General features: G+C 66.8%; 198 protein-coding genes, 1 tRNA gene and 1 riboswitch (2 of these 200 only partly in view). Of the genes, 101 read left to right on the top strand and 98 right to left on the bottom strand.

The window, feature by feature from the left end:
• The 12 genes from ACAM54_RS09770 to ACAM54_RS09825 form a co-directional block, all read right to left on the bottom strand.
• On the bottom strand, nt 1-514 hold the 5' portion of the coding sequence (locus ACAM54_RS09770) for a glutathione S-transferase family protein (protein WP_145745880.1). The gene continues 170 nt to the left of window position 1, outside the view; only the first 514 of its 684 coding nucleotides appear in the window; its start codon is at nt 512-514; its stop codon lies beyond the left edge, outside the window.
• A 32-nt stretch (nt 515-546) separates the two neighbouring features.
• Nucleotides 547-1059 (bottom strand): 6,7-dimethyl-8-ribityllumazine synthase, encoded by a 513-nt coding sequence (locus ACAM54_RS09775; RefSeq protein WP_369650550.1) that lies wholly within the window; start codon nt 1057-1059, stop codon nt 547-549.
• Between the two features lie 97 nt (nt 1060-1156).
• Nucleotides 1157-1326: riboswitch (FMN riboswitch) on the bottom strand.
• 122 nt (nt 1327-1448) lie between these two features.
• Nucleotides 1449-2543 (bottom strand): crosslink repair DNA glycosylase YcaQ family protein, encoded by a 1095-nt coding sequence (locus tag ACAM54_RS09780; RefSeq protein WP_369650551.1) that lies wholly within the window; start codon nt 2541-2543, stop codon nt 1449-1451.
• Nucleotides 2544-2576: 33 nt separating this feature from the next.
• A complete protein-coding gene (locus ACAM54_RS09785) occupies nt 2577-3455 on the bottom strand; it encodes a sugar phosphate isomerase/epimerase family protein (protein WP_369650552.1) in 879 nt (292 codons plus the stop codon).
• Between the two features lie 8 nt (nt 3456-3463).
• Entirely contained in the window at nt 3464-4651 is a 1188-nt protein-coding gene (locus ACAM54_RS09790) for a dihydrodipicolinate synthase family protein (protein WP_369650553.1), read from the bottom strand.
• A gap of 10 nt (nt 4652-4661) precedes the next feature.
• Nucleotides 4662-5825, bottom strand: coding sequence for a Gfo/Idh/MocA family protein (locus ACAM54_RS09795; RefSeq protein ID WP_145745875.1), 1164 nt, complete (start codon nt 5823-5825; stop codon nt 4662-4664).
• 31 nt (nt 5826-5856) lie between these two features.
• Complete coding sequence (locus ACAM54_RS09800) at nt 5857-7287, bottom strand: enolase C-terminal domain-like protein (RefSeq protein ID WP_369650554.1); 1431 nt, start codon at nt 7285-7287, stop codon at nt 5857-5859.
• 9 nt (nt 7288-7296) lie between these two features.
• The gene (locus ACAM54_RS09805) at nt 7297-8076 is read right to left on the bottom strand and encodes an ABC transporter ATP-binding protein (protein ID WP_369650555.1); all 780 of its coding nucleotides are present in this window, start codon (nt 8074-8076) and stop codon (nt 7297-7299) included.
• Nucleotides 8077-8121: 45 nt separating this feature from the next.
• Entirely contained in the window at nt 8122-9126 is a 1005-nt protein-coding gene (locus ACAM54_RS09810) for an ABC transporter substrate-binding protein (RefSeq protein WP_369650556.1), read from the bottom strand.
• Nucleotides 9127-9166: 40 nt separating this feature from the next.
• Nucleotides 9167-9940, bottom strand: a complete 774-nt coding sequence (locus tag ACAM54_RS09815; protein WP_369650557.1) for an ABC transporter permease — start codon at nt 9938-9940, stop codon at nt 9167-9169.
• A gap of 34 nt (nt 9941-9974) precedes the next feature.
• Entirely contained in the window at nt 9975-10958 is a 984-nt protein-coding gene (locus ACAM54_RS09820) for a tripartite tricarboxylate transporter substrate binding protein (RefSeq protein ID WP_209499614.1), read from the bottom strand.
• A gap of 152 nt (nt 10959-11110) precedes the next feature.
• Entirely contained in the window at nt 11111-11767 is a 657-nt protein-coding gene (locus ACAM54_RS09825; RefSeq protein WP_145745869.1) for a TetR/AcrR family transcriptional regulator, read from the bottom strand.
• Between the two features lie 93 nt (nt 11768-11860).
• On the opposite strand from ACAM54_RS09825, the gene ACAM54_RS09830 reads away from it, so the two are divergent.
• Nucleotides 11861-13588 carry a thiamine pyrophosphate-binding protein gene (locus ACAM54_RS09830; protein ID WP_369650558.1) on the top strand — a complete coding sequence of 576 codons (1728 nt, stop codon included), beginning with the start codon at nt 11861-11863 and terminating at the stop codon, nt 13586-13588.
• On the opposite strand, the gene ACAM54_RS09835 is transcribed toward ACAM54_RS09830, so the two are convergent.
• Entirely contained in the window at nt 13551-13847 is a 297-nt protein-coding gene (locus tag ACAM54_RS09835; protein ID WP_192322904.1) for a hypothetical protein, read from the bottom strand. The genes ACAM54_RS09830 and ACAM54_RS09835 overlap by 38 nt on opposite strands.
• Before the next feature lie 103 nt (nt 13848-13950).
• On the opposite strand from ACAM54_RS09835, the gene ACAM54_RS09840 reads away from it, so the two are divergent.
• On the top strand, nt 13951-14733 hold the full coding sequence (locus ACAM54_RS09840; RefSeq protein ID WP_369650559.1) for a helix-turn-helix transcriptional regulator: 783 nt from the start codon (nt 13951-13953) through the stop codon (nt 14731-14733).
• A 39-nt stretch (nt 14734-14772) separates the two neighbouring features.
• Here the strand turns inward: ACAM54_RS09840 and ACAM54_RS09845 are convergent, their stop codons facing one another.
• Both ACAM54_RS09845 and ACAM54_RS09850 read right to left on the bottom strand, forming a co-directional pair.
• Nucleotides 14773-15216 carry an SWIB/MDM2 domain-containing protein gene (locus ACAM54_RS09845; RefSeq protein ID WP_012747003.1) on the bottom strand — a complete coding sequence of 148 codons (444 nt, stop codon included), beginning with the start codon at nt 15214-15216 and terminating at the stop codon, nt 14773-14775.
• Nucleotides 15217-15371: 155 nt separating this feature from the next.
• Nucleotides 15372-16298, bottom strand: a complete 927-nt coding sequence (locus ACAM54_RS09850; protein WP_145745865.1) for a DMT family transporter — start codon at nt 16296-16298, stop codon at nt 15372-15374.
• Nucleotides 16299-16335: 37 nt separating this feature from the next.
• Here ACAM54_RS09850 and ACAM54_RS09855 point away from each other — a divergent pair, with 37 nt between their 5' ends.
• The 11 genes from ACAM54_RS09855 (at nt 16336) to ACAM54_RS09905 (ending at nt 26716) form a co-directional block, all read left to right on the top strand.
• Nucleotides 16336-16764 (top strand): gamma-glutamylcyclotransferase, encoded by a 429-nt coding sequence (locus tag ACAM54_RS09855; RefSeq protein ID WP_369650963.1) that lies wholly within the window; start codon nt 16336-16338, stop codon nt 16762-16764.
• A 247-nt stretch (nt 16765-17011) separates the two neighbouring features.
• Nucleotides 17012-18331, top strand: coding sequence for an isocitrate lyase (gene aceA / locus ACAM54_RS09860; RefSeq protein ID WP_145745864.1), 1320 nt, complete (start codon nt 17012-17014; stop codon nt 18329-18331).
• A 293-nt stretch (nt 18332-18624) separates the two neighbouring features.
• Entirely contained in the window at nt 18625-20532 is a 1908-nt protein-coding gene (gene thrS, locus ACAM54_RS09865; protein WP_145745863.1) for a threonine--tRNA ligase, read from the top strand.
• 105 nt (nt 20533-20637) lie between these two features.
• Nucleotides 20638-21258 carry a translation initiation factor IF-3 gene (gene infC / locus ACAM54_RS09870; RefSeq protein WP_080515731.1) on the top strand — a complete coding sequence of 207 codons (621 nt, stop codon included), beginning with the start codon at nt 20638-20640 and terminating at the stop codon, nt 21256-21258.
• Nucleotides 21259-21429: 171 nt separating this feature from the next.
• Nucleotides 21430-21633, top strand: a complete 204-nt coding sequence (rpmI, locus tag ACAM54_RS09875) for a 50S ribosomal protein L35 (RefSeq protein ID WP_007832497.1) — start codon at nt 21430-21432, stop codon at nt 21631-21633.
• A gap of 24 nt (nt 21634-21657) precedes the next feature.
• Nucleotides 21658-22017, top strand: a complete 360-nt coding sequence (gene rplT / locus ACAM54_RS09880; RefSeq protein ID WP_012747009.1) for a 50S ribosomal protein L20 — start codon at nt 21658-21660, stop codon at nt 22015-22017.
• A gap of 112 nt (nt 22018-22129) precedes the next feature.
• Nucleotides 22130-23206, top strand: a complete 1077-nt coding sequence (gene pheS, locus ACAM54_RS09885; RefSeq protein ID WP_145745862.1) for a phenylalanine--tRNA ligase subunit alpha — start codon at nt 22130-22132, stop codon at nt 23204-23206.
• A gap of 43 nt (nt 23207-23249) precedes the next feature.
• Nucleotides 23250-25691, top strand: a complete 2442-nt coding sequence (pheT, locus tag ACAM54_RS09890; protein WP_369650560.1) for a phenylalanine--tRNA ligase subunit beta — start codon at nt 23250-23252, stop codon at nt 25689-25691.
• Between the two features lie 5 nt (nt 25692-25696).
• Entirely contained in the window at nt 25697-26068 is a 372-nt protein-coding gene (locus ACAM54_RS09895) for an integration host factor subunit alpha (RefSeq protein ID WP_145745860.1), read from the top strand.
• A gap of 65 nt (nt 26069-26133) precedes the next feature.
• On the top strand, nt 26134-26613 hold the full coding sequence (locus ACAM54_RS09900; RefSeq protein WP_209499609.1) for a MerR family transcriptional regulator: 480 nt from the start codon (nt 26134-26136) through the stop codon (nt 26611-26613).
• A gap of 26 nt (nt 26614-26639) precedes the next feature.
• Nucleotides 26640-26716: transfer RNA gene (locus ACAM54_RS09905), tRNA-Pro, on the top strand.
• A 160-nt stretch (nt 26717-26876) separates the two neighbouring features.
• Here ACAM54_RS09905 and ACAM54_RS09910 read toward each other — a convergent pair.
• Genes ACAM54_RS09910 through ACAM54_RS09920 form a run of 3 tightly spaced genes read right to left on the bottom strand, consistent with a single transcriptional unit; the run spans nt 26877 to nt 30794 of the window.
• A complete protein-coding gene (locus tag ACAM54_RS09910; protein ID WP_369650561.1) occupies nt 26877-28115 on the bottom strand; it encodes a porin in 1239 nt (412 codons plus the stop codon).
• Between the two features lie 37 nt (nt 28116-28152).
• Nucleotides 28153-29787, bottom strand: a complete 1635-nt coding sequence (locus ACAM54_RS09915; RefSeq protein ID WP_369650562.1) for a 3-(methylthio)propionyl-CoA ligase — start codon at nt 29785-29787, stop codon at nt 28153-28155.
• A gap of 35 nt (nt 29788-29822) precedes the next feature.
• Complete coding sequence (locus tag ACAM54_RS09920) at nt 29823-30794, bottom strand: quinone oxidoreductase (protein WP_369650563.1); 972 nt, start codon at nt 30792-30794, stop codon at nt 29823-29825.
• A 197-nt stretch (nt 30795-30991) separates the two neighbouring features.
• Between ACAM54_RS09920 and ACAM54_RS09925 the strand changes: the two genes are divergently transcribed.
• The 3 genes from ACAM54_RS09925 to ACAM54_RS09935 are packed head-to-tail and all read left to right on the top strand — an operon-like array spanning nt 30992 to nt 33941.
• A complete protein-coding gene (locus tag ACAM54_RS09925) occupies nt 30992-31960 on the top strand; it encodes a Bug family tripartite tricarboxylate transporter substrate binding protein (RefSeq protein WP_369650564.1) in 969 nt (322 codons plus the stop codon).
• Between the two features lie 29 nt (nt 31961-31989).
• Entirely contained in the window at nt 31990-32832 is an 843-nt protein-coding gene (locus ACAM54_RS09930) for a TauD/TfdA dioxygenase family protein (protein WP_369650565.1), read from the top strand.
• 50 nt (nt 32833-32882) lie between these two features.
• Entirely contained in the window at nt 32883-33941 is a 1059-nt protein-coding gene (locus tag ACAM54_RS09935; RefSeq protein ID WP_369650566.1) for a 3-keto-5-aminohexanoate cleavage protein, read from the top strand.
• A gap of 94 nt (nt 33942-34035) precedes the next feature.
• Here the strand turns inward: ACAM54_RS09935 and ACAM54_RS09940 are convergent, their stop codons facing one another.
• Together ACAM54_RS09940 and ACAM54_RS09945 are read right to left on the bottom strand one after the other, a co-directional pair.
• Nucleotides 34036-35076 carry an AraC family transcriptional regulator gene (locus ACAM54_RS09940; RefSeq protein ID WP_369650567.1) on the bottom strand — a complete coding sequence of 347 codons (1041 nt, stop codon included), beginning with the start codon at nt 35074-35076 and terminating at the stop codon, nt 34036-34038.
• 23 nt (nt 35077-35099) lie between these two features.
• Nucleotides 35100-36086: a Bug family tripartite tricarboxylate transporter substrate binding protein gene (locus ACAM54_RS09945; RefSeq protein ID WP_369650568.1), complete on the bottom strand. Its 987-nt coding sequence runs from the start codon at nt 36084-36086 to the stop codon at nt 35100-35102.
• Nucleotides 36087-36329: 243 nt separating this feature from the next.
• Here ACAM54_RS09945 and ACAM54_RS09950 point away from each other — a divergent pair, with 243 nt between their 5' ends.
• Nucleotides 36330-37388 (top strand): 3-keto-5-aminohexanoate cleavage protein, encoded by a 1059-nt coding sequence (locus tag ACAM54_RS09950; protein WP_369650569.1) that lies wholly within the window; start codon nt 36330-36332, stop codon nt 37386-37388.
• Nucleotides 37389-37436: 48 nt separating this feature from the next.
• On the opposite strand, the gene ACAM54_RS09955 is transcribed toward ACAM54_RS09950, so the two are convergent.
• Entirely contained in the window at nt 37437-38321 is an 885-nt protein-coding gene (locus ACAM54_RS09955; protein ID WP_369650570.1) for a LysR family transcriptional regulator, read from the bottom strand.
• A gap of 125 nt (nt 38322-38446) precedes the next feature.
• On the opposite strand from ACAM54_RS09955, the gene ACAM54_RS09960 reads away from it, so the two are divergent.
• A complete protein-coding gene (locus ACAM54_RS09960) occupies nt 38447-39304 on the top strand; it encodes a class I SAM-dependent methyltransferase (RefSeq protein WP_369650571.1) in 858 nt (285 codons plus the stop codon).
• 37 nt (nt 39305-39341) lie between these two features.
• Here ACAM54_RS09960 and ACAM54_RS09965 read toward each other — a convergent pair whose 3' ends face one another.
• Nucleotides 39342-39863: an Lrp/AsnC family transcriptional regulator gene (locus tag ACAM54_RS09965; RefSeq protein WP_369650572.1), complete on the bottom strand. Its 522-nt coding sequence runs from the start codon at nt 39861-39863 to the stop codon at nt 39342-39344.
• A gap of 92 nt (nt 39864-39955) precedes the next feature.
• Here ACAM54_RS09965 and ACAM54_RS09970 point away from each other — a divergent pair, with 92 nt between their 5' ends.
• Nucleotides 39956-43558 carry an indolepyruvate ferredoxin oxidoreductase family protein gene (locus ACAM54_RS09970; RefSeq protein WP_369650573.1) on the top strand — a complete coding sequence of 1201 codons (3603 nt, stop codon included), beginning with the start codon at nt 39956-39958 and terminating at the stop codon, nt 43556-43558.
• A gap of 56 nt (nt 43559-43614) precedes the next feature.
• Here ACAM54_RS09970 and ACAM54_RS09975 read toward each other — a convergent pair whose 3' ends face one another.
• Nucleotides 43615-44739, bottom strand: a complete 1125-nt coding sequence (locus ACAM54_RS09975) for a sensor histidine kinase (protein ID WP_369650574.1) — start codon at nt 44737-44739, stop codon at nt 43615-43617.
• Here ACAM54_RS09975 and ACAM54_RS09980 point away from each other — a divergent pair.
• Nucleotides 44738-45229 (top strand): DUF3606 domain-containing protein, encoded by a 492-nt coding sequence (locus tag ACAM54_RS09980; RefSeq protein WP_369650575.1) that lies wholly within the window; start codon nt 44738-44740, stop codon nt 45227-45229. The genes ACAM54_RS09975 and ACAM54_RS09980 overlap by 2 nt on opposite strands.
• An 11-nt stretch (nt 45230-45240) precedes the next feature.
• Here ACAM54_RS09980 and ACAM54_RS09985 read toward each other — a convergent pair whose 3' ends face one another.
• Nucleotides 45241-46137 carry a LysR family transcriptional regulator gene (locus ACAM54_RS09985; RefSeq protein ID WP_369650576.1) on the bottom strand — a complete coding sequence of 299 codons (897 nt, stop codon included), beginning with the start codon at nt 46135-46137 and terminating at the stop codon, nt 45241-45243.
• Nucleotides 46138-46260: 123 nt separating this feature from the next.
• Here ACAM54_RS09985 and ACAM54_RS09990 point away from each other — a divergent pair, with 123 nt between their 5' ends.
• Entirely contained in the window at nt 46261-46914 is a 654-nt protein-coding gene (locus ACAM54_RS09990; protein WP_145743054.1) for a hydrolase, read from the top strand.
• 37 nt (nt 46915-46951) lie between these two features.
• On the opposite strand, the gene ACAM54_RS09995 is transcribed toward ACAM54_RS09990, so the two are convergent.
• The 6 genes from ACAM54_RS09995 to ACAM54_RS10020 all read right to left on the bottom strand — a co-directional run bounded on the left by ACAM54_RS09995 (nt 46952) and on the right by ACAM54_RS10020 (nt 52888).
• Nucleotides 46952-47428: a hypothetical protein gene (locus ACAM54_RS09995; RefSeq protein ID WP_145743058.1), complete on the bottom strand. Its 477-nt coding sequence runs from the start codon at nt 47426-47428 to the stop codon at nt 46952-46954.
• Nucleotides 47429-47562: 134 nt separating this feature from the next.
• Nucleotides 47563-48570 (bottom strand): spore coat protein U domain-containing protein, encoded by a 1008-nt coding sequence (locus tag ACAM54_RS10000; protein WP_369650577.1) that lies wholly within the window; start codon nt 48568-48570, stop codon nt 47563-47565.
• Entirely contained in the window at nt 48567-50894 is a 2328-nt protein-coding gene (locus tag ACAM54_RS10005) for a fimbria/pilus outer membrane usher protein (protein ID WP_369650578.1), read from the bottom strand. Before ACAM54_RS10005 ends, ACAM54_RS10000 begins: the two co-directional genes overlap by 4 nt.
• 34 nt (nt 50895-50928) lie before the next feature.
• Nucleotides 50929-51657, bottom strand: coding sequence for a molecular chaperone (locus ACAM54_RS10010; RefSeq protein WP_209535128.1), 729 nt, complete (start codon nt 51655-51657; stop codon nt 50929-50931).
• Between the two features lie 22 nt (nt 51658-51679).
• Nucleotides 51680-52186 carry a spore coat U domain-containing protein gene (locus ACAM54_RS10015; protein ID WP_145743065.1) on the bottom strand — a complete coding sequence of 169 codons (507 nt, stop codon included), beginning with the start codon at nt 52184-52186 and terminating at the stop codon, nt 51680-51682.
• Nucleotides 52187-52789: 603 nt separating this feature from the next.
• Nucleotides 52790-52888, bottom strand: a complete 99-nt coding sequence (locus tag ACAM54_RS10020; RefSeq protein ID WP_369650579.1) for a DUF3789 domain-containing protein — start codon at nt 52886-52888, stop codon at nt 52790-52792.
• Nucleotides 52889-53384: 496 nt separating this feature from the next.
• Between ACAM54_RS10020 and ACAM54_RS10025 the strand changes: the two genes are divergently transcribed.
• The 10 genes from ACAM54_RS10025 (at nt 53385) to ACAM54_RS10070 (ending at nt 64264) form a co-directional block, all read left to right on the top strand.
• Entirely contained in the window at nt 53385-54458 is a 1074-nt protein-coding gene (locus ACAM54_RS10025; RefSeq protein ID WP_369650580.1) for a polysaccharide biosynthesis/export family protein, read from the top strand.
• 255 nt (nt 54459-54713) lie between these two features.
• Nucleotides 54714-55421 (top strand): sugar transferase, encoded by a 708-nt coding sequence (locus tag ACAM54_RS10030; protein ID WP_309929127.1) that lies wholly within the window; start codon nt 54714-54716, stop codon nt 55419-55421.
• Between the two features lie 85 nt (nt 55422-55506).
• On the top strand, nt 55507-56640 hold the full coding sequence (locus ACAM54_RS10035) for an NAD-dependent epimerase/dehydratase family protein (protein WP_369650581.1): 1134 nt from the start codon (nt 55507-55509) through the stop codon (nt 56638-56640).
• A gap of 93 nt (nt 56641-56733) precedes the next feature.
• Nucleotides 56734-57765, top strand: a complete 1032-nt coding sequence (locus ACAM54_RS10040) for a hypothetical protein (protein WP_309929132.1) — start codon at nt 56734-56736, stop codon at nt 57763-57765.
• Nucleotides 57766-57846: 81 nt separating this feature from the next.
• Nucleotides 57847-59145, top strand: coding sequence for a hypothetical protein (locus ACAM54_RS10045; RefSeq protein ID WP_309929135.1), 1299 nt, complete (start codon nt 57847-57849; stop codon nt 59143-59145).
• A gap of 12 nt (nt 59146-59157) precedes the next feature.
• Nucleotides 59158-60423 carry a lipopolysaccharide biosynthesis protein gene (locus ACAM54_RS10050; protein ID WP_369650582.1) on the top strand — a complete coding sequence of 422 codons (1266 nt, stop codon included), beginning with the start codon at nt 59158-59160 and terminating at the stop codon, nt 60421-60423.
• A gap of 11 nt (nt 60424-60434) precedes the next feature.
• Nucleotides 60435-61694 carry a hypothetical protein gene (locus tag ACAM54_RS10055; protein ID WP_369650583.1) on the top strand — a complete coding sequence of 420 codons (1260 nt, stop codon included), beginning with the start codon at nt 60435-60437 and terminating at the stop codon, nt 61692-61694.
• 52 nt (nt 61695-61746) lie between these two features.
• Complete coding sequence (gene kdsA / locus ACAM54_RS10060; protein WP_309929144.1) at nt 61747-62592, top strand: 3-deoxy-8-phosphooctulonate synthase; 846 nt, start codon at nt 61747-61749, stop codon at nt 62590-62592.
• A 104-nt stretch (nt 62593-62696) separates the two neighbouring features.
• Nucleotides 62697-63647 carry a KpsF/GutQ family sugar-phosphate isomerase gene (locus ACAM54_RS10065; protein WP_309929146.1) on the top strand — a complete coding sequence of 317 codons (951 nt, stop codon included), beginning with the start codon at nt 62697-62699 and terminating at the stop codon, nt 63645-63647.
• Between the two features lie 56 nt (nt 63648-63703).
• Nucleotides 63704-64264, top strand: coding sequence for a DapH/DapD/GlmU-related protein (locus ACAM54_RS10070; protein WP_309929148.1), 561 nt, complete (start codon nt 63704-63706; stop codon nt 64262-64264).
• Between the two features lie 552 nt (nt 64265-64816).
• Here the strand turns inward: ACAM54_RS10070 and ACAM54_RS10075 are convergent.
• From ACAM54_RS10075 to ACAM54_RS10090, 4 genes are all read right to left on the bottom strand, one after another.
• A complete protein-coding gene (locus ACAM54_RS10075) occupies nt 64817-67075 on the bottom strand; it encodes a polysaccharide biosynthesis tyrosine autokinase (RefSeq protein WP_309929149.1) in 2259 nt (752 codons plus the stop codon).
• Nucleotides 67072-67506, bottom strand: a complete 435-nt coding sequence (locus tag ACAM54_RS10080; RefSeq protein WP_145743102.1) for a low molecular weight protein-tyrosine-phosphatase — start codon at nt 67504-67506, stop codon at nt 67072-67074. The genes ACAM54_RS10075 and ACAM54_RS10080 overlap by 4 nt, the downstream gene beginning before the upstream one ends.
• 85 nt (nt 67507-67591) lie before the next feature.
• On the bottom strand, nt 67592-70561 hold the full coding sequence (locus ACAM54_RS10085; RefSeq protein WP_369650584.1) for a YjbH domain-containing protein: 2970 nt from the start codon (nt 70559-70561) through the stop codon (nt 67592-67594).
• A complete protein-coding gene (locus tag ACAM54_RS10090; protein ID WP_369650585.1) occupies nt 70558-71199 on the bottom strand; it encodes a YjbF family lipoprotein in 642 nt (213 codons plus the stop codon). Before ACAM54_RS10090 ends, ACAM54_RS10085 begins: the two co-directional genes overlap by 4 nt.
• A gap of 759 nt (nt 71200-71958) precedes the next feature.
• Between ACAM54_RS10090 and ACAM54_RS10095 the strand changes: the two genes are divergently transcribed.
• The gene (locus ACAM54_RS10095) at nt 71959-72753 is read left to right on the top strand and encodes a phosphodiesterase (protein WP_369650587.1); all 795 of its coding nucleotides are present in this window, start codon (nt 71959-71961) and stop codon (nt 72751-72753) included.
• An 18-nt stretch (nt 72754-72771) separates the two neighbouring features.
• Here ACAM54_RS10095 and ACAM54_RS10100 read toward each other — a convergent pair whose 3' ends face one another.
• Genes ACAM54_RS10100 through ACAM54_RS10120 form a run of 5 tightly spaced genes read right to left on the bottom strand, consistent with a single transcriptional unit; the run spans nt 72772 to nt 78890 of the window.
• Complete coding sequence (locus ACAM54_RS10100) at nt 72772-74124, bottom strand: four-carbon acid sugar kinase family protein (RefSeq protein WP_369650588.1); 1353 nt, start codon at nt 74122-74124, stop codon at nt 72772-72774.
• Nucleotides 74124-75395: a ribulose-bisphosphate carboxylase large subunit family protein gene (locus ACAM54_RS10105; RefSeq protein WP_369650589.1), complete on the bottom strand. Its 1272-nt coding sequence runs from the start codon at nt 75393-75395 to the stop codon at nt 74124-74126. Before ACAM54_RS10105 ends, ACAM54_RS10100 begins: the two co-directional genes overlap by 1 nt.
• Entirely contained in the window at nt 75392-75931 is a 540-nt protein-coding gene (locus ACAM54_RS10110) for a VOC family protein (RefSeq protein WP_369650590.1), read from the bottom strand. Before ACAM54_RS10110 ends, ACAM54_RS10105 begins: the two co-directional genes overlap by 4 nt.
• A gap of 37 nt (nt 75932-75968) precedes the next feature.
• Entirely contained in the window at nt 75969-77864 is a 1896-nt protein-coding gene (locus ACAM54_RS10115; protein ID WP_369650591.1) for a TRAP transporter large permease subunit, read from the bottom strand.
• Nucleotides 77865-77870: 6 nt separating this feature from the next.
• Nucleotides 77871-78890, bottom strand: coding sequence for a TRAP transporter substrate-binding protein (locus tag ACAM54_RS10120; protein ID WP_369650592.1), 1020 nt, complete (start codon nt 78888-78890; stop codon nt 77871-77873).
• 123 nt (nt 78891-79013) lie between these two features.
• Here ACAM54_RS10120 and ACAM54_RS10125 point away from each other — a divergent pair, with 123 nt between their 5' ends.
• Nucleotides 79014-80063 carry a LacI family DNA-binding transcriptional regulator gene (locus ACAM54_RS10125; RefSeq protein ID WP_192322725.1) on the top strand — a complete coding sequence of 350 codons (1050 nt, stop codon included), beginning with the start codon at nt 79014-79016 and terminating at the stop codon, nt 80061-80063.
• Nucleotides 80064-80088: 25 nt separating this feature from the next.
• Here the strand turns inward: ACAM54_RS10125 and hpaI are convergent, their stop codons facing one another.
• Genes hpaI through ACAM54_RS10145 form a run of 4 tightly spaced genes read right to left on the bottom strand, consistent with a single transcriptional unit; the run spans nt 80089 to nt 84949 of the window.
• Nucleotides 80089-80892: a 4-hydroxy-2-oxoheptanedioate aldolase gene (hpaI, locus tag ACAM54_RS10130; protein WP_369650593.1), complete on the bottom strand. Its 804-nt coding sequence runs from the start codon at nt 80890-80892 to the stop codon at nt 80089-80091.
• Between the two features lie 40 nt (nt 80893-80932).
• A complete protein-coding gene (locus ACAM54_RS10135) occupies nt 80933-82402 on the bottom strand; it encodes an NAD-dependent succinate-semialdehyde dehydrogenase (protein ID WP_369650594.1) in 1470 nt (489 codons plus the stop codon).
• 28 nt (nt 82403-82430) lie between these two features.
• Nucleotides 82431-83954, bottom strand: a complete 1524-nt coding sequence (locus tag ACAM54_RS10140) for a UxaA family hydrolase (protein ID WP_369650595.1) — start codon at nt 83952-83954, stop codon at nt 82431-82433.
• Nucleotides 83954-84949: a tripartite tricarboxylate transporter substrate binding protein gene (locus ACAM54_RS10145; protein ID WP_369650596.1), complete on the bottom strand. Its 996-nt coding sequence runs from the start codon at nt 84947-84949 to the stop codon at nt 83954-83956. The genes ACAM54_RS10140 and ACAM54_RS10145 overlap by 1 nt, the downstream gene beginning before the upstream one ends.
• A gap of 133 nt (nt 84950-85082) precedes the next feature.
• Here ACAM54_RS10145 and ACAM54_RS10150 point away from each other — a divergent pair, with 133 nt between their 5' ends.
• Together ACAM54_RS10150 and ACAM54_RS10155 are read left to right on the top strand one after the other, a co-directional pair.
• Complete coding sequence (locus ACAM54_RS10150; protein WP_369650597.1) at nt 85083-86024, top strand: LysR substrate-binding domain-containing protein; 942 nt, start codon at nt 85083-85085, stop codon at nt 86022-86024.
• A gap of 79 nt (nt 86025-86103) precedes the next feature.
• A complete protein-coding gene (locus ACAM54_RS10155; protein ID WP_145743129.1) occupies nt 86104-86523 on the top strand; it encodes a Crp/Fnr family transcriptional regulator in 420 nt (139 codons plus the stop codon).
• Between the two features lie 25 nt (nt 86524-86548).
• Here the strand turns inward: ACAM54_RS10155 and ACAM54_RS10160 are convergent, their stop codons facing one another.
• From ACAM54_RS10160 to ACAM54_RS10170, 3 genes are all read right to left on the bottom strand, one after another.
• Entirely contained in the window at nt 86549-86755 is a 207-nt protein-coding gene (locus ACAM54_RS10160; protein WP_369650598.1) for a hypothetical protein, read from the bottom strand.
• 86 nt (nt 86756-86841) lie between these two features.
• A complete protein-coding gene (locus ACAM54_RS10165) occupies nt 86842-87102 on the bottom strand; it encodes a hypothetical protein (RefSeq protein WP_145743132.1) in 261 nt (86 codons plus the stop codon).
• Nucleotides 87103-87185: 83 nt separating this feature from the next.
• Nucleotides 87186-87473, bottom strand: coding sequence for a hypothetical protein (locus ACAM54_RS10170; protein ID WP_369650599.1), 288 nt, complete (start codon nt 87471-87473; stop codon nt 87186-87188).
• A gap of 299 nt (nt 87474-87772) precedes the next feature.
• On the opposite strand from ACAM54_RS10170, the gene ACAM54_RS10175 reads away from it, so the two are divergent.
• A complete protein-coding gene (locus ACAM54_RS10175) occupies nt 87773-88048 on the top strand; it encodes a response regulator (RefSeq protein WP_261380275.1) in 276 nt (91 codons plus the stop codon).
• A 9-nt stretch (nt 88049-88057) separates the two neighbouring features.
• Here ACAM54_RS10175 and ACAM54_RS10180 read toward each other — a convergent pair whose 3' ends face one another.
• The 4 genes from ACAM54_RS10180 to arsC form a co-directional block, all read right to left on the bottom strand.
• Nucleotides 88058-89395, bottom strand: a complete 1338-nt coding sequence (locus tag ACAM54_RS10180) for an NUDIX domain-containing protein (RefSeq protein WP_369650600.1) — start codon at nt 89393-89395, stop codon at nt 88058-88060.
• A gap of 51 nt (nt 89396-89446) precedes the next feature.
• On the bottom strand, nt 89447-89638 hold the full coding sequence (locus ACAM54_RS10185; RefSeq protein ID WP_145743136.1) for a hypothetical protein: 192 nt from the start codon (nt 89636-89638) through the stop codon (nt 89447-89449).
• Nucleotides 89639-89731: 93 nt separating this feature from the next.
• Complete coding sequence (arsH, locus tag ACAM54_RS10190) at nt 89732-90469, bottom strand: arsenical resistance protein ArsH (protein WP_307697473.1); 738 nt, start codon at nt 90467-90469, stop codon at nt 89732-89734.
• A complete protein-coding gene (gene arsC / locus ACAM54_RS10195; protein ID WP_369650601.1) occupies nt 90435-90881 on the bottom strand; it encodes an arsenate reductase (glutaredoxin) in 447 nt (148 codons plus the stop codon). The genes arsH and arsC overlap by 35 nt, the downstream gene beginning before the upstream one ends.
• Before the next feature lie 29 nt (nt 90882-90910).
• Between arsC and ACAM54_RS10200 the strand changes: the two genes are divergently transcribed.
• From ACAM54_RS10200 to ACAM54_RS10225, 6 genes are all read left to right on the top strand, one after another.
• Nucleotides 90911-91234, top strand: a complete 324-nt coding sequence (locus ACAM54_RS10200) for a helix-turn-helix transcriptional regulator (protein ID WP_125964921.1) — start codon at nt 90911-90913, stop codon at nt 91232-91234.
• A 13-nt stretch (nt 91235-91247) separates the two neighbouring features.
• Nucleotides 91248-91733, top strand: a complete 486-nt coding sequence (locus ACAM54_RS10205; RefSeq protein ID WP_192322716.1) for an ArsI/CadI family heavy metal resistance metalloenzyme — start codon at nt 91248-91250, stop codon at nt 91731-91733.
• The gene (locus tag ACAM54_RS10210; protein ID WP_369650602.1) at nt 91730-92224 is read left to right on the top strand and encodes an arsenate reductase ArsC; all 495 of its coding nucleotides are present in this window, start codon (nt 91730-91732) and stop codon (nt 92222-92224) included. Before ACAM54_RS10205 ends, ACAM54_RS10210 begins: the two co-directional genes overlap by 4 nt.
• A gap of 7 nt (nt 92225-92231) precedes the next feature.
• Entirely contained in the window at nt 92232-93314 is a 1083-nt protein-coding gene (arsB, locus tag ACAM54_RS10215; RefSeq protein WP_369650603.1) for an ACR3 family arsenite efflux transporter, read from the top strand.
• A gap of 86 nt (nt 93315-93400) precedes the next feature.
• On the top strand, nt 93401-94183 hold the full coding sequence (locus ACAM54_RS10220) for an exodeoxyribonuclease III (protein ID WP_369650604.1): 783 nt from the start codon (nt 93401-93403) through the stop codon (nt 94181-94183).
• Between the two features lie 91 nt (nt 94184-94274).
• Complete coding sequence (locus tag ACAM54_RS10225; RefSeq protein WP_192322712.1) at nt 94275-95021, top strand: EAL domain-containing protein; 747 nt, start codon at nt 94275-94277, stop codon at nt 95019-95021.
• Nucleotides 95022-95030: 9 nt separating this feature from the next.
• Here the strand turns inward: ACAM54_RS10225 and ACAM54_RS10230 are convergent, their stop codons facing one another.
• The 3 genes from ACAM54_RS10230 to ACAM54_RS10240 form a co-directional block, all read right to left on the bottom strand.
• Nucleotides 95031-96962 (bottom strand): GspE/PulE family protein, encoded by a 1932-nt coding sequence (locus ACAM54_RS10230; protein WP_369650605.1) that lies wholly within the window; start codon nt 96960-96962, stop codon nt 95031-95033.
• Nucleotides 96963-97071: 109 nt separating this feature from the next.
• Complete coding sequence (locus ACAM54_RS10235) at nt 97072-100158, bottom strand: PAS domain-containing protein (RefSeq protein WP_369650606.1); 3087 nt, start codon at nt 100156-100158, stop codon at nt 97072-97074.
• Nucleotides 100159-100267: 109 nt separating this feature from the next.
• A complete protein-coding gene (locus ACAM54_RS10240; protein WP_369650607.1) occupies nt 100268-101932 on the bottom strand; it encodes an alpha-amylase family protein in 1665 nt (554 codons plus the stop codon).
• A gap of 60 nt (nt 101933-101992) precedes the next feature.
• On the opposite strand from ACAM54_RS10240, the gene ACAM54_RS10245 reads away from it, so the two are divergent.
• A complete protein-coding gene (locus ACAM54_RS10245; protein WP_369650608.1) occupies nt 101993-103603 on the top strand; it encodes an alpha-amylase family glycosyl hydrolase in 1611 nt (536 codons plus the stop codon).
• A 35-nt stretch (nt 103604-103638) separates the two neighbouring features.
• Here the strand turns inward: ACAM54_RS10245 and ACAM54_RS10250 are convergent, their stop codons facing one another.
• Nucleotides 103639-104985, bottom strand: a complete 1347-nt coding sequence (locus ACAM54_RS10250) for an erythromycin esterase family protein (RefSeq protein ID WP_369650609.1) — start codon at nt 104983-104985, stop codon at nt 103639-103641.
• A 12-nt stretch (nt 104986-104997) separates the two neighbouring features.
• On the bottom strand, nt 104998-105663 hold the full coding sequence (locus ACAM54_RS10255; protein WP_145743158.1) for a phosphoribosyltransferase: 666 nt from the start codon (nt 105661-105663) through the stop codon (nt 104998-105000).
• Nucleotides 105664-105911: 248 nt separating this feature from the next.
• Between ACAM54_RS10255 and ACAM54_RS10260 the strand changes: the two genes are divergently transcribed.
• The 5 genes from ACAM54_RS10260 to ACAM54_RS10280 all read left to right on the top strand — a co-directional run bounded on the left by ACAM54_RS10260 (nt 105912) and on the right by ACAM54_RS10280 (nt 113727).
• Nucleotides 105912-108617, top strand: coding sequence for a type VI secretion system Vgr family protein (locus ACAM54_RS10260; RefSeq protein ID WP_369650610.1), 2706 nt, complete (start codon nt 105912-105914; stop codon nt 108615-108617).
• Nucleotides 108618-108670: 53 nt separating this feature from the next.
• Entirely contained in the window at nt 108671-110746 is a 2076-nt protein-coding gene (locus ACAM54_RS10265) for a phosphatidylserine/phosphatidylglycerophosphate/cardiolipin synthase family protein (RefSeq protein ID WP_369650611.1), read from the top strand.
• Between the two features lie 129 nt (nt 110747-110875).
• Nucleotides 110876-112192, top strand: a complete 1317-nt coding sequence (locus tag ACAM54_RS10270; RefSeq protein WP_369650612.1) for a tetratricopeptide repeat protein — start codon at nt 110876-110878, stop codon at nt 112190-112192.
• 79 nt (nt 112193-112271) lie between these two features.
• The gene (locus ACAM54_RS10275) at nt 112272-113399 is read left to right on the top strand and encodes a tetratricopeptide repeat protein (RefSeq protein ID WP_369650613.1); all 1128 of its coding nucleotides are present in this window, start codon (nt 112272-112274) and stop codon (nt 113397-113399) included.
• A 37-nt stretch (nt 113400-113436) separates the two neighbouring features.
• Nucleotides 113437-113727, top strand: a complete 291-nt coding sequence (locus ACAM54_RS10280; RefSeq protein ID WP_369650614.1) for a hypothetical protein — start codon at nt 113437-113439, stop codon at nt 113725-113727.
• A gap of 40 nt (nt 113728-113767) precedes the next feature.
• Here the strand turns inward: ACAM54_RS10280 and ACAM54_RS10285 are convergent, their stop codons facing one another.
• The 3 genes from ACAM54_RS10285 to ACAM54_RS10295 are packed head-to-tail and all read right to left on the bottom strand — an operon-like array spanning nt 113768 to nt 115053.
• Nucleotides 113768-114139, bottom strand: coding sequence for a hypothetical protein (locus ACAM54_RS10285; RefSeq protein ID WP_369650615.1), 372 nt, complete (start codon nt 114137-114139; stop codon nt 113768-113770).
• Between the two features lie 14 nt (nt 114140-114153).
• On the bottom strand, nt 114154-114573 hold the full coding sequence (locus ACAM54_RS10290) for an Hsp20/alpha crystallin family protein (RefSeq protein ID WP_145743164.1): 420 nt from the start codon (nt 114571-114573) through the stop codon (nt 114154-114156).
• A 42-nt stretch (nt 114574-114615) separates the two neighbouring features.
• On the bottom strand, nt 114616-115053 hold the full coding sequence (locus tag ACAM54_RS10295) for an Hsp20/alpha crystallin family protein (protein WP_369650616.1): 438 nt from the start codon (nt 115051-115053) through the stop codon (nt 114616-114618).
• Nucleotides 115054-115322: 269 nt separating this feature from the next.
• On the opposite strand from ACAM54_RS10295, the gene ACAM54_RS10300 reads away from it, so the two are divergent.
• The 9 genes from ACAM54_RS10300 (at nt 115323) to ACAM54_RS10340 (ending at nt 133450) form a co-directional block, all read left to right on the top strand.
• Complete coding sequence (locus tag ACAM54_RS10300; RefSeq protein ID WP_369650617.1) at nt 115323-115679, top strand: hypothetical protein; 357 nt, start codon at nt 115323-115325, stop codon at nt 115677-115679.
• A gap of 105 nt (nt 115680-115784) precedes the next feature.
• Nucleotides 115785-116105, top strand: coding sequence for a hypothetical protein (locus ACAM54_RS10305; RefSeq protein ID WP_369650618.1), 321 nt, complete (start codon nt 115785-115787; stop codon nt 116103-116105).
• 174 nt (nt 116106-116279) lie between these two features.
• Nucleotides 116280-118178, top strand: a complete 1899-nt coding sequence (glgB, locus tag ACAM54_RS10310; RefSeq protein ID WP_369650619.1) for a 1,4-alpha-glucan branching protein GlgB — start codon at nt 116280-116282, stop codon at nt 118176-118178.
• Nucleotides 118175-120226, top strand: a complete 2052-nt coding sequence (locus tag ACAM54_RS10315; RefSeq protein WP_309934211.1) for an alpha-1,4-glucan--maltose-1-phosphate maltosyltransferase — start codon at nt 118175-118177, stop codon at nt 120224-120226. The genes glgB and ACAM54_RS10315 overlap by 4 nt, the downstream gene beginning before the upstream one ends.
• A gap of 10 nt (nt 120227-120236) precedes the next feature.
• A complete protein-coding gene (gene treS / locus ACAM54_RS10320; protein ID WP_369650620.1) occupies nt 120237-123566 on the top strand; it encodes a maltose alpha-D-glucosyltransferase in 3330 nt (1109 codons plus the stop codon).
• Between the two features lie 67 nt (nt 123567-123633).
• On the top strand, nt 123634-124368 hold the full coding sequence (locus ACAM54_RS10325; protein ID WP_192322700.1) for a hypothetical protein: 735 nt from the start codon (nt 123634-123636) through the stop codon (nt 124366-124368).
• Between the two features lie 25 nt (nt 124369-124393).
• On the top strand, nt 124394-126559 hold the full coding sequence (gene glgX / locus ACAM54_RS10330; RefSeq protein ID WP_369650621.1) for a glycogen debranching protein GlgX: 2166 nt from the start codon (nt 124394-124396) through the stop codon (nt 126557-126559).
• Nucleotides 126556-128397 (top strand): malto-oligosyltrehalose trehalohydrolase, encoded by a 1842-nt coding sequence (gene treZ / locus ACAM54_RS10335; protein ID WP_369650622.1) that lies wholly within the window; start codon nt 126556-126558, stop codon nt 128395-128397. The genes glgX and treZ overlap by 4 nt, the downstream gene beginning before the upstream one ends.
• Nucleotides 128390-133450: a malto-oligosyltrehalose synthase gene (locus ACAM54_RS10340; protein ID WP_369650623.1), complete on the top strand. Its 5061-nt coding sequence runs from the start codon at nt 128390-128392 to the stop codon at nt 133448-133450. The genes treZ and ACAM54_RS10340 overlap by 8 nt, the downstream gene beginning before the upstream one ends.
• Before the next feature lie 534 nt (nt 133451-133984).
• Here the strand turns inward: ACAM54_RS10340 and ACAM54_RS10345 are convergent.
• A complete protein-coding gene (locus ACAM54_RS10345; protein WP_145743189.1) occupies nt 133985-134323 on the bottom strand; it encodes a PRC-barrel domain-containing protein in 339 nt (112 codons plus the stop codon).
• A gap of 153 nt (nt 134324-134476) precedes the next feature.
• On the bottom strand, nt 134477-134917 hold the full coding sequence (locus ACAM54_RS10350) for a helix-turn-helix domain-containing protein (RefSeq protein ID WP_369650624.1): 441 nt from the start codon (nt 134915-134917) through the stop codon (nt 134477-134479).
• A 73-nt stretch (nt 134918-134990) separates the two neighbouring features.
• On the opposite strand from ACAM54_RS10350, the gene ACAM54_RS10355 reads away from it, so the two are divergent.
• Nucleotides 134991-135842 carry a class I SAM-dependent methyltransferase gene (locus ACAM54_RS10355; protein WP_369650625.1) on the top strand — a complete coding sequence of 284 codons (852 nt, stop codon included), beginning with the start codon at nt 134991-134993 and terminating at the stop codon, nt 135840-135842.
• Between the two features lie 7 nt (nt 135843-135849).
• Here the strand turns inward: ACAM54_RS10355 and ACAM54_RS10360 are convergent, their stop codons facing one another.
• The 3 genes from ACAM54_RS10360 to ACAM54_RS10370 are packed head-to-tail and all read right to left on the bottom strand — an operon-like array spanning nt 135850 to nt 139720.
• A complete protein-coding gene (locus ACAM54_RS10360; protein WP_369650626.1) occupies nt 135850-138384 on the bottom strand; it encodes a cbb3-type cytochrome c oxidase subunit I in 2535 nt (844 codons plus the stop codon).
• Nucleotides 138381-139325, bottom strand: coding sequence for a c-type cytochrome (locus ACAM54_RS10365; protein WP_192322695.1), 945 nt, complete (start codon nt 139323-139325; stop codon nt 138381-138383). Before ACAM54_RS10365 ends, ACAM54_RS10360 begins: the two co-directional genes overlap by 4 nt.
• On the bottom strand, nt 139322-139720 hold the full coding sequence (locus ACAM54_RS10370; protein ID WP_145743198.1) for a cytochrome c family protein: 399 nt from the start codon (nt 139718-139720) through the stop codon (nt 139322-139324). Before ACAM54_RS10370 ends, ACAM54_RS10365 begins: the two co-directional genes overlap by 4 nt.
• Before the next feature lie 87 nt (nt 139721-139807).
• Here ACAM54_RS10370 and ACAM54_RS10375 point away from each other — a divergent pair, with 87 nt between their 5' ends.
• Nucleotides 139808-140671 carry a c-type cytochrome gene (locus ACAM54_RS10375; RefSeq protein WP_369650627.1) on the top strand — a complete coding sequence of 288 codons (864 nt, stop codon included), beginning with the start codon at nt 139808-139810 and terminating at the stop codon, nt 140669-140671.
• A gap of 6 nt (nt 140672-140677) precedes the next feature.
• Here ACAM54_RS10375 and ACAM54_RS10380 read toward each other — a convergent pair whose 3' ends face one another.
• Both ACAM54_RS10380 and ACAM54_RS10385 read right to left on the bottom strand, forming a co-directional pair.
• Nucleotides 140678-140941 carry a hypothetical protein gene (locus tag ACAM54_RS10380; RefSeq protein WP_012747128.1) on the bottom strand — a complete coding sequence of 88 codons (264 nt, stop codon included), beginning with the start codon at nt 140939-140941 and terminating at the stop codon, nt 140678-140680.
• Nucleotides 140942-140980: 39 nt separating this feature from the next.
• Nucleotides 140981-141412, bottom strand: coding sequence for a hypothetical protein (locus tag ACAM54_RS10385; protein WP_145743202.1), 432 nt, complete (start codon nt 141410-141412; stop codon nt 140981-140983).
• A 256-nt stretch (nt 141413-141668) separates the two neighbouring features.
• Here ACAM54_RS10385 and ACAM54_RS10390 point away from each other — a divergent pair, with 256 nt between their 5' ends.
• Nucleotides 141669-142103 (top strand): hypothetical protein, encoded by a 435-nt coding sequence (locus ACAM54_RS10390; protein ID WP_145743204.1) that lies wholly within the window; start codon nt 141669-141671, stop codon nt 142101-142103.
• A gap of 16 nt (nt 142104-142119) precedes the next feature.
• On the opposite strand, the gene ACAM54_RS10395 is transcribed toward ACAM54_RS10390, so the two are convergent.
• A complete protein-coding gene (locus tag ACAM54_RS10395) occupies nt 142120-143901 on the bottom strand; it encodes a thiamine pyrophosphate-requiring protein (RefSeq protein ID WP_369650628.1) in 1782 nt (593 codons plus the stop codon).
• Nucleotides 143902-143944: 43 nt separating this feature from the next.
• Nucleotides 143945-144424, bottom strand: a complete 480-nt coding sequence (locus tag ACAM54_RS10400; protein WP_209535204.1) for a YetF domain-containing protein — start codon at nt 144422-144424, stop codon at nt 143945-143947.
• A gap of 214 nt (nt 144425-144638) precedes the next feature.
• On the opposite strand from ACAM54_RS10400, the gene ACAM54_RS10405 reads away from it, so the two are divergent.
• Nucleotides 144639-144953, top strand: coding sequence for a plasmid stabilization protein (locus ACAM54_RS10405; RefSeq protein ID WP_369650629.1), 315 nt, complete (start codon nt 144639-144641; stop codon nt 144951-144953).
• A gap of 127 nt (nt 144954-145080) precedes the next feature.
• Here the strand turns inward: ACAM54_RS10405 and ACAM54_RS10410 are convergent, their stop codons facing one another.
• Nucleotides 145081-145689, bottom strand: coding sequence for an isochorismatase family cysteine hydrolase (locus ACAM54_RS10410; protein ID WP_369650630.1), 609 nt, complete (start codon nt 145687-145689; stop codon nt 145081-145083).
• Between the two features lie 106 nt (nt 145690-145795).
• Complete coding sequence (locus tag ACAM54_RS10415; protein WP_369650631.1) at nt 145796-145996, bottom strand: hypothetical protein; 201 nt, start codon at nt 145994-145996, stop codon at nt 145796-145798.
• A gap of 409 nt (nt 145997-146405) precedes the next feature.
• On the opposite strand from ACAM54_RS10415, the gene ACAM54_RS10420 reads away from it, so the two are divergent.
• The 5 genes from ACAM54_RS10420 to ACAM54_RS10440 all read left to right on the top strand — a co-directional run bounded on the left by ACAM54_RS10420 (nt 146406) and on the right by ACAM54_RS10440 (nt 151213).
• On the top strand, nt 146406-147545 hold the full coding sequence (locus ACAM54_RS10420) for a DUF3182 family protein (protein WP_369651894.1): 1140 nt from the start codon (nt 146406-146408) through the stop codon (nt 147543-147545).
• Nucleotides 147526-148305: a S9 family peptidase gene (locus ACAM54_RS10425; protein ID WP_145743219.1), complete on the top strand. Its 780-nt coding sequence runs from the start codon at nt 147526-147528 to the stop codon at nt 148303-148305. Before ACAM54_RS10420 ends, ACAM54_RS10425 begins: the two co-directional genes overlap by 20 nt.
• Before the next feature lie 15 nt (nt 148306-148320).
• The gene (locus ACAM54_RS10430) at nt 148321-148824 is read left to right on the top strand and encodes a hypothetical protein (protein WP_369650633.1); all 504 of its coding nucleotides are present in this window, start codon (nt 148321-148323) and stop codon (nt 148822-148824) included.
• Between the two features lie 95 nt (nt 148825-148919).
• Nucleotides 148920-149414 carry a hemerythrin domain-containing protein gene (locus ACAM54_RS10435; protein ID WP_369650634.1) on the top strand — a complete coding sequence of 165 codons (495 nt, stop codon included), beginning with the start codon at nt 148920-148922 and terminating at the stop codon, nt 149412-149414.
• 152 nt (nt 149415-149566) lie between these two features.
• The gene (locus ACAM54_RS10440; protein ID WP_369650635.1) at nt 149567-151213 is read left to right on the top strand and encodes a phospholipase D family protein; all 1647 of its coding nucleotides are present in this window, start codon (nt 149567-149569) and stop codon (nt 151211-151213) included.
• A 27-nt stretch (nt 151214-151240) separates the two neighbouring features.
• Here ACAM54_RS10440 and ACAM54_RS10445 read toward each other — a convergent pair whose 3' ends face one another.
• From ACAM54_RS10445 to ACAM54_RS10460, 4 genes are all read right to left on the bottom strand, one after another.
• The gene (locus ACAM54_RS10445; protein WP_192322680.1) at nt 151241-151744 is read right to left on the bottom strand and encodes a murein hydrolase activator EnvC; all 504 of its coding nucleotides are present in this window, start codon (nt 151742-151744) and stop codon (nt 151241-151243) included.
• Between the two features lie 363 nt (nt 151745-152107).
• Nucleotides 152108-152614: a CreA family protein gene (locus tag ACAM54_RS10450; protein WP_369650636.1), complete on the bottom strand. Its 507-nt coding sequence runs from the start codon at nt 152612-152614 to the stop codon at nt 152108-152110.
• Nucleotides 152615-152624: 10 nt separating this feature from the next.
• Nucleotides 152625-153176, bottom strand: a complete 552-nt coding sequence (locus tag ACAM54_RS10455) for an NUDIX hydrolase (protein WP_055804497.1) — start codon at nt 153174-153176, stop codon at nt 152625-152627.
• Between the two features lie 19 nt (nt 153177-153195).
• Nucleotides 153196-153897, bottom strand: a complete 702-nt coding sequence (locus tag ACAM54_RS10460; protein WP_369650637.1) for a fumarylacetoacetate hydrolase family protein — start codon at nt 153895-153897, stop codon at nt 153196-153198.
• A 91-nt stretch (nt 153898-153988) separates the two neighbouring features.
• Between ACAM54_RS10460 and maiA the strand changes: the two genes are divergently transcribed.
• Nucleotides 153989-154627, top strand: coding sequence for a maleylacetoacetate isomerase (gene maiA, locus ACAM54_RS10465; protein ID WP_145743845.1), 639 nt, complete (start codon nt 153989-153991; stop codon nt 154625-154627).
• Between the two features lie 14 nt (nt 154628-154641).
• A complete protein-coding gene (gene pgeF, locus ACAM54_RS10470; RefSeq protein ID WP_369650638.1) occupies nt 154642-155409 on the top strand; it encodes a peptidoglycan editing factor PgeF in 768 nt (255 codons plus the stop codon).
• On the opposite strand, the gene ACAM54_RS10475 is transcribed toward pgeF, so the two are convergent.
• Complete coding sequence (locus tag ACAM54_RS10475; RefSeq protein WP_369650639.1) at nt 155341-155664, bottom strand: hypothetical protein; 324 nt, start codon at nt 155662-155664, stop codon at nt 155341-155343. The genes pgeF and ACAM54_RS10475 overlap by 69 nt on opposite strands.
• Nucleotides 155665-155777: 113 nt before the next feature.
• Between ACAM54_RS10475 and phaC the strand changes: the two genes are divergently transcribed.
• A complete protein-coding gene (gene phaC / locus ACAM54_RS10480; protein WP_307697501.1) occupies nt 155778-157529 on the top strand; it encodes a class I poly(R)-hydroxyalkanoic acid synthase in 1752 nt (583 codons plus the stop codon).
• Nucleotides 157530-157579: 50 nt separating this feature from the next.
• Nucleotides 157580-158758 (top strand): acetyl-CoA C-acetyltransferase, encoded by a 1179-nt coding sequence (locus ACAM54_RS10485; protein ID WP_124959488.1) that lies wholly within the window; start codon nt 157580-157582, stop codon nt 158756-158758.
• Between the two features lie 215 nt (nt 158759-158973).
• Here ACAM54_RS10485 and ACAM54_RS10490 read toward each other — a convergent pair whose 3' ends face one another.
• A complete protein-coding gene (locus ACAM54_RS10490; protein ID WP_369650640.1) occupies nt 158974-159885 on the bottom strand; it encodes a LysR family transcriptional regulator in 912 nt (303 codons plus the stop codon).
• Between the two features lie 117 nt (nt 159886-160002).
• On the opposite strand from ACAM54_RS10490, the gene ACAM54_RS10495 reads away from it, so the two are divergent.
• The 5 genes from ACAM54_RS10495 to ACAM54_RS10515 are packed head-to-tail and all read left to right on the top strand — an operon-like array spanning nt 160003 to nt 164977.
• Nucleotides 160003-160977 carry a tripartite tricarboxylate transporter substrate binding protein gene (locus ACAM54_RS10495; RefSeq protein ID WP_209502948.1) on the top strand — a complete coding sequence of 325 codons (975 nt, stop codon included), beginning with the start codon at nt 160003-160005 and terminating at the stop codon, nt 160975-160977.
• Between the two features lie 8 nt (nt 160978-160985).
• Nucleotides 160986-161894, top strand: a complete 909-nt coding sequence (locus tag ACAM54_RS10500; protein ID WP_369650641.1) for a MaoC family dehydratase N-terminal domain-containing protein — start codon at nt 160986-160988, stop codon at nt 161892-161894.
• Nucleotides 161895-161913: 19 nt separating this feature from the next.
• Complete coding sequence (locus tag ACAM54_RS10505; protein ID WP_369650642.1) at nt 161914-163095, top strand: CaiB/BaiF CoA transferase family protein; 1182 nt, start codon at nt 161914-161916, stop codon at nt 163093-163095.
• Complete coding sequence (locus tag ACAM54_RS10510) at nt 163092-163976, top strand: CoA ester lyase (protein WP_369650643.1); 885 nt, start codon at nt 163092-163094, stop codon at nt 163974-163976. The genes ACAM54_RS10505 and ACAM54_RS10510 overlap by 4 nt, the downstream gene beginning before the upstream one ends.
• Complete coding sequence (locus ACAM54_RS10515) at nt 163973-164977, top strand: tripartite tricarboxylate transporter substrate binding protein BugD (RefSeq protein WP_369650644.1); 1005 nt, start codon at nt 163973-163975, stop codon at nt 164975-164977. Before ACAM54_RS10510 ends, ACAM54_RS10515 begins: the two co-directional genes overlap by 4 nt.
• Before the next feature lie 90 nt (nt 164978-165067).
• Here ACAM54_RS10515 and ACAM54_RS10520 read toward each other — a convergent pair whose 3' ends face one another.
• Nucleotides 165068-165316 (bottom strand): hypothetical protein, encoded by a 249-nt coding sequence (locus tag ACAM54_RS10520; protein ID WP_369650645.1) that lies wholly within the window; start codon nt 165314-165316, stop codon nt 165068-165070.
• Nucleotides 165317-165330: 14 nt separating this feature from the next.
• Complete coding sequence (locus ACAM54_RS10525; RefSeq protein ID WP_369650646.1) at nt 165331-165849, bottom strand: CinA family protein; 519 nt, start codon at nt 165847-165849, stop codon at nt 165331-165333.
• Between the two features lie 224 nt (nt 165850-166073).
• Between ACAM54_RS10525 and phbB the strand changes: the two genes are divergently transcribed.
• The 3 genes from phbB to ybaL all read left to right on the top strand — a co-directional run bounded on the left by phbB (nt 166074) and on the right by ybaL (nt 170034).
• Nucleotides 166074-166811, top strand: a complete 738-nt coding sequence (phbB, locus tag ACAM54_RS10530) for an acetoacetyl-CoA reductase (RefSeq protein ID WP_012747162.1) — start codon at nt 166074-166076, stop codon at nt 166809-166811.
• Nucleotides 166812-166936: 125 nt separating this feature from the next.
• The gene (locus tag ACAM54_RS10535) at nt 166937-168280 is read left to right on the top strand and encodes a dicarboxylate/amino acid:cation symporter (RefSeq protein ID WP_369650647.1); all 1344 of its coding nucleotides are present in this window, start codon (nt 166937-166939) and stop codon (nt 168278-168280) included.
• A 50-nt stretch (nt 168281-168330) separates the two neighbouring features.
• A complete protein-coding gene (gene ybaL / locus ACAM54_RS10540; RefSeq protein WP_369650648.1) occupies nt 168331-170034 on the top strand; it encodes a YbaL family putative K(+) efflux transporter in 1704 nt (567 codons plus the stop codon).
• 24 nt (nt 170035-170058) lie between these two features.
• Here ybaL and ACAM54_RS10545 read toward each other — a convergent pair whose 3' ends face one another.
• On the bottom strand, nt 170059-170463 hold the full coding sequence (locus ACAM54_RS10545) for a hypothetical protein (protein WP_047784726.1): 405 nt from the start codon (nt 170461-170463) through the stop codon (nt 170059-170061).
• A gap of 390 nt (nt 170464-170853) precedes the next feature.
• On the opposite strand from ACAM54_RS10545, the gene ACAM54_RS10550 reads away from it, so the two are divergent.
• Nucleotides 170854-172212 carry a homoserine dehydrogenase gene (locus ACAM54_RS10550; RefSeq protein ID WP_369650649.1) on the top strand — a complete coding sequence of 453 codons (1359 nt, stop codon included), beginning with the start codon at nt 170854-170856 and terminating at the stop codon, nt 172210-172212.
• A 105-nt stretch (nt 172213-172317) separates the two neighbouring features.
• The gene (locus ACAM54_RS10555) at nt 172318-172659 is read left to right on the top strand and encodes a DUF1090 family protein (RefSeq protein WP_225612705.1); all 342 of its coding nucleotides are present in this window, start codon (nt 172318-172320) and stop codon (nt 172657-172659) included.
• An 18-nt stretch (nt 172660-172677) separates the two neighbouring features.
• Here the strand turns inward: ACAM54_RS10555 and ACAM54_RS10560 are convergent, their stop codons facing one another.
• Nucleotides 172678-173529: a PA4780 family RIO1-like protein kinase gene (locus tag ACAM54_RS10560; RefSeq protein ID WP_192322667.1), complete on the bottom strand. Its 852-nt coding sequence runs from the start codon at nt 173527-173529 to the stop codon at nt 172678-172680.
• 331 nt (nt 173530-173860) lie between these two features.
• Here ACAM54_RS10560 and ACAM54_RS10565 point away from each other — a divergent pair, with 331 nt between their 5' ends.
• The 6 genes from ACAM54_RS10565 to ACAM54_RS10590 all read left to right on the top strand — a co-directional run bounded on the left by ACAM54_RS10565 (nt 173861) and on the right by ACAM54_RS10590 (nt 180356).
• Nucleotides 173861-174259, top strand: a complete 399-nt coding sequence (locus tag ACAM54_RS10565; protein WP_369650650.1) for a helicase SNF2 — start codon at nt 173861-173863, stop codon at nt 174257-174259.
• Between the two features lie 114 nt (nt 174260-174373).
• Nucleotides 174374-175345, top strand: a complete 972-nt coding sequence (locus tag ACAM54_RS10570) for a Bug family tripartite tricarboxylate transporter substrate binding protein (RefSeq protein ID WP_369650651.1) — start codon at nt 174374-174376, stop codon at nt 175343-175345.
• A gap of 86 nt (nt 175346-175431) precedes the next feature.
• The gene (locus tag ACAM54_RS10575) at nt 175432-176823 is read left to right on the top strand and encodes an acyclic terpene utilization AtuA family protein (RefSeq protein ID WP_369650652.1); all 1392 of its coding nucleotides are present in this window, start codon (nt 175432-175434) and stop codon (nt 176821-176823) included.
• Nucleotides 176820-177188: a hypothetical protein gene (locus ACAM54_RS10580; protein WP_369650653.1), complete on the top strand. Its 369-nt coding sequence runs from the start codon at nt 176820-176822 to the stop codon at nt 177186-177188. Before ACAM54_RS10575 ends, ACAM54_RS10580 begins: the two co-directional genes overlap by 4 nt.
• Before the next feature lie 44 nt (nt 177189-177232).
• The gene (locus ACAM54_RS10585) at nt 177233-178204 is read left to right on the top strand and encodes a tripartite tricarboxylate transporter substrate binding protein (protein WP_209502968.1); all 972 of its coding nucleotides are present in this window, start codon (nt 177233-177235) and stop codon (nt 178202-178204) included.
• Nucleotides 178205-178265: 61 nt separating this feature from the next.
• Nucleotides 178266-180356: an alpha/beta hydrolase domain-containing protein gene (locus ACAM54_RS10590; RefSeq protein ID WP_369650654.1), complete on the top strand. Its 2091-nt coding sequence runs from the start codon at nt 178266-178268 to the stop codon at nt 180354-180356.
• Here ACAM54_RS10590 and ACAM54_RS10595 read toward each other — a convergent pair.
• Nucleotides 180353-181150: an NAD(P)H-dependent oxidoreductase gene (locus tag ACAM54_RS10595; RefSeq protein WP_369650655.1), complete on the bottom strand. Its 798-nt coding sequence runs from the start codon at nt 181148-181150 to the stop codon at nt 180353-180355. The genes ACAM54_RS10590 and ACAM54_RS10595 overlap by 4 nt on opposite strands.
• Nucleotides 181151-181239: 89 nt before the next feature.
• On the opposite strand from ACAM54_RS10595, the gene ACAM54_RS10600 reads away from it, so the two are divergent.
• Entirely contained in the window at nt 181240-182133 is an 894-nt protein-coding gene (locus ACAM54_RS10600) for a LysR family transcriptional regulator (protein ID WP_192322660.1), read from the top strand.
• A 30-nt stretch (nt 182134-182163) separates the two neighbouring features.
• Here the strand turns inward: ACAM54_RS10600 and ACAM54_RS10605 are convergent, their stop codons facing one another.
• Nucleotides 182164-182949, bottom strand: coding sequence for a LuxR C-terminal-related transcriptional regulator (locus tag ACAM54_RS10605; RefSeq protein ID WP_369650964.1), 786 nt, complete (start codon nt 182947-182949; stop codon nt 182164-182166).
• 660 nt (nt 182950-183609) lie between these two features.
• Between ACAM54_RS10605 and ACAM54_RS10610 the strand changes: the two genes are divergently transcribed.
• From ACAM54_RS10610 to ACAM54_RS10630, 5 genes are all read left to right on the top strand, one after another.
• Nucleotides 183610-187293, top strand: coding sequence for a hypothetical protein (locus tag ACAM54_RS10610; RefSeq protein WP_369650656.1), 3684 nt, complete (start codon nt 183610-183612; stop codon nt 187291-187293).
• 90 nt (nt 187294-187383) lie between these two features.
• Nucleotides 187384-189138: a type I secretion system permease/ATPase gene (locus tag ACAM54_RS10615; protein WP_369650657.1), complete on the top strand. Its 1755-nt coding sequence runs from the start codon at nt 187384-187386 to the stop codon at nt 189136-189138.
• Nucleotides 189139-189140: 2 nt separating this feature from the next.
• Nucleotides 189141-190868: a type I secretion system permease/ATPase gene (locus tag ACAM54_RS10620; RefSeq protein ID WP_369650658.1), complete on the top strand. Its 1728-nt coding sequence runs from the start codon at nt 189141-189143 to the stop codon at nt 190866-190868.
• A 45-nt stretch (nt 190869-190913) separates the two neighbouring features.
• A complete protein-coding gene (locus ACAM54_RS10625) occupies nt 190914-192287 on the top strand; it encodes an HlyD family type I secretion periplasmic adaptor subunit (RefSeq protein ID WP_369650659.1) in 1374 nt (457 codons plus the stop codon).
• Nucleotides 192284-193621, top strand: coding sequence for a TolC family outer membrane protein (locus ACAM54_RS10630; protein ID WP_209502975.1), 1338 nt, complete (start codon nt 192284-192286; stop codon nt 193619-193621). Before ACAM54_RS10625 ends, ACAM54_RS10630 begins: the two co-directional genes overlap by 4 nt.
• Before the next feature lie 41 nt (nt 193622-193662).
• On the opposite strand, the gene ACAM54_RS10635 is transcribed toward ACAM54_RS10630, so the two are convergent.
• Nucleotides 193663-194157, bottom strand: coding sequence for an Lrp/AsnC family transcriptional regulator (locus ACAM54_RS10635; RefSeq protein WP_209535244.1), 495 nt, complete (start codon nt 194155-194157; stop codon nt 193663-193665).
• A gap of 65 nt (nt 194158-194222) precedes the next feature.
• Here ACAM54_RS10635 and ilvB point away from each other — a divergent pair, with 65 nt between their 5' ends.
• Nucleotides 194223-196022: a biosynthetic-type acetolactate synthase large subunit gene (gene ilvB, locus ACAM54_RS10640; protein WP_369650660.1), complete on the top strand. Its 1800-nt coding sequence runs from the start codon at nt 194223-194225 to the stop codon at nt 196020-196022.
• A gap of 7 nt (nt 196023-196029) precedes the next feature.
• On the opposite strand, the gene ACAM54_RS10645 is transcribed toward ilvB, so the two are convergent.
• From ACAM54_RS10645 to ACAM54_RS10690, 10 genes are all read right to left on the bottom strand, one after another.
• A complete protein-coding gene (locus ACAM54_RS10645; protein WP_369650661.1) occupies nt 196030-197037 on the bottom strand; it encodes an alpha/beta fold hydrolase in 1008 nt (335 codons plus the stop codon).
• A 114-nt stretch (nt 197038-197151) separates the two neighbouring features.
• Entirely contained in the window at nt 197152-197628 is a 477-nt protein-coding gene (locus ACAM54_RS10650) for a MarR family transcriptional regulator (RefSeq protein WP_309929352.1), read from the bottom strand.
• A gap of 143 nt (nt 197629-197771) precedes the next feature.
• Nucleotides 197772-202811, bottom strand: coding sequence for a beta strand repeat-containing protein (locus tag ACAM54_RS10655; protein WP_369650662.1), 5040 nt, complete (start codon nt 202809-202811; stop codon nt 197772-197774).
• Between the two features lie 342 nt (nt 202812-203153).
• A complete protein-coding gene (locus tag ACAM54_RS10660; protein ID WP_369650663.1) occupies nt 203154-204881 on the bottom strand; it encodes a hypothetical protein in 1728 nt (575 codons plus the stop codon).
• Nucleotides 204882-204903: 22 nt separating this feature from the next.
• On the bottom strand, nt 204904-206571 hold the full coding sequence (locus ACAM54_RS10665) for a dipeptide ABC transporter ATP-binding protein (protein WP_369650664.1): 1668 nt from the start codon (nt 206569-206571) through the stop codon (nt 204904-204906).
• Complete coding sequence (locus ACAM54_RS10670; RefSeq protein ID WP_145743302.1) at nt 206568-207380, bottom strand: ABC transporter permease; 813 nt, start codon at nt 207378-207380, stop codon at nt 206568-206570. Before ACAM54_RS10670 ends, ACAM54_RS10665 begins: the two co-directional genes overlap by 4 nt.
• The gene (locus ACAM54_RS10675) at nt 207380-208324 is read right to left on the bottom strand and encodes an ABC transporter permease (protein WP_192327687.1); all 945 of its coding nucleotides are present in this window, start codon (nt 208322-208324) and stop codon (nt 207380-207382) included. The genes ACAM54_RS10670 and ACAM54_RS10675 overlap by 1 nt, the downstream gene beginning before the upstream one ends.
• 12 nt (nt 208325-208336) lie before the next feature.
• Nucleotides 208337-209962, bottom strand: coding sequence for an ABC transporter substrate-binding protein (locus ACAM54_RS10680; protein WP_369650665.1), 1626 nt, complete (start codon nt 209960-209962; stop codon nt 208337-208339).
• A 34-nt stretch (nt 209963-209996) separates the two neighbouring features.
• The gene (locus ACAM54_RS10685; protein ID WP_186454168.1) at nt 209997-211091 is read right to left on the bottom strand and encodes a C45 family peptidase; all 1095 of its coding nucleotides are present in this window, start codon (nt 211089-211091) and stop codon (nt 209997-209999) included.
• A gap of 2 nt (nt 211092-211093) precedes the next feature.
• Nucleotides 211094-212395, bottom strand: a complete 1302-nt coding sequence (locus ACAM54_RS10690; RefSeq protein WP_369650965.1) for an aspartate aminotransferase family protein — start codon at nt 212393-212395, stop codon at nt 211094-211096.
• A 232-nt stretch (nt 212396-212627) separates the two neighbouring features.
• Between ACAM54_RS10690 and ACAM54_RS10695 the strand changes: the two genes are divergently transcribed.
• The gene (locus ACAM54_RS10695) at nt 212628-213542 is read left to right on the top strand and encodes a GntR family transcriptional regulator (protein WP_145743308.1); all 915 of its coding nucleotides are present in this window, start codon (nt 212628-212630) and stop codon (nt 213540-213542) included.
• A gap of 3 nt (nt 213543-213545) precedes the next feature.
• On the opposite strand, the gene ACAM54_RS10700 is transcribed toward ACAM54_RS10695, so the two are convergent.
• Genes ACAM54_RS10700 through ACAM54_RS10710 form a run of 3 tightly spaced genes read right to left on the bottom strand, consistent with a single transcriptional unit; the run spans nt 213546 to nt 215593 of the window.
• The gene (locus ACAM54_RS10700) at nt 213546-213884 is read right to left on the bottom strand and encodes a hypothetical protein (RefSeq protein ID WP_309934141.1); all 339 of its coding nucleotides are present in this window, start codon (nt 213882-213884) and stop codon (nt 213546-213548) included.
• Between the two features lie 44 nt (nt 213885-213928).
• Entirely contained in the window at nt 213929-214828 is a 900-nt protein-coding gene (locus ACAM54_RS10705) for an NAD(P)-dependent oxidoreductase (RefSeq protein ID WP_369650666.1), read from the bottom strand.
• 3 nt (nt 214829-214831) lie between these two features.
• Nucleotides 214832-215593 (bottom strand): SDR family oxidoreductase, encoded by a 762-nt coding sequence (locus tag ACAM54_RS10710; RefSeq protein WP_309934138.1) that lies wholly within the window; start codon nt 215591-215593, stop codon nt 214832-214834.
• Between the two features lie 213 nt (nt 215594-215806).
• Here ACAM54_RS10710 and ACAM54_RS10715 point away from each other — a divergent pair, with 213 nt between their 5' ends.
• Both ACAM54_RS10715 and ACAM54_RS10720 read left to right on the top strand, forming a co-directional pair.
• The gene (locus ACAM54_RS10715) at nt 215807-216727 is read left to right on the top strand and encodes a 2-hydroxyacid dehydrogenase (protein ID WP_309934370.1); all 921 of its coding nucleotides are present in this window, start codon (nt 215807-215809) and stop codon (nt 216725-216727) included.
• A 21-nt stretch (nt 216728-216748) separates the two neighbouring features.
• Nucleotides 216749-217822: an L-idonate 5-dehydrogenase gene (locus tag ACAM54_RS10720; RefSeq protein ID WP_192327680.1), complete on the top strand. Its 1074-nt coding sequence runs from the start codon at nt 216749-216751 to the stop codon at nt 217820-217822.
• 6 nt (nt 217823-217828) lie between these two features.
• Here the strand turns inward: ACAM54_RS10720 and ACAM54_RS10725 are convergent, their stop codons facing one another.
• Entirely contained in the window at nt 217829-218839 is a 1011-nt protein-coding gene (locus ACAM54_RS10725; protein ID WP_145743318.1) for a LacI family DNA-binding transcriptional regulator, read from the bottom strand.
• A 280-nt stretch (nt 218840-219119) separates the two neighbouring features.
• On the opposite strand from ACAM54_RS10725, the gene ACAM54_RS10730 reads away from it, so the two are divergent.
• Entirely contained in the window at nt 219120-219605 is a 486-nt protein-coding gene (locus ACAM54_RS10730; protein WP_369650667.1) for a DUF305 domain-containing protein, read from the top strand.
• Between the two features lie 42 nt (nt 219606-219647).
• Here the strand turns inward: ACAM54_RS10730 and senC are convergent, their stop codons facing one another.
• Nucleotides 219648-220721, bottom strand: coding sequence for a selenophosphate synthetase SenC (gene senC, locus ACAM54_RS10735; protein ID WP_369650668.1), 1074 nt, complete (start codon nt 220719-220721; stop codon nt 219648-219650).
• Complete coding sequence (senB, locus tag ACAM54_RS10740) at nt 220718-221710, bottom strand: selenosugar synthase SenB (protein WP_369650669.1); 993 nt, start codon at nt 221708-221710, stop codon at nt 220718-220720. Before senB ends, senC begins: the two co-directional genes overlap by 4 nt.
• Between senB and senA the strand changes: the two genes are divergently transcribed.
• The 4 genes in view from senA to ACAM54_RS10760 are tightly spaced (at most 52 nt apart) and all read left to right on the top strand, a layout consistent with a single transcriptional unit that may run on beyond the window.
• The gene (gene senA / locus ACAM54_RS10745) at nt 221698-222948 is read left to right on the top strand and encodes a selenoneine synthase SenA (RefSeq protein ID WP_369650670.1); all 1251 of its coding nucleotides are present in this window, start codon (nt 221698-221700) and stop codon (nt 222946-222948) included. The genes senB and senA overlap by 13 nt on opposite strands.
• A gap of 52 nt (nt 222949-223000) precedes the next feature.
• Entirely contained in the window at nt 223001-223858 is an 858-nt protein-coding gene (locus ACAM54_RS10750) for a putative selenate ABC transporter substrate-binding protein (RefSeq protein WP_145743326.1), read from the top strand.
• A 25-nt stretch (nt 223859-223883) separates the two neighbouring features.
• Nucleotides 223884-224702 (top strand): phosphonate ABC transporter ATP-binding protein, encoded by an 819-nt coding sequence (locus tag ACAM54_RS10755; protein ID WP_369650671.1) that lies wholly within the window; start codon nt 223884-223886, stop codon nt 224700-224702.
• A gap of 2 nt (nt 224703-224704) precedes the next feature.
• Nucleotides 224705-225494: the 5' portion of a PhnE/PtxC family ABC transporter permease gene (locus ACAM54_RS10760; RefSeq protein ID WP_369650672.1), read on the top strand. Its footprint extends 50 nt past the window's final position; only the first 790 of its 840 coding nucleotides appear in the window; it begins with the start codon at nt 224705-224707; the stop codon falls past the right edge of the window.

A 225494-nucleotide genomic window follows, 5' to 3' on the forward strand; every position in this document is an offset into this window, starting at 1 on the left:
CGAGCATGCTGATCTTCTCGCCGAGCAGGTAGGGCGCGGGCTCGTCGATCTGCGTGTCCATCAGGTGCCAGCAGTGCGCGATGCGCTCGGCCGTGCGTTCGAGCATCACGGCCTGCGCGGCCGGGTCGGGCGTGAGGCGCGTGGGTTCGTCGCGCACCCAGAACAGCGAGTAGATGGCCGCCGGCAGGTAGACCATCCATCGCAGGTAGCGCGCACGCAGCGGATCGCCGGGCGCGGGGCAGAGCCCGGCCTCCGGATAGCGGTCGCCAAGCCAGATCAGCATGGCGGCGCTCTCGGTCATCACCTCGCCCGACGGCAGCACGAGCGCGGGCACCTGCTGCATCGGGTTGATGCCCGACATGCGCTCGCGCTCGGAGTCGTTCTCCCAGGGTGAGACATCGACGGTGTCGACCTGCGCGCCGATCAGCGTCAGCGCGGCATGGACCGGCGTGGCGCCCGAGCCGGGCGCGCCGTAGAGGGTGTAGCGGTCGTTCGAAGCGGATGAAGAAGCCATCCGCCCAGATTACTTCAGCTGCGTGCCGGTTGTCACGCGGCCAGCACGGCGTCGACCTTCTTCAGGCTCTCGAGCGTCTTCACGCAGGCCTCGGCCACCTCGGTGCCCTTGACGGCGAAGTGGCGGTGGAAGTACTTGCGGTGCTCCACATGCTCGTGGAAGTGGTGCGGCGTGAGCACGGCCGAGAAGATCGGCACATCGGTCTCGAGCTGCAGCGACATCAGCGTGCTGACCACGGTGCCGGCCACGAACTCGTGGCGGTAGATGCCGCCGTCGACCACCAGCGCGCAGCCCACGATGGCCGCGTACTTGCCCGAGTTGGCGAGCCGCTTGGCATGCAGCGGAATCTCGAAGGCGCCGGGCACGTCGAAGATGTCGATCAGCTCGTGCGCCACGCCGAGCCGCTCCATCTCGGCAAGGAAGGCGTCGCGCGCCTGGTGGACGATGTCGGAATGCCATTGCGCCTCGACAAAGGCAATGCGCTCGCCGCGCGGCCTGGCCGTCGCGTCGACGGCGGAAAGGGGAAGGTCGTTGATCTGACTCATGGTGTGCCTCTTGAAAGCAGGTTTCCTGAATCAGGGCGCACGAAACCGCGGGGCAGACCGCGCGCTCCAATGCGAAGCGCGCGGGCCGGCCCGCATTTCGCGCTCTCTTTCATCCGGACTGTGACCGTCGGCTTCGGAATCGCACCGAAATCTGCTGACCCCGCCGCCTGTTGCAGGCCTTGGGCGCTCGCGGGCTCGTGCGGCCCTTCTCTCGAAGAAACCGCCATGACCGCCGGTGGGGAGTTTCGCCCCGCCCTGAGAACGCTTGCCGTCCGGCATGCCGGACGACGGTGCGATTCTAGGAGCGGCCGGCCGCCCGGGTTGTCGCCCGTGCGCCAGACCTTCCGCGGCGCGGGGATTCTCGTTGCATGCAGGAAGGAGGGGGCGGCTCAGCGCTTCGCGAGGAACTGCGTCATGCGTTGCAGTTCGTCGTCCAGCGCCGCGCGGAACGCCGCATCGCGCGGCTTCCGGTCGACGTAGCCGAACGCGGGCCGGACCCGGCCTTCGGGCGCCGTGACGTTGGCCCAGCCGATCACGCGCTCGTGCCAGAGCATCGGCAGCGCGTAGTAGCCGAACTGCCGCTTCGGCGCCGGCATGTAGGCTTCGAACTTGTACGTCCAGCCCCACAGCAGCTCGAAGCGGCGGCGATCCCACACCACGGGATCGAAGGGTGCGAGCAGGCGCACTTCCTCGTCGGGCGCATGGCGCCGCGAAGCCGGGTTTTCATCGACGGGCCAGTACCAGGTGGTGCCATCGATGCGGCAGCTCGCGAGCCGTTCGTCGCGCGCCAGGCGCAGCGCGGCCTGCGTCTGGGCCGACAGATGCGGCGCGCCGTAGCCGAGCAGCCGCACGAGGTACGTGAGGCTCGCGGCCGGAAGCGGCGCGTATTTGCGCACCACCAGGTCGATCAGCGCGGCGGCGCGTTGTGCGCGGCCGGCGGGGCTGTCGTCGGCCGGCACATGCGTCACGGCCTCGTAGACGCGCGTGCCGCTGTCGCGCCGCACCACGCGCAGCATGCCGCGGTAGTGCAGGCCGTCGAGCAGGCGCGTCGTCGCATTGCTCGAGCCGCCCCAGTAGTTCTTGACGCTGCCATGCGCAAAGTGCTGTTCGACTTCACGCGGATGCACCGGCCCGTGCTCGCGCACGAAGGCCAGCACGTCGGCGGCCTTGCGCTGCGTATCGGCATCCCAGGCGCGCCGGGCTTCGCGCGGATGCATCAGCGCCAGGTGCTCGCGCGGCAAAAAGCCGTAGTTGACGAGGCAGTCTTCGTCGATGGAGAGGCGGGTGTAGCGGCTTTCGAGATCGCCTGCGCGGTAGTCCTTCACGCGGTGGCGCAAGGTCAGATCCTGCGCGCGCGCAGGCGCGCGGATCGGGTCGGCCTGCACGAAGCCGAGCCGGCGGATCGCGCCCGGCAACGTGGTCGGCTTGAAGAGGGTGCGCGCTATGGCGTAGCGGCGCAGGTCGTCGAGGGTCGGGGTGGCCATGGGCGAATTGCAGCACAACCCCGAATGTCTTCGCTAGACAGCTTGCTTGTGCCGTTCGATACACGCGTCGAGCGTTTCGCTGCCAGGCCGCTGCCACCAGTCGAGGTTCGAGAAGATCTCGACTTCGCTGAACCCCGCGAAGCCCGCGTCCTCGACCCAGCCGCGGATCTTCTTCAGTTCGACCACGCCGTCGCCCATCATCCCGCGGTCGGAGAGCAGGTCGCGCGTGGGCGTGAGCCAGTCGCAGACGTGATACGCCAGCAGCCGCTCGCGGCCGGCGCGGGCGATCTGCTGCTGCAGTTTCGGATCCCACCAGACGTGATAGATGTCCAGTGCCACGCCCAGCATGCCGCTCCTGCCCGCGTCGAGTTCGTCGCAGATGTCCAGCGCATGTTCGAGCGTGTTGATGCAGGCGCGGTCGGCCGCTTGCATCGGGTGCAGCGGCTCGATGGCCAGCGGCATGCCGACTTCGCGCGCGTACTCCAGCGATGCGGCGATGCCGTCGCGCACCTCGCCGCGGGCGCGGGCAATGTCCTTGTAGGCGGCCTTGCCCTCGAGCGCGCCGGGCAGGGCACCGACCACCAGCACGAGGCAGGGTGCGTTCAGCGTCCTGGCCTCGTCGATGGCGCGGCGGTTGTCGTCGAGCGCAGCCTTCAGGCCCGCTGCATCGGCCGCCGGAAAAAAGCCGCCGCGGCAGTAGCCCGAAAGGCCGATGCCGTGCGCCTTCAGCTGCTTCGCGATCTTGCCGAGCCCGACGGCCGCCACCTGGTCGCGCCACGGGCTGATGGCGCGGATGCCGCGCTCGGCGCACTGGTCGATGATGCGGTCCAGCGGCACCTCGGCCCCCAGCTGCTTGCGCACGGTGGCGGTGTTGATCGACAGCCAGTCGTGGTTCTGTGAGAAGTCGCGCATGGCTTCGATCAACTCTCCACGCCGTGCAGCGCCAGCAGCGTCTTCATGCGCCGCACAGCGAGCTCCGGCTGCTCCAGCAGGTTGGCCGCATCGGCCAGCCGGAACAGCTCGGCAAAGTGCTGCAGCGAGCGCGTGCTCTGCTGGCCGCCCACCATCGTGAAGTGCTTCTGGTGGCCGTTGAGCCAGGCCATGAACACCACGCCGGTCTTGTAGAAGCGCGTGGGCGCCGCAAAGATGTGGCGCGACAGCGGCACCGTGGGGCCGAGGATCGCGTGGAACTTCTCGGTGTTGCCTTGCGCCAGTGCGCCCAGGGCAGCGCTCGCTGCGGGAGCAATGGCGTCGAAGATGCCCAGCAGCGCATCGCTCTTTCCGTGCGTGGGCTCGCTGCCGAAGCCGTCGCCGGCAATCAGCTCGGCGTAGTTGAAGTCGTCGCCGGTGTACATGCGCACGCCCTTCGGCAGGCGGCGGCGCATCGCGATTTCCTTGTCCTTGTCGAGCAGCGAGATCTTGATGCCGTCGACCTTGTCGGGATGCGCCGCGATGATGCCGATCGCGGTGTCCATCGCGGCATCGACGTCCTTCGTGCCCCAGTAGCCCGCCAGTGCCGGGTCGAACATCTCGCCCAGCCAGTGCAGCACCACCGGCTGCTTCGCCTGCGACAGGATGCGGTCGTACACGCGCTCGTAGTCGGCGGGGCTCTGCGCCACGCGCGCCAGCGCACGGCTCGCCATCACGATCAGTTGGCCGCCCAGCGCCTCGATGGCGGCCATCTGCTCCTCGTAGCCGCGGATCACGTCGTCGACGCTCTTCACTTCGTCGAGGTTCAGGTGGTCGGTGCCGCAGCCCGAGGCGACCCGCGCGCCCGGCACGTCCCTGGCCGCGTCGAGCGAGCGGCGGATCAGCTCGAGCGAGGTCGGCCAGTCCAGGCCCATGCCGCGCTGCGCCGTGTCCATGGCTTCGGCCACGCCCAGGCCCAGCGAGAACAGGTGGCGGCGGTAGGCGATGGTCGCGTCCCAGTCGACCGCGCTTTGCAGCCATGGGTCGATCGCGGCCAGCGGGTCGGCCACCACGTGCGCGGCCGAATAGGCGATGCGGTTGAACTTGACGCCCGCATCGGGCTTCACCGGCGCGGTGCCGCGCAGGGCGTAGGGCGCGAGCGAGCCGCTCGCGGTGGGGAGGTTCAGGGTGAGTGCCATGCCCGCCGCCTCAGATCTTCAGCTGCGGCACGTCGATCCAGCGCCGGTCCTTCCACGACGCGAGCGCGGCCTCGACCAGCTGCACGCCCTTGGCGCCTTCGGGCAAGGTCCACTTGTAGGGCTCGTTCTCGACCACATGGCGAATGAAGTGCTCCCACTGGATCTTGAAGCCGTTGTCGTAGACCTGCGAATCCGGAATCTCCTGCCACTGGTCGAAGAAATTCATCATCTGCTTCTCGTCGGGGTTCCACACCGGGCGCGGCGTGGCCACGCGCGACTGGGCGCGGCAACTCGATAGGCCCGCCACGGCCGAGCCGTCGGTGCCGTCGACGTGGAAGGTCACGAGGTCGTCGCGGCGCACGCGCGTGGCCCAGCTCATGTTGATCTGCGCGATGACGGGCTCGCCGTTGTGGCCGGTGAGCTCGCAGGTGGCGTAGGCCGCGTCGTCGGCGGTGGCTTCATAGGGCTTGCCGGCCTCGTCCCAGCGCTTGGGGATGTGGGTGGCGCCAATGCACGAGACCGACTTCACCTCGCCGAACAGGTTGTCCAGCACGTAGCGCCAGTGGCACATCATGTCCAGGATCATGCCGCCGCCGTCTTCCTTGCGGTAGTTCCAGCTCGGGCGCTGGATGGGCTGCAGGTCGCCCTCGAACACCCAGTAGCCGAACTCCAGGCGCACACTGAGCATGCGGCCGAAGAAGCCGGCGCGGCGCAGCATGTCGAGCTTGCGCAGGCCCGGAAGGAAGAGCTTGTCCTGCACGGCGCCGTGCTTCAGGCCCGAACCTTCGGCCAGGCGCGCGATCTCGACAGCCTCATTGAGGTTGGTGGCGATCGGCTTCTCGCAATACACGTGCTTGCCGGCGCGGATGGCCTTGGCCAGCAGCGTGGGGCGCATCTGCGTGGTGCCGGCGTCGAAGAAGATCGTGTCGTCCTTGTTGGCGAGCGCCGCGTCGAGGTCGGTGCCCCAGCGCGCGATGCCGTGCTTCGCTGCGAGTGCTTCCATCTTCTCGGCGTTGCGGCCGATGAGGATCGGGTCGGGCATCACCTTGTCGCCGTTGGACAGCGTGACGCCGCCTTGCGCGCGGATCGCGCAGATGGAGCGGATCAGGTGCTGGTTCATGCCCATGCGGCCGGTGACGCCGTGCATGATGATTCCGAGTCGTTGGGTGGCCATCGTTTTCTTCCTTGGGTGCGAGAGGGGTGCTTCAGTAGACGGAACGCATGGCGTCCCACGAGATGCCGGCGCCGGGCTTGCCGGTGGCAAAGCCGGGCGCGGTGGCGAGCGGCGACAGGTCGAGCTGTCCGCCGCGGATGGCGAGGCGCACGGCGCCGTCGCTCGGTTCGTAGAGGCCGGGATGCAGCTTCAGCAAGGCCTGCTGCTCCGCCTCGGGCACGGCCGCAAGGCCGTTGACGTAATGGTGTCCGTTGCGCTCGACATGCGAGAGGCCGAGCCAGCCGACCAGCGCGAGGTCCTGCTGCACGCCGATGCCGGCCTGCATGGTCAGGTCTTCGCCGGACAGGAAATAGCGGCTCGCCTTCTCCAGGGCGTTCCAGTGCGCGCAGCGCGCCGCATTGACGACCGACTTGTAGAAGCCCTTGCAGCTCTTGCTCGACACGCCGGTGTAGCCCAGCGCACGGGCCTGCACGAAGGCATCGAGCGTGGCGTCGGATTCGTCGATGAGCAGGGGGATGCGCTTGCCCAGCGCTGCCACGTCGCGTTGCAGGGCGGCATCGCGGCGGATCGGCTGTTCGACGAAGGCGGTCTTCTGCGCGAGCTTCCACAGCACGGGCGTCGACAGCATGCGGTCGAGGAAGACGGCGAAGTCGCCGGCGTCGGCGTACTGCTCGTTGCCGTCGAGCGTCACGAGCTGCGCGTGGCCGTCGATCACGCGGGCGATGCGTTCCAGGCGCGCGATGTCCTGCGCCGTGCGGCCGCAGAGCTTGAGCTTGAAATGCGTGAGGCCGTAGCGTTGCACCGCCGCGGCAAGCGTGGTGGGCAGGCCGTCGGTGGGTGCACCGGGCAGTGCGTCGCTGTCGTCGATGGCATCGGCCAGGCCGACCGTGTGGCGCGCCGCGATGCTGGCGCGCGGCGATCGGCTGGCCAGGAAGCCAGACATGTCGAAACCGGCGAGGTCCTCGGCCAGTCCGCTGCCGGCGATGTCGATGCCGCACAGGTTGGCGCTCATCGCCGCGGCAAAGCTCTGGCCCGTGTGCAGGCACAGCGCATCCATCAGCGCGCGGTCGATCAGCGCGGGGCCGTAGCCCGCCACCAGCGCCTGCAGGCCCTTGGCCTTCGCGCGGGCCTGCAGCGCGGCGTAGTTCGACGCGAAGTGCGTCCAGGCGGTCTGCGCTTCGTCCTCGGCCAGATAGGCTTCGCGCGCATCGCGCAGCGCAAACCGAAGCTGCTCGAAGTTCTGCTCGTTGGTCAGCGCCGGGTTCTTGTCGAACCACTTGGGCACCATCATCTCGGCCGCAGAGCCTTCGGCCGTGCGGCCGTTCTCGAAGCGGATGCGCGCCCGCACGTACACCTGGGGGCAGGCCGTGACGGTGGCGGCGCCAAAGCGGAACGGCAGCCTGAGCGCGACGTCGCGCTCGGCAAACCGGATCTCCTCGACGTGGAAACGGGGCGCGTCCATGGGTGCGGCTCAGTGGTCCAGGATGCCCTGCGAGAAAAAGTGCGCGCGCACCTGCCTGGTGTAGGCGCCGAATTCGGCCGAGGCCATCACGTCGAGCGTGCGCGGGCGCGGCAGGTCGATGTCGTAGACCGCAGCGATCGAGCCGGGGCGCTCGCTCATCACGATCACCCGGTCCGAGAGAAAGATTGCCTCGGGGATGCTGTGCGTGATCAGTATCACGGTCTTCTTCGAGGCCATCCAGATGCGCTGCAGCTCGAGGTTCATCTTCTCGCGCGTCATCGCATCGAGCGCGCCGAAGGGCTCGTCCATCAGCAGCACCGAGGGGTCATGCAGCAGCGCACGGCAGATCGACGCGCGTTGCTGCATGCCGCCCGAAAGCTGCCAGGGGTACTTGCCCTCGAAGCCCTTGAGGCCCGCCATCTCCATCAGCTCGCGCGCCCGGGCCTCGGAGGCCGCCTTGGGAAGGTGGCGCATCTCGGCCTGCAGCAGGATGTTGTCTTGCACGCTGCGCCAGGGCAGCAGCACCGCGCTCTGGAACACAATGCCCACGTCCTTCTGAGGACCCTGGATCGGCTTGCCCGCCAGCGTGAGCTCGCCGCCGCTGATCGGCAGCAGGCCCGCCACCATCTTGAGCAGCGTGCTCTTGCCGCAGCCCGAAGGTCCGACGACCGAGACGAACTCGCCTTCCTGGATGGCGAAGTCCAGCGGCTTCAGCGACTCGACCGGTCCGTCCTTGCTTTGGTAGGTCTTCGAGACGCCGTGCGCTTCGATCAGGTTGACTTGGGACATGGAATGCGTGAAAGGTGGCAACAGCGGGTGCGCGGACGGGAGGGGTCAGTTCGGCAAGAACTCGAGCGTCACGTAGTCTTCCGGCTTGCCGCGCGTGGACGCATCCATGCCGCCGTACTGCACCAGGAGGTCCAGCGAATCGTTCACGTTCTTCATCGCGACGCGGAACGGCCGCTGGTTGGCCGTGTCCTTCGTGTGGTAGAGCGCGGCGCTCTGCTTCATGCCCACGATCAGCGTGTCGCGCACGCCGGCCTTGGGGTTGGCCTTGAGCATGGCGTCGACGGCGGCTTCAGGGCTCTTCTCTGCGGCTTCGGCCGCCTTGGTGGAGGCGCGCATGAAGCGCTTCACGAGGTCTGGGTTCTCGGCCAGCAGGTTCTTGTTGGCGATGATGCCGGAGCTGATCTGGTTCACGCCCGAGTCGGCAAAGCGGATCGGCGTCACGGGCTTGCCGGTGGCGTCCTGCAGCTTGATGGCCTGGTCCATCACATAGCCCAGCAGCAGGTCGGCCTGGCCGTTGATCACCGCATTGAGCTTGGTCTGGCCGTCGCCCGAGACGATCTTCACCTGCTCGGGCTTGATGTTGTTGACCTTGAGAAAAAGGGGCCACATCTGCGACATCGAGTCGCCCGGCGTGACGGCCACGGTCTTGCCGATGATGTCCTGGGGCGTCTTGATGTTCTTCTCGCTGAAGCCCATGACCGACATCGGGCTCACCTGGAACAGCACGCCGGTCGACTTGAGCGGTGCACCCTTGGCGGCGGCCTTGATCATGGTCGTGACATCGATGTAGCCGAAGGTGGCCGACTTGGCGGCCACCGCCTGCGCGGTGACGGCGGAGCCGCGGCCTTCCTGGATCTCCAGGTCGATGCCCTCGTCGGCGTAGAAGCCCTTCTCCCTGCCGAGGAAGAAGGGCGCGTGCTCGCTGTACAGGTACCAGTTGAGCATCAGCGTGACCTTGTCCTTGGGCTTGTCGCCCTGCGCATGCGCGGGAGCGATGGCAAAGCTGGCGAGGGCCGCGGCGGCGAGCAGCGAGGGAAGCAGTTTCTTCATGGCGTTGTCTCCTGGAGTTTTCTGGGTATGGCGAAGGAACTCAGTTCGCGTGGCGCTGCGAGGCGTGCCACGGAATCATCACGCGCTCGATGAGGTCGACCGCGACGAAAAGAATCACGCCGATGCTCGACAGCACCACCAGCGCGGCGAACATCAGCGGCAGGTCGAAGTTGCCGTTGGCCACCTGCAGCACGTAGCCGATGCCCGAGTTGGAGCCGACGAACTCGCCGACCACCGCCCCCACCACGGCCAGCGTCACCGACACCTTCAGGCCGCTGAAGATCGCGGGCATGGCTTGCGGCAGGCTGATCTTGAAGAAAGTCTGCAGCCGGCTCGCGCCCATCGAGCGGGCCAGGTCGAGCATGTCGGGCTCGACCGACTTGAAGCCCATCACCGTCGACACCACCACCGGAAAGAAGCCCAGCAGGAACGCGCTGATCACCTTCGGAAAGATGCCGAAGCCGAACCACACCACGAACAGCGGCGCGATCGCCACCTTGGGAATGCTCTGCGAGAACACCAGCAGCGGGTACACGTACGACTCGACCAGCCGCGAGTAGGCGATGACCATCGCAATCGGAATGCCGATGACGATCGTCAGGCCGAAGCCGCCGAGCGTGGCGAGCGTGGTCTTCCAGCTCTCGGCCAGCAGGCGCGGCCATTCGGCCACGAGCTGCTTCACCACCTCCCACGGCGGCGGAATCAGGTAGGCCGGAATCCTGAAGAGCCGGATCGCCACGTCCCACAGCACCAGCAGCAACAGGATCAAGAGGAACGGGCGCAGGGCCGGAGAAAGCAGCAGCTTGCGGAGCATGAAGACGACCCGGGGGCTTTTCGAAGGAGGCTTGCTATTGCTGGACCGAGAGGCCCGCGGCCTTCACGAGCTGGGCATTGCTCGCGATCTCGTCCTTGATGTAGGCGTCGAACTGCTCGGGCTTGAGCGTCCAGGCATCGGCGCCCAGCTTGAGGAAGCGCTCCTTCACCTCGGGCGTGGCCAGCGCCTTTGCCACTTCGTCGTGCAGGCGGTGGACGATGTCGCGCGGCGTCTTGGCGGGCGCCATCATCCCGATCCAGAAATTGAACTCCGAGCCGGGCACGCCGGCCTCGCTGGTGGTGGGCACGTCGGGCAGGGCGGCGGCGCGCTTGGGCGAGCCGACGGCGAGCGCGAGCAGCTGGCCCTCCTTGATCTGGCCGATCACCGGCGCGATGGGCGAGAAGTAGTAGTCGACGCGGCCCGAGAGCACCTCGGTGACGGCCTCGCCCGATCCCTTGAAGGGGATGTTGGTGGCATCTATCTTCGCGGCCATCTTGAACTTCTCGGCGTTCAGGTGCGTGGCGCTGCCCTGGCCGGCCGATGCGAAGTTCATGCTGCCGGGCTTGGCGCGCGCGGCGGCCAGCAATTGCGGCAGCGTCTTGATGTTCTTCGCCGGCGAGATCACCAGCGCGTTGGGCAGCGACGAGATCGGCGTGATGCCGGCAAAGTCGCCCACCGTGTCGAACGGCAGCTTGGCGAAGGTGGAGGGGCTCACCGTGTGCGACGACGAGTGGATCATGATCGTGTAGCCGTCCGGCGCGGCCGTGGCCACCGCCTGCTGGCCGATGGTGCCGCTCGCGCCGCCGCGGTTGTCGATGACGAGCGCCTGGCCCATGCTCGCGCCCATCTTGTCGGCGATCGCGCGGGCAATGATGTCGGTGGTGCTGCCGGCCGCGAACGGCACGATCACGCGGATCGGCTTGCTGGGATAGCCGTTCTGCGCGGAAGCGAGGCCGGGCAGCAGTGCGCCCAGGCAGGTGAGCGCCGCAAGGGCGGTGGTGCGTACGAGTTGCTTCATGGTCGGTTGTCTCCGCGCGGTGGGGCCGCTGTCTTGAATCAATCAATTCACCAATAAGTGAATTATCGATTTTAGGAAGGGCTGCGCCGCAGCGTCAACCGCCGCTGCCTAGTGAATACCCGGAGGATCGGGGCCTGGAGGGGGCCGCAGGCTCAGTGCAGGACGTAGCCCAGCACGAGGTCGGTCATGTGCGAAAGGCGCTGGGCCATCGCCTTGGGCGCGCGCAGGTCACGGCCGAAGATGGCCGAGAGCGTGTGGTTGTTCGAGAGGTAGAAGTAGCACAGCGAGGCGATCGAGATGTAGAGCTGCACCGGGTCCACGCCGGCGCGGAACAGCTTGTCGCGCCGGCCGCGCTCGAGCACCGTGTCCAGCATCTGCACCAGCGGCGAGTTCATTTCCTGGATGCGCTCGGAGCGCTTCAGGTGCGCCGCGCAGTGCAGGTTCTCGCTGTTCAGCAGCGTGATGAACTCGGGGTGCTCGAGGTAGTAGTGCCAGGTGAACGAGACCAGCTGGCGAATGGCCTCGACCGGATCGATCTCGTCCAGGTGCAGCCGCTGCTCGGCCTCGCGGATGTCGGCGTAGGTGCGCTCGAGCACCGCCAGGAACAGGTCGTCCTTGCTGCCGAAGTAGTAGTAGATGAGGCGCTTGTTGAGGCCCGCGCGCTCGGCGATGCTGTCCATGCGTGCGCCGGCCAGGCCGCGCTGGGCGAACTCGTCGCGCGCCGACGCAAGGATGGCCAGTTGCGAGCGGTCGGCATCGCGCGAACGCGGCTCGGCCGCTTCGGACGGGGATTCCTTGGAGGCCTTCATGGCGCGAATTTAACCAATTGGTGAATTAACGCAAGGCGTTGGGGGCGGGCGCACATAATTGCCGGAGACATTGCAGCTGAGGTTCGACTTCCCATGAGTACATCACAACCGGCCGGCCACCTGATCGTCGAATGCCTGGTCGAGCAGGGCATGGAGATCGCGTTCGGCGTTCCTGGCGAGAGCTTTCTGGCGGTGCTCGACGGCTTCCATGCCTACCGCGGGCGGGCCCGCTTCATCGTCAACCGGCAGGAGGGCGGCGCGGCCTTCATGGCCGAGGCGCACGGCAAGCTCACGGGCCGCCCGGGCGTGTGCTTCGTGACGCGCGGACCCGGCGCCACCAATGCATCGATCGGCGTGCACACCGCTTTCCAGGATTCGACGCCGATGGTGCTGTTCGTCGGCGACGTCGGCAGCGACTTCCGCGACCGCGAAGCCTTCCAGGAAGTGGACTACGGCAGCTTCTTCGGCCCGGGCACCAAGGGCTTTGCCAAGCGCGTGGAGCGCATCGACGACGCGAACCGCATTCCCGAATACGTGGCGCGCGCCTTCGCCACCGCGATGAACGGCCGGCCGGGGCCGGTGGTGCTGGTACTGCCCGAAGACATGCTGCGCAGCCAGACCGCGGCGCGGCCGCTGAAGCGCGTGGAGGCGGTGCAGCCCTGGAGCGACCCGGGCGCGCTGCGCACGCTGCGTGAACTGCTGCTGAAGTCGCAGCGGCCGCTGGTGATCGCCGGCGGCGGCGGCTGGACGGCGCAGGCCGCGCAGGCGCTGCAGCGCTTTGCCGAGAACTGGCGGCTGCCGGTGGCCAATGCCTTCCGCTTCCAGGACACTTTCGACAACCACCATCCGCTGTATGCGGGCGACGTCGGCATCGCCATCAACCCGAAGCTCGCGCAGCGCGTGAAGGATGCGGACCTCATCCTCGCGATCGGCCCGCGGCTCGGCGAGATGACCACCGGCGGCTACACGCTGCTCGAGGCACCCAAGACGAAGCAGACGCTGGTGCACATCCATGCCAGCGCCGAGGAGCTCAACCGCGTCTACCAGGCCGACCTGGCCATCAACGCCGGCATGAGCGCCGCTGCGCGCAGCCTCGAAGTGCTGAGCGCGCCGCCCACGCTGCCGTGGGAGGAGTGGGCGGTACAGGCCCGTGCCGACTACGAGGCGAACCTCGAGCCGCAGGCGCTCGCCGGTATGCCGGCCGAAGCCCCGCGCGGCCCGGTCGACATGGCGGCGGTCGTCGCGCTGCTGCAGAAGCACCTGCCACCGGACGCGGCCGTCACCAACGGCGCCGGCAACTTCGCGAGCTGGGTGCACCGCTACTTCCGCTACCACGGCCTGGCAAAGGGCCACAAGACGCAGCTGGCGCCCACCAGCGGCGCGATGGGCTACGGCGTGCCGGCGGGCATCGCCGCCAACCTGGCGACGGGCCGGGTGGCCTTCACGATTGCGGGCGACGGCGATTTCCTGATGACCGGACAGGAGCTCGCGACTGCTGCGCAGCACGGAGGCAAGAGCATCATCGTGCTGCTGAACAACGGCATGTTCGGCACCATCCGCATGCACCAGGAGCGCGAATATCCAGAGCGCGAGAGCGGCACCGCGCTGCGCAACCCCGACTTCTGCGGCCTCGCGCGGGCCTACGGCTACGCGGCCGAGCGCGTGACCGAAACCGCGCAGTTCGAGGCCGCGCTGCTGCGCGCGCTGGCGGCCGACACCGGCACGCTGATCGAGATCCCGCTGGACCCCGAGGTGATCACCACGCGCGGCACGCTGGGCTCGATCAGGCGCGCGGCGCAGCAGCAGGCGCAGAACCGATGAGCGTTGCGCGATGGCGCGCCACCTTGTCGCGCAGGGCGGGCGAGCGCAACTCGAACACGTCGAAGAGGCCGAGTGCTTCGAGCGTGGGCAGCAGCGCGACCAGGTCGCGCTCGGCAGCCTGCATTGCCTCGGCGGTCGCACCGGGGTCCTGCAGCAACTGCGCGTTCGCGAGAAAGGCGGCGACCGAACCCTTGCGCAAGGGGATTCCGTTCCTGGTCACGAAATCCTGTCCGTCGGGCAATACATCCTGGGCTTGCATGTGCGTTCCTTTGAAGGCGTCGAGAAGATGGACCCGATGCTAGGCAGCGGTGCGCCCTGCGGCTTGCGGCACGAGGCCAATCGATACCTCCGGCGGGCCAGGCATGTCGGCTGAGGCACCGGTCAGCCTCTGGATCAACGCCTCCGAGGGGCCGCGTGTCACGGGCTATCACGCGCACCAGACCGGACAGCTGTTCGCCTTGCGCAAGGGGCTGCAGCTCATCGAGACGCCATCGGGGCGCTGGGTGCAGCCTCCGGGGTGGATCGGCTGGATCGCACCGCGCTGCGCGCATGCGGCGCAGAGCTTCGGCGCGACCGTGGGCTGGAGCCTGCACATCGATCCGGCGATGGCGGCCGGCCTGCCGGGCGGTCCGCATGTGTTCGCCACGACACCGCTGATCCGGGCGCTGGTCGATCGGCTGGCATCGCTCGATGCTCCGCGGGCGGCGTTCGAAGAGCGCCGCCTGCGCCTTGCCGCCGTGCTGATCGACGAACTGGCCGCCAGCGCAACAACGCCGTCGCTCCACCTGCCGATGCCCGAGGACAAGCGCCTGGCGGCGATGGCCGCGGCGCTCGCGAACGATCCGGCCATGCCCGACACCATCGACCAGTGGGCGCACCGCATCGGCATGGCGCGCCGCACGCTCACGCGCCGCTTCGCCCGCGAGACCGGACTGAGCTTTGCGCAATGGCGGCAGCAGGCGCGCCTGCTGAAGGCCGTCGAGCGGCTGAGCCTCGGCGAATCGGTCACGGCCGCGGCATTGACGGTTGGCTACAGCTCGGTGAGCGCGTTCATCGAGACCTTCCGCAAGAACTTCGGCTGCACGCCGGCGCGCTTCTTCGAGGAGGAAGCGGCGCTGCCGCAGGCGAAAAAAAAGCCGGCATGAGCCGGCTTTCTGATGCGGGAGCGCGGGGCCCCCGGGTGCTTACTTGACGTGCTTGCCGATCAGCGCGGCCAGTTCGAACATCGACACTTGCGGCTTGCCGAAGATTTCCTTCAGCTTGGCATCGGCGTTGATGTTGCGCTTGTTGGCCTTGTCCTGCAGGTTGTTCTTCTTGATGTAGTCCCACAGCTTGCTCACGACTGCGGTGCGCGGCAGAGGCGTCGAGCCCACAACGGCGGCGAGTGCCGGGCTGGGGGTCAGGGCCTTCATGAACGCAGCGTTGGGCGTGCGCTTCTTGGCGGGAGCGGCCTTCTTTGCAGGAGCCTTCTTCGCCGGTGCAGCCTTCTTCGCAGGAGCAGCAGCCTTCTTTGCGGGAGCCGCCTTCTTGGCCGGTGCGGCCTTCTTCGCAGGAGCCGCAGCCTTCTTTGCGGGAGCGGCCTTCTTTGCCGGAGCTTTCTTGGCCGGAGCCTTCTTTGCAGTTGCCATGGTTGATTTCCTTTTTTGGTTAAACAGTCACCAATGAAAAACTTGCGTCTCCAGTGGCATTGCGGATGCTAAAGGAGAAAAAACGCGTTTCCAAGGGAAAAAGCGGTTTTTTCATTGGGAGTTGTTGTTTTTTCAGAGGGGAGAACCCGCGGTTTTCAGCTTCGGGGCGCGGGCCAGGTCGCCAGCACCACGCCAACCAGTGCAAGAGCGAATGCCAGCAACTGCGCCGCAGAGAGGCTTTCGCCGAGCACCAGCACGCCCACGAGGGCCGCGCTCACGGGCAGCATCACGGCAAACACGCCCGCTTGCGCAGCAGGCACATGGCGCAATCCGGTCATCCAGAGCCACACGGTCCAGATGCTCGCGGCCAGCGCATAGACCACGAGCAGCGCCCAGGTTCCAAGGCGCACCGCCGTGAAGTCGAACTGCAGCGCCAACCAGATGCCGAAGGGCATCGACAGCACGAAGCCCCACAGGTTGATGAGCGAGGAGATCCGCTTGGGGCCGAGGCGGCCGGTGAGCGACTTGCCGATCACCGCATAGGCCGTTTCGCAGAGCACCGCGCAGAACACGAGCAGGTTGCCGAGCCACGGCATCGAAGGCGCAGCGGCGCCGTTGTTGCCCGCCGCTGGTGCATGCGCTGGCGTCAAGGCCAGCAGGCCGATGCCGATGGCAGCGCAGCCGATGGCCAGGCCGATGCGCAACGTGATGCGCTCGCGCAGGAACAGCCAGCTCGCCACCGCCACGGCCGCCGGGATGGACGCCATGATCACGCCCGCGGACACCGCGCTCGTCAGGCTCACGCCGAACAGCATGCAGATCGAGAACAGGAAGTTGCCGAGGAACGATTCGAGAAAGACCAGCCCGCGCGTGCGTGCGCTCATCGGCGGCTCGCCCGGTGCGCGCCGCAGCCAGTGCGGCATGGCCAGCGCCGCGATGCCGAAGCGCAGCCAGGCGAGCAGCAGCACCGGAAAGGCCGCTACAAGGGGCTTGGAGAGGGCGACGTAGCCGCCGACGAGCGACATGCTCAGGGCCAGGCAGCCATAGGCCAGCAGGCGGCTGGCGGGAGCAGTGGTGTTCAATAGACTGGACGGCTTTGTTGGAACGATGGATTCGATGATGCCCCAATCCCCCGAGCCCGAGGGCGTGCCGGACGCAAGCGCGCAGCAACACGTCTTTGTCTACGGCACCCTGCGCCGCGGCGGGCGCAACGACATCGCACGCTACCGGCCCGCGCCGGTCCACGTGGCCGACGCGTGCATTGCCGCCACGCTGTACGACCTGGGTGCCTACCCCGGCGCGGTGCTCGGCGGCGAGCGGCGCGTGGTCGGCGAGATCTACCGCATCGCGCAACAGGTGGAGGCCGAGCTCGACCGGCTCGAGGGCGTCGCCGACGACGGCTCCGGCGAATACATCCGCCGCCACCTGATCGTGGAAGCGGGTGCGCAGCGCTTCGAATGCCTGGTCTACGAGATCCATCCGTCGCGCATCGAAGGGCGCGCAGTGATCGACAGCGGCGACTGGATGGCGCACGCCGCAGCCAGTTGAGGTGTTTTCGGTGTTCGGTTTTCACGCCTGAAAGATCGATTGCACATTGCGAAAAAGACGGCTGCTGCGGCGCAATATTTTTTCTCGATATGAGAAAAATAATTTTGCATTGAGAAATGTCTTTGTAAGTGGTTGATTTTCATGGATTAAAAATATGTCTTCTATAAGACATAAGAGTCCGGCTTCGGTTTAGAGTAGCTCCACGGCCGCAGCGCCCGATCCTTTCAATCAACCTCACGGAGTGACCATGCCCCAGACCCTCACCGAACAATTGAGCCGCGAACAGCAAATTGCCGCCCTCGAGAAAGAGTGGGCCACCAATCCCCGCTGGAAGGGCATCAAGCGCGGCTACAGCGCCGCCGACGTGGTTCGCCTTCGCGGTTCCTTCCCCATCGAGCACACGCTGGCGCGCCGCGGCGCCGAGAAGCTCTGGGAGCTGGTGAACAACGAGCCCTACGTCAACTGCCTGGGCGCGCTCACGGGCGGCCAGGCCATGCAGCAGGTGAAGGCCGGCGTGAAGGCCATCTACCTGTCGGGCTGGCAGGTTGCCGCGGACGCCAACACCTACTCGTCGATGTACCCGGACCAGTCGCTGTACCCGGTGGACTCGGTGCCGACCGTGGTCGAGCGCATCAACAACACCTTCCGCCGCGCGGACGAGATCCAGTGGTCCAAGAACGTGAACCCCGGCGACAAGGGCTACGTCGACTACTTCGCCCCCATCGTCGCTGACGCCGAGGCCGGCTTCGGCGGCGTGCTGAACGGCTTCGAGCTGATGAAGGCCATGATCAAGGCCGGCGCCGGCGGCGTGCACTTCGAAGACCAGCTCGCCTCGGTCAAGAAGTGCGGCCACATGGGCGGCAAGGTGCTCGTGCCCACCACCGAGGCCGTGCAGAAGCTCATCGCCGCGCGCATGGCCGCCGACGTCTGCGGCACGCCGACGCTCGTGATTGCCCGCACCGACGCCGAAGCCGCCGACCTCATCACCAGCGACTACGACGAGAACGACAAGCCCTTCCTCACCGGCGAACGCACCGCCGAAGGCTTCTACAAGACCAAGAAGGGCATCGACCAGGCCATCAGCCGCGCCATTGCCTACGCCCACTACGCCGACCTGGTGTGGTGCGAAACCGGCACGCCCGACCTCGAGTTCGCCAAGAAGTTCGCCGACGCGGTCCACAAGGTGCACCCCGGCAAGATGCTGGCCTACAACTGCTCGCCGTCGTTCAACTGGAAGAAGAACCTCGACGACGCCACCATCGCCAAGTTCCAGAAGGAACTCGGCGCCATGGGCTACAAGTACCAGTTCATCACGCTGGCCGGCATCCACTCGATGTGGTTCAACATGTTCGACCTGGCGCAAGACTACGTGCAGCGCGGCATGTCCGCCTACGTCGAGAAGGTGCAGGAGCCCGAGTTCGCAGCGCGCGATCGCGGTTACACCTTCGTCTCGCACCAGCAGGAAGTCGGCACCGGCTACTTCGACGAGGTGACCACGGTCATCCAGGGCGGCAAGTCCAGCGTCACGGCGCTGACCGGCTCGACCGAGGAAGAGCAATTCCACTGATCCGCTGAATCCGCCAGCACAACAATTTCGCTGTCACCTTCGAGCCCGGCCGAGCGCCGGGCTTTTTTTGTGCCCGGCGGCCAGCGGATAGAATTGCGGTCTCTGCACCCAACAAGAGCGAGAAAGGCACCTTGGTTATGACACCGCGAACTACTCCGCAAGGATTCAGCGGCTTTTTCTTCGTCTCCGAAGAAAAGGGCCGGTAGCCCGCGCTCGCTGGTTTCTTCCAGCTCTCATCCCAAGCAAAGCGCGGCCAGTCACCGCGCTTTTTGTTTTTTCGCCCGAGGTTTTCCATGATCCAGATCACGCTTCCCGACAACTCGCGCCGCGAGTTCCCCGGCCCGGTTTCGGTGGCCGAAGTTGCCCAGTCCATCGGACCCGGGCTCGCCAAGATGACGGTGGCCGGCAAGGTCGACGGCAAGCTCGTCGATGCCAGCGACGTCATCGACCATGACGCCAGGCTGCAGATCATCACGCCCAGGGACGACGAGGGCCTGGAGATCATCCGCCACTCGACGGCCCACCTGGTCGGCCACGCGGTGAAGCAGCTCTACCCGACGGCCAAGATGGTCATCGGTCCGGTGATCGAGGAGGGCTTCTACTACGACATCTCCTACGAGCGCCCCTTCACGCCCGAGGACATGGCCGCCATCGAGGCGCGCATGCGCGAGCTCATTGCGCAGGACTACGACGTGGTCAAGAAGATGACGCCGCGCGCCGAGGTCATCGAGGTCTTCAAGTCGCGCGGCGAGGACTACAAGCTGCGCCTCGTCGAGGACATGCCCGACGAGCAGGCCATGGGCCTGTACTACCACCAGGAATACGTCGACATGTGCCGCGGCCCGCACGTGCCGAACACGCGCTTCCTGAAGGTCTTCAAGCTCACGAAGCTCGCCGGCGCCTACTGGCGCGGCGACGCCAAGAACGAGCAGCTGCAGCGCATCTACGGCACGGCCTGGGCCGACAAGAAGCAGCTCGACCAGTACATCCAGCGCATCGAGGAAGCCGAGAAGCGCGACCACCGCAAGCTCGGCAAGGAACTGGACCTGTTCCACATCGACGAAGTGGCGCCGGGCGTGGTGTTCTGGCACCCCAAGGGCTGGGCCGTGTGGCAGGCGGTGGAGCAGTACATGCGCGGCATCTACCGCGACACGGGCTACTGGGAAGTGAAAGGCCCGCAGATCCTCGACAAGAGCCTGTGGGAGAAAACGGGCCACTGGCAGAACTACCGCGACAACATGTTCACGACGGAGTCGGAAAAGCGCGAATACGCGCTCAAGCCGATGAACTGCCCGGGCCACGTGCTCATTTTCAAGAGCGACCTGCGCAGCTACCGCGACCTGCCGCTGCGCTACGGCGAGTTCGGCCAGTGCCACCGCAACGAACCCAGCGGCGCGCTGCACGGCATCATGCGCGTGCGCGGCTTCACGCAGGACGACGGCCACATCTTCTGCACGGAGGACCAGATCCTCGAAGAGTGCGTGGCCTACACGGCGCAGCTGCAGAAGGTCTATGCCGACTTCGGCTTCACGGACATCCTCTACAAGGTGGCCACGCGCCCCGACAACCGCGTGGGCTCCGACGAACTCTGGGACAAGGCCGAGCACGCCGTGATGGAGGCGCTGCGCCGCTCGGGCGTCGATTTCATCATCTCGCCCGGCGACGGCGCCTTCTACGGCCCCAAGATCGAATACACGCTGAAGGACGCGCTGGGCCGCCAGTGGCAGTGCGGCACGATGCAGGTCGACTTCAACACGGCCGAGCGCCTGGGCGGCGAATACGTGACGGAAACGAGCGGCCGCGCCCACCCCGTCATGCTGCACCGCGCCATCGTCGGCAGCCTCGAGCGCTTCATCGGCATGCTGATCGAACACCATGCCGGCGCGCTGCCCGCATGGCTCGCTCCGGTGCAGGTGGCGGTGCTCAACATCAGCGAAGGACAGGCCGACTACGCCGCTTCAGTGGCGAAAACGCTGCAGAATCAAGGGCTTAGGGTCCAGCTGGATCTGCACAACGAGAAGATTACGTATAAAATACGCAAGCATTCGTTGCAAAAGCTTCCCTACATCCTTGTCGTGGGCGACAAAGAGAAGGAAGCTGGTGCCGTCGCAGTGCGCGCCCGGGGCAATCAAGACCTCGGTGCAATGTCCCTCGAATCGTTCGTGCAACGGCTCGTCCAGGATGTTGCTGACAAGCGTTGATTTGTCCCGGAAGCACCCTCATATGTGCTTCTCGTCCCAATCATGCCGCTTGTCCGCGAGGACTGACCCGGCTTCCGCTACAGATTTTGTAGCAATTTTTGAAGGATTCTGACCATCGCTACTGCATTTCGCGACCGCCGCCACCGCGAGGAACGCCAACACCGCCTGAACCGGGAAATCATGGCCCCGGAAGTCCGCCTTGTAGGCCCGGAAAACGAGCCATTGGGTGTTATGAGTCTCTCCGAGGCCTTGCGCCTCGCCGGTGAGGCTGACGTGGATCTGGTAGAGGTCGTTGCCGCGGCCAATCCGCCCGTGTGCCGTCTGATCGAGTACGGCAAGTTCAAGTACCACGAGCAGAAGAAGGCGGCCGAGGCCAAGTCGAAGCAGAAGGTCATTGAGGTCAAGGAAATCAAGTTCCGCCCCGGTACCGACGACGGCGACTACAACATCAAGATGCGCAACATCAAGCGCTTTCTTGAAGAGGGCGACAAATGCAAGATCACGCTGCGCTTCCGCGGCCGCGAGATCACGCACCAGGAGCTCGGCCTGGCGCTGCTGCAGCGAATCCGTGATGAGCTGGGCGACCTGATCGTCGTGGAGCAGTTCCCCAAGCTCGAAGGCCGGCAAATGATCATGATGATCGCGCCGGGCCGCAAGAAGCCGGGTGGCGGCGGTGGTGCCGCAAAGCCGGCTTCTTCGGAAGCGTCGGCGCCCGCGGCGGCCTGAAAAGGCCGCCACGGCGGCAGGTAAAGAGAGTCAGCAGGGTTTGAAGAATTTCGCCGCTGCCGGCGCTTCGCAAGAAGGGCAGGCAGGGGCGGGATAAAGAAGTGTCTCGGGGCCAACAAGTCCGTGGAGTATCCGCGGCGCCTCACGAGCACAAATTAAAGGAGCATTCACATGCCCAAAATGAAGACCAAGAGCAGCGCGAAAAAACGTTTCCGCGTTCGTCCCGGTGGCACCGTCAAGCGCGGTCAAGCCTTCAAGCGTCACATCTTGACGAAGAAGACCACCAAGAACAAGCGTCACCTGCGTGGTGCAGTCGCAGTGCATGAGACCAACATGGTTTCTGTCGCCGCCATGCTGCCCGGCCGTGGCATTTAACTTAGACGAACAAGGAGTACACACATGCCTCGCGTCAAACGTGGTGTAACGGCTCGCGCCCGCCACAAGAAAGTTCTCGCACTCGCCAAGGGTTTCCGCGGTCGCCGCGGCAATGTCTTCCGCATCGCCAAACAGGCGGTGATGAAGGCTGGGCAATATGCCTACCGTGACCGCCGCACCAAGAAGCGCGTATTCCGTCAACTGTGGATCGCGCGTATCAACGCCGCCTCGCGCGAACTGGGCCTGACCTACAGCCAGTTCGCCAACGGCATCCGCAAGGCCGGGATCGAGATCGACCGCAAGATGCTTGCGGACATCGCAGTGCACGACAAGGCCGCTTTTGCCGGCATCGTGGAGCAGGTCAAGGCCAAGCTGGCTGCTTGATTCTGCACAGCAGGGGTGCCGCCTTCGGGCGGCTTCCTGCGCCCACGGCACAAGGGCTGGCGCTTGAAAAGGCTCCAGCTCTTTTTTTATTTCCCGCCTAATTTTTGTTGCTATGAACGAGTTGGACTCCCTTGTCGCCACCGCCCGCGCCGCCTTCGCCGAAGCGAAAACGCCCGCCGAGCTCGAAAACGCCAAGGCCCAGTTCCTCGGCAAGTCGGGCCGCATCACCGAGCTGATGAAGGGCATGGCCGCGCTCAGCGTCGACGAGAAGAAGTCGCGCGGCGCCGCCATCAACGTGGCCAAGCAGGCCATCGAGTCCGCGCTGACTGAACGGCGCCAGCAGCTGGCCGACGAAGAGCTTTCGCTGCAGCTGCGCGCCGAGGCGCTCGACGTGAGCCTGCCCGGCCGCCGCCGCATCCCGGGTGGCCTGCACCCCGTGAGCCGCACGCTGGAGCGCATCGAGGAGATCTTCTCGAGCATGGGCTTCGACGTGGCCGACGGCCCCGAGATCGAGAGCGACTGGCATAGCTTCACCTCGCTCAACAACCCGCCGAACCATCCTGCGCGTTCGATGCAGGACACCTTCTATGTCGACCTGAACGGCGACGACGGCATTCCCTACAACCTGCGTCCGCACACCAGCCCGATGCAGGTGCGCTATGCGCATCAGCACATCAAGAAGTACGCGGCTGAATTTGCAGCCGCGGCCGCCGACGCCACCGGCACCGTCAAGGCGCCCGAGATCCGCGTGATCGCACCCGGCCGCACCTACCGCGTCGACAGCGACGCCACGCACTCGCCCATGTTCCACCAGTGCGAAGGCCTGTGGCTCGGCGAGAACGTGAGCTTCAAGGACCTGAAGGTCGTGTTCACCGACTTCTGCCGCACCTTCTTCGAGAGCGACGACCTCGTGCTGCGCTTCCGTCCGAGCTTCTTCCCGTTCACCGAGCCCAGCGCCGAGATCGACATCCAGTTTGCGAGCGGCCCGCTGGCCGGCCGCTGGCTCGAGGTCGCGGGTTCGGGCCAGGTGCATCCGAACGTGGTGCGCAACATGGGGCTCGACCCCGAGCGCTACATCGGCTTTGCCTTTGGCATGGGCCCCGACCGGCTCACCATGCTGCGCTATGGCGTGAACGACCTGCGCCTCTTCTTCGACGGCGACCTGCGCTTCCTCTCGCAGTTCCAGTAAGCACCCGTCCATAGAAACAGAAACCGAATACGAGATCGAAGAGATGCAATTCCCGGAATCCTGGCTGCGCGAGTTCTGCAACCCGCCCCTCGACAGCGCCGCACTGGCCGAAACGCTCACCATGGGCGGCTTCGAGGTCGAGGAGCGCCGCCCCGTGGCGCCGCCCTTCAGCCGCATCGTGGTCGGCGAAATCAAGGAAGCCGTGCAGCACCCCAACGCCGACCGCCTGCGCGTGTGCCAGATCGACGCGGGGCAGGGCGCCTTGCTCAACATCGTGTGCGGCGCGCCCAATGCGCGCGTCGGCATCAAGGTGCCCTGCGCGCTGGTCGGCGCCGAACTGCCGCCCGGTGAAGACGGCAAGCCCTTCCTCATCAAGCTCGGCAAGCTGCGCGGCGTGGAAAGCCAGGGCATGCTGTGCTCGGCGCGCGAACTGAAGCTCAGCGAAGACCACGGCGGCCTGCTCGAACTCGACGCCGACGCGCCCATTGGCGCCGATGTGCGCGACGTGCTCAAGCTCGACGACGCGCTGCTCACGCTCAAGCTCACGCCCAACCTCGCGCATGGCCTGAGCGTGTACGGCGTGGCGCGCGAGCTTGCGGCGCTGACCGGTGCGCCGCTCAAGACGCCCGCCATCGCGCCGGTGGCCGCGTCGTTTGCCGACGTGCTGCCGGTCAAGGTGGAAGCGCCCGAACTCTGCGGCCGTTTTTCGGGCCGCATCGTGCGCGGCGTGAACACCAAGGTGGCCACGCCCGCGTGGATGGTCGATCGCTTGGCGCGCTGCGGCCAGCGCAGCGTGACGCCGCTGGTCGACATCTCGAACTACGTCATGTTCGAGTACGGCCAGCCCAGCCACATCTTCGACCTCGACAAGATCCACGGCGGCCTCACGGTGCGCTGGGGCAAGGCGGGCGAGCAGCTCAAGCTGCTCAATGGCAACACCATCGGCGTCGACGACAAGGTCGGCGTGATCGCCGACGACCAGGCCGTCGAATCGCTCGCGGGCATCATGGGCGGCGATGCCACCTCGGTGTCCGACGACACGCGCAACATCTACGTCGAGGCCGCGTTCTGGTGGCCCGAAGCCGTGCAGGGCCGCTCGCGCCGCTTCAACTTCTCGACCGATGCGGGGCACCGCTACGAGCGCGGCGTCGATCCGAGCCGCACGGTGGAAATCATCGAGCGCATCACGCAGCTCATCATCGAGATCTGCGGCGGCCAGGCCGGCGCCATGGACGACAAGATCCTGAACGTGCCCGAGGCCATGCCCGTCACGCTGCGCGTGGCGCGCGCCGCGCGCGTCATCGGCATGCCGCTCACGCAGGCCCAATGCGCCGATGCGCTGCGCCGCCTCGGTTTTGCGCTGAGCGAAGGCGAGGGCACGTTGACCGTGACGCCGCCGCCGCATCGCTTCGACCTGCTGATCGAGGAAGACCTGATCGAAGAGGTCGCGCGCCTGGTCGGCTTCAACAACCTGCCGACCACCGCGCCGCTCGCGCCCATCACCGCGCGCGTGCGGCCCGAGGCCCGGCGCAGCCGCTTCGCGGTGCGCCGCAGCCTGGCCGCGCTCGGCTACCAGGAAACCATCAACTTCAGCTTCGTCGAGGCGCACTGGGAGCAGGACCTGGCCGGCAACGCCAATCCGGTGAAGCTCCTCAACCCCATTGCCAGCCAGATGAGCGTGATGCGTTCGTCCCTGCTGGGCTCGCTGCTGCAGGTGCTCAAGTTCAACCTCGACCGCAAGGCGCCGCGCGTTCGCGTGTTCGAAGTGGGCCGCGTGTTCATGCGCGACGACAGCGTGGCCACCACCGACAGCACCGTGCGCGGCGTCGACCAGCCGATGCGCGTGGCCGGCCTCGCCTGGGGTGATGCGGAAGAAGCGCGCTGGGACGGCAAGCCGCAGCGCGTCGATTTCTACGATGCCAAGGGCGACGTCGAAGCGCTGCTCGCACCGCGGGTGCCGAGCTTCGAGCCGGCCGAGCATCCGGCCCTGCACCCCGGCCGCTCGGCGCGCGTGCTGGTCGACGGCAGGGCCATCGGCTTCATCGGCGAACTGCATCCGCGCTGGCGCCAGAAGTGGGACTTCGCGCTGGCGCCGGTGCTGTTCGAGCTCGACCTCGATGCCGTCGCCGCGCGGCCCGTGCCCGTGGCCCAGCCGGTGCCCAGGCACCAGGCGGTGGAGCGCGACATTGCCGTGGTGGTGGCCGAAGCCGTCACGCACAATGCGCTGATGCAGGCCATTCATTCGGCGCCGGCAGCGCAAGGGCTGTTGCGTGACGCCACGCTGTTCGACATCTATCGTCCGCAACCTGCGCGCGACGGTGCGGTGCCGGCATCGGGCGGGCTTGCGCAAGGGGAGAAGAGCATGGCGGTCCGCCTGAGCTTCCAGGACGACAGCGCCACGCTCACCGACGAGCAGGTGGAACCGGCCGTGCGTGCCATCGTCGAACAACTGAGCGCCAGACTCGGCGCACGCCTGAGAGGTTGATGAGAATGAACGCTGCGGAATTCACGCTCGAAGCTCTCGAAACGCCCGCACTCACCAAGGCGCACCTGGCCGATCTGCTGTTCGAACAGATCGGCCTCAACAAGCGCGAATCCAAGGACATGGTCGAGGCCTTCTTCGACCTGATCGCCAACAGCCTGATCGAGGGCACCGACGTCAAGATCTCCGGCTTCGGCAACTTCCAGATTCGCGTGAAGGCGCCGCGGCCGGGCCGCAACCCGCGCACCGGCGAGGCCATTCCGATCGGCGAGCGGCGCGTGGCCACCTTCCATGCGAGCGCCAAGCTCAAGGAACAAATCCACGGAAGCATCGAGCAGGGCGGCAGTTCCGAGGTCGAGTGGAGCCTGGGCGCCGAATAAGTGCTTGGTGCCCGGCGCGTGCGTAGAGTAATCTCTAAGGTTTCCCGCGCACGGTCTTGATTTCAATGGAGAAAACGCTCCCGCCCATTCCCGTCAAACGCTACTTCACCATTGGTGAGGTGGGCGAGCTCTGCGGCGTCAAGCCGCACGTGCTTCGCTATTGGGAGCAGGAGTTCACGCAACTGCGGCCCATGAAGCGGCGCGGCAACCGGCGCTACTACCAGCACCACGAGGTGCTCATGATCCGCCGCATCCGCGACCTGCTCTACGACCAGGGCTTCACCATCAGCGGCGCGCGCAACAAGCTGCAGGAGCTGGTGCAGGGCGAGCGCGAGCGGCGCAAGGCCGGCGTGGTGCCGCTCGAGGGCATGGAAGCCGTCGAGATCGACCAGGAAGAGTTCGAGGCGGCCATCCACCAGGAAGAAGACAGGGCCAGCCCCGAGACCGAGCCCAAGACCGCGCCTCGCACGGTCGATCCATCGCAGTTGCTGCACCTGCGCCGCGAGCTTTTTGAAATTCGTGAGCTGCTGACCGTCGGACGGTGATTTCAGCCGGCTATAATTGAGAGCTTCGGTGTGTGGCGCAGCCTGGTAGCGCACTTGCATGGGGTGCAAGGGGTCGAAGGTTCGAATCCTTTCACACCGACCAATAAAACGTCCAAGGGCGTCCGGTTTCATCCACCGGACGCCCTTTTTCATTGGGGAACTGGGCGAAACGGGTCCGCAGGCATGAGCGGCCCCTCACCGTGCCGGATCAGCGAAATCGCCCCATCGCAATGCTCCGGCCACCTGTGGCTTGCCGGATATCCTCAAAACGCCATGCGAATGCCGAAGTCGTACCCCAGCGCGCTGCGCGGCTGCATGCCGGCAGTGGTCGCGTAGCCTGGCTGCGGAAAGATCGCCGGCAGGCTCAGCACCAGCGGCGTCACGCCCATCACGGTCGGGTTGTTGCGGCCATTGGCGATGTGGATGCGCGCCACCGATGCATACAGCGCGGTGCGCTTCGACAGGTTGTGCACATAGCCCAGCGCCAGCTTGTTCACCGACGAATTGCCGTCCGGCAGCTCGAGCCCGTTGACGAAGCGCACCCGGGCGTAGGAAGCGCGCAGCATGCCCGCGCCCAGCGGCACGTTGACGCCGGCCATGAGGCCGTCATAGCGGTCGTCCAGGCGCAGCGAGCCATTGGCAAACGGCGTGGCGCTGCTGCGCACGTCGCGCACGCGCGACCATTCGCCGAACACCTTCACCGCGCCGAAGTCGTACGAGGCACCCAGGTTCAGGCTCTTGATCTTCTCGCCCTGCGCGGCGGTGCTGGCCAGCGTGCTCTCGCCGTAGCCCAGCGCCACGTCGGCCGGGCCGCTGGCCCAGCCGATGCGCCCACCCACGTAGCGGCCGCGCTTGGAGGGACTGTCGGGCACGTTGCTGATCCTGGTGTTCTCGTGCAGTGCGTACTGCACCTGGCCGTAGAAGCCGCCCAGGCCCGGCGGCAGGAAGTAGCTGAGGGCGTTGCTGGTGCGCAGGTAGCTGTCGGTGCCCGCCGAAAGGCCGCCGTTCAGCAGGCCGCCCGTGGCCAGCGCGCGCGAGGCCGCGATGTTGCTGTTGACCACGGCGATCAGGTTCGTGCCCACGCCGTTGACGCTGAACGGGTCGAACACGGCGTCGTTCCAGAACGAGGCGGTGTAGTCGCGGCCCAGGCGCAGTTCGCCGAAAGGACCGCTCAGGCTGAGCGTGGAACGGCGTCCGAAGTTCGCGATGCCGCCGCCCGTGTCATTGTTCAGCGGCGCTTCCAGCCAGAAGCCTGCGGCCAGCCCGCCGCCGAGGTCTTCGGTGCCGCGGAAACCGAGACGGCTGGAGGCATTGCCCGAGGGCGACAGCACGGTCTGGCTTTGCCGCAGCTCGGCCGGGCGCAGCGGGTTCCAGGAATTGCTGGTGGTGCGGTAGTGGCTGACGCCCGCATCGACCACGCCGAACAGCGTGAGCGAGGACTGGGCAAGGCAGTGGCCGGCGGCCAGGGCGGCCGCGGCGGCGACGAGGGATTGCTTCTTCATGGTCTTGTCTCCTGTTTGTTGTTTGGTTCTTGCCTGCCTATGCGCCGGCCGCGGCCAGCAGGTGATCGCCCCAGCTGTCGCGCAGCAGGTTCTTCTGCACCTTGCCGGTCGCGCCCAGCGGAATGCTGTCGACGAACACCACGTCGTCCGGCGTCCACCACTTGGCGATCTTTCCGTCGTAGAAGCGCAGCAGCTCGTCGCGCGCGAGCGCCTGCCCGGGCTTGCGCACCACCACCAGCAGCGGGCGCTCGTCCCACTTCGGATGGCGCGCCGCGATGCAGGCCGCCATCGCGACGGCGGGGTGGGCCATCGCGATGTTTTCCAGGTCGATCGAGCCGATCCACTCGCCGCCGGACTTGATCACGTCCTTGCTGCGGTCGGTGATCTGCATGAAGCCGTCGGCGTCGATGGTGGACACGTCGCCCGTGGGAAACCAGCCGTCCACGAGCGGGCCGTCGCCTTCGCCCTTGAAGTAGCGCGAGAGGATCCAGGGGCCGCGCACCATCAGCTCGCCCGCGCTGCGTCCGTCGTGGGGCAGGGCGGTGCCGTCGGCGTCGACGATCTTCATCTCGACGCCGTACACGGCCCGGCCCTGCTTCGACTGGATGGCCAGGCGCTGCTCGGCGTCGAGTGCCCGGTGGGCGGGCTTGAGCGCGCCGGCCGTGCCCAGCGGGCTCATCTCGGTCATGCCCCAGGCATGCAGCACCTGCACGCCATGGCGCTCCTGGAAGGCGCGCATCATCGCGGGCGGGCAGGCCGAGCCGCCGATGATGGTGCGGCGCATGGTCGAGAACGCCAGGCCGTGGCTTTCCACATGCGCCAGCAGGCCCTGCCACACGGTGGGCACGCCGGCGGAGACGGTCACGCCCTCGGCCTCGAACAGGTCGTGCAGCGACTTGCCGTCGAGCCGGGGGCCGGGGAACACCAGCTTGGCGCCCACCATGCAGGCGATGTACGGCAGGCCCCAGGCGTTCACATGGAACATCGGCACCACGGGCAGGATGGTGTCGGCGCTGGCACAGTTCAGCGCGTCGGGCAGGGCCGCTGCATAGCTGTGCAGCACCGTGGAGCGGTGGCTGTACAGCACGCCCTTGGGGTTGCCGGTGGTGCCCGAGGTGTAGCACAGCGAGGAGGCGGTGCGCTCGTCGAAGTCAGGCCACTCGAAGCGGGACGATTGCGCCTCCAGCAGGTCTTCGTAGCACAGCAGGCCGGGAATCGTCGAAGACGCCGGCATGTGCGCCCGGTCGGTCATCGCGACGAAGGCCTTGACGGTGGACACGTGCGGGGCAATGGCCTCGACCAGCGGCAGGAAGCTCAGGTCGAAGCACAGCACGCGGTCTTCGGCGTGGTCGACGATCCAGCGCACCTGGTCCGGGTGCAGGCGCGGGTTCAGCGTGTGCAGCACGGCGCCCGAGCCCGAGACCGCGTAGTACAGCTCCATGTGGCGATAGCCGTTCCAGGCCAGCGTGGCGACGCGGTCGCCGTGTTCAACGCCCAGTGCGGCCAGCGCGTTGGCGAGCTGGCGCGCGCGCCGGCCCAGCGCGCGGTAGGTGGTGCGGTGCAGGTCGCCTTCGACGCGGCGCGAGACGATCTCCTGTTCGCCGTGCTGGGTCTCCGCGTGCGTCAGCAGGGAGGAGATCAGCAGCGGCCGATCCATCATCAATCCGTTCATGGGGTGAGGTTCTTCGTTCGTTCGTTGTTCTTCATTCAGGGCACGAGCACGGTGGTACCGGTGGTCTTGCGGCCTTCGAGCGCGCGGTGCGCCTCGGCGGCATCGGCCAGCGCGAAGCTCTGCTGCGGCTCGCTCACGATGCGCCCGGCCAGCACATGGCCGAACAGCTCCTCGGCCATGGCCAGCATGTGCGGACGCGGATGGATGTAGTGCACCATCGCCGGCCGCGTGAGCCAGATCGAGCCCTTGGCCGCGAGCAGCTTGGTGTCGAGGACCACCGCCCCCGACGAGGTGCCGTTGCTCACCAGCGTGCCGCGCGGCTGCAAGCAGTCGAGCGAGGCTTCCAGCGTGTCCTTGCCCACCGAGTCGTACACCACCGGCACGCCCTTGCCCTCGGTGATCTCGCGCACGCGCTCGGCGATGCTCTCGCGCGAGGTCACGATGGTGTGGGCGCAGCCGTTGGCCCTGGCAATGGCCGCCTTCTCGTCGGTGCTGACGGTGCCGATCATCGTCACGCCCATCGCACGCGCCCACTGGCAGGCGATCAGGCCCACGCCGCCGGCGGCTGCGTGGTACAGGATGGTCTCGCCACCCTTCAAGGGATAGACCTGGCGGAACAGGTACTGCGCCGTCATGCCCTTCATCATCAGCGTGGCCGCGGTGCGGTCGGAGATGCCCTCGGGCAATGGAATGAGCACGTCGGCCGGCATCACGCGCACCTGCGAATACGCACCCTGCGGGCCGATGAGGTAGCCCACGCGGTCGCCCACGCGGACATCGGTCACGCCCGGCCCCACGGCCTCCACCACGCCCACGGCGTCGGAGCCCAGGCCATTGGGCAGGTCCAGCGGATAGCGCCCGGTGCGAAAGTAGATGTCGATGAAGTTGACGGCGATGAGGCTGTGGCGCACGCGCGCCTGGCCCGGGCCGGGCTCGCCGACCTCGACGTGTTCGAGCTTGAGCACGTCGGCGCTGCCGGTCTCGTGGAAGCGGATGGCCTGGTTCATGGTGCGTCTCCTGGAGTGCGTGGATGCATGGGAAGAGGCATTCTTGCGGCGTGCTGCGGCGCCGGGAAGCGCGGCCGAAGGGATGTCCCAAATTGACAAATGGACGCCCCAATAAAGCAAGAACCGAGGGCGGGGTGCGCCAGATACTGGCGGCGTTGGCCCATCGAGGCCCGCGTGACAAGAACCGGAGACAACCCATGAAACTGCTGCACCTCGTGCGCGCCGCCGCGGCGCTGGTCGGATGCTCGATGGCCCTCGGGGCCTGGGCGCTGGGCGACAAGCCCGTCAAGCTCATCGTTCCCGCGCCGCCGGGCGGCACGATGGACATCGTCGCCCGCGTCGTCGGCCAGCAGATGGCGCTGGACATCGGCCGCCCCGTGGTTGTCGAGAACCGGCCCGGCGCCGGCGGCTCGATCGGCCTGCAGGCCATGCTGCAGGCGCCGGCCGATGGCAACACCCTCGTGATGGCAGCCAGCAACGTGCTGGCCGAAACGCCGCAGGTCGTGAAGATGCCCTTCGATCCGCTCAAGGACGTGGTGCCCATCGCCTCGGTGGCCCGCTCGGGCGTGGTGCTCGTGACGGCGGCGAGCTTCCCGGCCAAGGATTTCCAGGGCCTGGTCGCGGAGCTGAAGGCGCGCCGGGGCAAGGCCAGCTTCGCCAGCTACAGCCCCGGCACCGTGTCGCAGTACGCCGGGCTGATCCTCAGCGACCGCGCGGGGCTCGACCTGCAGCATGTCGGCTACCCCGGTTCGCCACCCGCGCTGCAGGACCTGCTGGGCGGCCAGGTCGACCTGATGTTCGACGGCATGCTCACCTCGATGCCGCTCATCAAGGCCGGCAAGCTGCGCCCCTATGCCTTCACCGGCAAGACCCGGTCGCGCTTCCTGCCCGACCTGCCGACCACGACCGAGCTCGGCTACCCGGACCTCGAGTTCCGGGGCTGGGTCGGCTTCATCGGCTCCAGCAGGCTGCCGGCCGACGTGCTCGCCAGGCTGCACGCCATGATCGACAAGGCCGCGAAGGCGCCCGCAGTGCAGCAGAAGCTGCTCGACGTGGGCCTGGAGCCCGAACTCAGCACCGACACGCCCGCGCTCGTCGCCGAGACCAGGGCGCTGTCCGAGCGCAACGCCGCCATCGTCAGGAAGTACCGCATCCAGGCGAACTGACCGGCACCGCCATTCACCGGAGACCCACCATGAAGATCAGGCCCATCACGCCCTCCCTCGGCGCGGAAGTCTCGGACGTCCACCTCGGCGAGGCCTCGCGCGACCCCGAGCGCTTTGCGCCGATCCGCGCCGCGCTGCTCAGGCACAAGGTGCTTTTCTTTCGCGGACAGGACATCACGCGCGCCGAGCATGTTGCCTTCGCGCGCTGCTTCGGCGCGCTCGAGGACCACCCCGTCGTCGGCAGCGACCCCGAACACCCGGGTCTCGTGCGCATCTACCGCAGCGACAACAAGCACAGCTACGAGAACACCTACCACTGCGACGGCCTGTGGCGCCAGAGCCCCGCGATGGGCGCGGTGCTGCGCTGCATCGAGTGCCCGGAGATCGGCGGCGACACCATCTGGGTCAACATGGTCCAGGCGCACGACGAGCTGCCCGAAGAGATCAAGCAGAAGGTGCGCAACCTGCGCGCCAAGGCCAGCATCGAGCATTCGTTCGGCGCCGTCATGCCCATGGAAGCCCGCCTCAAGCTCGGCCAGGACCATCCGCCCGTGGAGCATCCGGTGGTGCGCACGCATCCGGAGACCGGCGAGAAGGTGCTCTACGTGGGCAGCTTCACCACGCACTTCGTGAACTACAGCACCCCCGAGAACGTGCGCCACGGCGTCGACAAGACGCCGGGCGCGGCGCTGCTGCTGAACTACCTGCTCAGCCGGGCCACCATTCCCGAGTACCAGGTGCGCTGGTCCTGGCAGCCGGGCGACGTGGTCGTCTGGGACAACCGCAGCACGCAGCACTACGCGCTGAACGACTACTGGCCCGCGCCGCGCAAGATGGAACGCGCCGGTATCGTGGGCGACGTGCCGTACTGAGCCATGCGCTTCCTTTCGACATCCGCATTGCAACCAGAAAACGCCACGCCATGAACTTCCTCGACGGCCACCTCTTCCCCGAGAACCAGCAACCCTTGATCATCACTGCCGCCCCCTACGCGCCGGGCTGGCTTCCCTCGGACTTCCCGGAAGAGATCCCGGTCACGATGGAGGATCAGATCCAGAAGGCGGTCGACTGCCACAACGCCGGCGCCGCGGTGCTGCACCTGCATGTGCGCGAGCTCGACGGCAAGGGCAGCAAGCGGCTGTCGAAGTTCAACGAACTGATCGCCGGCGTGCGCGCCCGCGTGCCCGAGATGATCATTCAGGTGGGCGGCTCGATCAGCTTCGCGCCGGAGAGCGAGGGCGCCGCGGCCAAGTGGCTGTCGGACGACACGCGCCACATGCTGGCCGAACTCGATCCGAAACCGGACCAGGTGACGGTGACCGTCAACACCTCGCAGATGAACGTCACGGAGCACGCCGAGCTGGCGGACTTCCAGGGCACCTCGCGCGAGATCCCGGCCATCTTCGAGGCCTACAGGGAGATGACGGTGCCCGCCCAGCCGGGCTGGGTCGAGGAGCACGTCCGCCGCCTCACCAAGGCCGGCATCCAGAGCGCCTTCCAGTGCTACAACATCAACAGCTTCGAGTCGGTCGAACGGCTCATGCGGCGCGGCGTCTACAAGGGCCCGCTGGTGATGAACTGGGTGGCGATCAGCGGCGGCATGGACGCGCCGAACATCTACAACCTCGCGAACTTCGTGCGCGCCGTGCCCGACGGCGCGGTGCTCACCGTGGAAAGCTCGGTGCGCAACGTGCTGCCCGTGAACATGATGGGCATCGCCATGGGCCTGCACGTGCGCTGCGGCACCGAGGACGTGCTGTGGAACCAGACGCGCACGGCCAAGATCGGCACGGTGGCCCAGATCGAGCAGTTGGTGGAAATCTCGCGCCAGTTCGGCCGCCCGATCGCCACGGCGCAGCAGGCGCGCGAGATCTGCAAGATCGGCGTCTTCTACGACACGGCGGAAGAATCGCTGGCGGCCAACGGCTTTGCGCCGAACCGCAACGGCGCCAACCAGGGCTTCCTGCGCAAGGCGGCCTGAGAGGCCGCGCGGCGATGGCAAAGCGTTGTCTCATGCGCGCCTTCTGGCACCTGCTGGAGGGCCTCGCGCATGCCCTGCGCTTCGAAGCCCCGGCTCAGAACGCGCGGACCGCCCCCTGAGCCACCGCGTCGGCCGTCTGCTTGCTCCACTGCGAGGCGCTGCAGCCGAAGTGGTGGCGGAACCAGTGGCTGAAGCTGCTCGGCCCCGAGAAGCCCAGCAGTTCGGCCACTTCGCTCAGCGGCAGGTCGCTGTCGCGCAGGTGGCGCTTGACGAGCTCGGAGCGCACGTGGTCGAGCAGGCTGCTGAAGGTGAATCCTTCGGCCTCGAGCCGGCGGTGCAGCGTGCGGCGGTCCACGCGCAGGTGCCGCGCCACTTCCTGCGCGGTGCAGCCGCCGCCGGGCAGCAGCGCCAGGATCAGTTCGCGGCAGGCTTCGCGCGTGCTTTCGCCGCGGTCCTTCAGTGCCGCCTCCAGGTACTCCCGCGCAAAACGCGCCGCCCCCTGGTCGCCCGATTCGCGCGGCTTGCGCAGGTCGGCCGCCAGGCACACGAGGCCGTTGAAATCCTGGTTGAACTTGACGCTGCGCCTGAAGAAGGCCCGGTGCGCCGCCATGTCCGCCGGCGGCCGGTGCGTGAAGCAGACCTGCAGCGGCCGCCATTGCGGATCGATCAGCTCGCCGAGGATGCGGAACATGATGCCGACGGCCAGCTCCATCGACTGGCGCATCGGCAGTCCGGGGCTGGGCAACAGGTCCTCGCGGAGGATGACCATGTCGCCCGCGTCCTCGAGGTGGAAGCTCAGCGAGGCGTTCACCAGCTTCAGGTAGCGGCCCAGCGTGTCGAGCGCGTCGCGCGGCGTGGGCTCCTCCCGCAGCACGACGCTGATCGGGCCCAGCGCGGAGAGCTTGCGCTGCGCCGCGAGCCGCAGCGCGAAATCCTCGGTGCGCGTGGCGCGCGCGGTGATCTCGAGCAGTTCGCGCACGGCGTCGCCGGGGATCAGCGTCTCGGGATGCTCGAGCAGCCGGGCCTCCAGGCCCACGCTGCGCATGAAGGCATGCGGGTCCCGGCCGAGCGACTGCACCAGCTCCACATAGCCGCTGAGGCTCGCGCTGCGCATCAGTCGACCGAGGTGTTTCATGGGTGGCTTGCCGGGCCCCGTGCTCACTCGGGGCTGATCTTGAGCTGGAGTTTCTCGATGATCGCCCGGTTGTGGGCGGCCGTGGCGTCCAGCGTCTGCCGCAGCTGCTGCAGCGACATGTCGCGGGGCGGATCGTAATTCTGCGCGAGCAGGGCCTCGCGGAACTTCGGCGCCTGCACGGCCCTGGCCACCTCGGCGCGGATTTTCTCCTGCAGCGGCAGCGGCATGCTGCTCAGCACGAACACGCCGACGCTCGCGTCGGGCATCATGAAGCCGGGCAGTCCCAGTTCGCCGAAGGTGGGCACGTCGGGCAGGAAACGCGAGCGCTTCGGCGATGCCACGGCCAGGCCCTTGAGCTTGCCGCTGCGGACCAGGGGCGCGACGTTGCTCACCACCTCGAAGGTCAGCTGCACCTGGTTGCCCATCAGGTCGACCAGCGCCGGCGCCGAGCCCTTGTACGGCACCACGAGGATGTCGTTGCCGCTACGCTCGCGCAGCATCTCGCCCAGCAGGTTGGAGCGCGTGCCCGTGCTCAGGTTGGCCACGCTGACCGAGCGCGGGTTCTTCCTGGCGTGCGCCAGCAGTTCCTCGACCGTGTTCGGCGCAAAGCCGGCATTGGCCACCAGCACATGGAACATGCCCGTTACCTCGCCGACGTAGGTGAAGGTCTTCAGCGGGTCGAAGGGCGTCTTCACCGCGAGCGGAATGTCGGACAGCACGCTCGACGGCCCCACCATCAGCGTGTGCCCGTCGGCCGGCGCGCCCATCAATGCGCGCTCGGCGATGACGGCGGAGCCGCCCGGCTTGTTGTCCACCAGCACGGTCTGGCCGAGGTTGAGGCGCAGCTGTTCCGCAAGCAGCCGCGCGGCCGCGTCGGAGATGCCGCCGGGCGGCGCGGGAACGATCAGCCGGATGGGCTTTTCGGGCCAGGGCTGGGCCGACGCGGCGCCCACGGCGCAGTACAGCGCGGCCAGGCAGATCCAGGGGAGCCGCAGCAGATGCAGAAACATGATGGTTCGTCCTCGGGTCGAAGGGAAGGGGCGGGAGCGTGCGGATTCTGCGGCGCGGCCCACCGGAACACTTGGCGCCAGGCGCCGGTCACTTATCCGATGGCGACAGCGCGGCCCGTGCCGGCGAAGGGCGCTCCAACGTCCCGCAAAGACAAGGCACCGCCCCAGGGAAGCAAGAAGTTTTTGGGAGCGAGCCAGACACTTCCGGCGTCACAGACCCCTTCCCACCGGAGACAAAGCAGCATGAACTTCCTCGACGGCCACCTTTATCCCGAGAACCAGCAACCCTTGATCATCACGGCCGCGCCCTATGCGCCGGGGTGGATTCCTGCCGACTTTCCGGAAGACATTCCGGTCACGATGGAAGAGCAGATCCAGAAGGCGGTCGACTGCTACGAAGCCGGCGCCACCGTGCTGCACCTGCATGTGCGCGAGGCCAACGGCAAGGGCAGCAAGCGCCTGTCGATGTTCAACGAGCTGATCGCCGGCGTGCGCGCCCGCGTGCCCGAGATGATCATCCAGGTGGGCGGCTCCATCAGCTTCGCACCCGAGGACGACGGTGCGGCGGCCAAGTGGCTCAGCGACGACACGCGTCACATGCTGGCCGAGCTCACGCCCAAGCCCGACCAGGTGACCGTGACCGTCAACACCACGCAGATGAACGTGACCGAGCACGCCGGGCTGGACGACTTCAAGGGCCTGTCGCGCGGCGACCCCAGGCTCTATTCGACCTACAAGGACATGATCGTGCCCTCGAACCCCAGCTGGGTCGAGGAGCACATCCGCCGCCTCACGGCCGCGGGCATCCAGAGCGAGTTCCAGTGCTACAACATCAACAGCTTCGAGACCATCGAGCGGATGATCCGCCGCGGCGTCTACAAGGGGCCGCTGGTGATGAACTGGGTGGCCATCAGCGGCGGCATGGACCAGGCGAACATCTACAACCTGGCCAACTTCCTGCGCGCCGCGCCCGACGGTTCGGTGGTCACGGTCGAGAGCTCGGTGCTCAACGTGCTGCCCGTGAACATGATCGGCATCGCCCTGGGCCTGCATGTGCGCTGCGGCATCGAGGACGTGCTGTGGAACCAGACCCGCACCGGCAAGATGAGTTCGGTCGAGCAGATCAGGCAACTGGTGCGCATCTCGACCGAGTTCGGCCGCCCCATCGCAACGGCGCAGCAGGCGCGAGAGATCATGAAGATCGGCGTCTTCTACGAGACGGCCGAAGAGACGCTCGCGGCCAATGGCTTCGCACCCAATCGCAACGGTGCGCAGCAGGGCTTCCTTCGCAAGCCGGCCTGAGGCACGGCGCCGCGGATTTCCCGCAAGGTCACCGCCCTCGCAGCGGATCTATCCGGTCAGTATGGGCTTCAGCGCGTCGGCCTCCAGCGCGACAAAGTCGAAGAACGCCTCGACCCGGGGCAGGTGCCGCGCATCGGGATGGCTCAGCAGCCGCCAGGCGCGGGTGAGTTCCGGGATGGGTTCCAGAACCCGGACGAGATCGGGCTCGGCATCGCCGAGTGCGATCGGCAGAGCGGCAACGCCGACGCCGGCCTTCGCGGCCGACACGAGCGCGAGCACGCTGTCGCTGCGGGCCGCATACTGCGCATCGGGCGCGATCTCGCGAAGCCAGAGCGACAGACGATGGCGGGCAAGACTCTCGTCGAACGCGATGAGCGGCCGGGTCTTCAGCTCCTCGACGGACCCTGGCGCGCCGTGGCGCTCCACATAGGCGCGGCTGGCGTAGACCGCCCATATCGAATCCGCGATCTTGCGGCCGACCAACTGCCCCTCGGTGTCGCCGGAGCGAAGAGCCACATCGGCTTCGCCCTTCGACAGGTCGATGTAGCGATCGGCCAGGACGAATTGGATCCGGATATCCGGATGCAGCGCGTGGAACCGGTCGACGAATCCGGCGCGCGTCAGGCGTATGGCGATCGGCTCGGGGCAGGTCAGGCGCAGGACGCCGGCATGCGCGGCCTCTGCGACCCCTTGTTCGAACGCCTCGACCGCCGCGGCAACCGCCTCCGCGGCCGGAAGCACCATCGCGCCCGCGGCCGTCAGGCGGTATCCGTTCGGCAAGCGCTCGACCAGGCGCAGCTTCAGGCGCGCCTCCAGTTCGGCGACGCGCCGCTGCACGGTGGACTGGTTGACCTGGAGCTTGCGAGCCGCGGCCAGCGTGCTCCCCTGGTGGGCTACCGCAAGGAGGTATTTGAGGTCGTTCCAGTCGAACATCAGCGCACCTCCGTGGGTCTGCGCTGCAGTATGCAATTGCGCGGCCCCCTTCTGCAATCTTCCCGACTACCGCCGGCCCGGCCCGCGGCGCATCATGCCCGCACCAATCTCCGAGGGCCCAAGCCATGACCTACACCTTGTCCAATCCAATGGTCGAAGCCGCACGCGCGCAGTGGGACGCTGCCGCCGAAGGGTGGGACGCGCAGTCGCCGGCGCTGCATGCATGGCTGTCCGGGCCGACGCGAACCATGCTCGAGATGGCCGGCATCGAGCCTGGAGATTGCGTGCTCGACCTGGCCGCCGGAGCCGGCGAGCAGACCCTTGCGCTCGCGGCGCGGCTCGGACCCCGAGGCCGGATCGTCGCCACCGATCTCTCACCCGCGCTCGTCGAGCGGCTGCGGCGTGGCGTCCTGCATGCCGGCTTCCCGGCCATCGAGGCACGGGTGGCCGACGCGCAGATGCCTCTGCCAGAGGTGAACGTCTTCGATGCCGCGATCTGCCGGCTCGGCCTCATGCTCATGCCGGAGCCGGCGCGGTGCCTGAGCGCCACCCGCTCGGCACTCAAGCCCGGCGGCCGCTTCTCGGCCATGGTCTTTGCGGGGCCGCAGGAGAATCCATGCATCCGCATTCTCATGGCGACGGCACTGCGCCATGCGGGTCTCGGGCCGCGAGATCCGTTCGCTCCCGGCGGTCTTCTGAGCCTTGGAGGCCCGGCGCACCTCGACCATCTCTTCCTGGCCGCCGGCTTCGGCGAGGTCTCGACCCTTCGGCTCGACGCGCCGTTCCGCCTGCCGTCGGTCGACGGCTACATCGCCTTCCTGCGCGCTGCCGCCGCGCCCGTGATGGCGATGCTGTCGCGGCTTGCGCCGGCTGCGCAGGAGGCGGCCTGGCAGGACATGCGCGAGCAGCTTGCGGTGTTCCAGGGCCCTGAGGGCTGGTCCGGCCCGAACACGCTGCTGGTGACCACGGGACGAAAGCAATGACCGGCGAGCGCGGCTGATCCTCGGCCCCTGGCAGCGCCTACGTGCGCGGCCCCCTGGGCGCGCCCGCCTTCGCCGGCAGCAAGTGCCCGATGGGCAACGCCGCTTCCGACTTGATCTCGCGCAGCACGATGCTCGAGCGCACGTGCGTCACGCCCGGCAGGCTGAAGAGCACTTCGTGCAGGAAGCGCTCGTAGTGCTTCATGTCCGGCACCGTCACGTTGAGGATGTAGTCCGCCGGCCCGGTGGCCGACACGCAGCGGATGATCTGCGGGCACGCGGCCACCACTTCCTCGAAGCGCTGCACCATCGCCTCGCTGTGCCGATCGAGGTTCACTTCCGCCACGGCCGACACATGCAGTCCCACCAGCTCGGGGTCGATCAAGGCCGTGTAGCCGCGGATCACGCCGGCGGCCTCCATCTCCCGGATGCGCTTCCAGCACGGTGTGGGCGAGAGCCCGACGGCCTCGGAAATCTGCTGCACGGTCTGCCGCCCGTCGTGCTGCAGTGCAGAAAGGATCTTGAGGCAATGCTCGTCAAGAGAAACAGAATCAACGTTCATCGCGGTTTCCGAGAGGATTCTTCTTCAAACAAGGGTCTGCGCCAGTGTATTGAAGAAACACTTACTCGGGGTGCGGCAGAACAATTCCGGGCATGAACGTCCCCCACAAGACCACCGCGCTGCAGCGGCCCGACTACCAGCTTTCCGACAACCTCTGGGCCGATGCCGGCGCCGTCTTCATCACCGGCACGCAGGCGCTGATCCGCATCCTGGCGATGCAGCGGCGGCGCGACGCGGCGCGTGGCCTGCACACCCAGGGCTTCGTCAGCGGCTACCGCGGCTCGCCGCTGGGCATGGTCGACCAGGCCATCTGGAAGGCCGGCGACCGCTTCAAGGAAACCGGCATCCGCTTCGTGCCCGCCGTGAACGAGGAGCTTGCGGCCACGCAGGTGCTGGGCACGCAGCGCGTGGAGTCCGACCCCGAGCGCACCGTCGACGGCGTGTATGCCATGTGGTACGGCAAGGGGCCGGGCGTGGACCGCGCGGGCGACGCGCTCAAGCACGGCAATGCGTACGGCTCGTCGCCGCATGGCGGCGTGCTGGTGGTGGCGGGCGACGACCACGGCTGCGTGTCGTCGTCGATGCCGCACCAGAGCGACCACGCCTTCATGGCCTGGCGCATGCCCGTGATGCAGCCCGCCAGCGTGGCCGAGTACCTGGAGTTCGGGCTGTACGGCTACGAGCTGTCGCGCTATTCGGGCGCATGGGTCGGCATGGCGGCGCTGTCCGAAATCGTCGAGAGCGCGGGCACCGTCGATCTCGACGCCGTCAACGCGCGCGTCGCGGCCTGGGCAGACGCCGATGCCGTGCGTGCCGCCACCGGCCACGCCGCACCGCCCGACGGCCTGCACTACCGCTGGCCCGACCTGCCGTCGCTGCGCATCGAGTCGCGGCTGGAAGACAAGCTTGCCGCCGTGGCCGCATTCGCGCGGTGCAACAGCATCGACCGCCACGTCATCGTCAGCCCGCATGCGAAGGTCGGCATCGTCACCTGCGGCAAGGCGCACCATGACCTGATGGAAGTGCTGCGCCGGCTCGAGCTTTCGCCCGAACAGCTCGCGCGCGCCGGTGTGCGGCTGTACAAGGTGGGGCTGAGCTTTCCGCTCGAGCAGACGCGCCTGAAGGCTTTCGCGCAGGGGCTCGGCGAGATCCTCGTGGTGGAAGAGAAGGGGGCGGTGGTCGAGACGCAGCTGCGCGACATCTTCTACAACGCACCGGCCGATGCGCGCCCGGTGCTCGTGGGCAAGCACGGCCGCGATGGCCTGCCGCTGGTGTCCGCGCTTGGCGAGCTGCGCCCCTCGCGCCTCATCGAACTGGTCGCGCACTGGCTGGCCGCGCACTTTCCCGACAACCACGACCTGGGCGACCACCTGCAGCACGTGCGCGACTTCACGCCGCCCGAGCTGCTGGGCAACGCAAGCGACGCCGTCAAGCGCCTGCCGTACTTCTGTGCCGGCTGCCCGCACAACACCAGCACCAAGGTGCCCGAGGGATCGACGGCGCGCGCGGGCATCGGCTGCCACTTCATGGCCAACTGGATGGACCGCAGCACCGCGGGCCTCATCCAGATGGGCGGTGAGGGCGTCGACTGGATCTCGCACGCCATGTTCACGAAGACGCCGCACGTGTTCCAGAACCTGGGCGACGGCACCTACTACCACTCGGGCTACCTCGCCATCCGCCAGGCCGTCGCGGCCAAGGCCACGCTCACCTACAAGATCCTGTTCAACGACGCGGTCGCGATGACCGGCGGCCAGCCGGTCGACGGCGTCATCAGCGTGGATGCGATTGCGCGGCAGGTCGAATCCGAAGGCGTGGCCAAGGTGGTGGTCGTGAGCGATGCCATCGGCAAGTACGACGCCATCAGGAATCGCTTTCCGCACGGCACCGAATTCCACGACCGCGCCGCGCTCGACGAGGTGCAACGCCGCCTGCGCGAGATGCCCGGCGTGACCGTGCTCATCTACGAACAGACCTGCGCCGCCGAGAAGCGCCGCCGCCGCAAGAAGGGCGAGCTGGCCGATCCGCCCAGGCGCCTCTTCATCAACGAAGCGGTGTGCGAAGGCTGCGGCGACTGCACCGTGCAGAGCAACTGCGTGGCCGTGCTGCCGCACGAGACGCCGATGGGCCGCAAGCGCAAGATCGACCAGACCAGCTGCAACAAGGACTACTCCTGCGCCAAGGGCTTCTGTCCCAGCTTCGTGGGCGTGACCGGCGGCAAGCTGCGCCGCAAGAGCGGGGCGCTCGCGGCCGGGCGCGATGCCTTCCTGCACCGCGTGGCGGCGCTGCCGCACCCTGCGCCGCATGCGTGGACCGGGCCCTACGACCTGCTGGTGACCGGCGTGGGCGGCACCGGCGTGGTGACGGTGGGCGCGGTGATCGCGATGGCCGCGCACCTCGAAGGCAAGTCGGCCAGCGTGCTCGACTTCATGGGCTTCGCGCAGAAGGGCGGCGCGGTGCTGAGCTTCGTGCGGCTGGCCGACACGCCCGAGCGGCTGAACCAGGTGCGCATCGACACGCAGCAGGCCGACGCCATCCTCGCATGCGATGTGGTGGTGGGGGCCTCGGCCGACGCGCTGCAGACCGTGCGGCACGGGCGCACGCGCGTGCTCGCGAACATCCACGAGATTCCGGTGGCCGAGTCGCTGCGCAACCCCGATGCCGAGCTGCACGTCGACCTGCTGCTCGCGAAGATGCGCTTCGTTGCGGGCGACGAACAGGTCGAGATCTTCGACGCGCAGAGCCTGGCCGAGGAGTTTCTCGGCGACACGCTGGCCGCCAACATCGTTGCGACCGGCTATGCGTGGCAGCGCGGCCTGGTGCCCCTGAGCCTCGAGGCGCTCATGCATGCGATCGAGCTCAACGGCGTGGCCGTGGCGGCCAACCAGTCGGCGTTCTCGCTGGGCCGGCTGGCCGCTGGAAACGCCGCGGCGCTCGACCAGCTGCGCGCCGCGCCGATGGACGCGCAGATGCAGCCAGCCGACGAGCGTCCGCTGGAAGCGCTGCTCGCCGATGCGCGCCGCCATCTCACCGGCTACCAGAACGCCGCATGGGCGCAGCGCTTCGAAAAGCGTGTCCGCGCACTGCAGGCGGCCGAGTCCGCGCTGCCGGGTGGCGACGCGAGCCTGCCCTTCACGCGCAACGCGGCGCGCAGCCTGCTCAAGCTCATGAGCTACAAGGACGAGTACGAGGTCGCGCGTCTCTACACCGACGGCGCGTTCCTGCAGAAACTGAAGGACCAGTTCGAAGGCGACCTGAAGCTCGAGTTCCACATGGCGCCGCCGCTGCTCTCGCGCCCCGTGCATGGCCAGGCGCCCGCCAAGATCCGCCTCGGCGCGTGGATGCTGCCGGCGATGAAGTGGCTGGCACACGGCAAGCGGCTGCGCGGCACGGCCTTCGACCTGTTCGGCTACACGCAGGAGCGCCGGCTGGAGCGCGCGCTGATTGGCCAGTTCGAACAGCGGCTCGGCGAACTGGCGGCCGGCCTTTCATCCGGCAACCAGCAGCTCGCCGCACAGATTGCGGCGCTGCCGCTGACGATCCGCGGCTTCGGCCATGTGAAGCTGGCCAATCTGGCCCTTGCGGCCGAGCGCGAGGCGGAGCTGATGCACCGCTTCTCGCCGCAGCGTTATCCCCGGCCTGGAAAGAGTGCCAAGGCGGGGCAGTTCCGGGGCATTGCCGTGGTTTCGCACTGACCGATCAAGAGGCCGCCATGCGAGCGCGCGAGAAGCGGACTCCGGACCGGATGCATCTACTCGAGAGAGTGAAGCGGAAGGCTGATGGTGAAGACGCAGCCTGAGCCTGGAACGTCCCGGACCGTCAATGTTCCGTTGTCCGCTTCAATGCTTTGGCGAGCGATCGAGAGCCCGAGCCCCAGACCGGCCCTGATGTCATTGTTGGGCCTGAAAGGGATGAACATCTTTGCGGCTCCGCCTGGCGGCAGGCCTCCGCAATGGTCTTCGACATCGATGAAGACGTGTTCGCCCGAGGCGTAAGCGCTCAGGGTCACCATGGAGTTCTCCTGGGTGTACTTGAAGGCGTTCTGCAGCAGGTTGGCCAGCGCCGCATGCAGCAGATCCCGATTCGCCAGGATTGCCAGCGAGGGGTCGACGGCTCGCACCTCGAAAGCGGCGCCTTTGCGCGCCACATCGAGCCGGGCGACAAGGTCGACGTCCGCAATGAAGGATGCCACCGAGAAGAGCTGGCGTTGATCTGCCCCTTCGCCCCTTACTTCGGCCGTAGCCCTGCTGATCAACAGTCCCAGCGTGGAAAGGCTTCGCTTCAGGACCGCGCCCGTGGCGCCGCTGATGGCCATGTTGCCCAGTTCGAGCGCCCGCACCGCAAGGGTGGCCGTTCCGAGCGAGTTGCGCAGTTCGTGAACCAAAAATCCCAGCCGTTGCTTTTCGCCTGCGAGCTGCTGCACCGATATCTGGGCGTCGCGTTGAGCGCTGAATTCGGTGACGGCGTCCGCGATGGCGTTGTCCAGGCAGCGGTTCAGCGTGCGGAACTCGACCACGGCAAAGGGCGCGTCCCGCTCGAAGGCGAGGTCCGTGATCGCCTGGCAGAGATCGCCGTAGTCATGAACGACCTGATCCACGGTATAGCCGAGATTGAGCAGTTCCTTGCCGTGCGCGGTGGCGCTCACGCCGATTTCCGACAGGGCGAGCGCATCGCCCCCCGAGGGGCCCGAGATGGCGATGCTCAAATCCAATTCGTCGTCGTCTTCCGCGGCGAGCGTTCTCGTGAGCTGGTCCAGGAACATGGGCACGCCATGGGCCAGTTGCTTGTCGGTCGCCGCCCGAAGGGGGCGTTGTGCAACTTTCGCCTTGCACCTCGCAATCAGTTCGTCCCGATTGTGGAAAAGGAAGCGGTGCATGAAGACCTCCTTGGTCAGCGCACGAAGCAGCGGGGCACGCCAGCAACTCGTGCTTCGAAGGCTCGAAGGCCACTATATGCCTCCTGGGTCCGTGACGTCGAGAAAACTTCATGGGGCCCGTGCTTGTCTTTGTAGGTGCGCGGTCGTCACCAAGCATCCCACCTTCCTACAAGGAGGCTGCCAGCAACATGCGCCAATTGCCTGCATGGAGCGGCCAATTTCCCGGTTGAAGTTGATTCAGGAGCTGTCCGCCGACGAGCGGCGCTGGCAGCCCGATCCCGCAGATTGGCTCAAGGAACAAGACAACTTGGCAGGCGACAAGACCCATCCGAGCGTCCAGCACGCCCATCGCATCAATCTCAATGAAGTTTGCGAGATCAGAGACTGGACCCACGCACTCGGCGTGAGCGAGCAGGAGCTGCGAAATGCGGTCGCTGTCGTGGGCGACCGGGCGGACAGGGTGCGCGAATTCCTCACCCGACGGTATTGAGGGGCGACCTCTCAGGCAGGGACAGCCCCCGCAGGATGCGGAGTCCGGTCGCAATACTCGATCAGGAGTTCGGTGAGGACCCGTATCTTCCGTGCGGGATGCTGGCCCGGCGGCCGCACGACATACGCCCCGGCCGGGGGTGGTGGATGGCGTGTCATGACCGGCACCAGTGCCCCGGAGGCCACGTGTTCATGGGTGAGCCAATCGGGCAGGTAGGCGATCCCGAGTCCTGCGACAGCGGCGGCGACCAGGGCCGTGCCGTTGTCGGCCTTGAAGCGCCCCTGCGGACGAACCGTGATGATCTTGTCGCCGTCCGTGAGCTGCCAGGCTTCGGTTCCCTGCATGAGGGCCTGATGGGCAAGGAGCTCCTCCGGTGTCTCGGGCGAGCCATGCGCCTTGACATAGTCCGGACTCGCGACGAGCTTCCCGTGGACCGCGCCGATGCGTCTTGCGATCAGGTTGGAGTCCTGTAAATAGCCCACCCGTATCGCGCAGTCATAACCCTCCGCGATGAGATCGACGAAGCGGTCGCTGTAGCAGGTCTGGATGTGAAGCCGAGGATGCCGTCGCGCCATTTCCGCAAGCATGGGCGCGAAGTGGGTCGGGCCCAAGGAGAACGGCGCAGCAACGCGCAAGCGGCCGCGAAGGTCGCCGGCGGGCAGGATCGCTTCCCTGGCCACGTCGATCTCGGCGCAGACCCTGGCTGCATGGTCCCGGAACGTGGCCCCGGCTTCAGTGAGAGCAGCCCCGCGGGTGGATCGCGCAAGCAGCTGGACACCGAGTTCTGCCTCAAGTCGGAAGAGACGGCGGCTGACGATCGACTTGGACACGCCGAGCCGCAGCGCCGCCGACGAAATCCCCCCGGCGTCGGCAACTTCCACGAATGTCTGCAGCTCTTCGATGTCCAACTTGGTGTTCCCCATTCCGCGACACAGCTCGCCGCGAAATGGTACTACCGCATCAAAAGCCGGAACAACAGAATCCTGCTTCGGGACAACGTCCCGCTCTCAACAGCAACAAAGGATTTATCAATGACTTTTCGCAACGGCCTTGCTTCGCTTCTTCGTCCCGAAGACTCGGTACTCGTTCTTATCGACCACCAGCCCTACCAGCTTGCCAATCTGAACAGCCACGACCCGCAGGCCGTGGTCAACAACACGACCGCGCTGGCGAAGCTGGCAAAAGCCTTCAATGTTCCGACCATTCTCACCAGCGTGATCGCGGCGCGTGGTGGACTTCTGTTCAGACAGATCACCGACGTATTTCCGGACCAGGAGGTCATCGATCGCACCTGGGTGAACACCTGGCAGGACGAGAATGTGGTGAAGGTCGTCAAGGCGACCGGCCGCAAGCAGCTGATCATCGCCGGCCTGTGGACCGAGGTCTGCGTCGCCATGCCTGTCATCCAGGCCGCCGGCGAAGGCTGGGACGTGACCGTGATCACCGACGCGTCGGGCGGGATTTCGAAGGAGTCCCACGAAGTTGCCATCCAGCGAATGATCGCGGCCGGCGCGAACGTGATGACCGTGATGGCGCTCGCTGGCGAATGGCAACGCGATTGGGCGCGCACCGAGCATGTCGAGGAGCTGACCGAGATTCTCATCCAGCACTTCAGCGGCAGCGGCATCGCCTACCTTTGGGAGCAGCAGCTGCTCAACACGCCTGTGCCTGGCAAGGCAGGATGACCTGGGCGGGAGGACCGCTCGGGTTATCCGCCGCACCTCAGTAAATCACCGTCACCCTCGTCGAATTGCTCCCGTCGCCATCCGCAGCAGCAGCGGCAGCCGTCCGCGGCGCGGCGCGGGCCGCGATGGCGGCCATGGCGCCGGTGGCGCTGCGCCAGGTGGGGTCGAGGCTGTCGAGGCCGTCGGCGGTGGTGCCGGCGACCGTGAAGGTGGTCTCGCCGATCTTGTCGAACTGGTACTCGCGGCCCTTGATGAGCACCGACTTCATGTTGGTCCAGACGCGGTATTCGTGGCCGCCATTGACCGGCGTGACCTGGAGCACCTTGAAGGTCGGGAGGACGATCATCGTCACGTTGAACCGCGCCGTGGCGCCGTGTGGGCTGTGCGTCGGCTCCGCGGAGCCGAGTCGCAGCGGCAACAGCAGCATCATGCCGACGGCGGCCGCCGCGCGGGCCGCGCGCGGTGGAAGCGGCGGGCCGGCCGAACCCGCACGGGACAACATGTTTCCGGACATGGGACCTCCTCTCGTCGCAACCTCGGTGGAGGGCATCGCATCGATGCCCCAACCTGGGTTATCGGCAGAGTAGCCGGAAAATTAAGAGCCGTCGCGCAATTTATCGACGATGCCCGCTGGCCCCCGCCGCAGGCTCAGTAGGTCACGGTGACCGTCACGGTGTCCCGGTAGCTGTCCGGCCGCACGTTGAGGCTGCTGCCAAGGACCCGGCCATACACGGTCAGCGCCTGGGCCAAGCCGTTGCCGGTGCTCGCGACGGTGTTGGTGTCTATCACGTTGCCCCATGGCGCCGTGCGGGCCGCATTGCTGTAGAGCCGGTAGGGCACCGTGTCCGTGTTGCCCGGCACACCCCCCGTCGGCGTCATCGCCCCGGCGCCCGTCGTCGATCCGTTGGATGGCGACAGCGCGACCTTGTAGGCGGTCGCCGTCGTGCAGGTGACGTTGACCGTGCTTGTCTGGTCGGCGTTGGCCGCGCCCGGCAGGCCGTCGATGCTGCCGAAGTTCAGCGGGTCGGCCGTCACCAGGCAGCTCTTGGGGATGGTTGCGCTGACCACGAAGGGAAAGTTGTCCGACGCCCCGGTGTTGCAGTTCGTCGGCATGGAGTTCGCGCTCGACGAGAGCGTGATCGAGGTGTGGATCCCGCCAAAGCTGTCCTGGTAGGAGCCTGGAGGGACCGTGCCCTGGAGCGCAAGCAGTTCGCCGCGCATGGTGGCGCTTCCCGGCACGCTCGTCCGGCGGGCAATGGTGAGCGTCGCCACAAAGGGACTCGGCACCAACGCATTGCCGTTCGAACCCCAGATCGTGTTGCTGGTCCCTTGGTAGAGCTGGAACTTCAAGCTGTTTGTGCCGCTCTTCATCACGCGCGGATTGAAGTTCGTCAGGCCCTCGTCGCCGTCGCCAATGTTGAAGCAGGCCCTGACGAACACGGTGTTGTTGCCGCTGTTGGTGCAGGTGTAGTCCAGCGTGGCGGTGGTGGATGGGGGCGTGCTCCCGTCGACCAGCTCGACCGTGCCAAAGGCCACGTTCGACATGCTCGCGGTGCAGCTGACTTGCGCCTGCGCGCTGCCCACCGGCAGCCACCACAGCAACATGCAGAACAGCGGCAGGCGCAGCGCCCCCAAGGTGCGAGTCAAAAAGCTCATGGCGTCTTGGCCTCCCTGATGCAGCGCAGCGGCCCGATCTGCGGAATCCCGGCGCCATCCTTGCGATAGTCGAAGCTCGCGCGGCAGCGGCCACCGCCCGGCGTCTGCACCTCGAGCGTGTTGCGCGGCTGCAGCGACTCCAGGTACACCGCGCCGTCAAAGCCTACCAGCGCCGGCTCGCCGGTGCTGCCGTTCACGCGCACCCGGCTGCCCAGCGGCAGCGGCTTGCCCGCCTCGTCCGCCAGCAGCAGCGCCGCCGCATTCACGGGCGTGATGCCAAAGCGCACCAGCGTGCCGGCGCGGTCGCTCGGCGTGGCCACCGTCTTCACGCGCTCGATCCGCACGTCGGCCGGCAGCTGCATCGGGTCGATCGACAGCTGGTTGTTCTGGTAGGCGCGCAGCGGCGCCACCAGCAGCATGCCGTGGCCGTCCGTGGTGCCGATGTCGCGGTTCTCCAGGCGCACCGGCACGCCGGCAATGCCGTCGGTGGAGACCACCGCAAAGGCATCATCGATGCGCCGCGCCGCAAAGGGCTGGCCGCCCATGAAAGCGATCGAGCCGGTGGCGCCCGCGTAGGCATAGCGGCTGTCGCCCAGCACGCTGATGCCCGCCATCGCGCGCCCGTAGCGGCCCAGGTAGTCGATCTCGGCCTGGCCGCCGTTCTGGCCGCCGCCCTGGCGCAGGCCCGCGCGCCAGCCGATGCCGCCTTCGCCCGGAATCGAGCTTTGCGCGTCGGCCGAGAAAGTGGTGCGGTCGCCGTCGCGCTGCACGCCGGTGCTGGCCGTGATCTTGCCGTCCAGCGCCCAGGTGAAGCCCACGTACAGGCTGCGTTCGCGCCGGTTGTCCAGGTTCTGGTTGAGGCTCACGTTCACCGAGGCGCCGCGGCCAATCGCGCTGAACCAGTAGACGCTGGCCAGACGCGTCGGCTGCTGCGCCGGATAGCGCAGATACAGGTAGCTGAGGCCAAAGCTGCCGAAGCTCCCCGTGGTGTAGCCGATCGATGCGCGGCCCGATCCGCGCGGCGGCGCACTGCCGTACAGCGACGCCACGTCGCGGTACTCGCCATGAGTGCGCGTACCCTCGACCGCAAAGTTGAAGTGGTTGTCGCGCCAGCTGTAGCCCAGGTTGACCAGCGAACCTTGCTCCGAGCGGTAGCTGCTGCGCGCCACCGCGCCCGCCAGCACGCCGCTCTGGCCGAGCAGCCAGGCACCGCCCACGCCGGCCTTGACCAGTCCCTTGGTGGCTTCGCCATGCGCTTCCATCGTGAAGCTGTTGTTCACGCCATAGCGCCAGGTGCCGCTGGCCGCCGGATCGCTGCCATATTGGAACGAGCGCAGGCCGTAGTCCTTGCGCACCATGCCCAGGTCCACCGACCAGTCCGACAGGCCCGCCTCCAGCAGCCGCTGCGTGTCGTACAAAGAAAAATCGAGCGTCGTCGCGCGCCCGAAGGCATCGGTCAACACCACCTGCGCATTGCCTGCGCCGTTGATGCTCGGCACCGTCTTCAGCTGGAACGGCCCGGCCGGCACCTGGCCCGTGTACTGCCGCAAGCCGTTGATGTACAGCTCCACCTGCGAAGGCAGCGCGGCCGCTCCCAGGAAGGCCGGCAGCGGCGTGGTCGTGCGATAGGGCTGCAGCGCAAAGTTGCGCGACAGCTGGATGCCGCCGATGCGCGTGGAGCGCGACCACGGCAGCGAGGCCGTGGTGGTGTCGCCCACGCGAAGCGTCAGCATGTCTTCGGGGAACGAGGTGCTCAGCGTGGTGTCCAGCCGCACCGAGTCGTGCGTCCAGCCCTCGCCCGGAAGGCGGGCCGAGCGCGACATCATCGTGTTGCTGAGCACCGTGCTTCCGGTGAACGCGCGCAGCTCGGTCAGCGCGTTCAGGCTCGACGTATTGCCGCGCCCCTGCGTGCCATACAGGTCGTAGTTGAGCAGCAGGCCGGGCGAAGCACTGGCCTTGGGCACGATCACCGCCGACGTGTCGACCACCGTGGTGGGCAGGCGCAGCACCTCGGCCGAGGCATTGATTTCAACGCTCTGCGTTGCGGCGTCGTACTTGATCTGCAAGCCCGGAAGGCTCTTGAGCCGTACCGGATCCGACACGCCCGGCGGCAGCACGAAGCCCAGCTGCCGCAGCGTGGCGGCACTGGCCCACAGCTCCTGGCCGCGCAGGCCAAAGTGCACCAGCCCCTGCGGGTTGCCGTTGAGGCTCAGGTCCAGATAAAGGTCGCTGCCGGTGGGGCCGGCCAGCTCGCCCTCCGCGGGCGCGACCAAAGATGCGCTCGAGCCGGCTGCGGCATTCTCAGCCTGGGCGGCAAAAGACATCAGGCCGGAAAGAAGCAGCAGTGGCAGCAGGCGCTCAGCGGGCGCGTGGGAGCGGCGGGATTTTTTCCTGCGTCGCGTTGCCATTGATCTTCGTTTCCAGGATGCCGCCGAGGGCAAAAGCCTCCGCGGAAGTCTTCAGTGGCCAACGCATGCGCGCACCCGGCAAAACATAGCCCAGCAGGCCGGCATGCACCGGCGTGCGGCGGCCCACCGTATCGAGAAATTCCACATCGGCAAGCTGCGCATGCACGCCGCCGGTGTTGGCCACTTCGAGCACGGCCTGGCCTTCTTCGCGGCGCAGCGACCATGCAAGCTGCGGCTCGGACGACTGCGCGCCCGCCGCTGCAATGAAGATCGGCACCGAATAGCGCAGCACCAGCTGCAGGCCCTTCTTTTCCTTCATCTCCACCGGCAGCTCGTCGATCACGACCCGGTACGAACCTTCGACCGTGCCGGCCGGAACGCCCGTGCGAATCACGCGGATCAGCTGCCGGTCCGACGCGGCCAGCTGCACCATCGGCGGACTGACCAGCAGTTCGCGCGAGGGCGTCAGCTTCTCGGTGCCGTTCTCCTGCGCCCAGTGATAGACGCGCACCTGCGCGTGCACCACCGTATCGCCCGTGTTGCTGAGCCAAAGGCCTTCGGCGTTTTGCGTGGCCTGCAGCGTCAGCGTGACCGGAGACACCTGCAGCCCGCTGGCCGATGCAACCGCCTGCACCAAGGCAAGCGCGAGAACAGCGGTATGGCGAAGCAGGCGGCGCATGGGCAATCGATCGATCAATCGATCAGTAGTTGACCTGGACCGTCACCGTGTCCGAGTAGGCGCCAGGCGTCACGTTGGCGCTGGCCACCGTGGCGTACACGGGAATCGTCTGTGCCGCGCCGGTGCCGGTGCCGGCCACGCCGTTGCCCACTGCCGTGGAAGTGGCCGTGCTGCCCCAGACGGCGCCGGTGGCGCTCACCGAGCGGAGCTGGTAGGCCACCGTGTCCGAACCGGTCGCGGGGCTCATCACGCCGGCGCCGGTGGTGCTGTTGTTCGAAGGCAGCAGGCCGATGTTGTAAGGCGTGGTCTTGGAGCAGGTCACGCTGATGTTGCTGTTGCCGCTCAGGTTGGTGGCAGAGGAATCGACCGTACCGAAGTCGATCTTCGAGCCGGCGCCCGCCACAACCGAGCAGGCCTTGGCGACAGTGATCAGAACCTGGAACGTGGCCGTGGCCGGGCTCGTGGCTGCCAGGACAGCGCTGGTGGTGACTGCAAGGGTGGCTGCAACGATGAGGGAGAGTTTTTTCATGGTGAACGCCGACTGGTTAAAAAAATGTTGGAAGAGGGGGGTTGAGAAACGCGGAACCTGCCGTGGCAAAGTAACAAAATAGTTCTCAGTATGGAATTATTGATACTTTAGTTTCAAAAAGTCAACTGACGCGCTCCAACTCGTCGCGCGGTGGTGACACGCTTTGAGGTTTCCCGGGGGGTACCCAATCTGCCGACGCAGGGGCTACCCCGCCGCTTGGCAAATGGATGTTTTGGCTCGAAGGCGCCTCGGTACAGGGGCAAGAGCTCCGGTACGTGCCGCATTCCTTCTGGCTGTCAAACCCGCCCAGAAGGCGGGGTGTGCAGAAGCAATCGGCACAGGCAGGGCCGGCAATCGTTTTCGAGTGCCGACGCCTGTTCCGCTGGGACCAATGTCGCTTCTGACTTACAAAATGTAGCCCGAAGTACCTGTTGTCACAGACGGGTGCTCACATTTTAAAAGCAGTTTTGCCAACTCCGTCACGGATTTCCGTGGGGAAAAGGCCTGGCAGCGGCTGAGCGTGCCGTCATGAGGGGCATCCCGCGATGATGCGAAGAAACAACAGTTACCCGCCCCGCCCCGAGCAGGTCAGGGCGGCCGGCCTCAGTCGTCGGACCTTGAAACGTGGAGCAGGCACATGAACAGGACGCCCACGAAAGCGCCAGCTACGAAGATCCCGGTGTCGATTGCGAAGGTATACATGGGTAAAAACGACAAATGCCCTCCCGAAAAGCTCTTTTTGGAGCATTGGACATGTCGCACCTGACCGCCTGCTGAGTGCCGCTGTCAATCCCCTGGCGCGCTTAAAAAAGCGATTCGACCTCCCCAATACGAGTGATGACAAGTTCCCGGTTTCTTCGCTCTACCGTGTGCAACTTCGCTCAAGTAACAGTGTTGTTCCGACAAGGACATCCATCACATTTTTCGCAGAAGATGGGTTGCAAAAGGTAAGACACGTGAGATATCTCTGAAAAAGTGATCCGCGTCACTAGTTGAATACAAACGTTTAGCAACAAAAGATAAAATATCGGTACGTGATGAGGTATTCAGCAACAAGCTAAACCTCAAAAAAGGCCTATCGGCCAAGCCGAAGCAACAAACGAGGGGGTCAGTTTTGAGACGAGAAGTAACCGCGGCAGCATGGGCTGCCGCTGTAGTGTTGGGCACTGTGCTCCAAGGGTGCGCCGTCGTGCCGGGCATGGGTACCGTCGAGCCGTACCAAGTCGCCGAAGAACTACCCCCCAAGTTCCAGTACTTGCCTGACGCAGCACCCGAGGACCGGATTACCCCCATCACGCCAGCCCTGGTGCGCACGCTGGCCAAGGCCGCGCCCAAGAACGTACCACCCGAAGTGCAGGCGCTGTTCGGCAAGCCGCAGCGCTACACCATCGGCCCCGGAGACGTGGTGGGCGTCATCGTGTATGACCACCCCGAGTTGCTGCCCAACGCCGGCGCCGTCATCTCCCAGCAGACCGACCCAACGGGCGTGAGCGTGGCGCCGGGCTTCATCGTCGATTCGTCCGGCGAAATCGCCTTTCCGTATGTTGGCCGCGTCAGGGTGGCAGGGCTCACCGAGGCGGAGGCGGGCGACCTGATCTCCAAGCTCATCGTCACCCAGGTGCGCGAGCCCGAAGTGACCGTGCGCATCCAGTCCTTCCGCAGCCGTCGCGCATACATAGAAGGCGAAGTGCGCGTACCGGGCTCGCAGATCTTCACCGACGTGCCCATGACGCTCACCGAGGCCATCAACCGCGCGGGCGGCATCACCGCCAACGGCAACCGCTCGGCCGTCACCTTGGTGCGCGACGGCAAATCCATCGACATCGATCTCACGCGCCTGCGCGAAGCCGGCCGCGACGGCAACGACATTCCCCTGAAAAACGGCGACACCATTCGCGTGGCCAACCGCGAAGACGCCAAGGTGTATGTGATGGGCGAGATCCTGCGCCCATCGGCACTCACGGTGCGCAGCAACGGCCGCCTCAACCTGAACGAGGCGCTGGGCGAAGCGGGCGGTCCGGTGCTCAACACCTCCAACCCCGGCCAGATCTATGTGATTCGCCAGGGTGCCACCGGTTTGCCCGCGATCTTCCACCTGGATGCCAAGAACCCCGCCGCCATGGTGCTGGCCAGGCAGTTCAGCCTGGAGCCGCAGGACGTGGTCTACATCGACCCGGTGCCGCTCGTGAAGTGGAACCGTGTGGTCAGCCTGATTTTGCCTTCGGCCCAGGTAGTGAATTTGGGCAGTGAAGTGGGAGTGCGATACCGATAGGTACCGATCTATAGCGTGGCCGGTCACGCTTTCAAACCCAACTGGGGCCGGCGCAACCTTACTAATTCCTTTGTCATGAAATTCGCGGCGATTGCCGGCGAGGAGGATTTGTGCGCCCAAAAAAATCATTCCAAGGTGGCTTTGAAGGCGGTGCTCGATACCAGGAATTGATCGCAGCCTCAGTCCCATATCAAAAACGCTCGCAGCGACTTCGGCAACGGCGTAGTTCGTAATTTATATAAACGGGGTCAACGTATGAGCGAGAACGAAGAAGCTGTAAATGGGTATGCAGCCAATTTTGCTGATCCAGGACTTAGGCAAAAGGTGCGGCATTCGACGCATCCAGCTTGGGAAAAGGTATTCAAGCGAATGATCGACATTGTGGCCGCCTCGCTATTTATCGTCATCCATAGCTGGCTTTACTTGATTTTGTGGTTGGGTGTTCGTTACACAACGGGTTCTCCAGCCATCTACAGCCACCGCCGTGTCGGTCGTGGAGGCAAGGAATTCAATTGCCTTAAGTTCCGATCCATGTTGGTGAATTCTGCCGAAGTTTTGGATCGACACTTGGAGGAAAACCCTGAAGCCAAGGCCGAATGGGAGCGCGATTTCAAATTGCGAGATGATCCCCGTATCACCAAATTCGGACGCATCATCCGAAAGACCAGCCTAGATGAGTTGCCGCAATTCTGGAACGTACTTCGTGGCGAAATGAGTTTGGTCGGCCCTCGCCCGGTGATTGCCAAAGAGTTGGAGCGCTACTACGGCGGCGCCGCAATTTTCTACTCAAGCGTCAGACCTGGCATCACGGGTCCATGGCAAGTTGGCGGACGAAATGATCTTGGCTACGACGAGCGGGTAAGGCTGGATGTTGGTTATGCACGAAATTGGTCGTTGGCGGGGGATTTGCTGATCGTCGCAAAAACGTTCGCCGCTGTAATCACAAGACGTGGTTCCTATTGAAGTGGCAATACTCTTGAGCGTTTCAAAAATCCTCTTTTACTGATCGATCTTGAGTCGTTCAATCAATGTTGTTAACGAGATTCCAATGAATATCTTGATTTCAGGCGGCGCCGGCTTCATTGGCAGCGCATTGGCAATCGCCTTGGTCAACCGAGGCGACCAAGTCACCGTGCTTGACAACTTTTCGCCTCAAATCCACGGTGAAGATCCGCAGTCGTCTGCCCTGGTGCGGCGTTTGCCTGACTCGGTGCGCTTGATTCAGGGGGATGTTCGAAGCCGCGAAGACTGGGCGAGTGCTTTGTCTGGTCAAAACGTCGTCATCCACCTGGCAGCGGAAACGGGCACAGGGCAATCGATGTACGAGATCGATCGCTATGTGGATGTCAACATCCGCGGCACGTCGCTGCTACTCGACATCCTGGCCAGGAAAGAAGCGGGTAGTGAAACCGTGCGGCGGCTCGTCGTGGCTTCCTCCCGCGCGATCTATGGCGAGGGAAAGTACAAAGGCCGCGACAGCTACGTCTACCCCGGTGCGCGCGATCCCGGCGATCTGAGCAATGGCATCTTTGACTGCCGGGATCCCGAAAGCGGAGATATCGCGGTGGCCGTTCCTACCGACGAAGACTCGAAGATCCATCCGAGTTCCATCTACGGCATCACCAAGCAGGTGCAAGAACAATTGATACTCACTGGTGGTGCCAGCCTCGGCATCCCCAGCGTGGCACTGCGCTATCAGAACGTGTATGGGCCGGGCCAGTCTCTGAAGAATCCGTACACCGGCATCCTCTCGATCTTCTCGACCCTGCTTCTTCAAGGCAAGGACATCAATATTTTCGAGGATGGCAAGGAAACCCGCGACTTCGTCTACATCGATGACGTGGTCAGCGCCACTCTTGCCGCCATCGATGCCGATGTGAGTGGCGCCGCCTACAACGTTGGCACCGGCCAGGCCACCGACGTGTTGAGCGTCGCGCAAGCACTGAGAGCCAACTACGGCAGCGACGGCGAAATCAAAGTTACCGGCAACTTTCGCGTGGGCGACATCCGTCACAACTTTGCTGATCTGACTCGGGTCAAGTCCGACCTTGGCTTCGTGCCAGCAGTGGACTTTGCCCATGGTGTGAAGGCGTTTGCTGACTGGGTGCAAACCCAGGAAGTCAGCGATTCGGGCTACGAGCGATCCGTCAGCGAGATGCGTAGCAAGGGGCTGCTGAAGTGAGTTTTCATCCAACAACGAACGGCCTTGTGTCGGAGCAAGCATCTCTTTCCCTGGCCCTGTATTGCTTCGCCTAATTCTCCACGCTTCAAAGGTATGTCCGTACTCTTCATTTCATCCAGTTTCTTTGGCTACGCCACACACATAAAGAAAGAGCTGGAAAAGCGATTCGAAAATGTCCTCTGGTATGAAGACAGGCCTTCCACAAGTTTTCTCGGAAAAGTAAAAACGAGACTACTTCCCAGCATTGCGGAGAAAATGGCTTTTCGCTATTTCAAGCGCATTGCCGATGAGAATAGAGACAAAAAAGTACGGGAAGTTTTTGTCATAAAGGGTGAATCCCTTTCTGTCGAATCGATAAAATATTTAAGAAAAGTATTTCCTGATGCCATTTTCAGGTTGTATTTTTGGGATGGCTACAAAAATATGCCATCCTCTTCATTTGCAAAGGTCGACTATTTTGACGTGGCGTTGAGTTTTGATCCGGTCGATGTAAAAAATGACTCAAGACTGAAATATCGGCCTTTATTTTTTATTAGAGACTATCAAAACGATCGGCCGGTCACCCCTGATATCGATCTGCTGTTTGTTGGTACTGCGCATACCGATCGATATAAGATTGTCAAGAAAATTGATGAATCTTTGGCGGGGTCTGGTGTGAATTTTCACAAAGTACTTTATTGCCCCAGTCGAATCATATATTGGGCGAGAAGGGTATTTGATCCGAGTTTCTGGAGTGTCAAAAAGGACGATTTTATATTCAAGCCAATTTCTCACAAAGAGTTATCTGGCCTTATGTCAAGAGCGGGCGCGATTTTAGATATCGAGAGAACCGCTCAAACTGGCTTCACGATGAGGACGCTGGAAATTCTCGGGTCCGCAAGAAAACTGATCACGACTAATCCCAGTGTTCTTGGCGCGAGTTTCTATGATCCAAAGAATGTCTTGGCGATTGATCGTAAAAATCCTGCGATACCAAAAGATTTCCTAAGATCGCCGCGCATTGATGTTGACAAAGCTATCATTGCCTACTACTCGATAGCTGCTTGGGCGGACGAGATTTTCGGTGCTTTGCCAAAGATTCGGGCGAAACTCCCCGAGCAGCAAGTGCCGACACTTGTGGATTAGTTTTTTTCCTAAATACTGCTGGACAATGGGTGGGTTGACAATGAAATATATTTATATTCGCAGGCCCTGACTAAAAATAACATGCGAGCAATAAAATTCGCTGCGCCAAGATTGCGATATAAATCCATTCTTTTGTGGATTTCGTTTGCAACCGCATTCATTTCCGGACTATATGTTGAGACGCCCGTCGGAATCCTGTTTTTCGCTTATTTTGTTATGGCGGCAACTTATGTTCCCATGGTGGTATTTAACCGGTCGTTTGGTGTCACCAAGGATTTCGTTTTTTTATTTGTCCTCCTTCTTCTCGTCTCACTGATCAGTGTGCTGCTCACGTATGAGAGTTATGGAATGTTCGTAGAAAGAGTAATTTCTGCGAGCGCAAAAATCATGCTACTCATGTTTTTTGTTGTCTATTACTACTCGGCATATCGATTAACTGGTAAATCGGTCGATGCACTTTTTGAGAAATACCTGCAGGTTGCAACTTTCTTTTCATGGCTGGGTATCGCGCAGCAATTGTTTTTCGTTGTGGCTCAAGTTAACATATTTTCTCCGTTCACTGAAGGCGCTAAAGATTACGGGGCCTACTTGGGAATTGCCGGACTGAGTGTTGAACCGGCGTTCTATGCATGCGCGCTGGTCCCTGCCGCTGCTTATTACATATCCGGTTTCGTGCGCCACTTTAAGGTAAGCCTGAGCGGAGCAGCGGTCATCCTAGCCCTGATATTTTCAACTTCATCTCTCGGATATCTTGGCCTGTTTGCAGCGGTAGTGATTTCATTCTTGACCGGATTAAGTCCAAAAAAACTCTGGATCCTAAGTTTTACGATTCCATTTGCGCTGTTCGGCGCATACAAGCTGTCCGAAACAGAATTCTTTCAGTTGAGGTGGAACGATACAGTCTCCATGCTCGCAAACACTGAATTGACTGTCGATGATGGGATTAACATTAGCACCTACTCTGCAGTGGTGAATGCGTCGATTGCCCAGCGCTCCATTGAAGATAATTTTGGAATAGGAGCGGGATTTGGAATGTATAGCGTTGTGTTTGACAAATACATTGACAATTATGAAATGCCAACGTACCGCGATGAACTCCCAGGCCGAGGTTCCGCGACATCAATGCTGAGTCGCCTAACGGCAGAGCTTGGAGTGGGAGCTTGGCTGTTTATCTGTCTATTTTTCTATTGGAGTTGGCGAGTCATCAGGTCTGAAAACTATGCTGCGATAAGCATCGCGTGCCTGTCGAGTTTGATTATTATTCTTCTTCGGATGGGGGAATATTATGCCAATGGTATCGTCTTTGTATTTCTTTTGATTTACCTGATGCACAAGGAATTGCGAATCCTCAGGCGAACCGAGCAAAGCTCTCTTCCTTAAAGCGCTGTACTGATGAATTTGCAACGGGTCGCGGCGGTATTAAATACTCTCATTTTGCGTGGTGCGGGGGCGGGTGTTGCGGTTTTATTTACTGTTCTCGTTTCTCGCTACTTGGAAACAAGAGATGCAGCTCGATTTTTTTTGTTATTCAATATTAGTGTCATCGCAGCTGTGTGCTATCGCTGGGGGTTGGACGAAGTCATCATCCGACGCATAGCTTCTGCTTCCACTTCCGACGTTTCTACACTGAGAGCGCAGTTAATTGCCATTTCTCATCGGCGCGTACTAACGTGGACAGGATTTTCATTGATTTGGACTCTGGCGCTGCTGCAGCCAAAGATAAGTTCATTGCTTTATGGATTCACGTTTACTGAAGCCCTTGGCCTTACGGTTGCATCAGCGCTGATTGCGCTTTCTGCATGTGCTGCTCGTGCTTACCAAGGAGAAGGACGTACAAACCTTGCCACATTTCTCTTGAATATTGTGGTTCCTCTTTTTTCGCTTTTCGGATTGCTACTACTGATGGCAGGGGGCTGGCGCCTCAACGCTGAGAAACTCTTTTTCCTGTACACAGCCATTGCTTTTTTTGTGTACTTGAGCGTTATTGCAACTTACAGATCGCCTCGGTCAGTTTTAGCGCGATGCGCTAGTGGTCCGGAAGCTGCTGATCGGAGGGCAGACTCTCGTGCAGCTAATAAGCTCGGCGGAGTAGTCTTGGCGCAGCAAATTTTGGGCTGGTCGGCGTTGCTTGTAGTGCCAACTGTCTATGGCGCCGAACTTTACAAAGGCTTCGTGGTGGCGCAGAAAATTTCAACACTTATCAGCTTGGTAATGTTGGCGATTAACTTCACATTTTCGTCGCGCTTCGCTGCCTTGTACGCTGAAAGAAAGTTCAATGAATTGCGGAGAATCATAAAGATTTCATTTTTTGCAATTTTTGGTGCCAGTATTTTGGCATTTATCGCCATTATGTTGTTTCGCGAGAAAATTTTCGCGTTCGCTCGGGTGGAGGCAAATATGGATGCCACACTTGTAGTGTTGCTATTCAGTCAAGTACTCTTTTCGGTTGCCTCGCTCTTTTCAGTGGTGCTAAGTATGTGTCGAGATGAGAGCTTCCTATTGATTTCGCAAGGCGCAATAAACTTCATTGGGGTCCTTGTGTTTTTTTGCTTGAGCTACTTTTTTTCCCTCGAGGTAGCTTGTGTTGCTTTTGTGTTTGGCTATTTGGTGCTCTCATGGATATTGGGTATGCGGGTGCGTAATATCACTGTCGCTTGAGAGGAGTGACTGTGGATCCAAGCGTAAAATACAAAAAAATAGAAAATTTCAAATGTAGTGGGACTGCTGTATTTGAAAAGATAAATTATGCGAACGTAGTCGCGATATATCTCTATGACACTTCCTTGAGTGGCTGGATAAAAAAGATAATTTTTTCCCTGTTTTATACAACGCAAGTGGTTAAGCATGATGCGGTGGAATGCCGCGTGCTGCTTTTTTATTCTGCTCGCCATAAAAAGAGAGCCGACTATGACTACATACCAAATCGACTGCGTGAAATCTTGGGAAGCCACTGCTCCTACGCAGAAAGTGAAGAGCGATTTTCTATCGCGCAGGTTTGGCGGACGTTCGCGCAATTTTGGTCATCTTTTGAAGCTGTAGAAGGATATCGCGTCGGAGTTTTTCAAAAAATAGCAACTGCATTGCTCATTTCAAAATACAGAGCCACCGCTATTCACTCGTTTCGATCACTGCTGCGAGGACAGGATCGCTTGGTGACCTTCTGCGACGCGCATGCGCCCGAAAATCTTTTGGCTCAAATGGGGAACGCTGCCGGATTATTTACGATGACCAATCAGCATGGACAGTACCGTGTCTTAGACGAGCGAAATATGAGCTCTGATGCTGAAGCTTATTCAAATTTTGTTAGCCAGCGAATGCTCTGTTGGGGTAAAGCTACCCAAGCCGAATTTTCTCGTTGTGGATTTCCGCCAGAAAACTTAATAGTGAGCGGATGGGTCAAGGACTGGAGTAGGCTCGCCTTGCCTAGGGAAAGAACGATTTCTAAAAGTGTGTTTGGTGTGATGCTGAATGCTGACAGTGCTAAAGAATCTAACCTTGAGTTGATTGCGACTGCTAGATTTATTGCGCAGGAGCTTGGACTCCAATACTTGATTCGGCTGCATCCGTGGAGTAATCCCAAAGAATATCTAGGGAGTTTGGATGAGCACTTGCAGGGCATCGGGCATTTCGATATCGCAACTTATTTGAATGGTGTCGATTTTAGTCTCGCTCATATGTCGGGCGCGGTTGTTGAGGTTTTATATGCCGGCTCACCGATTTATTTGTTGAATGATGGCCGCTTGGCGCAAGCCTTTCAAGTCGAGGGCTTGAGTTATCCAGACGCTTGCTCCATTGTCGCGGCTGTGAGGGCTGATCAATTGATGCCAGTTGCCGCGCAGCGCCGTTTGCTGAGTATAGGTCAATGGTATAACGACGATCGTGATCAGGTGAATCGTATTCGAAAAGCAGTTTTTGGCGAAATAGAGTAAATATGAAATCGCATTCATGTATCGCTGCTTTGATTCCTAATCGAGGTGTTTAATGAAAATTCCGATCACAGATAGAGTGGTGAGCGGCAATCAGTTGCCGTTCGTTCTGTTCGGTGGCATTAACGTGCTGGAGGATCTCGACTCGACGTTGGTGGCTGCAGAGCACTACGTGAAGGTGGTGTCCAAGCTTGATATTCCCTACGTATTCAAGGCTTCGTTCGACAAGGCCAATCGTTCCTCGATTCACTCATTCCGTGGCGTGGGCTTGCATGAGGGCCTTCGGATTTTTGAGGAAGTCAAGAAGCGCTTCGGCGTTCCTGTAATCACGGACGTGCACGAAGTGGAGCAGGCGGCGACTGTGGCCGAGGTCGTGGACGTGCTGCAAATTCCTGCGTTCCTGGCCCGTCAGACTGACTTGGTGGTGGCCGTGGCAAAGACCGGACGCGCGGTCAACATCAAAAAGCCGCAGTTTCTAAGTCCCACTCAGCTAAAGCACATCGTCACCAAGATTCGCGAATCGGGCAACGAGCGCATCATCCTGTGCGAGCGGGGCGCGCAATTCGGTTACGACAATCTGGTGGTGGACATGCTCGGGTTCCGGGAGATGATCAGTTCCACCGGTGGGTTGCCGGCGATCTTTGACGTGACCCACAGCCTGCAACGCAGAGATGCCGGCAGCGAAGCATCTGGAGGGCGTCGCAGTCAGGTACTGGAGTTGGCTCGCGCTGGCATGGCGGTGGGGCTCGCTGGGCTGTTCCTGGAGGCTCATCCAGACCCGGATTACGCCCGTTGCGATGGTCCCAGCGCGCTCCCACTGGCGGCACTGGAGCCGTTTCTTGCTCAGGTCAAGGCGATTGACGACTTGGTGAAGAGTTTTCCTCCGCTGGATATCCGTTAATCGGAAGGGCGGCGCAGGGCTCGCGCCACGGAATTGGTGAGCTCGTTAAATCTTGATTGGCCGCTGTTGTGCCGCAACCCTTTTTATCTTTGAAAGAGCGAAAAATGAACACGGTCGTAACATCCGCCATGGACTACCGCGCGTCTGCCAAGCGAGTTTTCCAGGTCGAGGCCGAGGCAGTTGCCGAACTCGCAGGCAAGCTCGATGGCGATTTTTCTCTGGTGGTGGAGCACATCCTGCAGTCCAGCGGGCGCACCATCGTCTGTGGCATGGGCAAGTCCGGCATCATTGGAAAGAAGATCGCGGCCACACTGGCAAGTACTGGCACACCCAGCTTTTTCATGCACCCTGGTGAGGCCTACCACGGCGACCTGGGCATGGTGACTTCCGCGGATGCCTTTCTTGCTATCTCCTTTTCTGGAGAGACTGAGGAGGTGGTCAAGTTGCTTCCTTTCCTGAAGGACAACGGTAATTTCCTGGTGGCTATCACCGGCAATCCAAACTCTACGTTGGCGCGCGCGGCCGACTGTCACTTGAATGTGGGCGTGAAGGCTGAGGCCTGTCCGCTGCACTTGGCACCAACTGCCTCGACCACGGCGACATTGGCCATGGGGGATGCCTTGGCGGTGACGCTGATGGAAGCGCGTGATTTCAAGCCAGAACATTTCGCCCGCTTTCACCCTGGGGGTTCGCTAGGGCGGCGTCTGCTGAGTCGCGTCGGACATGAAATGACGAGTGCGAACCTGGCCATCATTGGCGAAGACACACAGATCATGGATGTCATCAGTGCGATTACACGTTCCAGCCTAGGGCTAGCCATCGTCAAGGTCGACAGTGAGTGGGCCGTTATCACCGATGGCGACGTGCGGCGTGCAGTCGCGCGCTACGGCAAAGATGTTTTCGATCGTCGCGCATCCGATGTGATGACGCGCAGCCCGGTGCGTGTAGCGGCGGAGACACGAGTGGAAGACGCTATTGCGCTGATGGAGCGCCATCGCATCTCTTCGCTACTGGTATTCGACAAAGAAACGCTGGTTGGCGTTTTCAAGAAATAGCTGACTTTGCCAGAAAGCCAATTTGACCTGCGGGGCTGTCAATAATTAAGCATTCAATGCAATACGTTTTTAAGATCACTTGGGCCATTCGTGCGGTTTTTTATAAATTAATATTTGGATCTTTCAAATTTCCCGGCTACATTGGATCACCAAAGTTTTTGGTGCAACCGAGTCGAATTTACGTGGGGAAAAAGGTGAGAATTTTTCCTGGATTTCGAGCTGAATGCCATGGTCAAGGAAAAATACTTATCCATGATGATGTCGCCATAGAGCAGGATTTTCACATCACTAGCATGGGGGAAATTAGCATTGGCAAGGGGACGCTCATCTTGGGATTTTCTTCTGTTACGGATATCGAACATCATCATGAGGAGGTTGATGTTCCAGTGCTCAGGCAACCCATGATATGGAAAAAAACAAGAATAGGGGAAAATTGCTATATTGGCATGGGCGCACGCATACAAGCAGGGACCATCTTGGGCAATGGATGTGTGGTTGGTGCAAATGCAGTGGTACGCGGGACTTTCCCTGATTATTCTGTAATTGTTGGCGTTCCCGCTCGGATTATTAAGATATACAATCAGGAAAAGAAAGCGTGGGAGAGGGTTGAAAAATAGATTTTTAATAGCCTGCATTAGATCAACGGTTTTTTGATCAGTATCTTTGCTAGTCGCTCTGAAAAATTATTCGTCCGGTGACTGCGAGTTGAAAGGAGCCACTGGGCGGAGCAAATTGCCTGACGCTAGTGTCGTACAGAGCACCCAAACGGACGCAAGGAAGCCGCAGCTTCCTCAGATTTGCTCTGAGATCGTGCGCGATATACGCCGCAACGCTAGACATTTCGTCGATGCCGTTGCCAAGGGGCTTCGACAACGCTTTCCAGACTGCGATGCGTAGGTTGACGTCCAAGTTGGTTAAATGCGCGCGCTCGATGCCACCAGCAAGGATCGATGGACGCCTTGGGTGGTCTTCGTCGATGCGCTCGGCCTGCGGTGACCAAACACCGCGGCTGTGGATGAAAGACGATGCGATCGACGCCACGGCGCTGCATGGGCTCGCAGGAGGTTGAGCGCGCCGCTGACGCTGTTGAGGTAGGACGGTGCCTGTACCAAATCGCCTGCCGGCGAACGCGCGCAGAAATCGACGCTCTGGGGAAGATCTTGCTGCTGTCAGGCGTCGTATTTGTATTCCGTGTACCGATAGCCGCCATAGCGGTAGCCATGGCTGCCGTAGTGGCGGCGCGTCAAGTCGATGCCATTGAAGATCACACCATTGACTGTTCTACCCGCCTGCGCGAGGCGCTTGGCGCTCTCGTTAAGCTCGCCGAGTTGGGTCTGATCCGCGCGGGCCACGAGGAGCACTGCGCCCATGTGCGGCGCCACTGCGGCGGTGTCAGTCGCCACGAGCACCGGCGGTGTGTCAATCACCACCAGATCGTATCGGGCGGAAACCATGTCGAGCAGGCGAATGAAGCTTTCCGACATCAACATGTCGGCTGGATTAGTCGGCAACTTGCCGGTAGTCAGCACGTCGAGATTCGGCAGCACCTGCGAACGAATGGCCTGATCTGCCGAGAGTTCGCCAGCCAGCATTTCCGAGAGGCCACCCTCGCGCCGGAGGCCAAACTGTTTGTTCAGATGACCCTTGCGCATGTCAGCGTCGATCAACAGCACCCGCTTGCCGGCATGGGCCATGATGGCTGCGAAGTTGCCTGATACGAAGCTCTTGCCAATGCCTGGTGTTGCGCCGGTGATAAGCACGCGGTTGTTACCGGCTTCGAGAGTGGCAAATTGCAGAGCGATTCGCAAACTGCGAAGTGCCTCGATGGGCGGGCTTTCCGGGTGAGTCACGGCAAGCAGCTGAATGCCCTTCGCACCTTCTGCAACGCTTTGGTCGAGCACCGTTTGCTCGGCGGTGAAGGGCACGACCGAGTAAACCGTCAAGCCGGTGTGGGCCTCGATTTCCTGCGGATCCCGGATGCCTGCGAGGAAGCGAGCTCGCACCAGGGCCAGCACCACGCCGGCCAGGAGGCCCAGCACCAGAGCGAGCGCCAGAACAAGTGGTTTCTTCGGCTTGACTGGCTCCTTTGGCTTCACTGCCTTGTCGAGCAGACGTACGTTGCCGGTCTTGCCTTCCTTCACCAAACGCAGTTGCAGTGCGTTGTTCTGCAGCGATAGGTACAACCCGCTGTTCACCCGAACGTCGCGTTCGAGGCGAAGGGCGTCCTGCTGCACCGTAGGCATTCGACTCACCCGGGCGTTAAGGCCGCCGAGCTCTTTCTCGATGGCGGCGATTTGTCCATCGATGGTCTTTACGCGCGTGTTGTTGTCGGTAAATCGCGCGGCCAGTTCGCGGCGCTTCTGCTGGGTCTCAAGAAGCTTGGTTTGCAACTCGATGGTCTGGACCAACACGCCCTTGGCTTCCTCGTCGAGGGCCACGGTGCCGTTCTTGTTGCGAAAGCGTGTGTAGGCGTCTTCGGAGGCTTCGAGCTGGCGCTTGAATTCGGGCAGTTGCTGGTCAAGGAAGAGCAGGGTTTTCTGCGCCTCGGCCGCCTTGCGCTCGACGTTCTGCTGCACGTATTGGTTGGCGATGGCATTGAGAATGCCGGAGAGCCGATCGCGGTCGCTGTCTTCCAGCGCCACGCTGATTACATTCGATTGCTTGCCCTGTTCACCAATCTGCATGCGCTTTTGCAGATCCTCGATGGTTCGTAACCACGAAGCGCGCAGAACGACAAATTCCGCGCCGGGCTTGCCATCGAGCTTGTCAATGAGAAGGTCGATGGTGCCGCCTTCGAGGACATGGTGGAGGGGCTGGCCAACGATGCCGGTCAGCGGCTGGTCCAAATCCTCGTGCCTGAGTGTGTATTTGCCGCCACCCTGAGCTGTGACAAAGAAAGGCTCTTCGTCCTCGAACTCGGTCGGCACGTCGAAGCGGGCGACATCAATGCGTTCCTTGCCGTTGACGTAGCCGCCTATGCCGAGGAAGCCCGGATTCGAAAGCTCGTCAGCCCGCCGCGCGAGCCAAGTGCCGAGTATTGGTAGATAGCGAGGCTTGGCGTCGATATAGAAGCGTGTCTGATCCACCGCGGCGCCGAGCACCATCCGTGAGCGGATGACTTGGATCTCGCCGGTGGCGGGCGTTTTGACGTCGAAGAGGCTGGAGGCATCCCCGAGGAAGCCCTTGGCGTCGGGCGTAGCGTCCTCGACTTGGATCAGCAGATTGGACTGGTAGATAGGGGCGGACAGCAATGCATAGGCCCCACCGAGCACCAGCGCTAGCGCGGTGACCCCCACGACCAGCCACTTGCGGTCGATCAGGATGTCAAGATACTCCGACAGGTAAACCTCGTCATCGTCAACAGGCGTGCGTGCAGCAGGCTGGCCGACGCGCGCAGCATTGGAAGTGTTCACAGCAGGAGTGTTCATTTGAATTGCCGAATGCGCTCGGCCCATGTCTTGACGCCGGCGTCGATGAGTTGAAGTGCGTGCTCGAAGGCTTCCTGGCCCATGCGGTAGGGGTCAGGGATATTCAGCTTGGCGGTTTCGGCAAGGCGAAAGACCCTGCCGCGCGTCAGCGGGTAGTTGTTTTCGATGTGGCGCCGCTGCCCGTCGTCCATGGTGAGGATCAGGTCGGCCTGCACGCACATGGACTGGGTGATCTGGCGTGCCCTGTGCGCGCTCAGGTCGAGCCCGCGCGCGGCCATCAACTCCTGGGCGATGGGGTCCGCGGGGTGGCCGATCAATGCGCCCGTGCCGGCCGAGGACACGGTGATCTCCGGCAGCGCATCAGCCAGCAGCACATGCGCCATCGGGCTTCGGCAGATGTTGCCGATGCAAACGACAAGAACGGATTTCATGGTGTCCGCCTTTCTTCGAGGGAATGGACCACCCATGCGCCTGATGGGCGCGGGCGTGCGGTAGTGGCTGCCATACAAAAAACGCTCATGGGCTGCGGTCGAAATTCAAGATGTTGTCTCCGGCGCGCGGCTTGTTGTCAGGCGGGGCCGCAAAGTTGAAGGCGCCCTGGTCGCGCACGGAGGTCAGTTCATACAGGGTGTTGCTGCGGCCCAGGCGGGCACCGCCGTCGCGCGTGAGCGGCGACCATGCAAAGCCCAGCGCAAACTTGCTGGACCGCGGCAGCAGGGCGTCGAGGGGAATCGAAAGGTAGATGCCCTTGTCGAAACTGCCTTCACCGAACCGCGCTGAAGAAACGTTGGTCTTGGTGGCATAGGCGCCCAGCACAAAGCCGTTGTCGAAGCGGCGGATGACTTCGAGCGTCACGCCGCGGTCGCCCGCCAGGTACTGGCCCGCGCTGATCTTTGCCATGACGCCATTCCAGCCGGTGTCCCAGTAAAGGGTGGCGTGGCCGGTGGTCACCTTGTAGTCGCGCAGGCCAAGGTCCTGGTTGAAGTCGCGCTGCCGCACGCGGTTGATGTCCACGCCAAAGGCCACGGGCGAGCGTGCTGGCCGGTACATCCACTCGGCGCCCACGCCCGCAAACATGCTTTCGAGCAGGCCGCCATACACGCTGTAGTAGTGGTTGCTCGACAGCTGCCCCACGTGCGTGAACTGCAGCGAGGGAATGGTGAAGCGCCGCGATGTGACGTACTCGCGCTGGTAGGTGCGCACGCGCGGCAGGTTGCTGGGCGCGGTGTAGGTGAACTTGTCGTAGTTGTCGGCCAGCCGCAGATTGACCGCGCCGCTGAGCCAGGTGCGCTGGGTAAAGCGGTATTCGGCGGTGGCCTGGATGCCAAGCTGGTAGAGAAGGAAGGCGTCAGGCCCGCCCACGATCTGGCCATAGCTGGGCGCAATACCAAAGGTGAACTTGTCTCGGGGACGCACCCAGGGGGCCTTGGTGTCGGGCGCGGCGGCCTCGGCGGCATCGGTGCCTTGCGCGGGGCTGCGCGTGTCGTCGGGGCGGGCCAGCTCGGGTTCGTAGTCGCGCTTGGACACGGCCCGCGCGGCATGCGGTGGCAGGGCCTGGATGCGCGCGGCCACCCATTCGGCGCGTTCGATGGCCTGCGCATGCACCGCAAGGCCACGCTCGGCATAGTGAAAGACGAAGCTCTTGATGGCGTCGGGCGCATCGTGGTGGAGCACCGCAATGGCTTTTTCGACGCGCGCGGTGCGGTAAACGGTGTTGCTGTCGGTCACCCACACATGCAGCACGTCGTCCTTGGGTGCAATGCGCTCGACGATCCATTCGGTCTGCGCCTCGATCTCCGCCGCGGTGGTCGCCCAGCCGGGGGAGCGCGGAGCCGCCTCCGGTCGGAATTCCGGCAACGGCCGATCGGCTGGCTTGGGCGATTGCGATGCGGCCAGGTTGCTTGCGAGCGTGAGGCCAATCATGAACTTGTCGCCGCGCTCGAAGCCGGCGGACAGCGTGACCTTGGGGGATACGCGGTAAGACAGGCCCACGTTGATGGGCGAACGCCGCCGCAGCTTGCTGCCCAGCGGCTCGTTCTGGTAGTCGTTGCCGTCGTATTCGAGCTTGAGCGTGAGCGGGTCCCAGGGCGTGCGCCATTGCACGCCGCCAAATAGGGCAGCCGGGCCGCGAAAGAAGCTGCTGATGTTGGCGTTGCCGGTGGTGTTCGCGCGCGGGCGGGTGTCGAAGCGGCTGCCCAGCAGCTTGAAAGGGTTGCCGATGTTGCCGCTGGAGCCCAGGTAACCCCAGCCGATGCCCAGGCTGAAGTCGAAGTCGTGCACGCGCTTGCCGGCCACCAGGTATTCGCTCGAGAACAGGCCGGTGCCGCCGATGTCGCGAAAGCCCAGCGCCAGTTGGGGCAGGTAGGTGGATTCCTCGAGCAACCGGACCTTCAGGTCGATGCTCTTGTCCTTGAACGACTGGTCAAGAAAAGTTGGCCCATAAGCGCGGTTGGAGATGGAGGTGTATCGAAACCCCGCTTCCATCCAGTCGAAGGGCTGGAACATGACGTTCAGCCGCGTGTAGGGCCAGATCGACGTGAGCGATGCGCGCGTGTCGCCGGCCACGCCCATGCGGGCCGATGGCGTTTGCAGCAGGCCGGTTTCGCCCCAGTCGTTGCCGCTGATGTCGAGCGGGCGCGGCTGCGAGGCGACGGCTTCGGGCAGCGCGGCGGCCACGGTGGGGGCCGCGAACACGGGCGCGTTGGCGACCGGGCGCGCGGTGGTGGGTTCCTGCGGGGAGGGGCCTTGCACGGCAAGAAACTTGATGAGGCCTTCCGACATGTCCGCCAGCGCGGCCATGCGGCGCGGCGGGGCCCAGATCCAGGCGCCGGGCGCGGGTTCGTCGGCGGGCTCGGCATTCCAGGCGCCAATGCCTGCGCGCGCGGTGCGGCCGTCGGGCTGCGCAATCCAGGCCCAGTCGGCGCCGCTGTCGAGGCCGCAGGCGCCCAGGTAGTCGAGCAGCGAGCGTCCGCCTTCATGCGCTACCTGGCAAAAGCTGCCGTCGGGCTGCACCACGGTGACCGAGCGCAGCGGGGCGGGTGGCACCGCGAGCCGCTGGCCTTCGCGGAGCACCGGGTCTTGACCGGGATTCGCCTGCAGCCAGCGCGGATCGACGATGCCCAGCGCCACACGGCCGGTGGCCGGAAGGCTCTGCAGCACCGACAGGAGCTGTTCGCGCGAAGCCCGTTCTTCGGGCGAGGCCGATCGAACGGCCGCTTCCACCCGCACCAGCAGCGACTCTTTCAGGTATTGCTGCGCAAGCAGTTCCTGCGGCACCTGCCATGCAAGGCCGGGGCCGGCTGCGTCTTCGGGTTGGCGCAGCAGCCAGTCGCTGAGCCGCTCGCCCGGCCGCACTTCCGCGGCGCCCGCAAGCATGCGGTCGGTGGATGCGGCGTGGGCGGAGGGAGTCATCAACACGATCGCGGCGGCCAGCAGGCTGAGGCGGAAGGGGTTGGTGGTGGGGCCGGACGGGGGCGGGAGGCTCATGAACCAGCTGCGCTTGTCGAGGCAACGTTGGCTGGCACAGAGGGATTCCACCGCTCGAAGCTCAAGCACAGATCGCGGGAAAGGCACTGCTCGGAATAGACCGCCTCGAGCTTGTCGCCAACCTGGGCGAGGCCGAAGCGTGCCGGGGGCAGCGAAGCCGAGGCCGGGCGCGTGCTGCTGCGCTCCTCGAACCAGCGCAGCGAGCTCGCGGGCCGGCCGGCGAGCATGGTGTCGGTGGGCGGCGGGATTTGCCGCTGCTCGATTTCGTCGCGTATGCCCGAGCGGTAGCCGGGCATGAGGTCGCGCTCGCGCTGGAAGCGCGTTGTTGCTGTCGTCGTGCTCTCGGCGGCCGTGGTGGCGGAGGGCCAGGCAGGTGCGTTGACAAGGCGCACGGCGCGCCAGTCGGTCGTGAGGCCGGCCGTGGCCACCAGGCGGCCGTGGCGCAGGCGCACCGTTTCGCCCGAGGCGCTGTACCAGACCTCTGTAGGACCTTCGGGATGGGGGTCGACGTATCCGAGCACGAGAAACACGGTGCGGCCTTCGAAGGTGGCACGCAAATAGCGGAATTCCGGACGGAATGTGTGGGAGTCCGACGGCGAGGCGTTGTTGTTGTAGAGGTGCCGGGCCGTGGCAAGCATTGCCGAGGAGCCCGAGGAGCATCCGCCCAAAAAAAAGGATGATGCGAGTACGCAACATCCTAGTTTTTGCACCGCGCTGGCGGTGCGTTGGAATCTCGCTGGGAACCCCCCCTTGCGGAGGGCTCCGATCATTACCTGGTGCCGGTGGTTCCGGTGGTGCCAGTGCCGGTGCCGCCTGGGCCGCCGGGGAGGATGAAACCGCCACCACCGCCGCCGCCCCACCGCCGCCAAGGGCTGCTGCCAACAGCACGCCGCCGCCAGCTGCCGCACCGATTTGCTGGGTGGTCAGGCCACCACCGCCAGCTGCGCGAACGGCGTCAGCAGCGCTGGCCGGAGGCGTAGGCAAGGTCGTCTGGGCGAGTGCAGGTGCAGAGGCCAGGGCTGCGAGGGCCATGGCTGCAATCAGGTGACTATGTTTCATGAATTCTTTCCCCGTTCAGTTGAAGCTTGGAAGTGAGCAACAGCGTCGACAACCGATAGTAACCGGCGATTGCGCATTGTTACTCCAGTCAACGGCCCGATGGTACCACTTCACAGAGGGAAACAGTACCTAAAACAGGGGAGGCGGAGCAGGTGGCGGGCGGCCGAAGCGAGGCCGTTTCGCCGTTACAGCCAGAAACCTGGCCGGAAATTAGAACTTTTAGCCGCGTATTTCATATTGTTTGACAACTGCAACATGGTTGCTGTAAATCGGCTATTACTATTGAATTGTTTTGTTTCAATAATTGCGCAACGACGCGCCTGATTTGAAGGAGCCCGATGCTCATCGCACAGCTGTCCGATCCGCACATCCGCGCCGAAGGCGAGCTGTACCAGGGCGTTGTCGACTCCAACAGCATGTTTGCCGAAGCGCTTGCGCACGTGCACGCGCTCGATCGCCGCCCCGATCTGCTGGTGCTCACCGGCGATCTTGTCGACGAGGGCCGCGCCGACGAATACGCGATGGCGCGCACGCTGCTCTCGGCCTCGCGCATTCGGTTTCTGGTGATACCCGGCAACCACGACCATCGCGAGCGCTTTCGCGCCGCGTTCAGCGACCAGGCCTACCTGCCCAAGGCGGGGCCGCTGCACTGGTGCGTGGATGACCACCCGGTGCGCATCATCGGGCTCGACTCATGCGTGGTGGGAAAGCACCACGGCCACATCGACGCCGAAGGCCTTGCCTGGCTTGCGCGCACGCTGGCCAACGACACGGCCAAGCCCACGCTGCTGATGTTGCACCATCCGCCCTTCACGAGCGGCATTCCCTACATGGACGCCTACGGCTGCATGGATGCGCAGCCGCTCGAAGAGGTGGTGCGAAGCGCGCCGAATGTCGAGCTGGTGCTGTGCGGGCACGTGCACCGCACGATGCTGCGCCGCTGGGGCGGCACGGTGATCTGTTCATGCCCGAGCACCACCACGGAAATCGACCTGCAGCTGCGCGCCGATGCGCCGCCGCAGTCGCACGTGGGACCGCGCGGCTGCATGCTGCATTTGTGGGACGCGCGGTACGGCATGGTCAGCCACCTGAGCCAGATCGGAGACTTTGCGGGGCCGTACGCGTTTGCCTGAACAACGCGCCTTGCGCGTTCACGCGAGCGGGGCGCTGTCCGCATCGCCATGCAGCAGCCGCTCGAACACGTCGTGGGCGCCCATCTGGCCACCCTTGAGCATGATCTCCATGCCGTCGAGCGCGGCGTCGTCGCTGTGCACACGGCAGAGCGATGCGCCGGCGCCCATGTCGGCCGCGTAGGAGAGCCCCCAGGCATCGAGCGCCTGCACGGCGTGGCTCGAGGTGTCGCCGCCGGCAATGCCGATGCGCTGCAGCGGCGCCATGGCCAGCACCTTTGCCAGCAAGTCTCCGCCGGCGCGCGAGAGGGCCTGGGCGTCGACCGTGTTGTCGCCCTCGGTGGGCGCCGGTTCGGCGGGCCGGGTGCAGGCCAGCATGCTGCGGCCGCGCGCGAGTCCTTGCGCGATGTCGCGGGCATGCTGCTCCAGCGTGGCCGTGTCGCGTTGCGCGAGCCGGGGCGCATCGAGCCACACGGTGTCGAACGAGCGTGCCGCCGCCACCTGGCGCGCGGTGACGGGCGAGAGACTGCCGGCAAGCACCAGCACCGGGCCGCGCGCTGGACCCATACGGCGTTGGTCGGCTTGCGCATCGGCTCGCGTGCCGAGTGCGCCGGCCAGCGCATCGACCACGCTGCTCGGGCCCACGGCCAGCAGCGTGGTGCGCCGGGCCTGTGACCACACCACTTGGCCGATGGCCGCGAGCTGCGAGGCATCGGCCACGTCGAACAGCACGGCCTCGGTGTTGCCGGCATCCGGGCGCAGCGCGCGCTGCAGCGCCTCGCCAAGCGCCTGCGGCCCGTGCGAGGCGGCCGTGAAAGGAATGGAGCGCACACCGGCCAGGCCCTGCTTGGCCAGGTGCAGCCTCAGGTCTGCCTCATGCATTGGCGTGACCGGGTGCCGGCTCATCGTCGGATGGCGGTCGATGCGGAACACCTCGCCGCCCGCGCCGGCCGCGGCGAACAGGTTGCCGAACAGGCAGTGCCGGCCGATGTTGGGCTGGCCGCCGACGATGGCGGTCCAGGGCTGTTCGACGGCGCCGCGCAGCGCGCGCACGGCCGCGCCGATGGAGCCGATGTGCGGCGCGCTGTCGAAGGTGGAGCAGGTCTTGTAGTGCAGCACGCGCGCGCCGAGCGAGCGGAACAGCGCGGCGACCGGGGCGAGCTCGGCCTGCATGGCTTCGGGCGCCATGGCGCGGGCGGCGCCCGCGATGCCCAGCACGTCGAGCGGCCCGGCCTGCGCGAGCCGCGCGGCGTCGGGCGTCTTCAGGAACAGCAGGGTGCGCAGGCCGGCGCGCGCGGCGGTGCCGAGGGTGTCGGTGGCGCCGGTGAAATCGTCGCCGTAGTAGACGATGGCCGGCGCTTGCGTGGCGGGCATCACGGCTTGCCGAAGAAGGCCAGCGCGCGCGCCAGCTCGGGTGCGCCGCGGGCGGCTTCTTGCAGCGCGGTGCCGGCGCATACGGCCGACCAGGCCTGGCGGATGCTGGTGACGCCGGCCGCCGCGCCGTCGGGATGCGCGAGGATGCCGCCGCCGGCCATGAAGAGCAGGTCGTCGCTGCCGATGGCGGCCCAGGTGGCAGGCACGGTGCCGGCCCACTGGCCCGACGAAAAGGCCGGCATCACGCGGTCGTCGGCGGCATCGGTCAAAGGCGTGAAGCAGTCGCGCGCCGATTCGATGACCTCGCTGTCGGGCTGCGAGAACTTGCCCTGCAGGCCGTGCACGTGCATGTGGTCGACGCCCGCGAGCCGCCAGAGCGTTTGGTAGGCCTGGAACGAAATGCCCAGCAACGGATGGCGCGACAGCGCACCGTAGCCGTTGCGGTGGCCGTGCAGCGCCAGGCCGGTGTGGCGGCGCAGGGTCTGCATGCCCGAATGGCCGCACCAGTTGAGGCTGGCCATGACGCACGATCCGCCTTCGCGCTCGACCAGGTCGGCATGCCGCTTCATCGCGTCGGTCTCGTCGGTGATGTTGAAGGCCACCATCACGTGCTTGCCGGTGCGCTCCTGGTGTGCGCGCACCGCGGCCATCACGGCGGGCACGCGCTCGGCAAGCGGTGCATGCGCGGGGTTGGCGCAGACTTCGTCGTCCTTGATGAAGTCGACGCCCGCGGCGCAGAGCCTGGCGACCAGTGCGGCGGTCTCGCCGGCGGACAGCCCCACGTTGGGCTTGATGATGGTGCCGACCAGCGCGCCGCTGGCCACGCCGGTGGCGCGCCGCGTGCCCGCGATGCCGGCGCGCGGCATTTCGAACTGCCCGCGGTAGGCGGCAGGCAGCTGCAGCGATTCGAGCCGCAGGCCCGTGACTTCGCCCAGGTCGTAGAGGTTGCCCGACACCGTGGCCGCGAGCGTCGGCAGGTTGGCGCCGATGTTCGCTGAGGGAAACGAGATGTCGACGTGCGCACGCCGCCAGGGGCCGCGCGCGCGCTTGCGTTCGAGCAGGGCGTTGGGCAGGCTCGGCGCCTCGGCCGGTGCCAGCTCGGTGATCGCCTCGACGGTGGCGCGCGCGCGTTGGCGCAGCGCGTCGGTCTCGCCCTCGACGCGCGTGAAGGTGCCGCACGATTGCTCGCCGGCCATTACCTCGGCCACGGCGGCCAGGTCCAGCGGCGTTTCGACGAGGTAGCGCGCGCGGATGCGTTCGGTCACGTTCACAGCTTGCTCAGGTCAGGGAAGGGCCGCACCGGCTCGCTGCCGTCCCAGCCCTCGGAGGCGCTGCGGATCAGGTCGAACATCTTGCCCTTGGGCCCCGCCACTTCGGACAGTTCGATCACCGTGCCCGGGTGGTACTCGGTGTCGAAGTAGATGAAGCGGCCGCGCTCGCCCACTTCGCCGCTCATCACCGGCTTGAAGCCCTGCGCGGTGAGGCGCGCGAGGTCGGCGTCGTAGTCGGCCGTCCAGTACGCGACGTGCTGCAGCCCGGTGCGGCCGGCCTGGAGGAAATCGCGGTACATCGAAGGCACGTCGTTGCGCGTCTGGATCAGCTCGACCTGCACATAGCCCGAGTTGGCCAGCGCCACCGAGTTGTGGGGCTCGTGCGCCTCGCCGTTGTAGCGGTAGTTCTTGATCGGCACCCTGGGGTTGTAGAACCAGGGGCCCACGCCCAGCGTGGTACTCCAGTAGTCCATGGCGGCCTCGATGTCGTGCACGACATAGCCCAGCTGGCGGATCTCGCCGAGGAATCGACTCATTGCGGTTGGCTCCGTTGATGTGAGTGTGTTGTTGTGGTCAGAACTTGAGAAAACCGGTCGAGAACCACGGGAACGCGGCCACGATCACCAGGCCCACCAGCATCGCGGCGATGTAGCCCCAGATGTGCTTGATGCCCTCGTCGGGGTTGACCTTGCTGACGGCGCAGGCACCGTAGTAGCCCACGCCGAAGGGCGGCGCGAACAGGCCGATGCCCATCGCGAAGATCACCACCATGGCGTAGTGCACCTCGTGCACGCCTGCGGCCTTGGCAATGGGAAACAGCAGCGGCCCGAACAGCACGATGGCCGGAATGCCCTCGAGCACGCTGCCCAGCACGATGAAGGCCACGATCGACACGGCCAGGAAGCCGTAGGCGCCGCCCGGCAGCGCGCCCATGACGCGCGCCAGGTCCTGCGAGAAGCCCGACTGCGTGAGGCCCCAGGCCATGGCCGTGGCACAGCCGACGATGAAGATGATGGCGCCCGAGAGCGAGGCCGTGTCGACCAGCATCGGCTTGAGCCGCTTCCAGTCGAACTGCCGGTACACGAAGAGCCCGACGATGGCCGAGTAGACGATGCCGATGGTCGACACCTCGGTGGCCGTGGCCACGCCCTCGACCACGGCGGCGCGGATCACGAAGGGCAGCAGCACCGCGGGCAGCGCGACCAGCAGCAGCTTGCCGATCTCGCGCTTGCTGTGGCGCGCAACGCCGCTCAGGTCTTCGCGCCGGTAGCGCCACCACACCACCACGCACAGCGCGGCGCCCAGCACCACGGCCGGCAGCAGCCCGCCCGTGAACAGCGCGGCAATCGAAATGCCCGTGACCGAGCCGATGGTGATGAGCACGATCGACGGCGGAATGGTCTCGGTCTGCGCGCCGGTGGCCGACAGCAGCGCGACCAGGTCGCCGGGCTTGGCGCCGCGCTTGACCATCTCGGGGAACAGCACGGGCGCAATGGCGGCCATGTCGGCGATCTTGGAACCCGAGATGCCCGACACCAGGTACATCGCGCCAATCAGCACATACGACAAGCCGCCGCGCACGTGTCCCAGCAGGCTCGCAAGGAACTGGATCATGGCGCGCGCCATGCCCGTCATCTCGATCAGCGCGCCCAGGAAGATGAAGAGCGGCACCGCGAGCAGGATCAGGTGCGACATGCCTTCGTCGAGCCGCCCCACCATCACCAGGAGCGGCGTGCGCGTGGTGAGTGCCAGGTAGCCGAAGGTGGCCAGCGCGAACGAGAACGCGATGGGCACGCCCGAGAGCACGGTGGCCGCCACCACCACCACGAAGAAGATCACCAGGTTGAACTTGCCGAGCGTCGCGAACAGCGGCGCCGCCAGCCAGAAGGCCGCCACCAGCGCGCCCATGCCGAGCATCGCGACCGCGATCTGCCGCCCGGTGCACACGCGCACCAGGCGCAGCAGCGCCATCGCCAGCATGATGCCGATGCCCGCCGGAATGGCCGCGGCGCGCCAGGCGTTGCTGATCTCCAGCGCGGGCGTGACGATGAACGACTCCTCGTGCGCATAGTCGATCGAGGGCCAGATGATCAGCACCAGGAATGCGACCGAGGCCGCGATGGCAAAGGCGTCGAGCATGGCGCGCGTCGATGGCTGCACCTTCTGCAGCAGCGCCGTCATGCGCATGTGCTCGCCCCGCCGCAGCGCCACCACCGCGCCCAGCATCGAGAGCCACAGGAAGAGGATCGACGCGAGTTCGTCCGACCACACCAGCGGTGCATGGAACACATAGCGCGACACCACGCCCGCGAACAGCACGCAGATCTCGGCCAGCACCAGCAGCGCGGCCACGGCTTCGACCACGCCGCCCAGCACGCGGTCGGCGCGCCCGGCCAGGCCGCTCAGCGCGTTGGCGGATGGTCCGGCGCCCACGAACGGGGCCGCCTCGAAAGTGGATTCATGCACCATGGACGCTCAGGCCAGCTTGCCGACGGCGCCTTCGAGCAGCGCCCACGCCTCGGGGCCGAAGCGGCCTTTCCACTCGCCGTAGAAGCCCGATTCGCGCAGCTTGGCGCGAAAGCTCTCGGCCACCGGGCGGTTGATGCTGAGACCCTTGGCCTGCAGGTCGCCGACCACCGATTCATTGAGTTTCTTGATGTCTTCGCGCTGCTGCATGCCGGCGTCGTTGATCGCGCGCGCCACGATGGTCTTGAGGTCGTCGGGCAATGCTTCCCAGGCGCGGCCGTTGGCAACGAACCAGTAGCCGTCCCAGATGTGGTTGGTGAGCGAGCAGAACTTCTGTACCTCGAACAGCTTGGCCACCTGGATGATCGGCAGCGGATTTTCCTGCGCATCGACGATCTTGGTCTGCAGCGCGGAATACACCTCGCTGAACTGCAGGCTCGCGGGCGCGGCGCCCAGGCCCTTGAACATCGAGATCGACAGCGGGCTCACGGGCACGCGGATCTTCAGGCCGTCCATGTCCTTGGCATTGGTGACCGGCGCCTTGCTGCTGGTGGTCTGGCGAAAGCCGTTGTCCCACATCTTCTCGAAGGCGTAGAGGCGCGACTTGGCAATGGCGCCGCGCACATGGGCGCCGAGCTTGCCGTCCATCGCGCCCCACACCTGGCCGTAGTCGTTGAACGCGAAGCCCACCGCGTTGATGGCGGCCACCGGCACCAGCGTGGCAATCACCAGTGCCGAGGGCGTGAAGAACTCGATGCCGCCCGAGCGCACCTGCGCCAGCATGTCGGTGTCGCCGCCGAGCTGGTTGTTGGGGAAGATCTTGATCTCGACCCGGCCCTTGCTTTCCTTGGCAATGCGGTCGGCCGCCTCCTGCGCGCGGATGTTCAGCGGATGGCTGAGCGGCAGGTTGTTGCCGTACTTGTACGAGAACTCCGCGGCGCGCGCGATGCGCGGCACGGCCGACACGATGCCGGCGGCGGGGAGGGCGGAAAGCGTGCGCAAGGCACTGCGGCGGGTCAGCAAGGTCATGTTTTGTCTCCAGGATCTTCGGAATGCGGTTGATGCAATCTGATGCACCATTGGATTCGAGCCACAGCGAAGATAAAAGGATGCATGATCCGGGTCAAACTCGATCTTGATGGTTTTTGATGTATGCGGGATAACCCTTCAACCGATGCGCGGCGCGCCCGCGTGGTCGACATCGCACGGGCCGCGCAGGTGTCGACCGCTACCGTCGACCGCGTGCTCAACCGCCGCCCCGGCGTGCGCGACGCCACGGTGCAGCGCGTGCTCAAGGCCGCGGGCGAGCTCGACTACCTGCCGGGCCCCGAGCTCTATGCCGCGCTCACGCCGCCGCCGCTCAGGCTGGTGTTCCTGCTGCCGGCCGGCACCAACCGCTTCATCCGCATGCTGGGCGACATGGTGGGCTATTCGCAGGAGCACTGGGCGCCGTTCAACGTGCAGTGCCGCACGGTGTTCATCGAGAGCTTCAACCCGCACGAGCTGGCCGATGCACTGCGCCGCCATGGCCAGCGCTGCGACGGCATCGCGATGATGGCGCTGGAGCACCCGGCGGTGCGCGAGGCGGTGGCGGCGCTGGCGGCGCGCGGGCTGCCGGTGGTCACGCTGATCTCCGACCTGTCGAACTCGGAGCGCGCCGCCTTCGTGGGGCTGGACAACCGCGCGGCCGGCCGCACCGCGGGCTACCTGATCGGCCGCTTCATCGGCGCGCGCGCTGCGAAGGTCGCGCTCATCGCGGGCAGCCTGAGCTACAAGGCCCACGAGGAGCGCGAAGCCGGCTTCCTGCACGTGATCGACGAGATGTTCCCGCGGCTCGAAGTGGTGGGCCTGCGCGAAGGCCAGGACGATGCGGGCAAGAACTACCGCCAGACGCGCGCGCTGCTGGAGCAATACCCCGACATGGGTGGCATCTACAACATCGGCGGCGCATCCGACGGCGTGGCGCGCGCGCTGAAGGAGGCGGGGCGCGAGCAGAAGGTGGTGTTCATCGGGCACGGGCTCACGCCCGACACGCGCACGCTGCTGATCGACGGCAGCATGGATGCGGTGATCACGCAGAGCCCGCACACCACGCTGATGAACTGCGTGCGCATCTTCGCCAACCTGCGCGACGGGCGCGACGCGCTCAGCGGCGTGGAAACCACCCGCAGCCAGGTGATCTTTCGCGAGAACCTTCCTTAGGTTCGTCTCGCGACGAGGCCTTCGTTCAGTAGGCCGCGCGCGGCGCGGGCTCTTCGGCCGGCGGCGCGCCGCTGAAGTCGGCCGCGAGCCTGCGGGCCGCGCCCGCATACAGCAGCACGTCGACACCCACCGCGACAAAGCTGCAGCCCAGTTCCAGGTAGCGCCGGGCCAGCTTCGGATCCGAGGTCAGCGTGCCCGCGGCCTTGCCCGAGGCCACGATGGTGCGCATGGCGGCTTCGATCGCGGCCTGCACCTCGGGGTGGCCGGGCCGGCCGCGGTGGCCCATCGACGCGGCCAGGTCGGCCGGGCCGATGAAGACGCCGTCGATGCCGTCCACCGCGCAGATCTGCGGCAGGTTGGCAAGTGCCGCCACGGTTTCGGCCTGCACCAGCAGGCAGACTTCCGCGTCGGCGATGTCGAGGTAGTCGGTGCGCGCGCTCCACTGCGAGGCGCGGCCCACGGCGCTGCCGACGCCGCGGATGCCCAGCGGCGGATAGCGCGTGGCCGACACCAGTGCGCGCGCCTGCTCGGCCGTGTCGACCATGGGCACCAGCAGGTTCCTGGCGCCGATGTCGAGCAGCTGCTTGATGAGGGCCGTGTCGCCCTGCACCGCGCGCACCACCGGCTGGGCGCGGTGCGGCGCCACGGCCTGCAACGCGGCCAGCGTCGAGCGCAGGTCGTTGGGCGCATGCTCGCCATCGATCAGCAGCCAGTCGAAGCCGGCGGTGGCGCTCACCTCGGCCATGTACGGGTCGGCCATCGAGAGCCAGAGGCCGATCTGCGGCTGTTGGGTGGCCAGTGCTGTCTTGAAGGCGTTGTGGGCGGGCATGGGGTCTCTTCGGTTGGGTGTGTTGCGTGTGCGCCTGGCGTCAGTCCAGCTGGCCCTGGCAGACGTATTTGGTGTGCAGGTAGTCGTCCAGCCCGTGGACCGAGCCTTCGCGGCCGTAGCCCGAATCCTTCACGCCGCCGAAGGGCGCAGCCTCCGCGGCCAGGGCGCCTTCGTTGATGCCGACGATGCCGGCTTCGAGCGCATCCGCCACGCGCCAGATGCGGCGCACGTCGCGCGAATAGAAGTACGCGGCCAGGCCGAAGGGCGTGTCGTTGGCCTGGGCCACCACCTCGGCTTCATCCACGAAGCGCGTCAGCGGAACGACGGGGCCGAAAGTTTCTTCGCAGGCGCAGGCCATGGTGGCGTCGGCATTCACCAGCACGGTGGGCGCAAAGTAGTTCGGGCCGAGCGCGGGCAGCCGCGTGCCGCCGGTGAGCACGCGTGCGCCGCGCGCCACGGCGTCGTGCACATGGCGCTCGATCTTCTCGATGGCGCGCGCATTGATCATCGGGCCGATCTGCGAGGCGGAGTCGCTGGCCGGGCCTACGCGCAGTGCCGCAACGCGCGCGGCCAGCAGCTCGGCAAATTCGTCATGCACGGCCTCGTGCACGAACACGCGATTCGGGCACACACAGGTCTGGCCGCCGTTGCGGAACTTGGCCGCCATCAGGCCGTCGACCGCGGCGTGCAGGTCGGCATCCTCGAACACGATGAAGGGCGCATTGCCGCCGAGCTCGAGCGAGAGCTTCTTGAGCGTGTCGGCCGAGCGGCGCGCGAGGTGCTTGCCGACCGGCGTCGATCCAGTGAAGGTGATCTTGCGCACGCGGGCATCGTCGAGCCACACGTCGACCACCTCGGGCGTGCGCTCGCGCGAGGCCGTCACGATGTTGAGCACACCCGCGGGCACGCCGGCCTCCTGCGCGAGCCTGACGAGCGCGAGCGAGGTCAGCGGCGTGTCCTCGGCCGGCTTGCACACCACGGTGCAGCCCGCGGCCAGCGCCGGCGCGATCTTGCGCGCGATCATCGCGGCCGGAAAATTCCACGGCGTGATGGCGGCCACCACGCCCACCGGCTCCTTGAGGGCGAGCATGCGCCGGCCGGGAACGGGCGCCGGAATCACGTCGCCGTTGGCGCGCGTGGCTTCCTCGGCAAACCACTCGATGTAGCTGGCCGCATAGGCGACCTCGCCGATGCCTTCGGCCAGCGGCTTGCCCTGCTCGCGCGAGATCAGGCGGCCCAGGTCTTCCTGGTGCGCGAGCACCAGGTCGTTCCAGCGCTTGAGGATCTGCGCGCGCTGCTTAGCTGGCGTGCGGCGCCAGGCGGGGAAGGCGGCGTGCGCGGCATCGGCGGCGGCACGCGCTGCATCCGAGCCGGAGTCGGGCACCTGCGCGATCAGCGCGCCGGTGGCCGGGTCGGTCACGTCCAGCGTGCGGTCGGCGGCGCTGCACCATTCGCCGGCAATGAAGTTGGCGGTGCGCTGCAGTTCGGGGCGGTTGAGGGTAAGGGGCATGTCCGTCGGCGTCCAAAAGGGGAGAAGGTCAACTCACGATGCCGAGGTGCCACGGCACGAATTCGTGGTCGCCCAGGCCCAGCGCTTCGCTGCGGGTCTGCTCGCCAGAGGCGTGGCGCAGGATCTGTTCGAAGATCCGCTGGCCCAATTCAGGCACCGAGAGTTCGCCGTCGATCACCACGCCGCAGTTGATGTCCATGTCCTCTTCGAGGCGCTTGAACATCGGCGTGTTGCTGGCCAGCTTGATGGTCGGCGCGGGCTTGCTGCCGAACATCGAGCCGCGTCCGGTGGTGAAGCAGATCAGCTGCGCGCCGCTCGCGATCTGCCCGGTGACCGCCACCGGGTCGTAGCCCGGCGAATCCATGAAGACGAAGCCGGCCTGGTCGATGGGCTCCGCATATTCGTACACGGCCTGCAGCGGCGTGGTGCCGCCCTTCATGGCCGAGCCGAGCGATTTCTCGAAGATGTTGGCCAGCCCGCCGGCCTGGTTGCCATGCCCGACCACGCCGTTGAACTGCGCGTTCTGGCCGGCCGTGTAGCGCTCCCACCAGGCCAGCCGGTCGAGCAGCTTCTGGCCGACCTCGGGCGTCGCGGCGCGCCGTGTGAGCATGAACTCGACGCCGTGGATCTCGGGCGTTTCGGAAAGAATGGCGGTGCCGCCATGGCGCACCAGCAAGTCCATCGCGGCGCCCAGCGCCGGGTTGGCCGTGATGCCCGAGAAGCCGTCGGAGCCGCCGCATTCCAGCCCGATCTTCAGGTGGTTGGCGCCCACGCGGGTGCGCTGCGCGGCGTTGGCCTCGGGCAGCATTTCTTCCACCGCGCGGATGCCGGCCTCGATGGTCTGGCGCGTGCCGCCCACCTCCTGCATCACCATCGTGCGCATCAGGCGGCCCTGCTGCAGGCCCTGCGAGTCGACCAGCGCATCGACCTGGTTGCGCTCGCAGCCCAGGCCCACGATCAGCACGCCGGCCAGATTGGGATGGCGCGCATAGCCGGCCAGGGTGCGGCGCAGCACGTCGAAATGCTCGCTCGGCGAAGACATGCCGCAGCCGCTGGTCTGCGCGAAGGCGGCCACGCCGTCCACGTTCGGAAAGGCCGCGAGCCGCTCGGGCGTGAAGTGCGCGGCAATGCGCTTGATGACGGTGGCCGAGCAGTTGACCGACGACAGGATGCCGATGAAGTTGCGCGTGCCCACGCGGCCGTCAGCCCGCACAAAGCCCATGAAGCTGGCGCGCTCGGCCTCGGGCACGTAGGCCACCGGCCGCAGGTCCTGGCAGAAGGCGGGGTCGCGGTAGGAGTCCACCAGCGTCAGGTTGTGGCTGTGCACGTAGTCGCCGGCCTCCAGGTCGCGCGAGGCCACGCCGATGACGGTGTCGTACTTCTTCACCTGCTCGCCGGCTGCAATGGCGCGCGAGGCGATCTTGTGCCCCGCGGGAATCTGCGCGCGTGCGCGCACGCCGAACTCGGCAATCGTCTCGCCCAGGGCAATGGGCGTCTTGGCAACCAGCACGTTGTCGTGCGGGTGCAGGCGAAGCAGGGGGCTGTCGTTCATCAACCTTTCTCCATCAGTTCCTTGAGGTTGAGCTTGCGGATCAGCTCGGTCTCCTGCTTGTAGACGGCTTCGACGTACTTGCGGTAGTCGGGGCCGTCCTGGTACATGACCGGCGCGTCGATGCTGTCGGCCACCTTCTTGAATTCTTCGCTGTTGACGGCCATGCGGAACGCGTCGCGCAGCTTCTTTTCCACCGCCGGCGGCAGCCCGCGCGGCGCGCCGATGCCGTTGGGTGCTTCCACCACCACGTCGTAGCCCAGCTCCTTGAGCGTGGGCGTGTCCTTGAAGCGCGGCGTGCGCGCCTCGCCCCAGGTGGCGAGCAGGCGCAGCTTGCCGCTTTCGACGTGCGGCGCCCAGGAGCTGCTGTCGGCCAGCATGTCGACCTGTTCGCCCAGCACGTCCTGCAGCGCGGCCGAACCGCCCTTGTAGGCAATGGCATTGAACTTGACGCCGGCCGCCTGCGCGAACTGCTCCATGCCCACGTGGGTGGCACCGCCCACGCCGGCATGGGCGTAGCTGACGACGCCGGGCTTGGCCTTGGCCTGCGCCACCATGTCGCGCAGCGACTTGAAGGGCGAACTGGCCGGCACCGCGATGCCGAAGGTCTGGCCCGAGGTGCGCGCCAGGTAGCTCAGGTCCTTGAGCGGATCGATCTGCACGGTGCCGATCTGCGCGAAGCGCGTCACCGAGATGGGGATCTGGCCGATGGTGTAGCCGTCCGGCCGGGCCGAGGCCAGCGCCTTGGTGCCGATCATTCCCGAGGCGCCCGCGCGGTTCTCCAGCGCAATCGGCTGGCCGAGTTCGCGCGCGGCAATCTGGCAGATGGTGCGCATCGAGCGGTCGGCGGTGCCGCCCGCGGGCCACGGGCAGATGAAGGTGATGGGGCGTTCCGGATAGTCGGCCGCGAAGGCGCGGCCGGTGGCAGTGGCGAGCGCGGCGGCGCCGAGGCCGCCCAGCACCAATTGGCGCCGCTGCAGGGAGCGAGAGAAGGTCATGTGTGTCTCCGACGATTGTTGTTCGAGAAAGCTGGGCGCATTCTTCAGTAGACAATCATTGCAATCCAATGAAATAGCGGACTCGCTTCATAGCCCAGAGGTTATGAAGAGAAAAAAAGCCGCACACACCACGATGAGCCAGATCGACCGCGTCCTGCGTTCCAACCTCAAGTTGCGCCACCTGCAGATGCTGGTGGCGCTCGACCAGTTCCGCCACCTGGGCCGTGCGGCCGAGTTCCTGTCGGTCACGCAGCCGGCGGTGTCCAAGTCGCTGGTGGAGATCGAACGCATGTTCGGCCTCGCGCTGTTCGAGCGCTCCACGCGCGGGACCGAGCCCACGCCCTACGGCGACAGCGTGGTGCGTTTCGCGCGCTCGGTGCTGGCCGACTACGACCGCACGCGCGACGAGATTGCCGCCGTGGCCAGCGGCGCCGCGGGCCGCACCAGCGTGGGCGCCATGGTGGTGGCCATGCCGGTGCTGCTGGCGCGCGCGGTCGAGATGCTCAAGGCCAACTCCTCGCAGACCACGGTGCTGGTGGAGGAGGGCGACCTCACGCGCCTCTTGCCCAAGCTGCGCCTGGGCGAGCTCGACCTGTTCGTGGGGCGGCTGGAGCCCGGCTACGCGGCGCCCGACCTCGAAACCGAGGCGCTGCATGCCGAGCCCATGCAGGTGGTGGTGCGGCCCGGGCATGTGCTGGCCGCGAAGCGCCGGCTGGGCTGGGCCGACCTGGCCAGGGAGCGCTGCGTGATGCCGCCGCCCTGGGCCTCCTTGCGCGTGAAGCTCGACCAGATGTTCTTTCGCGATGGGGTGCATCCGCCGACGGACATCATCGAATCGGCCTCCTTCCTCGCGCAGATCAGCTTCCTGCAGCAGCGCGATGCCGTGGCCTTCATGGCGCGTTCCGTGGCGCGGCATTTCCAGCAGCAGGGCATGCTCAAGGTGCTGGCGCTCAAGGTGCCGATCGAGCTGCCGCCGGTGGGCCTCATCACCATGCGCGGGCGCCGGCGCACGCCCAGCACGCAGCAGTTGATCGATTGCCTGCGGCGCGCCGCCAGGGCCAGATCCACGGCTTGAGGCGGTGCCGTGGCTTTGCGGCGCGGCATCCCCAATTCATGGGTATGCACTCTGCAGTGCCTTCGGAGACCATTCGGACATGTATTTGCATACCCTGGTCGCCGATCTGCCGCATCCGGACCGCACGGCATTGGACGAGGCCAGCGAACTGCGCTCCTACCAGTGCGACGAAACCGTTCTTGCCTCGGGCGAGTGGACCGACCGGGTCTATTGCGTGGCGAACGGGCTGCTCCAGGTGGTGAGCCACGGACGCGCGGGCGGCGCCGATGTCGTCACCGACCTGATCTGCCAGCACGACTTCTTCCTTGGCCCTTCGCTCAGCGAAGACCGCTACGAGGCGAAGCACACGCTGGTGGCGGCCGAGGCTTCATCGGTGTACCTGATTCCCGTGGCGGCCATGCGCGGGCTCTGCGAGCAGCACCCGCAGGTGGCGCTGAAGCTGCTGGGCATGGCCATCGAGCGCACGAGGGCCATGCGCGGGCAGCTCGGGCTGGGATAGGCGCGGGCCGGCTGCGGCCGATGCGCTATTTGCCCGGCGGCGGGTTGGCCGGAGTCGTCTGCGGCGCGCTCTGGGTTGGTGTCGACGGCTTGACCGGCCCTTCCTCGCGCGTCTGGGTCAGGAAGTTGTAGGCCAGCGCCAGGATGAAAACGAAGATGGCCGCGCCGATGCCCCAGCGGAACACGCGCGCGTTGTCGCGTTCGTCGGACTTGACTTGTCTAGAGGGCTTCATGCTTGCAACGCTGCGCCGGTGGATCGGCGCGAAGTGTCGGACGGCGGCTCGGCTTCCTGTCGCAGAAAACAGGAGCGGGCGGGCGTTCAGGCCTCGGCCTTGGCCCGCTCGATGATGCCGCGCACCATGGCCGACAGCGTGCAGAGGTAGCGCGCGTCGGCCGAGAGCGAGCGGCTCATGGCGTGGATGAGCTCGCCGAAGTCTTCGTCCGCCGGGACGCTGCCGGCAGCGAGCCGGTGGCGCGACAGCGCGTCTCGGATGCGGCTCTGCACCTGCACGTAGTCGGCGCGCAGCAGCACGCTGCGCGCGAGCAGTACATCCAGGTTCAACAGGTCCAATGCGGTCATGGATGTTCCTTCACTGTTTCGCGGAACGACCTCGGCCCGGCGTGGTGTCGAAGAAGATTCGGGCGGAGGCCGGGCGCGCCGCGTCAGAGTTGACCCTGGCCATCGCCGGTGCGGTCGTGCACCCAGCGCATCGTCTGCTGCTCTGCGTGCCGCAGCGCCTCCGCCTCGGTGGCATAGGCGATCTCGTCGGTGTCGCTGGGCAGCGTCTCTTTTTGCTCCGGGCCATGCCCCCGGCCAAGGCACACGACCACGGGGCGGTACACGCCCGGGCCCGTGCGCTGCGCACCGTACTTGAAGTGCCAGCCCCGGTAGATGAAGTCGATGCCCGGTTCTTCGGTGCCGCTTCCGGCGGCTGCGTCCTGCGTGTTCATTGCGAATGCTCCTTGGGCGCGGGCACGCCCATCCCGCCTTGCGCGCCTTGCGCGCGAGCGCCGCATCGCTGAGCGGCGCCACCGGCCGCATGGTTCAGGCCGCGCGAGAAGAAGTACTGCATGGCAATCGAAGGTGCTGCGTAGGAACCTTTCGCATCTGAGGTGGCAGCGCAGACTACATCCAGCGGCCGCGGCAAGATACCGCGCCGCGCACCGCAGGACCGGAGGCTCCGGTCCCGCATTGACTCCAATGCCCCCATCGAATCCCCCGCCGTCACCTGCCGCCGACAAAGGCGAGCTTGCGCCCAGCGCGCTGGGCTTCCCGGTCGTCGGCATCGGCGCATCCGCGGGCGGACGACCTGCTGGTGTCGGACCTCGGCATGCCCGAGATGGATGGCTACCAGTTCATTGCCGAGGTGCGGCGGCGGCCGGCCACGCGCGAGCTTCCTTCCATCGCGATGTCCGGCTTCGGCCGCCGCGCCGATGCGCGCCGGGCGCTCGAGGCAGGCTTCAACGCGCACCTGCCGAAGCCCGCTTCGCTCGATGAACTCAAGGCCGCCATCGGCCGGCTGTGAGAGCTTGCGCTAGCGTGGCGCGCGGTAGATGAAACCGCTGGCCGGCGCGATCCATTCGGCCTCGCCAGTGGCGTGCGCTGCGTGCGCCGCGGCGCGGCCGGTGAAGAGCATGCGTTCCTCGGCCAGCAGGAATTGCCGCGCGGGCCCGCCCTGGCCGGCCGGGCCCGGCTCTTGTACATGCAGCGTGGCGCCTGCAAGGCGCAGCGTGTCCCCGGGCTGCGGCCACAGCGCGGCGGCATCGGGCCATGCCGATCGAAGCCCCTCGAGCGACGCGGCCGAGGGCTGTCTACCAGCCCCTGTCCAGAGCAGCCACTTCACCTGGCCCGGCGCCGCGTTCTGCGCCAGGCCGTGCGGCAGGGGGTCGATCAATGCCCAGTGGCCGCCTTCGCCGCCGACGAAATAGCCGTGAGGCGAATCCGCTGCGCCGGCCACGCGCTGCACGCGCGCCGACAGCCGCGTGACCAGGCCGGGCTCGAGCGCGTAGTGCGCATGGCCCTTGCCTTCGGGATCGAGGTGGCCGATCTCCTCGTAGGCGGCCTCGTCGATGTTCACCGCGCGGCGGCCCGCGGGCCCGTCGGCCAGGCGAGGCATGTTCAGCACGATCCGCGTCAGCGCCCGCGCATGCGCCATGCAGTCGGCGGCGCTGCCGAAGCCTGCGAGTTCTTCGAGCGTGCGCCGCGTCACGTTCATCAGCTTGAGGCCGCGGCGCGGGTCCGCCGCCTCCGCGGGCTTGAGCCACATGTGCGCCACGGTCTCGCGGCCGTCGGGCTTCACGGCCTGGCCCGGTGGCATCTGCGCAATGAAGAAGCGGGTGTCGAAGCGGCGCGGCATGCCGGGCGGCGTGAGCCAGTGGCTGAAATAGGCGAGCCGGTCCATCGCCAGGCGCCAGCCCTGCGCCTCGCACATGGCGAGCAGCGCATCGGTGCCTTGCTCGGCGGCATGGCGCATGGATTCGAGCCGGCCCGGCGGCAGGCCGTCGAGTTCGGCCAGGCGGTCGCCGGCGTCGCTTGCGAACAGGACGCCCGCTTCCTCGAAGCATTCGCGCACCGCGGCGGCGTAGTAGTCGAGGCCGCCATCGGGCAGGCCCAGGCGCGCGCTGGCCGCGGCGTCGTCCAGGCCCTTGCACATCAGGTGCAGGCGGCGGTCGTGCGCATCGACCACGCCGCCCGGAAACACGCTGGCGCCGCTGTTCTGGTCGTCAGCCTTCTCGGCACGGCGCAGCAGCAGCACTTCCATGCCGTCGGCGCCGTCGCGCAGCAGGATCAGGGAGGCCGCGACGCGGATGGGGCGCGGCAGGGACGGCGCTGGGCCCGGCGGGGCCGTTGTCGTCGAAGGCTTGGCATTCATGGGCGCCGATTGTCGGGCCAGATTGGCGGGCCCGTGCCGCGCAGCCGCGCTTCAGTCCTTGGGCGTCAGCTGCCCCGCGGCGCCGCCGGCGCTGGAGTTGGCGGACTTGCCGAGCGATGCGCCCTCGTTGACCTTGGGCGTGGCGACGGGGCCTTCGGATTTTGGGGTCGCCGGCACGCGCCGGCTCGGTGCGGGTCGCACCAGCCGCGGGGCGCGGCCTTCTTTCGACCTGGATGGGCTCATGCTGACCTCCTTGCGTGAATCACCTTATCGCGGCCGCGTCGCACCGATGTCGGACAGCCTGCATGCGGGCGTAGGACGCCGCGCGGCAATGCTTCAGATCGCGCGCTGGTTCACGCGCCTGGAAAGCTGCTCGGCGTTTTCCCTGCGCTCGCTGTAGCGGTCGACCAGGTAGGCGGCCGCATCGCGCGTGAGCAGGGTGAACTTCATCAGTTCCTCCATCACGTCGACCACCCGCTCGTAATAGGCGGAGGGCTTCATCCGACCGGCCTCGTCGAACTCCAGGAAGGCCTTGGCGACCGACGACTGGTTGGGAATGGTCAGCATGCGCATCCAGCGCCCGAGCACGCGCAGCTGGTTCACGGCGTTGAACGACTGCGATCCGCCCGACACCTGCATGACGGCCAGCGTCTTGCCCTGCGTGGGCCGCACGGCGCCCACGCTGAGCGGAATCCAGTCGATCTGCGCCTTCATGATGCCGGTCATGGCGCCGTGGCGCTCGGGCGAGCACCACACCATGCCTTCGGCCCATTGCGCGAGTTCGCGCAGTTCCTGCACCTTCGGATGATCGTCCGGCGCGCTGTCGGGCAGCGGCAGGCCGGCCGGATCGAAGATGCGCGTTTCGCCGCCCATGGCCTGCAGCAGCCGCGCGGCCTCCTCGGTCAGCAGGCGGCTGTAGGAGCGCTCGCGCAGCGAGCCGTACAGCAGCAGGAAGCGCGGTGCGTGGCGCGCCGGCGCGGCGCTGGAGAAACGCTCGGGCGAGGGCCGGTCGAACAGCTCGGCGTCGATGTTCGGAAGCTCAGGCAGCGCGACTGACACGGCGGCCCTCCGCATCGATGACCTGCTCGCCGTCTTCCTTGGCGAACGGGCCTTTTTGCGGCGAGGGCAGGATGTCGAGCACCTCTTCCGAAGGCCGGCACAGCCGGGTGCCGATCGGCGTGACGACGATCGGGCGGTTGATGAGGATCGGATGCGCGAGCATGAAGTCGAGCAGCTGTTCGTCCGACCACTTCGGATCGTCGAGCCCGAGTTCGTCGCAGGGCGTGCCCTTGCGGCGCAGCAGCGCGCGCGGCGCCATGGCCATGGCGGCGAGCAGCTCGCGCAGCGTTTCCCTGGTGGGCGGGGTCTTCAGGTATTCAATGACGCGGGGCTCTTCGCCGCTGTTGCGGATCAGCGCCAGCGTGTTGCGCGAGGTGCCGCACGCGGGGTTGTGAAAGATGGTGATGGAGGGGCTGGTCGATTGCATTCTTGCGATTATGCAACTATTATTGAAATATGGAAGAACAAGACATCGTCAGATCCCTGGCCGCGCTGGCCCAGCCGGTGCGCCTGCAGGTGTTCCGCGCGCTGGTGGTGGCGGGCCCGGCGGGGCTCACGCCCGGTGCGCTGGTGGAGGCGCTCGACGTGCCGGCCACCAGCCTCTCGTTCCACCTGAAGGAGCTGACCCATTCGGGGCTGGTGACGCAGGAGCGCAGCGGCCGCAACCTGATCTACCGCGCGGCCTTCGGGCAGATGAACGCGCTCATCGGCTACCTCACCGAAAACTGCTGCCAGGGCGAGGCTTGCCTGCCCCAGGCGGCGCAGGCTTGTCCATGCTGAAGGAGAAACAACCATGAAGCGATTCCATGTGCATCTGAACGTCCAGGATCTGCCGGCGAGCATCGCCTTCTACTCCAGGCTTTTCGCCTCGGAGCCGGCGCGGGTGGAAAGCGACTACGCCAAGTGGATGCTCGACGATCCGCCGGTGAATTTTGCGGTGTCCACGCGCGCCGGCGCGACGGGCATCGACCATCTGGGGCTGCAGGCCGAGAACGAGGAAGAACTCGCGGAACTCAAGGCCCGCGCCGCCCAGGCCGAGATCGAGACCTTCGACGAGGGCGCCACCACCTGCTGCTACGCGCGCAGCGAAAAGCACTGGATCACCGATCCGCAGGGCATTGCCTGGGAGCACTTCCACACGCTGGGCAATGTGCCGGTGTATGGGGAGACGAGGGCGGTTGCGAGCCAGGGCACCGCATGCTGCGCACCGCGCAGCGAAGCCGTGACCATTCATCCGCGGCTCCACGACATCGGCAAGGTCCAGCAGGCCGCGCGATGACGGCCAACGTGCTGATCCTGTGCACGCACAACTCGGCGCGCAGCGTGCTCGCCGAAGGCATGCTCAACCACCTGGCGCAAAAGGCGGGCAGGGACGTGCGGGCCTACAGCGCCGGCAGCGCGCCGAGCGGCCGGCTGAACCCTTTCGCGCTCGAGGCGCTCGCCAATGCGGGCGTCGACGTGTCGGCCTTCCGCAGCAAGAGCTGGGACGAGTTCGTGGGCGAAGGCAAGCCGGCCATGCGCATCGTCATCACCGTGTGCGACAGTGCCGCGCAGGAAGCCTGCCCCTACTGGCCCGGCAGCCCGGTGCAGGTGCATTGGGGCTACCCCGACCCGTCGAACGCGCCCGGCGGCGACGAAGGCCGGCGGGTGGCCTTCGAGCTGACGCGCCAGGCCCTGGCCTACCGTCTCCTGCAACTGCTGGCGCTGCCGATCGAATCGATGGCGGACGCCGAACTCCAGGCGGCGCTGGCCGCGATTTCCGAAAGCTGATCTTTCCATGAGCTCCAACACCGCCGCCGCCGTGGCGTCTTCCGCACCACCGCCCGCCATCGGCTTCTTCGAGCGCTACCTCACGGTGTGGGTGGCGCTGTGCATCGTGGCGGGCATTGCGCTGGGCCAGTGGCTGCCGGGCGTGTTCCGCGGCATTGCCTCGCTGGAGGTGGCCAGGGTCAACGTGCCGGTCGGCGTGCTGATCTGGGTGATGATCATCCCGATGCTGCTGAAGATCGACTTCGCGGCGCTCGGGCAGGTGAAGGCGCACTGGCGCGGCATCGGCGTCACGCTCTTCATCAACTGGGCCGTGAAGCCGTTCTCGATGGCGCTCTTGGGCTGGATCTTCATCCGCCACGTGTTCGCGCCGCTGCTTCCGCCCTCGCAGCTCGACAGCTACATCGCGGGCTTGATCCTCTTGGCCGCGGCGCCCTGCACGGCGATGGTGTTCGTGTGGAGCCAGCTGTGCAGGGGCGACCCGTACTTCACGCTGTCGCAGGTGGCGCTGAACGACGCGATCATGGTGGTGGCCTTCGCGCCGGTGGTCGCACTGCTGCTGGGGCTGTCGTCGATCACGGTGCCCTGGGACACGCTCTTGACCTCGGTGGGCCTGTACATCGTGGTGCCGGTGGCCATTGCGCAGCTGCTGCGCAGGCAGCTGCTCAAGCGCGGAACGGCGCACTTCCAGGCCGTGGCGGCGCGGCTCGGGCCCTGGTCGATCTCGGCGCTGCTGCTCACGCTGGTGCTGCTGTTCGCCTTCCAGGGCGAAGCCATCCTGCGGCAGCCGCTGGTGATCGCGCTGCTCGCGGTGCCGATCCTGATCCAGGTGTTCCTGAATTCGGGCCTGGCCTATGTGCTCAATCGCAAACTGGGCGTGGCGCACTGCGTGGCCGGGCCGTCGGCGCTGATCGGCGCGAGCAATTTCTTCGAGCTCGCGGTGGCCACGGCCATCAGCCTGTTCGGCTTCCAGTCGGGCGCCGCGCTGGCCACGGTGGTGGGCGTGCTGATCGAGGTGCCGGTGATGCTGCTGGTGGTGGCGGTGGTCAACCGGTCGCAGGGCTGGTACGAAAAAGGCGTGCGGACCGCCTGACGGTCCGCAGGGCGTGTTCTCCGACATGGGCCGGTGGGCTTTGGGGCCATGATCCGGCGCATCTGCTTGTGTTCGACGCAGCGCCCATGAAGATCGCGACCTTCAACGTCAATGGCATCAACAGCCGGCTTGCGCTGCTGCTCGCATGGCTGGCCGAGGCCCGCCCGGACGTGGCCTGCCTGCAGGAGCTGAAATCCCCGGACGAGAATTTTCCGGCGGCGGCGATCCGCGAAGCGGGCTACGGCGTGCTGTTCCATGGCCAGCGCGCGTGGAACGGCGTGGCCATTCTGGCGCGCGGCAGGGAGCCGATCGAAACCGGCCGCGGGCTCGACGGCAACGCCGAAGACAGCCAGAGCCGCTATCTCGAAGCGGTGGTGAACGGCGTGATCGTCGGCTGCCTCTACCTGCCCAACGGCAATCCGCAGCCTGGCCCCAAGTTCGACTACAAGCTCGAATGGTTCGAGCGGCTCAACGCCCATGCGCGCCTTCTCTATGGCTGCGGCATGCCGGCCGTGCTGGCCGGCGACTTCAATGTGGTGCCCACCGATGCGGACATCTACAACCCGGCTTCCTGGCAGGACGATGCGCTGCTGCAGCCCGAAAGCCGCGCGGCCTTCGCCCGCCTGCTGAAGCAGGGATGGACCGACGCGATCCGCGCGCGCCATCCCGATGAGGCGATCTACACCTATTGGGATTACTGGCGCAACCGCTGGCCGCGCAATGCGGGCCTGCGCATCGACCACCTGTTGCTCAACCGCGAACTCGCACCCTTGCTGGCCGATGCGAACGTGGACCGCGAGGTGCGCGGGCGGCCCGGAGCGAGCGACCACGCGCCGGTCTGGGCCCTGCTGGACCTGCCCGCGGGTTGATCGAAGGAGGGGCCGTGAACAAAGAGGTTACATTTAACTACCTATCAAGCCGCCTGAACGACGCGTCCCCTTTCCCGCGAGATCCACTCCAGTGACCATCGGAACAACGGCGGATGCCTGCTTTCCCGGCTTCGATGACGGGTTCGTCATGGCTTTCCAGCCGATCGTGGATTTCCAGCGGCGCGAAGTGTTCGCGCACGAAGCCCTGGTGCGCGGCACCTCGGGAGAGGGCGCCTTCGAAGTGCTCTCGCGCGTGAACCCGCGGCACCGCTTCGCGTTCCACGAGGCCTGCCGCGTGAAGGCCATCGAGACCGCCTCGGCGCTGGGCATGGAAACGCGGCTGAGCCTCAACATCCTGCCCAACGACGTGGCGGGACATCAGGACGAGTGCTTCCATACCGCCATGGTGGCCGCGCAGCGCTGCAATTTTCCGGTGGACCACCTGATGTTCGAGATCACCGAAGGCGAACGCGTGGCGGACCTGCCGGCGCTGGCGGCGACCTTCCGCACCTACAAGGGCTATGGCTTCACCTCCGCCATCGACGACTTCGGCGCCGCCTATGCGGGCTTCGAGCTGCTGGCGGGCTTCCAGCCCGACGTGGTGAAGATCGACATGGGCCTGGTGCGCAACATCCACAACGACGCGGTCCGGCTCAGCATCGTGAAGGGCTTCGTGGGCACCTGCAGCGAACTCGGCATCCGGGTGGTGGCCGAAGGCGTCGAGGCTTCGCAAGAGGTGCACGCGCTGCGGGCGCTGGGCGTGGACCTGTTCCAGGGCTACCTGTTCGCCAGGCCCGGCATCGCCACGTTGCCGGCCGTGGCGTGGGACGCCGCCTGAAGAGCCAGCTCAGGCGTTGCTGGTGGCGCGGACCTCCTCGATGGTGGTCTGCCCCGACAGGACCTTGCCGATGCCGTCCTGGCGCAGCGTGCGCATGCCCTCGCGCAGGGCGGCTTCCTGCAGTTCCTCGGCGCGCGCGCCGCCTTGCACCAGGCGGCGCAGCGTCCTGGAGATCACCATCAGCTCGTGGATGCCGACGCGGCCGCTGAAGCCGGTGTTGTCGCAATGCACGCATCCGGGGCTCGAAAAGGCCTGCAGCCGGCCGTCGCGGCCGTGCTGGCCGAGCCAGCCGCTGCGCACGGCTTCGCGTTCGTCCGGTGTCTCCTTTCCCGCGAACGCGTGCATGTAGTCGGCCAGCAGCTCCTCGGTTTCATCGGGGCGCATGGGGCGGCTCTGGATGCAGTGGCTGCACAGGCGCCGCACCAGGCGCTGCGCCAGCACCGCGAGCAGCGAGTCCGCGAAGTTGAAGGGGTCCATGCCCATGTCCAGCAGCCGCGTCACGGTTTCGGGCGCGCTGTTGGTGTGCAGCGTGGAAAGCACCAGATGGCCCGTGAGCGAGGCTTCGATCGCCGTCTTGGCCGTTTCCTCGTCGCGGATCTCGCCGACCATGATCACGTCCGGATCGGCGCGCACGAAGGCCCGCAGCGCCTTGGCAAAGGTCCAGTCGATGCGCGGATTCACCTGCACCTGGCGCAGGCCGGGCTGGGTGATCTCGATCGGGTCTTCGGCGGTCCAGATCTTTCGCTCCGGCGTGTTGATGTGCATCAGGGCCGAGTGCAGCGTGGTGGTCTTGCCCGAGCCCGTGGGCCCCACGCACAGCACCATGCCATAGGGGCGCTCCACCGCCTTGGTGAGCTCGGCGAGGTTGCGCGGCGAGAGCCCGAGCTTGTCCAGCGCAATCGGCCTGGCCGAGGCCAGGATGCGCATCACCACGTCTTCCAGGCCGTTGGCCGTGGGGATGGTGGCCACGCGCAGCTCGATGCGGTGCTGCGGCGAGTACTTGGCGAAATTGATCTTGCCGTCCTGGGGCTTGCGCTTTTCGCTGATGTCCAGGTCGCACATGATCTTCACGCGCGCGACCACCGCGTTGCGGTAGCTGGCCGGCAGCTCCAGGTGCGTGTGCAGCCGGCCGTCGCGGCGGAACCGGATGCGGGTCTTTTCCTTGCCCGGATAGCTCTCGATGTGGATGTCCGACACGCCTTCGCGGTGCGCGTCCACGATCATGCTGTTGATCATCCGCACCAGCGAGTTGTCCGATTGCTCGATGGCCGTCTCCTCGACGGCCGGCGCGGGACCCTCCTTCTCGAGCGTGACCAGGAGGTCGCTGGTGCCCAGGCTGGTGCCGGGACCGGCGCTGCCGCCGGGGCCCGCGCCGCCGCCCATGTCGAAGTCCAGCGGCCGCGAGGGATCGTGCACGATGGTCGGGTCGGCCGAATCGGTGCCGATCTTGCCGTAGGCCTTGTAGAGCACGGTGTCCAGCACCAGGCATTCGCCGATCACCGGCACCACCTTCCTCTGGGAGATGAACTCCACCTCGTCGATGGCCGCATGGCGGCTGGCCGGATCGTCGAGCGCAAGGATGAGGCGCCCCTCGTGGATCATGAGCGGCATCACCTGCAGGCGGCGGGCCACGGCATGGCTGATGGTGCGCAGGGCGTCCACGGCCACCGGGAACTCGTGCAGGTTCACGAGCGGGTAGCCCATCTTGCGCACCAGCGCGGCCTGCAGCTGGGCCCGCGTCACCACGCCCATGCGCACCAGGGTCTCGCCCAGCGGCACGCTGCGGTCGAGCTGCTGCTGCGCAAGGCCGGCGCGCAGCTGCTCTTCCGTGAGCATGCCCAGCGCCATCAGGGCCTGGCCAATGCGCAGGATGGGCATGCGGCTCTGGACTTCCAGTGCGTGCAGCAATTGCTCGGGCGTGACGACTTCGGTGGGGGACATGAAATGGTTTCTCCTGTGAAGGGGATTCTGAGGCCGCCAGGGCGGGCTTGTCAGCAGGAATGCGCCCCCCGCCAGCGGCAAGGGTGATGCGCAACCACTACCAAAGTTCTCAATCGGAGAAGCCGAAGGTGTTGCGTCCCGCGGCCTTGGCGCGATAGAGCGCGGCATCGGCGCGCGCCAGCAGGTCGGCCGCACCGGCCGAGGCGTCCGCGGCCTGGTGGAAGGCGATGCCGATGCTGGTCGTGACGTTCAGGCTGCGGCCGTCCAGTTCGAAGGGGACGGTGCCTACCCGCTCGACGATCTTCCGCGCGACCGCCACCGCGGCTTCCCGCGTGTGCACGTTCTCCAGCACGACCACGAACTCGTCGCCCGCCAGGCGCGCCACGGTGTCGGTGCTTCGCACGCTGGCCAGCAGGCGCTGCGCATATTCCACCAGCACGCCGTCGCCGGTCGCATGGCCGAGCGTGTCGTTGATGGTCTTGAAGTAGTCGATGTCGAGAAACAGCACCGCCAGCGCGTTGCCCGAACGCTGCGCGCGCGCGATGGCGCCGGGCAGGAACTCGTTGAAGGCGAGCCGGTTCGCCAGGCCGGTGAGCGTGTCGATGCGCGCCAGGTCGATCAGCTTGCGCTCCACCGCCTTCAGGGCACTGATGTCCAGGCTCAGCGAGAAGATGCCGCGCGTGATGCCGTCGGGGCCGATGTCGGGCACGTAGCTCACGCGCGTGGTGCGCTCGGCGCCGGTGGTCCTGGTCTGCGCCTCGAACTCCACGCGCTCGCCCGCCAGCGCGCGCGCGATCATGGGCTTGCGCGAAAGATACACGTCGGGCCCCACGACGTCGCTCACGTGGCGGCCCAGGACGGCGTCGGGCTCCACGCCGAACCATTCGCGGTAGGTGGCATTGGCGAAGGTGATCTTCTCCTCGCGGTCGATGTAGGTGATGAGTGCCGGCAGGTTGTCGGTGATGGTGCGCAGGCGCCTTTCGCTTTCGGCTTGCCGCAGCTCCGCGCGCTTGAGCGCGGTGATGTTGAAAGTCATGAGATAGAAACCCACGAGCCCGCCCTGCGGGTCCATGTCGGCCACCAGGTTGACCTGGAAAAAGCCATCCTTCCCGCCCAGCGGCGCCTGCACCGGAAAGCGCACCGACTTGCCCTCGCGCACCAGCGGAAGGTAGGGCCGGATCTGCCGGTGCACCGTCTTGCCCAGCGCCGAGCGCAGCGTGACGTTCTCGAGCGGGCCGCTGCCCAGCCCCGCCATCTGCCGCGCGCGGCTGTTGGCGAAGAGGCAGTTCTCCGCGCTGTCGAAATAGCCCACCAGCGCCGGGATGCTGTCGGTCACGTCGCGCAGCCGCTTCTGCTGTTCGGTCAGGGCCTTGCGTATGTTCACCTCGTCGGTGATGTCGAAGGTCATCGCGAACACGCCCTGCACCACGCCGCTCGCGTCCCGGTCGGGAATGTAGTGGGCCTTGAAGGTGCGGTCGCCGATGCCCAGCGCCGGATCGCCGGATTTCTCGACCACCACCGTTTCACCGGCCAGCGCGCGCTCGTAGGCCGGCGCCACGATGGCAAAGTCCGACGGGCCGCGAACCTCCGGCATCGATTGCCCCACCATGGCCCGGTCCTGGTGCAGGGCCTTCACCTGGGCATTGACGAAGGTGTATCTCAGCGAGGAATCGACGTGCGAGACCAGCGCGGGGATGTTGTCGGCAATGACGCGGACCTGCGCCTCGCTGTGGGCAAGGCTGAATTCGATGCGCTTGCGCTCGGTCACGTCGGAGGTCATGGCGTAGTAGCCACGGACCTGGCCGGCCTGGTCGCGGTCGGGGATGAGTTCGGTCTGGAAGTAGCGGTCTTCCTCGCCGCGCTTCGCCTCGCCCCGGCTTTCGAAGCTGACGGCCTCGCCAGCCAGCACGCGCCGCACGGCGGCATCCACCGTCTCGTCCTCGCCGATGTTCTGCGCCGTGCGCCCGATCAGCTGGGCCGCGCCGCGGTCGAACTTCCTGCACAGCGGGGCGTTCACGAAGGTGTAGCGGCCCTGCGCATCCACGTGCGACACCAGCGCGGGAAGGTTGTCGGTGATGTCGCGCAGGAACTTCTCGCTCGATTTGCGCTGCTGCATCAGCGTGTCGAAGGTGCGCGCGAGATCGCCGATCTCGTCGTGCCGGTAGGTGCGCGGCACGGCCGTCTGCAGGGCCGGGTTGTCCACATCCAGCATGTGCCGGTGCAGGTGCCTGAGCGGCGTGAGCTGCTGGCGCACGAAGCCCAGCACCGCGGCACCCGCGAGCATGGCGAGCACCACCGCGCCGATCCATGCCGAGCGCTCGATGGCGTCGACCCGGGCGAAGGCTTCCGTGCTCGGGTACATGGACCCGAGCACCCAGTTGGTCTGCGGGATGCGCTTGAAGGCGTAGAGGCCGTGCACGCCCGCATGGTTGAAGCCTTCGGTCGCGCCTTCGTAGCCTTCGACCGGGCGCTCGATCTCGGGATTGCCGACCCCCTTCAGGCCCGTCTGGTTGATGATGCGCTCGGTGCGCGGATGGTCGATCACCACGCCTTCCGTGCTGGTGATGAACAGGTAGCCCGTTTCGCCGAATTTCACGTCGGCGAGCTCGCCCAGGATGTTCCGGTCCTTCAGGTTGATGGCGCCCGAGATCACGTATCTGACGTTGCCGGCGGCGTCGAGCACCGGCTCGGTCATGGCGATCTGCGCCAGGCCGGTGAGCCGGTTGAGGTAGGGCTCGGAGATCACGCCGGCGCGGGCCGCGAGCGTTTGCTGGAAGTACGCACGGTCCTTGATGTTGACCTTGCCGGGCTGCTGCGGGCCGCTCAGGCTCGCGACCAGGTCGCCTTCGGCCGTGAAGAAGGCGACGTTGCTGAACGCCTTGCGAAGCGACGGGTGCTTTTCGAGGAAGGCCTGCAGCGCCGGCGTGTCGGGGAACTCGCTGAGTGCCACGCTGTCGGCGAAGGTCTCCAGCAGCGTGCGGCGGCTCACGAACTTTTGGTCGATGGTGTTCGCAATGGCCGACAGGCGGGCGAAGGCTTCGCTTTCGATGGAGGCCTTTATGCTGGTCTTGACCAGCTGCAGGGCGACCGTTGCAATGGCGAGGGTGGCCGCCAGGACGACCGCGGCAATGCCCAGGCCGAGGCGTGTGTTCAGGCTGATGCGGATGTTCCGAAGACCGGGTAAGTTCATTGGCATGGACGTGCACCGCGATGAGGTCCGCGCTGCGCCTGCACGTAGTGTGTCAGAACCGGGGACCGGGCCGCTGCGCGCAATCCCCCATACGCCGCTCGCCCACGCCGCACCCTCACATTTCCTCGCGCTTGAGAAGATAGTCGAGCGGGCCGACGCGGAACCAGCGGTAGCCGTAGGGCTCCAGCAGCATGCAGTGCTTTCCCTTGGGGTTGGCGCGGCTGTGCGCGTTGGAGAGCAGGTTGACCAGCTGCCCGCCATGCCTGCCGAGCGCCTTGGCACCGAGCTTTATTTCCAGCGGACTTTCGCTGAGGTTGTGCACGAAGACCGCCGCGTTGCCGCGCCATTCGTAGCGCATGACGAGCACCGCCCGCTCCTCGTTCGGAATCACCTCGAAATTGCCCCAGCCGATCTCGGGCACTTCCTTTCGCATGCGGAACACGCGCTCCATCCAGTTGAGCAGCGACTCGGGATCGCGCCGCTGGGCCGCCACGTTCACGTGCTCGAAGCCATAGGCACCGCCCGTGATCACGGGCAGCACCGGCTTCGAGGAGGTGGTGAATCCGCCCTGGCGTTCGGTGGACCACTGCATCGGCGTGCGCGCGCAGTTGCGCTCCGGCAGGCTCAGGTCGTCGCCCATGCCGATCTCGTCGCCGTAGCGGATCACCGGCGTGCCGGGCAGGGTGAGCATCAGGCTGTAGGCCAGCTCGAGGCGCCGCCGGTTGCCGCCGAGCATCGGTGCCAGCCTGCGGCGTATGCCGCGGTCGTACAGCTGCATGTCCTTTTCGGGGCCGAAGGCGGCGAACACGCGCTGGCGCTGCGCGGGCCGCAGGCGGCCCAGGTCGAGCTCGTCGTGGTTGCGCAGGAAGATGCCCCATTGCGAGGTGGCGGGACGCGCCCGGGTCGCCTCCAGCGCCTTGGCCAGCGGCCGCGAGTCGCCCGCGGCCATTGCATAGAAGAGGTGCTGGTTGACCTGGAAGTTGAACATCATGTGCAGCCGCTCGCCTTCCTCGCCGAAGTAGGCCATGTTGGTGCTGGGTAGCACGTTGGCCTCGGCAAGGATGATCGCATCGCCCCGGCGCCACTGGAGCAGTTCGCGGAACTGCCGCAGCATGTCGAACTTCTCGGTCGGGCGCACGACCCTCGGGCCCTTTGCGCCGATCACGAAGGGCACGGCGTCCATGCGGAAGCCGGACACGCCCATCTGGGTCCAGAAGCCCATGATCTTCAGGATCTCGGCCTGCACCTCGGGGTTGGCGGTGTTCAGGTCGGGCTGGAATTCATAGAAGCGGTGGAAGTACCAGCGCCTTGCGAGCTTGTCGAAGGTCCAGGTCGATTTCTGCACGCCGGCGAAGACCACACCATCGGTGTAGCGAGGCGGTTTCTTGTCGGACCACACATACCAGTTGTGATACTTTGACTTGCGGTCCCTGCGCGCCTGCTGGAACCACGGGTGCTGGTCCGAGGTGTGGTTCACCACCAGGTCCATCAGCACGCGCATGCCGAGGCGCGAAGCCGAATGCGTGAATTCGACGAAATCGCCGAGCGTGCCGAACCGGGGATCGACGTTGTAAAAGTCAGAAACATCGTAGCCGTCGTCCTGCCTCGGCGATGGATGGAAGGGCATCAGCCACAAGGTGGTGACACCCAGGCCGTGAAGGTATTCCAGCCGCCGTGTCAGCCCCTCGAAGTCGCCGCAGCCATCGCCGTTGGAGTCCATGAAGGTTCCCACGGAGAGGCAATACACCACGGCGTTTTTGTACCAAAGGTCGTTGATCATGGCGGGGAACCTCCTGAAGATCGGAACCTCGCAAACCCGGAACACACGAAAGGAAACCCGATGTCGGCCGATGCTTGGTGGAAGAACGGAATCGTCTACCAGATCTATCCGCGTTCATTCCAGGACAGCGATGGAGACGGCATCGGCGACCTGCGAGGCATCCGCAAGCGGCTCGATTATCTGGTCGAGCTCGGCGTGGATGCCATCTGGATATCGCCGATCTACCCCTCACCAATGGCCGACTTCGGGTACGACATATCCGACTACTGCAACATCGATCCGCGCTTCGGCACGCTCGAGGACTTCGATGCGCTCGCGGCGGAATGCAGGGCGCGCGGCCTCAAGCTGGTGCTGGACTTCGTGCCCAACCACACCTCCGACCAGCACCCCTGGTTCGTGCAGAGCCGCGCCTCGCGCACGAGCCCCAGGCGCGACTGGTACCTGTGGCGCGATCCTGCGCCTGATGGCGGCCCACCCAACAACTGGCTCAGCAATTTCGGCGGTCCGGCATGGACCTTCGACGAAGCCAGCGGCCAGTACTACTGCCACTCCTTCCTGAAGCAGCAGCCCGACCTCAACTGGCGCAACCGCGAGGTGCGCGAGGCGATGTACGAGGTGCTGCGCTTCTGGCTGCGGCGCGGGGTGGACGGTTTCCGCGTCGACGTGCTCTACCACCTCGTCAAGGACGACCAGTTCCGCGACAACCCGCCCAACCCGTCGTTCCAGCCGGGGCAGGACCCCTCGCACCGGCTGCTGGCGCTCTACACGACGGACCGGCCGGAGATGCAGGACATCGTGGTCGAGATGCGCCGCGTGGTCGACGCGTTCAGCGACGAGGCTTCGGCGCGGGTGCTGATCGGCGAGCTCTATCTTCCGCTCGAGCGGCTCATGGCCTATTACGGGCGCACCTCCGAAGGCCTGTTGCAGGGCGTGCAGCTGCCGTTCAATTTCCAGCTCATCGCGGCGCCCTGGCATGCGGCCGAAATCGACCGCATCGTGCGCAACTACGAGGCGGCGTTGCCGCACGGCGCGGCGCCCAACTGGGTGCTCGGCAACCACGACAAGCCGCGCATCGCGAGCCGCGCGGGGCAGGAGCGGGCGCGGCTCGCGGCAATGCTGCTGCTGACGCTGCGCGGCACGCCCACGCTCTACTACGGCGACGAGATCGGCCTGACCGACGTTCCCATTCCGCCCGATGAGGTGCAGGACCCGTTCGAGAAGAACGAGCCGGGCAAGGGCCTCGGGCGCGATCCGCAGCGCACGCCCATGCAGTGGAGCCGGGCACATGCGGCCGGCTTCACCGATGGCACGCCATGGCTGCGCCTTGGCGGCGACTGGGGCATGCGCAACGTGGAGTCGCAGCTGGCCGATCCGGCCTCGATGCTGCAGCTCTACAAGCGGCTCATCGCGCTGCGGCGCAACGAGCCCGCGCTGCACGAAGGAAGCCATGAGCAGCTCGATGCCGGCGCCGACGTGCTGGCCTATGCAAGAACCTCCGGGGACAGGCGGCTGGTCGTGCTGCTGAACTTCGCCACCACCGAAACCCGGGTGGCCGCCGATCTGCTGCCGGCGGAAGTGGTCGTGCTGGCTTCCACCCATGCGGACCGCACCGGCGCGGTGGCCGGCGAGCTGGTGCTGCAGCCGCTCGAAGGCGTGATCGTCACGCACTGATCGGTGCGCGAAAGACGGTGCGGGGAAAGACGCGGCTACTGGCCCGAGGGATAGGTCTCGGGAACTTCCGCGTCCATGGCCACCGCATCGCGTTCCAGCGGCGCGACCGCGCGGCTGCGGTCGAAGTGCAGCAGCGCATCGAACTGCACCGGCAGCCGCGCGAAGAAATAGTGGCTCTGCCGTTCGGTCTCGGGCCGGTAGATCACGCCGATGGCGCGCTCGAGCCGCGCCTCGCGCAGCGCGAAGAAATGGCTTCCCTCGCCGCGCAGCGGCAGCATGAAGCGCTCGAGCCCGGTCTCGTGCATGAGGCCCTCGTAGCTGTCCGCGCGTGATGGAAGTACCTGCTTGCGCTCGGCCGCTGCGCCCCAGTCGGAGGCTGCCATCACGCTGCCGGTGTGCGTGGTGAAGCCCACCAGCACCGCATCGCGGCCCTGGCGTTCGCGCACCAGCTGGCCGACGTTGAGCTCGCCGCGGCGTTCGCCCATCTCGGTGGCGCGCGCATCGCCCAGGTGCGAGTTGTGCGCCCACACCACGAGCTTCGGCCGATCGCTCGCGCGCCACAGGTGGCGCTCGATCTCGCCCAGCGTCTCCACCATGTGCCGGTCGCGCAGGTTCCAGGAGGACACGTCGCTCAGGTACATCGAGCGGTAGTAGGCCTCGGCGTTCTTGATCAGGCGCGCGTTCTGCTCGGCGTCGAATGCTTCTTCCTCATTGGCTGCGCTGCCGCTGCGCCATGCGTCGCCGGCGGCGCGGCGCATCTCGACGAGCATCTCGACCACTTCGCGCTGGCACGAGGGCGTGTTGCCGAGCCCGGCCATCAGGCCGTAGACCTGTCCGCCGTCGCCGAAGCGGTCGAAGCAACCGTAGCGTTCGCGGGCGCTGCGCGCCGCCACCGGATCGGTGCGTTCGAAATAGTCGAGCACGGCTTCGATGGAGGCGTGCAGGCTGTAGAGGTCCAGGCCGTAGAAGCCGGTCTTTCCCTGCGGCGGGCCTGCGTCGTTGAAGGCGCGCTGCCATTCGACGAAGCTTGCGACGTCCTCGTTGCGCCACATCCAGGTCGGAAAGCGCCGGAAGCCCGCGAGCGCATCGCGCGCATTGGCGTCGTCGCCCGCGCCCCTCACGTAGCGGTTCACGCGATAGGCATCGGGCCAGTCGCCTTCGATGGCCACCGCGTTGAAGCCTTTCTCGGCCAGCAGGCGCCGCGTGATGTCCGCGCGCGCCGCATAGAACTCGTGCGTGCCGTGCGAAGCCTCGCCGAGCAGCACGTAGTGCGCATCGCCGATCAGTTCGAGCAACGCGTCATGGTCGCTGGAAGATCCATCCATCGGATGCGCCACGGCACGCAGCGCCTGCGCCTCGTCCGAAATGCGTGAGGGATTCATCGTCCACGGTCCTCAGGCAGGAAGCGCGCCATGAGGGTTGGCGTCTTCGATCAGATGGCAGACCTCCTCGTCGCTGGTCTGCGAGAAGTCGAGGTACCAGCGCCCCACGCCGAGGAAGGGCTCCGGCGTCTCGGCGCAGACCACGTCATCCGCTTCGCCGAGCAGCAGCGCGCAGGCTTCGCGCGACGCCACGGGCGCTGCAACCACCACGCGGGCCGGCGCCTGCCGGCGCACCGCGCGAATGGCCACGCGCATGGTCGAGCCGGTGGCCAGGCCATCGTCCACCAGGATGGCGGTGCGGCCATGCAGGTCGGGTGCGGGCCGGTCGCCGCGGTAGGCGCGCTCGCGCCGCTCGAGTTCGTATTGCTCGTTGCGCACGACTTCGTCGACCTCCTTTGCGCCGATGCCGAGTTCGCGCACGAGGTCTTCATCCAGCACCCGCTCGCCGCCGCCCGCGATGGCACCCATCGCGTACTCCTCGTGCCCCGGCACGCCGAGCTTGCGCACCACGAGCACGTCGAGCGGCGCGTTCAATGCCTTGGCCACTTCGTAGGCCACCGGCGTCCCGCCGCGCGGCAGGGCCAGCACGATCACATCCGGCCGGTTGGCATAGCTTGCCAAGCTCCGGGCGAGCGCCCGGCCCGCCTGCTGCCGGTTTCTGAAAGACTGGAACGCCATTTCTCGAATGTCCTTGCGGCCACCTTATTTCCGGCTGGGGCGGGGGTGTTGTAGGGCGATGCCCACATGGGCGTAGGCGCGCACTGCCAGAGGTCCGCCGCGGAAATTGCTACTTTCGGGTGCTTCCACCGCAGGTACATCGGCTTACATAATCCCTGGATAAAAGCCTGCCCTCATCGGGAGCGGCAGACACCTCCAGGGAGTCCCATGTCCAACCTGCACAGCGTGCCCGCACGCCCGCGGCTGCCATGAAGCGCCGCGTCACCCTCCAGACACCGCTGGGCGAGGCACTGCAATTCCACCGCCTGGCGGGGCGCGAGGCGCTCAGCCAGCTGTACGCCTTCGACCTCGAACTGCTCGGGCGCCACAACGCGATCGATGCGAAGGCCCTGCTCGGCCAGCCCGCCACCGTGGTGATGGAAACCGAGCGCGGCGGCGTGCGCCACCTGGGCGGCCTCGTCACCCGCTTTGGCCTTGCGCGACAGGACGACCGCCAGGCCTTCTACGGCATGCGCCTGCGACCGTGGCTGTGGCTGGCCACGCGCCGCAGCGACTTCCGCATCTTCCAGGACCAGACCGTGCCCGAGATCGTTGCGGCCGTGCTCGGACGCTACGGCCACCCGCTCGAGCAGAAGCTCCACCGCAGCTACCGCGCCTGGACCTACTGCGTGCAGTACCACGAGAGCGACTTCGACTTCATCGCGCGCCTGTGCGAACACGAAGGCATCTACTACTGGTTCCGCCACGAGGCCGGGCAGCAGGTGCTGGTCTTCGCCGACGACATCGCCAGTGCTCACGCGCCGCTGCCCGGCGGCGAGGCCGTGCGCTACCACCCGCACGAGAAGGCCGGCATGACCGGCGGGCTGGAAGCCAGCGAGCGTATCCATGAATGGACCTCCTCGGACGAAGTGCGCCCCGGCCACTACTACACCGACGACCACGACTTCGAGAAGCCCCGGGCCGACCTCACGAGCCTGCGGCAGATGCCGCCCGGCCACGACCACGACGATTTCGAGCGCTACGAATGGCCCGGCGGTTTCACCCAGCACGAGGACGGCGAGGCCTATGCGCGCATCCGCACCGAGGAGCAGCTGAGCGAACGCAGCCGGGCCACGGGCCGCGCCAACCGGCGCGACCTGGCCCCGGGCCACACCTTCAGGCTCACGCACCACCCGCGCGACGACCAGAACCGCCAGCACCTGCTGCTGGCCGTCGACTACGAGCTGCAGGAGAACCTGCAGGCCAGCGAAGGGGTGGATGCCTCCGAAGGCTCGGTGCAGCGCTTCGCCTTCGAGGCCCAGCCCACGAGCTACGCCTGGCGCCCGCAACGCAGCACGCCCAAGCCGCGCACCCGCGGCCCGCAGACGGCGATGGTGGTCGGCCCCGCCGGCGAGGAGATCTGGACCGACCGCTACGGCCGCATCAAGGTGCAGTTCCACTGGGACCGGCTGGGCCAGCGCGACGAGCATTCGAGTTGCTGGGTGCGCGTGTCCACATCCTGGGCCGGCGCCAGCTTCGGCGCGGCCGCGCTGCCGCGCATCGGGCAGGAGGTGATCGTCGATTTTCTGAACGGCGACCCGGACCACCCGATCGTCACCGGCCGGGTGCACAACGCCGACGAGATGCCGGCCTGGCAGCTGCCCCAGCAGAAGCAGCTCACGGGCATCCGCAGCCGCGAGCTGGGCGGCGGGCGCAGCAACCACCTGGCGCTGGACGATTCCACGGGCAAGGTGCAGGCCCAGCTCAAGAGCGACCATCAGAGCAGCAGCCTGAGCCTGGGGCACATCGGCCGCCTCGACGACGTCACGGGCCGCAGGGACGACCGCGGCCAAGGGGCCGAGCTGCGCACCGACGGCCATGGCGCCCTGCGCGCCGGCCAGGGCCTGCTGCTGAGCACCGAGGCGCGGCCCAACGCCCAGGGCCACATCACCGACATGGCCGAGACCACCGCCCGGCTCACGCAGGGGCGCGACCTGCACGAGAGCCTGGGCCAGGCCGCGCAGGCGGCCCAGGCGCACGAGGCGGGCGACCAGGACGAGGTGGCCAAGGCACTGAAGGCGCAGAACGACGCCATCGCGGGCAGCGGCGGCGACAAGGCGCACGGCCTCTTCCCCGAGTTCCAGGAGCCGCACCTGACGCTGGCCAGCCCGGCGGGCATCCAGGCCACCACGGCCGGCAGCACCCACCTCGTGAGCGGCGAGCACACGGCCCTCACGAGCGGCGCGCACACCAGCATCGCCGCCGGCAACAGCTTCCTGGTGAGCGCCAAGGAGGCGGTGCGCCTGTCCGCGGCCCGGGCCGGCATCCGCGTGACCGCGGCGAAGGCCGACATCGACATCACGGCGATGAAGGCCAGCATCCATGCGCTGGCCAAGCTCAACATCAAGCTGGAGGCCAACCGCATCACGATCACGGCCCGGGACGAGGTGCTGATCAACGGCGGCTCCAGCTACACCCGATGGAGTGCGGATGGCATCGAGAGCGGCACCAATGGGCAGTGGCGTGCGCATGCGGGGAGCCACAACCTGGTCGGTCCGGACAACAAGCCGGTGCCGCCAATGGCACCAGCAATCGTGGCGTTGAAGGAAACGCCTCCTGATCCGCAGATCGCGTTCTCCATGCAGCACGTTCCCGGGTTCTCGCCCATGCTCTTCGCAGGCCAGGCCTACACGCTGCTGAAGAACGGCGCCGAAATCCACAAGGGCCTGTTCGACGAACACGGACGGCTGACCATCGAGGATGCGGAGAAGGGCGCGCGCTACCAGGTCCGGCTCTTCAACGGAACCGTCCACGACGTTCCGGTGGCGCAGGACCGGATGGAACCCGATCCCGGGCAGTCCCGGTACAACGAGCATCAGCTGTCCAACAAGGGGTACCGCGGCGATGGGCAAGACAGCTCGAAGCGCCGGTCGCAGCGCGAGCGCGGCTCGGATGCCGGCCAGGCGTCCACTTGATCGCCCTCATCGACGCCGCCCTATGATGAACCTCTCTCGAGCCGACAACCATCATGGCTGATCTGAACAAGCTCCTCGACGAAATCCAAAAGCCCGAAGTCAGCCACGTCGACATGATCAAGCGGCGCAGCAAGGGCACGCTGCAATGGTTCCTGGAGAAGGACCACCGGACGCACCCGATCCACGACAACAACGCGCTGCAATTCTTCATGTGCGGGCAGGAAGGCTTCGCGGCCATCGAGAAAGACATCCTCGCGGCCGGCAGCAGCATCGACCTGGTGCTGTGGGGCTTCGACCCCGGCATGGAGCTGACCCGCAGCCGGACCACCTGGCCGCACGGCACCACCTACGGTGACCTGCTGGTGCGCAAGGCCGGCGAAGGCGTGAAGGTGCGCATGCTGCTGTGGTTCGACAGCCTGGTGGTCAACAAGGTGGCGGGCAATGTGCCGGACTTTCCCGCGTTCTGGGCGCCCACCTCCTTCTCCAAGACCAGCCGGACCACCTGGCCCGAGGGCGCCGATTCCTACGACAACCGTTCCAATTCCGCCTGGGTGCTGACCGACCGCTCCAACTACTGCAAGCAGTGGTGGGAAGACGCGCTGGCCGGGCGCTTCAAGAACCTGGAAGTGCGGCTGCGCCGCGGCAGCCCGCTCGAGATCCACTCCAACCTGGCGCGCTACCTGCCCGACTCGAAGCGCGACCTGAGCGAGGCCGCCATCATGATCACGCTGGGCACCCATCACCAGAAGCCGATCCTGATCGACTACGAGCCCGCCGCCGCCGGCAGGCCGCGCAACGTCTGCGGCTACGTGATGGGCCTGAACAGCGTGACCGACTACTGGGACACCACCTCGCACGCCTTCAACGACCCCCGGCGCGAGCTCAGCCCCAACAGCTACACCAACTACGACGAGGCGCGCTGGCACCGCAAGCCGTACCGGGACTACGCCATCCGGGTGCAGGGCGAGGCGCTGCACTGCCTCAACCGGAACTTCGTGCAGGGCTGGGACAGCGCCGCCGGCGTGCAGGTGATCCCCGGGCTGGCCGGCAGGTTCTTTCCTGCCAACGGGGCGGGAGCCTTTAGCGAGAAGCTCGCGAGCCGGCGCCAGTCGATCCAGGCCCGAGACATCCCGCGCCCGCCAGGCTCGCGCTGCCGGGTGCAGATCCAGCGCACCCAGCCGGAATCCGACGACGGCACCATCCTCAAGGGCTACACGCTGGCCAGCGCCAACGCGCTGAACTACATCTTCGTGGAGAACCAGTACTTCCAGTTGAGCGAGTGGCCCAGGCTGCTCAAGGACGTGCGCAGGCGCTACCGCCGGGCCATGCAGGAGGCAGGTGCGGCGCCCACCGACATGGCGCCGCTGCACCTGTTCGTCGTGATTCCGCAGCCCGAGCGCGGCCAGATGGTCCCCAGCACCTACGACACGGTCGGCACGCTGGGCGCCGGCGCGCAGATGGGCGAGTACGACAAGAAGGTGCAGGGGGAACGCAAGCGCCGGGAGGCGGGGGCCAGGGGCGGCGGCGGGCTGGTGGGCGCCTCGGCCAACACGGTGCCCGTGGATGCGCAGGCGCAGCTGCAGGAACTGGGCATCAAGCCGCTGGTGGCGATGCTGCTGACCTTCGACAGCGCGAACCAGGCGAAGAACATCCGCATCAAGGCGCGCGACAGCGAGGCTCAGGACGCGCAGGCCGGCGTGGAAGAGAAAGCCAGGGGCCACGCCGACGACGTGGACCCCGAGAACCTGAGCGACTTCAACATCACGCCCAGGCGCTACCGGGAGATCTACATCCACAGCAAGCTGATGATCGTGGACGACGTGTACCTGACGCTGGGCAGCGCGAACCTCAACGCGCGCAGCATGGCGGCGGACAGCGAACTGAACCTGTGCACGGAGGAGTATGCGTTCACCAAGGCGGCGAGGAAGCGGGTGTGGGGGAATCTGGCGGGGGATGATTTGGATGGGAAGGATTGCACGAGGGCAGAGACCGCAGATACGCATGAGAAGTGGTTGAAGCGGATGAAGGCGAACAGCGGAAACAAGGCCAAAGAGCACGTTCCGGAAAACAATAGCTTCATCCACCTCTTCGAGGACCCTCGCGGGGTGCCGTTCGTCAAGTTTGCTTAGTTCATGCACACCTCTACAACCTGGATGACGCAATGCATCCGCGCAGCGGGTGCATTGTTCGCCACAGCGCTTCTTCTGACCGGATGTCCCATGCAAGATGACTCCAAAGCCCAACCTCACCAACCCTTCATGTCGGACAGCAAGCTGCCGCGCTTCACCAGGCTCGACAAGTTCGATCCACACCGCAAGGACTTCGTCTGCCAGCACGAGGCCGCCGCCAATCCGCCCATCACGGCAGAAGCCGAAGCACTGTTTCAGCAGGCGCTGGCGCTCGTGAGCTACGAGAAGTGGTCGGAAGATCGCAACTACGCGAAGGCGGCCCAGCTCTACGAGCAGGCAATGAAGCTGGGCCACTGGAAGGCGCAGTTCAATCTGGCGGGACTCTATTTGCAAGGTCTGGGCGTTGAGCAAGACCCCGAGAAGGCCATCGAGCTGACCGAAGACCTGATGCGCAAGGGTGTGCCCGCAGCCTGGGACAACATGGGCACGATGTACATGGGCGGCATTGGATCGCTCAAGCAGGATGCGACGGTGGCGTATGCGTTCTGGCAGAGGGCGGCGGACATGGGAAGCATGGCGTCGCAGACATACATTGGGCAAAAGCTGATTGGTGTCTACAACGATCCGCCATCGTTCTGGGCGAACAGGACAATCTCGCGCAAGATGCTGGAGTGCGCATTCGCACAAGGCTATGGCCCCGCCGCATACGAGCTTGGGGCGGATCTAAACGGCAATGATCCGACCTTGGGTGAGGACTATTCCCGCGCACTCAAGGTGCTACACGAAGGCGTCAAGTTTGGTAGCCAAAAAAGTGCAGGTTATTTGTTCGCCTCGTTCGACGACGGAGCGAATCCGGTCACGACCGGACCTGACAAGGCTCGCGCCCGCCGCTACAAGATTCTGGCGGACGCCCTTTACTTCAATCCCGACCTGCGCTTCCCCAACCTCGACAAGGTGCTGCCGCTTCCCCCGGCACCGTTGCCCCAGTGGGACATGAGCGAGCCCAAGACGCTCATCGATGCCGCCAAGGCCGTGGTGCCTGCTGCTTCTTCGCCGCCGCAAGCGCCGGCACCATCGTCCCAGCGCACCAGTCGGCTCGAAGGTGCCGAGCGCGGCCTGCTGTCTGCTCACACGCGCGTGGCCCAGGGCATCGCGCGGGAGGCCGAGGTGCCCACGCCGCAGGTGCGATGCAGCGGCGCCGCGCGCTGCCTCGTCACGGGCATCTGGCAAGCGCGCGTACCCGAATCCCACGCGCTCGCGGCATCGTTCAACCAATGGCATCGCCAGTCCTATGTGATGGAAGGCCAGCCCTTCCCCGATCCGCGCGAGCAGCACCTGGACATCGATCCGGCGCAGGTCATCTGGACCTGGTGGAACCAGGCCAACCCTCTGGGCTTCAGCAGGATTCCGCAGGTCGGCGTGGGCAATCCGCCCGTGGCGGGGTGAACGCACGGTGATGCAAGGCACCCGCACAGCCGGGGCGGCAACCCTGTTTGCTGCTGCGCTCCTTCTGGCGGGATGTCCCATGCAAGACGACTCCAAAGCCCAGCCTCACCAACCCTTCATGTCGGACGGCAAGCTGCCGCGCTTCACCAGGCTCGACAAGTTCGATCCGCACCGCAAGGACTTCGCGTGCAAGCACGAAGCCGACGCCAATCCGCCCATCACGGCAGAAGCCGAAGCACTGTTCCAGCAGGCGCTGGCGCTCGTGAGCTACGAGAAGTGGTCGGAGGATCGCAATTACGCCAAGGCGGCCCAGCTCTACGAGCAGGCGATGAAGCTGGGCCACTGGAAGGCGCAGTTCAACCTGGCAGGGCTCTACCTGCAAGGGCTGGGCATTGAGCAAGACCCCGAGAAGGCCGTCGAGCTGACCGAAGACCTGATGCGCAAGGGGGTGCCGGCGGCCTGGGACAACATGGGCACGATGTACATGGGCGGCATTGGATCGCTCAAGCAGGATGCGACGGTGGCGTATGCGTTCTGGCAGAAGGCGGCGGACATGGGAAGCATGAATGCGCAAGCCCATTTAGGAGAGAAGCTAAACGCTGGCTACGATGATCCCCCTTCCTTTTGGGGCAACTATGTTGTTGGCCGGAAGATGCTTGAGTGTGCTTTTTCCCAAGGGAGCGGAGCAGCTGCGCTAGAACTTGGAGTGACGTTTCGGATTGATGATCCAAGTCGCGCTCAAGAGTTACTCCACGCCGGAGTGAAGTTCGGCTGTAATAAATGTGCGGGCTACTTATTCGCCTCGTTTGACGATGGAGCGAGTCCGGTCACTACCGGGCCTGACAAGGCTCGCGCCCGCCGCTACAAGATTCTGGCTGACGCCCTTTACCTCAACCCCGACCTGCGCTTTCCCAATCTCGACAAGGTGCTGCCCCTTCCCCCGGCACCGCTGCCCCAGTGGGACATGAGCGAGCCCAAGACGCTTATCGATGCCGCCAAGGCCGTGGTGCCTGCTGCTTCTTCGCCGCCGCAAGCGCCGGTACCGACACCCCCGCGCACCAGCCAGCTCGAAGGTGCCGAGCGCGGCCTGCTGTCTGCTCACACGCGTGTGGCCCAGGGCATCGCGCGGGAGGCCGAGATGCCCACGACGCGCGGCGATTCAAAGCACCTGCACGCCGGCCGTTCCAGCAAGCGCTGGTGCTTGTGAAATGCGAGCCGTGCAGAAACCAAGATGAGGATTTTTTATGCGCTTGTCCACCGTCGGGGTCGTTCTCATTGTCATCGGCGCCATCGTGGCGAACGTCGGCTTCGTCGCCCTTCTGGGGGCCGGTGCGAGGGTCTCTGGCGGAGGCGAAGGGCATGACCTGCTCCCGGAAGCCGTCATGGTCGGTTTCCTGCTCGGTGGGCCGCTCATCTTCTTGCTGGGGGTGCTGCTGTGGCTTGGCGTGAAGATCCAGGCATTGCTCGAGAAGGCAAAGGCCACTCGCGACGCCGCGAACGAAGGCCGCAGCGACTCCCAATCGTCAGCCTCGTGAGCCATGGAAGGCCGGGGGCCTGTGCCTTCGCCCGGCGGCTTCAGCCCGCAGCCCCCAACCCACCCCGCCCGTGCCGCTGCGCCTCCCGCCATGCATTCACGATCAGCGCCCGCGCCTTCGGATGCTCGGGGTCGGTAACCACCCATTCCGGATACGCATGCGGAAGGCTGGCCGCGGTCACGCGGATCGCGTCGAACTCGATGGGGGAGAGCGGCGCGGCCGCGCTGGCGCGGTGGGTCAGCGTCTTGCGCAGGCCCGCCTTCCATGCGTCCGGCAGGTGCTCGACAGCGGGCAGGAGCGCCAGCGCGATGTGCGCGGCGCGCGGGCTCAGGGCTGCGGCGTCGGCGCGCAGGCGCGCCAGGCACTCGGTGCCGCTCGCCGTCTCTTTTCTCTCACCTCCGGAGCATGGCATGCGGCACCCCTCGCTCAGGCTGTCTGGATCTCGATGCGCCGCGGCTGCGCATGCTGGGCCTTGGGAATGCGCAGCTTCAGCACGCCCTGCGAAAGCTCGGCCGAGATGGCGTTGGTGTCGAGTTCCTTGCTGAGCGTGAAGACGCGGCGGAAGCGGCCCAGGCCCACCTCCGTATGGCTCGATTCCAGCCCCTCGGGCACCGAGAGCCCCGACTCGGCCTCGATGGTCAGCGTGTCGGACGCGACCTGCAGGCTGAGCTTGTCGCGCGAGACGCCCGGCAGGTCGGCAAAGAGCGTGATGCCGCCGCTGTCCTCGACCACGTCCACCGGCGGCGTCAGCGCCGCGTCGCTGTAGCGCGTGCTGTCTTCCTTGCGCGCGAGCTCCTTCGATCCGGCCGCGCGGGACGAAGTGGTGGGGGTGTTGCTGTTGTCCATGATCGTCTCTCCTTTCTTCATTTCATGGTTGCTTCACCGTCATCACTGAACGGTGATGCGCCGCGGCTGCGACGAGGCCTGGCGCTGCACGGTGATGTGCAGCACGCCATCGCGGTACTTGGCGCTCACGGCGTCGGGGTCGGCATCGTCGGGCAGGGTGAGCACGCGGCGGAACGAACCCTCGAAGCGCTCGTTGATGTGCACGGCCGCCTTGGCATCGGACCCGGGCAGGTTGTTGGCGCGCTGGCCGGCAATGGTGAGCAGGCCGCGCTCGAGGTTGACTTCGAGGCTGGACGGGTCGACACCGGGCGCGAACGCGTAGATCTCCACCGTCTGCGGCGTGCCGCCGATGTTCAGGGCCGGGAAGCCGTTGCGGCCGAAGCCCCGGATGGTCGGAGACAGATCGAAGGCCTGCTGCATCTCGCGCTGCAGGCGATCCATCTCTGCAAACATGTCGCGCGGAAACAGGGATCGGTACATGGCGAAAACCTCCATTCAAAACAACAGGTTGAACGGCGCGCCGGAGGCGTGCGTCTCCAGCGCTTCCGATCAGCGAAATAGGCGCTCGCTGCGGGTTTTCAAGGGGGGATGTCCGGGGGGGCGGTAACCCGATTGCCCAGGTGCTATGAAGGCCGATGCCGCAATTGAAAAAAACTCGGCTCGAGGCCTCTTGAACGGGCGCCGCGCGCACCTAAATCGATCCTCGTCGAAATCGTCAATCGTCATTCCAAACCTGAAGGAGATTTGCCATGCCGATGGACCTGCTCAAGCAGATTGCCGCATCCCGCCTGCCCGTGTCTTTCCGCACGCTCAAGGAGATCGACGAGGTCAGGATCCTGCGCCAGGCGGGGCTCGTGATTGCACTGATTCCGGCGCCAGCCGACCCCCTGAAGCTCGCAGGCAGCGAGCCCGCGGCGCAGGTGCTGGCCATCACCGAGAAAGGACGCGAGGAGCTCGTGCGGATCCGCTACCCGGGCGAGCTGCCACAGCCCGGAGCCGGCTCCCGGGGCCCGAAGAACTGGCTCGGCGCAAGGCGCTTCGGACATGCATTGCAGCAAGTCTTACCAGCGCGAAGCCGCGATTCGCGCCCCTCGCAGGGCTTGTAGGCCGCATCCTTCCTGAACATGCGCGCAAATCCATGCCGCCGGATGCGTGGTTCCGCGCTGAATCCGATTCGCTCATGCAAGCGAAAAATTCATCAGGAGACAGACATGGACTTCGAAGGCATCTATTGCTTTGACACGGCGGCCGTCCGCTTCGCGATCTACCCGGACGGCCACGATGGCGCACGCGTCATCGGGCAGATTTCGGAGGAAACCCTGCATGACGTGTTCGGCACCAGGAACCTGGGCGACCGCCTGCTGGAAACCTGCAAGGCGCACTTCGATGTCATTGGCGCTGCGGCGCTCAAGCGCTACCGCGCCGACCCGAACCAGCCGATCGTGCTGACGGTGGACGATTTTTCGCGGCGCCTTTCTCCCCGGTCCGGGGGCTCGCAAACCGCACCGCAGGCCACGCCTCTGGCTGCCTGAAAAACGCCGCGCCCCCCATCGCGTGATGGGCAACTCTCCGACACGGCAAGGAGGTTTCAGCCTTACCCGCTGCGCCCGGATTCTTTGCAAATTGTGTGCTCAGGCCTTGTGGACGCCGAAAGCGTGTTCCGTTGGACACCCGGTCGCTGGCCTTCATGCAAGCAAGGAACACCGGTGCCAGTGACCCAACTGCTTTCAGAGCCTGAGGCGCAAGACGCCTACCTGTTCCGCGAAGGAACGCATTCCCGCCTGTACGACCTCATGGGTTGCCACCCGCTGAAGGAGGGCGGCGCGCGCTTTGCGGTGTGGGCGCCCAACGCGGAATCGGTGACGGTGGTCGGCGACTGGAACCATTGGTCCGGCGACGCCGATCCGCTGGCGCCGTCCGCGGACGGCACCGGCATCTGGCTGGGCCGCGCGCCCCATGCCGCGCCGGGGCAGGCCTACAAGTACCGCATCCGTTCGCGCTTCGGCGGCTACACGGTCGACAAGGCCGACCCGGTCGCGTTCTGCGCAGAGCTGCCGCCCGCCACGGCCTCGCGCATCTGCGAACTTTCTTATGACTGGAAGGACGCCGACTGGATGGCCACGCGGGGCGCGCGCAATGCGCTCGATGCGCCGATGTCGGTCTACGAGGTGCACCTGGGCTCGTGGCGCCGCCGCGAAGGCCGCTTCATGGGCTACCGCGAGATCGCGCATGAACTCGCGGCCTACGTGAAGGAGATGGGCTTCACGCACGTGGAGCTCATGCCGGTGACGGAGCATCCGTTCTACGGCTCCTGGGGCTACCAGACCACCGGCTACTTCGCGCCCACGGCGCGCTACGGCTCGCCGCAGGACTTCATGTACCTGGTCGATCACCTGCACCAGAACGGCATCGGCGTGCTGCTGGACTGGGTGCCTTCGCACTTTCCGGCCGACGAGCACGGCCTTGCGTTCTTCGACGGCACGCACCTCTACGAGCATGCCGATCCGCGCCAGGGCTTCCACCCGGAGTGGAACTCCAGCATCTTCAACTACGGCCGCGCGGAGGTGCGCAGCTTCCTGGTGTCGTCGGGCCTGTTCTGGCTCGACCGGTACCACGTGGACGGGCTGCGCGTCGATGCGGTCGCGTCCATGCTCTACCTGGACTACGCGCGCCAGCACGGCGAATGGATTCCCAACCGCCATGGCGGCCGCGAGAACCTGGAGGCGATCGACTTCCTGCGTACGCTGAACCGCGCGGTCTACCGCGAGTTCCCCGACGCGATCACCGTGGCCGAGGAATCCACCGCCTGGCCGCGCGTCTCGCGGCCGACCGACATGGACGGGCTGGGCTTCGGCGAGAAATGGAACATGGGCTGGATGCACGACGTGCTCGCCTACATGAAGCAAGAGCCCATCCACCGCAAGTACCACCACCACAAGATGACCTTCTCGCTGGTGTATGCGTTCCACGAGAACTTCGTGCTGCCGCTGTCGCACGACGAGGTGGTGCACGGCAAGGGTTCGCTGCTCGGCAAGATGCCCGGCGACCAATGGCAGCAGTTCGCCAACCTGCGCGCGCTGTTCGGCTTCATGTGGGCGCATCCTGGCAAGAAGCTGCTGTTCATGGGGGGCGAGTTCGGGCAGCGGCGCGAGTGGACGCACGACGGCGAGCTCGAATGGTGGGTCTGCGAGCTCGAAGACCATGGCGGCCTGCAGCGGCTGGTGGCGCAGCTCAACCGCGTGTACCGCGGCGCGCCCGCGCTCTACCAGCAGGATTTCTCCGCATCGGGTTTCGAATGGGTGGCGGCCGACGATGCCGACGCCAGCGTGTTCGCCTTCCTGCGCAAGCCGCGCGACGGCCATCCGCCGCTGCTGGTCGTCAGCAACATGACGCCGGTGCCGCGCACCAACTACCTGCTGGGCGTGCCGCTGCCCGGCTTCTGGAGCGAGCTCATCAACACCGACGCCGTCGAGTTCGGCGGCTCGGGGTGGGGCAACCTTGGCGGCGTCGAGGCCGCCCCCGTGCGTTCGCATGGCCGCATGCACTCGGTGTGCATGACCCTGCCGCCGCTGTCCACGCTGATTCTCGAACACCGGCCATCATGATGAAACTGTTCGCAAACCCGCAGGCGCCCGCGGCTTCCGTGGCGCCCGATGTGCGCGACGGCAACCGCCGCGCGGTCATCGATGCCGTGCTGCCGTCGGTGGACCACGGCCGCTTCGCCGTGAAGTGCATCGTCGGCGAAAGGGTGCAGGTGAAGGCGCACTGCTTCACCGACGGCCACGACGTGCTGCGCGTGCAGCTGTGCTGGCGTCCGCAGGGCAAGGCCGAGTTCCGCGAGGTGCCGATGAAGCCGCTCGTCAACGACGTGTGGGAGGCGTCCTTTGCGCCGCCCGCGCTCGGACGCTACTTCTACACCGTGGTGGCCTGGGTCGATCCCTTCGAGTCGTGGCGCCATGAAATGACGCGCCGCGTGGACCCCGACGACGTGCGCATCGCCTCGCAGGTGGGCGCGCTGGAAGTGGCGGGCGCGGCCGAGCGGGCCGAGGGCGCGGACCGCCAGGCGCTGGCCAACTGGGCCACCGAGCTCGATGCCGTGGCAGCCGACCCCGGCGCGGACGTGTCGGCGCTCAAGGCGCTGGCGCTGGACGAAGAGCTCGCCATGCTGGCGCGCCGGCACCCCGACCGCCGGCACGAGGTGCGCTTTTCCCTCGAGCTGCCGCTGGAGGCCGAGCGCGAGCGTGCGCGCTTCAGCACCTGGTACGAGCTGTTCCCGCGCTCGGCCGGCACCACGCCCGGCGTGCACGGCACCTTCAAGGACGTGGAGGCGCGGCTGCCCGCCATCGCGGCCATGGGCTTCGACGTGCTGTACTTTCCGCCGATCCACCCGATCGGCCGGCTGCAGCGCAAGGGTCCCAACAACGCGCTGGCCAGCGGGCCCGACGATGTCGGCAGCCCCTGGGCCATTGGCGCGGCCGAGGGCGGCCACAAGTCCATTCTTCCGGCGCTGGGCACGGCGGAAGACTTTCGCCACCTCTGCGCAGAGGCCGCCTCGCACGGGCTGGAGATCGCGCTGGACATCGCCTTCCAGTGCGCGCCCGACCATCCCTACGTGAAGGCGCATCCCGACTGGTTCCGCTGGCGCCCCGACGGCAGCGTGCAGTACGCGGAGAACCCGCCCAAGAAGTACCAGGACATCTATCCCTTCAACTTCGAGAGCGAGGACTGGCGCGGCCTGTGGGCCGAGCTGCGCAGCGTGATCGAGCACTGGATCGGCGAGGGCGTGCGCATCTTCCGCGTCGACAACCCGCACACCAAGGCCTTCGCATTCTGGGAGTGGGTGATCGGCGAGATCCGGCGCGCGCATCCGGAAGTGATCTTCCTGGCCGAGGCCTTCACGCGGCCGAAGGTGATGCACCGGCTTGCGAAGCTGGGCTTCTCGCAGTCCTACACCTACTTCACCTGGCGCAACACCAAGCAGGAGCTGGTCGAATACTTCACCGAGCTTTCCACGCCGCCCGGCGTGGACTACTTCCGGCCCAACGTGTGGCCCAACACGCCCGACATCCTGCACGAGCAGCTGCAGGGCGGCGAAGCCTCGGTGTACATGGCGCGGCTGGTGCTTGCCGCCACGCTCGCGGCCAACTACGGCATCTACGGGCCGGCCTACGAGCTGCGTGACCACCGGCCGCGCTCGCCCGGCAGCGAGGAATACCTGGACTCCGAAAAATACCAGCTGCGCCACTGGAACCACGACGACCCGGGCAGCCTGGCGCCGTTCATCACCCGCGTGAACCACATCCGCCGCGAGAACCCGGCGCTGCACCGGGACCGCGGCCTGCGCTTCCTGCGCATCGACAACGACCAGCTGCTGGCCTATGCCAAGGTCTCGGAGGGCGGCGACAACGTGGTCGTGACGGTGGTCAATCTCGATCCGCACAACGTGCAGTCAGGCTGGCTCGAGCTCGACCCCCAGAGCGTGGGCGTCGACCGTTCGCGCCCGTTCCAGATGCACGACCTGCTGAGCGGGCAGCGCTTCATCTGGCAGGGCGGCTGGCACTACGTCAAGCTCGATCCGCACAGCGTGCCCGCGCACATCTTCGTCGTACGGCGGCGCCACGGCGACGAGCGCGACTTCGACTACTTCCTGTGAGGCCGCAACGATGAACGCCCCTGTCTCCCACATCGCGCTCGAAACGGTAGAGATCGACATCAGCGACGACCCGCTGTGGTACCGCGACGCGGTGATCTACCAGCTCAACGTCAAGGCGTTCTTCGACTCCAACAACGACGGCATGGGGGACTTCAAGGGCGTGACGGCCAAGCTCGACTACGTGAAGGAGCTGGGCGTCAACACCATCTGGCTGATGCCCTTCTATCCGTCGCCGCTGCGCGACGACGGCTACGACATCTCGGCCTACGAGGACGTGAACCCGCAGTACGGCACGCTGGACGACTTCCGCGAAATGCTCGACGCCGCGCACGAGCGCGGGCTGCGGGTGATCACCGAGCTGGTCATCAACCACACCTCGAGCGACCACCCCTGGTTCCAGGCCGCGCGCCGCGCACCGCCCGGCTCGCCCGAACGCGACTTCTACGTGTGGAGCGACACCGACCAGCTCTACCAGGGCACGCGCATCATCTTCACCGACACCGAGACTTCCAACTGGGCCTGGGACCCGGTGGCCAAGGCCTACTACTGGCACCGCTTCTTCAGCCACCAGCCGGACCTCAACTTCGACAACCCGGCCGTGCTCGAAGCCATCTTCAAGGTGATGCGCTTCTGGCTCGACATGGGCGTGGACGGCTTCCGGCTCGACGCCATTCCCTACCTGGTGGAGCGCGACGGCACCAGCAACGAGAACCTGCCCGAGACCCATGCGGTGATCAAGAAGGTGCGCGCCGCCATCGATGCGCAGTACAAGAACCGCTTCCTGCTGGCCGAGGCCAACATGTGGCCCGAGGACGTGCGCGAGTATTTCGGCGATGGCGACGAGTGCCACATGGCGTACCACTTTCCGCTGATGCCGCGCATGTACATGGCCATCGCGCAGGAGGACCGGCACCCCATCGTCGAGATCATGGCGCAGACGCCCGACATCCCGGAGGGCTGCCAGTGGGCCATCTTCCTGCGCAACCACGACGAGCTCACGCTCGAGATGGTGACCAGCAAGGAGCGCGACTACATGTACACCATGTACGCGGCCGACCTGCGCGCGCGCATCAACCTGGGCATCCGCCGGCGCCTCGCGCCGCTGATGGAGAACGACATCGACCGCGTGAAGCTCATGAACGGCATGCTGCTGTCGATGCCGGGCTCGCCCATCATCTACTACGGCGACGAGATCGGCATGGGCGACAACGTGTTCGTGGGCGACCGCAACGGCGTGCGCACGCCCATGCAGTGGAGCCCCGACCGCAATGCCGGCTTCTCGCGCGCCGACCCGCAGCGGCTGTACCTGCAGCCCATCATGGACCCGATGTTCGGCTACGAGGCGCTCAACGTGGAGGCGCAGGCGCGCGACAGCAGCTCGCTGCTCAACTGGACCAAGCGCATGCTGGCCGTGCGCAAGACCAGCCATGCCTTCGGCCGCGGCAAGCGGCGCTTCCTGAAGCCGGGCAACCGCAAGATCCTGGCCTACCTGAGCGAATACGACGAGGACATCATCCTCACGGTGTTCAACCTGTCGCGCGCCGCGCAGCCGGTGGAGCTGGACCTCTCGGCCTTCAAGGGCCGCGTGCCCATCGAGATGCTGGGCCGCGCGCCGTTCCCGCCGATCGGCGAGCTTCCCTACCTGCTCACGCTGGCCTCGTACGGCTTCTACTGGTTCAGGCTCACCTCCGATGCCGAGATGCCCAGCTGGCACCAGGAGGGCGTGGCGCTGCAGGAATGGCCCACGCTGGTGCTGTTCGACGGCTGGACCAGCTTCTTCCGCGACCGCGTGATGCCCTGGCGCATCGGCATGTCGGAGCGCATGCGCAACCAGTTCGAACTGGAGACGCTGCCGCGCCACATCGAGATCCAGCGCTGGTATGCATCGAAGGGCACCGCCATCGAGCGCGCGCGCCTGGCCGACCACGTCATCTGGGAGGCAGGCCCGCTCAGCTGGATGCTGCCGCTGCTCGAGCTCGACGGCCCGCCCGGCGGCGCCACCTACTTCATGCCGCTGGCATTGGCCTGGGAAGAACGCGACGAGGAGCGCATGGCCGGCGTCGCGCAGGCCGCGCTCGCCAAGGTGCGGCAGCAGGCGCAGGTGGGGCTGATGGGCGATGCGTTCTACGACGAGGCCTTCTGCCGCGAGCTGGTGCTGGCCATCCGCAGCGGCCTGGATCTGGAAACCACGCAGGGACGGCTCAGGTTCCGCGCGACGGCCGCTTTCGCCGAGGTGGAGGCCGACATCGCGAGCCTGCCGGTCGGCCGGCCCAGCGGCGTGAGCAGCAACACCGTGGTCACGCTCGACGAGACCCTGTTCCTCAAGGGCTACCGCCACCTGCGCGAGGGCCTGAACCCCGAACTGGAGATGGGCCGCTTCCTGACCGAGGTGGCCAGATATCCGCACTGCGTTCCGGTGCTGGGCGCGCTCGAATACACCGGCAACGACGGACGCACCATGACGCTCGCCATGGTGCAGTCCTATGTGTCGAACCAGGGCGACGGCTGGGACCACACGCTGGGCTACCTGGAGCGCTTCCTGCGCGACTTCGCCACCACCGACGGCGCGCTGCCGGACCCGATGGCCGTGCACGGCGGCTTTCTCGCGCTCATGGCCACGCTGGGCCGGCGCACCGCCGAGCTGCACAAGGCGCTGGCGCTGCGCACCGGCGCGGCCGCCTTCGACCCCGAGCCGCTGCTGGACAGCGACATCGCGCACTACGCGGAGCAAGCCCGCGCCGACGCCGCCGCTACACTGGCACTGCTGCGCGAAAGGCTGGCCCAGCTGCCGGCACCGGCGCAGCCCGACGCCCAGGCCCTGCTCGCCATGGAGGACGCGCTGCAGGACGCCGTCGCGGCGCGCCGGCCGCAGGCCCAGGGCGGCATCAAGAGCCGCTACCACGGCGACTACCACCTCGGGCAGGTGCTGCTGCAGGACAACGACTTCGTCATCATCGACTTCGAAGGCGAGCCCGCGCGCAGCTTCGACGAGCGCCGCGCCAAGGGCTCGCCGCTGCGCGACGTGGCCGGCATGCTGCGCTCGTTCAACTATGCGCGCTGGGCCGCGCTGCGGCGCGTGGCGCAGAGCGTGGAGGAGGCCGCCTACCTGGGGCCGCCGGCGGCCGCCTGGGAGCAGTCGGCACGCCAGGCCTTCCTGGACGGCTACATGGAGGCCGGCGCGGGAGAGCAGGCCATCCGCATCGACGCCGACCTGCTCGCGCTGTTCGAGACCGAGAAGGCGCTGTACGAACTGCGCTACGAGCTCAACAACCGCATCGACTGGGCGCAGGTGCCGCTGAACGGCGTGCTCGCCCTGCTGCAGGTGGAGCGGCCCGGTTGATGCTTGCACCGCATTCACCGCATTCACCGCCTTCGTCCGCCACCGCAACCACCTACCGGAGAGACACATGGACCGATTTGGCATTCACCTGGAGCCGCTGAACGCAATGCTTTACCAGGTCGGGGCCTTCGTGCCCCGCCTCGCAATTGCATTGGTGGTGGTGCTTGCCGGCTGGCTCATCGCCAAGACCGCGCGCTTTGCGGTCACCAAGGCGCTGCGCGCGATCAACTTCAACGTGCTGACCGAGCGCGCGGGCCTGGACAACTTCCTGCGCCAGGGCGGATGGCCGGGCGACACCTGCAGCCTCTTCGGCGTGCTGGCGTATTGGCTGGTGATCTTTGCGGCGCTGCTGCTGGCCTTCAACGGCATGGGCCTGAGCTACATCGCCGACCTGCTCGGGCGCGTGGTGTGGTTCGTGCCGAACCTCTTCGTGGCCCTCTTGGTGCTGGCCTTCGGTTCTTACTTTGCCCGCTTCGTGGGAGAGGCGGTGTCGAGCTACTTCCGGGGCGCGCAGATGCGCGACGCCATGCTGCTGGGGCAGATCGCGCGCTATGCGGTCATGGCCTTCGTCATCCTGATCGCGCTGGACCAGGTCAAGGTGGGCGGCGACATCGTGCGCGAAAGCTTCCTGGTGATCCTGGCGGGCGTGGTGTTCGCGCTGGCGCTGGCCTTCGGCCTGGCCGGCAAGGACTGGGCGGCCGAGCAGATCGAGCGCTGGTGGCCGCGCCTGCCGAAGGACAGCAACAACAGCGGCGCGGCCAGGCCCAAACCGAATCCGCTCGACGAGCGCCCGCCGCGCTGAAATTTTTTCTCCCACATCCCATTTGATGACACGCAGCAGCCAACGCAATCCGATCTCTGCCGTCTGGCCGGGGCGCCCCTATCCGAGGGGCGCCAACTGGGACGGGGAGGGCGTGAACTTCGCGCTTTTTTCCCAGCATGCGCAAGGGGTGGACCTGTGCCTGTTCGACGACAAGGGCCGCCACGAAATCCAGCGCATCCCGATCCGGGAGCGCACCGACGGCGTGTGGCACTGCTACCTGCCCGAGGCCCGCCCTGGCCAGGCCTACGGCTACCGCGTGCACGGCCCCTACAAGCCGGAAGAGGGCCATCGCTTCAATCCGCACAAGCTGCTGGTCGATCCCTACGCGAAAGACCTGGTGGGCGAGCTGCGCTGGGGCGATGCGCTCTACGGCTACACCGTCGGCAGCAAGCGCGAAGACCTCTCCTTCGACCGCCGCGACAGCGCGCCGCTCGTGCCCAAGGGCCGCGTGCTGGAGCCCGCCTTCACCTGGGGCGACGACCGCCGGCCCTCGGTGCCCTGGCAGGACATGGTGATCTACGAGCTGCACGTGCGCGGCTTCACCATGCGCCACCCCGACGTGCCGGCCGAACTGCGCGGCACCTACGGCGGCCTGTGCTGCGCGCCCGTGGTCGACTACCTCAAGCGCCTGGGCGTGACCACCATCGAGCTGCTGCCTGTGCACAGCTTCCTCAACGACCGGCACCTGGCGGAGAAGGGCCTGCAGAACTACTGGGGCTACAACTCGCTGGCCTACTTCGCCCCCGAGACGCGCTACAGCGCCTCGGGCAAGGTGAAGGAATTCAAGACCATGGTGAAGACGCTGCACTCGGCCGGCATCGAGGTGATCCTGGACGTGGTCTACAACCACACCTGCGAGGGCAACCAGCTCGGGCCCACGCTCTCGATGCGCGGCGTGGACAACGCCTCCTACTACATCATCAACGCCGAGCACCGGCGCTACTACGACGACTTCACCGGCTGCGGCAACACCGTCAACCTGGAGCATCCGCATGCGCTGCAGCTGGTGATGGATTCGCTGCGCTACTGGGCCGAGGAAATGCACGTCGACGGCTTCCGCTTCGACCTGGCCTCGGCATTGGCACGCGAGGCCGGCAAGGTCGAGAACCTGGGCGGCTTCTTCGACGCCATCCGCCAGGACCCGACCCTCAACCGCGTCAAGCTGATCGCCGAGCCCTGGGACCTGGGCCACGGCGGCTACCAGGTGGGCAACTTCCCGCTCGGCTGGGCCGAATGGAACGACCGGTACCGCGACGGCATGCGCGGGTTCTGGAAAGGCGATCCGGGCGTGATTGGCGAGGTCGGCAAGCGGCTCACCGGCTCGGAAGACCTCTACGGCTGGTCGGGCAAGCGGCCCAACGCGAGCATCAACTTCATCACCGCGCACGACGGCTTCACGCTCAACGACCTGGTCTCCTACAACGACAAGCACAACGAGGCCAACGGCGAGGACAACCGCGACGGCAGCAACCACAACATCTCCTGGAACTGCGGCGCCGAAGGGCCGGCGGAGGACCCCGAGATCGCGGCGCTGCGCGAGCGCCAGAAGCGCAACCTGCTGGCCACGCTGCTGCTGTCGCAGGGCGTGCCGATGCTCCTGGCCGGCGACGAGCGCGGCCACACGCAGAACGGCAACAACAACGCCTACTGCCAGGACAACGACATCAGCTGGATCGACTGGACGCCCACGCCCGAGCGGCAGGCGCTGATCACCTTCGTGGAGCGCACCATCGCGCTCCGGCGCGCCCATCCTTCGTTCCGGCGCCGCAGCTTCTTTGCCGGCAAGCCCTCGGAGGCCGAGAGCGTGACCGACGTGGTCTGGCTCCGGCCCGACGGCGCCGAAATGCGCCCCGAGGACTGGAGCGACGCCAACGCGCGCTGCCTGGCGATGTACATGTCCGGCGGCGGCATTGCCGACCGCGGGCCGCGCGGCGAGGCGCTGCACGACGATGATTTCCTGGTGCTGTTCAACGCGCACCACGACGAGATTTCATTCACCCTGCCGCCCGCACCCTACGGCGCATGGCGGCTGCTGCTCGACACCGCCAGCGGCACCCCGCCGCCCGCCACGGAGGACGTGGCTGCGCTCGCGCCCGCCTGGTCCGAGCCCGCCTATCCGCTGCAGTGCCGCTCGCTGGTGGTGCTGAGCCGGCCGGACGTGCGGCCATGACGTGCAGCCGCATCCACCGCATGCCGTTCGGCGCCACGCTGCGCGCCGATGGCGCTGTGGACTTTGCGCTGTGGGCGCCGGCCGTGCACGGCGTCACGCTGGTGCACACGCCGGCCGGCGGGAAGGAGGCCCTGCACGCCATGGCGCAGGACGCGGACGGCTGGCACCGCCTCACGCTCGCCGAAGCGCGCGCTGGCGACCTCTACGCCTATCGGCTGCCCGACGGCACCACCATGCCCGACCCGGCCTCGCGCTTCAATCCGCAGGACGTGCACGGCCCGAGCCAGGTGGTCGATCCGGCCCGCTACGCATGGGCCAACACCGCCTGGCGCGGCCGCCCGTGGCACGAGGCCGTGGTCTACGAACTGCACGTGGGCACCTTCACCGAGGAAGGCACGTTCCGGGCCGCGCGCGAACGGCTCCGCGAGCTGGCGGAGCTGGGCATCACCGCGGTCGAGCTCATGCCGCTCGCGGATTTTCCCGGTGCGCGCAACTGGGGCTACGACGGCGTGCTGCAGTTCGCGCCCGATGCCAGCTACGGCACGCCCGATGAGCTCAAGGCCCTTGTCGACGCTGCGCATGCGCTGGGCCTGATGATGCTGCTCGACGTGGTCTACAACCACTTCGGGCCGGAGGGCAACTACCTGCATGCATGCTGCCCCGAGTTCTTCGATGCGAGCGAGCACACGCCATGGGGCGCGGCCATCAACTTCGACGGACCGGGCTCGCGCACCGTGCGCGACTTCTTCATCCACAACGCGCTGTACTGGGTGGAAGAGTTCCACTTCGACGGCCTGCGCATGGATGCGATCCACGCCATTCGCGATTCATCGCCCAGGCACATCGTGCAGGAGATCCGCGAGGCGCTGAACGCCGGGCCGGCACGCGAGCGGCAGGTGCACCTGGTGCTGGAGAACGACGCCAACCAGGCCTCGCTGCTGGCGCGCGACGGCAACGGTCTGCCCGTGGCGGGCACGGCGCAGTGGAACGACGACCTGCACCACGCCGCGCACGTGCTGGCCACCGGCGAGCGCGACGGCTACTACGCCGACTATGCCGACGACGCCGCGGCCCGCTTCGCGCGCGCGCTGGCCGAAGGCTTCATCTACCAGGGGCAGCCCTCGGCCTTCCGCGGCGGGGAGCCGCGCGGCGAGCCCAGCACGCAGCTGCCGCCGGTGGCGTTCGTGTCCTACCTGCAGACCCACGACCAGGTCGGCAACCGCGCGTTCGGCGAGCGCATCCATGCGCTGGGCGATCCGGCGCTGGTGCGCGCCGCGCTGGCCTGCGTGCTGCTGTCGCCGCATGTGCCCATGTTCTTCATGGGCGACGAATTCGCGGCCTCGTCGCCGTTCCTGTACTTCTGCGATTTCGGCCCCGAACTGGCCTCGGCCGTGGCCGAAGGGCGCCGCGCGGAGTTCGGGCGCTTCGCGGCCTTTGCCGACGAAGCCGCGCGCGCGCGCATTCCCGATCCCAATGCGGAGCAGACCTTCCAGGCCTCGAAGCTGCGCTGGCGCGAGCGCGGCACGCGGGTGCATTTCGCGCAGCTGTGCGAGGTGCAGCAATTGCTCGATGCGCGCCATCGCCTGCTGGTGCCGCACCTGGCCGGCACGCACGGCGCGGGAAGCCATGGCTGCGAAGAGGGGCTGGTCCGGGTTCAGTGGAAGCTCTCGGGCAAGCGTCTTCATCTGCTTGCGAACCTTGGCGCGCAGCCTGCGGTGGAAGCCGCCGCGCCTGCGGGCATGGTGCTCCACAGCCGGGGCGCCGCGGCCGTTGCCGCGGGCCTGCGGCTCGAGCGCGGCGCCGTGCATGCCACGCTGGAGGACATGGCCGGTGGCTGATCCGGGTCATTGGGCTCACGATGCGCTGGAGCGCCTGTGCCGGCACTACGGCATCTCGGCGGCCTACCACGACGCCTTCGGAACGCTGCGCCATGCAACGCCCGAGAACCTGGCCGCGCTGCTGGCCGAGTTCGGCGTGCAGCCCGGTGCCGCAGTCGGCGAAGAGGCCGATGCGTCCTCCACGTCCGCCATGCCGCCGGCGCAGGTGGTGCAGGCGCATGCATCGCACTGGTCGCTGCAGCTGCCGCAGCGCTCAGGCAGCCTGCGCTGGCGGCTGCGCGACGAGCGGGGGCTTGTGCGCCAGGGCGAAGCCGATGCGCAGCCGTGGCCGCACGGCAGCTGCACGCTGCAGCTGGCCGAGCCGCTCGCGCCCGGCTACCACTGGCTGCAGGTCGACGGGCTGGCCGGCGAGACCATGCTCATCGCTTCGCTCGGCCGCTGCTACCGCCCATCCGCCGTGCAGGATGGCGGCCGCGTCTGGGGGCCGGCGCTGCAGCTCTATGCGCTGCGCTCGGCGCGCAACTGGGGCATCGGCGATTTCGGCGACCTGGAGGCGCTCGTCGACCGCATGGCCGGGCAGGGCGCCGACCTGATCGGCCTGAATCCGCTGCATGCGCTGTTCCCGACCGATCCGCCGCGCGCCAGCCCCTACAGCCCCTCGTCGCGGCAATGGATCAACGTGCTGTACGTCGACGTCGAGGCGGTCGAAGACTTCGCCGCCTGCGAGGCCGCGCGCCGGCACGTCGAATCGCCCGGGTTCCAGGGCCGGCTCGCGGCGCTGCGGGCCGCGCCGCTGGTCGACCATGCCGGCGTGGCCGCCGCCAAGTTCGAGGTGCTGGAGCTGCTGTTCGAGCACTTCCGCGCGCGGCATCTTTCGCCGGCCGGCGCTCCCGATGCGCGCGGCGCGGCCTTCCTGGCCTTTGTCTCGGCGCAGGGCGAGCCGTTGCACCAGCACGCCTTGTTCGAGACGCTGCAAGCCCACTTCGCCGCCGCCGATCCGCAATGCTGGGGTTGGCTCGCCTGGCCTGAAGCCTACAGGCAGGCGGATTCGCCCGAGGTGCAGGCCTTCGCGGCCGAGCAGGCCGAGCGGCTGCAATACCACCAGTACCTGCAATGGGTGGCCGAACGCCAGCTTGCGCGCGCGGGCGAACGCTGCAAGGCGCTGGGCATGGGCATCGGGCTCTACCTGGACCTGGCCGTTTCGGTGGACCGCGGCGGCTCCGACGCCTGGTCCGCGCGGCACTGCTTCGCAGTCGGCGCGAGCATTGGCGCGCCGCCCGACGAGTTCAATCCGGCCGGGCAGAACTGGGGCCTGCCGCCGCTGCGCCCCGACCACCTGCGCACGCACCACTACCAGCCCTTCGTGCAGATGCTGCGCGCCAACATGCGGCACGCCGGCGCGCTGCGCATCGACCACGTGATGGGGCTGATGCGCCTGTTCTGGATTCCGCCGGGCCGCTCGCCGCACGACGGCGCCTACGTGCGCTACCCGGTCGAGGAGATGCTGGCCATCGTGGCGGTCGAGAGCCACCGGCATCGCTGCATGGTGGTGGGCGAGGATCTGGGCACGGTGGAAGACGCCATGCGCGAAGCGCTCGCACGCGCCGACGTGCTCTCCTACCGGCTGCTCTATTTCGAGAAGCAGCAGGGCGGCGGGTTCACGCCGCCTGCGGACTATCCGGCGGCCGCGCTGGTGGCCATCAGCACGCACGATCTCGCCACGCTCGCGGGCTGGTGGTCGGGCCACGACCTGCGGCTGCGGCTGGCGCTCGGGCTCTTCCCCGAACCCCGGCTGCTCGATGCGCAGCTGCTGGACCGCGCGCAGGAACGCATCCGGCTGATGCTGGCGGTGCGAGAGGCGGGGCTGCTCTCCGCCGACGAGGCGGCACAGGCGCTGTCGCTCGCAACGCCTTCGCCGCGCGTCATGCAGGCGGTCCACGCGTTCCTGGCCGCGGCCCCGTCGGCCCTGATGGTGTTCCAGCTCGAGGACGTGGCCGGCGAGGTGGAGCAAGCCAACATGCCCGGCACCACCGACACGCATCCCAACTGGCGGCGCAAGCTGGCGCCCACCGTGCAAGAGCTGGCGGCGGGCGAGGTGATGCGGGGGCTCACGGAACAGCTGCGCGCGATTCGCCCGCGTCGCAGCCTCGGCGCGGAAGGAGTGCCGTCAACGCTGCTGCAGGCGCGCGTGCCGCGGGCCACCTACCGGCTGCAGTTCCACCAGGGCTTCGGCTTCGACGATGCCATCCGCGTGCTGCCCTACCTCGCGCAGCTCGGCGTGAGCCACGTGTATTGCTCGCCCATCCAGCGCGCCCGCGCCGGCAGCACGCATGGCTACGACGTGGTGGCCCATGCCGAGGTCAACCCCGAGCTCGGCGGCGCCGAAGGCTTTGCGCGCTTCGTCGACGCGCTGCAGGCGCACGGGCTCGGGCAGCTGCTCGACATGGTGCCCAACCACATGGGCGTGCTCGGTGCCGACAACGCCTGGTGGATGGACGTGCTGGAGAACGGCCCGGCTTCGCTGTTCGCGCATCACTTCGACATCGACTGGCAGCCGCTCAACAAGGAGCTGGCCGGCAAGGTGCTGCTGCCGGTGCTCGGCGGCCATTACGGCGAGGTGCTCGCTGGCGGGGAACTGGTGCTGCACTTCGAAGCGGTGCAGGGCAGCTTCGCGCTGCGCTACTTCGACCACCGGTTTCCGCTCGCGCCCGAAAGCTATCCCGTGGTTCTTGCAGGCGCATTGCCGCACCTGAAGGATCCGACGCTCGCGGCGCAGCTCGCCAGCCTCTCGGCGGCCTTCGGCCACCTGCCGGGCCGCCGCGCGCAGACACCTTCGGAATGCACCGAGCGCGTGCGCGACAAGGAGCTCTTCAAGGCCCGCCTCGCGCATCTGGCCGAGGCGCATCCGTCGCTCGCACGCGCCGTGCTGGCCGCGGTGGCGGAGTTCAACCTGGCCTCGGACGAGGCGCGCGACCAGCTGCACCGGCTCATCGACCTGCAGGCCTACCGGCTCGCCTACTGGCGCGTGGCGGCCGACGAAATCAACTACCGGCGCTTCTTCGACATCAACGACCTGGCGGCGGTGCGCATGGAGCGCGACGAGGTGTTCGAGGCCACGCAGTCCTTCGCGCTCGACCTTGCCGCGGCCGGCGTGGTGGACGGCTTGCGCATCGACCATCCCGACGGCCTGTACGACCCCGCGCGCTACTTCCGGCAGTTGCAGGAGGGCTATGCGCGCCGCGCGGGCATCGTGCTGCCGGCCACCGGCCCGGACGGCCGGCCGCCGCGCCCGCTGTACGTGGTGGCCGAGAAGATCGCGGCCTCGGAAGAAGAGGTGCCGGTCGAATGGCATGTGCACGGCACCACCGGCTACCGCTTTGCCAACGTGGCCAACGGCGTGCTCGTGGACACCGCCGCAGCCGACGCCTTGCGGCAGGCCTGGCACGGCTTCACGGGCGAGGCGCAGGACTTCGATTCGGTGGCAAGGTCCGGCAAGCGCGAGGTCATGCGCAGCGCGCTGTCGTCGGAACTCAACGTGCTCTCTGCCGAACTGCTGCGCATCGCGCGGGCCGAGCGCGGCACGCGCGACTACACGCTCAACGCGCTGCGCCGCGCGCTCGCGGAAGTGGCAGCCTGCATGCCGGTCTACCGCACCTACATCGTCGACGCGCCTTCCGCGCAGGATGCGCATTTCATCGACGCCGCCACCGAGGCCGCCGAGCGCCAGAGCGTCGATGCCGACCGCTCCGTCTTCGCCTTCGTGCGCCGCTCGCTGCGCGGCGAGGCCGCGGCCGCGCATGCGCCACCGGCGCTGGCCGAGCGCGTGCGCCGGTTCGCGATGCGCTTCCAGCAGTTCAGCGCGCCGGTCGCGGCCAAGGGCGTGGAGGACACTTCGTTCTACCGCTACTTTCCGCTCAGTTCGCTCAACGAGGTCGGCGGCGAGCCCGACCAATTCGGTTTCGACGTGCCAGAGTTCCATGCATTGAGCGCCGACCGTGCACGGCACTGGCCGCACACCATGCTCGCGACCTCCACGCACGACAACAAGCGTTCGGAGGAAGTACGCAACCGCATCGACGTGCTCTCCGAAATGCCGGGCGAGTGGCGCGACGCGCTCGCGCGCTGGCACGCGCTGTGCCGCGGCGGCGAGCCGGCGGGCGCGGCGCCTTCGCGCGCCGACGAATACCTGCTCTACCAGACCCTGCTCGGCACCTTGCCCTTCGGCGGCCTGGATGCCGCCTCCGCGCCAGCCTACGCCGCGCGCGTGTGGCAGTACATGCAGAAGGCCGCGCGCGAAGCCAAGCTCCACACGCGCTGGACCCAACCCGACGCACCGTACGAGGCGGCGCTCGAGGGCCTGGTGCAACGGATCCTGTCGGACCTGTCGGAGGGCGGCTGCCTTGCGGACATCCAGCGCATGGCCAATCGCCTCTCATGGTTCGGCGCGTGGAACGGCTTGACGCTCACGCTGCTGAAGTACGGCTCGCCGGGCGTGCCCGATCTCTATCAGGGCGGCGAGCTCATCGACCTGAGCCTGGTCGATCCCGACAACCGGCGCCCGGTGGACTATGAACTGCGCAGCCGGCGGCTCGACGAGCTCCACGCGATGGCCGATGGGCCTGACCTGGCCACGCGTGTGCAGGCGCTTGCCGAGGCGCCGCACGATGGCCGCGCGAAGCTCTGGTTCATCTGGCGGCTGCTGTCGATGCGGCGCGAGCGTGCGGCGCTGTTCCGCGAAGGCAGCTATGAAGGGCTCGCGGTCGAAGGACCGCTGGCGCGGCATGCGGTGGCCTTTGCGCGCAGGCATGAAGGGCGGACGCTGGTGGTGATGGCGGGGCGGTTGTTTGCCGGGGTGGCGCGCGCCGGGGCGAGTGGTGTGCCGGAGCTTCCCGTTGCGGATGCGTGGCGGGGGACGAGGGTGGTGCTGCCTGAGGATCTTGAAGGCGCAACGTTGGTGAACGTGCTCACCGGGGAATCGCTGGCTGACGAGGGTTGCACCGTATCGCTGGAAGAAGCGTTCTGCCGCATGCCCTGGGCGGCGTTCAAGGGCTGAGCAACTGATTCATCGAGCCATTAGCGCAGATCTGTGCCACTCGGTCGGCTGAACAGCCGTAATGAGGCAACAGCACTCGCGAACTTTCATAGCGCACGCCTCTGATCCTGTGCATCCGGCCAATCAGAGAATCTTCACCAGAGGTGATGTTTTTGGGTCGGCCGCTTCACGTTCAGTTGCTGAGCCACAAAGCAAGCAGCGCGAGCAAATACACAAGCACCAAGAAGCAATTCCCGGGTAGCTGGCTGCGTTCCATGTGCGTTCTCCAGTGAGGTGGACAACCGGCGCCGCTTGTTTGCCTGTCTTGGAACAAAGCGTTTCGCCGTGAAGTCACTGTAGAAGTTGCGCCGCACGCGCGCATGAGCGGTACGCACCTTTTCCGGGGGGACAAATGCCCTCACTGCTGCTGCCACGACAAAGAGCCTCCCAGAGACCACCAGTGGCCACACCGCTGTTCTGACCTGCAAGCCCTGCAGCGGCGCCCGGCGGCGATGGCCGCAGCCGTCGTATCCGGGTGGCTGCGGCCGTGTGCTTTCAAAGCCCGTAGTACTTGTCCACCGTCCCGCTGTACGCATCGTCGTACTCGGGCACCCGGTCGCTCGCATACTTCGGCGCGCCCTCGATCTGCGCCTTGGTCAACGGCACCACATAGCCGTCCTGCGAAGTGTCGTACTTCAGCATGGACCAGGGGATCGGATAGCGGTCCGTGCCCATGCCCAGGAAGCCGCCGAACTCCAGCACGGCATAGCGGACCTGGCCCGAGATCTTGTCGATCATGAGTTCATCGATGCTGCCGAGCTTGTCTCCCGATGTGTTGTAGACGGATGTCCCCTCGACACGCTCTGACGAAATAACTGGATTGGCGCTCACCATGGAAAAGTCTCCGGCCGCCATTTCTGGGCAATGGCGGCATAGATTGCAGTGCCCAGGATTGCACTTTCGATCTAGAAAATTTCTGCCGCATCGGCCGGGAGACCGTCGTGTTGTAGGAGGCTGTCTGGCACCTCGCACGGCATGAGGCGCCGCCTAATTCGGCAACTGCCGCGCCTTCTTTTCGCGTGCGCCAATGGCCCCGGAGGCCGCGGCGCGCACGATGCGCCTGAAGGTCGGGCATTCCATGTGGCTGGGCGCGGGGCAGGCGGCCGCGTGCCGCAGGCCGTCGCGCATGGCGCTCAGTTTGCGGATGGTGCGGTCGAGCTCGTCCGCCTTGGCCGCGAGCATCTGCCGGTCGATGCGCGGCCCGCCCCCGGGCGCGAACATGCGCGCGATCTCGTCGAGCGAGAAGCCCGCGGCGCGTCCCACGGCGATCAGCGCCAGGCGTTCCAGCACGCCGGCATCGAACAGGCGGCGCAGGCCGCGCCGGCCGCTCGAGGCGATCAGCCCCTTGTCCTCGTAGAACCGCAGCGTCGATGCGGGAACGCCCGATTGCCGTGCCACTTGGGCGATGTCCAAATGTTGTGCCACCACCTCTTGACCTCAAGTCGACTTGAAGTTGCACAGTCTAGCTTTCGCCGGACAGACAAGCCAAGGACAAACCATCATGGACATCACGCAACAGCAACACAACGAACAAGCCGCCCTCTGGAACGGCCGCGGCGGCCGCGCCTGGGTCGACGCGCAGGAGTCGCTCGACCAGCTGTTCGCGCCGTTCGAGAACCTGCTCGTGGACGAGGCGCGCGCCGCGTCCGCGCGCCGGGTGCTCGACGTCGGCTGCGGTACGGGCGCCACCACGCTGGCCATTGCACGGGTGCTCGGCGCGGCAGGGCATTGCGTCGGTGCCGACATCTCCGAGCCGATGATCGCCGCGGCCCGCGCGCGTGCCGAACAGGCGGGCGCGCCGGCAAGCTTCATCTGCGGCGACGTGCAGAGGCAGGCCTTCGAGCCCGCAAGCTTCGACCTGATCGTTTCGCGCTTCGGCGTGATGTTCTTCGACAGCCCGGTGCAGGCTTTCGCCAACCTGCGGCATGCCGCGAAGGACGGCGCCGCGCTCCGGGCCATCGCATGGCGCAGCGCCGCGGAAAACCCGTTCATGACGACGGCCGAGTGCGCCGCCGCGCCGCTGCTGCCGAACCTGCCGGCACGCAAGCCGGGCGCGCCGGGACAGTTCTCCCTTGCGGACCGCGATCGGGTTGTGTCCATCCTGGAGGAGAGCGGCTGGGCCGGCATCGACATCCAGCCGATCGATGTGGCGTGCACATTGCCGGAGAAGGCGCTGCATGGCTATCTCACGCGGCTCGGGCCGGTCGGCCTGGTTCTGCAGGATGCGGACGAGCGAACGCGCACGCGGGTCATCGAGGCCGTGCGCGCGGCGTTCGAGCCTTATGTGCACGGCAGCGAAGTTCGCTTCACCGCCGCCTGCTGGATGATCGGTGCCCGGGCGCCGGCTGCGTAGCGGCAGCTCAGCCCAAGAGCCGCGGCACGCCCTGCACCGCAAGCGCCCCGATGATTCCCTGCGCGGTCACGCAGTGCCACATCAGCGCGGTGTTGTCGATGGTCGCGCGGGCCGCGGGCTGCAGCCGGCCCGACCACGAACGCACCAGCACATAGCCGCCCATCAGCATCAGCACCGCGATGTGGAAGGCCTGGTAGCCCAGCAGCATGCCGACCGATGCGCTCCAGCCCTGCGCGCGCGGATCGAGCCCGGCGAGCTGATGGCCGCCGATGTCGAGCGCCGCCGCGCCGGCAGCGCAGTCCATGGCCAGCGCAGCAAGCAGGCGCAGCCCGCGCTGGCGGCGCACATCGGCCGCGTGCAGCCTGCGTGCGGCCAGTGCCATGGCGGTCGAGCCGGCCGCAAGCAGGAGCGCCGCGCCCAGCGGCCAGCGCAGGGGCGGCAGCGCGGCACCGGGCGGCGGGCACACGTCGCTGGCCATCGACAGGTGCACGTGGGTGTAGAGCAGCGACACGAAGATCGTCATGTCCACTGCAATGAGCACGATCATGGCCCACCACGAGTGCGATGCCCGGCCATGCGCACCGACCGGCAGGTGCACGCCATGGCCGACGTCGACCGTTGCCACCGGCGGCGGACGGTCGGAGTCCCACAGCCAGCGCAGGATGCATGCGACCGCGATCACGCCGCAGGCCAACGCAGGCAGCGCCTGCGACACCGTGAGGAGCAGGAAGAAGCCCGCGGTGCCGGCCGCCGCCGCCAGCGGCCACCAGCTGTCGGTCGGCAGGCGCAGCAGGTGCATCGGCCGCGCGTCGCGCGGGCTGGTCACCAGCGTCTCGCGGCCGCCGAACACCGTGCCCGGCAGCCAGTGGCGACCGGCCTCCACTTCTTGCGGCAGCGCGGGTTGCCGCCACAGCGGATAGCGTGAATCCACCTGCGGAATGCTGCGCACGGCGTATTCACGCGGCGGCAGCCATTCGAGCGTGCCCGCGCGCCAGGGATTGCCATGGTCCTGCCGGGGCCGGCGCAGCATGCGCACCGCGTCCACCATGAAGAGCAGCACGCCGGCCGCGAGCGTGTAGGCGCCAACGGTCGACAGCATGTTGAGCGCGTTCCAGCCCAGATCGCCGGCATAGGTGTACACGCGCCGCGGCATGCCGAGCATGCCCGCGATGTGCATCGGGAAGAACGCCAGATTGAAGCCGCCGAACATCAGCCCGAACACCCAGCGGCCCCAGCGCTCGGAAAGCCGGTGGCCGTTGAAGACCGGCGCCCAGTAGTAGAAGCCCGCGAACACCGGAAACACCATGCCGCCGATGAGCACGTAGTGCAGGTGCGCAACGATGAAGTAGCTGTCGTGCGCCTGCCAGTCGAAGGGCAGCACCGCCACCATCACGCCGGTGAGGCCGCCCAGCACGAAGATGAAATGAAAGCCGAGCAGGAACAGCGTGGGCGCATTGAGCGCGACGCGGCCGCGCCAGAAGGTGGCAATCCATGCGAACACCTGCACGCCGCTCGGTATGGCCACGATGAAGCTCGCGGCCGACACCACCAGCAGCGAGAGGTTGCCCAGGCCCGCGGTGAACATGTGGTGCACCCACAGCGCGAAGCTCACCACCCCCACGCCGATGAGCGCGAGCACCACCGCGCGGTGGCCCACCAGCGGGGTGCCCGCGAGCGTGGCCACCATCATCGACACCATGCCGGCCGCGGGCAGGAAGATGATGTAGACCTCCGGGTGGCCGAAGAACCAGAACAGGTGCTGCCACAGCAGCGGATCGCCGCCGCGCGCGGGAATGAAGAAGGGCCAGTCGAACGCGCGCTCCAGCTCCAGCAGCATGGTGGCCGCGATCACGGCGGGAAACGCGATCACGATCATCAGCGCGGTGACCAGCATGGCCCAGGCGAAGATCGGCATGCGCATCAGCGTCATGCCGGGCGCGCGCGTGAACAGCACGCCCACGATCAGCTCGATGGCGCCCGCAATGGCCGAGATCTCGATGAACCCGATGCCCAGCAGCCACCAGTCGGCGCCGCGCCCCGGCGAGAACTCCTTGCCGGTCAGCGGCGGATACATGAACCAGCCGCCATCGGGCGATACGCCGAAGAACAGCGTGCAGAAGAAGGCGATGCCGCCGATGGCATAGGCCCAGAACGCATAGGCCGAGAGCAGCGGAAAGGGCAGGTCGCGCGCACCCAGCATGCCCGGCAGCAGGTAGATGGCCACGGCCTCGACGATGGGCACCGCGAACAGGAACATCATCACGGTGCCGTGCATCGTGAAGAGCTGGTTGTAGGTGCCCGCGTCGATCAGGTGGTTGTCGGGCACCGCGAGCTGCGTGCGCATCATCAGCGCGAGGATGCCGGCCAGCACGAAGAAGAGCATGGCGGTGGCGATGTAGAACACGCCGATGCGCGTGTTGTTCACCGCCGAGAGCTGCCGCCAGCCGACGGGCGGGCGCCACGCGCGCTCGAGCGCCTCGCGCTCGCCTGCGGGGCGCGGCGGCGGGCTGGAACGGCCTTCCTCGGAAACCTGCGCCGTCATTTCAGTTGCGCGAGCCAGGCCGCGATGGATTGCAGGTCGGCCTCGCCGATGCGATCGCCGGCGGAGGGCATGCGCGCGCCTGGCTTCAGCTGCTGCGTATGGGCCACCCATGCGGCGAGTTGCGCGGCATCGTTCGCCACGGTGCCGGCACCCAGATGCAGCCGGCTGCCCACGTGCGTGAGATCGGGTCCGAGGCGGCTTTGCTCGCTCACGCCGCGCACCGTATGGCAGGCGTTGCAGCGGTGCGCGAGGAAGGCCTCGCGGCCGCGTTCGATCTCGCGCGACGCCGCGGCCGCCGGCCTGGCCTGCGCCGCGAGCCAGGCATCGAAGGCCGCGGGTTCCTCGGCCACCACATGCAGCGCCATGCGCGCATGCTGCTCGCCGCAGTATTCGGCGCACTGTCCGCGCCAGGTGCCGGGCCGGTCGGCCTGCAGCAGCAGGTGCTGCACGCGGCCGGGCAGCATGTCCATCTTGCCGCCGAGCGAAGGCACCCAGAAACTGTGGATCACGTCGGCGCTGCCAAGGCCGAAATAGATTGGCCGGCCGACGGGAATGCGGATCTCGTTCGCAGTGACGACCTCGGCGCCGCTGGCGGCGTCGCGATAGCGCACCTCCCACCACCACATGTGGCCCGTGACGCCGACGATCAGCGCACCGGGCGGTGGAATGGGCCGCCACGGCGGCCGGTGGAATTCGCTGTAGGCGAAGAGCGCCGAGAGCACCACCGTCGGAAACGCGAGACCCCCGCCGAGCAGCCACCGGCGCGTGCTCACCCCGTCGCCCCCCGGGCGGGCAACGGCGAGCACGAGCAGCAGCATGACCCCGGCGAAGATCACCGCGCCGCCCACCGCCAGCACGCCGCTCACTTCGAGCAGCGATTGCGCAACGGGGCCGGCGGCCCGCAGCGCGGATTGGGATGCGCCCTCGCTCGCCGCGTTCATTTCTCGAGCGCGAGCAGGTAGGCCGCCATGTCGCGCGCGTCCTGGGGCGAGACGCCCATCGCGGGCATGGTGGTGCCCGGCACCATGGCGGCCGGCGCCACGATCCAGCGCCCCAAAGCGTCGGGGCCGTTCGGCATCTGGCCGGCAATGTAGCTGCGGCGGCCGAAGGCGGCGAGCGTGGGGCCGGTGCGGCCGCGCGCGGCCTGCACATCGGGAATGGTGTGGCAGCTTCCGCACTGGTATTGCGCCAGCAGCAGCCTTCCGCGCTCGCGCTGCGCGGGCGGCGCGCGCTCGAAGACGGGGCCGCTTTCTCCCGGCGTGCATCCGGCTGCGAGCATCGCCAGCACCAGCAGGGCGAGCGGACACACGGCAGGGCATGAGGGGGCGGCCACCATGCCGCGATTCTGCGGATTGGAATGCGGCTTGCGCCGACACGGCGGCGCTGGTGCGCGTCGGACAATGCCGCCAATTGAATGCTGCCGATGGGTGCACCCAAGACCGTCCTGCTCACTGTCGCCGCGCTGGGCCTCGCGGGCGCGGCGGCGGGCGCGCTGGTGGTGTATGGCGGCCTGTACGACGTGGCGGCCACGCAGCAGCATTTCCAGCCGGTCTATTCGCTGCTGGAAACCGCCATGCACCAGTCGGTGAGGATGCGCGCGCGCAACATCGAGCCGCCGCGGCTCGACGACGAGCGGCTGGTGATGCGCGGCGCGGCCTGCTTTCGCGACAAGTGCGTGCAATGCCATGGCGCGCCGGGCGTCGCGCAGGGCGACATCGGGAAGAGCATGCAGCCGCTGCCGGGACCGCTGGTGGATGCGCGGCACCACTGGAAGCCGCGCGAACTCTACTGGCTGACCAAGCACGGCATCCGCATGAGCGGCATGCCGGCCTGGGAGTTCAGGTTGTCCGAGGAAGACCTGTGGTCGGTGGTGGCGTTCATGGCGCGCCTGCCCGAGCTCACGCCGCAGCAGTACGCCGAAGCAACGCGCGTGGAGCCCTCCGGCGCGCAGGGCGCAGTGGCGCGGCCGGCATGCGGGCCGGCAGAGAGCGCCGCACCGCTGCGGGTGGCCGATGCGCAGCGCGGCGCGCGTGCGCTGTACCAGTACGCATGCAGCGCCTGCCACACGATCCCGGGCATCACGGGCTCGTCGCCGAACGTGGGGCCTCCGCTCGCGGGCATGGGCGGCCGTTCGCTGATCGCGGGAAAGCTCGCCAACACGCCGGACAACATGGTGCGCTGGCTGCGCCATACGCACGAGGTGGATCCGCTCACGGCCATGCCGGAGATGGGGGTGTCCGAGCAGGACGCGCGCGACATCGCCGCCTACCTGGCGGCGCTGCGCTGAGCCTTTCTAGAATTTGGCCGCGTTGCGTTCGTCGTCGACCGTGGCAATGCGCAGCCGGGCCCGCTCGTGCTTGATGACGAGCTGCGCGCACCGCTCGCGCATGGAAGGATCCGTAGGCTGCTGCTCGCTGCAATCCACGAGAAGCTGCGACTCGTCGAAGTCGAGCCCATGAAGAACCTCCTGGCCATGCGAATTGATGGCCAGGAGGTTGTCGGCCGACAGCTGGGCGCGCAGGGCTTCGGAGATGGCGAGCGTCTGCAAGGGCTTCACCGCTTCTCGGGTCCGGTGCCGGGGGCTGTGCGCCACTGCTTACTTCTTCATCGCCTTGATGTCGGCCTTGCCCTTGGCCTCGGTGGCCTTGGCTTCCTTCACGCAGGCGTTCTTGGCGTCGCCCTTCTGGTCGTCGCACTTTTCCTTGGCGATCGCATAGGCCGCTTCCACCTTGGCTTCGGCCACCTTGCGCGCGTTGCTGTCGCTGGGCTTCTGCTTCTGGTCGAGTTCGGCCTTGGCAATCTTTTCCTTGCCCTTGGCTTCTTCGATGCAGACGTCCTTGGCGTTGTCCTTCATGGCATCGCATGCCGCCTTGTCGGCCTTGTAGTCGGCCGCGATTTTGTCGCGCGCGGCCTTGTATTCGGCCATGGCCGGATCGGTGGCCGCCGCAGGAGGCGTGTTCACTTGCGCATGCACCTGGACCACCGCCATGCAGGAGGCTGCGGCACACATCAATAGCAGTTTCTTCATGGTTGAACTCCTTGACACCGGTGGTTTTTCTTGCAGGGGGAAGATCCGGCGTCCGAGGCCAATATAGAAGTCGGCCGCTGCGAAGCGGTAGGACGCCTTGCGAAGCGGTCGTAAGCACATGCTGACGCTGCCCGCGCGTGCAGGCATGCATCGGCGGGGGCGTCGGCGGTGCCTCCGGCGGGCTTGGGCGCACGTCCTACCGGCGCGGACGATGCGGCGCCCACACTGCGGCAAGAGCGACTGACAGGAGATCGCCATGCAAAGGCTTCACGCGTTGTTCGCCGCCGCGCTGCTGTGGGCGGCGATGATCATTCCGGCGGGTGCGCAGACTTCGCCGCCACATCCGGCCGAGATCGATCCGGCCATCGTCGAATACGGCGCTGCGCGGGAGCGGATCGGCGCCAACCTGAAGGCCGCGCTGGAACAGTGCGAGAAACAGGTCGAGCCCGCCAGGGCGGTCTGCATCAAGGAAGCGCAGGGCCGCCAGAGGATTGCACTTGCCGAACTCGACCACCAGCGCAGCCCCAGCGACGCCAATGCCCGCAGGCTCGCCGAAACGCGGGTGGCGGTGAACTACGAGATTGCCAGGGAGAAGTGCAACGAGCGGCAGGACGGCGACAAGGCCGCATGCCTGTCGCGCGCGAGCGAGGAAGAATCGAAGGCCAGGGCGGGCATCAAGACCGGGCAGTAGCAGGAGAGAAGGCTCGTCACGCTGTCGCGCTGGCCCAGTATTCCCGCATGGTGGCCTTGATGGTCCGCATGGCTTCGGGATCCCCCTGCCACAGGGCCAGCAGGTAGGCCTTGGCCTGGGCGAGCGAGACATCGGGCGGCAGCGGCGGCACGGCGGAATCGGTGACCATCTCCAGCAGCATCGGGCGGTCGGCCGCAAAGGCAGCGTCCCATGCCGGGCCGATGGCTTCGGGCGTGTCGACGCGCAGGGCCGCAAGCCCGAGCATCCCGGCGAAGCGCGCATAGGGAAAGTCGGGCAGCTCCTGCGAGGCGTTGAACTTCGGATCCCCGCCGAGCACGCGCTGCTCCCAGCTCACGAGGTTGAGGTCGCGGTTGTTCAGCACCATGACCACGAGGCGCGGGTCGGCCCAGCCGCGCCACATGCGCGCCAGGGTGATGAGCGCATTGAGGCCGTTCATCTGCATGGCGCCGTCGCCCAGCATCGCGACCACGGGCCGGTCGGGATGCACCAGCTTGGCCGCAATCGCATAGGGAAGGGCCGGGCCCATGGTGGCGAGGCCGCCGGACAGGCTGGCCTTCATGCCGCGGCGCAGCTTGACGTCGCGTGCGTACCAGTTGGCGGCCGTGCCGCTGTCGCAGGTGAGCACCGTTTCTTCGGGCAGGCGCGGCGACAGCTCCCAGAACACGCGCTGCGGATTGACCGGCGAGGCCTCCACATGGGCGCGCGCCTCGAGCACCCGCCACCAGCGCGCCACGTCGGCCTCGATGCCCTGGCGCCAGGCGCCGTGTTCCTTGTGATCGAGCAGCGGGAGCAGCGCCGCGAGCGTGGCACGGCTGTCGCCGACCAGGCCCAGTTCCGCGGGGTAGCGCAGCCCGATGGCGCGCGGGTCGGTGTCGATCTGCACGCAGCGGGCCTGGCCCTCGGGCGGCAGGAATTCGGCGTACGGAAACGACGAGCCCACCATCAGCAAGGTGTCGCAGTCCTCCATCATGCGCGAGCTGGGCCGCGTGCCGAGCACGCCGATGGCGCCGGTCACGAAGGGCAGGTCGTCGGGTACCGCCGCCTTGCCGAGCAGGGCCTTGGCAATGCCGGCCCCGAGCCGCTCGGCTGCATGGATCAGTTCGTCCGTGGCATGCAGGGCGCCCGCGCCCGCCAGGATGGCCACCTTGCCGCCCGCGTTGATGATGTCCGCCGCCTGCCCCAGCGCCGCGGCGTTCGGCACCGTGGCGCTGGCCGTGCTGCCGATGCCGCTGTGCACGGTGCCGTGCCTGCGCGGCGGCACCGGCACCGCCGGCAGCTCCTGCACGTCGTTGGGCACGATCACGCAGGTGACGGCGCGGCGGTCGCGCGCGATGCGCATCGCGCGATCGATCAGGTGGCGAACCTGCTCCGCGCTGGTGGCCATCTGCACGAACTCGTGCGCCACGTCCTTGAACAGCGACACCAGGTCCACCTCCTGCTGGTAGTCGCCGCCGAGCGCGCTGCGCTGCTGCTGGCCGACGATGGCGACCACCGGCTGGCGGTCCAGCTTCGCGTCGTAGAGGCCGTTCAGCAGGTGGATCGCGCCCGGTCCCGAGGTGGCCAGGCAGACGCCCACCTCGCCCGAGAACTTGGCATGCGCGCAGGCCATGAAGGCAGCCAGTTCCTCGTGCCGGCTTTGTATGAATTCGATGGCGCCGTCCGCCCGGTCGAGCGCGCCCATGAGGCCGTTGATGCCGTCGCCGGGGTAGCCGTAGACGCGCCGCACGCCCCAGTCGTGCAGGCGCTGGACCACGAAATCGCTGACTGTCTTCTTCATCGAGGCTCCAATCCATTGCCGGGGGTTGCCGGCGGCTGTTGTTTCATTCGTTGCGGATGACGCTGACCTTGCCGTCGCTCTCGAGCCGGGCGACACGGACCACGCCGAGATCGTCAACACCTTCCTCGCGCAGCTTTCCCATCAGTTCGTCGACGGTGATGCGTTCTTTCCTGAGCGTGCGCGCGACCAGCTTGCCGTGCCGTACCAATGGCTCGGGCGGCGGCTCCAGCAGCCGCGCGACGAGTTCGTAGCGGTAGGCGAGCACGTCGAGCAGGTAGTTCCAGGCGATCAGCGTGCCCAGCAGCGCCACGCCATTGGTGATGGACTTGTATTCGCCCTGCATCGCGCTGCTCGAGGCATCGGCCACGAGCACGATGAACAGCAGGTCGGCCATGCTCATCGATCCGATGTCGCGCCGCAGGACGAAACGGAAGACGATCAGCAGGAACCAGTAGACGGCGCTGCCGCGGATCACCATCTCCAGCAGCGGCTGGTCGGGGGAGAACAAGTCGGACAGGTTCATATGTGCCCTTCGGCGGCGAGGGCGGCCACCTGCAGCGCGATGTTCCGCGCGCGCCGCGCCTGCGGATGTCGTGCAATCGGCCTCAGGCACCGTCGGCGCAATCCCACAATGGCCCTCGCCAGACTGCTCCCACGCACAAGGCCTGTGTCCTCCGACCCGCAGCGAGGACGAACCGCGCAGCATGAAACGCTCCTTCACCCACCAGGAGAAAGCAATGCCAAGAGGTGAGAAGTCGTCCTATACGGACAAGCAGAAACGCAAGGCCGAGCACATCGAGGAAGGCTACGAGCATCGCGGCGTGGGCAAGGGCGAAGCCGAGAGGCGCGCCTGGGCCACCGTCAATGCCGAGACCGGCGGCGGCAAGAAGAGCGGCAGCGGCCGCGGCAAGGCGGAGAACCACGCGCCCTCGCGCAGCGGCGGCCACAAGGGCGGCGCCGCGGCAGCGTCCCGCACGGCCGCCGAACGATCGGCATCGGCGAAGAAGGCTGCGGCCACGCGCAAGCGCAACGCCGAGCGGCGCAGCGGCTGATCCCCCGGGATGCAATATCCGAACCGATGACCCGCGGCATCGGCGTCATTCGCGTGTGGGTGGCGCGCGAGTTCGGTGAAGCGCACCCTGGATGTGCGCAAACATCAACGGTCCTCCTCGGGCCGCATCAGCGCTTCACGGGCAGGCGAATGCGCGGCCCGGGCGTGGTGGAGACGCGCAGCGCCTCCTGCGCCTGGCGCAGGAAGCGCTCATTGCGTGCGCTCGTCTGCGAGGCGACGCAATCCCGCGGAACGATGGCCTCCAGGTCGCGCATGCCCGCGTCGGCCACGGTGGCCCAGATGCACTGGTCGCTCGCCACGCCGGTCACGATCAGCCGCCTGGCCTTCAGGTACGCGAGCAGCAGTTCGAGCGGCGTCGCGAAGAAGGCGGACTGCTTGGGCTTGAGCACGAAGTAGTCCGTTTCCTGGGGCAGCAGCGCCGAGGTGATCTCCGCACCGGCGCCCCCGGACGCCAGCGACAGTTCCACCAGCCTGGGAAAGTCCGAGCGCCAGCGTCCGCGGTTGTCGTTGACGTAGATGGCGGGCACCGCGGCGCGCGTGCAACGCGCCTTCAGCGCCGCGATGCGCCCCGCAATGGCATGGGCCCCGGGCAACAGCTTTTCGGCGTCGGGAAAATCCCAGCAGCTGATCATGTCGATGATCAGGAGGGCCGTGTGGCCCGCGGCGGGAGTCGGTGCGAGGGCGGGGGGCTGCGAGCGGGAGCGGGGAGGCGCCATGGCGTCCCACCATTCCCAATGGCCGGCGCCGCGGCCGTAGGAAAGGCCCGCGTGGCGGCGAAAGTCGCTGCCACGCGCGCTGGTCAGGGCCGGCCGGGGCCGCTGCTCAACGGCCTTGCGGCACGCCGTAGGCCGCGCGCACCTCGTCGAGCCGTGCTTGCGCGACCTCGAAGCACTCGGCCAATTGCTCCGGCGTGGCCGGCGGATAGCCGGCCGGCGGCTGCAGCGCATTGCCCAGCCGTTCCCAGGCGGCCTCCCAGGCCAGCTTGGCGAGCGCGCGGGACTCCGGATTGGAAGCAGCGGGCATGTTCGTCCTCGGTTGTGACGAAACGGAGTATGCGCCGGCGGAACAAGGCGGTTTGGCGCAGGCCGCGTAGGAGGCCTCTTTCACGACGACGCGCGTTATCCCGCCCCGCCGGCCCGAAACCTGTCCGACCATTGTTGCGAGGACGACGCCCGCTTGGGGCCTGCTGCAAAGAAGCCACAAGCTAGGCCCGTGCAGGAGGGCCTTCTGTAGGAGCCGGCCTCATCGAGATGCACGGATAGCCCCCATGCACCCAGCCAACCGTTCACAAGGAGTGCTCCCGATGAACAGATCCGCTTTCACCCGGCCCCTTGCCCTTGTCACCGGCGCTTCCTCCGGCATCCGCCTGGAGGCGCACCGCTAAGCCCGGGCCCATGCCATGGACACACTTTTCAGCTCGGGAGTCGCCCTCGTGGACACGGTCCTCAAGAGCACCGGCGGCAGCGTCGTGGTCTGGAGCGCGGATCCGCAGGCCTACGGCAGCGATCACGAACGGGCCACGCGCAGCAATTTCGCGCAGCGGCTCGCGGCGCTGAAGCAGTTCCGCTACGCGGGCGAATACGACGCCTCGCGCGCGCACGAGAACACGCCGCTTTACTTCGTGCCGAGCGACACCATCGCCAGCACGCAGCTGGCGCGCTCGCTCGGCATCTCGACGCTGCACGACCTGTTCGGCGGCGTGGTTCCGCACCCCTTCGTCGCCACCAAGGCGATCACGCACCCGCTGGTGGGCAGGGCGGCGGTCTGCCCCGAAGGATGGGAGCCGGCCTTCGCCCCTGCCGTGTCGCAGGCGGTGCTCGGCGGCTTTTCGGCGTTCTCGCTCGAAGACGCGCGATGGGCCGGGCGCCACCTGCTGGAAAGCGGCGCGGTGCGCATCAAGCCGGTGTGCGCCACCGGCGGGCGTGGCCAGGCCGTGGCCGCCGATGCCGATGCCCTGGACCGCTGCCTCGCGGCCATGGACGAGGGCGAGATTGCGCTGCACGGCGTGGTGCTCGAAGAAAACCTCGCCACGCCGGAGACCTGCAGCGTCGGGCAGGTGCTGGTCGACCAGATGATCGTGAGCTACTTCGGCCGCCAGCGGATGACGCGCGACAACACCGGCCAGAACGTCTACGGCGGCTCCGACCTGACGCTCGTGCGCGGCAACTTCGATGCGCTGCTGGCCATGACCAGCCCGCCGCCCGCGCTTTGCCTGGCCATCGACCAGGCGCGGCGCTACCACCATGCGGTGATCGACTGCTACCCCGGTTTCTTTGCCTCCCGCGTGAACTACGACGTGGCGCAGGGGCTGGGCGCGGACGGCGCCTGGCGCTCGGGCGTGCTCGAGCAGTCGTGGCGCGTGGGCGGCGCCACCGGGGCCGAAATGGTCGCGCTCGAATGCTTCTGGCGCGACCCGGCGCTCGAGCGCGTGCGCATCTCCTGCTTCGAGGCGTATGGTGAGGCGCCGGCGATCCCGGCGGGCGCAACGGTGCACTATCGCGGCGTCGATTCGCAGATCGGGCCGCTCGCCAAATACGCATTGTTCCAGCCATATGACAGCGACACGACATAACTTCATAGACATATCCGTAGACGGCCAGCACATCGCCGGAACGCTGGTTGCCGCCTCCACGATGGTGCCCGGCGTTCTCCTGGTCCATGGCTGGGATGGCAGCCAGGAGCAGTACATCGCGCGCGCGCACGAGATTGCCGCGCTCGGCTGCGTCTGCCTCACCTTCGACCTGCGCGGCCATGCGCGCCATGCCTCATTGCGCCAGGAGGTCACGCGCGAGGACAACCTGCGCGACGTGCTCGCGGCCTACGACACGCTCATCAGCCATCCGACCGTCGACCCGCAGGCCATTGCCATCGTCGGCAGCAGCTACGGCGGCTATCTTGCGGCGCTGGTGAGCACCATGCGGCCGGTGCGCTGGCTCGCGCTGCGGGCGCCGGCGCTCTACCGCGACCGCGAGTGGCTCGCGCCCAAGGGCCAGCTGAGCAGGCCCGACCTCGTGGCCTACCGCCGCACCCTGGTGGGCCCGCGTGACAACCGGGCGCTCGCGGCCTGCGAGGCATTCACGGGCGACGTGCTGATCGTGGAATCGGAGCACGACCAGATCGTGCCGCACCCGGTCATCGAAAACTACCTGGGTGCCTTCAAGCGCGTGCGCTCCGCGACCTACCGGGTCCTCTCCGGTGCCGACCATGCACTGTCGAAGCAGGCGCACCGCCAGGCCTATGGACAACTCCTGGTCTCCTGGATGACGGAAATGACGCTGGGTGCTAGGGCGACCGGCACCATGACGCGGCCCGTTTCCGCGAGTCCCGCATAGAAAGACAGGTTTCCCATGCAGACCCTCGCCCTGACCCTGAGCGAAAGACAACGCTCGACGCTGCGGACCGGCCTCGTCGCGGGAACGCTTGCAAGCATTGCCTCCACCGCCGCGCTGATGCTGTGCGGCCGGCGCGAGGCCGGCAGCATGGTGGCGCCGACCAACGCCACCAGCCACTGGCTCTGGGGCGACCAGGCCTTCGATGTGCGCGGCCCCACGCTGAAGCACACCGCGCTGGGCTACGCCACGCACCATGCGAGCGCCATCTTCTGGGCGCTGATCTATGGCTGGCTGCATGCCAGCCGGCATCCCGCGCAGTCGGCCCCCGCGGCGCTCGCGAGCGCCGGCGCCGCCACTGCGCTGGCCTGCGCGGTGGACTACACGATCACTCCGCACCGGCTCAGGCCGGGCTTCGAACACCACCTGTCCAAAGGCTCGCTGGGGCTGGTCTACGGACTCTTCGCCGTGGGCCTGGCGGCCGGATGCCTGCTGGCCCAGCGCCGTACCGCGCACGAGTAGTGCGCCTTGCTACGCGCACTCAGGGAGCTTTCCTACGCCGCCGCGCCGGCGGCCCTTTCATCGTTCGGCTTCCATCAACCCAACCGGAGCCCACGATGCCCAACTCCACCAAGCGCGCAGCACCCGATGCATGCAGCCTTCTCGATACCGACCACCGCAACGTCAAGAAGATGTTCAAGGAGTACGAGGAACTGACCCATTCGCGCGCTGCCGACGTGCAGCAGAAGAAGCGCGAACTCGCCAGCCAGATCTGTACCGAGCTGACCGTTCATGCGCAGATCGAGGAAGAAATCTTCTACCCGGCCGTGCGCGAGGCGATCAGCGAAACCGATCTTCTCGACGAAGCCGAGGTCGAGCACGCCAGCGCCAAGGAACTGATCGCGCAGATCGAGGCCGCCACCGAGGTGGACGACAAGTTCGATGCCAAGGTCATCGTGCTGGGCGAATACATCGACCACCATGTGAAGGAAGAGCGCAACGAGATCTTCGTCAAGGCACGCGCCGCCCGGGGACTCGACCTGGTGGCCATGCGCGAGCAGCTCGCCGCGCGCAAGGAAGAGCTGATGGAAGAACTCACCGCAGCGGCCTGACTGCACGCAGCCCGCGACACGTGCTTCCAGCTTGAGTCCGCCATCGAGGCTTTCGTCGCCAGCCTGCCTTTGCAGATGATGGAGAAGTTTTCCGCCCGGGGCCATGGTAGAAACCGGCCACCCCCGCGCATGTTGCGCATTGCATCGCACCGATGGCCGAAGACTTCTCCTTCAATCCACGACATTCCGTGCCGCCGGCCGGCCCTGGCCTCTGGCGTGCGTCCTGGCTGCTGCTGCTCGGCCTGGCCCTGCTGTTGCTGGGCGGTTGCGCGGGGCTGCCGGCCGGGGTGGAGCGCAAGCCTTCGGTGGCCATCGCGGACGGGGCCGACACCATGCTGGGCCGCCTGGTGGCGGCGGCTTCGCCGCCGGGGCAGGGACTGAGCGGTTTCCGGCTGCTGCCGATGCCGCAGTATTCGCTGCATGCGCGCGTCGAGCTCGCGCGCCGCGCCCAGCGCTCGATCGACGTGCAGTACTACCTGGTGCAGAACGACGAAACCGGCCGCTACCTGCTGCGCACGCTGCGCGACGCGGCCGAGCGCGGCGTGCGCGTGCGCCTGCTGGTGGACGACCTCTACACCGCGGGCGCCGATCCGCTGTTCGCGGGCTTCGCGGCGCATCCGAACGTGGAGGTGCGCTTCTTCAATCCGTTTCCGGCCGGCCGCGGCCTGCTGGGCACGCGCTGGGCGGCATCGCTGCTCGACTTCGACCGCGTGCACCGCCGCATGCACAACAAGCTCTTCGTGGTGGACAACTCGATGGCGGTCATGGGCGGGCGCAACATCGCCAACGAATACTTCCTGCGCGATGGCGGCTCCAACTTCATCGACATCGATACGCTGGTGGCCGGCACGGTCGTGCCGCGGCTGTCGTCGCTGTTCGACATGTACTGGAACAGCCCGTACGTCTATCCGATCGAGTCGCTGGTCTCCAATGGCGGGGCCACGCCGCAGCAGCTGCGCGAGCGCTTCGAGCAGATGACCGCCGGACCGGACACGCTGCATCCCGATCCGCTGACCTCCACCGACCTGCTGGGCAACAACGCGCTCGGCAAGGACCTGGGCGAGGGCGCACTGTCGCTCGTCTGGGCGCGCGCCGAAGCCTATGCCGACGCGCCCGCCAAGGCACTGGGACCCCCGGAAGCCCGCGGACTGCCGGCCGACGAATCGACCGACAGCGTGCTCTACAACGTGCGGCGCTACCTGCGCGGCGCGCAACAGGAGATCCTGCAGACCACGCCCTACCTGATTCCGGGCCGCGGCGGCATGGAGACGATCCGCCTCGTGCGGCAGCGCGGCGTGAGCTACACCATCGTCACCAATTCGCTGGCCGCCACCGACGAATCGCTGGTGCACATCGGCTACCGCCGCTACCGGCCCGAGATGCTGGGCCTGGGCGTGGAGCTCTACGAGCTGAGTCCCAAGCGCGTCGAGCAGACCAGGCGCTTCGGCATCTACGGCTCCGCGAGCGGACGGCTGCATGGAAAGTCGGCCGTGGTCGACCGCAGCATGGTGTTCATCGGCTCGATGAATTTCGATCCGCGCTCGATGCTGCACAACACCGAGATCGGCCTGTTCATCTTCAGCCCGCAGATTGCCCAGCAGCTCACCAGCCTGATCGGCTTCATCCGGCTGGACGGTGCCTACCAGCTGCAGCTGGGGCCGCGCGGCGGCATCGAATGGGTGAGCCCGGCGACGGGCGACGGCGCCGACACCATCCTGCATGTGGAGCCGGAAACGGATTTCTGGTCGCGCTGGAAGCTGGAGCTATTCGCGCCGCTGGTGCCCGAGAGCCTGCTGTAGGCCGCGCGTCGGCGGCCCGTGCAGGTGCTATTGCTGCAGGCGACCGCTCAAATAGGGCTCGGGGTCGACGGCGGTGCCGTTCTTGCGGATCTCGAAATGCAGCTTCACGCGGTCGGCTTCGCTCTTGCCCATTTCGGCGATCTTCTGGCCTTGCCGGACCACCGCGTTTTCCTTCACGAGGATGGTCTGCGCATGGGCGTAGGCGGTAAGAAAAGTCTCGTTGTGCTTGATGATGACCATGTTGCCGTAGCTGCGCAGCTCGCCGCCCACGTACACCACGCGGCCGTCCGCCGAGGCCACGATGGGGTCGCCCAGGTTGCCGGCAATGTCGAGCCCCTTGTTGCGCACGCCGTCGAAGCGGGCAATGGTGGTGCCGGCGGCGGGCCGGATGAACATGGCCTGGGGCTGCTGCACGGGCGGCGGAATGGTCACGCCGGGCCGCGCCGGCGGCTGCGGCGTGGTGCAGGCGGCCAGGCCGGCGGCCAGCAGAAGCGCGGCGCCGGTACGAAAGGCAAAAGTCTGGAGGTGCATGGCTCTTTTGGAACGAATTCGTTGCTGAGGGTTCCCGCGGTCGGCGCGCCGGGCGAGCCACCTAGGGCCTGTTCACACTACTAACGGAGATCGCGTTGTTCGGCAAAGGGGCGGGCTGCAAGGCGCCTGTGCGCAGCAAGGCTCACGCCTTGCAAGCGCAGGCAACGCCGCAGACGGCCCCTTTGCCGAACAACCCGAAGGGAAGGCATGCCAAAGCGGCCAACTCCGCGTTGCACTTCTTGCGTGTGCCGACGCACACGCGGCGGCGTGCGCCTTGATTTGTCCGCTTTGGCATGCCTTCGCGACTCCGTTAGTAGTGTGAACAGGCCCTGCCCATGCTAGCAAACTCGGCCGGACCCGGATCTACTTGAGCGGGATCGGCGTGCCGCGGTCGATCGGCACCGCCGTCACGCTGTTCTTCGGCGAACCTTCGATCAGCAGGTCGGAGTACGTGAGATAGACCAGCGTGTTGCGCCTGGCGTCGACCATGCGCACCACGCGCAGCCGCTTGAACAGGATCGACAGCCGCTCGCTGTAGACCTCTTCCCGCTTGGGCAGGGGCTGCGCGATGCTGACCGGCCCGACCTGGCGGCAGGCAATGGAGGCTTCGGACTTGTCTTCCGCAACACCGAAAGCGCCGGCCAGCCCGCCCGTCTTGGCGCGCGAGACGTAGCAGGTCACGCCATTCACCTTGGGGTCGTCGTAGGCCTCGACCACGATCTTGTGGTCAGGGCCGATGAGCTTGAACGCGGTGTCCACGTCGCCCACCGTTTCCGCATGCGAGGCCGAGGCCAGCGCAAGGCCCAGCAGCGCGATGCCGCATGCGAAGGCGCCGCGAAGGAGGAGGGGAGCGCGGGGGGCCTGGGTCATGGGTGTTGTTTCAAACGATGCTGAGTTCGTGCACGCGGTCGAAGCTGCCGCGCCGCCGGTCCTCGAAGAAGTGTTCCAGCGCCTCGCGCACGGTGCGAAAGGCGATCTCTTCCCAGGGAATCTCTTCCTCGGTGAAAAGCCTGGCCTCGATGGTTTCGTGGCCGGGGTCGAAGCGGTCGTCGAGCAGGCGGGCGCGGTAGAACAGGTGCACCTGGCCCACCCGCACCACGCTGATCACCGCGAACAGGCCCTGCATCTCGTAGTGGGCGCCGGCCTCTTCGTCGGTCTCGCGGGCCGCGCCCTGGGCCGCGGTTTCGCCCAGCTCCATGAAGCCCGCGGGCAGCGTCCACTTGCCCCAGCGCGGCTCGATGTTGCGCTTGCACAGCAGCACCTTGTCGCCGAGCACGGGAATGGTGCCCACCACGTTCAGCGGGTTCTCGTAGTGGATGGTGCTGCAGGCCGGGCAGACCGCTCGCTCCTTGGTGTCGCCGTCGTCGGGAACGCGGTAGACCACCGCGGTGCCGCAGTTCTTGCAGTGCTTGATGGGTACGCGCAGGATCATGGAGCGGGAAACCGCGGCATCAGGCGATCTTGATGGTGAGCTTCGGCAGGCCGGCCACTTCGCCCACCAGCGTGTCGCCCGCCACCACCGCCGCCACGCCTTCGGGCGTGCCGCTGTAGATCAGGTCGCCGGGCTGCAGCTCCCATGCGGCCGACAGGTGCTCGATGGTTTCGGCCACGTTCCAGATCAGCTTGCTCACGGTGCTGCGCTGGCGGTCGGTGCCGTTGACCTGCAGCGAGATCTCGGCGTTCTCGGCGTCGCCGGCCTCGGCCACCGGCACGATCGGGCCGATGGGCGCGCTCTGCTCGAAGCCCTTGCCGATGTCCCAGGGGCGGCCCTGCTTCTTCATGTCGTTCTGCAGGTCGCGCCGCGTCATGTCCAGGCCCACCGCATAGCCGTAGATGTGCTTGTGCGCATCGGCCGCCGCAATGTTCTTGCCGCCGGTGCCGATCGCCACCACGAGCTCGATCTCGTGGTGCAGGTTCTTGGTGAGCGTGGGGTAGGCCATGGCGCCGGTCTGGCCCGCATCGACCACCACCAGCGCGTCGGCCGGCTTCATGAAGAAGAAAGGCGGTTCGCGGCCGGTAAAACCCATTTCCTTGGCGTGATCCTCGTAGTTGCGGCCCACGCAGTAGATGCGGTGCACCGGAAAACGGGCGGCCTGGCCGACCACGGGGATCGAAACGGTCGCGGGCGGGGCGAAAACAAACTCGGAAGCCATTGCGTCTGTCCTTTTCAGCGGAACGGAGAAAAAACGGCAGTGTGCCAGAGGCAGGCGCGGGCTGCCGGTGCGGCGCTATGCTTGCGGGATGATGAAGCTGCACAACTACTTCCGATCGTCCGCCTCGTTCCGCGTGCGCATCGCGCTCCACCTGAAGGGCCTGGAGTTCGACTACATCCCGGTGCACATCGCCCGCGGCGAGCACCGCACGGGACCGTTCTCGGCCATTTCGGCCGACATGCTGGTGCCGCTGCTCGAAGACGAGGGCGAGCGCTTCTCGCAGTCGATGGCCATCATCGAATACCTGGACGAGACCTATCCCGAGCCGGCGCTGCTGCCGCACGATCCGGTGGGCCGCGCCCATGTGCGCGCACTCGCGGACTCCATCGCCTGCGAGATCCATCCGCTCAACAACCTGCGCGTGCTCAAGTACCTGGTGAAGGAACTCAAGCTCGACGACGAGGCCAAGAACGCCTGGTACCGCCACTGGGTGCGCGAAGGCATGCTGGCCTTCGAGCGCCAGCTCGCCCAGCATCCAGGCGGCCGCTTCTGCTATGGCGACACGCCCACGCTGGCCGACTGCTGCCTGGTGCCGCAGATCTTCAACGGCCGCCGCTTCGACTGCGACTTCAGCGGGCTGCCGCGCACCATGGCCGCCTTCGAGGCCTGCATGGAGCTCGACGCCTTCCAGCGCGCCCAGCCTTCGCAGTGCCCCGACGCGGAAGCCTGAGCGAGCCCGCCGCCATGGAAGACGCGCACTGGCTCGTGCCCCGCTGGCCGGCGCCGCCCAACGTGCGGGCCGTGTGCACCACGCGCCACGGCGGTGTTTCGCAGGGCCGCTACCAGAGCCTCAACCTTGGCGACCACGTGGGCGACCTGGCCGCCCACGTTGCCGAAAACCGCCATCGCCTGGCGCAGGCCATCGGCGGCGCGCGCCCGGTCTTCCTGCAGCAGGTGCACGGCACAGGACTCGTGGCGCTCGATGCCGAAGCCGGCATCGTGGGCGATGGCACGCCGGCCGACGCCTGCACCGCCACGGCCGTCGGCGTGGCATGCACGATCATGGTGGCCGACTGCCTGCCCGTGCTCTTCACCGACGAATCGGGCCAGCGGGTGGCAGCCGCGCATGCCGGCTGGCGCGGCCTGGCCGGCGGCGTGCTCGAGGCGGCGGTCCGCTGCTTCGAGCCCGCGCAGGCGGCCGGCAAGGTCATGGCCTGGCTCGGCCCCTGCATCGGCCCCCGGGCCTTCGAGGTCGGGCCCGAGGTCAAGGCCACGTTCGAGGCGCATGCGAGCGAGGCCGCACGCTGCTTCCGGCCCGCGCCGGCGCCCGGCAAATGGCTGGCCGATCTTCCCGCGCTCGCGCGCCAGCGCCTCTGCGCGGCCGGCGTGGCGTCGGTGCACGGCAACGACGGCAGCGACGCGTGGTGCACCGTCGCCAACCCGTCACGGTTCTTTTCGCACCGGCGGGACGGGGTCAGCGGGCGTTTCGCCGCGCTGGTCTGGAAGGTCTGAGTCCGTACCTGCCGCCGCGGCCGCCTCGCTTGCGGCGCGGCGCGCTTCTTCCTGCGCCTTTTCCTCGCGCTGCCTGATCGCGCGGCGCCGCCCGGGGGTGCCCATCAGGTAAACCACCAGTGCGACAGGCGCCAATCCGTACAAAAGAAATGTGAAGATGGCACCCAATACGGTGCCCGTGGTGTTGGTGGCTTCGGCCACGGCCATCATCAGGGCAACGTAGAGCCAGCCAATCACGATCAGGTGGATAAACACAAGAAGTTTCAGTCGGTAAGTGAGCGGGGAGCGTTGTGGGCGCCTTGCGAAATGCAGGATACTCAAAATACGCAAGCCATCCGTACCGATTCAGGCGAGGACCAGGAGACATGATGAAGCAACAAGCCACGGGGGCCGATGCGTTCGCGCCCTTCCAGCAGGCTCTTTCAGAGGGATGGACCCAGGCGCTGGAATCGCTCCAGCAGTCCGCCGTACAGGGGGCCTCGGCCTTCAACGGCGGGGGCACGCCACTGTGGCAATTGCCGCCGGGGGCGAAGCTGCCTGAATTGCCGAAAGTCTCCATTGCGCCCGAAAAGCTGCAATCCATCCAGCAGCAGTACATGGCCGAAGCCACCGAGCTCTGGCGCCGCGGCCTCGATGCCAGGCCCGAGGGCGACAGGCGCTTTGCCGGCGAAGCCTGGGGCAGCAATCCGCTCGCGGCCTTTTCGGCGGCGGTCTACCTGCTCAACGGCCGCACCCTGCTCAGCATGGCCGAGGCCATCGACGCCGACGAAAAGACCAAGGCGCGCATGCGCTTCGCGGTCGAGCAGTGGATGGCGGCGGCGTCGCCCAGCAATTCGCTCGCCTTCAATGCCGAGGCACAGAAAAAGGCCATCGACACGCAGGGCGAGAGCATCGCCAAGGGCATCCAGAACCTGCTGCACGACATGAAGCAGGGCCACCTCAGCATGACCGACGAAAGCGCCTTCGAAGTGGGGCGCAACGTGGCCACCACCGAGGGCGCCGTGGTGTTCGAGAACGAGCTGTTCCAGCTGCTCGAATACAAGCCGCTCACGGCCAAGGTGTACGAACGGCCGTTCCTGCTGGTGCCGCCGTGCATCAACAAGTTCTACATCCTCGACCTGCAGCCCGAGAACTCGCTGATCCGCTATGCCAACGAGCAGGGCCACCGCGTGTTCGTGGTGAGCTGGCGCAACCCCGACGAGTCGCTGGCCAACGCCACCTGGGACGACTACATCGAGAACGCCGCCATCAAGGCGATCCACCTCGTGCAGGAGATCGGCGGCAGCAAGCAGATCAACGCGCTGGGCTTCTGCGTGGGCGGCACCATCCTGAGCACCGCGCTGGCCGTGCTCGCGGCGCGCGGCGAAAAGCCGGCCGCCTCGGTCACGCTGCTCACCACCTTTCTCGACTTCAGCGACACCGGCATCCTCGACATCTTCGTCGACGAGGCGATGGTGGCGTACCGCGAAATGCAGCTGGGCAAGGGCGGCCTGCTGCCGGGCATGGACCTGGCCTCGACCTTCAGCTTCCTGCGGCCCAACGACCTGGTCTGGAACTACGTGGTCGGCAACTACCTGAAGGGCGAAACCCCGCCGCCCTTCGACCTGCTCTACTGGAACAGCGACGCCACCAACCTGCCGGGCCCGTTCTATGCCTGGTACCTGCGCAACACGTACCACGAGAACAAGCTCGCCAAGCCCAATGCGCTCACGGTCTGCGGCGAGAAAATCGACCTCGGAAAGATCGACATCCCGGCCTACATCTACGGCTCGCGCGAAGACCACATCGTGCCGATCGGCGGCGCCTATGCGTCCACGCAGCTGCTGCCGGGCAAGAAGCGCTTCGTCATGGGCGCCTCCGGCCACATCGCAGGCGTGATCAACCCGCCCGCCAAGAAAAAGCGCAGCCACTGGATACGCGAAGACGGCAAATTCCCCAAGACCCATGCCGAATGGCTGGCCGGCGCCACCGAGCACCCCGGCAGCTGGTGGACCGACTGGGCCCAATGGCTCAAGGGCCATGCGGGCAAGCAGGTTTTGGCGCCCAAGGCCTACGGCAACGGCAAGGCCTACAAGGCGATCGAGCCGGCGCCCGGACGCTACGTCAAGGCAAGAGCCTGATCCCCGATCCTTCACAACCCTGACTTCAAATCACTTCAACGGAGAACCTCATGGAAGACATCGTCATCGTTTCGGCTGCACGCACGGCGGTCGGCAAGTTCGGCGGCTCGCTCGCGGGCATTGCAGCCACCGAGCTGGGCGCCCTCGTGATCAAGGAAGTGATTGCGCGCGCCAATCTCACGGCCGACCAGGTCGGCGAAGCCATCATGGGCCAGGTGCTGGCCGCCGGTGCGGGCCAGAACCCCGCGCGCCAGGCATGGCTCAAGAGCGGCGGCACCAAGGAAACGCCGGCGCTCACCATCAACGCCGTCTGCGGCTCGGGCCTGAAGGCCGTGATGCTCGCGGCGCAGGCCGTGGCCACGGGCGACAGCGAGATCGTGATTGCCGGCGGCCAGGAGAACATGAGCGCCGCGCCGCACGTGCTGCCCAATTCGCGCAACGGCCAGCGCATGGGCGACTGGAAGCTGGTCGACACCATGATCGTGGACGGCCTGTGGGACGTCTACAACCAGTACCACATGGGCATCACGGCCGAGAACGTGGCCAAGAAGTACGGCATCGACCGCTCCGCGCAGGACGAGCTCGCACTCGGCAGCCAGACCAAGGCCGCGGCCGCGCAGGACGCCGGCAAGTTCAAGGACGAGATCGTGCCCGTGAGCATTGCGCAGAAGAAGGGCGACCCGATCGTCTTCGACAAGGACGAGTTCATCAACCGCAAGACCAGCGCCGAAGGCCTGGCCGGCCTGCGCCCCGCCTTCGACAAGGCCGGCGGCGTGACCGCGGGCAATGCCTCGGGCCTGAACGACGGGGCAGCAGCCGTGATGGTGATGACGGCCAAGAAGGCCGCCGCGCTCGGCCTCAAGCCGCTGGGCCGCATCGCGAGCTACGCCACCGCCGGCCTCGACCCGGCCATCATGGGCATGGGCCCGGTGCCCGCGTCGACCAAGGCGCTGCAGCGCGCCGGCTGGAAGGCGGCCGACCTCGACCTGCTCGAGATCAACGAAGCCTTTGCGGCGCAGGCCTGCGCGGTGAACAAGGAAATGGGCTGGGACGTGAACAAGGTCAACGTAAACGGCGGCGCCATTGCCATCGGCCACCCGATCGGCGCGTCGGGCTGCCGCATCCTGGTGACGCTGCTGCACGAAATGCAGCGCCAGAACGCGAAGAAGGGCATCGCCTCGCTGTGCATCGGCGGCGGCATGGGCGTGGCGCTGACCATCGAACGATAGGTTCCACTGAGGGGCGCGCATTCAGAGCGCGCTCCGCCGACGGGCCACGTTGTTCACCGCTCAAATTTTGAGCAAAATGATTATTCCCCTTGTAAAACAATGAGTTAGATCACCTTTACAAGGAAGAACATCAGTTATCCCCAAAGTTGTCCACGGAAACTGGGGATGGCGGCGACTTCTTCACAAGTCGCCCGCAAGTCCTTGTTTTTGGGCGCTCAATCGACGGCGGCCTGCTCCCCCGCGTAGTGCTGACACAGCGTCTCGACCAGCGCCTGCGCGTAGATGGGCAGGGCGGCCCGGTCACGCACCAGCAGGTAGCGCTCCCGCACGCACCATGCGTCGCTGAGATCGATCAGCGCGAGCTGCATGCTCTCCTGGTTGCGCCGCGCCGCCGACTCCGGCACCACGCCAATGCCCACGCCGCTGCCGATCATCCGGCACATGGCGTCGAAGCTGCCGAGCTGGATGCGCAGCTTCTGCCGCTTGCCGAGGTTGTCGGTGATCTGCGCCAGAAAGGTCTGCAATGTGCTGCCTTGCTGCATGCCGATCGCGTCTTCGTCGAGCGTTTCCGCGGATGAAATCCTGCGGCGCTTCGCAAAGCGGTGCTGGCGCGAGGTGACGAGCACCAGCCGGTCGGTGCTGAAGTGGATCGCCTCCAGGCCCAGCGTGTCGACGCGGCCCGCCACGATGCCGATGTCGGCGCGGCCGTCGAGCACGCCGCGCGGGATCTGAGCATTCGGTTTTTCCTGAAGGTCGACGTTGATGCGCGGGTTGCGTGCAAGAAAGCCCGGCAGGATTTCAGGCAAAAAATCGGTCACCGCCGTGGTGTTGGCGAACACGCGCAGATGGCCGCGCAGCCCGCCGCCGTATTCGAGCAGGTCGGCGCGCAGCTGCTCGGTCTGGTGCAGCACGAGGCGCGCGTGGTGCAGGAAGGCTTCTCCCGGCGGCAGCAGGCGCACGCCCCGGGCTTCGCGCTGCAGCAGCTGCAGCCCGGCCTGGTTTTCGAGCGCCTTGATCCGCGCGCTGGCCGCCGCAAGCGACAGATGCTGCCGTTCGGCCGCGCGCGTGAGGTTGCCGAGCTCGGCCGTGGCAACGAAGAGGCGCAGATCCGTCAAGTCGAAAAGCATGGCGCCATCGTAAAGCCGAAAGCCCAAGCCTTCGGTATCTCAGAAGGCTGGCTTCCGAAATCGCAGATTGCGCGCACTGCCACGGCAGAACACCATGCGGCCATGGAGACAAAGACAATGAAATTCCGCGCACTGGCGCTTCTTTCCCTTGCCGCGGCAGCGCTCTGCACTGCGGTTCCGGCTGCCGCGCAGCCCTACCCCTCGCGCCCCGTCACGCTGGTCGTGCCGCAGGCCGCGGGCGGCACCAACGACATCGTGGGCCGCCTCGTGGGCCAGAAGCTCGGCGAGCTGATGAACGCCAGCGTGGTGGTCGACAACCGGCCGGGCGCGGGCGGCAACATCGGCACGCAGCTGGTCGCCAAGGGGCCGAAGGACGGCTACACGCTGCTCATGACCATCAGCAGCAGCCAGGCCATCAATCCGGCGCTCTACAAGAACCCGGGCTTCGATCCGGTGAAGGACTTCAAGCCCGTCGGCCTGGTCGGCGCGGTGCCCAACGTGCTGCTGGTGCATCCCTCGTTTCCCGCCAGGGACTTCAACGAGTTCCTGAAGCTCGCGCGGCAGAAGGGCGCCAACTACCAGTACGCCTCGGCCGGCAACGGCACGCTCAACCACCTGCTGGGTGAAATGCTCAACAGCATGGCCGGCATCTCGATGCAGCACGTGCCGTACAAGGGCGTGGCGCCCGCGCTCAACGACGTGTTGGGCGGGCAGCTGCCGATCGTGTTCGCGAGCCTGCCCTCGGCGCTCTCGCACATCAAGGCCGGCAAGCTGCGCGCGCTGGCCGTGAGCGGCGAGAAGCGCTCGCCGGTGCTGCCCGACGTGCCCGCCATTGCCGAGGCGGTGCCGGGCTACAACGGCACGCTCTGGATCGGCCTGTTCGCGCCCGCGGGCGTGCCTCCCGAGGTGCTGGCCAAGCTGCAGGACGCCACGCGCAAGGCGCTGGCCGCGAAGGAGCTGCGCGACAAGCTCGAACAGCAGGGCGTCGAGATCGCGGCGCCCACCACGCCCGATCAATTCTCGAAACTGCTGCAGGACGACCTCGCCAAGTGGGCGCGCATCGTCAAGGCCTCCGGCGCAGCGGTCGACTGAAGGAACCCATGACCAACACCGAGCAGGAAAAACCCTCCGGCGCGATCGATGCCGGCATGCTGGCAAGGCTGCAGGCCTGGCAAGGCCGCAGCGAGACGCTGGCCGACGACATCACCGCGGCTCCCGTGCGCGCGCTCTCGGCCACGCTCGACCGCGACGACGCGCCGCCCGCCGCCAGCACGCGCCTTCCCGAACTCTGGCACTGGCTCTACTTCCTGCCGCACCATCGGCAGTCCGAGATCGGCGAGGACGGCCATGCGAAGCGCGGCGGCTTCCTGCCGCCCGTGCCGCTGCCGCGCCGCATGTGGGCCGGCGGACGGCTGAGGTGGGAGCAGGGCAACCCGCTGCAGGTCGGCGACAGGGCCGAGCGCACCTCGACCATCGCCTCGGTCACCCACAAGGCCGGCCGCACCGGCGAGCTGATGTTCGTGCTGGTGCGCCATGAAGTGCGCAACGAACGCGGCCTCGCGCTGACCGAGGAACACGACATCGTCTACCGCGCCGCGGCCGCGCCCGGCGAGAAGGCGCCACCGCCCACGCCGGCGCCGAAGGACGCCGCCTTCAGCCGCGAGATCGTGCCCGACGACGTGCTGCTGTTCCGCTATTCGGCGCTCACCTTCAACGGCCACCGCATCCACTACGACCGCCGCTACGTGACGCAGGTCGAGGGCTATCCGGGCCTGATCGTGCACGGCCCGCTGATCGCGACGTTGCTGGTGGACCTGCTGCGCCGCAACGTGCCGGGCGCGCAACTCGCGCGCTTCGAGTTCCGCGCCGTGCGGCCGACCTTCGACACCGCGCCGTTCCGCGTGCATGGCAAGCCGGCCGAAGGCAGCACGGACGGCAAGACCTTCAGCCTCTGGGGCGAGGACGCCGACGGCTGGCTCACGATGCAGGCCACGGCCGTGCTCGCATGAAAAACTGGAAAACAAGCCCATGACAAGACCCCTCGACGGCATCACCGTGGTTTCGCTCGAACACGCGATCGCCGCGCCTTTCTGCACCCGGCAGCTGGCCGACCTCGGCGCCCGCGTCATCAAGGTGGAGCGCCCCGGCGCCGGCGATTTCGCGCGCGCCTACGACGCACGCGTGGGCGGCGAGGCTTCGCACTTCGTGTGGGTGAACCGCTCCAAGGAAAGCCTCACGCTCGACCTCAAGCAGCCCGCCGCGCTCGCGGTGCTGCAGGAGCTGGTGGCCGATGCCGACGTGCTGGTGCAGAACCTCGCGCCGGGCGCCGCCGCGCGCATGGGCCTGGGCGCCGAGGCGCTGCAGGCAATGCATCCGCGGCTCATCGTCTGCGACATCTCGGGCTATGGCGACGACGGCCCGTACCGCGACAAGAAGGCCTACGACCTGCTGATCCAGAGCGAGGCGGGTTTCCTGTCAGTCACGGGCACGCCGGACGATCCGTGCAAGTCGGGCAATTCCATCGCCGACATCGCGGCGGGCATGTACGCCTACACCGGCATCCTCGCGGCGCTGCTCCAGCGCGGCAAGACCGGCAAGGGCTCGCACATCGACGTGTCGATGCTCGAGTCGCTCGCCGAGTGGATGGGCTACCCGATGTACTACGCCTACGACGGCGCGCCGCCGCCGCCGCGCAGCGCCGCCTCGCACGCCACCATCTATCCCTACGGTCCGTTTCCCGCGGGCGACGGCGGCACGGTGATGCTGGGCCTGCAGAACGAGCGCGAATGGCGGGTGTTCTGCGAGAAGGTGCTGCTGCAGGCGGGGCTCGCGACCGACGCGCGCTTCGACAGCAACGCACGGCGCAACGAGCACCGCGACGCGCTGCGCGCGATCATCGTGGAGACCTTCGCCGCGCTCGGCACCGCGCAGGTGGTCGAGCGCCTCGATGCGGCGCAGATTGCCAACGCGCGCATGAACGACATGGCCGGGCTGTGGGCTCATCCGCAGCTGCAGGCGCGCGAGCGCTGGCGGCAGGTGGGCTCGCCGGCCGGCGACATTCCGGCCCTGCTGCCGGCGGGTCGCCAGAGCGCCTTCGACTACCGCATGGACGCGATACCGGCGGTCGGCCAGCACACCGAAGCCATCCTGCGCGGCCTCGGCCGCAGCGAGGCGGACATTGCGGCGCTGCGCGAGGCGGGCGCGGTGTGAGCGCGCAGCTCGCGCTGGCGCGCACCTTTCTCTTCGTGCCGGCCGACCGGCCTGAACGCCATGCGCGCGCGCTGGCCACCGGTGCGGGCGCGGTGATCGTGGACCTGGAGGACGCGGTGGCGCCCGAACGAAAGGCTGCGGCGCGCGAAGGCCTCGCGGCCTCGTTCGCCGCGCTGTCCGCGGCCGGCCGGCAGCGCCTGCTGGTGCGCATCAATGCCGCAGGCACCCCCTGGCACGAGGACGACCGCGCGGCCGTGGCCGGGCTGGTCTCGCAAGGGCTGGCCGCGGGCGTGGTGCTGCCCAAGGCGGAGCGGGACAGCGACCTGCGGCGGCTGGCCGAAGTCGTCGGCCCGAACGGATTGCTCGTGCCGCTCGTCGAATCAGCCGCCGGGCTTGCGGCAGTCGATGAACTCGCGGCAGTGCCACAGGTGCTGCGGCTCGCCTTCGGCAACCTGGATTTCCAGGCTGATGTCGGGCTGGCCTGCGATGCGGACGAGGCTGAACTCGTGCCGGTGCGCCTCGCGCTGCTGCTGGCCTCGCGCCGCGCCGGCCTGCCCGCGCCCGTCGACGGCGTGACGGCCGACTGGCGCGACACGCAGCGCCTGGCCGCCGACACGGCGCGCGCACGGCGCGGCGGCTTCGGCGCCAAGCTGTGCATCCACCCCGACCAGGTCGCGCCGGTGCAGGCGGCGCTCGGGCCGAGCGCCGGCGAGCTCGCATGGGCGCGCCGCGTGATCGAGGCCGTGCGGTCGGCCGGCGGCGGCGTGGCCAGCCTCGACGGACGCATGGTCGATGCGCCGGTGGTTCGCCTGGCCGAACGGCTGCTGGCGCTCGCCGCAGAACAAGACACACATCCAACAACCCAGGAGACAACCCGATGAATCTGAAGAAGAACTGGAAGGCCCGCACCCTGCTGGCCGCGGCATTGGGCGCAGGCCTGCTGGCCGCGCAAACGCCGGCCGCTGCACAGGCGCCCTGGCCCGAAAAGCCCATCACCATGGTGGTGCCGTATTCGGCCGGCGGCCCCACCGACGTGGTCGCGCGCATGCTCGCGATTCCCATGGGCAAGTCGCTCGGGCAGACCGTGATCGTCGAGAACACCGTGGGCGCGGGCGGCACCATCGCGCCCGCGCGCGTGGCCAAGGCGGCGCCCAACGGCTACACCATCCTGATCCACCACATGGGCATGGCCACCGCGCCCGCGCTCTACAAGAAGCTCAGCTACGACCCGCTGAAGGACTTCGAATACGTGGGCCAGGTGATGGACGTGCCCATGACCCTGCTCTCGCGCAAGGACTTTCCGGCCAACAATTTTCAGGAACTGCTGGCCTACGTGAAGACGAACAAGGACAAGGTGACGCTCGCCAACGCCGGCATCGGCGCGGTGTCGCAGCTGTGCGGCATGCTGCTGGCGCACCAGATCGGGGTGCAGCTCACCACCGTGCCCTACAAGGGCGCCGGCCCGGCGCTCAACGACCTGATGGGCGGGCAGGTCGATCTGCTGTGCGACCAGACCACGCAGACCGCACCGGTCATCAAGGACGGCAACCGCGTCAAGGTGTTCGGCGTGACCACGCCCAAGCGCCTGTCCAGCATGCCCAACATCCCCACGCTCGACGAGCAGGGCCTGAAGGGTTTCGACGTGAAGGTGTGGCACGGCATCTACGCGCCCAAGGGCACGCCGCCGGCCGTGATGGAGAAGCTCAACAAGGCCCTGCGCGCTGCGCTGCAGGACGACATGGTCAAGCACCGCTTCGCCGAACTGAGCACCGAGGCGGTCCCCATGGACAAGGTGACCCCCGAAGCGCTGCGCACCCACCTGGCGGCCGAGACCGAGAAGTGGGGGAAGGTGATCAAGGCGGCGGGGGTGCAGGCGGATTAGCACAGCTGAGCGATCCTCGGTCCGCCCGGGCCCCCTGGCCCACGGCGGGCCGGATACCGCTGACCAGACACGCCGGCCGCAGACGGAGGCTCAAGCGCCGGTCGGCGGCTTCTTCGGCTTCATGCGCGTGACCTTGTACACGGCGCCTTCCTTGTCGTACGTCGTCCATTCGCCGGTCTGTTCGCCGTTCTCGAAATGGCCGGAGCGCATCCGGGTTCCGTCGCTGCGGAACCATTCCCAATAGCCCGTCAGGACACCCTCGGGCGTCTTCTGCCCGCGCGCCCAGACGCTGCCGTCCTTGTGGTACTGCACATGAGCTTGGGTGGTTGGTTTCTTCATCGGCGCCTCGTGGTTCAGCCAGACGTTCCTGAATGGGCCCGCAGCGTCTCGTCGAACAGCAGGAGCAGCTGCCGCGCAAAGACGTCCATGTTCGACGCGCGGTCCGCATGGGCGGTTTCGATCGTCCTGCTCGCCGCAGCCTCTCCGGCGATGGCCAGGCACACATGCCCTGGCGCGTCGCCGTAGGGGCTGCCGGAAGGGCCGGCCGCGCCGCTCTCGGCAATGCCCCAGGTGGCGCGGTGGCTGTCCCGGATCCTGCCTGCAATGAAGCTGGCATAGGGTTCGGTTTCCGCGCGCATGCCCGCCATGTCTTCGGCCGTCAGGCCCAGCAGCGCTTTTCCGGCCCGGCGCGAGTAGACGACCGCGCCGCCGAGAAAAAAAGCCGACGCGCCCGGGATGGCGAGCAGGGCGGCCGACACGAGGCCGCCAGCCGAGGATTCGGCCACCGCCACCGTCTGGCGCCGCTCGCGGAGGACGGCGCCGACACGGCCGGCGAGGATGGAAAGCGGCTCGAGGCCGGCGCCGTCAGACATGGGGACGCCGCCTGGCGATTCCGAAATTCATACTTTCGAACTCCTTGGAAGCAATAGGGGTGTGCGGGGACGGTACGGACTTATGCAATATGGTTGCACATGCGGCCGCGCCGTGACAGCTGGTTGCAAGCTCGGCTCAGTGTTTTCCTCAGAGTTCGACGGCTTGAAACTCGCTAGAGTGAAGGCGGCCGTTCAGGCTTTTCGCATACATCAAGGAAAAATTCATGAGCAAGAAAGTTGCATATGTCACCGGAGGCATGGGTGGCATCGGAACAGCCATCTGCCAGCGCCTTCACAAGGACGGCTTCACTGTCGTCGCAGGCTGCGGCCCCACGCGCGACCATGCCAAATGGCTGGCCGAGCAGAAGGCCCTGGGCTTCGAGTTCCACGCTTCGGTCGGCAATGTCGGCGACTGGCAATCCACCGTCGAGGCCTTTTCCGCCGCCAAGGCAGCACACGGCCCGATCGACGTGCTGGTCAACAACGCCGGCATCACGCGGGACCGCATGTTCCTGAAAATGACGCCCGAGGACTGGAGCGCGGTCATCGAGACCAATCTCAACAGCATGTTCAACGTCACCAAGCAGGTGGTGGGCGACATGGTCGAGAAGGGCTGGGGCCGCATCATCAACATCAGCTCGGTCAACGGCGCCAAGGGCCAGGCGGGGCAGACCAACTATTCGGCGGCCAAGGCCGGCATGCACGGCTTCACGATGGCGCTGGCGCAGGAGCTGGCGAGCAAGGGCGTCACGGTCAACACGGTGAGCCCGGGCTATATCGGCACCGACATGGTCAAGGCCATCCGCCAGGAAGTGCTCGACAAGATCGTGGCCACCATTCCGGTCAAGCGCCTGGGCGAGCCGAGCGAAATTGCTTCCATCATCGCGTGGCTTGCCACGGACGAGGGCGGCTACAGCACGGGCGCCGACTTCTCGGTCAACGGCGGCCTGCACATGCACTGATCATGCTGACGGGAAGCTGATCGAAAAGACCCGCCGAGGCGGGTTTTTTCATTTCTGCGATGTGGCTTCTACGTATGAGAAGCTTTCGATTCGGTTCTACAGTTTCCAACCCCTCCGGAGGCAACATGGCAGACACAACAATCACACCCACCAGAAAGCTCCCGCTCTATCGTTCGCTCTACGTGCAGGTGATCGCGGCGGTGATCATCGGCGTGCTGCTCGGCCACTTCCAGCCCGCGCTCGGCGAGGCCATGAAGCCACTGGGCGACGGCTTCATCAAGCTCATCAAGATGATCATCGCGCCGATCATCTTCTGCACGGTGGTGGTGGGCATCGCCGGCATGGAAGACATGAAGAAGGTCGGCAAGACCGGCGGCCTGGCGCTCTTGTACTTCGAGATCGTGAGTTCCATCGCGCTGGTGGTGGGGCTCGTGCTGGTCAACCTGCTCAAGCCCGGCGCGGGCATGAACATCGACCCGTCGACGCTCGACACCAAGGCGCTCGCCTCCTATACCGGTCCGGGCAAGATGACGGGCACGGTCGACTTCCTGCTCAACGTGATCCCGAGCACGCTGGTCGACGCCTTCGCCAAGGGCGAGATCCTGCAGGTGCTGCTGATCGCGGTGCTGTTCGGCTTTGCGCTGCACCGTTTCGGCGGGCGCGGCACGCTGGTGTTCGACGTGATCGAGAAGGGCTCGCACGTGCTCTTCGTGATCGTGGGCTACATCATGAAGCTGGCGCCCATCGGCGCCTTCGGCGCCATGGCCTTCACCATCGGCAAGTACGGGCTGGGCAGCCTGTTCTCGCTCGGCAAGCTGATGGGCACCTTCTACCTGACCTGCCTGCTGTTCATCTTCGTGGTGCTCGGGCTCATAGCGCGCTTCCATGGCTTCAGCATCTGGAGGTTCATCAAGTACATCAAGGAAGAGCTGCTGATCGTGCTGGGCACCTCGTCGAGCGAATCGGTGCTGCCGCGCATGATGGAGAAGATGGAGAACCTGGGCGCCAACAAGACCTGCGTGGGCCTGGTGATTCCCACCGGCTATTCGTTCAACCTCGACGGCACCTCCATCTACCTCACGATGGCGGCCGTGTTCATTGCGCAGGCCACCAACACGCCGATGACGCTGACCCAGGAGATCACGCTGCTGGCCGTGCTGCTGCTCACCTCCAAGGGCGCGGCGGGCGTCACGGGCAGCGGCTTCATCGTGCTGGCGGCCACGCTCTCGGCCGTGGGCCACGTGCCGGTGGCGGGCCTGGCGCTGATCCTGGGCATCGACCGCTTCATGTCGGAAGCCCGCGCGCTGACCAACCTGATCGGCAACGGCGTGGCCACCATCGTGGTGGCCAAGTGGACCAACGAGCTCGACACCGAGCGGCTGCACGCCGGGCTCAACAACGAGAGCTGGGTGGAGTCGCAGGAGCCCGAAGTGCTCGAAGCCGCGCGCATCAGCAAGATGGCCGACTGACGATGCCCGTGTGAAACCAGAGGGGCGCATCGTTCCTGCAAAATGGAGCAATGCCCCACAGCGTTTCCCTGATCAACACGATTGCCGCCGGCCTGGGACTGGCGCTCGTGCTGGGTTTCCTGGCGCTGCGGCTGCGGCTGCCGGCCCTGGTGGGCTACCTGCTCGCGGGCGTGATCATCGGGCCCTTCACGCCGGGCTTCGTGGCGGATGCGGGCATTGCGGCGCAGCTGGCCGAGATCGGCGTGATGCTGCTGATGTTCGGCGTGGGCCTGCATTTTTCGCTCGACGACCTGCTGGCGGTGCGCAAGATCGCGCTGCCGGGCGCATTGGCGCAGATCGCGGTGGCCACGCTGCTGGGCGGTGCGCTGGCGCTCTGGTGGGGCTGGTCATGGGGCGAGGCGCTGGTCTTCGGCCTGGCGCTGTCGGTGGCAAGCACGGTCGTGCTGCTGCGCGCGCTCGAGAGCCTGGGCATTCTCGATTCGTTCACCGGGCGCATCGCGGTCGGCTGGCTGGTGGTCGAGGACCTGGCCATGGTGCTGGTCCTGGTGCTGATGCCGCCGCTCGCAGGGGCCCTGGGCGGCCATGCCGGCAATTCGGCCAACCCCGCCGACCCGCTGTGGCAGACGCTCGGCGTCACGCTGCTGCAGGTGGGCGGGTTCGTGGCGCTGATGCTGGTGGTGGGGCGGCGCGCGTTCCCGTGGATTCTCTGGCAGGTCACGCGCACCGGCTCGCGCGAGCTGTTCACGCTGTGCGTGATCGCGGCCGCGGTCAGCATCGCCTTTGCCTCGGCGGCGCTGTTCGGCGTGTCGTTCGCCCTCGGTGCATTCTTTGCGGGCATGGTGATGCGCGAATCGGAATTCAGCCACCGCGCGGCGCAGGAGTCGCTGCCGCTGCGCGATGCCTTCGCGGTGCTGTTCTTCGTGTCGGTGGGCATGCTCTTCGATCCCTCGGTGCTCATCGAACGGCCGCTGCAGGTGCTGGCAGTGGTGGGCGTGATCGTGCTGGGCAAGTCGCTGGCCGCCTGCGCGCTGGTGCTGGCGTTCCGCTATCCGCTGGGCACGGCGCTCACCGTGAGCGCGAGCCTCGCGCAGATCGGGGAGTTCTCGTTCATTCTTGCGGGCCTTGGCGTCTCGCTCGGCCTGCTGCCGGTGGAGGGCCAGAGCCTGATCCTGGCCGGCGCGCTGATTTCCATTGCCACCAATCCGCTGTGGTTCAGCCTGATCGCGCCGCTGCAGAAATGGCTGCACGGCCGTCTCCCCTTGGCGCGCAGCCTCGAATCGCACGACCATCCGCTGGCCGAGCTGCCGACCACCACCGCAGCCCGGTACCTCTCCAGCCAGGTGGTGCTCGTGGGCTACGGCCGCGTCGGGCGCCGCATCGCGTCCGAGCTGGAGGCGCACGACATTCCCTACGTGGTGGCGGAGCAGAACCGCGAAATGGTGGAGAAGCTGCGCGAGGCCGGCGTTGCGGCCGTCTGGGGCGATGCGGCCGATCCGGCCGTGCTGATCCAGGCGCACATCGCGCGCGCCCGCGTGCTGGTGGTGGCCATACCGGACACCATGAACGTGCGGCAGATGATGGAGACCGCCCGCACCCTCAATCCGGCCATCGAAACCGTGATCCGCAGCCACAACGAAGAGGAAGCGCAGCTGTTGACGCGCGAGATGGCCGCCACGGTCTTCCTGGGCGAACAGGAGCTGGCGCAGGCCATGGCGCGCGACGTGGTGCGGCGCGCAGCGGCGGCGGCCGCCTGAGCCGTCCTCGGCGGAAGAAAAGTCTCAGAGGTCTTCGATGACCAGCGTGCGATAGCGCTGTGCGATCGAATAGGGCACGGTGCGCACCACCTCCATCAGGTGGTTGGCTGCCTCTTCGTTCTTCGTCCTGACCAGGAGCCCGGTGTGGCCTTCGCGCGCGAGCTTGGTGTAGGCGCGTACGGTGGCCGCGTCGGTTCCGGCCGACGGCAGCGGCTCGTCGGCTTCCCGCACCGTGGGTGTGATTTCTTCCAGGATCGTGGCCGCGGGAAGCAGGTAGATCTCGTCGCCGCTCACGCCGTTTTCGATCAGTTTGTGACCGATGCGGTTGGCGTCTTCCGCGCTTGGAAACATCACCATCGAATAGCCTGTGGGGTAGAAGGCGCCGCCGATGCTCGAGCGCATGCGGGGCTCTAGGACGAAACTCTTCATGATGCTGCCTCCTGGTGATGCAGTTCTTTGCCCACAACACTAGGCCTGCTGCCGGCGGGGCGCTGTAGGCCTGCTCCCCGTATTCCCGCAGGTTTGGCGCGGCAGTCGCGGCGCCGGCCGGCCGGGCTCTTGTACACTCCCATCCTCATGCCGTGCCATCTCTTCCCCGCCACCGTCTGTGCAGCCTCCATGGCCCGCATGATGCCGCCTGCCTGCGCGCGGGCGGAGGGGTCATTGGTTGCACGAATGATTACCACCATTACCACCGCGGCCACCTGAGCACGCGCAGGTGGCCGTTTCGGCAGCCACCTGGTGTATCGCTCTTCTTCTCCGAACGAATGAAACCCAGCTCTGGCAGCTGGGTTTCTTGTTTTTCATCCGGAGATGTCCATGTACCGCGATCCAGTCCAGTCCCTCGAACCCCTGCCCAGCCTTCCTGCGGCCATTCGTGCGCTGCGCGTGGGGATGATCGGCATCGGCACCGTCGGCTCCGGCACGCTGCGGGTGCTGGCGCGCAACCAGGCCGAGATCGCGGGACGGGCGGGCCGCCCCATCGAGCTGGCGATGGTGGCTGCGCGCAACCTGGTGCGCGCAGCCGCCGTCGTGGGCGGGGATATTCCCTTGACGGACGACCCGCTGCGCGTGGCCACCCATCCCGATGTCGACGTGGTGGTGGAAGTGGCCGGCGGCACCGGTCCGGCGCGCGAATGGGTGCTGGCCGCCATCGCGCACGGCAAGCACGTGGTCACGGCCAACAAGGCCCTGCTCGCGGTGCATGGCGCCGAGATCTTTGCCGCGGCCCGGCGGCATGGCGTGGCCGTGGCCTACGAGGGCGCGGTGGCGGTGAGCATTCCCATCGTCAAGGCGCTGCGGGAGGGCCTCGCGGCCAACCGCATCGAGTGGGTGGCGGGCATCATCAACGGCACCACCAACTTCATCCTGAGCAAGATGCGCGATGAAGGCCTGGACTTCGCCGCGGCGCTCGCGCAGGCCCAGGCACTCGGCTATGCCGAAGCCGATCCGGCCTTCGACATCGAGGGCATCGACGCCGCGCACAAGCTCACGCTGCTGGCCGCCAATGCCTTCGGCACCGCCGTGCGGCTTGCCGACGTGCAGGTGCAAGGCATCACGGCGCTCGAGCGGGTGGACGTGGCCTGCGCCGAGCAGCTGGGCTACCGCATCAAGCTGCTGGGCCTGGCGCGGCGCCGGGAGGAGGGCGTGGAACTGCGCGTGCAGCCCGCGCTGGTGCCCGCGTCGCACCTGATGGCGCATGTGAACGGGTCGATGAATGCCGTCATGGTCAAGGGCGATGCGTCCGGCGTGACGATGTACTACGGCGCGGGTGCCGGCTCTGAGCAGACCGCATCGGCGGTGATTGCCGACCTGGTCGACGTGGCGCGGCTAGCCGGCACCCATGCCGCACAGCGGGTGCCGCACCTGGGCTTTCATGCGCATGCGATGAGCGCATTGCCGGTGCTGCCCCGCGCCGAGGCATGCTGCGCGCACTACCTGCGCATTCCCGTGCGTGCCGCGAGCCATGTCGAGGCGGTGTCGGGCTGGCTGGCGGGGCAGCAGGTGCCGGTGCGGCAGGTGGCGCTGGCGGCTGCGCAGCCCGGCATGGGCGCGCAGCTGCTGGTGCTGACGCAGCCGGTGCGGCAGGGCACGATGGACCTGGCGCTGCAGGCCCTGCAGGCGCATCCTTCGGTCGCGGGAAAGCTCACCGCCTTGTGCGTGGAGACGCTGGCCTGAGACAGAATGCGGCACGGCGTGCGTTGGCGCGGCCGATGGAACGGGAGTTGCTGCAATGGATTTCGCCTGGCATGGCTGCCGTCGAGGGCAAGGCGGGAGCTGCACATGAAGCCCTGGCGCTGGCTCGTCATGCTGGCGCTGGCCTCGCCTGCATTCGCACAACCCGCGCAGACGGGAGAGGGCGCATCTTCCGCTTCTTCATCCTGCGAAGCGGAAGAAGCCGCACTGGAGCGCGACATGGACCTGGCCCGCTCCAGGGGCCAGATGCTGCGCCGCCGGCAGCTCGCCGAGAACCTGGACGCGCTGCGGGCGCGCTGCCGGGCGTCCGAACCGCCGCAAAGCCGCGCGGCGCGCATCGACAAGCTGGAGCACGACATCCGCGCGCTGCGGGCCGAACTCGAGCATGCCGAGGCGCAGCTGCGCGAGCTGAAGAACGAGCGGCCCTGACAGCCGCGCCGGTGCGCGTCAGAGCCTGGGCAGCTGCATGCGCAGGCGCCGCGCCGCTTCCTCTTCGCGCGCATCGTCCACCTCGCGCAGCACGTTGCCCAGATCGACGGGGCCGGTGTCGCGCGCATGCGTGCCGCTCAGCACCGATTCGACGCGCAGCAGGCCGCGCTCGTACAGGTGCCAGATCTCGTCGCCGTAGTGCGTGTCCAGCAGCTGCGGCGCGAACTGGCCGAAGAAGTTGCGCAGGTTCTCCACGTCGCGCAGCAGCATGCGCTTCGCATGGTTGTTGCCGGCCGCATCCACCGCCTGCGGCAGGTCGATCACCACCGGGCCGTCGGCCGCGAGCAGCACGTTGAACTCCGACAGGTCGCCGTGCACCACGCCCGCGCACAGCATGCGCACCACTTCCTTCAGCAGGCTGGCGTGGTGCTGCACGGCTTCGCCCTGCGTGAACGCCACATCGTTGAGCCGCGGCGCCGCATCGCCGTTGGCGTCGGTCACCAGTTCCATCAGCAGCACGCCTTCGAGGAAGTTGTAGGGAACGGGCACGCGCACGCCGGCCGCCGCCAGGCGGTAGAGCGCATCGACCTCGGCGCTTTGCCAGATGGCCTCGGTCACCTGGCGGCCGAAGCGCGTGCCCTTGGCCATGGCGCGCGTCTCGCGCGAATTGCGCACGCGGCGGTTCTCGGTGTAGTCGACGGCCTGGCGAAAGCTGCGCTTGTCGGCTTCCTTGTAGACCTTGGCGCAGCGCGTCTCCTCGCCGCAGCGCACCACGTAGACCATGGCTTCCTTGCCGCTCATCAGCTGGCGGACCACCGTGTCGATCAGGCCTTCGTCGACCAGCGACTGCAGTCGTGGTGGTGCTTTCATTGGTACCGCTCCGTCGGGTCCAGCGGGCGGGTCGAGAGGAAGGCCCTCAGGCTTTCCGGGCCGATCTGGTAGACCCCGATCATGCCTGCGTTGCGCAAAGGGCCTTGCCGTGCTCCGTGAAGTGGTGCGCAGCGCGAGCCGGCCGCTAGCAGCTTTCGCGCATCGCTTCAAAGCGCGGCCGGCTGTTTCCACGTCGCGATTGCCGGGATTGCGTGCGGCATGAGGTTGTACCTGGATGCCATCGCAAAATTGATTTCACGGACCGGCCCAAAAAAAGCAAGAACGGTTCGCAGCCTCCCTCCATCCATTCATTGAATCGAAGGAAACCCGAATGACCCTCTCCAGCTCCAGACACGGCGCCAGGCTTCTCTGCGCCGCCGCAGTGGCCCTCGCGGCCGCCGCCGGCGCCGCCCATGCCGAAACCTATGAAGGCGTCCATCCCCCCACCACCGCCGAGAGCCGCGCCAATGTGGCCGCCGGGGCCGTGGTGGCCGCGCACACGGGCGATCCCTATGCCACGGGTGCGGATGCCGGCCCGATCTATCCGCCGGTTGCCATGAACAGCCGCGATGCCGTGCGTGCCGAAGCGGTGGCCGCTGCCCGCGCGCCCGACCCGTACGCCGAAGGTGCCTCGTCGGGCACGGCGCCGGTCGTCGCCGGTGCGGTGGACCGCGCGACGGTGCGAGCCGAAGCCTATGCCGCCGCACGCGGCAATGCGCTGCCGCTGTAGTGGCAAGCAACCCGTCCGCAAGGATGCGGGTACGAGAAAGAAGGCCGGGCCTGCGAAAGCGGGCCTGGTTTTTTTGCGCCGATGTAAGGTTGCGGCCCCAAGCAGAGATCGAACATGAACAAGAAGATCAGGCTCGCCGCATTCCTCCTCGCCTGCGCATCGGCGATGGCCGCCTCCGCCCAGGAGTGGCCGACGAAGCCCGTGCGCGTGATCGTTCCCGCGCCCGCCGGCAGTTCGCTCGACCTGATCGCGCGCACGCTGGCCGACCGGCTGCGGCCCATGTGGAAGCAGCCCATCGTCATCGAGACCCGGGCCGGCGCGGGCGGCCTGATCGGCATGGACGCCGTGGCCAAGGCGCCGAACGACGGCCACACCCTGGGCATAGGCTTCAACGGTCCGATCGCCTTCGGGCCCCACATGTACAGCCGCATGCCGTACGCGCCCGCGCGCGACCTGCTGCCGATCGTGCTCACCACCTCGCAGCCGAACGTGCTGGCCGTGCAGGCCGGCAACCCGGCCAACACGCTGCCTGAGTTCGTGGCGTGGGCGAAGAAGCAGGGCCACCAGTTCAGCTATGCCTCGGTGGGCGCGGGGAGTTCGTCGCACCTGACGATGGAGCTGTTTCGCAGCGTTGCCGGCATCGAGGCGGTGCATGTGCCTTATGCCGGATCGCCGCCCGCGGGCCTCTCGGTGGCAGCCGGCGACACGCAGGCGCTTTTCACCGTGGCACCGGCGCTGCTGCCGCTCATCCAGGGCAAGCGCCTCAAGCTGCTCGCGGTCACGAGCGCGAAGCGCTCCGAGCTCATGAAGGACCTGCCCACGGTGGCGGAGTCGGGCTATCCGGGCTTCGAGTCGCTGGCGTGGAACGGCCTCTTCACCGCGAGCGGTACGCCGCCCGACGTCGTTCGCCGCATCAACGCCGACGTGAACACCGTGCTGCAGGAGCCTGCCGTGCGCGAACTGCTGGCCAGCCAGGGCCTGGTGGCGGGCGGCGGCTCCGCCGAGGAGTTCAGCTCATTCATCGACAGCGAGGGCCGCAAGTGGGGCGCGATCATCGCCAGGCGCGGCATCCGGCTCGACCAGTGAGATTTCTCGGACGATCTGAGATTCAGATCAATTGATCCGAATTTTCGATTTTACGGATGACGGCAGCCTGCCTAAAGTCCGCCTCGATGAATGCCAATGCACCGCCCCCACTGCTGATCGGCTGCGCGGCCGGCTTTTCCGGCGACCGCACCGATGCGGCCGGGCCGGTGGTCGACACGCTGATCGCGCGGCTGGCCAGCGGCCCGGCGGGGCAGCGCGCCTATCTGATCTTCGAGACGCTGGCCGAACGCACGCTCGCGCTCGCCCAGCTGCGCCGCCGCGACAACCCTGAGGCCGGCTACGAGCCCTTGCTCGACGCCATGCTGCGGCCCGTGCTGGCGCGTTGCCTGGCCCACGGCATCCGCATCGTGAGCAACTTCGGCGCGGCCAATCCGCGCGCCGCGGCCCGCCACATCGCCCGCATGGCGCGCGAATTGGGCGCCGACGCGCCGCGCATCGCGGTGGTGGAGGGCGACGACCTCTCCGGCCCTGCGCACCGCGCGCTGCTGCATGAAACGCTGGGCGCGCAGATGGAGGGCCTGCGCATCGTCAGCGCCAACGCCTACATCGGCGCCGAGCCGATTGCCGCCGCGCTCGACGCCGGTGCGCAGATCGTGGTGTGCGGCCGCGTGGCCGATCCCTCTCTTGCGGTCGGCCCGGCCATGTCGCACTTCGGCTGGCGCGCCGACGACTGGCACCGGCTGGGCCGCGCCACCATGGCGGGCCATCTGCTCGAATGCGGCGCGCAGGTGTGCGGCGGCTACTTCGCAGACCCGGGCTACAAGGACGTGCCGGGGCTCGACAGCGTGGGCTTCCCGATTGCCGAGATCGACGCCGACGGCCGCTGCACCATCGGCAAGGCCGACGGCACCGGCGGGCTCGTGAGCGAAGCCACCGTGAAGGAGCAGCTGCTCTACGAAGTGCACGACCCGAGCGCCTACCTCACGCCCGACGTGGTGGCCGACATTGCCGAAGCCGAGGTGCGCGCGCTGCCCGGCAGGGACCGCGTCCAACTCTCCGGCGTGCGCGGCCATGCGCGGCCGAGCCACTACAAGGTCAACGTCTGCCATGAAGGCGGCTGGCTCGCCGAGGGCGAAATCTCCTATGCGGGACCGCGTGCCGAGGCGCGTGCGCGGCTCGCGGCCGAGGTGCTGCGCAAGCGCCTCGAAGGACTGGCGCTGCGCGTGGACCTGATCGGCGCGCTGAGCATCCTGGGCGACGATGCCGGCCACATGCTCGCGGACACGCCCGACACCGGCCTGCGCGACCTGCGCCTGCGCGTGGCCGCCACGCATGCGGAGCGCGCGCAGGCCGAGCGCCTGGCGCGCGAGGTCATGGCGCTCTACACCTGCGGGCCTGCGGGCGGCGGCGGCGTGCGCACGGCGCTCACGCCGCGGCTCAATACCCTGTCGTGCCTGCTGCCGCGGGAAGCGGTGCCGGTGCGCTTCGAACTGCTCGGCGCGGAGGCCCTCTCATGAACACATCGACAGACGACATGATCGAAGTGCCGGTCTACCGCGCGGCCCACGGCCGCACCGGCGACAAGGGCGACCGCTCCAACATCAGCGTGATCGCCTGGCACGCGGACCTCTACCCGGTGCTGGCCGAGCAGCTCACGCCCGAGCGCGTGTCGATGCAGTTCCGCCACCGCGCACCGGCACGGGTGCAGCGTTTCCTGCTGCCGCGGCTGCATGCGATGAACTTCGTGCTCGATGCCGTGCTCGACGGCGGCGTCAACGATGCACTGAACCTCGATGCGCACGGCAAGGCGCTGTCCTTCCTGTTGCTCGACATGCCCATCCGCGTGCCGCGCGCGCTGGCGCCGCTGCTGGCAGGGCCGTAGCAGCCATCCTTTTTTTCCTCAGCCATCCATTCGGAGACAAAACAATGAAACGACGTTCCCTGACCCTTTCGGCCGCCGCGCTGGCCCTGGTGCCGCTGCTGGGCCACGCGCAGCCGCAGGCCTTTCCAGAAAAGCCCATCACCTTCGTCGTGCCCTTTGCGGCCGGCACCGCCACCGACCAGATCGCGCGTGCGCTGGGCAACAGCATCACGGCCGAAACGAAGCAGCCCGTCGTGATCGACAACAAGGCGGGCGCCAGCGGCTTCATCGCCTCGCAGCAGGTGGCCAAGGCCGCGGCCGACGGCTACACCGTGCTGATCACGACCAACACCACGCATGCCGCCAACGAGCACCTGTTCAAGAAGCTGCCCTACGACCCGGTGAAGGACTTCGCGCCCGTCACGGCACTCGGCAAGGGCGGGCAGATCATGGTGGTGAATCCGTCGTTCCCTGCGAAGAGCGTGGCCGAGTTCGTGGCGCTCGCGAAGAAGGAGCCGGGCAAGTACAGCTTCGGCAGCGGCAGTTCGTCCAGCCGCATGGCGGGCGAGCTGCTGCAGCAGATGGCCGACATCAAGCTGCTGCACGTGCCCTACAAGAGCAACACGCTGGCCGTCACCGACCTGCTGGGCGGCCAGATCCACATGATGATCACCGACGCGGCCACCGGCCTGCCGCAGGTCAAGGGCGGCAAGCTGCGCGCGCTGGGCGTTTCGAGCGCGGCGCGTTCGCCGCTCGCGCCCGACGTGCCGACCATTTCGGAGGCCGGCGTGAAGGGCTATGAAATGGGCTACTGGTTCGCCGCCTATGCGCCCGCGAAGACACCGCCGGCCGTGGTCAAGCGGCTCAACGAGCTGCTGGTGAAGGCCGCCAAGAGCGAGTCCGCGAAGGCGGCCTTCTACGAACCCACCGGCACCGAGGTGTTCACCACCTCGCCCGAAGAGCTCGCCAGGTTCCAGACGGCCGAGTCGCAGAAGTGGGGCCGCATCGTCAAGGCCGCCGGCATCGAAGCCGAGTAGGGCGCGCGCCGGCCGCAGCGGGGATCGGCGCCGCGCAGACACACAACGAAGGAGACAAACCATGAAACGCTGGAGCCTGTTGGCTGCCACGGTGGCTTCGGCCGCCCTTTTCCTGAGCGCATGCGGCGGAAGCGGTGGTGGAGGAGGCGGTGGCTTCGTGCTGCCGCCGCCGGCCGCAACCACGCCCCCGCCGGCAACTGCCGAAGCGCCGAAGTTCAAGCTCGCCATCTCGAAGACCGAGGACGTTGCGGGCAGCTTCGGCAGCGTCGGCACCTACGAGAAGATCACCGGCACCTTCACGGGCGAGGTCGATCCGAAGGACGCGCGCAACGCCATCATCCAGGACCTGCCGCTCGCGCCGCTCAATGCCAATGGCAAGGTCGAGTACAGCTCCGAGTTCGTGCTCTTCAAGCCCAAGGACATGAGCAAGGCCAGCGGCGTGCTGCGCTACGACGCGCCGAACCGCGGCAACATCGTCAACCTCGATCCGTACTTTGCGTCGCGCGGCTACGTGTTCCTCACGGCCGCCTGGCAGGGCGACGTGCCGGCCGCGGCGGGCAAGCTCACGCTCCAGGTGCCCGTGGCCCGGAATGCGGACGGCAGCAGCATCACCGGCACCTACCGCGCCGAGCTGTTGCCCACGGCGGCCACCAACGATTCGCTGCCGCTGCCCGGCGGCCCGTTCAATGCGGCCATGCAGGCCTACGCGACGGCGAGCCTGGACAACACGCAGCCCGGCTACGTGCTCACGCGGCGCATCAACGAAGCCGATGCGCGCCAGCTCATCCCCGCGAGCGAGTGGAAGTTTGCCAGGTGCAGTGCCGCCGCACCGTTCCCCGGCACGCCCGACGAGACGAACGTGTGCCTCCGGGACAAATGGGACCCGGCCTACATGTACGAGCTGGTCTACGTCGCGAAGGACCCGAAGGTCATGGGCCTGGGGCTCGCGGCCGTGCGCGACATGATCGCCTTCTTCCATCGCGAGGCGAGCGACGCCGCGGGCACCGCCAACCCGGTGGCGTCCGCCATCAAGAACACCATTGCCTCGGGCGTGTCGCAATGCGGCAATTTCATGAAGACCTTCGTGCACCTCGGCTTCAACCAGGACCTCGCGGGACGCAAGGTGTTCGACGGCGTGTTCGCGCAGATTGCGGCGCGCCAGACCAACATCAACATGCGCTTCGCGATTCCGGGCGGCGGCGGAGGCGTGCGCGCCGACCACAAGGCCTTCGGCCAGGCCGGCACGCGCGGCCTCTCGAAGGACTACGTGGACGACGTGGCGCAGCGCCGCGGCGGCATCCTGTCGCGCTGCGAGGCGAGCGGCACCTGCCCCAAGCTCTTCATCGGCTTCAGCGGCACGGAGTTCTATGTGCTGCAGGGCTCGCCGCTGCTGACCGATGCCTGGGGCACGGCCGACCTCGTGCAGCCGGACAACGCGCGCATCTACTACTACGCGAGCACGCACCACCTGCTGGGCCTGCCCTCGCTGCCGGGCGCGACCGCGGGGGCGCTCTACGCCACCAACGCGAACGCCGGCGTGGTGCCGGTGGTGCGCGCGCTCTACCAGAACCTGGAGGACTGGGTCGTCAAGGGCACGGCGCCGCCCGACAGCCAGGTGCCCAAGCTGGCCGACGCCACGCTGGTGCGCCCGCAGCAGCTGAAGTTTCCGTCCATTCCGGGCGCGAACTACACGGGCCTGGTCAACACCTATTCGCTGCTCGACTGGGGGCCGAACTACCGGCCGCAGGACGAGAGCGGCATCGCCACGCAGGTGCCGCCCGCCTACCTTGGCCGCGACTACGCCATCCTCGTGCCGCAGGTGGATGCCGACGGCAACGACATCGCGGGCATCCGCAGCCTCGACGTGGCGGTGCCCGTGGGCACCAACACCGGCTGGAACTACACCAGCAAGCCGGGCACCATCGACTTGGCGGGCTTGTTCGGTTCGTACTTTCCCTTTGCGAAGACGGCGGCCGAGCGTTCGGGCAGCGGCGATCCGCGGCCCTCGCTGCAGGAGCGCTACACCGACCAGGCCGGCTACGTCGCGGCCGTGGCCGCCGCGGCCAACGACCTGGTCGCCAGGCGCTTCATGCTGCGCGCCGATGCGGATGCGGCCATTGCCAGCGCGGCGGCGAAGCCGGTGCTGCCCTAGCGCGCGCTCCTGACGGCCGGCGAGGCGTGCACCGCAAAGCCGGCCTCGCCCGGCGCGATGTCGTCGCGCAGGGTGAGCGCGGGGATCTCGTAGTCGCCGGCGTTCTGCGGGCGGAACGGGATCGGCTCGGTGGTTGCGAGCGTGTCGAGCCGGCGGCCCAACTCTTCGGTGATGCGCGCATAGGCCGCGGCATCGACCTTGCCGGTGCGGTACACCACGAAGGGCGGCAGCACCTCGAAGCCGGGGTAGTAGAGGATGCCGTGGTGGATCGGGAACAGCAGGTCGTCCATCGGGCCGTTGATGCCGCGGGCGCTGTAGTGCGAGGCCCAGCCGCCGGTCGTGACCACGAGCATGGCGCGCTTGCCGGCCATCACGCCCTGGCCGAAGCGGTCGCCCCAGTGCCTGTCGGAGTGCTCGCCCACGCCGTAGGCAAAGCCATAGGCGTAGACACGGTCGACCCAGCCCTTGAGGATGGCCGGCATCGCGTACCACCACAGCGGGAACTGGAAGATCACGGTGTCGGCCCAGAGCAGCTTGGCCTGCTCGGCAGCGACTTCCTCGCGCTGGGTGCCGGCCTCGAAGGCGCGCTGGGAATCGGTGATGGGATCGAAGGGCGCGCCGGGTTCGAGGTGCGCGAAGTCGTCGGCCGCCAGCGTGGCCTTCCATTGCATGGCGTACAGGTCGGACACCTGCACTTCGTGCCCGGACTGCACGAGGCGATCCACGATGAACTGCTTCAGAGAGCCGTTGAGCGAGCGGGCCTCGGGGTGGGCATGGACAAGAAGGATTTTCATGGCTGCATGATTCGTCGGATGAACATGCAGGCAGGTTAGGAGTTGCCGAGCTATATTGGAAATGAATATTCGGAATTCCAGGAATAGCGATGGACAATTTCAAGCGGATCGACCTCAACCTGCTGCTGACGCTCGACGTGCTGCTGGCCGAACGCAGCGTGACCCGTGCTGCCGAGCGCCTGAATCTCTCGCAGCCCTCGGTGAGCGTGCAGCTCGCCCGGCTGCGCGAGGTGTTCAACGATCCGCTGCTGGTGCCCGCGCAGCGCGGCATGCGGCCCACCGCGCGGGCCGACGAACTGCGCGAACCGCTGCGCGAAGCGCTGGAATCATTGGCTCGCGCGGTGGCGCCCACAAAACCTTTCGACCCCGCCGAGGCGACCACCACCTGGCGCGTGGCCGCGGCCGACTATGCCGAATCGGCGATCCTGCTGCCGGCACTCGCCGGTCTTCGTGCGGCCGCGCCCCACACGCGGCTGGCCGTGGTGGAGGCGGTGCCATCGCGCATGGCTCGGCAGCTCGAGCAGGGGGAGATCGACCTGTTCTTCCATACCAGCGTGGGCGCACCGCCCGGGCTGCACCGGCGCGTGCTGTTCCATGAGCGCTACGTGCTGGCCGGACGCAGCGGCCATCCGCGCCTGAAGCGCCGGCCCACGCTGGCGCAGTTCTGCGCGCTGGAGCATGTGGTGGTGTCGTTGGGCGGTGGCGGCTTTGCCGGCCCCACGGACGATGCACTGGCGCAGCAGGGGCTCGCGCGGCGGGTGGTGCTGTCGGTGCCGCATTTCCTTTTCATGATGTCGGTGCTGGCCGGCACCGACATGGTCGCGATGCTGCCCGAGCGGCTGGCGCGCGGCGCGCCGGGGCTGCGCGTGGTGGAGGCGCCGCTGGAAGTGCCGGGCTACGAGATGGCGATGCTGTGGCACGAGCGGCGGCATCGCGACCCGGGGCATCGCTGGCTGCGGGAGCGGATTGCCGCGAGCCTGTAGACGCGTGCGGATCCTCGACGGTCCGGATGGCTACTTGCCCCGAAGCTCGACGAGGCTCTTCATCGCGGGCACTGTCGAAAAGGCATTGGGCCATCCGGCGTAGCAGCAAAGATGCGAGTCGATCTTCGACGCAGCAGCTTCAAGCAGTTCGTTGTCCGTGGCCCCGCCCAGGTGATAGGAGATCCGCGGAAACTGGCCTGCCTTCACGTTCTTGAAGCAGTCCCCATCGCGCAGGACACTCGATGCGGTCGCCATCCTGGGCTTCCCCATGGGGAGCGGCGAGGGCGCCGGTTCGAGATGCGGGATGGATCTTTCCGGAACCGGTCCGACGAGCCCGGGCCGGGCGAGATGCCAGCGCCGACTGTGCTGCCCCTGCTTCGCGGATACATGGGCAAGGTGCTTCTTGACTGTGTTGACACTGATCCCGAGCCGTTCGGCGATCTGCTTGTTGGACATGTCCCGGTGCATCAGCGACAGCACCTCGTCCTCACGCGCGGTCAGCCTGACTGCGGACGATGTTGCACCGGATGCCGACCGTCCGCCGGCTGCCATCAACCGCAGCACGGCCAGATACAGCGCCTGCAATACCGGATCCGGAAAACCCAAGGCGCCCGCCAGTACGGCATCCAGCGATTGTGCGAGTTGCTCCGCGTTCGCGGCCCACTCGATGCAGCCGCGGGCCTGGATTCGGATCGCTGCATCCAGGCCCTGGGTCGAGGGCCGCTCCCAGCCGAGCAGCCAGTCGGTGGCGGGAAAGTGGCGGCGCAGATCGTCCAATCTGCCGACACCCTCTGGCGAAATCAACGCGATGTCCACGAGCAGCAAACGAGGTGCGTGCTGCCGGCAGCAGGATTCCAGGTCAGAGAGGCTCCTCATTTCCGAGCGCTCGACCCGGTATGTCCGGTCAGCCCGGTGTCTCGATGCCAACAGGCCCAGTCCGCACAGCGTCGATGAGCGGCCTGGGCAGGTTGCGATCAGGACCGAAACATCGGTTTCGAGTACAGGGCGGGGCCCGGGAGGCGGGATTTCGAGCCGGGCGGGTTGAAAGCAGTGCGCTGTGCGAAGCGCGGGCAACGCGAATGGCGACAGTGCGCGAGCGTCTTGCGTCGATGGCCGCGGATCTACGTTCCACGCAGAAGCCAGCCCCGCAGACGAGCGTGGGACTTGTTCCATGTTTCCCCCGGCATGCGTGTTGAATGCAGCTTCAAATTAATGATAAAGCGGTACATGGTTGTCAGGAATGATTCCTGGCGTTGCAAGGTATCCAGATGTATGGCGGGCCAAGTCGCGGCGGCCGGCGCGGCGCGTCATCCTTTGGGTGACAACTTTTGACCTATGGACAGTGCGCGGGCCCGCGGTTCAGCATCGTCTCCCCTCTGCCGACAAGTGAACCTGGTCAATTGCCAGTGAACGCAGTTCCTCTCGAGTTGCGCTGTTCTCCGTCGGCCGTATTTTTCCTAATAACAAGGAGCGTTTATGCCGCTGACTTTGACACCCGGTTCGACCGTTACCCTGGACGAAACCGACGGTTTGCAGAACCTTTTTGTTACCCCTGCCCCAACGGAAGACAGTAACGACAATGACACCGCGCTTGCGCTGCCGGCCGCCTTCACCAGCCGCCTGACCACCCAGGGTGCGGGAACCCCGACCAAAGTCGCCTTGAGTGGCTATACCGGGAGCAACACCGGCACCAACGCAATCACGCTCAGCGGGACCGGCGCCTTCTCCGGCATGGCGTTCACGGACGCGGGCGGCGCTCCGCTCGCTGGCTTGGACAGCGGCCTCAATACCGCCGACGGCGAAGACATCTTCCTGTTCACCGACACGACCAACAACAACGTCGTCTACGGGAAGACCACCGCCGGTGTCGTCGTGTTCGCGGCCTACCTGGAGGAGACGGGAACCCCGGTGACGGGCGCGAAGATCTGGATGGTCCAGTATGAAGCGATATCGAACCCCGATGCGGCCAACCCCGACGATGCAGTCAACCTGCTCAACAAGGTCTTCGTCAGTGTCAGCCAGGATACGGAGTTCAATCTCGAAGGTGCGCCATCAGGCAATAACCTGTTCCTGATGTTCACGAAGACCGATCCGACGATCGTCGATGGCCGGATTTCCGACGTGACGATCATCGCGACGGGCAAGGACCCGGCAAACCAGTCCGGGCCCGATCCCGACAGCACCGCAGACGACGTCAACATCAACACGGGTGACACGATCGTTAGCAGCCAGGCTGGTGGCGCGGACAACGTGACCACATTCGGCACCAACAGCCAGATGATCACGGAGCAGGAGGGCATCCGATTCACGTTCGTGACCGGCGCCAGGGCGGACGTCACCATTCCGGAACTGAGCCAGACCGAGGCCAACCGGGAGTCGAATATCGACTTCACTGCCATGTTCGGAGCGAGGACTGCCGATTTCGACATCGTGCAGTTGCAAAGCGGAAAGAGTGCCCAGGTCAAGATCACCGCATACAACACGGCGGTCGAGTCAGCCAACAGCTTCATCGACGGCTATGCGAACGACACGACGGTTGCGATCACGAGCGTGCGCGTGCTCGACTCCGTCACCGGAGCGGTTCTTGAAAGCTTTTCGGGTGGCGCCGAGGGCGGCGCGAGTTCGACCATCGTCATATCCATCACGGGCGGCGTCGCGACAATCACCGGCGTCAAGGCCGGCTACTCGATCGAATACACGACGTCGGCGGACCACAACCGCGTACTCATCGAAAACGGGGCGGCCACCAATGCCTCGGGCAACACCCACGCGGACTTCGACATCGGCGGCTTCCGGCTGCTGCAGGTTTCCAGTGCGACGGCAGAGGTCGGCTCGCAGATGAACTTCGAGGACGACGGGCCGTCCATCGTGCTGGCGACGCCCACCGACACCGCGCTGGTCAACACGCAGGACGCCGACACCATCGGCGCCGCGACCGACTCCGCCACCACGAACTTCGCAACCGCCTTCGGCACGACGTCGAGCAGCTATGGCGCCGACGGAGCAGGAACCACCAACCCGGCCTTTGCGCTCGGCGTGAAAACGCAAGGTGGCGACTCGGGGCTCAAGAGCGATGGCGCCACCATCTACCTGTATCTGGTGAGCAGCAAGGTCATTGGTTCGACCTCCGCCACCGAAGCCGGAATTCTTGCCACCAACACCATTTTCGACCTGGCCGTGAGCGCAAGCGGCTCGGTGACGCTGCAGCAGTTCGCCGAGATCGACCACGCACTTCCAGGGTCATCGTCGAACTACGCGGACCAGGAGGCCACGATGGCCGACGACCTGGTCACGCTCAGCGATACGGTGACGATCACCGACCAGGACGGCGATACCGCGAGCGACGCCAAGCTGCTCAACATCGGCGCCAACATCAGGTTCGACGACGACGGCCCGTCCGTCGTGCTGGCAGCGCCCACCGACACGGCGCTGGTCAACACGCAGGACGCCGACACCATCGGCGCCGCCACCGACTCCGCCACACAGGACTTCTCGACCGCCTTCGGCGTGACCTCGAGCAGCTATGGCGCCGACGGGGCGGGCACCACCGCCTCGGCCTTCGCGCTCGGCCTGTCCACGCCGGGCGGCGCGTCCGGACTCACGAGCGACGGCGCGTCCATCAAGCTGTACCTGGTGGGCGGGAGTGTCATCGGTTCGACGGCCGCCACCGCGGGCGCCATCACGGCTGGCAACACCATCTTCGACCTGGCCGTGAGCGCAACCGGGTCGGTGACCTTGCGGCAGTTTGCGGAAATCGACCACGCGCTACCGGGCGTGGGGTCCAACTACGCGGCCCAGCAGGCTACGCTGGTCGACACCTTGATCACCCTCACCAACACGGTGACGCTCACCGACGGGGATGGCGACACCGCGACCGATTCCAAGGTGCTCAACATCGGCGCCAACATCAAGTTCGACGACCACGGCCCGACGGTGACCGCCATCTCCGACCTCACCGGCGCGAACGACGCCCAGCCCATTGCCGGAACCTACAACTTCTCCGTGGGCGCGGACGACGTGGACAACGCGTCGACCGACGGCATCGTGCTGACCGGCCTGACCGGAACGACCGCCGGCGGCCGGGCCATCACCGATGCGGCCGTCGCGCACTTTGCGGAAGACGCCACCACGGTCACCTACCACTTCAGCTTCAACTACTACCCCGGGCCCACGTCGACCACCACGCAGGCGGCAACCGGCACGGTCATCTTCAACAAGACGGACGGTACTTACAGCTTCGACCTGGACCAGGTCTTCGGAGGACAAACGACGTTCTCCACGAGTGCGCCGCTGGCCTCCTTCAACTACGACACGGAAGGCAACAATTCGCCCGAGATCGTGGTCCAGCAGTACAGCAGCGACTTCTTCGGCGTGCTGTCCGCGAGGGCGGCCACGCCTCCGAGCGACACCAGCGACCTGGTGTCGGGCAACGATCACGCGTTCACGGTGGGCGAAACCTTCAACAGCGCAAGTGCGGGTTTTGTCAATGTCGCGACCAACACCCTCGGCGTGAACTCCGACACCGTCCAGGCTGGCGAGTTGCTGAACTTCGACTACTACAGGTCGAATCCGGTGAGCAACCCCACTGTGACGAGCCCGCCGCCACGGCCCGATGCGACGATCGTCGGGACGGACAGGGCCTATGCCGACGCGATCAACATCACGATCGACCAGATCACGGATGGCGAAGACGTGGCCGTCCTGCTGAAGCTGGTCAACAAGACGACCGGCACCCCCACGACCACGCTCCTGATCGCCAATTCCGCATCGGACTATCAGTCCGCCGGAGGAGGCATGAAGATCGTCAGCATCGGTGTGGACGACTACGACAGCGCCCACTACCAGATCGCGGGCGTGCAGGTCATGAGCAGCACCGAAGACGTCACCGGCACGGGCGTCAGCCTGAGTACCCACGGCTCGGTGAACCTGACCGCGGCCGGCTCGAACTATGCCGATACGTCGGACAACGACGTGTTCAAGATCATCAAGATCGACGTGATCACATCGACGACCATCAATTCGGACGTGGATCTGAACTTTACAGGCCAGTTGATCGACGGCGACGCCGACTACGCGAACTTCGACTTCGATGTCCACCTTGAGATCGATGGCGTGGCCAACCTGATCGGCACAGCCACCCAGCAGACGGAGGCTGTCTAGCGAGCTCTCGGGCAAGGGGGCGGCAGGAATGCGCCCCCTTGCCACCCGGCCTGTGCCCAGGCGTATCAATTGTCGAACCTGCGAGGTGCCATGAAACCTCAGGAAAAGTCTGGCGAACTGCGCCAGGCGGTGACAGCGCTCAACGCCTACTTCGTACGGGCGGCCTGGTTCAGTGTGTGCTCGGGTCTTCTCTTGCTGGCTCCGAGCGCGTACATGCTCGAGGTGTATGGCCGGGTCGTGAGCAGCCGCAGCCCGCTCACGCTGGCCATGCTGACCTTGCTGGTTCTGGCCGCCTACGGCCTGATGGAAGTGCTCGACTGGGCGCGCGCCGAAGTGATGTACCGGGCCGGGCAGAAGCTCGATCAGAAGCTGCGCAACCGGGTCTTCGCCGCCATTTTCGAAGCCGGTCTCAAGCGCTTGCCGGGCGGCACCGTGCAGCCGCTCAACGACCTTCGCACCTTGCGGGAGTTCCTGTATTCACCGCCGTTGCTGGCGCTGATGGAAGCGCCGGTTGCGCTGGTCTTCATGGGGCTGATGTTTGCCATCAGCCCCGTGCTGGGCTGGTCGGCCGTGGTGGGCTCGCTGTTGCAGGTGTTCGTGGGCTGGCTCAACGACCGGAACACGCGGCCGCCGCTGGTGTCGGCCAATCGATGCGCGATCGAAGCGCAGCAGTACGCGGATGCTGCGCTCCGGAACTCGCAGGTGATCGAGTCGATGGGCATGCTGCGGGACGTCCATCGCCGCTGGATGGGCAAGCGGCGCGATTTCCTGCAGCGCGAGGCCTTGGCCTCGGACAACGCCGGCGCCTACCAGGCCGTCAGCAAGTTCATGCAGGTCACCATGGGTTCCCTGTTGCTCGGCCTGGGTGCCTGGCTGCTGTTGAAGAACCAGCTCAACGGCGACGCTGGAATGATGGTGGTCGGCTCGATCCTGGGCGGCCGGGCCTTGGCGCCGCTGGTGCTGCTGGTGGCGCAATGGCGCATGGTGGTCCACGCGGGCGATGCATGGCAGCGGCTGGGCAGCCTGTTGAGCGCCATCGCGCCGCGGTCCGAGACGATGTCCTTGCCGCCGCCCAAGGGCGCGCTGCAGGTCGAAAGCCTTGTCGCAGGCGCTCCAGGCGGAGGCTCGGCCATCCTGAAGAACGTGGCCTTCAGCCTGTTGCCTGGAGAGGTGCTTGCCGTCGTGGGGCCCTCTGCCGCGGGAAAGACGACACTGGCACGCCTCATCGTCGGACTTTGGCCGGCCGCGAGCGGCAAGGTACGGCTGGACGGCGCGGACGTGTTCGCGTGGGACAAGGCCGAGCTCGGCCCGCACATCGGCTATCTGCCCCAGGACGTGGAGTTGCTCGAAGGCACCCTGGCCGAGAACATTGCGCGCTTTGGGGAGGTGCGGCCTTCGAAGGTCAGGGAAGCCGCGTCGGCCGTCGACCTGCATGCCTACATCACGAGCCTTCCGCTGGGATATGACAGCCCCGTCGGAGCCGATGGCGCGGTGCTGTCGGGCGGGCAGCGGCAGCGGGTTGCATTGGCGCGCGCTCTTTACGGCGAGCCCGCGCTGGTGGTGCTCGACGAACCGAATTCGAGCCTCGACGACGCCGGCGACGCCGCATTGACGGCCGCCATCCTGAAACTCAAGGCGCGCGGCACCACGTTCGTCGTCATGACGCACCGCACCAGCGTGCTGGCGGTGGCCGACAAGATGCTGGTGCTGTGCGATGGCGCGATGCAGGCCTTCGGCGCACGCGACGAGGTATTGGCCGCGCTGCGCAAAGCCGGCGAGCAGGCGATGGACCGCGTGCGCAAGGCGGCAAACGCCGCGAGCGTGGCGCCAGAGGCGAGCCCATAGCCATGAACAAGGCTTCGTTCTTCGACCGCAGCGAACTGGCGCGCGCTCTTTGGGGGTTCCGAAGAGAGTTCCTGCTGGTCGGCTCGCTGAGCTTCCTGGCCAACCTGCTCATGCTCGCGCCGACGCTCTACATGCTGCAGGTATTCGATCGCGTGCTGTCCAGCCAAAGCGAACTGACCTTGCTCGCGCTGTCCTTGATCACGCTGCTCCTCTTCGTGGCGCTGGCCCTGTCGGAATGGCTGCGCTCGCGCCTCCTGGTGCGGGCCAGCCTGCGTTTCGACCGGCAACTGAGCACCCGGGTGTTCAACGGAAGCTTCCAGGCCTATCTCGGCCAGCCGGCCTCCAGCAAGTCCAGGCCCTTCGCAGACCTCAACCAGATCCGCCAGTTTCTCACCGGCCCGGGTGTCTTTGCGCTCTTCGATGCGCCCTGGACGCCGATCTACATCGCGGTGATCTTCTTTCTTCATCCCTGGCTCGGGCTCCTCGCGCTGGGGTTCGCGCTGGTCCAGGCGGCACTGGCCTGGTTCGGACAGAGGCAGACCGTCGCGCCATCGGAAGAGGTCCTGAAAGCCGCGGGCGAGACGATGGGCGACCTGCAGAGCAAGCTTCGAAACATCGAGGTGCTCGAATCGATGGGCATGGTCGCCAATCTGCAGAAGCGCTGGAATCGCCAGCATGCGGCCTTCATGGACAAGGGCGCCCTGGCGCAGGGCTTCATCAACCGCGTTGCCGGCTGGAGCAAATTCATACGCTACAGCCAGCAGTCGCTCGCATTGGGGGCAGGCGCGCTGCTGGTGATCGATGGCCAGTTGTCGCCAGGTGCCATGATTGCGGCGAACGTGCTGATGAGCCGCGCACTGGCGCCGATCGACCAGCTGGTCGGCACGTGGCGTGGCTTTGTCTCTTGCCGCAGCGCATTCCAGCGCCTCGAAAGACTGCTGGACGAATTCCCCGAGCGGGACCGTGTCCCTTCCCGGGCCGGACCGACCGGCACCATCAGCTTGCAAGCTGTCTCTGCGGGGGCGGCGGGGCGAGCGACACCTATCCTCAAGAATATTTCGTTTGCGGTTCCCGCAGGAACCGTGGTCGCGGTGCTGGGCCCCTCGGGCTCGGGCAAGTCGACGCTGGCAAAGGTGATGGTGGGCATCTGGCGCGCATCTTCCGGCTCGGTACTGCTCGACGGGGTGCCGATCGGTGGCTGGAACCGCCAGGAGCTGGGGCCGCATATCGGCTATCTGCCGCAGGACGTGGAGCTGTTCAGCGGCACCATTGCGGAAAACATCGCGCGGCTCGGCGAGACCGACTCGCGCAAGGTGATCGAGGCCGCAAGCAGCGCCGGCATGCACGAGACGATCCTGCGTTTCCCCAAAGGCTACGACACCCCCATCGGCGACGCGGGCAGCCTGCTTTCCGGCGGGCAGAGGCAGCGCATCGGGCTGGCGCGTGCGATCTATGGCGACCCTTCGCTCATTGTCCTGGATGAGCCGAATGCCAACCTCGACGACGCCGGGGAGGCCGCACTGGTGTGCGCCATACGGCAGTTGAAGGCCAAGGGAAAAACGGTGTTCCTGGTGACGCATCGCCAAGGCGCGGTTTCCGTGGCCGACCGCCTCATGGTCCTGAGCGATGGCGTGCTGGCCGCAGACGGGCCGCGCGATGCCGTGCTCGCGTCTTTTCGTCGCCCGCAGCCTGCGGTGCGAACGGCGGCCCTGGTAGTGCAGTCGGCTTGAGCCGGCGCCTTCCTCCAGCCATCGATTCATCTCCGGGAGCTTCAAATGGCCAAATCGAATCTTCTCAGGGACGTCACTTCCAACCCCGCGCCGTACGAGGACAACGACCCGTCGCAGGACGATGCAAATGGCCTCAGGAACGAGTTCGGCCGTGCAGGGCGCATCGGCGCGTGGGCACTGGCTGCCGGATTCGGCGGCTTTCTGCTGTGGGCTGCATTTGCGCCGCTGGACGAGGGCGTGCCGAGCCAGGGGCAGGTGGCCATCGACACCAAGCGCAAGGCTGTCCAGCACCAGATCGGCGGCATCCTCAAGGAGGTGCGGGTGGGCGAGGGCGATCAGGTCCAGGAGGGCCAGTTGCTGTTCAAGCTCGACGACGCCGCGGCCCGGGCGAGCTTCGAGACCGTGCGGCAGCGGTATCTGGGCTTTCGCGCCATACAGAGCCGGCTGCTGGCGGAACAGGCCGGCCAGAACACCATCGACTTTCATCCGGACCTGCAGGCGGCGGCCTCGGACCCGCTGATCCGGCAGCAGATGTTCAACCAGGAGCAACTGCTCAGGTCACGCCGTGCCGCCTTGCGCGCCGACCTGCAATCGATCGAGGAGAACATCCAGGGCCAGCAAGAGCTGTCGCAAGCCTACTCAAGCATGTTGGGCAGCCGCCGAACCCAGCTGTCGCTTCTCAACGAAGAACTGGGCCAGACGCGCAAGATGGTCGGCGAAGGCTTTGCCCCGCGCAATCGCCAGCTGGAGATGGAGCGCCAGGTTGCGGAATCGAACACCGCCATCGCCGAACTCATCGGCAACATGGGCCGGGCGCGGCGATCGATCGCGGAGCTTCGCCAGCGTGCCATTGCGAGGCAGCAGGAGTACCACAAGGAGGTGGAAACCCAGCAGGCCGAAGTCAGCCGCGAAGTGCTTGGAGATTTCGAGAAGTTCGTCGCCTTGCGCGATGAGCTGGGCCGCACCGAGATCCGCTCGCCCGCTTCGGGCCAGGTGGTGGCGCTGGTGGCGCAGACCGTTGGCGGCGTGGTCGCGCCGGGGCAAAAGCTGATGGACGTGGTTCCTGCCAACGAGCCCTTGCTGCTCGAGACCCGGGTGCCGCCTCACCTGATCGACCGCATCCGCGCCGGCATACCGGTGGATGTGCGCTTCTCGAGCTTTGCCCATTCTCCGCAGCTCGTGGTGCAGGGCAGGCTGGTTTCGGTCTCCGGCGACTTGTTGACCGACCCGCAGACCAACGCGAGCTACTTTCTTGCACGGGTGGCCGTGACGCAGGAGGGCCTGAAGAAGCTCGGCAAGCGTTCGCTGCAGCCGGGCATGCCGGTCGAGGTGGTCTTCAAGACGGGGGAGCGCTCGCTGCTCGTCTACCTCTTGCATCCGCTCACCAAGCGCATCGCCGCCTCGATGACGGAAGAATGAAGGTGAAGAAGCACCTGCTGGCGTTCGCTGCTGCCGCCGGCCTTCTCTGCGGGCCGGCCTGGTCGCTCGACTTGTCGCAGGCCTATGGGGAAGCACTGGCACAGGACTCGACGATCCGCGCGGTTCGGGCGGCCACGGACGCCCGGCGCGAACGCCTGCCGCAGGCCCGCGCGCAACTGCTTCCCAATTTGTCGGCGAGCGTCTCGCGCTACCGGAACTGGCTGGAAAGAACGTCGCCGGATGCCTCCGGGCAACTCGTCACGGCCAACCTGCGCTACACCAGCAGCAGCGAGGCGCTGACCTTGAGGCAACCCCTCTTCCGCATGTACCAGATGGCCGACTACCGCCAGGCGCAGGCCCAGGTCGACGATGCCGAGGCAACGCTCGAACGCGAAACGCAGAACGTCGGCGTTCGGGTGAGCGGCGCCTATTTCGAGGCGCTCCTGGCCGAGGAACATCTTGCGCTGGTGCTGGCGCAAAAGACCGCCTACACGACCCAGTTCGATGCCGCGCAGAAGCGGCTTGGCGCAGGGTTCGGCACGCGCACCGACATCGACGAAGCACGTGCGGCGCTGGACCTCAACCTGGCGCAGGAACTCGAGGCACGCCAGAACCTGGACTTCACGCGCAGGCAGATCCAGAGCCTGGTCAATCGCCCTATCGACAGGCTGGCGCCGCTGGATTCGTCCAGGATGCGGCTCGTTCGGCCGTCGCCCGACAGGCTGGAAGACTGGGTCGAACAGGCCGAGATCAACAGCCCGGAACTCCAGTCGCTCGCCGCGCAGGTGGAAGCGGCCAGATACGAGTTGGAGAAGGCACAAGCCGGCCACTACCCGACCCTGGACGCCATTGCCCAGTGGTCCCGCAACGACAGCGACACGATCAACAACATCAAGACCCGCTACAGCAACAAGTCCATCGGCTTGCAGCTCAGCATTCCTCTTTATTCGGGCGGCCATGTGAGTTCGACCGTGAGGCAGGCAATCGCAGGGCAGCAGCGTGCAGAAGAGGCGCTCGAGGCCCTGCGCCGCGACCTGGGGGTACGGCTGCATCGGGAGTTCCGCGGCGTGACGGAAGGCGTATTGAGGGTCAGGGCCCTCGAACAGGCGGTGCGTTCCGCAGAGCAGGTCGTCATCTCGAATCGCCGCTCGTTCGAGGCCGGCAGCCGCACCTTGCCCGACGTGCTGAACGCAGAGCAGCAGAAGGTCTCCGCCCAGCGTGACCTGGCGCAGGCCCGCTTCGTCTACCTGATGTCGCGGATACGCTTGCAGGCGCTCGCGGGCGGTGCCAAAGCCGAGGTCATCGACGAGATCAACGGCTGGCTCGTACGCTGACGCCTGCAGCAATCCGGTCCCGCGTGCGCGCCCCGGCCCCCTCAGATGACGGGTACGCTGGTCTCTTTCAGCACGCGCAGCACGAAGTGCGACTTGCTGTGGCGGATGCCCGGGATCTTGTAGAGCTTTTCGCGCAGCAGCCGTTCGTAGTCGCGCGTGTCGCGCACCGCGATGCGGATGTAGTAGTCGTAGTCGCCCGACACCAGGTAGGCCTCCTGGATCTCTGGAATGGTGGCGAGCACGCGGCCGAAGTCGTAGAGCGTTTCGTCGGTGTGGCTTTCGAGCGTGACCTGAACGATCACCGAGTCGTGGTAGCCGAGCTTGGCCGGGTCCACGTCGATGGTGTAGCGCTTGATCACCCCGTGGGCCTCGAGCTTCTTGATGCGCGTCCAGCAGCTCGTGGGCGACAGGCCGACCTCGCTGCCGATCTCCTGCAGGGTCTTGCGCGAGTCGAGCAGCAGCACCCGCAGGATCGCCATGTCGATCTTGTCGAAAGATCCTTCTTCGTTGGAGGCTGTTTTCCGAAGGGTTTTCATGAATTGGACCGAAAGAGCCAAAAGAAAGAAGCAAATTCTGCATCAGAAGCGGAAGAATCGACGGCATGCGACTGCTCGACCTTCCCCTTCCGTCCTCCCTGGCCCTCCACGCCGCGGCCCATGAGGCTCCCAATCCCGCCGCGCGCGTGCGCAACGGCGCTGAGGCCCTGCTCGACACGCTGGTCGCGTGCGGCGTCGACACCATCTTCGGCTACCCGGGCGGCGCCGCGCTGCCGCTGTATGACGCGCTGCACGGCGAACCGCGGCTGCGCCATGTGCTGGTGCGCCATGAGCAGGCCGCAGTGCATGCGGCCGAGGGCTATGCGCGCAGCACGGGGCGCGTGGGCGTGGTGCTGGTCACCTCGGGGCCGGGCGTGGGCAACACCATCACGGGGCTGCTCGACGCCCTGAGCGATTCGGTGCCGGTGCTCTGCATCAGCGGGCAGGTCGCGACGGCGGTGATCGGCACGCAGGCCTTCCAGGAGAGCGATGCGCTGGGCATGTCTCGCCCTGTCACCAAGTGGAACCAGCAGGTGCGGGCGGCGGACGATGTGCCGGCGCTGGTGCGCCGCGCGCTCGAGATCGCTGCCTCGGGCCGGCCGGGGCCGGTGCTGCTCGACGTGCCGAAGGACATCCAGCTCGCGCGCCTCGCACACGGCACCGCGTCGAGGCCGCTGCGCGCGTTGCGCACGGGCAGGGCGGCGCTGCCGCCGAAGGCGATGCTGCAGCGCGCAGCCGACCTGCTCTCCACCGCACGGCGGCCTGTGCTCTATGGCGGCGGCGGGCTGATCAACTCGGGGCCGGCCGCCTGCGAGGCTTTCGCGCAGCTGGTGCAGCGCCTGCATGCACCGTGCACGCTCACGCTGATGGGGCTCGGCGCCTTCCCCGCGTCCGATCCGAAATTCATCGGCATGCTGGGCATGCACGGCATGCTCGAAGCCAACCTTGCAATGCACGAGGCCGACCTGGTGGTGTGCGTCGGTGCGCGCTTCGACGACCGCGTGACGGGCAAGCTCGACGAGTTCTGCCCGCACGCGCGCAAGATCCACATCGACATCGACCCCGGCAGCATCAACAAGGTGGTGAAGGTCGATGTGCCCATGGTGGGCGACTGCGCCGCGATCCTCGAGGCCGTGCTCGCGCTGCTGCCGGCCGAAGGCCTTGCGCCCGGGCGGCTTGCACCCTGGTGGGAACGCATCCAGCGCTGGCGCGCCGAGCAGTGCCTGCGCTTTGCGCCGCGCGGCGATGCGATCCTGCCGCAGCAGCTGATGGCGTCGCTGCAGCGCGCCATCGCGGGGCGCGACGCGATCGTGTCCACCGACGTGGGCCAGCACCAGATGTGGGCCGCGCAGTACCTGCGCTTCGACCGCCCGCGCCGCTGGCTCACCTCGGGCGGCGCCGGCACCATGGGCTATGGGCTGCCCGCGGCCATCGGCGCCCAGATCGGCCACCCCGATGCGCTCGCGGTCTGCGTGAGCGGCGATGCCTCGGTGCTCATGAACATCCAGGAGCTTTCAACCGCCGTACAGCATCGCGCGCCGGTGAAGCTGGTGCTGTGCAACAACGGCTACATGGGCATGGTGCGGCAGTGGCAGGAGCTCAACCATGGCAACCGGCTGAGCCACAGCTGGAACGAGGCGCTGCCCGACTTCGTGGCGCTGGCCAAGGCCTTCGGCTGGGGAGCGCGCCGCGTGTCGGAGCCGGCCGTGCTCGAGGCTGCGCTGGCCGAATGCCTGGCCAGCGAAGGCCCGTTCTTCCTCGACGTGCAGGTCGCGGCGCAGGAGAACTGCTTTCCGATGATGCCGGCCGGGTGTGGGCACCACCGGGTGATGCTCTCGAAGGACCGGTGGTACGAAGAGGCCTGAGGTACGCTCAGGACTTGATGAACGCCAGCAGGTCGGCGTTGAACTTGTCCTTGTGCGTGTCGGTCAGGCCGTGCGGCGCGCCAGGGTAGACGATGAGCTTGCTGTTCTTCACCAGCTTGGCCGAGGCCAGGCCCGAGGCGCCGATCGGCACGATCTGGTCGTCGTCGCCGTGGATGATGAGCGTGGGCACGTCGAACTTCTTCAGGTCTTCGGTGAAGTCGGTTTCCGAGAACGCCTTGATCGAGTCATAGGTGTTCTTGTGGCCGCCGAGCATGCCCTGCGCCCACCACGAGTCGATCAGTCCCTGCGAGACCTTGGCGCCCGGCCGGTTGAAGCCGAAGAAGGGGCCCGAGGGCACATCTTTATAGAACTGCGAGCGGTTGGCGAGCTGCGCTGCGCGCAGGCCGTCGAACACTTCCATCGGCAGGCCGCCGGGGTTGGCGGCCGTCTTCAGCATCTGCGGCGGCACGGCCGAGATCAGCGCAGCCTTGGCCACGCGCTTGGTGCCGTGGCGGCCGATGTAGCGCGCCACCTCGCCGCCGCCCGTCGAGAAGCCGACCAGCACGACGTTCTTCAGATCCAGCGTTTCGATCACCGTCGCCAGGTCGTCGGCATAGGTGTCCATGTCGTTGCCGTTCCAGGGCTGGCTCGAGCGGCCGTGGCCGCGGCGGTCATGCGCCACGGCGCGGTAGCCCTGCGATGCAAGGAACAGCATCTGCGATTCCCAGCTGTCGGAATTGAGCGGCCAGCCGTGGCTGAACACGACAGGCTGGCCGGAACCCCAGTCCTTGAAGTAAAGCTGGGTGCCGTCCTTGGTGACGATGGTGTTGCTCATGGTCTGCTTTCCTTTCGAAGAGGCGTGAACCGCGCCGGCTTTCGGCGCGGCGGTGGAAGCGGCGGATGCCGCCCTGGAGAAGCCGGTCGCCACGAGGGCTCCGGCTGCAATGGAAGCGCCGCCGGCCAGCAGGTTGCGGCGAGTCGGAGTGGCGGTGAGATTCTTGCTGTTTGCGGACATGGTGCGTTCCTTTTTTGACGTCTTGGTTGATGCGGATTAAAACTATCGTTCGTATTAATATCGCGTGCGATATAAAAGGGAAAAAGAAGCAGGAAGGCGGATGCGGCAGGGCCATCACGCGTTCCTGTCGAGGTTGGAACGCAGCGTTCGCAACTGCGAGCGCAGCTTGACGATGTCCTTTGGCGGCAACTCCATGGCCTGCGCGAGGCATGAAGGAAGAGCCTTGGCCTTGCCGCGAAGTGCGCGGCCTTCGGCGGTGAGCGACACGATCACCTGCCGTTCGTCCGTTGCCGACCGCACGCGCTGGATCAGGCCGCGCGCTTCGAGCCGCTTGAGAAGCGGGGTGAGGGTGGTCGTTTCGAGCGCGAGCCGTGTGCAGATTTCAGATATGTTGACGCCGTCCTGTTCCCACAGCACGAGCATGACGAGGTATTGGAGGTACGTCAGGTCCAGGTCGCGCAGCAGCCCGCGGTACACCTTGTTGAGGCTCAGCATCGTCGAATAGAGCGCGAAGCAGAGTTGCTCGTCCAGCGCCAGCGAATAGCCCTCGGGGGCATCGACGGACTTGGCGGGGAGTTGCTTGGAAGGCATGGGCCGGATGATATATCGCATGCGATCAAATTGCAAGCGATAGTCCGGCAGGTGCCCGATGGGCAACTCCCGTGTTTGTACATCTGGCGCAGGCCAGATGGGAAAGGGGGCGGCATTCCTGCCGCCCCTTGTTCCAGAGCGCGCTACGCGATCGCTTCTGGCTGGTTGGTTGTGGCGATCAGGTTGGCGATGCCATCGATCTCCAGGTGGACGTCGAAGTCGAAGTTCGCGTAGTCGGCATCGCCGTCGACCAGCTGGCCTGCAAAGTTCAGGTCCACGTCCGAGTTGATGACCGTTTGTGTGATCACATCGATCTTGATGATCTTGAACACGTCGTTGTCCGACGTATCGGCATAGTTCGTGCCGGCCGCCGTCAGGTTCACCGCGTTGTGGGTACTCAGGCTGATGCCCGTGCCGGTGAGGTCCTCGGTGCTGCTTAGGACCTGCACGCCCGCGATCTGGTAGGTGGCGCTGTCGTAATCGTCCTCGCCGATGCTGACGATCTTCGTGCCTCCTCCGGCCGATTGATAGTCCGTCGCAGAGTTGGCGATCAGCAGCCGGGTCGTGGTGGTGTTGGTTGATGCGTCGAACAACTTCAGCAGGATCGCCACGTCTTCGCCGTCCGTGATCTGATCGATCGTGATGTTGATTGCGTCAGCATAGGCCTTGTCCGTACCCACAATGGCCGCGCCAGGCCGTTGTGGCGGACTCGTCGAAGTGGGGTTGCTCACTGGATTCGACCTGTAGAAGTCGAAGTTCAGCAACTCGCCAGCCTGGACGGTGTCGGAGTTGACCCCAAGGGTGTTGGTTGCGACATTGACGAAGGCCTTGCTCTCGCTGGTGAAGATTTCGCCCGTTGCAAACGCGTGATCGTTGCCCGACATCAAGTCGCCGGTGTCGCTCGGAGGCTTGGCGGAACTGGCGGACAGCACGCCGAAGAAGTCGCTGCTGTACTGCTGGACCACGATCTCGGGCGAGTTGTTGCCTTCGGTGTCGTAGTTGAAGGAGGCCAGCGGCGAACTCGTGGAGAACGTCGTTTGTCCACCGATGAGCTGGTTCAGATCAAAGGCGAAAGTACCGTCTGTCTTGTTGAAGACGACCGTGCCCGTTGCCGCCTGCGTCGTCGTCGACGTGGGCCCGGGGTAGTAGTTGAAGCTGAAGTTGTAGGTGACCGTGGTTGCGTCTTCGGCAAAGTGCGAGACGACGGCATCGGTGATGGGCCGCCCGCCGCCGGTCGTGCCGGTCAGGCTGTTCAGCACGATGCCGTCGGTCGACGCGTTGTCCACGTCGTCCGCGCCCACGAAGAAGTCGTAGGTTCCCGCAATGGGCAGGCCGTCGTTCGCGCCGGTGAGGTCGGAGATGGCGGTCACCGTTGGGCCGTGGTCGTCGAAGCGGATGTTGGCACCGATGTTGAGCACCTCGGAGTCGGTCGCGGTGTCGCCATCGCCGTCGGTGACCGTCACCGTGTTGGTCAGGGTGATCAACGTGTCGGCCAGCGTGGCCTCCTGGTCCGCGTAGTTGGACGAATCACCCGGCAGCGCATGGTCGATCTCGGCGAACTGCTGCAGCGTCACAGAGCCGGCGGCGCTCACGGACAGGTCGAAGATGGTGTTGCCCGCCGTGATGCCGGCCTCGCTGGCAGAAGTCGAACCGATGATCTTGCCGGCCACCAGGTACAGGTAGATGGTGGCGCCATCGCTCTTGAGCCCGGAGTCGCCGCCCTGGGTGGCCACGCCAAGCGCAAAGCTCGAGGCGGTGGTGCCCGGACCATCGGCGCCATAGCTGCTCGAGGTCACGCCGAAGGCGGTTGCGAAGTCCGTGGTGGCCGAGTCGGTGGCGGCGCCGATGGTGTCGGCATCCTGCGTGTTGACCAGCGCCGTGTCGGTGGGCGCTGCCAGCACGACGGACGGACCGTCGTCGTCGAAGCGGATGTTGGCACCGATGTTGAGCACCTCGGAGTCGGTCGCGGTGTCGCCATCGCCGTCGGTGACCGTCACCGTGTTGGTCAGGGTGATCAACGTGTCGGCCAGCGTGGCCTCCTGGTCCGCGTAGTTGGACGAATCACCCGGCAGCGCATGGTCGATCTCGGCGAACTGCTGCAGCGTCACCGAGCCGGCGGCGCTGACGGTGACGTCGAAGATGGTGTTGGCGGCAAGAATTCCGGCCTCGGTGGCAGAAGTCGAACCGATGACCTTGCCGGCCACCAGGTACAGGTAGATGGTGGCGCCATCGCTCTTGAGCCCGGAGTCGCCGCCCTGGGTGGCCACGCCGAGTGCAAAGCTCGAGGCGGTGGTGCCCGGACCATCGGCGCCATAGCTGCTCGAGGCCACGCCGAAGGCGGTTGCGAAGTCCGTGGTGGCCGAGTCGGTGGCGGCGCCGATGGTGTCGGCATCCTGCGTGTTGACCAGCGCCGTGTCGGTGGGCGCTGCCAGCACGACGGACGGACCGTCGTCGTCGAAGCGGATGTTGGCACCGATGTTGAGCACCTCGGAGTCGGTCGCGGTGTCGCCATCGCCGTCGGTGACCGTCACCGTGTTGGTCAAGGTGATCAACGTGTCGGCCAGCGTGGCCTCCTGGTCCGCGTAGTTGGACGAATCACCCGGCAGCGCATGGTCGATCTCGGCGAACTGCTGCAGCGTCACAGAGCCGGCGGCGCTCACGGACAGGTCGAAGATGGTGTTGCCCGCCGTGATGCCGGCCTCGCTGGCAGAAGTCGAACCGATGACCTTGCCGGCCACCAGGTACAGGTAGATGGTGGCGCCATCGCTCTTGAGCCCGGAGTCGCCGCCCTGGGTGGCCACGCCAAGCGCAAAGCTCGAGGCGGTGGTGCCCGGACCATCGGCGCCATAGCTGCTCGAGGTCACGCCGAAGGCGGTTGCGAAGTCCGTGGTGGCCGAGTCGGTGGCGGCGCCGATGGTGTCGGCATCCTGCGTGTTGACCAGCGCCGTGTCGGTGGGCGCTGCCAGCACGACGGACGGACCGTCGTCGTCGAAGCGGATGTTGGCACCGATGTTGAGCACCTCGGAGTCGGTCGCGGTGTCGCCATCGCCGTCGGTGACCGTCACCGTGTTGGTCAGGGTGATCAACGTGTCGGCCAGCGTGGCCTCCTGGTCCGCGTAGTTGGACGAATCACCCGGCAGCGCATGGTCGATCTCGGCGAACTGCTGCAGCGTCACAGAGCCGGCGGCGCTGACGGTGACGTCGAAGATGGTGTTGGCGGCAAGAATTCCGGCCTCGCTGGCAGAAGTCGAACCGATGACCTTGCCGGCCACCAGGTACAGGTAGATGGTGGCGCCATCGCTCTTGAGCCCGGAGTCGCCACCCTGGGTGGCCACGCCAAGCGCAAAGCTCGAGGCGGTGGTGCCCGGACCATCGGCGCCATAGCTGCTCGAGGTCACGCCGAAGGCGGTTGCGAAGTCCGTGGTGGCCGAGTCGGTGGCGGCGCCGATGGTGTCGGCGTCCTGCGTGTTGACCAGCGCCGTGTCGGTGGGCGCTGCCAGCACGACGGACGGACCGTCGTCGTCGAAGCGGATGTTGGCACCGATGTTGAGCACCTCGGAGTCGGTCGCGGTGTCGCCATCGCCGTCGGTGACCGTCACCGTGTTGGTCAAGGTGATCAACGTGTCGGCCAGCGTGGCCTCCTGGTCCGCGTAGTTGGACGAATCACCCGGCAGCGCATGGTCGATCTCGGCGAACTGCTGCAGCGTCACAGAGCCGGCGGCGCTCACGGACAGGTCGAAGATGGTGTTGCCCGCCGTGATGCCGGCCTCGCTGGCAGAAGTCGAACCGATGACCTTGCCGGCCACCAGGTACAGGTAGATGGTGGCGCCATCGCTCTTGAGCCCGGAGTCGCCGCCCTGGGTGGCCACGCCAAGCGCAAAGCTCGAGGCGGTGGTGCCCGGACCATCGGCGCCATAGCTGCTCGAGGTCACGCCGAAGGCGGTTGCGAAGTCCGTGGTGGCCGAGTCGGTGGCGGCGCCGATGGTGTCGGCATCCTGCGTGTTGACCAGCGCCGTGTCGGTGGGCGCTGCCAGCACGACGGACGGACCGTCGTCCTCGAAGACCATCATGGAGCCGACTTCTCCCGTCGCCTGCTCGAACCTGGGCAGGCTGAAACCACCGATGTCGAAACTGGCGTTGAGATTGTTGTCGGTGGCCGATCCGACGTTCTCGATCAATACACGGTTGTGGTTGGCATCGGTCTGGTACTCGATGACATAGCCGGCCTTGATTCCGCTGATCACAGCGGTGTCGCCGCTGAGGTCAATGGAAAGACCCGTGACCAGTTGTCCAGCGGAATCACGAACGACGACCGAGCTGATATTGATCGCCGTATTGTTTTGCAGGTTGTCCACATATGCGTCGCCAGATGCCAGCACCGTCGTAAAGGCGCTGATCTTGACGGTGGCGGCTTTGTTGGGCTGCAATTGCGCGATAGTGAAGGACGCCGCAGTGGTGCCGAGAAGGCCGGTGAAATCGATGTTCGATTCTTCGTCGGCCTCGTTCTGATCGAGATTGGGAACCGTGTCGTCGGTGCTGGCGCCAGTCACGAAGGTGAAATACATCCCCTCGGCAGGGTTCTTGGCACTGGGCGGATCGATCATCTGGTTGTTCGTGCCAATGGTCGTGAGCCCGCCTCCCAGGCTGGTATTGACGGTGTCGCCGGTATTGATATTGGCTCCGGTCGATTCATTCGCCGGATTCTTGCCAGTCACGACGATCGCGGCGCTTGCATTGCCGAACATCGCGAACAGGTTCTGGCCCGAGGGCACATTCGCAAATGAAAACTCGCTGGCCGAGGCGACCGACACAAATAGCTTGTCCGCCAGATTGACGGCGTCGTCCGGGTTCGAGGCATCCGGATTCGATATCGCTTCATACTGGACCGTCCAGAGCTTGGCGCCCGTCACAGGGCTTCCCGTTTCCTCCAGGTAGGCCGCGAACACGACGACACCGGCGGCGGTCTTCCCGTAGACGACGTTGTTGTTGGTCGTGTCGGTGTACAGGAAAATATCTTCGCCGTCGGCGGTATCAAGGCCGCTGTCGAAGCCATTGAGCAATGCGCCGTTCGCGTCCGTAAATGAAACATCGGTGACCGTTCCGGATACGCTGAACGTGAATGCGTTGGTGCCGGTATTGGTCCCGTCATAGCCGCTCAGCGCGGCGTTGATGGCGGTTCCCACACCCTGCGCCGTCAGGCGGCTGCTGAAGGCCGTCGGCAGCGAGCTTACGGAAATGTCATTGTCGTTACTGTCCCCCGCAACAGCGGGCGTAGCGGCAAGGTTCTGCAAAGTGGCGGATTCGTCAAGAGTAACGGTCGAGCCGGCCGTCATGTTCAACGCAGGCATAAACACCTCCATGGTCGGAAAATTTCGCCGATGGAACGGTGCAACTTCGGGGAACGCGCTGCGCCGTCACCCAAATCGACAAGAGATCGATGCTGAACCGTCAGCCCGTGCACTGTCCATAGGCTGAAAGTTGTCACCCAAAGGATGACGCGCGGACCGGCGGGCGGCCATTGCGCGTCAGGAGTGCCCGTCCACCCGCATCTGAAAGAGGAAGTAGGGCGGAATGCAGGCTCCGCGGCCTTCGGGCTGGTCCTCGGCCCGGGCGCAGATGAAGTCGTCGCGGCAGGGCTGCTGCGCCGAGCAGCTGCGCAGGTTGCCGGGCCGCGTGTGCCTGCCCAGGCATTCGCCGAAAGGCCGGTTCGCAGCCAGGCACTGGTTGAAATCGCTGAGGATGGCGATGCCACCGCAGGTGCCGTTCCTGTCCAGCGGATCGCACGGGCCCGAGCACATGCCGCCGGGAAAGCCGACCGAGGTTTTCTCGCACACGGAGTGCGCGCCTTCGCAGGCGACGCGCGGCAGTTTCTCGGCGCGGTCCAGCCACGGGTTGGCCGACTGTGTGATGCGGGTGGGCTCGCAGCTTGCGCCGACCGTGGCTTTCTCCGGTGCGGCGTCCGTGACCTCCGGTTCGGCGAGGGGCCGGAACGGATCGGGCTGCGGCGCGGACAGCGCGGCGTGCACATAGCGGCCGCGCCGCGCCAGTTCGTCCTGCAGGTGTGGCGAATGCGGCAGCGCGAGTGCGTTGCCCGCCGTGAAGGTGCGCGATGCGCCGCGCCGGTCGACGCCGAGCAGGTGAAAGCCCGCGACCGCGCGGCTCTGGTGGCAGCCCATGCAGCTGAGGTCGTCGAGGCGGCGCAGCAGAGCCTGCGGCGATGGCAGCGTGCGGCTGCCGGGCACGGCCTGCCATTCACCGGGCGGGAAGAGCTGTGCGAACGGCCGGTTCGCCAGCCGCGCAAGACCGCGCGGCGCCACCGAGATGGCCTCGGTCGCCAGGAACTTCTCGGGAATTTGCAGGGTGGCCTCGTCCAGCGCGCGCAGGTTGTCGGGCTGCTGCAGCCACTGCCGCAGCTCCTTGCGCAGCGGGGCATCGGCCTTGAGCCGCGCGACATCGGGGGTGTTCTCGAGCGGCGCCACGTCGAAGCGCCGCGTGCCGGCATTCCAGCGGAACGCACGCAGCATGTATTCCGCATGGCCGCCGAGATCGGGCCGTACCGCCGAGGGCCAGCGCACGCTCTGCAGGTTGGTGGTGATCTGCGCGATGCGTGCGGACGCGAGGCGCTGCGGCGCCAGCGGACCGTCGGCCGACACCAGCCAGCGGCCGAGCGCCTCGTCCTGCATCGAGGGCTGCGGCGGTTGCCAGCGCCGCGCGGTGCTCGCGCAGCTGCCGTCGGCATCGGGCGCATCGCCGCGCAGTTCCACGTTGACGGTCATCGGCAGGCGCGACTGCATCGCGGCGGTGCGGTAGGCGAGCCGGTACACCAGCCGCGTCTCGCCGCAGGCGCCGCGCTGAAACGGCCGGCGGTCCATGCGGTTGGCGACGCCCACCAGCTCGAAGAATGCGTCGGGGCTCGCCAGCCAGCGCGCATCGAACAGCCGGTGCGGATAGCGCGAGATGCCGACGCCGGCCTGCCGGTCGCTGCGCTGGATGCGCGCGATGCTGTCGCCGAGCGGCGTGGCGATGGATTGCCACGCCGGCGTGCGCATCAGCACCTGGTTGTTCGCGATGCCGTCGGCTGAAGCGGGTGCGTCGCCGATCCAGTGGGCGAAGCCGGCGCCGGATTTCTCGGCGGCCTGCAGGGCCGCCGGCGAGGTGACGAGAAGCACGGGGTCGGCCGCGCGCGCGGCGGGCGCGGCGAGAGCGAGTGCCAGCGCAAGGCCGGCGGGCAGGCAGTGGTCGAGGAGCGGCACGCCGGCGATTGTGCCGCGCCGCTCACGCGAAGACTTTCTCGGCGCAGGGTTCCGCTTCGGGCGGTGCGAGCGAGGCCAGCGGCCGCGGCGTGGCCTCGAGCAATGCCCGCGTGTAGCCATGGCGCGGTGCATCGAACACCGCGTCGCGCGTGCCCTGTTCCACGATGCGGCCGCGTTCCATCACGATGACGCGGTCGGCAATCTGCTCCACTGCGGCCAGGTCGTGGCTGACGAACAGGCAGGCGAAGCCGTGGTGCGCCTGCAGGCTCTGGAACAGGCGCAGCACCTGGGCCTGGATGGTCATGTCGAGGGCCGAGACGGGTTCGTCCGCCACCACGAAAGCCGGGCGCCTGACCAGGGCGCGCGCAATCGCCACCCGCTGGCGCTGGCCGCCGGAGAGTTCGTGGGGATAGCGTGCGCCGAGTGGGCCGAGACCCACTTCGTCGAGCGTTTCATGCACACGGCGCGCGCGCGCCGGGGCATCGAGTTCGGGCAGATGGCGCAGCGGTTCGGCCACGATCTCGTGCACGCGCATGCGCGGGTCGAGCGAGGAGAACGGGTCCTGGAACACGAGTTGGCACGCCAGGCGGAAGCGGTGCAGCGCCGCGCGGCCGGCGCTGCGCACGTCTTCGCCGCGAAACAGGATCTGGCCGCCTTGCGACGCCGCCAGCCGCAGGATCGCGCGGCCGAGCGTGGTCTTGCCCGAGCCGCTGCCGCCCACCAGCGCGACCATCTCGCCCGGATGGATGTCGAGGTCGAGCGAATCGATCACGCGCTGCGGCGGGTGGCGCCTGAACAGGCCCGCGCGTGCGCCGGGGTAGCTCACGCTCAGGCCGCGCACCTGCAGCAGCGGCGGTTGCTGCGCGGCGGCAGCCTTTGCCTTCGCATCCTGCCGGCGCGGCAGCGCATCGACCAGCTTGCGGGTGTAGGGCTGCTGCGGCGCGACGAGGATGCCGGGCACGTGGCCGGTCTCGACCAGCCGGCCTTTCTCCAGCACGATGGCGCGCTGCGCATAGCGGCCCACCAGGCCCAGGTTGTGGGTGATCAGCAGCACGGCCGTGCCCTGGTCCCTCGCAAGGCCGACCATCAGGTCGAGCACCTCGCGCTGGCTCAGCGTGTCGAGCGCGGTGGTTGGCTCGTCGGCGATCAGCAGGCGCGGCTTCAGCAGCATCACGCTGGCCAGCATGATGCGCTGGCGCATGCCGCCCGAGAACTCGTGCGGGTAGGCGTTCATGCAGCGCTCGGGCTCGGGTATCTGCACGCGGCGCAGCATGTCGAGGCAGCGCGTGCGAATCTCGGCTGCCGAAAGCGCGGTGTGCATGCGCAGGCCTTCGGCCATCTGCTCGCCGATGCGGTGCACCGGGTTGAGCGACACCATCGGCTCCTGGAACACCATGCCGATGCCGGGCCCGCGGATCGGGCGCATCGCCTTCACGTCGCGCGTGGCCAGGTCTTCGCCGTCGAACACGATGCGGCCGCCGGTTTGCGCGATGCCCGGCGGCAGCAACTGCAGGATGGCGCGCGCGGCCATGGTCTTGCCGCTGCCCGATTCGCCCACCACCGCGAGGAACTCGCCCGCATGCACGTCGAACGAGAGGTCGTGCACCAGCGCCTGCGCGCCTCCGCGCAGTTCGATCTTCAGTTGCTGGACCGAGAGCACCGGCTGTGCGGTTGGCAATGCGGCACTCATGATTTCTCCGTCCGTGGATCGAGCCGGTCGCGCAGCGATTCGCCCAGCAGGTTGATGCCCAGCAGCGTGAGCGCGATGCACAGGCCCGGCACGATGCACAGCCATACGGCGGAGGCCATGTAGGGCCGCGCGCTCGAGAGCATGTTGCCCCAGGTGGGGGCCGGCGGCGGCACGCCCAGGCCGAGGAAGCTCAGTGCGCTTTCCGACAGCAGCACCCAGCCGAACATGCTGGTGGCGAGCACCGCGACGGGTGCAATGCAGTTGGGCAGCACGTGGCGCCACATGGTGTAGGCCTCGGAGTTGCCGATCATGCGCGAGGCCTCGACGTACTCGCGCTCGCGCAGCGACAGCACCGTGCCCCGCACCACACGCACCACCGAAGGGGCATAGGCCAGGCTCAGCGCCAGCACGATGCCCCACTGGTTGGCGCCGACGATCACCATCACGCCCAGCGCCAGCAGCAGGCCCGGAAAGGCCAGCAGCGCATCGTTGAGTGCCATGAGCACGCGGTCGGTCCAGCCGCGCAGGAACCCCGCGACCACGCCCGCGAGCAGGCCGATGGAGGTGGCCAGCACCACCGTGAGCAGCGCGACCAGGCAGCTGGTGGAAGCGGCGCGCATGGCGCGGCTGGCCACGTCGCGGCCGAACTCGTCGGTGCCCAGCCAGTGCACGGTCGAAGGCGGCTGCAGCTTGCTGCGCAGGTCGATGCCCAGCGGGTTGTAGGGGGTCCACACCGCGGCCACCAGCGCCATGGCCAGGAGCCCGGCCACGAGCGCGCCGCCGATGAGGGTATGCGTCTTGAATTTCATCACTGCACGGACACTCGCGGATCGAACAAGGGGTAGCACATGTCCACGATCAGGTTGATGGCCACGTAGATGCAGGCCGTGAACAGCAGGCAGCCCTGCAGCACCGGATAGTCGCGCGCGAAGATCGAATCGATCATCAGGCGGCCGAGGCCGGGCAGGGTGAACACGGTCTCGAGCACGGCGATGCCGCTGAGCAGGTGGCCCAGGATCAGCCCGATCATGGTGAGCGTGGGATTGAAGGCGTTGGGCAGCACGTGGCGGCGCAGCACCTGGCTCTCCGGCACGCCCTTGGCGCGGGCATGCGTCACGTATTCCAGCCGCAGGATCTCGATGGTGCTGGCACGCGACATCCGCGTGAGCACACCGGTTTCGACCAGCGCGAGCGTGGCCACCGGAAGAATCACATAGAGCAGCCCCTGCGTGAAGTTCTCCGCCATCGGCACGTAGCCGACCACGGGCAGCCAGCCCAGGTACTGGCCGAAGAACATGAGCAGCAGCAGGCCGAGCCAGAAGCTCGGCACCGAGAGCATCAGCGTGGAGGCGCCGACGATGGCCAGGTCGGCCGCGCGGTCCTTGCGCCAGGCGGCGACCAGGCCGGCGGGCACGGCGATGAGCGTGGCAATGGCCACGGCCGCCAGCACGATCACCGCGCTGACCTGGAAGCGTTCCAGGATCAGCGGCAGCACCGGCAGGCCGTTGGTGGTCGACACGCCAAGGTCGCCGGCCAGCGCATGGCGCAGCCAGACCAGAAACTGCGCCGGCAGCGGCTGGTCCAGGCCCATCTGGCGGCGCATGAGATCGAGTTGCGCCGGATCGGCACCTTCGCCCAGCATGAGCTGGACCGGATCGCCGGGAATCAGCCGCATCAATGTGAAGACCGCGACGGCGACCAGCAGCAGCGTCGGGATCGTCATCGCGACCCGGCGCAACAGATAAGCGAGCATGGTGGCCTGGCCTCAGGAGCGGGCGTCGAGCCGCACGTTCCAGAACCGCGGCTTGGCAGGGGCCCAGCCCTTGAAGCCCGTCACGCTCTTGCGCATGGCCGTGGCATCGCTGGCGTTGAAGAGCACCACCATCGGCACGTCCTGCAGCATCTGGCGATGCATCTCGTCGAACAGGCTCTGGCGCCGCGCCTTGTCGCTCGCGGTCATCGATTCGGCGAGCCGGGTTTGCGCAAAGGCGCTGTCCCACACCTTGCGCGGCTGGCTTGCCTTGGGCCCCGACACCATTTCGTAGTTGAGCGAGGGATCGATGCGCGCCGAATAGATGAAGGCCATGGCCTGGTACTGGCCCTTGGTGTAGCGGTCGAGCTGGGTGGCCCAGTCGAGCACCTCGAGTTCGACGTTGATGCCGGCCTCGGCCGCCATCGCCTGCACCAGCACGGCGGCGGAGTAGAGCGCCTCGTAGCGCTTGTTGGCAAGCAGGCGGATCGGCTGCCCCCGGTAGCCCGCTTCGGCCAGCAGCTTCTTTGCCGCGCCCAGGTCGCGCTTGTAGCCGCTGGCCTGCGCCGGGCTGTAGTAGGGGCTGGACGAGGGCACCACCGAGTTGTTGACGGGCGAGAGGCCCTCGGTCACGGTGCGCGCGATTTCAGGCGTGTCGAGTGCAAGGGCGAGCGCGCGGCGCACGCGCACGTCCTTCAGCACCGGGTCGGTGGTCTGCAGCAGCAGCGCCACCATGCTCATCACGGGCGTGGTGTCGACGATCACGTCGCTGCGCCCGCGCATTTCGACCACGTCCGACGGGCTGGGGCTCAGGAAGGCATCGATGCCGCCGCTGTAGAGCGCGGCCTTCGCGGCCGCCGAGTCGGGAATGACGGCGAAGCGCAGGTTCTCGATCTCGGCCTTCTTGCCGCCGGTGTATCCGTCGCGCGGTTCGGCGCGCGAGACGTAGCCTTCGAAGCGCGTCAGCTCCACGTACTGGCCGCGCTTCCATTCCTTGATCCGGTACGGACCCGTGCCCACGGGTTCCTTCCACTGGCCGTCGGCGCCTGCCGAGCTGCGGTGCAGCACCGCGGCGCTGCCGCAGTCGGGGCGCGCCATCATCGGCAGGAAGAGGCTGCTCGCGCGCTCGAGCTTGAAGACCACCGTCTTCGGATTGGGCGCCTCGATCGACAGCACCTTGGTCATTCCCTTGCCGTCGAACTCGGACAGGCAGCGCCAGCCGCTGGTGGGCTTCAGGTAGCGCTGCCAGCTCCATACCACGTCGTCCGCGGCGAGCGTGGCGCCGTTGTGGAACTTGACGCCGTCGCGCAGCGTGAAGGTGTAGGTGAGCCCGTCGGCCGAGGTGTCGATGCGGCTTGCCAGCATGGGGCCGACGGAAGTGTCTTCGCGCAGCGCGACCAGGCCCTCGACCACGTGCAGCAGCACGTTGTCGGTGTTGTCGTCGCGGTTGCCGCCGGGGTCGGTGGAACGGATGTCGGAGTTGATCTGTATGCGCAGCGTCTGGCCGGCGCCGTTCTGGGCCAGGGCCGAAGCCGTCGCCCAGAGGCACAGGCCCGCGGCGGCGATGCGCATCGGCCAGCGCAGGCGCGGGCGTGCAAGAGGCGCCGCCTTGGCGGCCGGGCGGGGTCGGGGCAGTTTCATGGAAACACTCCTGGCGAGGGCTGGGCGTGGCATGTCAGAGGGAATACTCGGTGAACCGGTGGGCCTTGAAGGGAGCCGGTGCGATACGCATCCTGCGTGCCGCCGGGTCCATGACGATGGTGGCCACTGTGGCCGACGACGCACCCCCGGGGCCCGCGCTCGGGCTGCGGCACACGGCGCGCGGTGCGCCGAAGCGGTCCTGCAGCGCGTCGAGCACGTCCTGCTCGGTGAGGTCGCCCGCGCGCTTGTGCAGCGCCTCGGTCACCCGCCGGTCGCGGTAGAGCGAGTCGGGCGTGGTTTCCAGGCTGCGGTCCACCACGCGTGCCAGCGCGGCTGCCGTCTTGAAGTGGTTGGCGTGCACCAGGATGCCGTTCTCGGGCTGTTGCCAGAAGACCTGTTCGGGGCAGGTTTCCAGGCTCACCGCCTCACCCTCCGCGTGCGTGAGGATCATGTTGTTGGAGATCGAGCGCGCCGTGCGGCACACCACGCCCAGCGCATTGGCATAGAGCTCCGACTGCAGGATGCCGCGGCGGATCAGCGCCAGCGGCACGCCTTGCTGCCTGCCGTCGCCATCGGCCTTGATGAAGTTGCCCGTCACCGCGATGCCGGCACTGTTGAGCCCGGCGCGTGCAAGGGTGCCGGCTTCGGCGAAGGTCAGCATGGCCGGGCCCTTGGCGGGCTGGATGCGCAGCACCACGCCGAGCTCCAGGCTCTCGACGCGCCAGTCCCAGTTCTGCGCGTGGATGAGCCTGCCGTCGCGCGCGGCGGAGGGCATCACCACCACGCCGGTGCAGCCGTCGGGCGGCTCGGTGGCTTCGAGCTGCGCAAAGGCATAGAGCATCTCGCTGCGCGCATTGAGCGCGATGATGTCCTCGGCCGGGACGCCCGCGCCTTCGGCCACGCCCTCGATCTCGCGCAGCATGCCGGCGTCGAAGGCCTCGATCACCGGCATGAAGCGGCGTGCGAGCGCGCGGGTGCGGTCCCAGCCGAGGCCCACGCGTTCGAAGGCCAGCCGATAGGTCCGCAGGCTCAGGTCGATGCGGTCGCCGGCCGCGCGGCCGTACTGCTGGCCGCACTGGCGCGCGTCGCCTTCGATGTCGTAGAGGGGGAATGATTCGATGTTGTCCATGTTCATGCTTCCTTGTCCGTCGGGCGCGCAGTCTGCGCGATGGCTGTGCGCAGGGCATCCACGATCTGCCCGATGTGTTCGCGCCCGATCGTGAGCGGCGGCGAGAGCGCGATGGTGTCTCCCACCGAGCGCACCAGCACGCCCAGCTCGACGCATTGCTGCGCCACCGCCTGCGCGTGCGTGCCCGGACCGTCGGCCCAGGCCTGCAGCTCGATGCCGCCGAGCAGGCCCGTGTTGCGAATGTCGATCACGCCCGGCAGGCCGCGCAGGCCATGGATTGCGTCCTCGAAGAAAGGCGAGAGCGCTGCCGCCTGCGCGATGAGCCCGTCTTCGGTGTAGGCGTCCAGCGTGGCCATCGCGGCCGCGCAGGCCAGCGGATGGCCCGAATAGGTGTAGCCGTGCGAGAGCTCGATGGCGCCGACGCTTCCCTGCATGAAGGCGTCGTGGATTCCGTCGCGCATCAGCACGGCGCCCATCGGCACGGCGCCGTTCGTGAGGCCCTTGGCAGCGGTGATGAGGTCTGGCGTCACGCCGAACAGATCGGCCGCGAAGTTGGCGCCGAGGCGGCCGAAGCCGGTGATGACTTCGTCGAAGATCAGCAGCACGCCGTGCCGGTCGCAGATTTCGCGCAGGCGCTTCAGGTAGCCGCGCGGCGGCGGCAGCACGCCGGTCGATCCGGCCACGGGCTCGACGATCACCGCGGCCACGGTCGAGGCGTCGTGCAGCGCAAACAGGGCTTCGAGCGCATCGGCCTTGTCGATGCCGTGCTCGGGCTCTCCGCGCGAGAACGCATTGCGCACGAGGTCGTGCGTGTGGGGCAGGTGGTCCACGCCATTGAGCAGCGGCCCGAAAGTGCTGCGCTGGCGGCCGATGCCGCCCACCGAGATACCGCCGAACCCCACGCCGTGATAGGCGCGCTCGCGGCCGATCAGGCGGTAGCGGCCTGCGTCGCCGCGCGCCCGGTGATAGGCCAGCGCGATCTTGAGCGCGGTGTCGACCGACTCCGAGCCGGAATTGGTGAAGAAGACGTGGTTCATGCCCTCGGGCGCGAACCGGGCGAGGCGCTGCGCGAGTTCGAAGGCCGCGGGATGGCCGATCTGGAAATTCGAGGCGTAGTCGAGCACGTCGATCTGCGCCCTCATGGCTGCGCTGACCCGCGGGTTGCGATGGCCGGCGTTCACGCACCAGAGGCCGGCGATGGCGTCGAGCACACGGCGGCCGTCGGCCAGGTCGTAGTGCAGGCCCTCGCCGCCGACGATCAGCCGCGGCGACTGCTTGAACTTGCGGTTGGGGGTGAAAGGCATCCAGAACGCGTCGAGCGAAGGCGCAATGCCGGTGGTCGGTGCGGCAGCGGCAGAGGAGGGGGGCAGGGTGTCGGCAAGGGCCACGAGTAGGTTTCTCCGTTGGGAAACGACCCGGTGCCCGGGTCGCCGTGGGGCCGATCTTAGGAATGCAGATTGTATTTTTGACGCAAGATGTACATGGTTTTTCGCGGCGAAAAATACAAAGATGCCATGATCATGGCCCCTTCGAACGATGAACAAGCCGATCGCATCCATCCCGCCCCTGACGCAGCGCGTGAGCCGCTACATCCTCGACCAGGCGTTGGCGGGCGGCTACGAAAACGGCCGCCACATGACCGAGGCCGACCTGGCCGGCCGGCTGGGCATTTCGCGCACGCCGGTGCGCGCTGCGCTGCGCTTTCTTCATGAGCGCGATGTGCTGGCGCACGCGCCCAACCGCGGCTACACGCTGGTTGCCGGCCGCGAGGCGCTGGCGCTGGTGCGGCGCGAACTGCCCGAAGACGAAGAGAAAACGCTTTACTACCGGCTGCTGCGCGATCGCCTGTCGGGCAAGCTGCCCACGCGCGTGAACGAACTCGAACTCGCGCAAGGCTACGGCGTGGCGCGGGCGCTGCTGCGCACCGTGCTCACCACGCTGCTGCAGGACGGCGTGCTGCGCGGGCGGCACTATCAGCGCTGGGAATTCACCGAAACGCTGGACTCCGTCGAAAGCGAACGCGAGAGCTACCGGTTTCGCCTCACGGTCGAATGCGCGGCGTTGCGCGAGCCCGGCTTTCGCGTCGACCACGAAAGGCTGCTCGCCTGCCGCGAACGCCAGCGCGCGCTGCTGGCGCAGGCCTCGCGGCATTCGTGGATGGACTTCTTCGAGGCCAATGCGCAGTTCCATGAACTGCTTGCCGCCGCCTCGGGAAATCGCTTCATCCTGGACGCGGTGCGGCAGCAGAACCGGCTGCGGCGCATGTCGGACCTGTCGGACTATCCGTTGGTGAACATCGACCTGTTGCATACCTCATGCCGCGAACACCTGCAGATCCTCGAGGCGGTGGAAGACAACGACCTCGAGGGCGCCGCGGCACACATGCATTCGCACCTGAGCCGGGCAAGCGACCTGGTCGAGCGCCGGGCAATGGGCGTGCTGGGCGATTGAGCATCAAAGGCTGGCGAGCGGAAATTCCTCGGCGCTGAAGACCGTGTGGAAGACCGTGCCGTCGAACATCTCGAACAGGTGCTTCGAAACCTCGCGGCTTTCGTAGCGCACCGGCGAATCGAGCGCATGCGCGATGTCTTCGCGGCTCGCATAGCGGGTCGACAGCACCATGGCGAGTTCGGGATCGCTCACGTCGCTCTCGATCTGGCGCAGCACGCGCACTTCGAGCACGCCCGGAAAGCGGGTCCACAGCGGCACCAGCTTTTCGTGCACGTGCCGGTCGAAAGCCTCTTCCATGCCGGTCTTGACCCGGCCCCGGAAAAACGCGCAACGGATGAACATGGTGTCTTCTTTCTGTGGGTGGCCCATATCAGCCAGCACGCGCTTCAGTCGCGCGCATAGCCGTTGAACTGCCGCATCATGGCGGCCGTGTCTTCCGCCCCGAGCCCGGCCGCGACGAAGGTGCGGTGCAGCTCGGAGACCGCGCCCGCCAGCGGCAGCGGCAGCCGTTCGCCCTGTGCAAAGGCCTGCACGGCCTCGAGGTCCTTGAGCATGTTGTCGATGCGGCCGGTGGGCGTGAAGTCGCGCGCGGCCATCTTGGGGCCGAACTCGCGCAGGATCTGGCTGTCGGCCCGGCCGCCGGCCAGCGCGGTGTGCAGCTTCGACGCATCGACGCCGCCGGCCTCCGCCAGCCGCACCGCCTCGGCCACGGCCTGGAAGCCGATGGCGCAAAGCAGCTGATTGACCAGCTTGGTGGTCTGGCCCGCGCCGTTTTCGCCCATGCGGGTGTAGTTGGCGCACAGGCTGTCCATCACGGCGCGTGCGCGCGCCACGTCGCCCTCGCTCCCGCCTGCCATGACCGTCAGCTGCCCGAGCAGGGCCTTGGGGGCGCCGCCCGACAGCGGCGCATCGACGAAACCCATGCCCGTGCGCTCGCGCAGCAACTGTGCGAGCCGGCGCGTGGAGGCCGGGTCGATGGAAGACATGTCGATCAGCAGCCGTTGCGGATCGGCGGGCGCGGCAGCGGCCACGCCGGCTTCGCCGAAGAGCGCGCGCTCCAGCACCGCCGCCGAGTTGAGGCTGGTGATGACGAAGTCGCTGGCCGACGCAGCTACAGCCGCGGTGCCGGCGGCGCGCGCACCTTGCTGCTGCAGCGCGGCGACCTTGGCGGCGTCGAGGTCGAACACGCACACCGCGTGGCCGCATTCGAGCAGGCGGCGCGCAATCGCCGAGCCCATGATGCCCACGCCGATCACGGCCACGCGCTGGCCTGGCTGCGCGGACATGGATCAGAGGCTGGCGGTGATGCCGCCGTCCACGTACAGGATGTGGCCGTTGACGAAGCTCGATGCGTCCGATGCCAGGAAGATCGCCGCGCCGCCGAGTTCTTCCACCTCGCCCCAGCGCCCCGCGGGCGTGCGGCCGGAGAGCCAGGCCGTGAAGGCTTCATCGGCCACCAGCGACTGCGTCAGCTCGGTCTTGAAATAGCCCGGCCCCAGGCCGTTGACCTGGATGCCGTGCTTGCCGAGGTCGATCGCCATGCCCTTGGTGAGCATCTTCACCGCGCCCTTGGTGGCGGCATAGGGTGCGATGCCCGGGCGGCCGAGTTCGCTTTGCACCGAGCAGACGTTGATGATCTTGCCGCGCTTGCGCTCGATCATGCGCTGCGCCACGAAGCGGCCGACGAAGAACACGCTGTCGATGTTGGTGGTGGTGATCTTGTGCCACGCATCGATCGGGAACTCCGCGAACGCGCCGCGATGCTGCATGCCCGCGTTGTTGACCAGGATGTCGACCGGGCCGATGCCGGCTTCGATGCGCGCCACGCCGGCCTCCACCGCGGCGGCGTCGGTCACGTCGAAGGCCATGGCCTCGGCTGCAACGCCCCGGGCACGCAGCGCGTCGCGCGCGGCTTCGAGTGCGGCGGCATCGCGCGCATTGAGCACGATGCGCGCGCCGGCCGAGCCCAGTGCCGCGGCCAGCGCGAAGCCGATGCCCTTGCTGGAGCCGGTGATGAGGGCGGTGCGCCCGGTCAGGTCGAAGAGTTTCAAGCGGGGCTCCAGGAGGGATGGCGGAATGCGCGGCGGTGGCAATGCAAATACGTTACCGGTATCTTATTGTGCCGTCAATGGTGGAAACCTTCGTGGGGCTTCCATCAGGCAGGGTGGCAACGCAGTTAAAGTTACCGGTATCTATTTGCGCAGCCGCGCCATCCCCTCAGGAGAATCCGCTTGACCGCTGCCCCCCGACCCCCGCATGTGCTGATGCCCGGCCCCTATCCGGATTGGGACATGGTGCCGATGCAGGCGAGCTACACGCTGCTTCGCTGGTGGGAGGCGCCGGACCGGCAGGCCTTCATCGCCGAGCACGCCGCGGACATCCGCGCCGTGGCCACGCGCGGCGAGCTGGGTGCCAGCGCCGAGCTGATCGCATCGCTGCCGGCGCTGGAGCTGATCGCCTGCTATGGCGTGGGCACCGACGGCATCGACCTTGCGGCCTGCCGTGCGCGCGGCATCCGCGTGACCAACACGCCCGACGTGCTCAACGGCGACGTGGCCGACCTGGCCGTGGGCCTCGCGCTCGCGCTGCAGCGTTCCATTCCAGCCGGCGACCGCTTCGTGCGCAGCGGCGAATGGGCCAAGGGCCCGATGCCGCTGGCCACCCGCTTCTTCGGCCAGCGCGTGGGCATTGCCGGCTTCGGACGCATCGGCAGCACCATCGCGCGGCGGCTCTCGGGCTTCGAGCTGGAGCTGGGCTACTTCAGCCGCACGGCGCGCGAGGACAGCCCGCATCGCCACTTCGCAAGCCTCGCGGCCATGGCCGAATGGTGCGACGTGCTGATCGTCATCCTGCCCGGCGGCGAGGCCACGCGCGGCATCGTCGATGCGAAGGTGCTGCAGGCGCTCGGCCCCAAGGGCTGGCTCGTGAATGTGTCGCGCGGCACCACGGTGGACGAGGGCGCGCTGCTGCAGGCGCTCGAGCAGCGCGCCATCGCGGGCGCGGCGCTCGACGTGTTCCTGAACGAGCCGCGCATCGACCCGCGCTTTGCGGCGCTCGACAATGTGGTGCTGCACCCGCACCATGGCAGCGGCACCGAGCAGACGCGCCGCGCCATGGGCGAGCTGGTTCGCCGCAATCTCGAGGCCCACTTCGCGGGCCGGCCCCTCGTCACCCCGGTCGCCTGACGGCCTGAAGGAGAAAACCCCATGCGTATGCGCTGTATGTGCCTCGTGATCCATGCCCCCGACGACCTGCGCCTGGAGGAACAGGACGCCGGAGACATCGGCCCGGGCCAGGTGCTGGTGAAGGTCGGCATGGGCGGCATCTGCGGCTCCGACCTGCATTATTTTCACAACGGCGGCTTCGGCACCGTGCGTATCAAGGAGCCGATGGTGCTGGGCCACGAGGTGGCCGGCACCGTGGTGGCCACGGCGCCCGGCGTCGACAGTGTGCGCATCGGCGACAAGGTGGCGGTCAATCCGAGCCGCCCCTGCGGCGCCTGCAAGTTCTGTCTCGAAGGCCTGCCCAACCAGTGCCTGGACATGCGCTTCTACGGCAGCGCCATGCGCACGCCCCACGTGCAGGGCGCGTTCCGCAACATGCTGCTGTGCGAGGCCACCCAGTGCGTGAAGGTGGCCGACCATGTGCCGCTGCGCCTGGCGGCGCTGGCCGAGCCGTTCTCGGTGGGGCTGCATGGCGTGTCGCGCGCAGGCCCGCTGCTGGGCAAGCGCGTGCTAGTGTCGGGCTGCGGGCCCATCGGCGTGCTGGCCATCGCGGCCGCGCGCGCCCACGGCGCGGCCGAGATCACCGCCACCGACGTGGTCGACGAGCCGCTCGCCATCGCGCGCGCCATGGGGGCCGACCATGCCATCAACGTCGCGCAGGACAGGGGCTGGGTGTCGCGCTATTCGGCCGACAAGGGCACCTTCGACGTGATGCTCGAATGCTCCGGCAACGAGCGCGCGCTGCGCGACGGGCTCGAGGTGATGCGCCCGCGCGGCGTGGTGGTGCAGCTGGGGCTGGGCGGCGACGTGAGCATTCCGCAGAACATGGTGGTGGCCAAGGAGCTCAGCATCTGCGGCTCGTTCCGCTTCCATGCGGAATTCGCGCTGGCGGTGCGGCTCATCAACGAAGGCCGGGTCGACCTGTCGCCGGTCGTGTCGCACACCTTCCCGATGCAGCAGGCGCGCGAGGCCTTCGAGCTGGCCAGCGACCGGAAGCAGGCGATGAAGGTGCTGATCGACTTTGCCGACGTCGGCGCGGAAACCACCGCGGCCTGAACACCTTCAGGAGCTTTCCCGCTGCTCGACGCGGAACGGGATCAGCACCGTTTCCGCGGGCGGGCGGCGGCCATCGCGGGAGCCGTCGATCACGCGCAGCAGCAATTCGCCCGCGGCCCTGCCCATGCCCACGCAGTCCAGCGCCACGGTCGTGATGCGCGGGTGCGAGGCGCGGGCCACCTCGAAGTCGCCGAAGCCCGCGATCGCGATGCGCCCTGGCACCTCCCAGCCGCGGCGCTGGCACTCCATCAGCGCGCCGAAGGCCGAGAGGTCGGACACGCACATCACCGCGTCCACGTCGGGCCATTGCCGGATCAGCTGCACCACGGCCTCTGCGCCTTGCGCCATGGAGATCGGCGGCTGCCCGAAGCCGATGACGCGCCCGTCGGGCAGGCCCAGTTCGCGGATCGCCTCGGCATAGCCGCGCTGCCGGTCGGCCCCGCGCGTGTCGCGGTTCGAGGTGCCGCCGATGAAGGCGATGCGCCGGTAGCCCTGGCCGTGCAGGTGCCGCACCATCGCGGCGGCGGCTTCCGCGTTGGAGAAGCCGACCGTGTGCTCGATGGGCGTGGCGGGCAGGTCCCAGGTCTCGACCACCGGCACGCCGGCTGCCTGGAGCATGGCGCGCGCGGCGGGCGTGTGGGCGCCGCCGGTAAGGATCACGCCCTCGGGCCGGCGCGCGAGCATGGCACGCAGCAGGCGCTCCTCCGTCTCCACGCGGTAGTCGGTGTAGCCCAGCAGCAGTTGCAGTCCGCGCGCTTCCAGGGCGGCGGCGATGCCTTGCGCGGTTTCGGAAAAGTTGGAGTTGTTCAGCGACGGGATCAGCACCGCGACGAAGCCCGAGCGCTTGCTGGAGAAGGTGCGCGCGGTCTGGTCGATCACGTAGCCCATCTCCTCGCAGGCCTGGAGGATGCGCTGGCGCAGTGCCTCCGAGGTCGCGCGGTCGCTGCCGGTGCGGCGGTTCAGCGCGCGCGACACCGTCATCTTCGAGACGCCGACGCGCGCGGCGACGTCGGCCATCGTCGCCGGGCGAGGCGGGGGGGAGGCTGCTTTGGACGAAGGCAAGGGACAGGTCTCTCTGGAATGCTGGAACGCGGGTCCGAGGATAGGCGACAGCCGGGCTGAAATGGCAATCCGCATGCGGCAACGCGCCCAAAGGAGGAGCGCAGCGCGCGGCCGCGCACTTTCCCTTCCCACGAGGCGATGCGTCTTTTTCCTACGCGAGCGAGCCCTTGCCGCACGAGCATCGGCCCCGGGCACGCCCGATCGCCATCCACCGGCATCCAAAGGAAAAAACACGATGGAAGATCAAAACCACGCCCCGCAGCACGAAGGCGGGCACCCCTACGCGATGTTTGCCGTGAACATGCTGCTCAGCCTTGTGGTCATGTACCTCGTCATGTTTTCCATGATCGACGGCTGGGGCGATTTCCGGAACAACCTCAACATGTTCTACATGGCACTCACCATGGTCGCCCCCATGGGGATCATCATGCTCGCAACCATGCGAGGCATGTACCGCAGCAAGGCGCTCAACGCGGCGCTCCATGCGGGGCTCGCGATCCTGTTTGTCGCTGCCCTTGCCGGAACACGGCAGCAGGGCCTGATCGGCGACAGGCAGTTCATTGCCTCGATGGTGCCGCACCACTCGGGCGCCATTCTCATGTGCCGCGAGGCCGGGCTCAAGGATCCCGAGCTGGTCAGGCTGTGCGGGCAGATCTCGAGCTCGCAGCGCAAGGAGATCGATGAGATGAACGCAATCCAAAAGCGGCTGAGCGCGATGTAGCCCGAGCCGCGGTCTCGGCAGCCCGGCCCACGCGCCAGCGCATCAGCGGACCGCCAGGCGCGGCCCGCTGCCTTGCGGGCTGGCAGCGCCGATCACCGCGGCATCGTCGAAGCCATGCCGGCGGAAGATGGCCAGCACTTCATCGAGCGCTGCGGGTGCGCACGAAACCAGCAGTCCGCCGCTGGTCTGCGGATCGGTGAGCAGGGCGCGCTCGTGGTCGGCGAAGTTCTGCGGCAGCGCCACGTCGGACCCGTAGCCGGCCCAGTTGCGGCCGGATGCGCCGGTGACATGCCCCGACCGAACCAGGTCGCGCACGCCTTCCAGCACGGGCACCTGCTGCCAGTCGATCTCCAGCGACAGGCCTGCACCGCGTGCCAGTTCCAGCGCATGGCCGGCCAGGCCGAAGCCCGTCACGTCGGTCAGTGCATGCACGCCGTCGAGCGCCGCGAGCTCGGGGCCGGGTGTGTTCAGCCGCGTCGTGGTGGCGATCATGCGTTCGTAGCCGGCCGCGTCGAGTGCTTCCTTCTTGAGCGCCGCCGACAGGATGCCCACGCCCAGCGGCTTGCCCAGCACCAGCAGGTCGCCGGCCTTGGCGCCGGCATTGCGCTTGACGCGCTTCGGATGGACCAGCCCGAGCGCGACCAGCCCGTAGATGGCCTCGACCGAATCGATGGTGTGGCCGCCCGCGATCGGAATGCCCGCCGCCCGGCACACCGATTCGCCGCCTTCGAGGATGCGCCCGATGGTCGCCGTGCTGAGCACATTGATCGGCATCCCGACCAGCGCGAGCGCCAGGATCGGCTTGCCGCCCATCGCATACACGTCGGAGATCGCGTTGGTGGCCGCGATGCGGCCGAAGTCGAACGGATCGTCGACGATCGGCATGAAGAAGTCGGTGGTGGCGATCAGCGCCTGCTCGTCGTTGAGCTGATAGACGGCCGCGTCGTCGGCCGTCTCGATGCCGACCAGGAGCTCGGGCGGCATCGGCATGCGCGCGGTGCCCTTGAGGATTTCGGACAGCACGCCGGGCGCGATCTTGCAGCCGCAGCCGCCGCCGTGCGACAGCGAGGTGAGGCGGGGCTCGGCGATGGGGGCTTGCGGGAGGGCAGCGTTCATGGTCGTGGCTGGAGTTCGTTCAAGAGTTGCAACAGTGCGGCCTGCTCGGCCCTCGGGTCGAACAGCGGCGCGCGCAACGCGCATTGTGTGCGCAGACTGTCCAGCAGATCGGCCGCGCGGTCTTTGGAGCCCTGGCCCGCGCGGCAGGCCTCGAGCAGCGCCGCCAGTGCGGCGGCGTCGCCGTGCGGAAAGTAGCCCGCGTAGTCGCCGCCGAGCATGCCGACATTGCCGGGCACGCGCGAGGCCAGCACCGGCGTGCCGCTGCGCACCGCCTCCATGATCACGTGGGCTCCGCCTTCCAGCGCGCTGGTGTGCACCAGGACGTGGGCGCGCTGGATGCGCTGGCGGGTCTGCGCATGGGGCAGGGCGCCGAGCCAGCGGTAGCCCGGGCATTCTCTGGCGAGTGCGCGCGCGAGTTCGCCCAGCCCGGCGTCGCCCGCGTCCCCGATGTGGTCGATGCGGATGTCCTCGCGCCCGCACAGCAGGCGCGCCGCGTCGAACAGTGTCTGCGGCGACTTGACCTGCCGCAGGTGGCCGACCATCACCGCGCGCAGCTGGCGTGCGGACTTGGGAAGCTCGGCGCGCGCGGATGTCGACTGGTACACCACGCGCGCCTTGTCCCGGAATTCCAGCGGCAGGGCCTCGGCGCCCAGCGCCTGCAGGACGACCAGGCGCTGCGCCAGCTGCAGCGAGCGCTGCGCCTGCGGGTCGCTGCCGATGTCCTGGTACAGGTCGGTGCCGGTCAGCACCACGGCCAGGCCGCGGCCGGGATGGGCGTTGGCCCAGTGCGCGATCGATTCCGCCGAGCGCCGCGCGTGCAGCGCCAGCATCACGGTGTCGGCTGAAGCGCCTGCATCGGGCCATTGCTGCACCACGCGTGCGCTGCAGACGGGCGACAGCAGTGTTTTCCATCGATGGGCGGTGCGCCAGTTGCCATTGTTGGCGCCAGGCAACGCCGGGCTTACGATCACAACCGATGGATTCGACATTGCCTGTTTATAGCGTGGCCGCCGCGCCCGAGGCGCTGGCGCTGCGCGCGGGACCGCCGGCATCGGTGCGCGCGGCGCTGCTGGCCGCACGGTGGCGCACGCTCGATCTTGCGGACGATTTTCGGGCCGCGCTGGGAGACGCCTATCCCGGCATCGGCTACGCGCCCGAGTTCAATCCGCCGCTCTGGGAGCTGGGCCACGTGGCCTGGTTCCAGGAATGGTGGATCGGCCGCAACCCGCAGCGCGCGCGGGGCGCGGCCTGCGAGCCCGACCCTGCGCGCAAGCCCTCGCTGCTGCCGCAGGCCGACGCCTGGTACGACTCCAGCCGCGTGGCGCACCGCACCCGTTGGACGCTCCCGCTGCCCGATGCCGAGGCCACGCGCGGCTACCTCGAACGCACGCTCGCGCAAACGCTGGCTCTGCTGGACGAGCTTCCGCCCGATGCGCACGACGATGCGCTCTACTTCTTCCGCCTGGTCGCCCTGCACGAGGCCATGCACGCCGAAGCGGCGGCCTACATGGCCGAGGGCCTGGGCATCGCGCTGCGCGAGAGCGGGGCCGCGCCGCAGCTTGCGGCGGACGCCGAACTGGACCTGCCGGCGCAGCGCTTCCGCATCGGCTCCGAGGCCGGCGCCGGCTTTGCGTTCGACAACGAACTGCAGCCCCGCGATGTCGCCATCGAGCCGCTGCGCATCGACGCGCAGGCCGTGAGCTGGGCGCGCTTCCTGCCGTTCGTGGAAGGCGGCGGCTACGAGAATCCGGCGTGGTGGTCCGACGCGGGCCGCGACTGGCTCGCGCACCAGCCGCTGCGCCACCCCGCCCATCTGCGTGCGGCGGGCACCGGCTGGCAGCAGCGGCGCGGCGGCCGCTGGCTGCCGCTGAACCCGCTCGATGCAGCGGTTCACCTGAACGCGCATGAAGCCGAAGCCTGGTGCCGCTGGGCCGGGCGGCGGCTGCCGACCGAAGCCGAATGGGAGTGTGCGGCGCTCACGCTGCCGGGCTTCGCCTGGGGCCGGGTCTGGGAATGGACCTCGAGCCCGTTCGAGCCCTATCCAGGCTTCACGCCCCATCCCTACCGCGACTATTCGGCGCCGTGGTTCGGCACCCGGCGGGTGCTGCGCGGCGCCTGCCACGCCACGTCGGCGGCGCTCGCGCATGCGCGCTACCGCAACTTCTTCGAGCCGCACCGCCGCGACATCTTCGCCGGCTTCCGCAGCTGCCGGGCCGCCGGCGGGTGAGAGGGCTCTTGCGGTCTAATCCCCGCCTTGTTCTTCGCTTTTCGGGAGTCTCATGAAATTCGCTGTCTTGCCGCGCTTCGTGCTGGCGCTGGCCATGCTGGCTTGTGCCGTGGCCGCGCAGGCCCAACAAACCTTCCGCATCACCGCGATCCCCGACGAGTCGCCGACCGAGCTGGCGCGCAAGTCGGCGCCGCTGGCCGCCTACCTGGAGCGCAAGCTGGGCGTCAAGGTCGAGTTCACGCCGGTCACCGACTATGCGGCTGCCGTCGAGGCGCTGGCCAACAAGCAGGTCGACCTGGCCTGGCTCGGCGGCTTCACCTTCGTGCAGGCCAGCCATCGTTCGGGCGGCAAGGTGGTGCCGCTGGTGCAGCGCGAGGAAGACGAGAAATTCCGCTCGGTCTTCATCACGACGAATCCGGACGTCCGTTCGCTCGCCGATCTCAAGGGCCGCAACCTGAGCTTCGGCTCGCAGTCCAGCACCTCGGGCCATTTGATGCCGCGCAGCTTCCTGCTGGCGGCCGGCATCGATCCCGACCGCGACCTCAAGCGCGTGGCCTATTCAGGCGCGCATGACGCCACGGTGGCCGCCGTCGCATCGGGCAAGGTGGATGCCGGGGCCCTCAACATCTCGGTGTGGGAGAAGCTCGTGGCCGACAAGAAGGTCGATCCCGCGAAGGTGCGGGTGTTCTACACCACGCCTGCCTACTACGACTACAACTGGACCGTGCATGCCGACATGCCGGCCGCCAGGCGCGAGCAGCTGGTGCGCGCATTCGTCGAGCTGAGCCCGGCCACCCCTGAGGGCAAGGACATCCTCGCGCTGCAGCGCGCCACGCGCTTCGTGCCGACGCGCGCCGAGAACTACAAGGGCATCGAAGCCGCGGCGCGCAATGCGGGGCTGCTGAACTGAGCGGCGCGATGCAGGAGCGAAGCCGGTGAACATCGAGCTGCGGTCGGCGTCCGGCCGGCACCCGGCGGCCCCCGCCGCGGCGCCGCCCGCGCTGCGGGCGCTGGACCTGCGCGTGGCGGCGGGCGAGCAGGCCGCGGTGATCGGGCCTTCGGGCGCCGGCAAGACCACGCTGCTGCATCTGATGGCCTGCGCGCTCGCGCCCACGGCCGGCAGCATCGAACTCGACGGCCGCGATCCGTGGCGGCTGCCCCGGCGCGAACTGCAGCGCCTGCGCGGCCGGCTGTTCCTGGCGCCCCAGGTGCCGCCCTTGCCGCCGCGCCAGCGCGTGGTGACCGCGGTGCTGGCCGGCCGGCTGCCACGCATCGGGCTGTGGCAGGCGCTGCGCAGCCTGTTCTATCCGACCGGCATCGCGCAGGCCGACGCCGCGCTTGCGCGCTTCGACATGGCGGACAAGCTCTTCGCGCGCGTGGACCGCCTGTCCGGCGGCGAGCGGCAGCGCGTGGGACTGGCGCGCGGCTTGCTGTCCGAGGCGCAATTGGTGCTCGTCGACGAGCCCTTGTCGGCGCTGGACCCGGCCCGCGCCGGACAGGCGCTGGACACCCTCACGCAGTGGGCGCGCGACAGCGGGGCGACGCTCGTGGCCACCCTGCACGACGTGCCGCTCGCGCTGCAGCACTTTCCGCGCATCATCGGCCTGCGCGACGGGTTGCTGGCCTTCGATCTGCCCACCGCGCAGGTGACGCCGGCCTTGCTGCGCGAGCTTTATGCGCAGGAGCCGGCGCAGGCCGGTGTCCTTGACGAGGGCCCGGCCGAAGCGGCGCCTGTCGTGATGCACTGCCGCTGAGCATGGCCGCCGTTCCATCACGCACGACACCGGCGCAGCGCGACCCCGCCTGGGCGCACCGCGTGTTCTGGCTGCTGGCCGCGGCCGTGGTGCTGTGGCCGATGCTCGTGCTGACCGAATTCAAGCCCTGGCTGCTGCTGGCGCCCGGCAGCCTGGAGCCGGCGCTGCAGTTTCTGGCCGGCTTCGTGCCGCCGCGCATGGACGCGGAGTTCCTGGCGCTGGTGGCGCGGGAAACCTGGCGCACCGTGGCCATCGCCACGGCCGGGCTCACGCTGGCGATGGTGCTGGCCGTTCCGCTCACGCTGCTGTCGGTGCGCTCGCTCTCGATCTCCGGCCTGGCCGGCCGCATGGCGGCGTTGCCGGCGGTGCTGCGCTTTTCGGTGCGCGGGCTGCTGATCGTGCTGCGCAGCGTGCCGGAACTCATCTGGGCGCTGGTGTTCGTGCGCGTGGTCGGGCTGGGCGTCACGGCCGGCGTACTGGCCATCGCGCTGACCTATGCCGGCATGCTGGGCAAGGTCTACGGAGAGATCCTGGAGAGTGGCGATGCCCATCCGACCGAGACGCTGCTGCGCAACGGCGCCGGCCGCATCCAGGCCTTTTTCTACGGGCTGCTGCCGCAGAACGCGGCAGAGCTCACCAGCTACACCGTCTACCGCTGGGAGTGCGCCATCCGCTCGTCCGCCGTGCTCGGCTTCGTGGGCGCGGGCGGGCTCGGCCAGCAGATGGATGCGTCGATGAAGATGTTCAATGGCGCCGAGGTCGGCACCATGCTGCTGGTGTTCGTGCTGCTGG

The sequence above is a fragment of the Variovorax sp. V93 genome (assembly GCF_041154485.1).
Classification (GTDB): Bacteria; Pseudomonadota; Gammaproteobacteria; order Burkholderiales; family Burkholderiaceae_C; genus Variovorax; species Variovorax beijingensis_A.

What these genes read in the sequence shown, in the direction of transcription:
- ACAM54_RS09775 (WP_369650550.1), bottom strand. Translation starts at nt 1,059, where the DNA reads ATGAGTCAGATCAACGACCTTCCCCTTTCCGCCGTCGACGCGACGGCC.
- ACAM54_RS09780 (WP_369650551.1), bottom strand. Translation starts at nt 2,543, where the DNA reads ATGGCCACCCCGACCCTCGACGACCTGCGCCGCTACGCCATAGCGCGC.
- ACAM54_RS09785 (WP_369650552.1), bottom strand. Translation starts at nt 3,455, where the DNA reads ATGCGCGACTTCTCACAGAACCACGACTGGCTGTCGATCAACACCGCC.
- ACAM54_RS09790 (WP_369650553.1), bottom strand. Translation starts at nt 4,651, where the DNA reads ATGGCACTCACCCTGAACCTCCCCACCGCGAGCGGCTCGCTCGCGCCC.
- ACAM54_RS09795 (WP_145745875.1), bottom strand. Translation starts at nt 5,825, where the DNA reads ATGGCCACCCAACGACTCGGAATCATCATGCACGGCGTCACCGGCCGC.
- ACAM54_RS09800 (WP_369650554.1), bottom strand. Translation starts at nt 7,287, where the DNA reads ATGGACGCGCCCCGTTTCCACGTCGAGGAGATCCGGTTTGCCGAGCGC.
- ACAM54_RS09805 (WP_369650555.1), bottom strand. Translation starts at nt 8,076, where the DNA reads ATGTCCCAAGTCAACCTGATCGAAGCGCACGGCGTCTCGAAGACCTAC.
- ACAM54_RS09810 (WP_369650556.1), bottom strand. Translation starts at nt 9,126, where the DNA reads ATGAAGAAACTGCTTCCCTCGCTGCTCGCCGCCGCGGCCCTCGCCAGC.
- ACAM54_RS09815 (WP_369650557.1), bottom strand. Translation starts at nt 9,940, where the DNA reads ATGCTCCGCAAGCTGCTGCTTTCTCCGGCCCTGCGCCCGTTCCTCTTG.
- ACAM54_RS09820 (WP_209499614.1), bottom strand. Translation starts at nt 10,958, where the DNA reads ATGAAGCAACTCGTACGCACCACCGCCCTTGCGGCGCTCACCTGCCTG.
- ACAM54_RS09825 (WP_145745869.1), bottom strand. Translation starts at nt 11,767, where the DNA reads ATGAAGGCCTCCAAGGAATCCCCGTCCGAAGCGGCCGAGCCGCGTTCG.
- ACAM54_RS09830 (WP_369650558.1), top strand. Translation starts at nt 11,861, where the DNA reads ATGAGTACATCACAACCGGCCGGCCACCTGATCGTCGAATGCCTGGTC.
- ACAM54_RS09835 (WP_192322904.1), bottom strand. Translation starts at nt 13,847, where the DNA reads ATGCAAGCCCAGGATGTATTGCCCGACGGACAGGATTTCGTGACCAGG.
- ACAM54_RS09840 (WP_369650559.1), top strand. Translation starts at nt 13,951, where the DNA reads ATGTCGGCTGAGGCACCGGTCAGCCTCTGGATCAACGCCTCCGAGGGG.
- ACAM54_RS09845 (WP_012747003.1), bottom strand. Translation starts at nt 15,216, where the DNA reads ATGGCAACTGCAAAGAAGGCTCCGGCCAAGAAAGCTCCGGCAAAGAAG.
- ACAM54_RS09855 (WP_369650963.1), top strand. Translation starts at nt 16,336, where the DNA reads ATGCCCCAATCCCCCGAGCCCGAGGGCGTGCCGGACGCAAGCGCGCAG.
- aceA (WP_145745864.1), top strand. Translation starts at nt 17,012, where the DNA reads ATGCCCCAGACCCTCACCGAACAATTGAGCCGCGAACAGCAAATTGCC.
- thrS (WP_145745863.1), top strand. Translation starts at nt 18,625, where the DNA reads ATGATCCAGATCACGCTTCCCGACAACTCGCGCCGCGAGTTCCCCGGC.
- rpmI (WP_007832497.1), top strand. Translation starts at nt 21,430, where the DNA reads ATGCCCAAAATGAAGACCAAGAGCAGCGCGAAAAAACGTTTCCGCGTT.
- rplT (WP_012747009.1), top strand. Translation starts at nt 21,658, where the DNA reads ATGCCTCGCGTCAAACGTGGTGTAACGGCTCGCGCCCGCCACAAGAAA.
- pheS (WP_145745862.1), top strand. Translation starts at nt 22,130, where the DNA reads ATGAACGAGTTGGACTCCCTTGTCGCCACCGCCCGCGCCGCCTTCGCC.
- pheT (WP_369650560.1), top strand. Translation starts at nt 23,250, where the DNA reads ATGCAATTCCCGGAATCCTGGCTGCGCGAGTTCTGCAACCCGCCCCTC.
- ACAM54_RS09895 (WP_145745860.1), top strand. Translation starts at nt 25,697, where the DNA reads ATGAACGCTGCGGAATTCACGCTCGAAGCTCTCGAAACGCCCGCACTC.
- ACAM54_RS09900 (WP_209499609.1), top strand. Translation starts at nt 26,134, where the DNA reads ATGGAGAAAACGCTCCCGCCCATTCCCGTCAAACGCTACTTCACCATT.
- ACAM54_RS09910 (WP_369650561.1), bottom strand. Translation starts at nt 28,115, where the DNA reads ATGAAGAAGCAATCCCTCGTCGCCGCCGCGGCCGCCCTGGCCGCCGGC.
- ACAM54_RS09915 (WP_369650562.1), bottom strand. Translation starts at nt 29,787, where the DNA reads ATGAACGGATTGATGATGGATCGGCCGCTGCTGATCTCCTCCCTGCTG.
- ACAM54_RS09920 (WP_369650563.1), bottom strand. Translation starts at nt 30,794, where the DNA reads ATGAACCAGGCCATCCGCTTCCACGAGACCGGCAGCGCCGACGTGCTC.
- ACAM54_RS09925 (WP_369650564.1), top strand. Translation starts at nt 30,992, where the DNA reads ATGAAACTGCTGCACCTCGTGCGCGCCGCCGCGGCGCTGGTCGGATGC.
- ACAM54_RS09930 (WP_369650565.1), top strand. Translation starts at nt 31,990, where the DNA reads ATGAAGATCAGGCCCATCACGCCCTCCCTCGGCGCGGAAGTCTCGGAC.
- ACAM54_RS09935 (WP_369650566.1), top strand. Translation starts at nt 32,883, where the DNA reads ATGAACTTCCTCGACGGCCACCTCTTCCCCGAGAACCAGCAACCCTTG.
- ACAM54_RS09940 (WP_369650567.1), bottom strand. Translation starts at nt 35,076, where the DNA reads ATGAAACACCTCGGTCGACTGATGCGCAGCGCGAGCCTCAGCGGCTAT.
- ACAM54_RS09945 (WP_369650568.1), bottom strand. Translation starts at nt 36,086, where the DNA reads ATGTTTCTGCATCTGCTGCGGCTCCCCTGGATCTGCCTGGCCGCGCTG.
- ACAM54_RS09950 (WP_369650569.1), top strand. Translation starts at nt 36,330, where the DNA reads ATGAACTTCCTCGACGGCCACCTTTATCCCGAGAACCAGCAACCCTTG.
- ACAM54_RS09955 (WP_369650570.1), bottom strand. Translation starts at nt 38,321, where the DNA reads ATGTTCGACTGGAACGACCTCAAATACCTCCTTGCGGTAGCCCACCAG.
- ACAM54_RS09960 (WP_369650571.1), top strand. Translation starts at nt 38,447, where the DNA reads ATGACCTACACCTTGTCCAATCCAATGGTCGAAGCCGCACGCGCGCAG.
- ACAM54_RS09965 (WP_369650572.1), bottom strand. Translation starts at nt 39,863, where the DNA reads ATGAACGTTGATTCTGTTTCTCTTGACGAGCATTGCCTCAAGATCCTT.
- ACAM54_RS09970 (WP_369650573.1), top strand. Translation starts at nt 39,956, where the DNA reads ATGAACGTCCCCCACAAGACCACCGCGCTGCAGCGGCCCGACTACCAG.
- ACAM54_RS09980 (WP_369650575.1), top strand. Translation starts at nt 44,738, where the DNA reads ATGAAGACCTCCTTGGTCAGCGCACGAAGCAGCGGGGCACGCCAGCAA.
- ACAM54_RS09975 (WP_369650574.1), bottom strand. Translation starts at nt 44,739, where the DNA reads ATGCACCGCTTCCTTTTCCACAATCGGGACGAACTGATTGCGAGGTGC.
- ACAM54_RS09990 (WP_145743054.1), top strand. Translation starts at nt 46,261, where the DNA reads ATGACTTTTCGCAACGGCCTTGCTTCGCTTCTTCGTCCCGAAGACTCG.
- ACAM54_RS09995 (WP_145743058.1), bottom strand. Translation starts at nt 47,428, where the DNA reads ATGTCCGGAAACATGTTGTCCCGTGCGGGTTCGGCCGGCCCGCCGCTT.
- ACAM54_RS10000 (WP_369650577.1), bottom strand. Translation starts at nt 48,570, where the DNA reads ATGAGCTTTTTGACTCGCACCTTGGGGGCGCTGCGCCTGCCGCTGTTC.
- ACAM54_RS10005 (WP_369650578.1), bottom strand. Translation starts at nt 50,894, where the DNA reads ATGTCTTTTGCCGCCCAGGCTGAGAATGCCGCAGCCGGCTCGAGCGCA.
- ACAM54_RS10010 (WP_209535128.1), bottom strand. Translation starts at nt 51,657, where the DNA reads ATGCGCCGCCTGCTTCGCCATACCGCTGTTCTCGCGCTTGCCTTGGTG.
- ACAM54_RS10015 (WP_145743065.1), bottom strand. Translation starts at nt 52,186, where the DNA reads ATGAAAAAACTCTCCCTCATCGTTGCAGCCACCCTTGCAGTCACCACC.
- ACAM54_RS10020 (WP_369650579.1), bottom strand. Translation starts at nt 52,888, where the DNA reads ATGTATACCTTCGCAATCGACACCGGGATCTTCGTAGCTGGCGCTTTC.
- ACAM54_RS10025 (WP_369650580.1), top strand. Translation starts at nt 53,385, where the DNA reads ATGGGTACCGTCGAGCCGTACCAAGTCGCCGAAGAACTACCCCCCAAG.
- ACAM54_RS10030 (WP_309929127.1), top strand. Translation starts at nt 54,714, where the DNA reads ATGAGCGAGAACGAAGAAGCTGTAAATGGGTATGCAGCCAATTTTGCT.
- ACAM54_RS10035 (WP_369650581.1), top strand. Translation starts at nt 55,507, where the DNA reads ATGAATATCTTGATTTCAGGCGGCGCCGGCTTCATTGGCAGCGCATTG.
- ACAM54_RS10040 (WP_309929132.1), top strand. Translation starts at nt 56,734, where the DNA reads ATGTCCGTACTCTTCATTTCATCCAGTTTCTTTGGCTACGCCACACAC.
- ACAM54_RS10045 (WP_309929135.1), top strand. Translation starts at nt 57,847, where the DNA reads ATGCGAGCAATAAAATTCGCTGCGCCAAGATTGCGATATAAATCCATT.
- ACAM54_RS10050 (WP_369650582.1), top strand. Translation starts at nt 59,158, where the DNA reads ATGAATTTGCAACGGGTCGCGGCGGTATTAAATACTCTCATTTTGCGT.
- kdsA (WP_309929144.1), top strand. Translation starts at nt 61,747, where the DNA reads ATGAAAATTCCGATCACAGATAGAGTGGTGAGCGGCAATCAGTTGCCG.
- ACAM54_RS10065 (WP_309929146.1), top strand. Translation starts at nt 62,697, where the DNA reads ATGAACACGGTCGTAACATCCGCCATGGACTACCGCGCGTCTGCCAAG.
- ACAM54_RS10070 (WP_309929148.1), top strand. Translation starts at nt 63,704, where the DNA reads ATGCAATACGTTTTTAAGATCACTTGGGCCATTCGTGCGGTTTTTTAT.
- ACAM54_RS10075 (WP_309929149.1), bottom strand. Translation starts at nt 67,075, where the DNA reads ATGAACACTCCTGCTGTGAACACTTCCAATGCTGCGCGCGTCGGCCAG.
- ACAM54_RS10080 (WP_145743102.1), bottom strand. Translation starts at nt 67,506, where the DNA reads ATGAAATCCGTTCTTGTCGTTTGCATCGGCAACATCTGCCGAAGCCCG.
- ACAM54_RS10085 (WP_369650584.1), bottom strand. Translation starts at nt 70,561, where the DNA reads ATGAGCCTCCCGCCCCCGTCCGGCCCCACCACCAACCCCTTCCGCCTC.
- ACAM54_RS10090 (WP_369650585.1), bottom strand. Translation starts at nt 71,199, where the DNA reads ATGCTTGCCACGGCCCGGCACCTCTACAACAACAACGCCTCGCCGTCG.
- ACAM54_RS10095 (WP_369650587.1), top strand. Translation starts at nt 71,959, where the DNA reads ATGCTCATCGCACAGCTGTCCGATCCGCACATCCGCGCCGAAGGCGAG.
- ACAM54_RS10100 (WP_369650588.1), bottom strand. Translation starts at nt 74,124, where the DNA reads ATGCCCGCCACGCAAGCGCCGGCCATCGTCTACTACGGCGACGATTTC.
- ACAM54_RS10110 (WP_369650590.1), bottom strand. Translation starts at nt 75,931, where the DNA reads ATGAGTCGATTCCTCGGCGAGATCCGCCAGCTGGGCTATGTCGTGCAC.
- ACAM54_RS10115 (WP_369650591.1), bottom strand. Translation starts at nt 77,864, where the DNA reads ATGGTGCATGAATCCACTTTCGAGGCGGCCCCGTTCGTGGGCGCCGGA.
- ACAM54_RS10120 (WP_369650592.1), bottom strand. Translation starts at nt 78,890, where the DNA reads ATGACCTTGCTGACCCGCCGCAGTGCCTTGCGCACGCTTTCCGCCCTC.
- ACAM54_RS10125 (WP_192322725.1), top strand. Translation starts at nt 79,014, where the DNA reads ATGCGGGATAACCCTTCAACCGATGCGCGGCGCGCCCGCGTGGTCGAC.
- hpaI (WP_369650593.1), bottom strand. Translation starts at nt 80,892, where the DNA reads ATGCCCGCCCACAACGCCTTCAAGACAGCACTGGCCACCCAACAGCCG.
- ACAM54_RS10135 (WP_369650594.1), bottom strand. Translation starts at nt 82,402, where the DNA reads ATGCCCCTTACCCTCAACCGCCCCGAACTGCAGCGCACCGCCAACTTC.
- ACAM54_RS10140 (WP_369650595.1), bottom strand. Translation starts at nt 83,954, where the DNA reads ATGAACGACAGCCCCCTGCTTCGCCTGCACCCGCACGACAACGTGCTG.
- ACAM54_RS10145 (WP_369650596.1), bottom strand. Translation starts at nt 84,949, where the DNA reads ATGACCTTCTCTCGCTCCCTGCAGCGGCGCCAATTGGTGCTGGGCGGC.
- ACAM54_RS10150 (WP_369650597.1), top strand. Translation starts at nt 85,083, where the DNA reads ATGAGCCAGATCGACCGCGTCCTGCGTTCCAACCTCAAGTTGCGCCAC.
- ACAM54_RS10155 (WP_145743129.1), top strand. Translation starts at nt 86,104, where the DNA reads ATGTATTTGCATACCCTGGTCGCCGATCTGCCGCATCCGGACCGCACG.
- ACAM54_RS10160 (WP_369650598.1), bottom strand. Translation starts at nt 86,755, where the DNA reads ATGAAGCCCTCTAGACAAGTCAAGTCCGACGAACGCGACAACGCGCGC.
- ACAM54_RS10165 (WP_145743132.1), bottom strand. Translation starts at nt 87,102, where the DNA reads ATGACCGCATTGGACCTGTTGAACCTGGATGTACTGCTCGCGCGCAGC.
- ACAM54_RS10170 (WP_369650599.1), bottom strand. Translation starts at nt 87,473, where the DNA reads ATGAACACGCAGGACGCAGCCGCCGGAAGCGGCACCGAAGAACCGGGC.
- ACAM54_RS10180 (WP_369650600.1), bottom strand. Translation starts at nt 89,395, where the DNA reads ATGAATGCCAAGCCTTCGACGACAACGGCCCCGCCGGGCCCAGCGCCG.
- ACAM54_RS10185 (WP_145743136.1), bottom strand. Translation starts at nt 89,638, where the DNA reads ATGAGCCCATCCAGGTCGAAAGAAGGCCGCGCCCCGCGGCTGGTGCGA.
- arsH (WP_307697473.1), bottom strand. Translation starts at nt 90,469, where the DNA reads ATGCGGAGGGCCGCCGTGTCAGTCGCGCTGCCTGAGCTTCCGAACATC.
- arsC (WP_369650601.1), bottom strand. Translation starts at nt 90,881, where the DNA reads ATGCAATCGACCAGCCCCTCCATCACCATCTTTCACAACCCCGCGTGC.
- ACAM54_RS10200 (WP_125964921.1), top strand. Translation starts at nt 90,911, where the DNA reads ATGGAAGAACAAGACATCGTCAGATCCCTGGCCGCGCTGGCCCAGCCG.
- ACAM54_RS10205 (WP_192322716.1), top strand. Translation starts at nt 91,248, where the DNA reads ATGAAGCGATTCCATGTGCATCTGAACGTCCAGGATCTGCCGGCGAGC.
- ACAM54_RS10210 (WP_369650602.1), top strand. Translation starts at nt 91,730, where the DNA reads ATGACGGCCAACGTGCTGATCCTGTGCACGCACAACTCGGCGCGCAGC.
- arsB (WP_369650603.1), top strand. Translation starts at nt 92,232, where the DNA reads ATGAGCTCCAACACCGCCGCCGCCGTGGCGTCTTCCGCACCACCGCCC.
- ACAM54_RS10220 (WP_369650604.1), top strand. Translation starts at nt 93,401, where the DNA reads ATGAAGATCGCGACCTTCAACGTCAATGGCATCAACAGCCGGCTTGCG.
- ACAM54_RS10230 (WP_369650605.1), bottom strand. Translation starts at nt 96,962, where the DNA reads ATGTCCCCCACCGAAGTCGTCACGCCCGAGCAATTGCTGCACGCACTG.
- ACAM54_RS10235 (WP_369650606.1), bottom strand. Translation starts at nt 100,158, where the DNA reads ATGCCAATGAACTTACCCGGTCTTCGGAACATCCGCATCAGCCTGAAC.
- ACAM54_RS10240 (WP_369650607.1), bottom strand. Translation starts at nt 101,932, where the DNA reads ATGATCAACGACCTTTGGTACAAAAACGCCGTGGTGTATTGCCTCTCC.
- ACAM54_RS10245 (WP_369650608.1), top strand. Translation starts at nt 101,993, where the DNA reads ATGTCGGCCGATGCTTGGTGGAAGAACGGAATCGTCTACCAGATCTAT.
- ACAM54_RS10250 (WP_369650609.1), bottom strand. Translation starts at nt 104,985, where the DNA reads ATGAATCCCTCACGCATTTCGGACGAGGCGCAGGCGCTGCGTGCCGTG.
- ACAM54_RS10255 (WP_145743158.1), bottom strand. Translation starts at nt 105,663, where the DNA reads ATGGCGTTCCAGTCTTTCAGAAACCGGCAGCAGGCGGGCCGGGCGCTC.
- ACAM54_RS10260 (WP_369650610.1), top strand. Translation starts at nt 105,912, where the DNA reads ATGAAGCGCCGCGTCACCCTCCAGACACCGCTGGGCGAGGCACTGCAA.
- ACAM54_RS10265 (WP_369650611.1), top strand. Translation starts at nt 108,671, where the DNA reads ATGGCTGATCTGAACAAGCTCCTCGACGAAATCCAAAAGCCCGAAGTC.
- ACAM54_RS10270 (WP_369650612.1), top strand. Translation starts at nt 110,876, where the DNA reads ATGTCGGACAGCAAGCTGCCGCGCTTCACCAGGCTCGACAAGTTCGAT.
- ACAM54_RS10275 (WP_369650613.1), top strand. Translation starts at nt 112,272, where the DNA reads ATGCAAGACGACTCCAAAGCCCAGCCTCACCAACCCTTCATGTCGGAC.
- ACAM54_RS10280 (WP_369650614.1), top strand. Translation starts at nt 113,437, where the DNA reads ATGCGCTTGTCCACCGTCGGGGTCGTTCTCATTGTCATCGGCGCCATC.
- ACAM54_RS10285 (WP_369650615.1), bottom strand. Translation starts at nt 114,139, where the DNA reads ATGCCATGCTCCGGAGGTGAGAGAAAAGAGACGGCGAGCGGCACCGAG.
- ACAM54_RS10290 (WP_145743164.1), bottom strand. Translation starts at nt 114,573, where the DNA reads ATGGACAACAGCAACACCCCCACCACTTCGTCCCGCGCGGCCGGATCG.
- ACAM54_RS10295 (WP_369650616.1), bottom strand. Translation starts at nt 115,053, where the DNA reads ATGTACCGATCCCTGTTTCCGCGCGACATGTTTGCAGAGATGGATCGC.
- ACAM54_RS10300 (WP_369650617.1), top strand. Translation starts at nt 115,323, where the DNA reads ATGCCGATGGACCTGCTCAAGCAGATTGCCGCATCCCGCCTGCCCGTG.
- ACAM54_RS10305 (WP_369650618.1), top strand. Translation starts at nt 115,785, where the DNA reads ATGGACTTCGAAGGCATCTATTGCTTTGACACGGCGGCCGTCCGCTTC.
- ACAM54_RS10315 (WP_309934211.1), top strand. Translation starts at nt 118,175, where the DNA reads ATGATGAAACTGTTCGCAAACCCGCAGGCGCCCGCGGCTTCCGTGGCG.
- treS (WP_369650620.1), top strand. Translation starts at nt 120,237, where the DNA reads ATGAACGCCCCTGTCTCCCACATCGCGCTCGAAACGGTAGAGATCGAC.
- ACAM54_RS10325 (WP_192322700.1), top strand. Translation starts at nt 123,634, where the DNA reads ATGGACCGATTTGGCATTCACCTGGAGCCGCTGAACGCAATGCTTTAC.
- glgX (WP_369650621.1), top strand. Translation starts at nt 124,394, where the DNA reads ATGACACGCAGCAGCCAACGCAATCCGATCTCTGCCGTCTGGCCGGGG.
- treZ (WP_369650622.1), top strand. Translation starts at nt 126,556, where the DNA reads ATGACGTGCAGCCGCATCCACCGCATGCCGTTCGGCGCCACGCTGCGC.
- ACAM54_RS10345 (WP_145743189.1), bottom strand. Translation starts at nt 134,323, where the DNA reads ATGGTGAGCGCCAATCCAGTTATTTCGTCAGAGCGTGTCGAGGGGACA.
- ACAM54_RS10355 (WP_369650625.1), top strand. Translation starts at nt 134,991, where the DNA reads ATGGACATCACGCAACAGCAACACAACGAACAAGCCGCCCTCTGGAAC.
- ACAM54_RS10360 (WP_369650626.1), bottom strand. Translation starts at nt 138,384, where the DNA reads ATGACGGCGCAGGTTTCCGAGGAAGGCCGTTCCAGCCCGCCGCCGCGC.
- ACAM54_RS10365 (WP_192322695.1), bottom strand. Translation starts at nt 139,325, where the DNA reads ATGAACGCGGCGAGCGAGGGCGCATCCCAATCCGCGCTGCGGGCCGCC.
- ACAM54_RS10370 (WP_145743198.1), bottom strand. Translation starts at nt 139,720, where the DNA reads ATGGTGGCCGCCCCCTCATGCCCTGCCGTGTGTCCGCTCGCCCTGCTG.
- ACAM54_RS10375 (WP_369650627.1), top strand. Translation starts at nt 139,808, where the DNA reads ATGGGTGCACCCAAGACCGTCCTGCTCACTGTCGCCGCGCTGGGCCTC.
- ACAM54_RS10385 (WP_145743202.1), bottom strand. Translation starts at nt 141,412, where the DNA reads ATGAAGAAACTGCTATTGATGTGTGCCGCAGCCTCCTGCATGGCGGTG.
- ACAM54_RS10390 (WP_145743204.1), top strand. Translation starts at nt 141,669, where the DNA reads ATGCAAAGGCTTCACGCGTTGTTCGCCGCCGCGCTGCTGTGGGCGGCG.
- ACAM54_RS10395 (WP_369650628.1), bottom strand. Translation starts at nt 143,901, where the DNA reads ATGAAGAAGACAGTCAGCGATTTCGTGGTCCAGCGCCTGCACGACTGG.
- ACAM54_RS10400 (WP_209535204.1), bottom strand. Translation starts at nt 144,424, where the DNA reads ATGAACCTGTCCGACTTGTTCTCCCCCGACCAGCCGCTGCTGGAGATG.
- ACAM54_RS10405 (WP_369650629.1), top strand. Translation starts at nt 144,639, where the DNA reads ATGCCAAGAGGTGAGAAGTCGTCCTATACGGACAAGCAGAAACGCAAG.
- ACAM54_RS10410 (WP_369650630.1), bottom strand. Translation starts at nt 145,689, where the DNA reads ATGGCGCCTCCCCGCTCCCGCTCGCAGCCCCCCGCCCTCGCACCGACT.
- ACAM54_RS10415 (WP_369650631.1), bottom strand. Translation starts at nt 145,996, where the DNA reads ATGCCCGCTGCTTCCAATCCGGAGTCCCGCGCGCTCGCCAAGCTGGCC.
- ACAM54_RS10425 (WP_145743219.1), top strand. Translation starts at nt 147,526, where the DNA reads ATGACAGCGACACGACATAACTTCATAGACATATCCGTAGACGGCCAG.
- ACAM54_RS10430 (WP_369650633.1), top strand. Translation starts at nt 148,321, where the DNA reads ATGCAGACCCTCGCCCTGACCCTGAGCGAAAGACAACGCTCGACGCTG.
- ACAM54_RS10435 (WP_369650634.1), top strand. Translation starts at nt 148,920, where the DNA reads ATGCCCAACTCCACCAAGCGCGCAGCACCCGATGCATGCAGCCTTCTC.
- ACAM54_RS10440 (WP_369650635.1), top strand. Translation starts at nt 149,567, where the DNA reads ATGGCCGAAGACTTCTCCTTCAATCCACGACATTCCGTGCCGCCGGCC.
- ACAM54_RS10445 (WP_192322680.1), bottom strand. Translation starts at nt 151,744, where the DNA reads ATGCACCTCCAGACTTTTGCCTTTCGTACCGGCGCCGCGCTTCTGCTG.
- ACAM54_RS10450 (WP_369650636.1), bottom strand. Translation starts at nt 152,614, where the DNA reads ATGACCCAGGCCCCCCGCGCTCCCCTCCTCCTTCGCGGCGCCTTCGCA.
- ACAM54_RS10455 (WP_055804497.1), bottom strand. Translation starts at nt 153,176, where the DNA reads ATGATCCTGCGCGTACCCATCAAGCACTGCAAGAACTGCGGCACCGCG.
- ACAM54_RS10460 (WP_369650637.1), bottom strand. Translation starts at nt 153,897, where the DNA reads ATGGCTTCCGAGTTTGTTTTCGCCCCGCCCGCGACCGTTTCGATCCCC.
- maiA (WP_145743845.1), top strand. Translation starts at nt 153,989, where the DNA reads ATGAAGCTGCACAACTACTTCCGATCGTCCGCCTCGTTCCGCGTGCGC.
- pgeF (WP_369650638.1), top strand. Translation starts at nt 154,642, where the DNA reads ATGGAAGACGCGCACTGGCTCGTGCCCCGCTGGCCGGCGCCGCCCAAC.
- phaC (WP_307697501.1), top strand. Translation starts at nt 155,778, where the DNA reads ATGAAGCAACAAGCCACGGGGGCCGATGCGTTCGCGCCCTTCCAGCAG.
- ACAM54_RS10485 (WP_124959488.1), top strand. Translation starts at nt 157,580, where the DNA reads ATGGAAGACATCGTCATCGTTTCGGCTGCACGCACGGCGGTCGGCAAG.
- ACAM54_RS10490 (WP_369650640.1), bottom strand. Translation starts at nt 159,885, where the DNA reads ATGCTTTTCGACTTGACGGATCTGCGCCTCTTCGTTGCCACGGCCGAG.
- ACAM54_RS10495 (WP_209502948.1), top strand. Translation starts at nt 160,003, where the DNA reads ATGAAATTCCGCGCACTGGCGCTTCTTTCCCTTGCCGCGGCAGCGCTC.
- ACAM54_RS10500 (WP_369650641.1), top strand. Translation starts at nt 160,986, where the DNA reads ATGACCAACACCGAGCAGGAAAAACCCTCCGGCGCGATCGATGCCGGC.
- ACAM54_RS10505 (WP_369650642.1), top strand. Translation starts at nt 161,914, where the DNA reads ATGACAAGACCCCTCGACGGCATCACCGTGGTTTCGCTCGAACACGCG.
- ACAM54_RS10515 (WP_369650644.1), top strand. Translation starts at nt 163,973, where the DNA reads ATGAATCTGAAGAAGAACTGGAAGGCCCGCACCCTGCTGGCCGCGGCA.
- ACAM54_RS10520 (WP_369650645.1), bottom strand. Translation starts at nt 165,316, where the DNA reads ATGAAGAAACCAACCACCCAAGCTCATGTGCAGTACCACAAGGACGGC.
- ACAM54_RS10525 (WP_369650646.1), bottom strand. Translation starts at nt 165,849, where the DNA reads ATGTCTGACGGCGCCGGCCTCGAGCCGCTTTCCATCCTCGCCGGCCGT.
- phbB (WP_012747162.1), top strand. Translation starts at nt 166,074, where the DNA reads ATGAGCAAGAAAGTTGCATATGTCACCGGAGGCATGGGTGGCATCGGA.
- ACAM54_RS10535 (WP_369650647.1), top strand. Translation starts at nt 166,937, where the DNA reads ATGGCAGACACAACAATCACACCCACCAGAAAGCTCCCGCTCTATCGT.
- ybaL (WP_369650648.1), top strand. Translation starts at nt 168,331, where the DNA reads ATGCCCCACAGCGTTTCCCTGATCAACACGATTGCCGCCGGCCTGGGA.
- ACAM54_RS10545 (WP_047784726.1), bottom strand. Translation starts at nt 170,463, where the DNA reads ATGAAGAGTTTCGTCCTAGAGCCCCGCATGCGCTCGAGCATCGGCGGC.
- ACAM54_RS10550 (WP_369650649.1), top strand. Translation starts at nt 170,854, where the DNA reads ATGTACCGCGATCCAGTCCAGTCCCTCGAACCCCTGCCCAGCCTTCCT.
- ACAM54_RS10555 (WP_225612705.1), top strand. Translation starts at nt 172,318, where the DNA reads ATGAAGCCCTGGCGCTGGCTCGTCATGCTGGCGCTGGCCTCGCCTGCA.
- ACAM54_RS10560 (WP_192322667.1), bottom strand. Translation starts at nt 173,529, where the DNA reads ATGAAAGCACCACCACGACTGCAGTCGCTGGTCGACGAAGGCCTGATC.
- ACAM54_RS10565 (WP_369650650.1), top strand. Translation starts at nt 173,861, where the DNA reads ATGACCCTCTCCAGCTCCAGACACGGCGCCAGGCTTCTCTGCGCCGCC.
- ACAM54_RS10570 (WP_369650651.1), top strand. Translation starts at nt 174,374, where the DNA reads ATGAACAAGAAGATCAGGCTCGCCGCATTCCTCCTCGCCTGCGCATCG.
- ACAM54_RS10575 (WP_369650652.1), top strand. Translation starts at nt 175,432, where the DNA reads ATGAATGCCAATGCACCGCCCCCACTGCTGATCGGCTGCGCGGCCGGC.
- ACAM54_RS10580 (WP_369650653.1), top strand. Translation starts at nt 176,820, where the DNA reads ATGAACACATCGACAGACGACATGATCGAAGTGCCGGTCTACCGCGCG.
- ACAM54_RS10585 (WP_209502968.1), top strand. Translation starts at nt 177,233, where the DNA reads ATGAAACGACGTTCCCTGACCCTTTCGGCCGCCGCGCTGGCCCTGGTG.
- ACAM54_RS10590 (WP_369650654.1), top strand. Translation starts at nt 178,266, where the DNA reads ATGAAACGCTGGAGCCTGTTGGCTGCCACGGTGGCTTCGGCCGCCCTT.
- ACAM54_RS10595 (WP_369650655.1), bottom strand. Translation starts at nt 181,150, where the DNA reads ATGAAAATCCTTCTTGTCCATGCCCACCCCGAGGCCCGCTCGCTCAAC.
- ACAM54_RS10600 (WP_192322660.1), top strand. Translation starts at nt 181,240, where the DNA reads ATGGACAATTTCAAGCGGATCGACCTCAACCTGCTGCTGACGCTCGAC.
- ACAM54_RS10610 (WP_369650656.1), top strand. Translation starts at nt 183,610, where the DNA reads ATGCCGCTGACTTTGACACCCGGTTCGACCGTTACCCTGGACGAAACC.
- ACAM54_RS10615 (WP_369650657.1), top strand. Translation starts at nt 187,384, where the DNA reads ATGAAACCTCAGGAAAAGTCTGGCGAACTGCGCCAGGCGGTGACAGCG.
- ACAM54_RS10620 (WP_369650658.1), top strand. Translation starts at nt 189,141, where the DNA reads ATGAACAAGGCTTCGTTCTTCGACCGCAGCGAACTGGCGCGCGCTCTT.
- ACAM54_RS10625 (WP_369650659.1), top strand. Translation starts at nt 190,914, where the DNA reads ATGGCCAAATCGAATCTTCTCAGGGACGTCACTTCCAACCCCGCGCCG.
- ACAM54_RS10630 (WP_209502975.1), top strand. Translation starts at nt 192,284, where the DNA reads ATGAAGGTGAAGAAGCACCTGCTGGCGTTCGCTGCTGCCGCCGGCCTT.
- ACAM54_RS10635 (WP_209535244.1), bottom strand. Translation starts at nt 194,157, where the DNA reads ATGAAAACCCTTCGGAAAACAGCCTCCAACGAAGAAGGATCTTTCGAC.
- ilvB (WP_369650660.1), top strand. Translation starts at nt 194,223, where the DNA reads ATGCGACTGCTCGACCTTCCCCTTCCGTCCTCCCTGGCCCTCCACGCC.
- ACAM54_RS10645 (WP_369650661.1), bottom strand. Translation starts at nt 197,037, where the DNA reads ATGTCCGCAAACAGCAAGAATCTCACCGCCACTCCGACTCGCCGCAAC.
- ACAM54_RS10650 (WP_309929352.1), bottom strand. Translation starts at nt 197,628, where the DNA reads ATGCCTTCCAAGCAACTCCCCGCCAAGTCCGTCGATGCCCCCGAGGGC.
- ACAM54_RS10665 (WP_369650664.1), bottom strand. Translation starts at nt 206,571, where the DNA reads ATGAGTGCCGCATTGCCAACCGCACAGCCGGTGCTCTCGGTCCAGCAA.
- ACAM54_RS10670 (WP_145743302.1), bottom strand. Translation starts at nt 207,380, where the DNA reads ATGAAATTCAAGACGCATACCCTCATCGGCGGCGCGCTCGTGGCCGGG.
- ACAM54_RS10675 (WP_192327687.1), bottom strand. Translation starts at nt 208,324, where the DNA reads ATGCTCGCTTATCTGTTGCGCCGGGTCGCGATGACGATCCCGACGCTG.
- ACAM54_RS10680 (WP_369650665.1), bottom strand. Translation starts at nt 209,962, where the DNA reads ATGAAACTGCCCCGACCCCGCCCGGCCGCCAAGGCGGCGCCTCTTGCA.
- ACAM54_RS10685 (WP_186454168.1), bottom strand. Translation starts at nt 211,091, where the DNA reads ATGGACAACATCGAATCATTCCCCCTCTACGACATCGAAGGCGACGCG.
- ACAM54_RS10690 (WP_369650965.1), bottom strand. Translation starts at nt 212,395, where the DNA reads ATGCCTTTCACCCCCAACCGCAAGTTCAAGCAGTCGCCGCGGCTGATC.
- ACAM54_RS10695 (WP_145743308.1), top strand. Translation starts at nt 212,628, where the DNA reads ATGAACAAGCCGATCGCATCCATCCCGCCCCTGACGCAGCGCGTGAGC.
- ACAM54_RS10700 (WP_309934141.1), bottom strand. Translation starts at nt 213,884, where the DNA reads ATGTTCATCCGTTGCGCGTTTTTCCGGGGCCGGGTCAAGACCGGCATG.
- ACAM54_RS10705 (WP_369650666.1), bottom strand. Translation starts at nt 214,828, where the DNA reads ATGTCCGCGCAGCCAGGCCAGCGCGTGGCCGTGATCGGCGTGGGCATC.
- ACAM54_RS10715 (WP_309934370.1), top strand. Translation starts at nt 215,807, where the DNA reads ATGCCCGGCCCCTATCCGGATTGGGACATGGTGCCGATGCAGGCGAGC.
- ACAM54_RS10720 (WP_192327680.1), top strand. Translation starts at nt 216,749, where the DNA reads ATGCGTATGCGCTGTATGTGCCTCGTGATCCATGCCCCCGACGACCTG.
- ACAM54_RS10725 (WP_145743318.1), bottom strand. Translation starts at nt 218,839, where the DNA reads ATGGCCGACGTCGCCGCGCGCGTCGGCGTCTCGAAGATGACGGTGTCG.
- ACAM54_RS10730 (WP_369650667.1), top strand. Translation starts at nt 219,120, where the DNA reads ATGGAAGATCAAAACCACGCCCCGCAGCACGAAGGCGGGCACCCCTAC.
- senC (WP_369650668.1), bottom strand. Translation starts at nt 220,721, where the DNA reads ATGAACGCTGCCCTCCCGCAAGCCCCCATCGCCGAGCCCCGCCTCACC.
- senA (WP_369650670.1), top strand. Translation starts at nt 221,698, where the DNA reads ATGGATTCGACATTGCCTGTTTATAGCGTGGCCGCCGCGCCCGAGGCG.
- senB (WP_369650669.1), bottom strand. Translation starts at nt 221,710, where the DNA reads ATGTCGAATCCATCGGTTGTGATCGTAAGCCCGGCGTTGCCTGGCGCC.
- ACAM54_RS10750 (WP_145743326.1), top strand. Translation starts at nt 223,001, where the DNA reads ATGAAATTCGCTGTCTTGCCGCGCTTCGTGCTGGCGCTGGCCATGCTG.